Origin of the sequence: Streptomyces sp. NPDC058619, from assembly GCF_042717785.1 — a bacterium.
Taxonomy (GTDB): Bacteria; Actinomycetota; Actinomycetes; order Streptomycetales; family Streptomycetaceae; genus Streptomyces.
This window is the reverse complement of the sequence record NZ_JBHXQN010000008.1, coordinates 1-225,133: the sequence shown is the minus strand read 5'-3', so window position 1 is coordinate 225,133 and position 225,133 is coordinate 1. Positions and strand designations below refer to the sequence as shown.

The window sequence follows — 225,133 nt, the reverse complement described above, 5'->3', positions numbered from 1 at the left end:
GACATCGTGCGCCACCTCACCCCCTTCTTCGTCTCCCGCCAGGTCGTCACCGGCGCGGGACGCGTCGGCATCGGCCAGGACGGCCGCGAACACGGCTTCCAGATCAGCCAGCGCGCGGACTACTTCGAAGTCGAGGTGGGCCTGGAAACCACCCTCAAGCGCCCCATCATCAACACCCGCGACGAACCCCACTCGGACGCCGAGAAGTACCGCCGCCTCCACGTGATCATCGGCGACGCCAACCTGTCCGAGATCTCCACCTACCTCAAGCTCGGCACGACGGCCCTGGTCCTGTCCATGATCGAGGACGGGTTCATCAACGTCGACCTCGCCGTGGACCAGCCGGTGCGCACCCTGCACCAGGTCTCCCACGATCCGGACCTGAAGTACCTGATCACGCTGCGCAGCGGGCGGACGCTGACCGCCGTACAGCTCCAGATGGAGTACTTCGAGCTGGCCAGGAAGTACGTGGACGAGCGTTTCGGCTCCGACGTGGACGAGCAGACCCGCGACGTGCTGGCCCGCTGGGAGGACGTACTGGGCCGGCTGGAGACCGACCCGATGAGCCTGTCGGGCGAGCTGGACTGGATCGCCAAGCGGGAGATCCTGGAGGGCTACCGGCGCCGGGACGGGCTGGAGTGGGACGCGGCCCGGCTGCACCTGGTGGACCTCCAGTACGCGGACGTACGGCCGGAGAAGGGCCTGTACAACCGCCTGGCGGCCCGCGGCAAGATGCGGCGGCTCCTGGAGGAGCCTGCGGTCGACCGGGCCCAGAGCAAGCCCCCGGAGGACACCCGTGCGTACTTCCGCGGCCGCTGCCTGGAGCAGTACGCGGACGACGTGGCGGCGGCCTCCTGGGACTCGGTGATCTTCGACCTGCCGGGCCACGACTCCCTCCAGCGGGTCCCCACGCTGGAGCCGCTGCGGGGCACCCGGGCCCACGTGAAGGAGCTCCTGGACCGGTGCCGCACGGCGGAGGACCTGGTGCGGGTGCTTTCGGGCCGCTGATTGCGGCTGAAAGGCCCCGGGTCCGGGAATCATGAGAACAGCCGGACGTTATGCCGGGACCTTTTGAACAACTGCGGGGACGAATGTCGGACCCTCCTTGTAGGGTCCGACGTAAGGTCTGATCTTGAGGGAGCCCCGAATCCCGGGGTCCCTCGACGTGAGCGTGCGAACCGAGCGGGGTGAGGTAGACATGGCGACCAAGGACACCGGCGGCGGACAGCAGAAGGCGCAGCGCTCGACCGAGGAGGTCGAGGACGCGGCGGTCGAGGAGACCACCGACCTCAAGGAGCGCCAGGAAAAGCTCTCCGACGACGTCGACTCCGTACTTGACGAGATTGACGATGTCCTCGAAGAGAATGCTGAGGATTTCGTGCGGTCGTTCGTTCAGAAGGGTGGCCAGTAGGCCATTTGACCTTCGAAACGAAGGTGGGGGCGGGGTGGTTGTCCGACGACACGAAACGGTGCTCGCGATGCAAGCAGGACAGGCCGCGCGCGGAATACGCGAGCAACCGGTCGGTGCCCGACGGTTTACAGGCCTATTGCCGCATCTGCTCGGCTGAGTACTACAAGCAGCGCCAGCAGGCAAAAGGCAGGACGGTGCGGGTGAAGGTGCCCGTGCCGTCCGGTCACAAGCGGTTTCCTCAGTGTGAGGAGATCAAGCCGCACTCCGAGTGGGAGCGGAACAAGACAACCCCGGACGGATGGTCGAGCTATTGCCGTTCGTGCCGTGCGCAGCGCAACAGGGCGAGTTATTTCAAGCGGAAGTACGGAATCACCGAGACCCAGCGCGAGGAGATGATCGCCGCTCAAGGCGGTGTCTGCGTGATCTGCCGACAGGCTTCGGCGGAGCATGTTGATCACGATCATCAGACGGGTAGGGTCCGGGGCGTGCTGTGCTTCAGCTGCAACGCAGCCTTGGGGCAGTTCAAGGATCGGCCGGACGTCATACGGCGTGCAGCCGCTTACGTGGAAGGAAACCTGTGGAACCCAACACTCGTAGCACAGGGCGTCTACCGGCAGCCTTCCTGACGCCGGGCTCGTCCTCCTTCATGGATTTCCTGGGCGCGCACTCGCCCGACATGCTGCCCGGCAACCGCAGGTTGCCGGACGGGGTGATCGAGGCGCCGCACGGGACGACCATCGTGGCCGCCACCTTCCCCGGCGGGGTCGTGCTCGCCGGTGACCGGCGGGCGACCATGGGGCACATGATCGCGCAGCGGGACATCGAGAAGGTGTTCCCGGCGGACGAGTACTCCGCCGTGGGCATCGCCGGCACCGCCGGCCTGGCCGTGGAGATGGTCAAGCTGTTCCAGCTGGAGCTGGAGCACTTCGAGAAGGTGGAGGGGGCGACCCTTTCGCTGGAGGGCAAGGCGAACCGCCTGTCCACCATGATCCGGAGCAATCTGGGCATGGCGATGCAGGGGCTGGCCGTCGTACCGCTCTTCGCGGGGTACGACGAGGCCAAGGAGAAGGGCCGGATCTTCTCCTACGACGTGACCGGCGGCCGCTCGGAGGAGCACGGCTTCGCCGCCACCGGGTCCGGTTCGATCTTCGCGCGCGGCTCCATGAAGAAGCTGTACCGCGACGACCTGACGGAGCAGCAGGCCACCACCCTGGTCGTGCAGGCCCTGTACGACGCCGCCGACGACGACTCGGCGACGGGTGGTCCGGACCTGTACCGCCGGATCTTCCCGATCGTCACCGTCATCACCGACGAGGGCTTCCGCAGGCTCAGCGAGGCCGAGTCCTCGGAACTCGCCCGCGCCATCACCGAACGGCGCATGGAGCAGCCCGACGGCCCGCGCGCCGCCCTGCTCTGACCATCCGCCGCCCCGTAGGAGCCCAGAAGAAAGGGACGGACAGCCGGTGTCGACTCCGTTCTATGTGTCACCCCAGCAGGCCATGGCGGACCGGGCGGAATACGCCCGCAAGGGCATCGCCCGCGGTCGCAGCCTCGTCGTGCTCCAGTACGCCGACGGCATCGTGTTCGTCGGCGAGAACCCGTCTCGCGCGCTGCACAAGTTCAGCGAGATCTACGACCGGATCGGCTTCGCGGCCGCCGGCAAGTACAACGAGTACGAGAACCTGCGGATCGGCGGTGTGCGCTACGCGGATCTGCGTGGATACACCTACGACCGCGACGATGTGACGGCCCGTGGGCTGGCGAACGTCTACGCCCAGACGCTCGGCACCATCTTCTCCTCGGCCGGCGAGAAGCCGTACGAGGTGGAGCTGGTGGTGGCCGAGGTCGGGGCGACAGCGGCGGGCGACCAGATCTACCGGTTGCCGCACGACGGGTCGATCGTGGACGAGCACGGCTCGGTCGCGGTCGGCGGGAACGCCGAGCAGATCAGTACCTTCCTGGACCAGCGCCACCGGGACGGGATGACCCTGGCCGAGGCGTTGAAGCTGGCGGTGCAGGCGCTGTCCAGCCAGGCGAACGGTGCCGACAAGGCGATTCCGGTGGAGCGGCTGGAGGTCGCGGTGCTGGACCGGACGCGGGCGCAGCAGCGCAAGTTCAAGCGGATCCGGGGACGGCAGCTGGCGCGGCTGCTGGAGGCGGATGTTCCGGCTGCGGCGCAGGCGGATGCCGTGTCGAACGACGAGGCGCCGGAGGACGACGCCGAGTAGCAGCCGAGTGGCAGTGGTCCGGGGAGCCCCGGTCCGTCCCCGTGTGGGGTGGGCCGGGGCTTTCGCGTGTCCGGTGCCGGGGTCCGGGGTCAGGGGGCCGGGGCGGGGCCGGTGGAGTCGCGGACGACGAGGGTGACGGGGAGGTCGGGGGCGGTCCACGGGGTGCCGTCGAGGACGGCGAGGAGGGCGGCCATGCCGTGTTCGCCGACGCGTTCGGCGGGGAGGTGGACGGTGGTGAGCTCGGGTTCGACGGCGGTGGCGAGCGCGAGGTCGTCGAAGCCGGTGACGGAGAGGTCGTCGGGGACGTGCAGGCCGAGGCGGCGGGCGGCCTTGCAGGCGCCGGCGGCGAGGATGTCGTCGTCGCAGACGACGGCGGTGGGGCGGTCTCCGGGGGCGGTGAGTGCGGCCTCCATGGCCGTACGGGCGCCGTTGACGGTGAGGGGGGCCCGTACGGTGCGCAGTTCGGCGGAGGGGCTCAGGAGGGCGCTGAGGGCTTGGGCGCGGATGTCGAAGGTCCAGGAGTCGACGGCGGAGGCGAGGTGGAGGAAGCGCCGGTGGCCGAGGGCGAGGAGGTGTTCGGTGATCTGGCGCGTGCCGTCGGCCATGGCGAGGTTGACGTGGGCGGCGGCTCCGGGGGCGGTGGGGTCGCTGTCGAGCATGACGAGGGGGAGGCCGGTGCCGCCGGCGCCGCCGAGGGCGGTGAGGGCGTCGGTGGCCATGGAGGAGGCGATGACTCCGTCGAGGGCGGCGCGGGCGGAGGCGAAGGGGTCGCGGGCGGGGCCGGTGCCGTCGGGGGAGGGGTAGAGGACGACGCCGAAGCCGTGTTCGGCGGCGACGCGGGCGGCTCCGGTGTAGACGCGGGCGAAGAACTCGTTGGTGAGGGCGGGGACGACGAGGAGGGCGGTGCGGGTGGAGCCGAGGCGGAGGTTGCGGGCGGCGAGGTTGGGGCGGTAGCCGAGGTGTGCGGCGGCTTCGCGGACGAGGCCGGCGGTGCGTTCGGAGACGCGGCCGTGCCATTTGTCGCCGAGGACCAGGGAGACGGTGGCCTGGGAGACCCCGGCGGCGGCGGCCACGTCCCGGCTGGTGGGTCTCGTCACACGGGTCTCCTGGAGTGCTGGTCGGGCGGGGGGTGGGGGTGGGGTGGGGCGGTGCGCGGGGTGGACCGGCGGACTGCGGCCATGGTACGTATGATGCGTCAAGTTATACGTATTACCCCGGCTGGGGCCGGGCGGAGAGGGGCGGACATGGCCGCGGGATACGCGGAGCTGCTCAGGACCCGGCATGCCGCGAGGCTGCTGGTGGGCACGCTCGTAGGCCGGCTGCCGAACGCTGTCGCGCCGATCGCGATCGTGCTGTTCACGCGGGCCGAGGGGGGCTCCTACAGCCTGGCGGGCGCGCTGGCCGCGGCGTACGGCGTGGCGAACGCGGTGGGTCAGCCGCTGCTGGGGCGGGCCGTGGACCTCTTCGGGCAGCCGCGGGTCCAGCTGCCCGCGGCGGTGCTGTCGGCGCTGGGCATGGTGTGGCTGACGCTGGCCGGTACGGGGTCGGTGGCGTTGGCGTACGCCGCGGTGGTGGTGGCGGGGCTGTTCACGCCGCCGCTGGAGGGAGGGCTGCGGGCGCTGTGGCCCGGGGTGCTGGGGGGCAAGGAGGAGCGGGTGCACGCCGCGTACGCGATGGACGCCGTGGCCCAGGAGATCATGTTCACCGTCGGCCCGCTGCTGGTGACGCTGTGCGTGGCGCTGTGGAGCCCGGGGGTGGCGCTGCTGGTGCTCAATGCCGTGGGCGTGCTGGGCGCGCTCTCGGTGGTGGTGAGCGAGCCGTCGCGGACGTGGCGTTCCGAGCCGCGGGAGGCGCACTGGCTGGGCGCGCTGCGCTCGCGGGGGCTGCTGGCGCTGCTGGGGGCGTTCTTCTTCGTGGGGACCGCGCTGGGTTCCATCACGGTGGCGGGCGTGGCGTACGCGGACGGCCACGGCGGTCCGGCCGTGTACGGGTGGATGATGGCGGCGCTGGGTCTGGGCGCGCTGGTCGGCGGCGTGTTCTACGGTTCGCGGCAGTGGCCGGGTGCGCCGGAGAGGCGGTTGCGGCTGCTGATCGCGCTGCTGGCGGTCTGCTACCTGCCGCTGGTGCTGACTCCGGGGCCGGTGGCGATGTCGGCGCTGGCGGCGCTGGCCGGGGTGTTCCTGGCGCCGGCGCTGGCGTGTGCGTTCATCGTGGTGGACCGGCACGCTCCGGTGGGCACGGTGACGGAGGCGTTCTCGTGGCTGGTGACGTTCTTCGGGGTGGGTGCGGCGATCGGTACGGGCGTCGCGGGGCCGGCCGTGGAGCTGGGCGGCACGGCGACGGGCTTCGGCGTGGCGGGCGTGGCGGGTGCGGCGGCGCTGCTGGTGCTGACGGTCACTCAGCGGGCGCTGGCAAGTCCGGGCCCGGGCCGGGCGGTGGCGGATGCGCCGGAGGGGGCGTCAGGGGCGCCGTCCGGGGCGGTTTCCGAGGTGTCCTCGGGGGGCTGAGCGGCGGGCCGTCGGGGGGTCCGGCGGGGGTCTCATCGGAAAATGATCGAAACGGCGCTCTCGAACTCGGTTTCAGAACAGGGCCAGAGGCGTAATGTTCAGTCATGGACCGCCGCATTTTCGGGCTGGAGAACGAGTACGGCGTCACGTGCACGTTCAGGGGACAGCGCCGACTGTCTCCTGACGAAGTGGCGCGCTACCTCTTCCGCCGTGTTGTGTCATGGGGCCGCAGCAGCAATGTCTTCCTGCGGAACGGCGCCCGCCTGTACCTCGACGTGGGGTCGCATCCGGAATATGCAACACCGGAATGCGACAACCTGACCGAACTGGTCACCCACGACAAGGCCGGCGAGCGCATTCTCGAAGGACTGCTCGTCGATGCCGAGCGCCGCCTGCACGAGGAGGGAATCGCGGGCGACGTCTATCTCTTCAAGAACAACACCGACTCGGCGGGCAATTCGTACGGTTGCCACGAGAACTACCTGGTGGCCCGGCACGGGGAATTCTCCCGCCTGGCGGACATCCTCATTCCGTTCCTGGTCACGCGGCAGCTGATCTGCGGTGCGGGCAAGGTGCTGCAGACCCCGCGGGGCGCGGTCTACTGCGTGAGCCAGCGGGCCGAGCACATCTGGGAGGGCGTGAGTTCCGCGACGACCCGTTCCCGGCCGATCATCAACACCCGGGACGAGCCGCACGCGGACGCCGAGCGCTACCGCCGGCTGCACGTGATCGTCGGCGACTCGAACATGTCCGAGACGACCATGCTGCTCAAGGTCGGCGCGACCGACCTGGTGCTGCGCATGATCGAGGCGGGCACGGTGATGCGGGACCTGACCCTGGAGAACCCGATCCGGGCCATCCGCGAGGTCAGCCACGACATCACGGGTCAGCGCAAGGTGCGCCTGGCGAGCGGCCGGGAGGCCTCGGCGCTGGAGATCCAGCGCGAGTACTACGACAAGGCCGTGGACTTCGCCGAGCGCCGGGGCATCCGTACCGGTGTGGTGGACCAGGTGCTGGAGCTGTGGGGCCGGACCCTCGACGCGATCGACGCCGAGGACCTGGACCGGATCGGGACCGAGATCGACTGGGTCATGAAGTACCAGCTGATCGAGCGGTACCGGGCCAAGCACAACATGACGATGTCGAACCCGCGGGTGGCTCAGATAGACCTCGCCTACCACGACATCCACCGCCGGCGCGGGCTGTACTACCTGCTGGAGCGCAAGGGGCAGGCGGCGCGGATCTGCAACGACCTCAAGATCTTCGAGGGCAAGTCGGTGCCCCCGCAGACGACGAGGGCGCGGCTGCGCGGCGACTTCATCCGCCGGGCGCAGGAGCAGCGGCGGGACTTCACGGTCGACTGGGTGCACCTGAAGCTCAATGACCAGGCGCAGCGGACGGTGCTGTGCAAGGACCCGTTCCGGTCGGTGGACGACCGGGTGGAGAAGCTGATCGCCGGTATGTAGGACCGCGGTGTGACATCGCGCTGATCTTCCCCAGGGCCCCGTACGCGTCTCGTACGGGGCCCTGCGCACGGCTTAGAGTGGCGGCGACCGCCTTGTCGTCTGAGATCTGAGGAACACGTGCGCCGACTTGCCGGCCTGCTGGTCGTACCCCTTCTGCTGCTGTCGACAGCGGCGTGTGGCGATGACAGCGGCTCCGACTCCAGCCAGATGCAGAACGGGGTGCCCGCGATCACGAAGGGCGCCAAGTTCGGGGAGGAGCCCACCCTGTCGCAGGGCAAGGGCGAGCCGCCGAAGGAACTGAAGGTGGAGGTCATCAGCGAGGGCAAGGGCCCGGCGCTGAAGAAGGGCGACATCGCCCAGGTGAACTACCTCGGCCAGGTGTGGGACGGCAAGGAGCCCTTCGACGCCAGCTTCGGCAAGGGCAAGCCGTTCGACGTCACCATCGGCGCGGGCATGGTCATCAAGGGCTGGGACCAGGGCCTGGAGGGCCAGAAGGTCGGCAGCCGCGTCAAGCTCGTGATCCCGCCGGCCCTCGGCTACGCCGAGCAGGGTTCGGGCGAGAAGATCAAGCCGAACGCCACGCTGGTCTTCGTCGTGGACATCGTCAAGGGCACGACCGTCCCGGTCTCGGCGACGGGCAAGGAAGTCGCCCAGGAGAACAAGGACCTGCCCAAGGTCGGTACGAACACGGACGGCAAGGAAGTCGCCGTGACCGTTCCGAAGGACGTGACGCCGCCGGCCAAGCTGGTGTCGAGCTACGTCCTGGAGGGTGACGGCGAGGCGGTGAAGGACACCGGCAGCGTCGTCGTGAAGTTCCACGGCAAGACGTGGAAGGACGACAAGACCTTCGAAAGCACGTACGCCAACGACACCACGGTCACCTGGCCGATGGAGCAGCTGTCGGTCAAGGGCCTGAAGGAAGGCCTGATCGGCAAGAAGGTCGGCAGCCGCGTCCTGCTGGTCATCCCGCCGGACATGGCCTTCGGTGACAAGGAGCAGGGGACGATCCCGGCGAATTCGACGCTGGTCTTCAGCCTCGACATCCTCGCGGTGATGTAAGACTGTTCCGGTTGTCCTCCCGGCCACCGCCGGGCGGGGCCCCTGTTCGCACGCATGAGGAGCAGTTCCGTGAGCATCGAGAAGCCCGAGATCGATTTCCCCGAGGGCGACGTCCCCACCGACCTCGTCATCAAGGACATCTGGGAGGGCGACGGCGCCGAGGCCAAGGCCGGATCCAGGGTCTCCGTCCACTACGTGGGCGTGGCCTTCTCCACCGGTGAGGAATTCGACGCCTCCTGGGGCCGCGGCGCGCCGCTGCAGTTCCAGCTCGGTGTCGGCCAGGTCATCTCCGGATGGGACCAGGGCATCCAGGGCATGAAGGTCGGCGGCCGCCGCAAGCTGACGATCCCGGCGCACCTCGCGTACGGCGACCGCGGCGCAGGCGGTGCCATCAAGCCGGGCGAGACGCTGATCTTCGTCTGTGACCTGATGGGCGCCTGATCCGCCCTCAGTGAAGTCGTGGGGCCTCCGCCGGTCGGCGGGGGCCCTCGCTTTTGTCCGGGCGCGCCGGGGCGGTACGGTCAACGGTCACGAGTGTGTGTCGAGAGCGGGGGAACGGCGTCGATGGCGATTGCCAAGGCCGAGAGGCTGATGAATCTGGCGCTGTGCCTGCTGGGGACCCGCCGACCGCTCAGCAAGCGCGAGCTGCGCGGTTCCATCGAGGCCTACATGGAGGCCGGCAACGACGAGTCCTTCAACCGCATGTTCGAGCGGGACAAGGACGACCTCCGGGAACTCGGCCTGGTCATCGAGACCGTGGAGAACCTGGACGGCGACACCGGCTACCTGGCCCGCCGGGACAGCAACCGGCTGCCGCCCGTCTGTCTGGACGCCGAGGAGGCCGCCGCCCTGGGCCTGGCCGCCAAGGTCTGGCAGCAGGCGCGCCTCGCGGGGGCCGCCAGCGGCGCCCTGCAGAAGCTGCGCGCCGGCGGGATGCCGGAGGCGGGGGACCCGTACGAGGGCCAGCACAGTGCCATCGAGCCGCGCATCCCGGTCCACGAGGCGGCCTTCGAGCCGCTGATGCTGGCCTGCCGGGACCGTCGGCCGGTGTCCTTCGACTACCGCAAGTCCAACGCGGCGCGGCCCGAGGCCCGGCAGGTCGAGCCCTGGGCGCTGGAGTGCTGGCGGGGTCACTGGTACCTGGCCGGCTACGACCGGGACCGCGGGGCGGAGCGGGTGTTCCGGCTCTCCCGGATCACCGGGAAGGTCCGCTCCCGGGCGGCGAAGTACACCGCCGGGGTGCCCGACGTGGTGACCGTGCGGGAGACCGTGGCGAGCTGGGCCGGGGAGGGGGCGGAGCGTTCCGCGCTGATCCGGCTGCGCGCCGGGGCGGGGTACCCGCTGCGGGCCAAGGCCACCGCCGTGCGCGAGGGCGCCGAGGGCTGGGACGAGCTGGAGATCCCGTACGGGCACGGCCTCGACGCCTGGCTGGTGGAGTTCGGCCCCGACGTGGTGGTCGTGGAGCCCGCCGACCTCCGGGCCGACGTGGTGGACCGGCTCCGCGCCGTCGCCAAGGGCTGACCGGCCCGCCCGCCGGGCCGCCGGGCCGGACCCGCGGGTCCGGCGCCCCACTCGCGCAACCGCGCCATCCGCAAGCACGCCCTGAGGGGGAGACGTACCAGCATGGCTGCCAACGCCATCGACCAGACCCGCCGCATGCTGTCCCTGGTGACCTACCTGCGCGAGCGCCCCGGGGCGCACGTCGCCGACGTCGCGCGCGCCTTCGGGATCACCGAGGACGAGCTGATCTCGGACCTCGACGTGCTGCCCATGTGCGGGACCAGCTTCCGCGGCGGCGACCTGCTCGACATCGACACCGACGGGGAGCGCATCTGGTGGCGCAACCCCGAGGCCTCGGGGGAGTCCACCGCCGAGCCGCTGCGCCTGGCCGCCGACGAGGCGACCGCGCTGCTGGTGGCCGCCCGCGCCGTGGCCACCCTGCCCGGCCTGCGCGAGAGCGACCGGGACGCCCTGCTGCGGGCCACCGCCAAGCTGGAGGCGGCCGCGGGGGAGGTCGCGGGGGCCAGCTCGCGGCTGTCGGTGACCTTCGAGTCCGAGGGCGGGGTCTTCGCCGACGTCGACCGGGCCATCGCGGAGCGCCGGCGGCTGTGGCTGCGGTACTACTCGCCCGCGCGCGACGAGCTGACCGAGCGCAAGGTCGACCCGATCCGGCTGTTCGCGGTGGGGCACACGTACATGGAGGGGTGGTGCCACCTCTCGGAGGCCCGGCGCACCTTCCGCCTCGACCGGGTCGCGGAGATCCGGATCCTGGACGAGCGCGCCGAGCCGCCCGCGATCGAGCCCCGCGACCTGTCCGAGGGGCTCGTGCAGCCGGCCGCCGAGGACCCGGAGGTCGTGGTCGAGGTCGGGCCCGGCGGCCGCTGGGTCGCCGAGTACTACCCGCACGACAGTGCCGAGGAGCTGCCCGAGGGGGGCCTGCGGATCACCCTGCGCAGCCCGGATCCGGCGTCGCTGCGCCGGCTCGCGCTGCGGCTGGGCCGCGAGGGCCGGATCGTGGTTCCCACGGAGCTGGCGGAGAGCGCGCGGAGCGCCGCTCGAGAAGCGCTCGCGGGGTACGGGGAACAGGTCTGAGGGGAGCGTCGGTCGATGTCGCGCACGTCCGGGCCTGTCGCCTTCAAGGCGGCCTGTCCCGATTGCCGGTCCCGGTTCGAGCTGGACGCGGGCGCCCTGCGCCTGGCGATCGGCGTCAGCCGGCGGACCACGTTCTACTCGTTCACCTGTCCCGAGTGCGGCGCCGCCGTACGCAAACCCGCCGGTGAGCGCATCGTGGAGCTGCTGACCGGGGGCGGCGTAAGCACCCTGCGCAGCGTCTGACGCGGCCGGTGCCCTACGCTCGTTCCATGCTGTGGCCGATGATCGCAATTGCCCTGGGCTTCCTCGGGGTCGCCGTGCTCGCCGTTCTGGCGCTGCGGGTCTACGTGGAGGTGCGCAGGCTGTCCGGCCAGGTCGCGCGGGCGAGCCGGCGGATCTCCGACGCCTCGGGGGACCTGGAGCGGGCGGCGGCCGACCTGGCCCGGGCGGGGCGCACCGTACGCCCGTAGAAGCGGGACGAAACCGTGTGAACGGGGCATCAAGAAGGGCGTCCGGGATGAGCGCGACGTCGCCGGGGGATTGCCGGGCGTTAACCCCCTGGGGTTACGATCGTCGGTAGAGACAGCCCTAGGCGCCCGTCGGGTGTGCTGTGAACCTCGGAGAAAAGGAAGATACCTATGTTCGGCAACCTCAGGGGTTGGGAAATCTTCGTCATTCTCGGGGTCATCATCCTCCTGTTCGGCGCGAAGAAACTCCCGGACATGGCCCGCTCCCTCGGCAAGTCGGCCCGCATCCTCAAGAGCGAGGCCAAGGCCATGAAGAAGGAGGGCGAGGCCGACGACGCGGCCGCCGCCCCCACCGTCGCGGACGCCGCCGCCCCGCAGCAGCCGGTCGTGCCCCGCACCATCCAGGCCGCGCCCGGTGACGTCACCAGCTCCCGGCCCGTCAACGAGCCGAACCGCACCGCCCAGGGCTGACACAAGCCGCACACTCCAGCCAACTGCAACGAGCCAAGGGACGTGGGTTGCTCAAGTCTGCCCGCAAGCAGGGGAAAGCGGACAAGGACGCCGAAGGGCGGATGCCTCTTGTCGAGCACCTGCGTGAGCTGAGAAACCGTCTGCTGAAGTCGGTCCTGGCGATCCTCCTGATCACCATCGTGTCGGCCTTCTTCTACAAGGACCTCATCGACTTCATGCTGAAGCCGATGCTGGATTCCGTCGGCTGCACCGGCGGGGTGGTCTCGCAGCGCAACGGCCGCCCCTGCGCCGACATGACGGTGAACGGCCTCATCGCGCCGTTCTCGATCGCCCTGAAGGTCTCCCTCACCGCCGGTGTCGTGCTGTCCGCGCCGGTGTGGCTCTACCAGCTGTGGGCGTTCACCGCCCCCGGCCTGCACAGCCACGAGAAGAAGTACGCGATGAGCTTCGTCGCGATCGGAGCGCCGCTCTTCGGCGCCGGCGCGGTGCTCGCCTACAAGGTCCTCCCGCAGACCGCGACGGTCCTGCTCGAATTCACCCCCGACAACGCGCGCAACCTGCTGCCGGTCGACGACTACCTCGACCTGGTCACGCGCATGGTCGTCGTCTTCGGCCTGGCCTTCGAGCTGCCGCTGCTGCTGATCCTGCTCAACATCACCGGAGCGCTCACCGCGAAGCGGCTGGCGAGCTGGTGGCGCGCCATGATCCTCGGGATCACGGTCTTCGCCGCGTTCGCCACGCCCACCGGCGACCCGCTCACGATGCTGTCCCTCGCCGTCCCGATCGTGGCCCTCTACTTCCTCGCGCTCGGCATCTGCACGGTCAACGACCGCCGGCGCCGGCGCAACAACCCCGACGCGGAACTGGACGACGACGAGGCCTCCCGGCTCGACCTCACACCCGAGCCCATCGGGCGGATGGAACCGGCCCCGGCCCCCGCGGCCCTGCCCGGCCAGGCCGACGGCGGACGCCAGCGGATCAACGGGTACGACGACGCGACCTGACAGGTGTATTGCGGAGCGTGAGCTCTGAGATCACCGTTTCGTCCATCCCACCGCAGGACGCGGCCGGGGCGCGCACGCCGCGCGGCCGGCCGCTTCCGCGTTCGCGGGGGCCGTGCGGCTCCTGGTGCAGCGGCCGTGGCGTCCGCCGCGCGCCCCGTCGGGAGCCCCTTCGGGAACCCCGCCGGGAGCCCCCTCGGGAACCCCGTCGTGCTCCGCTTAAATGATCGCGACTGTTGTCAGGGGTGGCGGGTAGGCTCGATCCCAAGATGACCGAAGAACTCTCACCCGCCGACCGGTACGCCGCGTTCCGGCGCCGCGCCGCCGAAGAGGCCACCGCGCTGCACCCCTTCCGCGAGATGTACGCATTCGAGCTGGACCCGTTCCAGATCGAGGCCTGCAAGGCCCTGGAGGCCGGCAAGGGCGTCCTGGTGGCCGCCCCGACCGGCTCGGGGAAGACGATCGTCGGCGAGTTCGCCGTGCACCTGGCCCTCCAGCAGGGCCGCAAGTGCTTCTACACGACGCCGATCAAGGCCCTGTCGAACCAGAAGTTCGCGGACCTCGTCAAGCGCTACGGCGCCGACAAGGTGGGCCTGCTGACCGGTGACAACAGCGTCAACGCCGACGCGCCGGTGGTCGTGATGACCACCGAGGTGCTCCGCAACATGCTGTACGCGGGCTCGCAGGCGCTGCGCGGTCTCGGCTACGTCGTGATGGACGAGGTGCACTACCTCTCCGACCGGTTCCGCGGGGCCGTCTGGGAAGAGGTGATCATCCACCTCCCCGAGTCGGTGACCCTGGTCTCCCTGTCGGCCACGGTGTCCAACGCCGAGGAGTTCGGCGACTGGCTGGACACCGTGCGCGGCGACACCGAGGTCATCGTCTCCGAGGAGCGGCCCGTACCGCTGTGGCAGCACGTCATGGCCGGACGCCGCATCTTCGACCTGTTCGAGGAGGAGTCCGACCACGGCGGCCGCGGCTCCGCGCGCCGGGAGGTCAACCCCGACCTGCTGCGGATGGCGCGCGAGGAGAACAGCCGCTCGTACAGCCCCAAGGACCGGCGGCGCGGGAAGATGGTCCGCGAGGCTGACCGGGAGCGCGAGCGGCGCTCGCGCGGCCGGATCTGGACCCCTTCGAGGCCGGAGGTCATCGCCCGCCTCGACAACGACGGGCTGCTGCCCGCCATCAACTTCATCTTCAGCCGGGCCGGTTGTCAGGCCGCCGTCCAGCAGTGCCTGTACGCGGGCCTGCGGCTCAACGACGACTCCGCACGGCGATCAGTCCGCGAGATCGTCGAGGCGCGCACCTCCTCCATCCCCACCGAGGACCTGCACGTCCTGGGGTACTACGAGTGGCTCGAAGGCCTGGAGCGGGGCATCGCCTCGCACCACGCGGGCATGCTGCCCACCTTCAAGGAGGTCGTGGAGGAGCTGTTCGTCCGCGGCCTGGTCAAGGCCGTCTTCGCCACCGAGACCCTGGCGCTGGGCATCAACATGCCCGCGCGCACGGTGATCCTGGAGAAGCTGGTCAAGTGGAACGGCGAGCAGCACGCCGACATCACCCCCGGCGAGTACACGCAGTTGACCGGCCGGGCCGGCCGCCGCGGGATCGACGTCGAGGGCCACGCCGTCGTGCTCTGGCAGCGGGGCATGGACCCGGTGGGCCTCGCCGGGCTCGCGGGCACCCGTACGTATCCGCTGCGCTCCAGCTTCAAGCCCTCGTACAACATGGCCGTGAACCTCGTCAGCCAGTTCGGGCGGCACCGCTCGCGCGAACTGCTGGAGACCTCCTTCGCGCAGTTCCAGGCCGACCGCTCGGTCGTCGGGATCTCCCGGCAGGTGCAGCGCAACGAGGAGGGCCTGGAGGGCTACCAGGAGGGCATGACCTGCCATCTGGGGAACTTCGAGGAGTACGCGCGGCTGCGCCGCGACCTCAAGGACCGCGAGACCGACCTGGCCAAGCAGGGTGCGGCCCAGCGCCGGGCGCAGGCGGCCAGTTCGCTGGAGAAGCTCAAGCCGGGCGACATCATCCACGTGCCGAGCGGCAAGTTCGCCGGGCTGGCGCTCGTCCTGGACCCGGGTGTGCCGGCCGGGCGGGTCAACGGGCACCGCGGACACGAGTACACCGAGGGGCCGCGGCCGCTGGTGCTCACCTCCGAGCGGCAGGTCAAGCGGCTCGCCGCGATCGACTTCCCGGTTCCGGTGGAGCCGCTCGACCGGATGCGGATCCCCAAGACCTTCAACGCCCGTTCCCCGCAGTCCCGTCGGGACCTGGCCTCGCAACTGCGCACCAAGGCGGGCGACTTCAGGCCCGGGCGGGCGCCCCGCGGGCGGGCCGCGGCGGCCGACGACCGTGAGATCGCGCGGCTGCGCGCGGCGCTGCGGGCGCACCCGTGCCACGGGTGCGACGAGCGCGAGGACCACGCCCGCTGGGCGGAGCGCTACCACCGGCTCCAGCGCGACACCCAGCAGCTGGAGCGGCGCATCGAGGGCCGGACGAACACCATCGCCCGCACCTTCGACCGCATCCACGCGCTGCTCACCGATCTGGACTACCTGCGCGAGAACGAGGTCACCGCGCACGGCAAGCGGCTCGCCCGGCTGTACGGGGAGCTCGACCTGCTGGCGTCGGAATGCCTGCGCGAGGGCGTCTGGGAGGGGCTGAGCCCGGCCGAACTGGCCGCCTGCGTCTCGGCGCTGGTCTTCGAGGCCCGGCAGTCCGACGACGCGGTCGCGCCGAAGGTCCCGGGGGGCGCGCCGAAGGCGGCGCTGGGCGAGATGATCCGCATCTGGGGCCGGCTCGACGCGCTGGAGGAGGAGCACGGCATCAGCCAGACGGAAGGCGTGGGCCAGCGCGAGCCGGACCTCGGCTTCGCGTGGGCGGCCTACCAGTGGGCCTCCGACAAGAGCCTGGACGAGGTGCTGCGCGAGGCGGAGATGCCGGCCGGTGACTTCGTGCGCTGGTGCAAGCAGGTCATCGACGTGCTCGGCCAGGTCGCCGCGGCGGCGCCCTCCGCCTCCGGCGACAGTGGGAGCACGGTGGCGCGGAACGCCCGCAAGGCGGTGGACGGACTGCTGCGGGGTGTAGTGGCCTACAGCTCGGTCGGCTAGGCGCTTTTGGGGCTTCCTCCGAGAGTGGGCATGGCCCGATCTGATCTCTTGCCATGATCGAATCGGCGTGCACTGTGCGACGATCGGCGCATGAGTGGGGGAGCAGACGAAGGTCCGAGACGGGTCGGTCGGCCGCGCGCCGACCGGCTGAGGCCGCAGAGCGGCCGGCCGCCGCGCGAGGAACTCCTCTGCGCGGCGGCCGAACTGTTCACCGCCCAGGGGTACGCGGCCACCACCACGCGGTCGGTCGCGGAACGGGCCGGGATGCGCCAGGCCACGATGTACCACTACTTCGGCGGCAAGGAGGACCTCCTCGCCGAACTCCTCGAATCCACGGTCGCGCCCTCGCTGGTACTGGCCCGGCAGCTGCTCGCCGACACCGGCCGGCCCGCCGCGCGGCGGCTGTGGGAGCTGTGCCGCTCCGAGGTCCTGCTGCTCTGCGGGGGACCGTACAACCTGGGCGCGCTCTACCTGCTGCCCGAGGTGGGCGGGGCGCGGCTGGCCCGGTTCCACCGGATGCGCGGGGAACTGCGCGACGCCTACCGGGAGTTGCTCGGCGGCACCTGCGCGGGGGCCGAACTGGCCGGGGACCGGGCCGGGCTGGCGCTCCGCAACGACCTGGTCTTCGGCCTGATCGAGGGCGTCATGCTGATCCACCGGGCCGCTCCCGCACGGCCGGTCGCCGTCTTCGCCGAGGCCACCGCCGACGCGGCGCTGCGGATCGCGGGCGTCGGGTCGGGGGTGCGGACGGCCTAGCGGCGGCCGGCCGGCGGCGGGTCGGCGGCTCCGGACTCCCAGGACGGGCGGTCGTCCCAGGCCCGGAGGGTGCGGGCGCTCTCGAAGCGGTGCGCGGTCCCCGTGACCGGGTCGGTGAACGCCAGTACCCGGGCCAGGAGTTGCAGGGGGCGTCGGTAGTCGTCCGGCGCGGGGTCGGTGACCTGCGGGTACACCGGGTCCCCGAGGATCGGCAGGCCCAGGCCGTTCATGTGCACGCGTAGCTGGTGGGTCCGGCCGGTGTGCGGGGTCAGCCGGTAGCGGCCGAGCGCGCCCGCGGTCCCGGTCAGCTCGACGAGGGTCTCGGCGTTGGGCACGCCGTCCGCGACCTCGACCGCCGCGATGACCCCGCGGGTCTTCTCGATCCGGCTGCGGACCGTGCGCGGGAGCTCCACCGAGGGGTCGTGGGGTGCGAGGGCCTCGTACTCCTTGTGCACCCGGCGGTTCTGGAACAGGAGCTGGTACGCGCCGCGGTCGGCGGGCCGGACGCTGAACATCACCAGCCCCGCGGTCAGCCGGTCCAGCCGGTGGGCCGGGCTGAGTCCGGGCAGGTCCAGCTCCCGGCGGAGCCGGGCGAGGGCGGTCTGGGTGACGTGGCTGCCGCGCGGTGTGGTCGCCATGAAGTGCGGCTTGTCCACGACGAGCAGGTGCGGGTCGCGGTACAGGACGCGGATCGCGAAGGGCACCACCGGCTCGTCGGGGAGGTCGCGGTGGAACCACAGGTAGGCGCCCGGCTCGTACGGGTCCCCGGCGCGGCGCACCCGGCCGTCCCGGTCGACGATGCCGCCGGCGGCCAGCAGCCGGACGACGGCCTCCGCGCCGGCGCCGGCCGCGTACCGGGCGGTGAGGTACCCGCCGAGGTCCGGCCACGTCCCGTCCGGGTCGGGCGGCAGGCGCAGCCGGACCGGGTCGATACCGGCGCGCTGCGGGAGGGGCGAGGGGGGTGCCTGGGCTCTGCGGGTCATCGGGGACAGGCTATGCGGCGCGGCGAGCGTGCGTGCCGGGCGCCGCGGGGCAGGAGAGTCTGACGACACCCCTAGCGCTCGGTGAAGGTGCCCAGGCCGGTGGTGTCGAGGTACTCGACGCGGACGGTGCCGTCGGCGAAGGTCACGCCGGTGCGGCCCACGGCGTTCTCGCCGGCGGTCTCGAAGCTGAAGACGTTCCCGTCGTAGTGGGTCAGGGGGAAGCGCAGCGGCTTCGGGCCGAGGGAGAGGGTGAGGGCGCCCTTGTCGTCGGCGGTGACGGTGAGCGGGCCGTAGTACGGGTTGTCATACGTCCCGGTGTACGCGGCGCTGTCCCCGGCCGGTGCGGCGCCGGACGGCGGGCGGGCGTAGTCGGTGGGGGAGCGGCCCGCGTCGTCCACCTGTGCGTAGAGCGCGGCGGCCAGCTCCAGCCAGTCGGTGGTGACCTTGCCGTGCTCGGCGAAGTCGAAGAAGTCGAGGGCGATGGCGTCGGCCTGGCCGACGGGCGCGCCGTTGGTGAGGACGACGATGCCGAGCTGTTCCAGGGGGAGCATCGTCACGTTGGTGTTGGCGCCGAGGGCGAAGGCCCCCGAGTGGCTCAGGCGCAGCCGGCCGGCGTCGTCGTACGAGACGTTCCAGCCGAGGCCGTAGAAGCCGGTGCGGGCGGAGGGGCCGGAGGGCGGCTGCGACACGATCTCGGGCAGGTGGGTGCGGGAGAGGGTGTCCGCCGGGACGATCCGCTGCCCGTCGAGGGTGCCGTCGGCCAGCTGGAGGCGGAGCCAGCGGGACAGGTCGCCGGCGGTGGAGCTGACCCCGCCGGCGGGGGCCTGGGCGTCGGGGTCGCGGACGTAGCGGGGGCTCCACGTGCCGTCGGGGTTCCTGACGTGGGTGACGGCGTGGTCGGGGGAGTTCGCGAAGGCGGAGAACTCCGTGCTGGTGCGCGTCATGCCGGCGGGCTTGAACAGGGTGTCCTGGCTGAGCTTCTGCCAGGACTTTCCCTCGGCGCGGGCGACGGCCTCGGCGGCGGCGGTGAGGCCGAAGTTGGTGTACGCGTAGCTCGCGCGGAAGGGAGCGAGGGATTCCAGGCGGAGGTGGTCGAGGATGTACGACTGGTCGTAGCCGAGATCCTCCAGGAGGTCCCCGGCGTGGTCGGGGAGGCCGCTGCGGTGGGAGAACAGGTCGGCGGTGGTGACGTGGCCGGTGACCCAGGGGTCCTTGAGGGAGAACCCGGGGAGCGCGGTGTGGCGGTCCCACCCGTCGGGGGCGGTGAGGGTGCCGGCGACGACGGTGGAGGAGACGGGTTTGGAGAGGGAGGCGATCTGGAAGACCGTGTCCGGATCGACCGCGCCGGGCTCGCCGACGCGGCGGACGCCGTAGCCCTTGAGGTGGACCACCTTGTCCTTGTGGACGACGGCCACGGACACCCCGGGAACACCGGTGCGGCGCATCATGTCCTCGACGGTCCGGTCGAGACGGGCGACCGCCTTGCCGACCTGGGCGTCGGTGATCTGGGGCTTCGGGGCCGGGGGCGGGCTGGGGGCGGTCGGCGCCGTGGCGGGCGGGGCCGCGGCGGCCGCCGGGGTGGCGGTCGCCGCCGTCGCGGTCAGGAGGATCGCGGCCCCGACCGAGCCGAGTGCGCGGAGCGTACGCATGCGGCCCATTCTCCCGCCGTACGGGTGAACGCGCCCGTCGTGCCCGGTCCCCCGGCGCCGCGGTTGGGGTGGTGCGGCGATGGTGCGGTGTTGCGGTGCGCTGCCCCGGGCCCCGCGCCTCGAACGCCGGCGGGGCTGAAACGGGCGGCGGGGCTGGAGTGGGGGCGGGGTCAGGCGGCTGTGGCGTGGTCCTGTTCGGCTTCCACCGCCGCGTTCCAGTCGCGCTTGATCGCGCGCCAGCCCTCGTCCGTCTCGCCCAGGCGCCAGTAGCCCGAGATCGACAGCCGTTCGCGCGGCACGCCCCGCTCCAGACGGAGGTGGCGGCGCAGCTCCTTGACGAAGCCCGCCTCGCCGTGGACGAACGCGTGCACGTCCTTGGACGGGAACTCCAGGGCGGTGACCGCCTCCACCAGCGCCTCGCCGATCGGGCGGTCGCCGCGGTGCAGCCAGACCGGGACGACCCCGTCCGGCGTGGCGGTCTTCTGCTCGTCGTACGGGCCCTCGATCTCCACGAACGCGTGCACCCGCGCACCCGCCGGCATCCGCTCCATCGCCGCGGCGATCGCCGGCAGGGCGCTCTCGTCGCCCACCAGCAGGTGCCAGCCGGCCCTCGGGTCCGGGGCGTACGCGCCGCCCGGGCCGAGGAAGCGCACGAGCTCACCCGGCTGGACGCGCGCCGCCCAGGGGCCGGCCAGGCCCTCGTCGCCGTGGACGACGAAGTCGAGGGTCAGCTCCCGGAGGGCCGGGTCCCAGGCCCGCACGGTGTACGCGCGCTGGCGCGGCCACTGCGCCCGCGGGAAGTCGGCGCGGATCTGCTCCAGGTCCCACGGCGCGGGGTAGGTGACGCCCTGCGGCGGGAACAGGAGTTTGACGTAGTGGTCGGTGTACGTGCCCGCGCCGAATCCGGCCAGACCGTCACCGCCCAGCACGATCCGCACCATGTGCGGCGTGAGCCGCTCGGTGCGTACGACGACGGCGGTGCCGACTGCGCGGGCGCGTCCTTCTGCCACGGTGTCTCCCCTGACTCCGCTGAAACTTAGGTTCACCTAAGTTAGCACCTCAGGTACGCAGCGCGCCGCTCAGGCGGGACACGGCTCCGCCGAGACCCCACCGGCGGGCGAGCGCGTCGACCACGTCCGGGTGTGACGGAAGTGACGGGAGGGCCGGGTCGAACTGGGGAATCGGCACGTCCCCGGCTACCTGGACCACCTTCGGGGCCACGGCAAGGTACGGCCGCGACTCGTCCAGGCGCTTGCGCTGGGTCGGGGTCAGCTTCGACTTCGGGTCGTCGATCGCGGCGATGATCCCGGCCAGCGTGCCGTACGCGTCGAGCAGTTTCGCCGCCGTCTTCTCGCCGATGCCGGGGACGCCGGGCAGGCCGTCGCTGGGGTCTCCGCGCAGCAGCGCCAGGTCCGCGTAGCCGGAGCCGTCGACCCCGTACTTCTCGCGCAGCCACGCCTCGTCGGTGACCTGGAGGGTGCCCACGCCCTTGAGGGGGTACAGCACGCGCCGCCGCCTGGCGTCGTCCACCAGCTGGTAGAGGTCCCGGTCGCCGGTGACGATGTCCACCGGGCCGGTCGCGCGGGCGGTCAGCGTGCCGATCACGTCGTCCGCCTCGTACCCGGCGACCCCCACGCGGGCGATGCCGAAGGCGTCCAGCGCCGCCTCGATGATCGGCACCTGTGGGGCGAGGGTGTCCGGGGTCTCCTCCACGTCCGGACCCGTCTCGGTCTCCCGGGCGACGCGGTGCGCCTTGTACGACGGGATCAGCTCCACCCGCCAGTGCGGCCGCCAGTCTGCGTCCATGCAGGCCACCAGGTCGTCCGGGCGGTGGTCCTGGACCAGGCGGCCGATGAAGTCGAGCAGTCCGCGCACGGCGTTGACCGGGGTGCCGTCGGGGGCCTTCACGGAGTCCGGCACACCGAAGTAGGCGCGGTAGTAGAGGGAGGCGGTGTCCAGGAGCATCAGGCGTCGTGTCGTCACGCAGACGATGATGCCGCACCCCGGGGGCCGGACCGCCGGGCAGCCGGGGCGGGCCGCAGCCCCTTCGCCGCCGGTCCGCCCCGGCGGGACCCCGGCCGTTCTCGAGGGCGACGGCGTACGGTGGCGGCCCGCGGACGACCACGGGAGGTGACCGGGCGGGCACGGGTGATCACCGGTGGCGGGGGGTCGGTGCGCTCGTGCACGCGAAACCGGAGGCGGTTGCTGCGTAAGGTGCTTACAGCACACCGATGTGCGACCGACAAGGGGAGGGCAGCCCCGACATGAACGACAGGGACGGCACGGACGGCACGCCGGATGGCAAGGACGACAAGGGCAAGGACAAGGACGCCAGGGAGCCGCTCCGCGTGGGCGTGGCCGTGCGCAAGCGGCGCCGCGCGCTCCAGCTGACGCTGGCCGCCGTGTCGGCGCGCAGCGGCCTGTCCGTCCCCTTCCTGAGCCAGATAGAGAACGAGCGGGCCCGCCCCAGCATGCGCTCCCTGGAACGGGTCGCGGACGCGCTGGAGACCACGGCCGTCGAACTGCTGGCAGCCTCCGACACGGCCCGCACCGTGGACCTCGTACGGGCCGGTGACGACTCGGCCCTCACCCCCGTGCCCGGCGTGCGGCCCCTCGTGCGCGGGCACCACCAGCTGCACGCCCTGGAGTTCACCGGGGACCAGGACGCCGGCCGGGAGTACCAGCACCGCAACGACGAACTGATGTACGTGGTCGCCGGCGCCTGCCAGGTGGAGGCCGAGGGCCGGGCGTACCGGCTGGAGAGCGGGGACGCGCTGTTCCTGTCCGGCGGGGTGCGGCACCGCTGGCGGGCCGTCACCGAGGACACCCGGATCCTGGTCGTCGCGGTCGGCGAGCACATCCACGCCACGTCCGAGCCGCCGTCCCCCGGGCGCTGAGCGGAGTGCGGCGGGTCGTGTCGCTGGTGCCGTCGCTGACCGAGGCGGTCGCGGTGAGCGCGCCGGGCCTGCTGGTCGGGGTCACGGACTGGTGCACGCACCCCCCGGACCTCGGGGGCGCGGTGCGGATCGGCGGGACGAAGAACCCCGACGTACGGCGGATCGCGGAGCTGCGCCCGGACTTGGTGATCGCCAACGAGGAGGAGAACCGGGCCCCCGACCTGGCGGCGCTGCGCGCGGCGGGGCTGGAGGTGCTGCTCACCGAGGTGCGGGACCTCCCTCAGGCGCTGCGGGAGCTGGACCGGTTGCTGGTGGGCGTACTGGGGCTGACGAGGCCGGGGTGGCTGGCCGACGCCGAGGCGGCCTGGGCCCGGGCGGCGGAGCCGGCGGCGTTCGTGACCGCCTTCGTGCCGGTCTGGCGGCGGCCGTGGATGGTGCTGGGCCGGGACACCTTCGCGGGGGACGTGCTGGCCCGCCTGGGGGTGCGCAACGTTTACGCCGGGCACACGGAGCGGTACCCCCGGATTTCCGTCGAGGAGCTGGCGGCGAGCGGCTGCGACCTGGTGGTGCTGCCGGACGAGCCGTACCGTTTCACGGCCGCGGACGGTCCGGAGGCCTTCCCGGGAATGCCCGCCGCGCTGGTCTCCGGACGCCACCTGACCTGGTACGGGCCCTCCCTCGCCGAAGCTCCGGCGGTACTGGCGCAGGCCCTGCGCGAGGCGCGCTGACCGAGCCCCGGCGCCATCGGGACCTCCCGGGAGGTGGACGAGGGGGTCGCCCGCGCCGGTCGCGCGGTAGGCGAGGCGGGTGCCGTCGGGAGCGGTGAAGCTGGGCATGCCGCGGATCCTGCCAGTCATAACCAGGTTGTACAACCTGGTTATGGCGTGGCGGTCAAATCCGGGCGCGCGGGTGTATAACCGAGCTATGACAGGCGATGAGGGCGCGTACCGGAACCCCGGCGAGCTGACCGAGGAACAGGCCGGGCGGATGCTCGCCGACATGAACGAGGTCATCCGCGCGGGTGAGGAGATGCGCAGGCTGCGCGGCGAGATGATCCAGCTGTTCGTGGGCTTCGGCTGGACCCAGGAGAAGATCGCCCGGCTCACCGGCATGAGCCAGCCCGCCGTCTCCAAGCAGGTCGCGAAGTACCGGGAGGGCGATCCGTCGCCCCCGGCCGGACTCTCCCTCGACCAGCGCGACGGCCCCTGGCTCGAAGGCCGCCTCTGGGGCCTCGCCGAGGAGATCTCCGAGTCCCTCGACGGGGACGCCCGCTGTACGCGCCTCGTCGACGCGGTCGCCCGGGGCGGGCAGCGCTTCACCCCCCGGAGCGTCGACGAGCTGAGGCGCCTCGTCGAGGAGGACCTGGACCGGCATCAGGACGAGCTGCCCGGCGGCTGCCGGGCCGCCTACGACCGGATCGGCCGCGGGCTCGACGTCCTCGCCGGAGCACCCGCGGGCGCACCGGCCCCGGAGGGACCGCCCCCCGCCGGGTCCCCCTCCGTACGGCGCGCCCTCGCCCACCGGATCCAGCGCGACCGGCTCACGGGCGCCGCGTAGGCCCGGGGGTCAGCGGGCCGGCAGGCTGCGGGTGAACAGGCCGCGCAGGGTGTGGGCGGCCGCGAGCAGCCAGGCCGTCAGCAGGCAGGCGAAGAGGGCGGCGGCCAGCCAGGCGAAGGCGGCCAGGCCGGTGTGGCGGGCCAGTCCGGCGGCGCCGGTGACGCAGGTGCCCACGGGGAACGTCAGCGCCCACCAGGTCATCGAGAAGCCCATTCCGCGCCGGGCCGCGCGGACCAGCATGGCCGCGGCGAGGGCCAGCCACAGCAGCGCGAACCCCATCACGGGGACTCCGTACACGACCGCGAAGGCGCCGAGGCCCTCCGCGTACGGGGCTCCGATGGCCCCGGGCGCCACGTCGGCGAGCTGGTTCACGGCGGTGGTGGACTGGCCGAGGGGGCCCAGGACCAGGAACAGGGTCGGGGTGAGCAGCAGGGGCAGCGGACCGCTGAAGACCAGCCGCGCGAAGATCAGGGGGAGCATCAGCAGGGTGGCCAGCAGGCTGACGCCGAACAGGGCGTAGCAGGCCAGCAGCATCGCCTCGCGGGCCTGCCCGGCGGGCAGGTGGGGGACGAGCAGGGGCCCGAGCGCCGCCGAGACCATCGGGGCGACCAGCGGGAGCAGCCAGACGGGGGTGGCCTGCGCGGCCTCGACCTGGTGGCGCACCATCATCAGGTACGGGACGGCCACGGCCGTCAGCAGGCCGATCGCGGTGCCGGCGCTGAACAGCACGGCGTCCACGGCGACGGCCGCGTCCAGGCCGATGAGGTCCTTGCCGACGATGAGGGTGCCGCCGCCGACGGCCAGCAGGGCCATGGACAGACAGCCGTAGAACGGGGCGACGGAGGGGTCGAGGAGGTGGGCGCGGGCCTGGTCGCGGTGGTGGATCCAGTGCCCGGCCCGGGCCGTGAGCAGCACGGCGAGGACGGTGGCGGACAGCGCCCAGACGAGCTGGCAGGCCACGCGCTGGCCGGGGAGCTGGTACGGGAGCGTCGCGCCGGCGGTGGCGATGATCGCCGTGCCCATGACGGAGGCGTACCAGTTCGGCCCGAGGTTCCGCAGGGCCTCGTGGGCCCGGGGGGCGGTCGCCGCGGAGCGGGTGGTGCGGGGGAGCGCGAGGGTGGTGGCCATGACTCCAGGTTCCGGCGGGCGCGGGCCGGGTGGCAGAGGGCATCTCCCTATGAGGCCATAAACTGATGTTATGGGTAATGAGGAGTGGGTTCCGCTGGCGCACCGGGTGCCGGATCTGGGCGCGCTGGAACTGCTGCTCGAGGTCGCGCGGGTCGGGAGCCTGAGCGGCGCGGCGCGGCGGCTGGGCATCACGCAGCCCGCGGCCAGCAGCCGCATCCGGGCGATGGAGACGCGGCTGGGGGTGGCCCTCGTCGACCGGTCGCCGCGCGGCTCGACGCTGACGGCCGAAGGTGCGCTGGTCACGGACTGGGCCCGGCGGGTCGTGGAGGCGGCGGAGGCCTTCGACGCGGGAGCGCAGGCCCTGCGGGGCCGGCGGGACTCGCGGCTGCGGGTGGCGGCCAGCATGACCATCGCGGAGTACCTGCTGCCGGGGTGGCTGATCGCGCTGCGCGGGCAGCGGCCGGACACGGCGGTGTCCCTGCACGCCGGAAACTCGGCCGTGGTCGCCGAGCGGGTCCTCGCGCACGAGGCGGACCTCGGCTTCGTGGAGGGGCTGACCGTGCCCGACGGACTGGACTCGGCGGTGATCGCGCAGGACCGCCTCGTGGTGGCGGTCGCGCCGGGCCACGCGTGGGCGCGGCGCTCGAAGGGCGTGACGGCGACCGAACTCGCCTCGGCCCCGCTGATCCTGCGGGAGCGGGGGTCGGGGACGCGGCAGGTGCTGGACGCCGCCCTGGCCGGGTGCGGAGGGCTCGGGGAGCCGCTGCTGGAACTCGCGTCGACCACGGCGGTGAAGGCGGCGGCCCTGAGCGGGGCCGGGCCGTGCGTGCTGTCGGAGCTGGCCGTGGGGGACGAGCTCGCGGCGCGCCGGCTGGTGGAGGTGCCCGTGGCCGGGGCGCCGCTGGACCGCGCGCTGCGGGCCGTGTGGCCCGCGGGCTCCCGCCCGGCGGGCCCGGCGCGGGACCTCCTGTCGCTCACCCGCCGCCCGGCGCCGTAGGCGCGCCGGACGCCGGAGGCACGCCGGACGCCGGAGGGTCCGGGTGTCGCGGCGCCGGGCCCCGTGGGCGCGTCGGACGCCGGAGGTCCCGGGTGCCGCGTACTGCTCCTGTGTGCCGCGGCCGGACGTCACACGCCTGACGCCGTAGCCGGCGCACAGTGCCCGGACCGGCAGCTCGACAGCCCCCGCCCCCGGCAGTTCCGCGCCCGGAGTGCCGTGGCGGGGGGCCTCCCACGCTGCGCCCGCGGCGCGGCGCCGCGCGCCCGGCCCCGGTGATCCCGTGTTCGGGGGGCGGCCGCGCGCCGCGGGGCCGTTACGCCACCGGGACGCGGTCCGGTGTGCGGAGGGCGGCGCGGGCCGCCGCGGCCTCTACCAGCGCGCCCATCACGCGGGTGTCCCGGTCCCGTTCGGGGTGCCACTGGACGCCCAGCACCCAGTGCTCCGGGCCCGGGAGCTCGATCGCTTCCACCGTGCCGTCCACCGCGTCGGCCGAGACGACCAGGCCCCGGCCCAGCCGGTCGACGGCCTGGTGGTGGTACGTCGGCACCTGCGCCTCCTCCGGGACCGCGGCCGCGTACCGGGTGCCCGGCACCGGGCGGACCGGGTGCCGGGACATCACCCCCGGGGCGGCGACGTGCCCGTCGATGTGCTGGACGAGCGTGCCGCCCAGCGCCACGTTCAGCGCCTGCATGCCCCGGCAGATGCCCAGCAGCGGCAGGCCCGCCGCCAGCGCGGCGTCCAGCAGGGCCAGCTCCCACCGGTCGCGGACCGTCGCCGGGGCGCCCGTACGGGGGTCGCGGGCGGCGCCGTAGTGGACCGGGTCCAGGTCCGGACCGCCCGCGACGACCAGGCCGTCCACCCGGCCCAGCACCTCCGCGGCCCTTCCGGGCTCGTCCGGCGGGAGCAGCACGGCCGCGCCGCCCGCCGCCTGGACGAGTTCGTAGTACCCGGAGGGGACCAGGGACGTCGGGAGGTCCCACACGCCGTAGCGGGTGGACTCCTCCACATAGGTGCTGATGCCGATGAGCGGCCTGGGCACGTTCTCTACCTCCGGGACGGGAGTGGTGGCGGCGGTCAAGGGACAGGATTTCAGTCGCGCGCGAGTTCCGCCTCCGCTTCGGCGAGGGCGGCGAACTCCTCCTCGGGCGCCGAGGCCACCAGGTGGTGCCGGCTGTAGAAGGCGAAGTAGGCGAGGGCGACGGCGTACACGCCCAGCGCGATGAACGCCGCGTCCTTGTCCACCAGGAAGGTGGCGACCAGGGCCGAGAGGGCGAGCGCGAAGGCCACCGAGGAGGTCGCGATCCCGCCCGGGGTGCGGTACGGGCGCTCCAGTCCGGGCTCCCGGCGCCGCAGCACGATGTGCGAGAGGGCCATCAGGGCGTACGAGATGGTCGCGCCGAACACCGCGATGTTCAGCATGCGGGCGCCGTCGCCGGTGGCTGCGGCCAGGGTGAAGCCGATCACTCCGGGGATGACGAGACCCAGGTACGGGGCCTTGCGCCGCGAAGTGAGCGAGAGGAACCGCGGCAGGTACCCGGCCCGGGAGAGGGCGAAGAGCTGGCGCGAGCCCGCGTAGATCAGCGAGAAGAAGGAGGCCACCAGCCCGGCGAGGCCGGCGTAGTTGACGAAGCGGCTCAGCGCGGTGGGGCCGCCGTCCCCCTCCAGGGCCACGACCAGCGGGTTGCCGGCGGTACGGACCGCGTCGGCGCCCTGTGCGCCGGTCGCCGCGAAGAAGGTGATCAGCGCCAGCAGCGCGAGGATGCCCATGGAGATCGACAGCGCCTTCGGCATGGAGCGGACCGGGTCCTTGGCCTCCTCCGCCGCCAGCGGCACGCCTTCCACCCCGAGGAAGAACCACATGCCGAAGGGGAACGCGGCCCAGATGCCCAGGAGGCCCATCGGCAGCCAGGAGTTCGAACCGAACGCCTCCGCGTCGACGGGGATGTCGTTGAGGCCGGCCGCGTCGAACTCGGTGAAGGCGCCCACCGCGAAGATCAGCAGTGCGGCGACGGCGATGGCGGTGACGACGAGGCTGAAGCGCAGGGCCTCGCCGACCCCCCAGAGGTGGACGCCGATGAAGACCGCGAAGCAGGCGAGGTAGACCGGCCAGCTGGAGGTGAGGCCGAAGAGGCCGAGGGACTCGACGTAGTCGCCGATGAAGATGACGATCGCGGCCGGGGCCAGGATGTACTCGATCAGGATGGCGGTACCGGTGAGGAAGCCGCCCCAGGGGCCCAGCGCGCGCCGGGCGAAGCCGTAGCCGCCGCCCGCCGTGGGGAGGATGGTGGACAGCTCGGCGAGCGAGAAGACCAGACACGCGTACATCGCGCCCATCAGGACGGTGGCGATGGCGAGCCCGCCGAACCCGCCCTTGTCCAGGCCGAGGTTCCAGCCGGAGAAGTCGCCGGACACGACGTACGCGACGCCGAGGCCGGTGAGCAGCAGCCAGCCGGCGCTGCCGCGGCGCAGGGTGCGGCGCTTCAGGTAGTCGTCGCCGCCCTCGGGGGAATCGGTGGGTGCGGGCACGGCTTCCAGCCGTGCCTCGATGTCGTCGGCCATCGTGCGCTCCTGCCTCGGGGCAATGGTTGTGGGGCGTACCTTTGCCGCAGTGGGGTGGAGTGCGCAAGACCTCTGCGTTAAACGGAAGTAACGAATGCCTCTCCGGCGTGCCTCCGGAGATCCGACGGAGATCCGACGGAGGTCCGCCGGGGATCCGCCGGGAACGCGCCATTCGGGGGCGTGATCAGGCCAGGAACCCCCTCAGGAGGGCCGCGGTGCCGCAGCAGTGCTCGCGCATCGTCGCGCGGGCCCCGTCGGCGTCCCGCTCCAGCACCGACTCCACGAGCGCGGTGTGCTGCTGCTGCGAGTGCTCCAGGTTGCGCACCAGTAGCGGAATGCAGTCCAGCAGGTCGTTCACGGTCGCCCGGACCGCCGCGTACTGGGCCGTCAGAGTGGCGGATCCGGCCAGTTCGCACAGGGTCAGGTGGAACAGGGTGTCCTGGCGCCGGTAGTCGGCGAGCGGGGCGTCGTGGGTCGCGGCCAGCGCGGCGAGCAGCCGCTCGGTCCCCTCCTCGGTCAGGCCGTGCGCGGCGCACAGTCCGGCCGCTCCCACCTCAAGGACCTCGCGGAACCGCAGGGCGTCCTCGATGTCCACCCCCGCGACGCGCCGGCGCAGCTCCTCCTCGGTGCCGCCCGCCGGGGTGTCGGGGCGGGGCAGGACGAAGGTTCCGCCGTACCGTCCCCGACGTGCCTCCACGAGCCCCTGGTCCTGCAGCACCTTCAGCACCTCGCGCAGCGTGACCCGGCTGATCCCCATCCGCTCGGCCAGTTCGCGCTCGGGCGGCAGCCGTTCGCCGCCCGGTACCAGGCCGAGCCGGACGACCTGGAGGATCTGCTCCAGCGCCTCCTCGAAACCGTTGCCCGCCCGCACCTGCCGCAGCACGGGATTCAGCCGGGCGACGGCCCCGCCCTCGCTCGCCGTGTCGGTCATCTCGGCCCCTCCCCTTCCCAAGCAATGGTTCTATTCAATACCTTAGGCCTTCTCGGCTCACCGAAGGAGAGATTCCCGTGGTAGACCGCACGCCGCCGCTGACGCCCGAAGAGCTCCGCTTGCTCGTCGCCAGCGGCGAGATCGACACCGTCGTCATGGCCTTCCCCGACATGCAGGGGCGCCTCCAGGGGAAGCGGTTCGCCGCACCGTTCTTCCTCGACGAGGTCCTCGAACACGGCACGGAGGGCTGCAACTACCTCCTCGCCGTCGACACCGACATGAACACCGTCGACGGCTACGAGATGTCCTCCTGGGACCGGGGCTACGGCGACTTCGCCATGCACCCCGACCTCGCCACCCTGCGCCGCCTCCCCTGGAACCCCGGCAGCGCCTTCCTCGTCGCCGACCTCGCCTGGAGCGACGGCTCGCCCGTCGTCGCGGCCCCCCGGCAGATCCTGCGCCGCCAGCTGGAGCGCCTCGCCGAGCACGGGTACACCGCGATGGTCGGCACCGAGCTGGAGTTCATGGTCTTCCAGGACACCTACGAACAGGCCTGGAACGCCAACTACCGGGAGCTGACCCCCGTCAACCAGTACAACATCGACTACTCCGTCCTCGGAACCGGCCGCGTCGAGCCGCTGCTGCGGCGCATCCGCAACGAGATGCAGGCCGCGGGCCTGGTCGTCGAGTCGGCCAAGGGGGAGTGCAACCTCGGGCAGCACGAGATCGCCTTCCGCTACGACGAAGCGCTCACCACCTGCGACCAGCACGCCGTCTACAAGACCGGTGCGAAGGAGATCGCCGCCCAGGAAGGCGTCTCGCTCACCTTCATGGCCAAGTACGACGAGCGCGAGGGCAACTCCTGTCACATCCACCTCTCGCTGGGCGACTCCGACGGACGCAACGCCATGGCCGGGGACGGACCGGACGACCACGGCGGAATGTCACCGGTGATGCGCCACTTCCTGGCCGGTCAGCTGGCCGCGCTGCGCGACTTCTCCCTTCTCTACGCCCCCAACATCAATTCGTACAAGCGTTTCCGGCCGGGATCCTTCGCACCGACCGCCGTCGCCTGGGGCGTGGACAACCGGACCTGCGCCCTGCGCGTGGTCGGCCACGGCCGTTCCATGCGCTTCGAGAACCGCCTGCCCGGCGGGGACGTCAACCCGTACCTCGCGGTCGCGGGCCTGGTCGCGGCCGGCCTCTACGGCATCGAGCACCGGCTGGAACTCCCGGAGGCGTGCGCGGGCAACGCCTACACCGGCGACTACGCCCACGTCCCCACGACGCTGCGCGAAGCCGCCGAGCTCTGGGAGAACAGCGAGATCGCCAAGGCCGCGTTCGGCCCCGAGGTGGTCGCCCACTACCGGAACATGGCCCGGGTCGAACTCGACGCCTTCGACTCCGCCGTGACCGACTGGGAACTGCGCCGCTCCTTCGAGCGCCTGTAGCCCGTCGCCCGGTAGCCCGTCGCCCCGTCGCCCATCGACGTCGCCCCGTCGACCCGCCGGTCGTCCGTTCGCCCCGCCGCCCCTCGACGCCGCCCCGTCGACGCCACCGAACCGAAAGTCTGTGAGGCACCACGTGACCGATGTGCTGGAAGTCCTGAATCCGGCCACCGAGGAAGTCGTCGCCACCGTCCCGGCCGCCACACGGGACGACGTCGACGCCGCCGTCACCCGGGCCGCCGACCGGGCCCGGCTGCTGCGCCGCTTCGCCGCGGTCGTCGACGGCCACATCGAAGAACTGGCCCTGCTGGAGGTCCGCGAGGCCGGCCACACCATCGGCAACGCCCGCTGGGAAGCCGGCAACGTGCGCGACCTCCTCGACTTCGCCGCCGGGGGAGTGGAACGGCTCTCCGGCCGCCAGATCCCCGTCGCCGGAGGCATCGACGTCACCTTCCTCGAACCCCTCGGCGTCATCGGTGTGATCGCCCCCTGGAACTTCCCCCTGCCGATCGCAGCCTGGGGCCTCGCCCCGGCCCTCGCCGCCGGCAACGCCGTCATCCTCAAGCCCGCCGAGACCACTCCGCTCACGGCCCTGCGCCTCGCCGAACTCGCCCTCGAAGCCGGGATCCCCGAGCACCTCTTCCAGGTGCTCCCCGGCCGCGGGGCGGTAGCGGGCGACGCGCTCGTCGAGCACCCCGGCGTGGCGAAGATCGTCTTCACCGGCTCCACCCGCGTCGGCAAGCAGATCATGGCCAAGTGCGCCGACCGGGTGAAGCGGGTGACCCTCGAACTCGGCGGCAAGAGCCCCAACATCGTCTTCGCCGACGCCGACCTCGAAGCAGCGGCCGCCGCCGCCCCGATGGCCTTCCTCGACAACACCGGCCAGGACTGCTGCGCCCGCACCCGCATCCTCGTCCAGCGCTCCGCCTACGACCGGTTCCTGGAGCTGCTCGCCCCGGGCATCGAGAGCGTGGTCGTCGGCGACCCGGCCGACGAGAAGACCCGGATGGGACCGCTCATCTCGCGCGCACAGCTGGAGCGGGTCCGGTCCTACGTCACCGACGGCCTCACCACGGTCCGCGGCGCCGCCCCCGAGGGCCCCGGTTTCTGGTACCCGCCGACCCTGGTCACGGACGTCGACCCCACGGCGCCCGTGGCCACCGAAGAGGTCTTCGGCCCGGTCGCCGTCGTCCTCCCCTTCGAGGACGAGGAGGACGCCGTACGCCTGGCCAACGCGACCGAGTACGGCCTCTCCGGCTCCCTGTGGACCCGCGACATCGGCCGCGCACTGCGCGTCTCGCGCGCCGTCGCCGCGGGCAACCTGTCCGTCAACTCCCACTCCAGCGTCCGCTACTCGACCCCCTTCGGCGGCTACAAGCAGTCCGGCCTCGGCCGCGAGCTCGGACCCGACGCCCTCACCGCTTTCACCGAGACCAAGAACGTCTTCATCAGCACGGAGGCCTGAACCCCATGACCGACCGCACCGAAGAGATCATCTGCCGCCGCCTCGTCGGCCGCACCGCCGTCATCACCGGGGCCGGCAGCGGCATCGGTCTGGCCGCGGCCCGCCGGCTCGCGTCCGAAGGCGCCAACGTCGTCTGCGCCGACGTCGACCCGGTCGCGGGCAAGGCCGCCGCCGAAGAGGTCGCCGGCCTCTTCGTCCAGGTGGACGTCACCGACAAGGAGCAGGTCGACGCCCTCTTCAAGACGGCCTTCGACACCTACGGCTCCGTCGACATCGCCTTCAACAACGCCGGCATCTCGCCCGCCGACGACGACTCGATCCTCCTCACCGAGCTCGACGCCTGGAAGCGGGTCCAGGACGTCAACCTCACGTCCGTCTACCTGTGCTGCAAGGCCGCCCTCCCCTACATGCAGGCCCAGCGGCGCGGATCCATCATCAACACCGCGTCCTTCGTGGCCCTCATGGGCGCCGCCACCTCGCAGATCTCCTACACCGCCTCCAAGGGCGGCGTCCTGGCCATGTCCCGCGAGCTCGGCGTGCAGTTCGCCCGCGACGGCATCCGCGTCAACGCCCTGTGCCCGGGACCCGTCAACACCCCGCTCCTGCGCGAGCTGTTCGCCAGCGACCCCGAGCGCGCCGCCCGCCGCCTCGTCCACATCCCCGTCGGCCGCTTCGCCGAGGCCGAGGAGATCGCCGCCGCCGTCGCCTTCCTCGCCAGCGACGACTCCTCCTTCGTCAACGCCGCCGACTTCGTCGTCGACGGGGGCATCTCCGGCGCGTACGTCACCCCCCTGTAGCCGTCCCGGCCGGCGGGCCCTCCCCACCGGCCACCTGGACCGCACCCTCCCGGCAGCCGGGCGTCACGACGACGCCCGGCTGCCGTGCTCCACCACCCGCGACGATCTTCGTAGGAAGAGGGAACAGGAGTGTCCACCCAGTGATCCCACCCCGCAGCACCCGGCGGCTCGGAACGGTCGCCGCGGCCCTGCTGGCCGCCGGCACCCTCGTCCCCGCGGCCCCCGCCGCCCCGGCGCACCGCCCCGGCACCCCCTGCGCCACCCCGCAGCTCAAGGCCGGCTGGTACGGCGACAACCAGGCCCGGCTCCAGCGGCTCATCGACACGTACGGCCGCTGCGCCCCGCGCCGGCCCGGCCGGGCCAAGCCCGTCGCCGTCTTCGACTGGGACAACACCGTCGTCAAGAACGACGTCGGCGACGCCACCATGTTCTGGCTGCTGCGCAACGGGAGGATCCGCCAGCCCGCCCGCGGCGACTGGTCCACCACCAGCCGCTTCTTGACCCCCGCCGCCGCCGGCGCCCTGGCCGACGCCTGCGGCCGCCTCGCCCGCCCCGGCGCCCCGCTGCCCACCGGCGCCGGCACCCCCGCGGCCGACCGCTGCGCCGACGAGGTCAACGCCGTCTACGGCACCGCCGCGACCCGGTCCGGCGCCGCCGCCTTCGCCGGCTGGGACCGCCGCACCACCGAGCCCGGCTACGCCTGGCTCGCGCAGCTGACGCAGGGCTGGACCGCCCGCGAGGTACGGGGGTTCGCCGCGGCCGCCCGTGCGGAGAACCTGGCCGCGCCGGTCGGCGCCGTCCAGCGGGTCGGCAGCGGCACCGCCACCGGCTGGGTCCGCTACTACGACCAGCAGAAGGACCTGGTCGCGGGCCTGCAGAAGGCCGGCTTCGACGTCTGGATCAGCTCGGCCTCACCCCAGCCGGTCGTCGAGGTCTGGGCGCGGGGCGTCGGGATCGACGCCGGCCACGTCATCGGCATCCGCAACACCACCGCACGCGACGGCAGGCTCACCGCCCACCTGAAGGGCTGCGGCTCGGTCCGGGACGGCGCCGACACGATGATCACGTACATCGACGGCAAGCGCTGCTGGATCAACCAGGAGGTCTTCGGAGTCCGCGGCGCGGCCGCCGAGCAGGTCCAGCCGCCCGCCCGCCGCCAGGTGTTCGCCGCCGGGGACTCGGACACGGACATCTCGTTCCTGCGCGACGCGACCGCCCTGCGGCTCGTCTTGAACCGCAACAAGAACGAGCTGATGTGCCGGGCGTACGACGACAGCGACGGCAAGTGGATCGTGAACCCGATGTTCATCGAGCCAAAGAAGCAGAAGACCGGCCCCTATCCGTGCTCCACCACCGGCTACGTAGACCACGACGGCACGCCGGGCCCGGTCCGCCGGGGCGACGCGAGCGTCATCCCGGACCAGACCGACTCCGTGTACGCGCAAGCGACCACCTAGCCGAAGGCACCGCCTGGCGGGGGGACTAGAGGAAGGTGCGGCCCTCGCCCCGGTAGGTCGGGGCGGTGGCCGTCACCCGGTCGCCCCCGATCAGGTGCAGCGTGTCGAAGCGCTCGCACAGCTCCCCGGCCTTGGCGTGCCGGAACCACACCCGGTCGCCGATCAGCAGGTCGTCGGCCGGGCTGCCGAGCAGCGGGGTCTGCACCTCGCCCGCGCCCTCCTGCGGGTCGTAGCGCAGCCCCTGCGGCAGGTACGGGACGGGCAGCCGGTCCGCGCCGGCCGCGCCGGAGGCCGGGTAGCCGCCGCCGAGCACCGTGACCACGCCGACGCCGGGCCGCCGGACCACGGGCTGGGCGTACAGCGCCGCCGGACGCCCCCGGAACGAGGTGTAGTTGTCGAACAGGCGCGGCACGTACAGCCCGGACCCGGCCGCGATCTCCGTCACCGCCTCCTCGGCGGCGGTCTGCTGCACGCTGCCGGTCCCGCCGCCGTTGACGAACTCCAGGTCCGGGACCACCGCGCGGACGGCCCGTACGGTCTCCGCACGCCGGGCGGCGAGCTCCCTGCGGGCCGCGCTCTGCATCAGCCGGACGGCCCGTGAGCGCAGCGGACGCCCGGCCAGCGCGTCACCGACCCCGGCGACGTGGCCCTCGTACCCCATCAGCCCCACCACCCGGAAGCCGGGCCGGGCCGAGACCGTACGGGCCAGCGCGGCCAGCTGCTCCGGCTCGCGCAGCGGCGACCGCCGGGCCCCGACCCGGACCCGGCCGCCGAACAGGTGCAGGGCCGTGTCCAGTTCCAGGCAGACCCTGATCTCCTCGGTGCCGCCGTCACGGGACCGGTCGATCAGCTCCAGCTGGGCCGGATCGTCGACCATGACGGTGATCGCCGCGGCGAGCTTCGGATCGTCGGCCAGCTCGGCGAAACCGGCCCGGTCCGCGGACGGGTAGGCCAGCAGCACGTCCTCGAACCCGGAGCGGGCCAGCCAGACCGACTCGGCGAGGGTGTACGACATGATCCCGGCGAACCCGGGCCGGGCCAGCACCCGTTCGAGGAGGGCCCGGCACCGGACGGACTTGCTGGCCACCCGGACCGGCTTCCCGCCGGCCCGGCGCACGAGGTCGTCGGCATTGGCGTCGAACGCGTCGAGGTCCACGATGGCCAGCGGCGCGTCGAGGTGCGCGGTCGCCCGGTCGTACCGGGCCCGGTCGGCGGCGGGGGAGTTCATGGGCGGCAGCTTGCCAGACCGCACTACCGGTGGGTAGGGGTCGAGGAGGCCCGTACCAGCACCGCCCGCCCGCGCCGCCAGCCGCCGCGCCCGCCCGCACCGCCGCCCGCGCCGCCGCCCGCCCCGTACCGCCGCCGCCCGTCTCCCACCCCGCTGCCCGCACCCGCGTCACCGGCCGCACCGCCCGCCCGCGCCACCGGCCGCCGCGTCGCCGCCGCCTCGCGCCGCCGCCCGTCCCCCGCGCCGTCGTTGCCCCGGTCGCCGGGGCGCCGCCGCCCGCTCCCCGCCCCGTTCCCGACCGGACCGCCGGACACCCGGGGCCCGCGCACCGCCGGAGGGAGCCGTAGAGTACGGGCAGGCAGCCGTACGGAACGGGGGGCGGAGCCGCCGGATGACCACGACGACACCGCGGACCGAGCTGCCGGGCGAGCCCGAGCCGCTCCCGCTCCGCGAAGCCCGCCCGCGCCGCCACCCCGGACGCGTCCTCGCCGCCGTCCTGTGCGCCCTCCTCGGCACCGGCCTCGCCGGCGGCGCCGGAGCCGCCGCCTGGGCCGAACACCGCGCCGCCCACCGGCCCCTGCCCCCCGACGCCGCCTACCGCGCGGCCGGGTCGCTGTGGCACACCGCCCCCGTGGACAGCCTCTTCCCCACCGTCCTCGCCGGCCCCGACGCCGGTCCCGGCGGCGCCGACCGCACGTGGACCCGGATCGCCGTCGCCCCCGACGCCGACTGCGCGGGCGCCCTCTCCGCCGAGTGGCGGGACCGGCTGGCCGCCACTGGCTGCACCCGCGTGCTGCGCGCCACCTACACCGACGCCACCCGCTCCTCCCTGGTCGCGGTCGGCATGGTCTTCACCCCCGCCGACGCCGCCGCCATGGCCGCGGCCGCCACGCGCCTCACCGCCCCGCCCGCGTACGGGTTCACCGACGCCCAGCGCGCGGCCTGGAGCGTCGCCGTGCTCGCCGAGGCCCCCGTCGTCGTCTACACCGTCTCCGCCTTCGGCGACGGCCGCGCCGTGGAGGCGCCCCGCCCCGCGGAGGCGGCGGCGCAGAAGGACGCCACCGGAGCCGTCGCCCAGGCGGGCCTCGGCCACGAGGCCGAGGCCGTCGCGGACCGGATCGAAGCCGCCCTGCGGGCGCTCGCCGCCCCGCCCGCCGTCCCGGAGCCCGCCCGATGACCCGCCGCCGCCCGGCCCGGGCGCTCGCGCCGGGCGCCGCCGCCCTGACCGCCGCGGCGCTCCTCGTGTCCGCGGCGGTCGCGCCCCCGGCCGCCGCCGACACCGTCCGGGACCGCCAGTGGGGCCTGCTGGCCCTGCGCGCCGAGGAGGCCTGGGGGACCACCCGGGGCGACGGCGTCACCGTCGCCGTCCTGGACACGGGGGTCGACGACGCCCACCCCGACCTCGCCGGCCAGGTCCTCGCCGGCACCGACCTCATCGGCATGGGCGCCGGCCGCGGCGACCGCGCCTGGGCCCGCCACGGCACCGCCATGGCCGGCATCATCGCCGGGCACGGGCACGGTCCAAGCCGCGGCCAGGGCGTCCTCGGCATCGCCCCGCAGGCGAAGATCCTGCCGGTCCGGGTGATCCTGGAGGAGGGCGACCCGGGCCGCGCCAAGGCCCGCGAGAGCAAGGGCGGCGCCCTGGCCGAGGGCATCCGTTGGGCCGCCGACCACGGGGCGGACGTGATCAACCTGTCGCTCGGGGACGACAGCGACTCCGCGCACCACGAGGCGGGGGAGGACGAGGCCGTCCAGTACGCCCTCGCCAAGGGCGTGGTCGTGGTCGCCTCCGCGGGCAACGGCGGCGAGAGCGGCGACCGCGTCTCCTACCCGGCGGCCTACCCGGGCGTGATCGCGGTGACGGCCGTCGACCGCCGGGGCCGCAAGGCCGCCTTCTCCACCCGGAACTGGTACGCCACCGTCAGCGCCCCCGGCGTGGACGTGGTCATCGCCGACCCCGACCGGTCGTACTACGAGGGCTGGGGCACCAGCGCGGCGGCCGCCTTCGTCTCCGGCTCGGTGGCCCTGGTCCGGGCCGCCCACCCGGACCTCTCCCCGGCCCAGGTCAAGAAGCTGCTGGAGGACACCGCCTCGGACTCCCCGGCCGGCGGCCGCGACGACGCCCGGGGCCACGGCACGGTCGACCCCCTCGCCGCGCTCCAGGTGGCCGAGGCGATGCTGCCGGAAGCGCCGGTGCCCGCACCCGCCCCGGCCGAGCGCCCCTACTTCGGCTCCGGGCCCGAACCGGCCCGTCCGCCCGAGCGCGAGGCCCGGTTCGGCGCCCCGCAGGCCGCGCTCGCCGGGGCGGCGCTGCTCGCGCTGGCAGCCGTACTGGCGCGGCGCCCGCGGCGGGCCGCCCGGGGCCGGGGCCGGGACCCGTACGCGGCACAGTAGGGTCGGGTCACTGTGGCGAACATGGCGAACAAGAACATTCCCGACCCCGGCTTCTCCGACGACGACGGCTCCGCCGATCCCCGGCTGACCGCAGCCCTGGCCGCCTGGGCCGCGGACCGGGCCAAGGAGCCCGAGGTGCTGGCCGCCCTCAAGGGCGCCCGCCTGCTGGTCCCCGTCGTCGCCGTCCTCGGCGAGGTGGAGACGGACCCGGGGACGGGCCTGAGGCGCGAGAAGACCAGCGACATGGCCGTCCCCACCCTGCGGGCCGGCGACCGCCGGGCGCTGCCCGCCTTCACCTCGACCGCCTCCCTGGCGCTCTGGGACCCGGCCGCCCGGCCCGTGGCCGTCCCGCTGCACCAGGCCCTCGCCGCCGCCGCGCACGAGAAGGCCGACACCGTGGTCCTGGACCTGGCCGGACCGGTCGCCTACCAGCTGACCGGCCCCGCGCTGCTCGCGCTCGCCGAGGGCCGCACGGACGCGGACCCGCTGGCCGACCCCGCCGTACGGGAGGCCGTACGGGCCGCCGTGGCGGGGGAACCCGACGTGCTGCGGGCCCACCTGGGCCCGGCCGCGGCAGGGGCCGACGGCACCCTCGCCGTGGTCCTGGCCGGCGGGACCGCGCAGGCCCCCGCGGCCGCCCGGCGGCTCGCCGAGGCCCTCGCGGCGGACGAGACGCTGCGGGCCCGGCTGGTGCGGGGGCTGGACCTGGCGCTGCTGCCCGCGGACGCCCCGGCGCCGTCCGGCGAACCGCTGTTCACCCGCTGACCGCTGCCGCCCGCCCGCGCACGGCGCAGGACCGTTCGACCGTACGAAGACGGCCGGCGCGCCCCCTCGGGGCCGCGCCGGCCGTCGCCGTACGGAGTGGTGCGGGGCTCAGCCGAAGACCGGGCCGGTGAACTTCTCGCCCGGGCCCTGGCCCGGCTCGTCCGGGACGATCGAGGCCTCGCGGAAGGCGAGCTGGAGGGACTTCAGGCCGTCCCGCAGCGGGGCGGCGTGGAACGAGCTGATCTCGGTGGCGCTCGCCGTGACCAGGCCGGCCAGGGCCGTGATCAGCTTGCGGGCCTCGTCGAGGTCCTTGTGCTCGGAGTCCGGCTTGTCCAGGCCCAGATTGACCGCCGCGGCGCTCAGCAGGTGTACGGCCACCGTGGTGATCACCTCGACCGCGGGGACGTCCGCGATGTCGCGGGTCATTGCGTCGTAGTCGGGGGAGGCGTCGGCAGCGGGGTCGGTGGAGGGGGTCGCGTCAGTCATACGGCCCACGATATGCCGTGCGGCGGGCTTGCCACGCGGGTGCTAGTATGTACTTCGACCGGCCGGACACTGCTGTGACATCGCTGTGCCCGGCCCACAAGTGGAGGCTCCGTTCTCCCACCCGACCGCCCTCCGGGGTGGCGGGTCATCCGGTCAGGCGGTATCCATCGTTCCGTACGGACGATGGAAAGCCGCCCGATATTGCGCCCCGCGGTTCGCACGCGGCGGTGCTCCGGTTGTTCTGGAGCCCCTGCCTGTGCCCGGCGGGGCTTTTTTCATTCTCCCGCCGCGGTAGGTCTGACGGACATACACGTCAGCGGCTGTCTGCCAGGCAGCCGTGTGGTGCTACCGAGGAGGATCCATCAGCACCGAGCCCCGCATCAACGACCGGATTCGCGTTCCCGAGGTACGGCTTGTCGGGCCCAGCGGCGAGCAGGTCGGCATCGTGCCGCTTGCGAAGGCGCTCGAGCTCGCGCAGGAGTACGACCTCGACCTGGTCGAGGTCGCGGCGTCCGCACGCCCGCCGGTCTGCAAGCTCATGGACTACGGCAAGTTCAAGTACGAGTCGGCCATGAAGGCCCGTGAGGCGCGCAAGAACCAGGCGCACACGGTCATCAAGGAGATGAAGCTCCGGCCGAAGATCGACCCGCACGACTATGACACCAAGAAGGGTCACGTCGTTCGGTTCCTCAAGCAGGGCGACAAGGTCAAGATCACGATCATGTTCCGTGGTCGCGAGCAGTCCAGGCCGGAACTCGGCTTCCGGCTGCTGCAGCGTCTCGCTTCGGACGTCGAGGACCTCGGGTTCATCGAGTCGAACCCGAAGCAGGACGGCCGAAACATGATCATGGTTCTCGGTCCGCACAAGAAGAAGACCGAGGCCATGGCCGAGGCCCGCGAGGCGCAGGCCGCCCGCAAGGCCGAGCGCCAGGGCGTCGCCTACACCGAGGACGGTGTTTCCTACACCGACGACGGGGCTCCTTCCGAGGACGCTCCGCTCGAGGCGGAGGAGACCGAGGCCGCCGAGGTCACCGAGGCCCCCACCGACGAGGCGGCCGCCGACGAGGCGCCCGCCGACGAGGCGAACACCCAGGCCTGATTCCGGGGCAGCCCGTCTCGGATCACCAACACGACATGACGCTCCCGGAGCCGGTCCGCAGCGGACCGGCGGGAGCGCCACCGACGAGGAGACAACGGCGCTATGCCGAAGAACAAGACGCACAGCGGTTCCAAGAAGCGCTTCAAGATCACCGGCTCCGGCAAGGTGCTCCGTGAGCGCGCCGGCAAGCGCCACCTGCTCGAGCACAAGTCGTCCCGTGTCACCCGCCGCCTGACCGGCACCGCGGAGATGGCCCCCGGCGACGCCGCGAAGATCAAGAAGCTTCTCGGCAAGTGACGCCCTCCGCTCCCCTTCCGGGAGCGGGACGTCAAGACCGGGACCCCATCGAATTCGGGTCGTGTGAAGACAACCACGGCCCCGCTACAAGGAGTTAAAAAGTGGCACGCGTCAAGCGGGCAGTAAACGCCCACAAGAAGCGCCGGGCGATCCTCGAGGCGGCCTCCGGCTACCGCGGTCAGCGTTCGCGCCTGTACCGCAAGGCCAAGGAGCAGGTCACCCACTCGCTGGTCTACAACTTCAACGACCGCAAGAAGCGCAAGGGCGACTTCCGTCAGCTGTGGATCCAGCGCATCAACGCCGCTGCCCGCCAGAACGGCATGACGTACAACCGCCTCATCCAGGGTCTGAAGGCCGCCAACATCGAGGTGGACCGCAAGATCCTCGCGGAGCTGGCCGTCAACGACGCCAACGCGTTCGCCGCGCTCGTCGAGGTCGCGCAGAAGGCGCTTCCGGCCGACGTCAACGCCCCCAAGGCCGCTGCCTAAGGGCTAGCCGGCCCGGCAGTCACGGGGCCGGCCCCCACGGACCCGCAGGCATTCGCCTGCGGGTCCGTGTGCTTTCCCTCCGCACCAGGACCCGAGAGAGAACCGCAGACACCATGGGCACCCCCGCCGAGCTGATCTCCCCCCGATCCCCGCGGGTGGCCGCCGCCAGGCGACTGGCGCGGCGCAACTTCCGCACCAAGGAGCGCCGGTTCATCGCCGAGGGTCCGCAGGCCGTCCGCGAGGCCGTCGAACACCGCGGGGCCACGGGCGGGACCACCCTGATCGAGCTGTTCGCGACCGTCGAGGCCGCCGAGCGCTACGCGGACATCATCGACGCCGCCCTGGCCGCCGGTGCCCGGGTCCACTACGCGGGCGACGAGGTCCTCGCCGAGGTCTCCCAGACCGTCACCCCGCAGGGGCTCGTCGGCGTCTGCCACTTCCTGGACTCCCCCTTCGAGGAGATCCTGGCGGCCCGGCCCCGGCTCGTCGCCGTCCTCGCGCACGTCCGCGACCCCGGCAACGCCGGTACCGTCCTGCGCTGCGCGGACGCCGCCGGCGCGGACGCGGTGGTGCTGACCGACGCCTCGGTCGACCTGTACAACCCCAAGTCCGTACGCGCCTCCGTCGGTTCCCTCTTCCACCTGCCGGTGGCCGTCGGCGTCCCGGTGGAGCAGGCCGTCGCAGGCCTCCGGGCGGCCGGCGTACGGATCCTCGCGGCCGACGGCGCCGGCGAGGACGACCTCGACGCCGAGCTCGACGCGGGCACCATGGGCACCCCCTCGGCCTGGGTCTTCGGCAACGAGGCCTGGGGCCTGCCGGAGGAGACCCGGGCGCTGGCGGACGCCGTGGTGCGGGTTCCGATCCACGGCAGGGCGGAGAGCCTGAACCTCGCGACGGCCGCCGCCGTGTGCCTCTACGCCTCCGCGCGTGCACAGCGGGCGCCCGGAGGGTGCCGCTCCGTGACCCCCAGCTAGTAATGTGGCGGCCCGGGGGGCCCACTGCGCTACTCGGAGATGTGGGGTACGGGGACATGACCGTCGGTACGAACAGCTCGCCGCAGGCCGGCAGGACCACCGGCCCCGCCGCCGAGCGTCTCCCGGACGTCCGCGCCGCCCTGGCCGGAGTCCCACCCCAGTCGGGTCCCGCCCGCCCCGCCCCCGGAGCCGGGGCCGAGGCCGCCGACGGGCCGGGCGCCGGAGCGCGACAGGCCCGCGCTGCGGCCCGTACGCCCGTCCCGGACACCCCGCGCGTGCCGCGACCGGCGTACGACGCCGGGGCCGCGGCCGAGTCCGGGGCCCCCGGCCCGGGAATCCCCGTCGGTCCGGGGCCCGGCGACGCCGCCGGCGAGCGGCTGGGCGGCGGCATCGACCCCGACGACCTGCCCGACGGGCTCGTCGTCGCCGACGCCTCCGGGCGGGTCATCTGCTTCAACCTCGCCGCGGCCCGGATGACCGCCACCGACCCCGCGCGGGCCCTCGGCACCCGTATCGACAGCGCCCTGCCGCTGGAGGACCTCGAAGGCCGCCGCTGGTGGGCGCTGACCGACCCGTACGGAGGCCTGGCCACCCGGCGGGGCCAGCCCGAGCGCAACCTGCTGCTCCCCGGCGGCCGCGAGGTGCTCGTCTCCGCCCGCTACGTGCGCACCCACCCCACCGGTCCGCTGCGCCGCCTCGTCGTCACCCTGCGCGGCACCGAGGCCCGTCGCCGCACCGAGCGCAGCCACGCCGAGCTGATCGCCACCGTCGCGCACGAACTGCGCTCCCCGCTGACCTCCGTCAAGGGCTTCACGGCGACCCTGCTCGCCAAGTGGGAGCGGTTCACCGACGACCAGAAGCGGCTGATGCTGGAGACCGTCGACGCCGACGCCAACCGCGTCACCCGGCTCATCGCCGAGCTCCTCGACATCTCCCGCATCGACTCCGGCCGCCTGGAGGTGCGCCGTCAGCCGGTCGACATCGGCACCGCCGTCGCCCGCCACGTCCAGGCGCTGACCGCGAACGGGCAGGCCCCCGAACGGTTCCTCGTCAGCGTCTGCCGTCCGCTCCCCGATCTGTGGGCCGACCCGGACAAGATCGACCAGATCCTCGGCAACCTCCTCGAAAATGCGGTGCGGCACGGTGAGGGAACGGTCACCATCGACGTAGCGCCGCACGAGAAGGGAACAGCCGTCACCGTGTCCGACGAGGGCCCCGGGATCCCGGAGGAGTCGATGGGCCGCGTCTTCACCCGCTTCTGGCGGGGGAGCAAGCGCGGCGGCACCGGCCTGGGCCTGTACATCGTCAAGGGCATCGTGGAGGCCCACGGCGGCACCATCGCGGTCGGCCGGGGGCCCGGCGGCGGAGCCGAGTTCCGATTTATTCTGCCCGTGAGCGCCCCGGCCTACCTCACGCAGTAGCACTGCGGAGCGTCTCGCCAGGCGGCCCACGGGCTTCTTCACCCCCGGCGGCCTTTAGACTCGACCTTTGGCACCTTTGTGTCCTTGTGTCGATCAGGTCGATCAAGTCGTCGGGGACCACCAGCCAGCCACCGGAAGTACGGGAAGAGATGTCGGCACCGAACAAGTCGTACGACCCTGTCGAGGTCGAGGCACTGAAACCGGAAGAGATCGAGCGCATGCGGGACGAGGCGCTCGCCGCCTTCACGTCCGCCGGCGACCTCGACGCGCTGCGGGAGGCGAAGACCGCGCACATGGGCGACCGCTCGCCCCTGGCGCTCGCCAACCGCGAGATCGGCGCCCTGCCGCCCCAGGCCAAGGCCGAGGCGGGCAAGCGCGTCGGCCAGGCCCGCGGCGCCGTGAACAAGGCCTTCGGGTCCCGCACGGTCGAGCTGGAGGCGGAGCGCGACGAGCGGGTGCTCGTCGAGGAGGCGGTGGACGTCACGCTGCCCTACGACCGCGTGCCCTCCGGCGCCCGGCACCCCCTGACCACGCTGATGGACCGCATCGCGGACATCTTCACGGCCATGGGGTACGAGGTCGCGGAAGGACCCGAGGTCGAGGCGGAGTGGTTCAACTTCGACGCCCTCAACTTCACGCCCGACCACCCCGCGCGCCAGATGCAGGACACCTTCTTCGTCCAGGGGCCCGAGAACCTGTCCGCCGGCGGCTCCGCGGCGGGCTCGGGCACCGAGTCCGGCGTCGTGCTGCGCACCCACACCTCCCCGGTGCAGGCGCGCTCGCTGCTGGAGCGCAAGCCCCCCGTCTACATCGTGTGTCCGGGGCGGGTGTACCGCACCGACGAGCTCGACGCGACGCACACCCCGGTCTTCCACCAGGTCGAGCTGCTCGCCGTGGACGAGGGCCTGACCATGGCCGACCTCAAGGGCACCATGGACCACATGGTCCAGGAGCTGTTCGGCGAGGGCACGACCACGCGCCTGCGCCCGCACTTCTTCCCCTTCACCGAGCCGTCCGCCGAGATGGACATGCAGTGCTATGTGTGCCGCGGCGCGTCGGTGGGGAACCCCGACCGCCCGTGCCGCACCTGCTCCAGCGAGGGCTGGATCGAGCTCGGCGGCTGCGGCATGGTCAACCCCAAGGTGCTCACCGCCTGTGGTGTGGACCCGGAGAAGTACAGCGGGTTCGCCTTCGGGTTCGGCATCGAGCGGATGCTGATGTTCCGTCACAACGTAGAAGACATGCGAGACATGGTCGAGGGTGACGTTCGCTTCACCCGGCCGTTCGGGAGTGAGATCTGATGCGCGTCCCGCTTTCCTGGCTGCGGGAGTACGTCGACCTCCCCGCGGGTGAGACCGGCCGCGACGTGGCCGCCAAGCTGGTCGACGCCGGCCTAGAGGTCGAGACCGTCGAGCAGCTCGGCGGCGGGCTCAAGGGCCCGCTCGTCGTCGGCCAGGTGCTGACCATCGAGGAGCTCGAGGGCTTCCGCAAGCCGATCCGCTTCTGCACGGTCAACGTCGGCACCGCCAACGGCACCGGCGAGCCGCAGGAGATCGTCTGCGGCGCCCGGAACTTCGCCGTCGGCGACAAGGTCGTCGTGGTCCTGCCGGGCGCGGTGCTGCCCGGCGACTTCGCGATCGCCTCGCGCAAGACCTACGGCCGCACCTCGCACGGCATGATCTGCTCCGGCGACGAGCTGGGCATGGGCGACGACGGCACGCACGGCATCATCGTGCTGCCGCCCGAGCACGAGGTCGGCACCGACGCGATCGAGCTCCTGGAGCTCGTCGACGAGGTCCTCGACATCGACATCACCCCGGACCGCGGCTACTGCATGTCCCTGCGCGGCATCGCCCGCGAGGCGGCGACCGCGTACGGCCTGCCGCTGCGCGACCCGGCGCTCCTCGACGTCCCCGTGCCGAACTCGTACGGCTACCCGGTCAAGGTCGACGACCCGGCCGGCTGCGACCGCTTCACCACCCGTACGGTCACCGGCCTCGACCCCGAGGCGCGCTCCCCGATCTGGCTGACCCGCCGCCTGCAGAAGGCGGGCATGCGCCCGATCTCGCTCGCCGTCGACATCACCAATTACGTGATGCTGGAGCTCGGCCAGCCGCTGCACGCCTACGACCGCTCGCGGATCGACGGCACGATCGGCGTCCGCCGCGCGGAGCAGGGCGAGAAGTTCACCACCCTCGACGGGGTCAAGCGCACGCTCGACGCCGAAGACCTGGTGATCACGGACGGCCGCGGGCCGATCGGCCTCGCCGGCGTCATGGGCGGCGCCAACACCGAGATCGCCGACTCCGTCACCGACACCGCGACCGGACAGGTCGTCGGGACGACGGACGTCGTCATCGAGGCCGCGCACTTCGACTCCGTGTCGATCTCGCGCACCGCCCGCCGCCTGAAGCTCTCCTCGGAGGCCTCCAAGCGCTTCGAGCGGGGCGTCGACCCGCAGGCCGCCGCCGCGGCCGCGCAGCGGACCGTCGACCTGCTCGTGCTGCTCGCGGGCGGCACCGCCGAGGCCGGCGTCACCGAGTTCCTCGCCCCGGGTGCCCCGCGCTCCATCGCGATGAGCGCGGACCACCCGGACCGCGTCGCGGGCATGGACTACGGCCGCGAGACCGTCGTGCGCCGCCTCCAGGAGGTCGGCTGCGACGTCTACGGCCAGGACGAGCTCGTCGTCACCGTCCCGTCGTGGCGGCCCGACCTCGCCGAGCCCAACGACCTCGCCGAGGAGGTCATCCGGCTGGAGGGCTACGGGAACCTTCCGTCCACCCTCCCGCAGGTGCCCTCCGGGCGCGGCCTCACGGCCCGCCAGCAGCTGCACCGCCGGGTCGGCCGCGCGCTGGCCGGCGCCGGCTACGTCGAGGCGCTGAACTACCCGTTCGTGGGGGAGCAGGTCTTCGACCAGCTCCAGCTTCCCGCGGACGACGCCGCCCGCCGGGTCGTCAAGCTGGTCAACCCGATCTCCGACGAGGAGTCGGCGCTGCGCACCACGCTGCTGCCGGGTCTGCTCGGCGCGCTGCGCCGCAACGACAGCCGGGGCAGCCACGACCTCGCGCTCTTCGAGACCGGTTCGGTCTTCCTCGGCGCCGGGCGGGCGGGTGTCGCCGTACGGCTGCCCGTCGACCGGCGTCCCACGGACGAGGAGATCGCGACCCTGGACGCGGCCCTGCCCGCGCAGCCGCGGTACGCCGCGGTCGTGCTGGCCGGTGCGCGCGAGCAGGACGGCTGGTGGGGCAAGGGCCGCCCGGCCGACTGGGCGGACGCGGTCCAGGCCGCCCGCGCGCTGGCCGTCGAGGCCGGCGCCGAACTCGTCGTCCGCCAGGGTCAGTACGGCCCCTGGCACCCGGGCCGCTGCGCCGAGCTGGTCGTCACCGTCGACGGTGACGAGCAGGTGATCGGCCACGCCGGCGAGCTGCACCCGCGCGTGGTGAAGGCGCTCGGCCTGCCGGCCCGCACCAGTGCGATGGAGCTCGACCTGGACCGCCTCGGGGCGGCCGGCGCCGATTCCCTGCACGCACCCCGGATCTCCACCTTCCCGGTGGCGACCCAGGACGTCGCGCTGATCGTGGACGCGTCCGTCCCGGCTTCGACCGTGGAGGACGCGCTGCGCCGCGGGGCTGGCGAACTGCTGGAGTCCCTGCGGCTGTTCGACGTGTTCACCGGTGAGCAGGTCGGCGGGGGCAAGAAGTCCCTGGCGTACGCGCTGCGCTTCCGCGCGGCCGACCGCACGCTGACCGCGGAGGAGTCCACGGCCGCGCGCGACGCGGCGGTGGCACTGGCCGGCGAGCTGACCGGGGCGGTGCTCCGGGGCGCGTAGCCACCCACCCGCACGGCAAGACGAGGGGCGCGTCCGGAACCACCGGGCGCGCCCCTCGCGCGTGATCGGGGCCGGCGGAAGGGGCCGGGGGCGTGCGCGACGCGGCGCACCGGAAGGGCGGCCCGCCGACGAACCGCCCTGCCGGTGCCCCGCGACGGCCGGGCCGGAGGGCCCGGGCGGGAGCCGAACCGCGCGCCGGGGCCGGTTGGATGGACCCGGCGCGCGTCGGCCGGCTCGCCGGGGCCCGGCGACCAACCGGGCGCCGACGGAGCCCGAACGCGCCGCCCGCCTGCCATGGAGTGTCGGGCAGACAGCAGGGCGGGCGGCGCGATGACGGGTCGTCGCACTGTACGAGGGGGAGCCGACGACCCGGGCTACCTCTTGGCGAGGCCCTTAAGTGAAGCGCGCGCGGGGTTTCCCGCGGGAGGGTGCGGATCGCATTTATGCGCGTACGTGGTTCACACCCTGTGTGAATCAGGTGCAGTACACCCTGTGTGCACCCGGCGCCGTACACCCTGTGTGATCAGGCCCAGCCCACCCCCGGGTGAATCAGGCCCAGTACACCCCGTGTGAAGCGCGCACCCACTAGCCTGTGACCGAAGAGCCCTTGGAGCGGCCCATGGAGCCCAATGTCCTGCTCGACGCCCTCCTCGCCGAGGCGGGCATGTCCCACGCCGGACTCGCCGCGTACGTGAACCAGGCGGGCAGCACCCGCGGTCTCGCCCTACGCTACGAACACACCGCCGTCGCCCGGTGGTTGAAGGGCCAGCGCCCCCGCGGCCAGGTTCCCGACCTGATCTGCGAGGTGCTCGGCGGCCGGCTGCGGCGCCCGGTCGGGCTGGACGACATCGGGCTCGGTCTGCCGGACCGGCCCGCGGCCCTCCACGGCTCCCCGCTCAGCGGGTTCGTCGACCGGGCCGCGGCCCTGTGGCGTTCGGACGGGCAGGCCAAGTCCCGGGCGCTCGCCGCCGGGGCCGTCACCGGGACGCCCGCCGTCATCCCGGTCTGGGAGTGGGAGAACCCGCCCGAGGACGCCGACGTGTCCCGCGAGGGCCCGCACCGGATCGGGCCCGAGCACATCGAGGTCCTCAAGGCGGCCCGCGCGCACTACGAGCTCATGTACCGCCGGGCCGGCGGGGTGGCGACCCGGGACCGCGTGGTCCGCTTCCTCGGCAGCGAGACCGCGCCCATGCTGCGCGGGAGCTACTCCGACGAGGTCGGCCGCCGCCTGCACCGCGCCACCGGCTCCCTCGTGGCGGTGGCGGGCATCTGCGCGTACGACTCGGACGCCCACGGCCTGGCCCAGCGCTACTTCCACCAGGCCCTGCGCCTGGCCAAGGCCAGCGGGGACCGGGGGCTCGGGGCGTACGTCGTCGCGCTGATCGTCAACCAGTCCCTGCACCTGCGGGAGTACCGCCAGGCCGTCGCCTTCGCGGAGGCGGCGCTGCGCTCCGCGGGCCGGCACACCACCCCGGCGCTGGCCGCCGACCTGTACGCCATGCAGGCCAAGGCTTACGCCCAACTCGAAGACCACCGGGCCGCGTTGGAGTGCATCCGGCTGGCGGAGTCGGCCGCCGACCGGATCCGGCCGGGCACCGAGCCGGACGAGACCGGCTACGTACAGCCCGGACTGGTCAACGTCCAGGTCGCCGAGGCACTGCTCAGCCTGGGCGACCTCGCGGGCGCGCACGAGCAGGCGACGGCCGCCGTGGGAACCCCCGCCCACGACCGCGGCCGGGTGCACCGGCTGGCGATGCTGTGCGAGATCCAGCTGCGGCAGGGGGAGGCGGACCGGGCCGTGGCGGCCGCGGCCGAGATGGCCGAGCGCGCCAAGGGCATGGAGTCGCTGCGCCTGCGCGACCGCTTGCGGACGGTCCGCACCCAGCTGCTGACCAGCGGATGTTCGGGTGCGGAAGAGACCGCCCTGCTCATCGACGGGGCGCTGCGCGTCCCCCTGTGAGGGCCTGTTCTGCTGCCATGTTGCCACCAACCCGATCGGAAGGTGGCAAGACCGTGCAGTGGATGAACCTGAACGAGCAGACCGTGTACAGAAACCGCTGGTTCGACGTGAACCTCGCGGACGTGGAGCTCCCCGACGGCCGGCACCTGGACCACTTCGTGATCCGGCTGCGCCCGGTGGCCGTGGCCACGGCCGTCAACGCGGCCGACGAGGTGCTGCTGCTCTGGCGGCACCGCTTCATCACCGACAGCTGGGGCTGGGAGCTGCCCGCGGGTGTCGTCGAGGACGGCGAGTCCGTCGAGGCCGCGGCCGCGCGGGAGATGGAGGAGGAGTCGGGCTGGCGGCCCGGCCCGCTCCGCCACCTGATGACCGTGGAGCCGTCCAACGGGCTGACGGACGCCCGCCACCACCTCTACTGGGCGGACGGGGCCACCTACACCGGCCATCCCGAGGACGACTTCGAGTCCTCGCGCCGGGAGTGGGTCCCGCTGAAGCTCGTACCGGAAATGATCGCGCGCGGAGAGGTCCCGGCCGCGAACATGGCGGCCGGGCTGCTCCTGCTGCACCACCTGCGGCTGGGCTAGGCCGTCCCGCACGGATCGTGCCCCGGACCGGTGCCGGCCCGGTCCGGGGAAGGGCGCGGCCCCGCGAGGGGCACGGCCCGGGGCGGGGGCCTACGCGTACGGGTAGAAGCCCGAGCCCGTCTTGCGGCCGAGGCGGCCCGCGTCGACCATCCGCTGGAGCAGCGGGGGAGCGGCGTACAGGGGCTCCTTGAACTCCGAGTACATCGAGTCCGCCACCGAGGCCACCGTGTCCAGGCCGATCAGGTCCGCCAGCTTCAGCGGGCCCATCGGGTGGGCGCAGCCCAGCTCCATGCCGTTGTCGATGTCCTCGCGGCTCGCGATGCCCGACTCGAACATCCGGATCGCGGACAGCAGGTACGGGATGAGCAGCGCGTTGACCACGAAGCCCGAACGGTCCTGGGCGCGGATCGCGTGCTTGCCCAGCACGTCCCGCACCAGGGCGTCGGCGCGCTTGACCGTCTCCTGGCCCGTGGTCAGCGCCGGGATCAGCTCGACGAGCTGCTGCACCGGGGCCGGGTTGAAGAAGTGGATGCCGATGACCTGGTCGGGCCGCGAGGTGGCGACGGCCAGCTTGACCAGCGGGATCGAGGAGGTGTTCGAAGCCAGGATCGCGTCCGGGCGGGTGACCACCTGGTCGAGCACCTGGAAGATCTCCGTCTTGACCTGCTCGTTCTCGACGACGGCCTCGATCACGAGGTCGCGGTCGGCGAACTCGCCGAGGTCGGTGGTGAAGGTGAGGCGGGCCAGGGTGGCGTCCCGCTCCTCCTCGCTGATCTTGCCGCGTTCGGCGGCCTTGATCAGGGAGTTGTGCAGCCGGGTGCGCCCGATCTCCAGCGCCTCGCCGGTGGTCTCGGCGACCATCACCTCAAGGCCGCTGCGGGCGCACACCTCAGCGATGCCCGCGCCCATCTGGCCGCAGCCCACTACGCCGACGCGAGCGATGTCGGTCGGGAGGGTAGGGAGGTCCGTCACATCGTGCCTTTCGCTGCTCATCCATCGCGGGTCCCCCGTGTTCGGCAGTGGTAACTGCATTCCGGCGCCCGCCACGCCCCCCGACGTTACCCCCGACCTTGACCCCGGTGGCGGGCCGGGGCGGGCATGCTGGGCGCACGCAGAGGGATGTCACGCAAAGGAACGGAGTCGTCACATGGCGTACATCGGACGGCGGGGGCTGCTGGCGGGGGCGGCGGGGGCGCTGGCCGCGGCCGCGACGGCGGCCGCGGCGGCGGCAGCGGCGACGGGTGCGGGGGCTACGGGTGGGCCGGGCACGGGGGCGAGCGGCGCGGTGGGGACCGCGGTGCGGGCGGGGCGGCCCCGGCCGGCGGGCCGGGCGGACGGCCCCGAGTTCCGCGCGATGTGGATCGCCTCCGTACAGAACGTGGACTGGCCCTCCGAGTCCGGGCTGTCCGCGGCGGAGCAGCGCGAGGAGCTGCTGTTCCTCCTCGACACGGCCGTCGAGCGGCGCCTGAACGCGGTGGTCCTCCAGGTCCGCCCGGCGGCCGACGCCCTGTGGCCCTCCCGGCTGGAGCCCTGGTCGCAGTGGCTGACCGGCGAGCAGGGGGTCGACCCCGGCTGGGACCCGCTCGGCACCGCCGTCGCCGAGGCGCACGCCCGCGGGCTGGAACTGCACGCCTGGTTCAACCCGTACCGGGTGGCCAACCACACCGACCCGGGCCGGCTCGTGCCCTCCCACCCGGCCCGGCGCAACCCCGGCTGGACGGTCCCGTACGGCGGGAAGCTCTACTACAACCCCGGCCTGCCCGAGGTGCGGCGCTTCGTCCAGGACGCGATGCTCGACGCCGTCGCCCGCTACCCCGTCGACGGGGTGCACTGGGACGACTACTTCTACCCGTACCCCGTGGACGGCCAGTCCTTCGACGACGACGCGGCCTACGAGCGGTACGGCTCCTCCTTCGCCTCCCGCGCGGACTGGCGCCGCCACAACACGGACACCCTGGTCCGCGAGATGTCCGGGAGGCTGCGGACGCTCCGGCCCGCGGCGCGCTTCGGCATCAGCCCGTTCGCGATCTGGCGCAACGCCGACCGGGACCCGCTCGGTTCACCGACGCAGGCGGGCCTCGGCACGTACGACGACCTGTACGCGGACACCCGCAAGTGGGTCACCGAGGGCTGGATCGACTACGTGGCCCCGCAGGTCTACTGGCACATCGGACACCCGACCGCCGACTACGCCGACGTCGTCCCGTGGTGGGCGCGGACAGTCTCGGGCACGGGAGTGGACCTCTACATCGGGGAGGCGCTCTACCGGAGCGACGCGAACAGCCCCACCGCCGCCTGGCGCGATCCGGCGGAGCCGTCCCGGCACGTGCGCTTCGCGCGGCAGTACCCGGAGGTCCGCGGTCACCTCTGGTTCTCGGCGAAGCAGGTGGCCGCGGACCCCAACGGGGCGATGGCCCGGGTGGTCGCCGACCACTACGGATCGGCGGTCCGCCCGCGCTGAGCCGGCGCCGGGCGGGGTGGCTTCGGGCGGGCCGGTGCCCGGCGTGCCGGCGCCCGCGGCGTCAGTGCCCGTCCGCCTCGGGGTGGGGGTGGCGGACCACGCAGTCCGGCCCGGGGGCCATGAGCGCCTCGTGTCCGTCCTGGAAGCGCACCCGGTAGGGGGGAGTCCCGTTGTCCCCCAGGACCTGGGTGATCTCGCCGACCTTGTCGTTCTGACCTACGATCCTGCCGTGCTGCACCAGCTGGTCGCCCTCAGTCGCGTGCATGTCCGACCTCCTCGGTGGCGGTCCGATCCGGTGTTAGCAGTTTAGGTCGTCCTGTTGTGGTTTGACCCGTTCGTCACTTGGCCCGTTGTGTGACCGCGATGCAGACGAGCACCGCGCAGGCGGCCACGGGCGCGGCGGGCGAAAGGTGCTCGCCCAGCAGCGCCACCGACCACACGAGGGTCAGCAGCGGCTGGGCGAGCTGGAGCTGGCTGGCCCGCGGCGCGCCGATCTCGGCCATGCCGCGGTACCAGACGTACAGCCCGAGGAAGGTGGAGCCGGCCGCCGCCCAGACCAGGCCGGCCAGGCCGTGCCCGGTGAGGTGCACCGGCTCGTACGCCAGCCCCAGCACGGAGCCGGCCAGGCTGAGCGGCAGGCACAGCACCAGTGCCCAGCCGACCACCTGCCAGCCGGGCAGCTCCCGGGCCAGGCGCCCGCCCTCGGTGTACCCGGCGGCGCACACCAGCAGCGCGCCGAACAGGTAGCCGTCGCCGGCCGAGAGGGAGCCGCCGCTCTGCGCCACGGTGAACGCGAGGACGACCGCGGCCCCGGCGACGGCCGCCACCCAGAACCGGCGCGGGGGCCGGGCCCCGGTACGCAGCGCCGAGAGCGCGGCCGTGGTCAGCGGGAGCAGGCCGACGACCACGGCGGCGTGCGAGGTGGTCGACGTCCGCAGCGCGAGGGTGGTGAGCAGCGGGAAACCCACGACCACCCCGGCGGCGACGACCGCCAGCCCGCCCCAGTGCGCCCGCGCGGGCGGTGCGACCCGCAGGGCCAGCAGGAAGCCGCCGGCGAGGACCGCCGCGAGGGCGCTGCGCAACGAGACGAGGGACCAGGGGCCGAAGCTCTCCAGTCCCCAGGCGGTGGCGGGGAAGGTCAGCGAGAAGGCGACGACGCCCAGGGAGGCCAGGAGGGTGCCCCGGCGGCTCACAGAGTCGTCGACCGCTATCGGCGGCGGGAGGATAGCGCTATTCTGTGCTGTCATGTACGAGCGTAGCAGTGTGGTGGAGTTGGCTGAATCCCTGCGGGCGGAGCTGGACCGCTACTCGATTGGTGGAAAGCTCCCGTCGAGCAGGTCCCTGGTCGACCGCTACCGGGTCAGCCCGGTGACCGTCTCCCGGGCCCTCGCCCAGCTCGCCGCCGAGGGGCTCGTCGTCACCCGCCCCGGAGCCGGCGTCTTCCGCGCCCGGCCGCGTGCGCAGGCCGCCGCGCCGGGGGACACCTCCTGGCAGGAGGTCGCCCTCAGCGCGGAGGGGGCCGGTGAGGTCGTCCCGCGGTCCGTGGACGCCGCCGGGGTGCTGGCCTCGCTCGCCATGCCGCCGCCGGGGGTCATCGAGCTCAGCGGCGGCTACCTCCACTCCTCGCTGCAGCCCGAGCGGGCCATGGCGGCGGCCCTGGCCCGGGCCGGACGGCGGCCCGGCGCCTGGGGGCGGCCGCCCGTCGAGGGGCTGCCGGAGCTGCGGGACTGGTTCGCCCGGGAGATCGGCGGGGCGGTCGGCGCCGCGGACGTCCTGGTCACCGCGGGCGGGCAGAACGCACTGGCGACCGCCCTGCGGGCGCTCGCCCCGCCGGGGGCGCCGATCCTGGTGGAGTCGCCGACCTACCCGGGGCTGCTGGCCATCGCCCGCGCCTCGGGATGCCGGCCCGTTCCCGTACCGGTGGACGCCGAGGGGGTCCGGCCCGACCTGCTCGCCGCGGCCTTCGAGGCCACCGGGGCGCGGGTGTTCGTGTGCCAGCCGCTGTTCCAGAACCCGACCGGCGCGGTGCTGGCCCCGGCGCGGCGGGCCGAGGTGCTGCGGATCGCGCGGGCCGCCGGTGCCTTCGTGGTCGAGGACGACTACGCCCGGGCGCTGGCGCACGAAGACGCCGGCCCCCTGCCCGCCACCCTCGCAGCCGAGGACGCGGACGGGGTGGTGGTCCACGTGCGGTCGCTGACCAAGGCCACCTCGCCCAGCCTGAGGGTGGGCGCCCTGGCCGCGCGCGGCCCGGTCCTGGACCGGCTGCGCGCCATCCAGGTAGTGGACAGCTTCTTCGTGCCCCGCCCGCTCCAGGAGGCGGCCCTGGAGCTGGTCGGCGCACCCGCCTGGCCGCGCCACCTGCGGACGGTCGCCGCCGAGCTGCGGCACCGCCGGGACGTGCTCACAGGGGCGCTGCGGCGCGAGCTGCCCGGCCTGAAGGTGCCCCATCCGCCCTCCGGGGGCTTCCAGCTGTGGGTACGGCCCGCCGTCGGCGGCGACGACACCGCCGTGACCGCTGCGGCGCTGCGGGCCGGGGTCGCGGTCACGCCCGGGCGCCCGTACTTCTGCGCGGAGCCGCCCGCGCCCCACGTACGGATGAGCTTCGCGGCCGTCGCGGGCCCCGCCGAACTGGTGGAGGCGGCCGTACGGCTGCGGGCCGCCCTCGCGGACCCGGCCGCCCCGGACGCTTGACCCGGGGGGCGCCGCGCCCCACCATCACCGCATGCATGTTCGGGTTTCGCTCGTTGCCGCAGCCCGTGGTTGCCCGCTGCTCGCCGAGCGCTTCGACGACGACCGTCCGCTGGACGTCGCCGGCCGCCTCGCGGTGGAGTCCGCCGCCCGGGGCCTGGTGCCGCTGGGCGCCGCCGACCTGCGCTACTGCTCCCCGGCACCGCGCTGCCGGGCCACGGGCGAGGCCCTCGGGTACGCGCCCCTCGCCCAACCCGCGCTGCGCGGGTGCGACATGGGCCGCTGGCGGGGGCTGACGCTGGCCGAGGCTGCCGCCCACGAACCCGACGCGGTCGACGCGTGGCTGACCGACCCCGAGGCCGCCCCGCACGGCGGCGAGTCGCTGCGCGCCTTCATCTCCCGCGTCGGCGGCTGGCTGGACACCCGGCCCGCGGACGACGGGAGTGCGATCGTGGCGGTGACGGAGCCCGCGGTGGTGCGGGCGGCCCTGGTCTTCGTACTGAAGGCGCCCCCGCTGACCTACTGGAACGTCGACGTCCGCCCCCTGTCCACGCTCACCCTCACGGGCAGTCCGGGCCGCTGGTACCTCTCCCTCCCCACCGCCCGCTGACCCGCGGGGCGGCCGCTCCCCGCCTCAGGACTCGTACAGGCGCACGGCGAGGGCGGCGATGTCGTCGTCGAGGCGTCCCCTGCTGTAGCGCACGAGGTCGCGGTGGAGCGCCGCGAGCAGTTCGCGGGGCGGCGTCGGGGGCTGTTGGTGCATCCAGGCCGCCAGCGGGAAGAACTCGCCGTCGCGGGCGCGGGCCTCGGCGATCCCGTCGGTGTAGAGGAGCAGCAGGTCGCCGGGGGCGAAGGCGAAGGTGTCGACGGTGTACCGCTCGCCGATCAGCTCCGCGAGGCTGAGCAGCGGCGAGGGGGTGACCGATTCGAGGACGCGGACCTTCCCGCGGTGCAGGAGCAGGGGCGGGGGGTGTCCGCAGTTGAGGACGTCGATCCGGCCGCCCCCGTGCGGGATCTCGACGAGGAGGGCGGTGGCGAAGCGCTCCATCGGCCCCTCGGGAGGGAAGGCGGCGTTGTACCGGGTGCTGCTGGCGTCGAGCCTGCGGGCGATGTCGACCATGTCGCCCTCGTCGTACGCCGCCTCCCGGAAGGCGTTGACGATCGCCGCGGCCGCCCCCACCGCCGGAAGGCCCTTGCCCCGCACGTCGCCGATGAGCAGTCTGACCCCGAACGGCGTGTCGACCACCTCGTAGAAGTCCCCGCCGATGCGCGCCTCCGCCGCGGCCGCGAGGTACAGCGACTCGATCGCGATGCTGCCGAAGCGGCGCGGCATGGGGCTCAGCACCACCTGCTGCGCCGCGTCGGCGACGAGCCGCACCTGAAAGAGGGTGCGCTCCCGCTGGAGCCGGACGTGGCTGCCGTAGGCGGCGGCCACGGTCACCGCGATGATCCCCGCGGCGGTCCACCACGTCCCCAGGTCGGGGAAGACGAGGCCGAGGCCGATCATCAGGAAGAGGCAGACGGTCCCGAGCAGGACGGTGGGGAGCACCGGCCACATGGCCGCCGCGAGGGCCGGCGCCGCGGGCAGGAGGCGGCTGAAGGCCATTTCCGGCGGAGTGGCGTAGGCCAGGCTGGCGATGACGACGGTCAGGATCACCGGCGACAGCCGCACAAGTCTTCCCGGGCCGGGGCGCCTGCGGAGCCGCGGTCGTCCAGACTCGATCACATGTCCCACGATATCCGCGCAATGCGGGCACGGCGCTCTGGCAGAGGCCGGGGCCCGTCGCGACAGGCCGGGAATGGCCGCGGACCCCGGGGGGCAGGAGGGGTTGGCGGTGTCTTTGCATAATACTGCGGTGATACGTATAGTCATGCCATCGACGAGGAGGGTCCGATGGCAGTACGTGTAGCGGTGGCCGGAGCGAGCGGGTATGCGGGCGGGGAACTCCTGCGCCTGCTGCTCTCGCACCCCGAGGTGGAGATCGGGGCACTGACCGGGCACTCCAACGCCGGACAGCTGCTCGGCTCCCTGCAACCGCACCTGGGCCCGCTCGCCGGGCGGACCCTGGAGGCGACCACCGCCGAGGTCCTCGGGGGACATGATGTCGTGTTCCTCGCGCTTCCGCACGGCCAGTCCGCCGCCGTCGCCGCCGAGCTCGGCGGCGACGTGCTCGTCGTCGACATGGGCGCCGACCACCGGCTGAAGGACGCCGCCGACTGGGACGCCTTCTACGGCGCCCCGCACGCCGGCTCCTGGCCCTACGGCCTCCCCGAGCTGCCCGGCGCCCGCGCCGCCCTGGCGGGGGCCAAGCGGGTCGCCGTCCCCGGCTGCTTCCCCACCGCCGTCTCGCTCGCGCTCTTCCCCGCGTACGCCGCGCAGCTCGCCGAGCCCGAGGCCGTGATCGTCGCCGCCACCGGCACCTCCGGCGCCGGCAAGGCCCTCAAGCCCCACCTGCTCGGCTCCGAGGTCATGGGCTCCGTCAGCCCGTACGGCGTCGGCGGCGGACACCGCCACACGCCCGAGATGGTGCAGAACCTCTCCCCGGTGGCCGGACAGCGCGTCTGCGTCTCCTTCACGCCGACCCTCGTCCCCATGGCGCGCGGCATCCTCGCCACCTGCTCCGCCAAGGCGCTCCCCGGCACCACCGCCGAGCAGCTCCGCGCGGCCTACGAGAAGGCGTACGCCGACGAGCCCTTCGTACGGCTGCTCCCCGAGGGGCAGTGGCCGGCCACCCAGTCCGTCACGGGCTCCAACGCCGTCCAGGTCCAGGTCGCCTACGACGCGTCCGTCCGGCGGATCATCGCCGTCAGCGCGATCGACAACCTGACCAAGGGCACCGCCGGCGGCGCGGTGCAGAGCATGAACATCGCCCTCGGGCTCCCCGAACAGACCGGCCTTTCCACGATCGGAGTAGCACCGTGAGCGTCACGGCAGCACAGGGATTCACGGCGGCGGGCATCGCCGCCGGGATCAAGGCGAACGGCAACCCGGACCTGGCCCTCGTGGTCAACAACGGGCCGCGTCTGGCCGCCGCGGGCGTGTTCACCTCCAACCGCGTCAAGGCCGCGCCCGTGCACTGGTCCGAGCAGGTCCTGCGCGGCGCCGCCGTCAGCGCGGTCGTCCTGAACTCCGGCGGCGCCAACGCCTGCACCGGCCCCAAGGGCTTCCAGGACACCCACGCCACCGCCGAGAAGGTCGCGGACGTCCTCAACGCGCTCGGCACGGGCGCCGAGTTCAACGCGGGCGAGATCGCCGTCGCGTCCACCGGCCTGATCGGCGTCCTGCTCCCCATGGACAAGCTGCTGCCCGGCATCGAGACCGCGGCCGCCGCCCTCACCGCCGACGGCGGCGAGGCCGCCGCCGTCGCCATCAAGACCACCGACACCGTGCACAAGACCGCCACCGTCTCGCAGGACGGCTGGACGGTCGGCGGCATGGCCAAGGGCGCGGGCATGCTCGCCCCCGGCCTGGCCACCATGCTCGTCGTCCTCACCACCGACGCCGACGTGGACAGCGCCGCCCTCGACACGGCGCTGCGCGCCGCCACCCGCACCACCTTCGACCGGATCGACTCCGACGGCTGCATGTCCACCAACGACACCGTGCTGCTGCTGGCCTCCGGCGCGTCCGGCCGGGTGCCGGAGCAGGAGGCGTTCGCCGAGGCCGTACGGACCGTCTGCGACGACCTCGCCCGCCAGCTGATCGGCGACGCCGAGGGCGCCAGCAAGGACATCCGCATCGAGGTCGTCGGCGCGCTCAGCGAGGACGACGCCGTCGAGGTCGGCCGGTCCATCGCCCGGAACAACCTCCTCAAGTGCGCCATCCACGGCGAGGACCCCAACTGGGGCCGGGTGCTCTCCGCCATCGGCACCACCGCGGCCGCCTTCGACCCGGACCGGCTGAACGTCGCCATCAACGGCGTCTGGGTCTGCAGGAACGGCTCGGTCGGCGAGGACCGCGACCTGGTGAGCATGAAGGACCGCGAGGTGCGCATCACCGCGGACCTGGCGGGCGGCGCCGAGTCCGCCGTGATCTGGGCAAACGACCTCACCGCCGAGTACGTCCACGAGAACAGCGCGTACAGCTCATGAGCGGCGACAAGGCCGGACAGCCCGGCACCGGCACCGGCGCCCACCCCGGCACGGCGCGCAAGCACACCGCGCTGCCCAAGGCGGAGATCCTCATCGAGGCCCTGCCCTGGCTCACCCGCCACAACGGCAAGGTCGTCGTCATCAAGTTCGGCGGCAACGCCATGATCGACGAGGACCTGAAGGCGGCCTTCGCCCAGGACGTGGTCTTCCTGCGGCAGGCCGGCCTCAAGCCGGTCGTGGTGCACGGCGGCGGCCCCCAGATCAACGCCCAGCTCGACAAGCAGGGCCTCATCAGCGAGTTCAAGGCGGGCCTGCGCGTCACCACCCCGGAGGCCATGGACGTCGTACGGATGGTCCTGGCGGGCCACGTCCAGCGCGAGCTGGTCGGGCTCCTCAACCAGCACGGGCCGCTCGCCGTGGGTCTGACCGGCGAGGACGCCCACACCATCACCGCCACCAAGCACAGCCCGGAGATCGACGGCGAGCTCGTCGACATCGGGCGGGTCGGTGAGATCACCTCCATCAACACCGGCGCCATCGAGGCACTGCTGTCGGACGGCCGCATCCCGGTCGTCTCCTCCATCGCGCGCAGCGCCGACGACCACCACGTCTACAACGTGAACGCCGACACGGCGGCCGCGGCCCTCGCCGCCGCCCTCGGCGCCGAGACGCTCATGGTCCTCACCGACGTCGAGGGCCTCTACGCGGACTGGCCGAACAGCGACGAGGTGATCAGCCGGCTCACCGTCAGCGAGCTGGACAAGCTGATGCCCGAGCTGTCCAGCGGCATGGTGCCGAAGATGGAGGGCTGTCTGCACGCCGTCCGCAACGGCGTGACCACCGCCCGCGTGATCGACGGGCGGGTCCAGCACTCGATCCTGCTGGAGATCTTCACGGACGAGGGAATCGGCACGATGGTCGTGCCGGACGAGCCGCAAGGGGGAGCGAAGTGACCGCGCACACCGGCAACCAGGAGTACCGCGACCGCTGGCGGGGCGCCCTGACCGACAACTACGGGACGCCCGCCCTGGCCCTCGTACGGGGCGACGGCGCCCAGGTCTGGGACGCGGACGGCCGGCAGTACACCGACCTCGTCGGCGGCATCGCGGTCAACGCGCTGGGCCACGCCCACCCCGCCATCGTCGAGGCCGTCACCGGACAGATCTCCACCCTCGGCCACGTCTCCAACCTCTACGTCTCCGAGCCCGTCGTGGCGCTCGGCGAGCGACTGCTCCAGCTCTTCGGCCGCCCCGGCAGGGTCTTCTTCTGCAACTCGGGCGCCGAGGCCCTCGAAGCCGCCTTCAAGATCGGCCGGCTGACCGGGCGCACCCACATGGTCGCCACCGACGGCGGGTTCCACGGCCGGACCATGGGCGCCCTCGCCCTCACCGGCCAGCCGCAGAAGCGGGAGCCGTTCCTGCCGCTGCCCGGCGACGTCACGCACGTCCCGTACGGCGACGCGGAGGCCCTGCGGGCCGCCGTCACCGAGGAGACCGCGCTCGTCGTCATCGAGCCGATCCAGGGTGAGAACGGCGTGGTGGTCCCCCCGGCCGGATACCTGACGGCCGCCCGCGAGATCACCCGCGCCACCGGCACCCTGCTCGTCCTGGACGAGGTCCAGACCGGCATCGGCCGCTGCGGCCAGTGGTTCGAGCACCAGGCCCACGGGGGCGTGGAGCCCGACCTCGTCACCCTCGCCAAGGGCCTCGGCGGCGGTCTGCCGATCGGCGCCGTGGCCGCCTTCGGGCCCGCAGCCGACCTGCTCCGGCCGGGCCAGCACGGCACCACCTTCGGCGGGAACCCCGTCTCGTGCGCCGCCGGCCTCGCCGTCATCGACACGATCGCCGCCGAAGGGCTCCTCGACCGGGTCAAGGAGCGCGGCGAGCAGCTGCGCTCCGGCATCGAGGGAACCGGCCACCCGCTCGTCTCCCACGTCCGCGGCGCCGGGCTGCTGCTGGGTATCGTGCTGACCGAGCCCCTCGCGCCCCAGGTGCAGCAGGCGGCTCAGGACGCCGGCTTCCTGGTGAACGCGCCCGCCCCCGACGTCGTACGGCTGATGCCCCCGTACGTACTCACCGAGGCCGAGCTGGACGCGTTCCTCCGGGCCCTGCCCGGCATCCTCGACACAGCCCACGGGGACGGATCCGGAGAATGAGACGACGATGACCCAGGCGCAGGAGAACGACCACGTCGGGCAGGCCGTCCCGCAGACCCGCACCGCACGGCACCGGCGGATCGTGGACATCCTCAACCGGCAGCCCGTCCGCTCCCAGAGCCAGCTGGCCAAACTGCTCGCGGACGACGGGCTGAGCGTCACCCAGGCGACGCTCTCGCGCGATCTCGACGAGCTCGGGGCCGTGAAGATCCGCAACACCAACGGCGAGCTGATCTACGCGGTTCCCAGCGAGGGCGGCTTCCGCACCCCGCAGGCCCCCCTCGGGGAGTCGGCGAAGGAGGAGCGGATGCGGCGGCTCTCCGGGGAACTGCTGATCTCGGCCGAGGCCTCCGCCAACCTCGTGGTCCTGCGCACCCCGCCCGGGGCCGCGCAGTTCCTCGCGTCGGCGATCGACCAGGCCGAACTCCGCGAGATCCTCGGCACGATCGCCGGCGACGACACGCTGATGCTGATCAGCCGGGACCCGCTGGGCGGCCAGGCCCTCGCCGACCACCTGCTGCGCCTGGCCCAGAAGGAAGGCTGACCCCACGGGGGAGGGGCCCGGCAGGCGCGGTCGCCGCCGGGCCCGCCGGCCGCGGGTCGGCCGCAGGTCGCCGGCGCGTCGGCAGCCCGCGGGCCGCGGGTCAGTAGCGGGTCACCGCCAGGGTCCCCGACCCGGTGCCGATCGCGATGTGCGGGCGCCGGCGGGGGTCCGCCCAGCGCAGCAGCGCCCGCATGGCCCGGTCCGGTACGGACACGCAACCGGCCGTCGCGCCCCTGCCGTTGACGTGCAGGAAGATCCCGGCGCCCCGGCCGCGGACGGGCCGGTCGTAGTTGAAGGCGACGACCAGCGCGTGCGCGTACTGGGTGCCGTAGTCCGCCAGGTGCTCCGCCTCGCCCGGCGCGCAGTCCGCGGGCAGCGGCTCCGTCCAGCGGTTGTAGCTGCCGGAGGCGTTGTCCTGGCACCACCACGAATCGTCCGTCACCCGGCGGTAGCGGTACTGCGTACCGGCGGGCGCGCTCCGGATCCCGAAGGCGTAGGGAAGCGCGTACAGGCCCGTCGGCGTCGTGTTCGTGCCCTGGACGCGGCTCGCGCCCTCGGTGAGCCCGTTCGCCCCGAAGCGGGCCTCGGCGCTCCCGGCCTCGAACCAGCGGCCCGCCCGCCGGTCCCACCAGGTGACCCGCCCGGTCGTCGACCCGGGCGCGGGGGCGACCGCGGTGATCAGCTGACTGCCCCCTCCGGTGTCGGCGAGCCGGGCGGGCAGCGGCGAAAAGCCCTGGGGGAGCAGGGCGGTGACGATCAGTGAGCCGGTGACGAGAGCGGTACGCAGCACACGTCAGACGGTACGGGGCGGAAGGGGCAGCGGCAGCGCAGGCAGGCCGTCGACGCTGGTCCCGATGAAATCCTTCTTCTCGCAGTACGCGGCGAACTCGTCGTCCGTCTTGCGGCCGAAGTACTCCGCGTGCAGGGTGCGCTCGCCCTGGTACTCCATGAAGGGGACGGCGTACCCGCACACATCGGTGATCCGGCGGGCCCGCACGACGATGACGGCCCGGGCGGCCGGTCCGTCGGCGTCGCCGAACAGGGAGACCAGCCCGGCCCAGCGGGGGTCGTCGCGGAAGACCGCCTCGCCCTCGCCGTGAATCCGCACGATGTTCGGCGGCCCGCTGAACGCGCACCACATCAGCGTGATCCGGCCGTTCTCGCGGACGTGGGCGATGGTCTCGGCGCCGCTGCCGCCGAAGTCCAGGTAGGCGAGGGTCCGGTCGTCGATGACGACGAGGGTCCCCGAGCGGCCCTTGGGGGAGAGGTTGACGTGTCCGTCACCCGCGAGCGGGGCGGTGGCGGTGAAGAAGACGGGCTGCTCCTCGATGAACCTGCGGAGCCGGTCGTCTATGCGTGCGTGGAGTTTTCCCATGGAGATCATTATCAGTTCGTCGGGGACCCGCGGAGGGGGAGTCCGAGCTGTCGGCGCATCTGGTGCACGACGTGCTCGCTGAACAGGCCCGTGCACCGGTCCAGCAGGACGCCGACCTCCGGGTCCCCGGTCGGCAGGGCGGGGGTGCCGTACGGGGACCACAGGCTCTGGACGTACTGCCCGGCGATCCGGCGCAGGTCCGCGTCGCCGTCCGCCAGCAGGTCCACCGACGCGCGCAGCGAGACCGTTCCGCCCCGCGCGCGCAGCAGCCGGTAGGCGGCGCGGCGGGTGTGCGGCGGGCGCCCCGGCGCGAGGCGCTCCAGCAGCCGGCCGGGGTGCAGCCGGTCCGCGGAGGCCCGCAGGCTCAGCGAGGCCTCGCGGGCCACGGCGGGCGCGGGGTCGTCCAGCAGCGGCTCCAGCAGGCCCGTGTCGTGGGTGTCGATCAGCCGCAGCCCGGCGACGGCGCCGGCCCGCACCGCGCCGACGGGGTGCTCCAGCAGCGTCCGCAGCAGCGGGGCGTCCTCACGGCCGGCGCACTCGGCGAAGCCGAGCACCGCGGCGGAGGTGACGGGCCCCGGGCCCGTGACGCGCGCGAGGGAGAGGGCGTACGGGTCGCCGCCGTCCTGGCGCACCACCCAGCGGGCGCAGGCCCGGACCAGCCCGGAGCGGTCGCCGAGGTACCGCCCGGCCTCCGCGCCCCGTCCGGCCCGCCGCAGCAGGGTGACCCCGGCGGAGCGGACCAGCGGGCCGTGCCCGCCGAGCAGGGTGTCGACGGCCTCGGCGTCCGGCCCGCCGGGGGCGGCCGCGGCCAGGGCCAGGGCCGCGTCCGTCCACGTCCGGCCCGTCGCCGGGTCGCGCTCCGCGGCGGCCCGGCGGGCCAGTTCCCGTACGTCCGGCGCCCCGGCCCCGACGGCGACCCGGGCGGCGAGTCGCCGGGTGGGCAGGTCGGGGCTGTCGTGCAGCCCGGCCAGGGCGGGGCCGCCGGCCCCGGCGCGCAGCGCCCCCTCGAACAGCTCCAGCGCCCATGCGCCCTGCTCGCGGCGGCCGAGCCGCAGGACGAGCGGGGTCAGCCGGAGCAGCGCCTGCATCGGGTCGGCGGCCAGCAGGTCGGCCAGGACGCGCCGGGCCCGCCGCCGTACGGCGGGAACCCAGTCGGCGCACCGGATCGCGACGAGCTCCGGCGTGGGGTGCGGGGCGCTCAAGGCCTGCTGGCGGATCCGTCCGTCGGGGTGGCAGAGCGCGGCCTCGGGGCGGGCGGTGCCTGCGTACCGGTACGGGGGGAACGCGCGGATCTCCTGGTCGAAGGCGGTCCACGCGTCCGGTCCCGCGACGGGCAGCACCGGGCCGGCTCCGCCCGCCGCGCCGCTCAGGACCGCCTGCGCCGCCGCCCGGCCCCGCTCCGTCTCCTGCCGCCCCTTGGCGCCCATGTGCCCTCCCCCGGGTGTGTCACGTACCGATCCTAGGCCGCGGGTGGGAGCGGCGCCTCCGATATTCGGGCTGGTCACAGAGGTGCGGTGGGGCTCGATTGACGAAACATACGGACTAATGCATAGTTATGCCTGCCGTTGGATGCGCCGTACGGAGGGCCCCGGCCCGTCCCTGGCGACCGTCGCGCATCGCGACCCCGCCCGAGTCGTTGGGCAGTTGCGGGCAGGACCAGCAGGACCGGCAACATCAGCAGCATCGGCAGCATCAGCAGGACCGGCAGTACGCCGACGGCCTCCCCGCACCCTCCGCGGCGGGGAGGCCGTCGCACACCCACCCCCTTGAGGAGCAGTAGCTGTGAGCAGCAACAACGGTGACGTCCGGCTCTGGGGCGGCCGCTTCGCCGACGGCCCCGCCGAGGCCCTCGCGAAGCTGTCCGCGTCGGTCCACTTCGACTGGCGCCTCGCCCCGTACGACATCGCCGGCTCCCGGGCCCACGCGCGCGTGCTGCACAAGGCGGGCCTGCTCACGGCCGAAGAGCTCGACCGCATGACCGGCGGCCTGGACCGGCTCGAAGCCGACGTGGCGAGCGGCTCCTTCACCGGCACCATCGCCGACGAGGACGTGCACACCGCCCTGGAGCGGGGGCTGCTGGAGCGGCTCGGCGCCGACCTCGGCGGCAAGCTGCGGGCGGGCCGGTCCCGCAACGACCAGGTGGCCACCCTCTTCCGGATGTACCTGCGCGACCACGCGCGGATCGTCGGCGGTCTGATCGCCGACCTCCAGGACGCCCTGGTCGGCCTCGCCGAGAGCCACGCGGACGTGGCCATGCCCGGCAGGACCCACCTCCAGCACGCGCAGCCGGTGCTCTTCGCCCACCACGTGCTGGCCCACGTGCAGGCCCTGTCCCGGGACGCCGAGCGGCTGCGCCAGTGGGACACCCGGACCGCGGTCTCCCCGTACGGCTCGGGCGCCCTCGCGGGCTCCTCGCTGGGCCTGGACCCGGAGGCGGTCGCCGCCGACCTGGGCTTCGAGCGCGGCTCGGTCGGCAACTCGATCGACGGCACGGCCTCGCGGGACTTCGTCGCCGAGTTCGCCTTCATCACCGCGATGATCGGGATCAACCTGTCCCGGATCGCGGAGGAGATCATCATCTGGAACACGAAGGAGTTCTCCTTCGTGACCCTGCACGACGCCTTCTCGACCGGGTCGTCGATCATGCCGCAGAAGAAGAACCCGGACATCGCGGAGCTGGCGCGCGGCAAGTCGGGGCGTCTCATCGGCAACCTGACCGGCCTGCTCGCCACGCTGAAGGCGCTGCCGCTGGCGTACAACCGGGACTTGCAGGAGGACAAGGAGCCGGTCTTCGACTCCTGCGACACCCTGGAGGTCCTGCTGCCGGCCTTCACCGGCATGATGGCCACCCTCACGGTCAACCGGGAGCGGATGGAGGAGCTGGCCCCGGCCGGCTTCTCGCTCGCCACCGACATCGCGGAGTGGCTGGTCAAGCAGGGCGTGCCGTTCCGGGTGGCGCACGAGGTGGCCGGCGAGTGCGTCAAGGTCTGCGAGGGCGAGGGCATCGAGCTCGACCAGCTCACCGACGACCAGTTCGCGAAGATCTCGCAGCACCTGACCCCGGAGGTCCGGACCGTGCTCAACGTCAGGGGCGCCCTGGCCTCGCGCAGCGGCCGCGGAGGCACCGCCCCGTCGGCGGTCGCGGTCCAGCTGACCGAGCTGAAGGCCGACCTGGTCATCCAGCACGCCTGGGCGATCCACAAGCAGTAGCCGCGGGCCCGCAGGGGCGGCCGGAGCATCCGCTCCGGCCGCCCCTCCGGCGTTCCGGACCTCCGGGCCGGGCCCGCGCCAGGCGCCCGTCACTCCGCCCAGTCCGCCAGGGCGTCGAAGTCGGCCCGGGTCAGCCCGACCTGCTCGTCGATGCGCAGCAGCAGCGTCCGGGCCGGGTGGTGCATGCCGATGTACTCGCGGTCCGCGGCCCTGATGTCGTCGTCGATCCAGGCGAAGGGGCGCGTCCCCGCGTACTCCAGGACGTACTGGGTCTTCCAGAAGGTCCCGCGCGGGGCGCGTCCGTGCATCACCGGCCAGTCGATGAACGGCAGCCGGGGCAGCCCCAGGTGCGGGCCTATCCAGTCGTTGGCCTCGTCCTTCCACGTCGTCGCCCACACGAGGTCGTACGTCCGCGCCAGGGCGAGCAGTTCCTCGCCGTGCCCGTGGTCCAGCCAGACCCGCAGCGGCTTCGCGCTCTCGGCCTCGCGCCAGCCCGTCGGGCGCATCCGGTGGGTGGTGTAGCCCTCGGGGCGGCGCCGGGCCTTCGCGGCGTACGGGTTCAGCGGCCCGTCCACGTCGATCAGCAGCAGCGGCCTGGGCGCGTTCGGCGGATTCATCTCGGCAGCATTCCTTCCGGGCGGCCCGGGGGGCAGCCCATTTTCCAGTGAATGAGACAGTGGTGTCTCATTCGGGTTATGGTTGTCTCATGGCCATGGATCGTGACCAGGTGCTCCGCGACGCGGCAGCCCTGCTCTCCCGCAAATCGACCGCGACGATGGACGAGGTCGCGCGCGCCGCCGGAATCGGGCGCGCCACCCTCCACCGGCACTTCGCCGGACGCGACGCCCTCGTACGCGCGCTCGAAGAGCTCGGCATCCGGGAGTTCGAGGTGGCGTTCGACAACGCCCGCCTCGACGAGGACACGGCGGTGGACGCCCTCAGGCGCCTCGTCGCCGAGGCGGAACCCAACGCGGAGCTGCTGGCCTTCCTCGTCACCGAGAACCAGCTGTTCGAGGGGGACGGGATCCACGAGGGATGGGCCCGCCTGGACGCCCGCGTCGGCGCGCTCTTCCGGCGCGGCCAGCAGGAGGGCGACATCCGGATCGACCTGAGCCCCGCCTGGCTCACCGAGGCCCTCTACGGGCTCATCGGCACCTGCGCCTGGGCCGTGATGGACGGCCGGGTGGCCGCCAAGGACTTTCAGTACATGATCATCGAGTTGCTGCTCGGTGGGGCACGACGGAGTGTGGAGCGATGAGCCGAACCGAAGAGCTGAGCAGGCACAAGGGGGCGGAGGGGAGGAGCCCCGGGCGCTGGCTTGCGCTCGGCGTGCTGGTCCTGGCCGTCCTGCTGGTCGCGGTGGACGCCACCGTGCTCGGGCTCGCGACCCCGGCCCTCAGCGAGGACCTCCAGCCGTCCGGCACCCAGCTGCTGTGGATCGGCGACATCTACTCCTTCGTCATCGCCGGCCTGCTCGTGTCCATGGGCTCCCTCGGCGACCGCATCGGCCGCAAGAAGCTGCTCCTCGTCGGCGCCACGGCCTTCGGCGCCGTCTCCGTCCTGAACGCGTACGCCACCAGCCCCGAGATGATGATCGTCGCCCGGGCCCTGCTCGGCGTCGCCGGCGCCACCCTGATGCCGTCCACCCTCGCGCTGATCCGCAACATCTTCCAGGACCCCCGGGAGCGCAGCCTCGCGATCGGCGTCTGGGGCGCCGCCGCCTCCGCGGGGGCGGCCGTCGGACCGGTCGTCGGCGGGGCACTGCTCCAGCACTACTGGTGGGGCTCGGTCTTCCTCATCAACCTGCCCGTGATGATCGTCCTGGTCGTCGTCGGCGTCAAGCTGCTGCCCGAGTCCAAGAACCCCGTCGCGGGCCCCTGGGACCTGGTCAGCGTCGCCCTCTCCCTCGTCGGCGTCATCGGCGTGGTCTACGCCGTCAAGGAAGTCGCCACCCACGGCCCGACCTGGGGCGTCTGGGCGGCCGCCGTCATCGGCGGCGCCTGCCTGTACGCGTTCGTCCGACGCCAGTTCAGCCTGCCGTCCCCGCTGCTCGACATGCGGCTCTTCAAGCACTGCGGCTTCTCCGGCGCCGTCCTCGCCGACCTGCTGACCGTTTTCGGCCTTTCCGGACTCGTCTTCTTCCTCTCCCAGTTCCTCCAGCTCGTCCAGGGACGCGACCCGCTGGAGGCGGGCCTGGCGGAGCTGCCCGCCGCCGTCGGCGCGGTGGTCACCGGCCTGCTCGCCGGCCGCTACGCCCGCAGGTACTCGGTGCGCTCGACAGTCGTCGGCGGCCTGGCCGCCATCGGTCTGGCCCTGGGCGTCCTCACCGTGATCCACAAGGACACCGGCTACCCGCTGCTCGGCGCGGCCCTGCTGGCCGTCGGCCTCGGCGCAGGCCTCTCGTTCACCGTCACCGCCGACGTCATCCTCTCCAGCGTCCCCAAGGAGCAGGCCGGCTCCGCCTCCGCCGTCTCCGAGACCGCGTACGAGCTCGGCGCCGCGCTCGGCATCGCCCTGCTCGGCTCCGTCGTCACCGGCGTCTACCAGAGCTTCACGGCCCCCGCCTCGGTCCCCGCACCCGTCGCGGACGCCGCCCACGAATCCCTCGGCGGAGCCGTCGAGGCCGCCAAGCAGCTGGACCCGCAGACCGCCGAGCAGATGGTGGGCGCGGCCCAGGAGGCCTTCGTGGACGGCCTGCGGCTCGCCTCGGGGGTCGGGGCGGCCGTCCTGCTGGCCACCGCCGCGGCCACCTGGTTCCTGCTCAAGGGCCAGAAGCTCCAGGACGGAATCGAGCACTGACCAGGTGTGATCCGGCCAAAAGGCTCCGCCCTGCACACAGTTGACAGTTCGTGGACCGCGGGACACCATCCCCAGCGATGGAGATCAACGATCTGACCCCGGCCGAACGCCGCCTGTGGGACGCCTTTCCGCGCGGCGAGCGCGTCGACTTCCGGGCCGGCCCGGACGAGGACGCCGCCGACGGCGACGGCTGGGGTCCGGAGCGCACCGTGCGCGCCGAGGTGATCACGGCCCTGCTGATCAACGGCCGCAGCACCCCCGGCCTGGTCGCCGGACTCAACGTCCGCGGCGCCCGGATCACGGGCAAGCTGGACCTGAAGTACGCCGTGGTGGAGCACGCGATCCGGCTGCGCGGCTGCTGGTTCGAGCGCAAACCCCTCGTGTACGGGGCCCAGCTGCGGGCCCTGGTGCTCAGCGACTCGGCGCTGCCCGGGCTGACCGCCACCTCCGTCAGCATCGACGTCGTCCTGCGGATGCCCTGCTGCACGATCACCGGGCCCGTCCGGCTGTCCGGCGCCCGGATAGCCGGCGGCCTCTTCCTCCAGCGCGCGGTCATCGGCCGCCCGGGCGTCGAGGAGGAGGGCGGCGAACCGATCCTCCAGTTCAACCACGCCGACATCGGCACCGACGTCATCGCGATGGACCTCACCGTCCACGGCCAGACCCGCATCAACGGCGCCACCGTCGGCGGCCAGATCAACCTCGACGGCGCCCGGCTGCTCGCCCCCGGCGGCACCGCCCTGCACGCCGAGACCCTGACCGTCGGCACGGACCTGCGCGCCATGCGGATGGAGGCCCGCGGCCGCGTCAACCTGACGGGCTCCCGCATACCGGGCCAGCTCAACTTCGCCTACGCCCGCTTCCTCAACCCCGGAGGCGTCGCCCTGCGCGCCTCCAGCTGCCTGGTCGGCGAGGTGTGGCTGCGTTCCTGCGAGACCATCCAGGGCAGCCTGAACCTGCGGCGCTCCCAGTTCGACCGGCTGCACATGCCCCCCGAGACCTGGCCGCAGGAGATCCGCATCGACGGACTCACCTACCGGACCCTGGCCCCGCACCTCCCCGCCGAGGAACGGCTCCCCGCGCTGGAACGCGAGGAGACGGGCTACCTGCCGTACGCCTACGAACAGCTCGCCGCGGCGTACCGCACGGCCGGCGACGAGGCCGCCGCCCGTACCGTCCAGCTCGCCAAGCTGCGCCGGCACCGCCGCACCCTGCCCCGGCACGCCCGCGCCTGGGGCCTGCTCCAGGACGTCACCGTGGGCTACGGGTTCCGGCCGATGCGCGCGGCGGGCTGGCTGCTGGCGCTGCTGGCCACCGGGGTCGTCGCCTACTGGACCGGTCCGCCGCGGCCCCTCAAGGCGGGGGAGGCGCCGGACTTCAACCCGGTGTTCTACACGCTCGACCTGATGCTGCCGATCGTCGGCTTCGGACAGGAGTCCGCGTACGCGCCGAGCGGCTGGCACCAGTGGCTGTCGTACCTGCTGATCGTGACCGGCTGGATCCTCGCCACCACGACGGCGGCGGGTGTCAGCCGGTCCCTCCAACGGCAGTAGCCGCGGCCCTACGCGGCCTTCGCCTTGGTGGCGTACATGTCCACGTACTCCTGGCCCGAGAGGCGCATGACCTGGGCCATCACCGAGTCGGTGACGGCGCGCAGCACGTAACGGTCGCGGTCCATGCCCTCGTGGCGGGAGAACTCCATCGGCTCGCCGAAGCGGACCGTGACCCGTCCCGGCCGCGGCATGCCGGCGCCGCCGGGCTGGAGCTTGTCGGTGCCGATCATGGCGAACGGGACCACGGGGGCGCCGGTCATCAGGGTCAGCCGGGCGATGCCGGTGCGGCCGCGGTAGAGGCGGCCGTCGGGGGAGCGGGTGCCCTCGGGGTAGATGCCGAAGACCTTGCCCTCTTCGAGGATCCGGCGGCCGGTCATCAGGGCCGCGACCCCGCCGTTGGCGCCGTCGCGGTCGACGGGGATCATCCCGGAGCCGGTGAAGAACCACGCCATGAGGCGGCCCTTGACCCCCTTGCCCGTCACGTACTCGTCCTTGCCGATGAAGTGGACCGTACGGTCGCACACCAGCGGCAGGATCATCGAGTCGATGAAGGTGAGGTGGTTGCCCGCCAGAATCACCGGCCCGGTCCCGGGAATGTTCTCGATGCCCTCCACACGGGTGCGGAACATCATGCGCATGACCGGTCCGACAGTGGCTTTGATGAGCGCGGTACGGAACAACGTGGGCCCTCCGGCATCGAAAAGCGGTTCGCACACGCCACCACACGGCGGTAGTGCAGGTGAGGACGATACTCGCGGGTCGGCTCTGATCGCACATCGGGTTCACGCGTCGGATACGCGGTGTTGACGCGCGTTTCCGCCATGTTCCCCCGGCACACGTCCGCCGGCCACCACCCCCTGCCTACCATCGGCACGCCGATCGGGGGCCGCGTGACACCAGAGATCCCGGGACCCGCGGCCCTTTTCTGACGGGGAGTGGCACGCATGACGCAGCGTGGGACAGCACGGCGCACGGTCCTGGGAGCGGCCGTCCTGGCGGCGGGCGGAGCAGTGGCGGGCATCCCGGCGGGAACCGCGTCGGCAGCGGAAGCGGACCGCGGCGACGGCGGTTTCCGGGACCTCCCCGTCCCGACGGTGATCGGCCACCGGGGCGCCAGCGGCTACCGCCCCGAGCACACCATCGGCTCCTACCAGCTCGCCCTCGACCTCGGCGCCGACGTCATCGAACAGGACCTCGTCCCGACCCGCGACGGCCACCTCGTGTGCCGCCACGAGAACGAGATCGGCGGCACCACCGACGTCGCCGACCACCCCGCGTTCGCCTCCCGGCGCACCACCAAGTCCGTCGACGGGGTCTCCGTCACCGGCTGGTTCACCGAGGACTTCACCCTCGCCGAGCTGAAGACGCTGCGGGCCAAGGAGCGCATCCCCGCCGTCCGCCAGCGCAACACCCTCTACGACGGCCGCTGGGCCGTGCCCACCTTCGACGAGGTGCTGCGCTGGGCCGACCGCGAGGGCAGGCGGCGCGGCAAGCGGGTCTGGCTGCACGCCGAGACCAAGCACCCCAGCTACTTCCGGAGCATCGGCCTCGGCCTGGAGGAGCCCCTCGCGAAACTGCTGCGCCGCCACGGACGCGACGGCCGCAACGCCGCGCTGTTCCTCCAGTCCTTCGAACCGTCCAGCATCCAGCGGCTCTCCCGGCTGGTCTCCGCCCCGCGCGTGGTGCTGCTCTCCGCCGCGAACACCCGCCCCTGGGACTTCGAGCTGGCGAAGGACCCCCGTACGGTCGCCGACCTGGTCACGCCCGCCGGGCTGAAGTGGATCGCCGGCTTCGCCCAGGGCATCGGCCCCACCATGGACCTGATCCTCCCGCGCGACGCGTCCGGACGGCTCGGCGCCCCCACCACCCTCGTCAGGGACGCCCACGCCCGCGGACTGCTCCTGCACCCCTACACCGCGCGCAACGAGAACAGCTTCCTGCCGGCCGAATACCGCAAGGGCACCGATCCGGCCGCCTACGGCGACGCCTTCGGCGCGTTCCGCACGTACTTCGAGCAGGGCATCGACGGCATCTTCACCGACAACCCGGACACCGGTCTGCTCGCCGCCGAGGACTTCCGCCCGGGCCGCCGGCCTGTCAACCGCTGACCGGGACTCCTCGAACGGATGGCCCGGGCCCGGCGCGGAAACCGCCGGGCCCGGCCCGCTCGTCCCGCCCGGCATGGACCTGCTGAAGAAGGCCGACCTCTTCGAGAACCTCGGACCACTGCTCTCCGCCGAAGCGGCCGCGGAGGCCCCGGGCACCGGAGTCGACGCGGCCGACCTGGAACAAGCCGTCTGGGTCAGGCTGTTGGAGAGCGGCCGCCGCGCCCCCGACCCCGCCGACCCGGCCGAGCCCGCGCGCTGGCTGCGCCGGGCGGTACGCGCCGAGGCCCGCCTGGCCCGCCGCCGCGTCCGCCGGGAGGTTCCGTACGACCCGAACGAGCGCCGCCGCCCCGTCGCCGAGGGCAGGCGCCGCCGCTCCGGCGACGGCGGCCCGCCTTCCGGGGCCGCGGCCGGAGCGGCCGCGGGCAGGGGAGCGGAGCCGGAGGACGCGCTCCTGCACGGCGAGACGAACCGGGCCCTGCGGTCGGCGGTGGCCCGGCTGCCCGGACGCTGTCCGGAACTCATGCAGGCACTTCTCTCGCCCCGAGACCTCACTTACCGTGAAATCGCAGGAGAGTTGGGTATCTCACAAGGAAGTTTGGGACCCGTCCGTTCCCGTTGCCTGGGATGTCTGCGCAGAATGCTGGCTGCAGAGGTTGCGGCTCCTGGCCTGCGGGGAAAGGAGCGGTAGACCGACGGGCTACCAGGTGAGCGGGAGGCATGCGCACATGGGCATGAGCGTGACCATTTCGGCGGCGGCCGCCGAGGACGCCGAGCAGATCTTCAAACTGCAGTACCTGGCCTTCCAGCGCGAGGCCGAGCTGTACGGCAACTACCTCATCCAGCCGCTCACCCAGTCCCTGGACTCCCTCAAGGGGGAGCTCGCCGCGGACACGGTCCTGGTGGCGCGGCTCGGCGGCGAGGTCGTCGGCTCCGTCCGCGGCAGCGTCGACGAGGACGGCACCGGCAAGATCACCAAGCTGTGCGTCCACCCGCGGCTCCAGGGCCACGGCCTCGGCGCCCGCCTGCTGCGCGCCGTCGAGGAGGCCCTCGCCGGCGACGGCGGCACCGTCCGCTTCCGCCTGCACACCGGGCACCGGAGCGAGTCCAACCTGCGGCTCTACCGCAAGGCGGGCTACACCCGGGTCGGCGGCCGCACGGCGTCCGACGGGGTCCAGCTGGTGATACTGGAGAAGGAAGCCAAGGACGCCACCGACTTCGCGGTCAGCGCCTAGCCCCGGCTCCCCGTCCCCGGACCCCGGCGTCAGCGCTTGCGCTTGCGCAACCAGAGCATCCCGGTGATCGGCAGGATCACCGGGATGAACAGGTAGCCCATCCCGAACTGCGACCACACCGTCGTGTCGGGGAAGGCCTCGGGCCGGATCAGGGTCCAGGTCCCCACGGCCAGTACGCCGGCCAGCTCGGCAGCGCAGCAGACCAGCGCGGCCCGGCGGGCCCGCTCCCCGCCGCGCACGAGGGAGTACGTGATGAACGCGTACGCCAGCGCGGCGACCGCGGACAGCGCGTACGCCAGCGGCGCCCGGTCGAACTCGGTGGAGATCTGGTAGGCGGACCGGGAGACGGCGCCGACCACCATGACCCCGTACAGCCAGACCAGCAGCAGCCCGGGCCCGGAGACGAGCCGCTTGCGGCCGGCCGGCGTGTCGGTCGTCGTGTCAGGCACCGGTGGTTCCCCAGATGTCGTAGAGCCGTACTTCGAGGACGGCGAGGACCAGCGCGCCCGCGGCCACCGTCACCGAGCCCCATTTCGTGCGCTCGGTCAGCGAGAGCATCCCGGCGGCGGGGACCGTCGCGAAGGCACCCAGCAGGTAGGCCACGAAGATCACCGTGCCCTCGTCGGGCTCGCCGCCGCCGGCCAGCTTCACCAGCCCGACCACCAGCTGGGCCAGGACCAGCGCGGTCACCACGGCCATGCCGATGAAGTGCCAGTCCTTGGTCGGCTGGTCCCGCCAGGCGGCGTGGCCGCACCAGGCGGCGAGGGCGAGTGCGGCCACGCCGATGGCGACCGTCAGGGCGTCGAGCATGCAGCGAGGGTATTACGGGCCGAAAGACCCGATGCGCGCACCCCTGGGCCCGCGCTTTGCTCTCCCCGGCACCGAGGACCTGCTGTCCGCGCTCCCCGCGGGCCGCTGGGCCGTGGTCACCTCCGCCACCCGCCCGCTCGCCGAGGCCCGGCTGCGCGAGGCGGGCATCGACTCCCCGGTGGTCGTGTCCGCAGGCGACGTCAGCCGCGGGAAACCCGACCCGGAACCCTTCCTGCCGGCGGCCGGGCGCCTGGGCGTGGGCCCGGCCCCGTGCGTGGTCTGCGAGGACGCTCCGGCGGGCCTCGCGGCCGGGAGGGCGGCCGGCATGCGGACCGTGGGCTTGACCACAACGCACCCCGCGGCGGAGCTGGACGCGGACGTGGTCGTGCGGGACTGTCGGCCGTGTCCGTGCAGGTCAGCGCCACCGGTCTGAGGGTCGGGACGAGCGGCTGAAGCTGCCCGCCGTTGTCCGGTATGTGGTCGAAAAACGTCCGGATACCGGACGGCGTTGATCGGTCACGGGAGAGTTCTGCTTTACTTGGGCCCATGACCACGACGAGCAGCCGCACCCTTGCGACCGAGGCGACGATGACGCCCGGTGCTCGTTGTATGTGTCGAATGTGCGCCTTCTGAGGGCCCCCCACCGAACCTCGCGCCCCGAAGTGAGACGGCGGAGCCGCTCCGCCACCGCTTCCCGCACCGCGGATCGTTCCTGCCCCACGCACGAGTCGACATGATCGTTTTCTGACGGTTCGACCCGTATCGCGTCCCCAGATGTTTGCCCCGTGCCCGGCACCCGCTGCGCCGTGCACTCGACAGCGACGGAAATCCTGTGATCACCACATCGGGCCTCACGAAGGTCTACCAGTCCCGTGGCCGCGAGGTCACCGCCCTGGACGGCGTCGACCTCCACGTCCGTGAGGGCGAGGTCTACGGAGTCATCGGCCAGAGCGGCGCCGGCAAGTCCTCCCTGATCCGCTGCGTGAACCTGCTGGAGCGCCCCACCACCGGCACCGTGAGCGTCGACGGGGTCGATCTGACCGCCCTCGCCGGCCGCGGCCGCCGCGCCTCGAAGGAGCTGCGCGAGGCCCGCAGCCGGATCGGCATGGTCTTCCAGCACTTCAACCTGCTGTCCTCGCGCACCGTCCAGGGCAACATCGAGCTGCCCCTGGAGATCCTCGGCGTCTCCGGCCGCGAACGCTCCCGCAAGGCCCTCGAACTCCTCGCCCTGGTCGGCCTCGCCGACAAGGCCAAGGCCTACCCCGGCCAGCTCTCCGGAGGCCAGAAGCAGCGCGTCGGCATCGCCCGCGCCCTGGCCGGCGACCCCAAGGTGCTGCTGTCGGACGAGGCCACCAGCGCCCTGGACCCCGAGACCACCCGCTCGATCCTCCGGCTGCTGCGCGACCTCAACCAGCAGCTCGGCCTCACCGTCCTGCTCATCACGCACGAGATGGACGTGGTCAAGTCCGTCTGCGACTCGGCCGCCCTCATGAAGAACGGCCGCGTCATCGAGTCCGGCACCGTCTCGGAACTGCTCGCCACCCCGGGCTCCGAGCTCGCGGGCGAACTCTTCCCGGTCACCGGCGCCGCGACCGGCCCCGACCGCACGGTCGTCGACGTCACCTTCCACGGCGAGGCCGCCGCGCAGCCGGTCATCTCCCAGCTGTCGCGGACGTACAACATCGACATCTCGATCCTCGGCGCCGCGATGGACACCGTCGCCGGCAGGCAGATCGGCCGCATGCGCATCGAGCTGCCCGGCCGCTACGAGGACAACGTCGTGCCGGTGGGCTTCCTGCGCGAGCAGGGCCTCCAGGTCGACGTCGTCGACGCCGAAGCAGACGCCGAAGACGCCGACATCGACGCGGGGCTCGACTCCGAGATCGCCGCACTGGTCAAGGATGGTGCCAAGTGACCTGGTCCGAGATGCAGCCCCTGCTCACCCAGGGCACGTACGACACCCTCTACATGGTGCTGTGGTCCACCTTGGTGACCGTCCTCGGCGGACTGCCCGTCGGCATCCTCCTGGTCCTCACCGACAAGGGCGGACTGCTGCAGAACCAGCCGCTCAACAAGGTCCTCGGCGTCATAGTGAACATCGGCCGCTCACTGCCGTTCATCATCCTGCTGATCTTCCTCATCCCGGTCACCACGGCCGTCGTCGGCACCTTCATCGGCCCCACCGCCATGATCGTCCCGCTCGCCATCGGCGCCATCCCCTTCTTCGCCCGGCTCGTCGAGACGTCCGTCCGCGAGGTGGACCACGGCCTGATCGAGGCCGTCGAGTCCATGGGCGGCTCCGTCCCCACCCTGGTCGGCAAGGTCCTGCTCCCGCAGGCCCTGCCCTCCCTGGTCGCCGGCGTCACCACCACCGTCATCACGCTGGTCGGCTACTCCGCCATGGCGGGCGCGGTCGGCGGCGAAGGACTGGGCTCCAAGGCCATCACGTACGGCTTCCAGCGCTTCGAGACCGGCTTCATGGTCGCCACCGTCGTCGTCCTGATCGCCCTCGTCACCGTGATCCAGCTGATCGGCGACGGCGTGGTCCGCCTCCTGGCCCGCCGCGGCCGGACCGCCTGAGACCGCCGCCTCCACCGGCCGGCCCACAGACTTTCCCACCCAGAAAGCCCGCACTTGTCGTGCTTGGGCCACCACCAGCAAGTCTTCGGAACTTGTTCAGCAAGAAAGGCACTCTTCGTGCGTAAGAACGTCAAGCTCACCGCCCTCGCCGCCGCCGCCGCCTCCGCGCTCGCCCTCGGCCTCACCGCCTGCGGCAGCTCCTCGGACCCGTCCTCCACCAAGGCCGAGGGCGGCAAGACCGACGAGAGCAAGCCGCTCGTCATCGCGGCCTCCCCGAGCCCGCACGCCGACATCCTGAACTTCGTGAAGGACAAGCTCGCGGCGAAGGAGGGCCTGAAGCTCGAGGTCAAGGAGTTCACGGACTACGTCCTGCCGAACACCGCCACCGAGCAGGGCCAGGTCGACGGCAACTACTTCCAGCACAAGCCGTACCTCGACGACTTCAACAAGAAGAACGGCACGCACATCGTGCCCGTCGTGAACGTGCACCTGGAGCCCCTCGGCCTGTACTCCAAGAAGGCCAAGGCCGTCACGGACATCAAGCCCGGCCAGACCATCGCGGTCCCCAACGACACCACCAACGAGGGCCGCGCGCTCCAGCTCCTCGCGGCCAACAACCTGATCACCCTCAAGGAGGGCGTCGGCACCAGCGCCAAGCTGTCCGACATCACCGACAAGAAGGGCCTGGAGTTCAAGGAGCTGGAGGCCGCCACGGTCCCGCGCGCCCTGAACGACGTGGACGCCGCCGTCATCAACGGCAACTACGCCCTCGAGGCCAACCTGTCGCCCGCCAAGGACGCGCTGATCCTGGAGAAGGCCGAGGGCAACCCCTACGCCAACTTCCTCGCGGTCAAGGAGGGCAACCAGGACGACCCCCGGATCCAGAAGCTCGCCAAGCTCCTGAACTCCGACGAGGTCAAGAAGTTCATCGAGGAGAAGTACCAGGGCTCGGTCACCCCGGCCTTCGGCACTCCGCAGGCCTGACCGTCGCGGCCCCGCGCGCCCGGCGGCGCGCGGGGCCGAGCCGTGCCCGCTTCCGGGCAACCCCGGCCCTGCACTTCCCCCGGGCGATGCTGCATGCTGTGGCCTACGACCCGTACGACGGTCCGTCACCAACGGGCCCGCACGGGGTCGTACCGCACCACGGTCGCACCACGGTCCCAGGCTTGGAGCTGCGCATGACTACCACCTTCCCGGACGTCACCATCAGCACGGACCGGCTGGTGCTGCGCTCCTTCGAGGAAGAGGACGTCACCGCGCTCGCCGAGATGATGAACGACGAGCAGATCACCGCCTGGACCTCCGCACCGCACCCCTACACCCTCGCCGACGCACACGCCTGGGCCACCCGCCAGGCCCACGCCGAACGCACCGAGGGCCGCGGCATCGTCCTCGCCGTCACCGAGTTCCTCACCCAGCGCCTCGTCGGCATCGTCCACCTCCAGAACACCAACTGGCGCACCCGCGCCACCGAGGTCGGCTACCTCACCGCACCCTGGGCCCGCGGCGAGGGCTACGCCAGCGAGTCCGTGCTCGCCGTCGCCCAGTGGCTGTTCCGCGACCAGGGCTTCGAACGCCTCGAACTGCGCACCGCCGCCGACAACACCGCCTCCCAGCAGGTCGCCCAGAAGATCGGCTGCATCAGCGAGGGCGTCCTGCGCAACGCGTGGATAGTGCGCACCCAGACCGCCGAGGGCACCTGGACCGACACCCGCACCGACCTCATCGTGTGGAGCCTCGTCCCCGAGGACCTCGACGAAACGGACGGGTACGAGGGCTACGACGGGTACGACGCCTACGCCGGCAGCGCCGCCCCCGGGCGGCGGGCCGACGCGAACGGCTACGCCGTCGGCGCCGACTGGCACTGACCCGACCGGCGCCCACCCGATGACCGGGTAGTCTCACCGTGCCCGCCCCCTGACGAAGCTTCCCCTGCCCCCACACCAGGAGACTGACGACGATGGCCGACCGGGTCACGGTGATCGGCTGGGACGGCTCGCCCCTGACCGCGGCCGCCCGGTCCGCGCTCTCCGCCGCCACCCTCGTGGCCGGCGCCCCCCACCACCTCGCGCTCTCCGAGGTCCCGCCCACCGCCGAGCGCGTCCGCCTCGGCAGCCTCGGCCTCGCCGCCGGCCGCATCGCCGGCCACCGCGGCACCGCCGTCGTGTTCGCCGACGGTGACCCCGGCTTCTTCGGCGTCGTACGCACCCTGCGCGCCCCGGAGCACGGCCTGGAGGTCGAGGTGGTCCCGGCGGTCTCCGCCGTCGCCGCCGCCTTCGCCCGCGCCGGCATGCCCTGGGACGACGCCCAGGTCGTCGTCGCCCACCCCCGCACCCTGCGCCGCGCCGTCAACGTCTGCCGCGCGCACGGCAAGGTCGCCGTCCTGACCTCGCCCGGTGCCGGACCCGCCGAACTCGCCCTGCTCCTCGGCGGGATCCACCGCACCTTCGTCGTCTGCGAGGAACTGGGCACCGACCGGGAACAGGTCAGCGTCCTGACCTCCGACAAGGCCGCCGACCACACCTGGCACGACCCCAACGTCGTCATCGTCATCGGCGGCGCCGGACAGGCCGCGGCCGCCGACTCCGGCTGGCTGTTCGGCCAGAGCGCCGCCCAGGCCGCCGCCCAGAGCGCCGACCGCGGCTGGGCCCGCCCCCGCGCCGACAGCCGCGAGGGCGAGACCGCGCAGCTGCGCGCGGCCCAGCTCGCCCGGCTCGGCCCGCGCCCCGGCGACCTCGTCTGGGACATCGGCACGGGCTCCGGCGCGGTCGCCCTGGACGCCGCCGCCCTCGGCGCCGCCGTCATCGCGGTGGACGCCGACCCCGAGGCCTGCGCCCGGGTGGCCGCGGCCGCGCGCGAGCGGGGCGTACAGCTCCAGGTCGTGACCGGACGCGCGCCGTACGCACTGGAGGACCTGCCCGAGCCCGACGTCGTCCGCGTCGGCGGCGGCGGCGCCGAAGTCGTCCGCGCGGTCGCCGACCGCCGCCCCGAACGGATCGTCGGCCACGCCTCCACCCGCGACGAGGCGGAGGCCATCGGCCGGGCGTTCACCGAACACGGGTACGCCGTCGAGTGCGCCCTGCTCCAGTCGGTGGGCCTGGACCCCCAGACCTGGGCCGAACAGGAGCGTTCCGTGGTCTTCCTGCTGTCTGCGGAACGCCCTGTGACCCGCTGAGACGGGGCCCGGGGTAGGCTGGCCGATCGTCGTACCGCCCAGGACGATTCGGGCACCGCGACACCGCCGGAACGCGCGACGTGGCGCAGTCCACAACGGACCGCGGCGGTAATGGCCGCCACGGTGGCGAACGGGCGCGACAATGCTTAGTGGTTGTCGCCGGGGCGTGCGCGAGGCGGACGCGCCGGACGGCGAACCCGCACGGCAACTCCGCCCGTCGGCCTCGTGGGCGACCGGGCGATCGAAGAGGCAACACCGATGGGCGAGGGGTACGCATGACTGACACCGGCCAGGTTCCGGGCGAGGGTCTCCCGGACAACGCGGGCATGGTGGATCAGCCAGGCATCCCCGCTCCGGTCCAGATCCCGGCGCCGCTTCCCCCCGGCTACGCCTTCCAGGACCTCGTGGACGACCCGGCCGGGCCGGAGGACGAGGAACTGCTGCTGATGCCGAGCGGCCAGGGCGCCTGGAGCGACCCCCAGGTCGTCCCGCCCGCCCCCGTCTTCCCCGCCCCGGCCCCGTACGCGGACGCGCCCTACGGCACCGAGCCCGCCTACCCGGGCACTCCGGCGGCGTACGCCGAGCCCGCCGCGTACGCCGGCTTCGCGCAGCCGGTCTTCCCCGACCAGCCGGTCTTCCCCGACCCCTCCGGGTTCCCGGAGCAGCCCGGGTTCCCGGACGCCTCCTACCGCGCCGGCGCTCACGAGGCGGGCGGCCGCGACTCCGGGGCGCTCGACCTCGGAGGGCTCGTCGGCCAGGCCCCGGCGGAGCCCGTCGCGCAGGCGGCCCCCGCGGCTCCGCTCCGCCGCCCGCTGCACATGGGCCCGCCCGTGCCCGAGGCCACCGGCGGCGTCGTACGGTCCCTCGCGGACCGGGGCCCCGCCGCGGCGCCGGCGCCCGCCGTCCCGGCCGTCTCCCTGCTGAACACCCCGTCCGTGCCGGCCCCCGCCCGCCCGTCCGGACCGCCGGTCACGGATCCCGAGTACCTGGACGTCCCGCGCGCGGAGGCCGCCGCGGAGCCCGCCCCGCAGCTGGGCGAGATCCCGCCGCAGGCCGGCGCCGCGTGGGCGCCGGAGCCCGTCTCCGCGCCGGAGCCCGTTCCCGCCTCAGAGCCCGTTCCCGCGCCGGAGCCCGCCCCCGAGCCCGGGCCGCCGGTCGCGGACACGGACGCCGCGGCCGCCTCGGACGCCGGGCCGGCCGCCGCCGGGGTCCCCGCGGCCGCCGAGCCGCAGCCCGAGCCCGCCGCCGTACCGGACGCGGAGCCGTTCGCGGCCGCCGCCCCGGAGCAGCCGGTCCCGGCCGGTACGCCCGCGCCCGAGGAGACCCCGGCCGAGCCGCCGACCGTCGCGCCCGCCGCCGAAGCCCCCGAGGCGGAGCCGCTGCCCGCACCCGCAGAAACGGTGGTTCAGGCCCCCGGGGCGCCCGTGGGCCCGGAGGCCGTCGAGGCCCCCGTCGAGCTCGCCCCCGCGGACCCGGCCCCCGCACCGGCCGAGCCCGAGCCGCTCGCGGCCGCCGCCGAGCCCGCCCCCGCGGAGCCGGTCGCGTTCCAGGCGCCCCCGGCCGAGCCCGCCGCGACGCCGGAAGCCGCTCCGGAAGCCGCCGCCGAGGCCGTCGCCGTACCCGAGCCCGACGCCGAGCCCGAGCCCGCCGCCGTACCGGAGTCCCCGGCCGGAGCCGAGCCGCAGGCCGCCGCCGAGCCCGCGCCGCAGCCCGCCACCGCCGCGCCCGAGGCGGCCGCCGAGCCCGCGCCGGAGCAGGCCGCCGCGCCCGAGGCCCCGGCCGCCGCCGGGACGGACCCCGCCGACGGGACCGGGCCCGAGGCGGTCGCCGCCCCGCAGCCCTTCGCCGAACCCGCCGCGGGCCTCCCCGGGCAGGAGGCCGCCCCCGATCCGCTCCCGGCCGAGCCCGCCGCGGTCGCCCCGGCCGCCGACGGCCACGCCGTACGCGAGCAGGCCGGCGAAGCCGCGCCCGGCTACGCCGACGCCGAGCGCGAGGCCGTCCTGCGCGTGATGCGCGAGCGCCGCGACATCCGCAAGGGCTTCCGCACCGACCCCATCCCGCACGAGGTGCTGCTCCGCGTCCTGGAAGCGGCCCACACCGCGCCCAGCGTCGGCCACTCCCAGCCCTGGGACTTCGTCGTCATCCGCTCCGCCGAGACCCGCCGGACGATGCACGAGCTCGCCGAGCGCCAGCGCGAGGCGTACGCGAAGTCGCTGCCCAAGGGCCGGGCCAAGCAGTTCAAGGAACTGAAGATCGAGGCCATCCTCGACACCCCCGTGAACATCGTGGTCACCGCCGACCCGACACGCGGCGGCCGCCACACCCTCGGCCGGCACACCCAGCCGCAGATGGCCCCGTACTCCTCCGCCCTCGCGGTCGAGAACCTCTGGCTCGCCGCCCGGGCCGAGGGCCTCGGCGTCGGCTGGGTCAGCTTCTTCGACGAGCGCGAGATGGTCCGCGAGCTCGGTCTCCCGGACCACCTGGAAGTCGTCGCTTACCTGTGCGTCGGCTACGTCGACGAGTTCCCGGAGGAGCCCGAGCTGGCGCAGGCCGGCTGGTCCCAGCGCCGCCCGCTCTCCTGGGTCGTCCACGAGGAGACGTACGGCCGCCGTGCCCTGCCCGGCGAGGAGCCGCACGACCTGCTCTCCGAGACGGTCGCCAGTATCCGCCCCCTCGACGCCAAGGCGCTCGGCGAGGCCTGGGAGCGGCAGAAGCGCATGACCAAGCCCGCCGGGGCCCTGGGCATGCTCGAAATCATCTCCGCCCAGCTCTCCGGCCTCTCTCGGGTCTGCCCGCCGCCGATCCCGGAGCCCGCTGCCGTCGCGATCTTCGCCGGCGACCACGGTGTCCACGCCCAGGGCGTCACCCCCTGGCCGCAGGAGGTCACCACCCAGATGGTGGCCAACTTCCTCGGCGGCGGCGCGGTCTGCAACGCCTTCGCCAACCAGGTCGGCGCCGAGGTCTGCGTGATCGACGTGGGCGTCGCGGGCGACCTCCCGGCCACCCCCGGCCTCCTGCCCCGCAAGGTCCGCGCGGGCACGGCGGACCTCTCCACCGGCCCGGCGATGACCCGCGAGGAAGCCGTCGCCGCCATCGAGGTCGGCATCGAGACGGCCCGCGACCTGGTCGCGGCGGGCAACAAGGCCCTGCTCACCGGCGAGATGGGCATCGCGAACACCACGGTGTCGGCGGCGCTGATCTCGGTCTTCACCGGGGTCGACCCGCTGGAGGTCACCGGCCGCGGCACGGGCATCAACGACGAGACCCACGCCCGCAAGGTAGAGGTCGTACGCCGCGCCCTGGAGCTCCACCAGCCCGACCCGGCGGACCCGATCGGCGTCCTGGCGGCCATCGGCGGCCTGGAGCACGCGGCGATCGTCGGACTCCTCCTCGGCGGAGCCTCCCTCCGTACGCCGGTCATCCTGGACGGCGTCAGCGCCGGAGCAGCCGCCCTGGTGGCCCGCGCCATCGCCCCCGAGTCCCTGTCGGCGTGCATCGCCGGCCACCGCAGCGCGGAACCGGGCCACGTGGCGGCCCTGAACACGCTCGGCATGCGCCCCCTGATCGACCTGGACCTCCGCCTCGGCGAGGGCACCGGCGCGCTGCTGTCGCTCCCGCTGGTCCAGAGCGCGGCCCGGGCGATGCACGAGGTCGCCACGTTCGACTCGGCAGGAGTAACGGAAAAGTAGCCCGCCCCCAGGCCGCTCCCCACCCGCCCGAGCCCGCCCCCGGCCCCCGCCAACAGCCCCGGCGCCCGCCCAAGGCCGCCCCCGGTCGCAACCCGGCAGCCGGGACCGATCCAAGGACCGGCCCCCGGCCGCAACCGGCCAGCCCCGGGCACACGGAGGCCCAGTCGGGCAGCCGGGAGCGCGCCGAGGACCGCCCCCGGCCCCAAACGGGCAGCCCCGGGGCACACCGAGGGCCGGGCCCCCGGTCGCCAGCCCGACGGCCCCGGGCCGGCCTGGGCCTTCAGGACGGACCGGGGCACGCCCAAGGGTTGGCCTCCCGGGCCCAGTCGGGACTGGCCCCGGTCCCAAGCGACGGGCAGGCCGGGGTCACATCCAGGGCTGGCCCCCCGGTCCGAGCCGGCAGCCCGGCAACGCGGAAGAGCAAGCCAAGGGTCGGCCCCCGGGCCGCATCCGGACAGCCCGGCGCATGCCGGGGCACGCCCGGGGCACGCCCGGGGCCCCCTGGGGCCGTCGGTTCCCCGGAGGGGCACCGCCCCCCACCCCCGCCCCGATCCGGAGCCCCACCCGACAGCCCCGCCCCGGCATCCCGCCCCCAGCCCCCGAGCCCGGCCCCGCCCCCCCCAACCCCCCACCCCCCACCCCGCACCCCCCACCCCGCACCCCCCACCCCGCAGGATCCACCGCGGCTCCCGCCCGGCACGCCCCCCGCCCCGGCCCACCGCCACCGGCCCCGCCCGGCCGCACCGCGGCCCGAACCCCGCCCCCCGCGGTCCAGCCCGGCCTGGCCCCGCCCCCGCCCGGCCGAACCGCCGTCCGACCTCGCCCCCGCCCGGCCCGGACCCGCCCCCCGCCCGGCCGAACCGCCGTCCGACCTCGCCCCCGCCTGGCCCGGACCCGCCCCGCGCCCGCCCCGAACCCCGCCCCCACCCCGGGCCCCGCCCGGCCCGCCCGCCCGGCGGGTCGTATCGTGGACCCGAACACCCGAAACCGCACGTCAACCCAGCCGCTCCAGCGCAGCAGCGGCCCAGCCGATCCACTGCCGCACCAGGAGCCGCAACCGCCATGGCCGACACCCCCGCCTACCCCGTAGGTCTCCGCCTGGCCGGCCGCCGCGTCGTCGTCATCGGCGGCGGCCAGGTCGCCCAGCGCCGCCTCCCCGCGCTCATCGCGGCGGGCGCCGACGTCTTGCTGATCTCGCCGTCCGCGACCCCCTCCGTGGACGCCATGGCCGAGACCGGCGAGATCCGCTGGGAACGCCGCCGCTACCAGGACGGCGACCTCGCCGGAGCCTGGTACGCCCTCATCGCGACGCAGAACCGCGAGGACAACGAGCGCGCCTCCGCCGAGGCCGAGCGCGAGCGGGTCTGGTGCGTGCGCGCCGACGACGCCTCCGCCGCCACCGCCTGGACCCCCGCCACCGGCCGGATCGACGGCGTCACCGTCGCCGTGCTCACCGGCAACGACCCCCGCCGTTCCGCCGCCCTCCGCGACGCGATCGTCGAGGGCCTGCGCGAGGGAACGCTCGTCGCCCGCGGGCACCGGCACAAGTCCGCCCCCGGCGTCTCCCTCGTCGGAGGCGGCCCGGGCGACCCCGACCTGATCACCGTGCGCGGCCGCCGCCTCCTCGCCGAGGCCGACGTCGTCATCGCCGACCGGCTCGGCCCCCGTGACCTGCTCGACGAACTGCCCCCGCACGTCGAGGTCATCGACGCTGCGAAGATCCCGTACGGCCGGTTCATGGCGCAGGAGGCCATCAACAACGCCCTGATCGAGCACGCCAAGGCCGGCAAGGCCGTGGTCCGGCTCAAGGGCGGGGACCCGTACGTCTTCGGCCGCGGCATGGAGGAGCTCCAGGCCCTCGCCGAGGCCGGCATCGCCTGCACCGTCGTCCCCGGCATCTCCAGCTCCATCTCCGTGCCCGGCGCCGCCGGCATTCCGGTCACCCACCGGGGCGTCGCCCACGAGTTCACCGTGGTCAGCGGTCACGTCGGCCCCGACGATCCGCGCTCGCTGGTGGACTGGGCCTCCCTCGCCAAGCTCACCGGCACCCTGGTGATCCTCATGGGCGTCGACAAGATCGGCCTGATCGCCGAGGCCCTCGTCCGGAACGGCCGCTCCGCCGACACCCCGGTCGCGGTCGTCCAGGAGGGCACGACCGCCACCCAGCGCCGCGTCGACGCCACCCTGGCCACCGTCGGGGAGACCGTGCGCGCCGAGGGGGTCCGCCCGCCCGCGGTCATCGTCGTCGGCGAGGTCGTCCGCGTCGGAAGCACCGGGGTCACCGGGGTCACCGGGACAACCGGGACCACCGGAAGCGCAGGGACAACCGGGACCACCGGAAGCGCCCGGACCCCCGGCACCCCGGGGGCCCCCGGAACCACGCCCGCCCCCACCACCGGCGCCTGACAGGCCGTTGGCACCGCACCCAGGACAAGGCAGTATCACCCTGTGGCTGATCTCATCACCGTCGAGGACCCCGACGACCCGCGCCTGCGCGACTACACGGGCCTGACCGACGTCGAACTCCGGCGCAGGCGCGAGCCCGCCGAAGGGCTCTTCATCGCCGAAGGCGAGAAGGTCATCAGACGCGCCAAGGACGCCGGCTACGAGATGCGCTCCATGCTCCTCTCGGCCAAGTGGGTCGACGTCATGCGCGACGTCATCGACGAACTCCCGGCGCCGGTCTACGCCGTCAGCCCCGAGCTCGCCGAGCGCGTCACCGGCTACCACGTGCACCGCGGCGCCCTGGCCTCCATGCAGCGCAAGCCGCTGCCCACGGCCGCGGAACTGCTCACCACCGCCCGCCGCGTGGTCGTCATGGAAGCCGTCAACGACCACACCAACATCGGGGCCATCTTCCGCAGCGCCGCCGCCCTCGGCATGGACGCGGTCCTGCTGTCGCCCGACTGCGCCGACCCGCTCTACCGCCGCTCCGTGAAGGTTTCCATGGGCGCGGTGTTCTCCGTCCCGTACGCCCGCCTGGACGCCTGGCCCAAGAGCCTGGACTCCGTCCGCGAGGCGGGCTTCAAGCTGCTGGCCCTCACCCCGCACCAGAAGGCCTCGCCCATCGACGTGGCCGCCCCGCAGTCCCTGGACCGGGTCGCGCTGATGCTGGGCGCCGAGGGCGACGGCCTGTCCACGCAGGCCCTCGTCGCGGCCGACGAATGGGTACGCATTCCCATGGCGCACGGCGTGGACTCGCTGAACGTCGGCGCGGCCGCCGCCGTCGCCTTCTACGCGGTGGCCCAGGGCCGCAAGGACGCCTAGGCCGTCCGGGGCCCCCCGGGCCGGCGCGCTACAGCTTCTGCGCCAGCGCGATGCCCAGCGCCACGATCAGCGTCACCACGACGAACACGATCAGCCGCTGTCGCATCAGCTTCGGGTCGGGCCGCGACGGACGCCGTCCCGCCCCCGTCGTCCGCGGGGCCGGACGGCCGCCCGTACGCCCCGCGGTCGGGCGGGAGGACGGGCCGCCCGGGTTGCGCGAGGACGAGGGGCGCGACTGCGGCCCGCCCTGGGCCCGCGGCGTGGTGGAGCCGCCGGTACGGCGCTCCGAGCGATGCTCCGCGTACGGGGTCTCGGGGAGCCGGCCGGTGGGCTGCTCCGCACGGCCGCGCTGCGTCGGAGGCCGGCCGTCGGGCAGCCCCTGCGCCTCGCGGGCGGCGATCTCCTTGAGCCGCATCGACAGCTGCAGCGTGCTCGGCCGCTCCTCGGGGTCCTTGGCCAGGCAGGCCTGTACGAGGGGCGCGAGCGCGTCCGGTACGCCCACCAGGTGGGGCTCCTCGTGCACCACGCGGTACAGCATGACCTCGGAACTGCCGTGCCCGAAGGGCGAGTCGGCGGTCGCGGCGTAGGCGAGGGTGGCGCCGAGCGCGAACACGTCCGTCGCGGGGGTGACGGCGGCGCCCCGCACCTGCTCGGGCGCGAGGAACCCGGGGGAGCCGACAGCGGTACCCACATGGGTGAGGGTGCTCGCCCCGGTGGCCCAGGCGATCCCGAAGTCGATGATCCGCGGGCCCTTGGGGGAGAGGAGGATGTTCGACGGCTTGAGGTCCCGGTGGACGACCCCGGCCTCGTGCACGGCGACCAGCCCCTCGGAGAGCGCGGCGCCGATGGCCGCGATCTGCACGGCCGTGAGCGGACCCTCTTCAGCGACCTTGTCGTGGAGGGACGGCCCGGGGACGTACTGCGTGGCGAACCAGGGCCGCTCGGCCTCCAGGTCCGCGGCGACCAGGCGCGCGGTACAGCCGCCCCGGATGCGCCGGGCCGCGGAGACCTCGCGGGCGAACCGCGAGCGGAACTCCTGGTCCTCGGCCAGATCCGGCCGGATGACCTTGAGGGCGACGCGTTGACCGCGCCGGTCCGATCCCAGGTAGACCACGCCCATGCCGCCGGCACCGAGCCGCCGGTGCAGTCTGAACGAGCCGACGACACGCGGGTCCTCGCGCCGGAGCCGCATCATCGCCATGTCCACCCCGCTGACCGGTCGTCCTGTTGACGTGGCACAGCTTACGGACCATCCGGCATGCGCGCTCAGAGGCCGCGCCCTCGCCGCGGGATTCGATCGTCAGTGCGCCACAGCACACTTGAGGGTCTTTCAGCGCCGACGCGGGTTCGTGGGGCGACGCCGAGCCACGACCCCAAACCGGCCTATGCGCAAGGGGTTTGGGGCGCCCGCGGGCGGTTCGACCCGGTTCGGTGCGCCTGCGGGCCGCCCGCACCCGAGTGGATCTTCCCGGGAGAGGGTGGACGGACACGCGTGAACAGGGAGTGACGGAAGTGAGAGAAGTCACTACCCTCCGGTCATCCCCTCCGGGAAGACCCCGACGCGCGGTGACGCGTCTCCACCCAGGGGAGTACACGGGGTAGTCCCCGTCATCCTCCTGGAGGCCCGCCAATGGGTACGAGGGCATGAGGTCAGGGCCCGTCCGCCCGCCTAGTGTTGAGACAAGCGGCGGGCGGAGTACTCGTCCCCCGAGGTCACGAGCCCGCCGCTGCCAAACGACAGGGAGAGGACCATGGCGGACATCGCACGGCAGGGACGCAAGGCATTCGCGTTCCACGGCCATGAGTCCGGTACGCGCCACCCGCTGGTGGCCGCGGCCATGGTCCTTCCCCTGGCCGCCCTCCTGCTGTTCCTCTTCGGAGGCTTCGAGCAGGTCGCGGCACAGGCGTCGTCCGTGGGTGTGATGCTGGGGCGCTGAGCGGCGCCCCGGGTCCGGGAGAGCGGCCCGGACCGGGACATCATCCGGTCGAACCCCGTGGGGACGGGGGCGCGACGACGGACGGCAGGTGAAGGGTGCTGCCCGTCCGGCTGGGGAGCCGGACGGGCAGCACCCTTTCTCATGCCCCGTGTTCGCCTGCCCCGTGTTCTCATGCCCCGTGTCCGCGTGCCCCGTGTTGGCGTGCCCCGTGTCCGCGCGTCCCGTGTCCGCATGTCCCGTCCCACCGCTCGCACCGCTGCGCCCCGCTGCCTCCACCCCCGTGCCTCCGTGACGGCTGCCGCCGTATCCTCCAGTCGGAAGAAGGGGGACCCGGATGCTCCGTACCGCCGACACCCGGCTGCCCGCCCACCGCCACGTTCCGGTGGGCACGGCCACCACCGACGCGCCGGTCGGGGCGTGAGCACCGCCGCACTGCCCGACGGCCTCGCGGCCTGGGCCCGCGGCGGCGGCCCCCCGCAGCCGTACGCCCTCCTCGCCGACCGGGACGACGGGACCGTCGTGCGCTGCGGGGACACCGTGGCCAAGGCGCACGCGGCCAACAGCGACCGGGACGCCCTGGCGCTCCGCGTGCGCCTGGCCGGTGCCGGGGCGCTGGCCGGCGTCCTGCTGCCTCCGCTGCGGACCGGTTCCGTGCGCGGACGGCCCGCCTCCCAGTGGCCGTACGGCGCCCCCGTGGACCCGGAGCGGCCCGGGGACGCCCCCTGGGAGGAGGCCGGCCGTCTCCTGGCCGCCCTGCACCGGACGCCCCTCGGGGCCCTTCCCGGCCCGGTCCCCCCGATGCGCGGCCCGGCGAAACTCGCCCGCGCCCTGCGCCGCCTGCCCGCTGCTTACCCGCCGGAGGTCCCGCCCGGCCTCGCGGCGGACGCCGCCGCCGTACGGGCCGCCGCCCGGACCCTGCCCGCCTGGGCCCGCGGCGAGGCCCCGCCGCCGCCGGGCGGGGTGCTGTGCCACGGGGATCTGCACCTCGGGCAACTGGTCCGGTACCCCGCCCCGGAGGGGCCCTGGCTGCTGATCGACGTGGACGACCTCGGCCTCGGCGACCCCGCCTGGGACCTCGCCCGCCCCGCCGCCTGGTACGCCGCCGGGATCCTCGCCCCCGAGCCCTGGCTGCGCTTCCTCGGCGCCTACCGGTCCGCAGGGGGACCCGCCGCCGGCCCGCCCGGCTCCGACCCGTGGCCGCAACTCGACGCCGCCGCCCGCGCGCTGACCGTACAGACGGCGGCCCGCGCCCTGGCCAAGGCGGCGCAGGGGCGCCGCGAACCGGACGAGGTGGAGCGGCTGATGGTGGACGCCTGTGACCGGATGGCCTCCCTCCCGGCCGACTTGGAGTCCGCGGCCCCGTCGTAGGGTGAGCCTCCCGTCACCGGGCATGCATCCGGTGGCGGCTGTCCGACGGCGAGGAGTTGATCCGGTCATGCAGTGTCCGAAGTGTCACGCGTTGATGCACACCTACAACCGCAACGGTCTCCAGATAGAGCAGTGCAGCGGCTGTCGCGGCATCTTCCTCGACTACGGCGAGCTGGAGGCGCTGACCCGCCTGGAGTCCCAGTACACGGCCCAGGCCCCGTACGGCCAGGCCCCGCCTCCCCCGCCGCCCGCCCCCTACCCGGGCCAGCACGCCGCCCCGGCCCCCGCCTGGGGCGCGCCGCAGCACGGCGGTCACGGCCGCCACGGTCACCACAAGGGCGGCTTCGGCCGGATGCTCTTCTCCTCCTGACGGGGGAGCCCGAGCACGCGGAAGCCCCGGCCGTCGAAACGGCCGGGGCTTCCGGGGGGTGCGCGATACTGGGATTGAACCAGTGACCTCTTCCGTGTCAGGGAAGCGCTCTCCCGCTGAGCTAATCGCGCGGGCTCCACGGCATGAAAGCCGCAGCTGAAACAGGTCGTGCAGACGATGCGTGGTACTGCGTGCGCGATACTGGGATTGAACCAGTGACCTCTTCCGTGTCAGGGAAGCGCTCTCCCGCTGAGCTAATCGCGCGGGGGTCCTTGCGGACCAGTGGACGATACTGGGATTGAACCAGTGACCTCTTCCGTGTCAGGGAAGCGCTCTCCCGCTGAGCTAATCGTCCTTGGAGGTGGAGACGGGATTTGAACCCGTGTAGACGGCTTTGCAGGCCGTTGCCTCGCCTCTCGGCCACTCCACCACGGAGCCGCAGGGGTTCTCGGGAAGATCCCCCACTTCGAGCGGACGACGAGACTCGAACTCGCGACATCCACCTTGGCAAGGTGGTGCTCTACCAACTGAGCTACGTCCGCAGGTCACCGTGTTCGCTCCGGGGTGTTACCCCTTCGCTCCCTGGCGACGAGTTGAACTCTAGCGGATTCCCGGGCCAGCTCAAAAACGCGTTTCCGCAGCGTGCTGCCGCTCGATCACGGCCGGTCACCCCGCGCTCACCCCACCGGCGCCGCCGCGCCACCGGTCATAGACTCGCAGCCGTGCACGACCTGCCTCCCCTCGCCCGCTTCGGCGGCCTGCTCGCGACCGACCTCCGCGACGTCACCGGTGATCCCTCGGCCCTGGACTCGACCGGGTTCTGGGCGGTCGCGGCCGACTTCGAAGGGCGGCTCGTCTGCGCGCGCTTCGGGGACGTGCGCCCCGACCCCGTCCCCGCGCCCGTTCCCGGCGCCTGGCGCGGACCCGACGCCGACGCGTGGTCCTCCTCGCTCGACCGGGCCGCTTACGTCTCCGGCGTGCGCCGCATCCGCGAGCACATCGCCGCAGGCGAGGTCTACCAGGCCAACCTGTGCCGGGTGATGTCCGCGCCGCTGCCCGACCCGGCCGCGGCCGATGTGGACGCCCTCACCGCGCTGCTCGCGCGCGGGAACCCCGCGCCCTTTGCAGGAACGATTCGGCTGCCGGCCCACGGCGTCGAGATCGCCACCGCCTCCCCGGAGCTCTTCCTGCGCCGCACCGGCCGGCGCGTCGAGTCCGGGCCCATCAAGGGCACCGGCCGCACCGCCGCCGACCTGCTTCCCAAGGACCACGCCGAGAACGTGATGATCGTGGACCTGGTCCGCAACGACCTCGGCCGCGTCTGCCGCACGGGATCCGTCACCGTCCCCGAGCTGTGCGCCGTCGAGGAGCACCCGGGCCTGGTGCACCTCGTCTCCACCGTCGGCGGCGAGCTCGCCGACGGCGCCGGCTGGCCGCAGCTGCTCGCGGCCACCTTCCCGCCCGGCTCCGTCACCGGCGCCCCCAAGTCCTCCGCCCTGCGGATCATCGAGGCCCTGGAGACCGCCCCCCGCGGCCCCTACTGCGGCGGAATCGGCTGGGTCGACGCCGACCAGGGCACCGCCGAGCTGGCCGTCGGCATCCGCACCTTCTGGATCGACCGCGAGGTGCCCGGCGGCCCCCACCTGCGCTTCGGGACCGGCGCCGGCATCACCTGGGGCTCCGACCCGGACCGGGAGTGGGCCGAGACCGAGCTGAAGGCCGCCCGCCTGCTGCGGGTAGCGTCGGGCACCCATGAGGAGACCGGTACCCATGGGACGAACGGCATGAGCGGAGGAACCGTACGGTGAAGATCTGGCTCGACGGAGCGCTGCGGGACGCGGACGGCGCGAGGGTGTCCGTGTTCGACCACGGGCTGACCGTGGGGGACGGCGTCTTCGAGACGCTCAAGGTGCAGCACGGCGAGCCCTTCGCGCTCACCCGCCACCTGGAACGGCTGACCCGCTCGGCCCGCGGACTCGGCCTGCCCGACCCCGACCTCGACGAGGTGCGCCGGGCCTGCGCCGCCGTCGTCGAGGCCAACCCGATGCCCCTCGGGCGGCTGCGCGTCACCTACACCGGCGGCGTGTCCCCGCTCGGCTCCGACCGCGGCGACGCCGCGCCCACCCTGATCGCGGCCGTGGCCGAGTCCGGCCGCCGCGCGGACACCACCGCGGTCGTCACCGTGCCCTGGGTCCGCAACGAGCGGTCCGGCGTCACCGGCCTGAAGACCACCTCGTACGCGGAGAACGTCGTCGCGCTCGCCGCCGCCCACCGGGCCGACGCCTCCGAGGCGCTCCTCGCCAACACCGTCGGCCGGCTCTGCGAGGGCACCGGCTCCAACGTGTTCGTCGTCCTCGACGGGGAGCTGCACACGCCGCCCGTCGCCTCCGGCTGCCTGGCCGGCATCACCCGCGCGCTCGTCGTCGAGTGGGCCGGGGCCAAGGAGACCGACCTGCCGTTCGACGTGCTGGAACGGGCCGAGGAGGTCTTCCTGACCTCCTCGCTGCGCGACGTCCAGGCCGTGGTGCGCATCGACGGCCGCGAGACCGGATCCGCCCCGGGCCCGGTCACCGCCGAGGCCATGCGGACCTTCGCGGCCCGCTCCGCCGCCGACCCCGACCCGGTCTGACCGGAGCGCGGGGGCCCGGCCCTGTCTTCGCGGCCGCCGGGCGGGTAGAACTCGGGGGATGACCACCACCCTGCGGCCGACCGCGCCGCTCCAGCAGAACAGCGACGGCACCCGCTCGCGGACCTACGAGGTCCGGGTGAACAGCCGCCGCGTCGGCAGCCTCGAACTGGCCACGCGGTCCGCCGCCCAGCCCGGGGTCGGGGTGATCCGGAACCTGTGGATCGAGGAACCGGACCGGCGGCGCGGGCGCGGCACGGTCGCCGCGCTCGCCGCCGAGGAGGTGCTGCGCGCCTGGGCTTGCGACAGCATCGCCGTGTCGGTCCCGGTCGGCGCGGAGCGCGCCCGGCGGCTGGTGGACGCGCTCGGCTACCGCGAGACCGGCCGCGTCATGGTCAAGGACCTGCCCGCCGAGCCGCCCGAGCTGCCGGCGGGCGGCCGGGGGCGCCCCATGGCCCCGGCCGAGTTCGACGACTGGCTGGAACGGGCCGTGGGGGAGTACGCCCATCACCTCACCACCCCGGGCACCACCCCCGAGCAGGGCCTGGCCGCGTCCCGCGCGGAGCACGCCCGGATGCTGCCGGCCGGGCGGGAGACGCCCGGTGCGGGCTTCCTCCTGCTGGAGGCGCCGGAGGGCGGCGTCCTGGGCACCCTGTGGATCGGGGACCTGGAGGTCGCCGGGTTCGGGGCGATCCCGTACGTGTGGGACGTGGACGTCGCCGCCGAGCACCGGCGCAAGGGCCACGGGCGGGCCCTGATGCTGCTGGCCGAGCGCACCGCCCTCGCGGCGGGCGCCCGGCACCTGGGCCTGCACGTCGTCGAGGGCAACACCCCGGCCCGCCGGCTCTACGAGTCGCTCGGCTACCGGGACACGGCCGTGAACGCCATCAAGGCGCTGGTCTAGGCCCGGGGCGGGGCCGCGACGGCTCAGGCCGCCGCGGCCAGGAGGCGGTCGGCGATCTCCTCGACGCGGGCGCGCAGGCCGTCCTGGCTCTTGCCGCCGTCGAGGCGCTCGCCGCCGATCACGTACGTCGGGGTGCCGCTCACGCCGATCGCCTTGCCCTCGGCCTGGTCGGCGTCGACGATCAGGATGTGCCGCCCGTCGATCAGCGCGGTGTCGAACTCCTCGACGTCGAGGCCGAGTTCACGCGCGACCTCCAGCAGTACCGGCTCGCCCTCCCGGCCCAGCTCGGCGGTGCGCGCCAGCACGGCCTCGGCGTACGGCCAGCCCTGCCCCTGCTCCACGGCCTCCTCGGCGGCCTGGGCCGCGGCGAAGGAGTGCTTGTGCTTGTCCAGGGGGAAGTGGCGCAGCCGGATGTCCAGCCGGTCGCCGTAGCGGGCCCGCAGGGCGCGTACGTCGTCCAGGGCGCTGTGGCAGTCCGGGCACTGCAGTTCGCACCAGACGTCGAGGATCACGGAATCGGTCATGGGAACAGTCTCCCAGCCCCCGCACGGCCCTCCGACCGGCACCTGGGGAGGAGGCCCGACCCGGAGATGTCCCGGAGATCGCGCCGTGCGGGGCCGGCGACCTGGCCCGTACGGGGCCGGCCGGTGCACGATGGACGGGTACGGATCGCCCGTCACCGAGAGCCGGAGGGCCGCATGCTTGCCGAGACCATCTGTTCCGCGGCGTCGGTGGCCGGCCTGGGCATCGCCGCGCTGACCGCCTACCGCCGCCGCTTCCTGGCGGCCACCCGGATCGCCGCGTACGCGCTGGTCCCGCTCGGACTGGTGATGACGGGCGTCGTGGCGTGGGTGACCGAAGTGGTGTTCAAGCCGACCGTGTGGGCCGGTTTCGGGGTGCTGGTCCTCGCCTGGCTGCTCTTCGTCACCGCCCGCGTCGTCGAGCGCCGCGGCCTGGGCAAGGCCGCGAAGCCTCCCCGGCCGGTCAAGGGCGCCCCTGCCCGGGAGGCCGTCGCCCCGGCCGCCTCCGAGCCGTCGCTCGGCGCCGCAGCCGCGGGAGGCACCCGGCCGGCCGGACGGCGGCAGCCGGCGGCCGCCCCGGGGGACGACTTCTCCGACATCGAGGCCATCCTCAAGAAGCACGGCATCTGACCGGGAGGGGCGAGCATCCGCCCGGGTCCACGAGATCGGGCGAACTACCGCGCGGATGTTGGCGTGTTGAGGGGTGGGCGGCCACGAGCTGCGCCATCATCGCCCGGACATGCTCGACACACCGCACAGTGAGCCGTCGGTTCCCGCACCGCTTCCCGCCCCCGTCGCGGAGGAGCCGCGGGGCTGCCTCTTCGCGCTCTCCCAGCCACCCCTGATGATCTTCCTAGGCGTGATCGGCACCCTGCTGCTGCTTGCCGCCGTGCACGACCTGTTCGTGCTGTGACGCCGTGTGCTCCGGGGCTCCCGGCCGGGGGGCTCCGTGATCCGACACCTCCGCGTCGGCTTCCTTGCGCCGGGCCCGGTACGCGGCCACGTGCAGCCGGTTCCCGCAGGTCCGGCTGTCGCAGTAGCGGCGCGAGCGGTTCCTGGAGAGGTCCACGAAGGCGCGCCGGCAGTCCGGGGCCTCGCAGCGGCGCAGCCGTTCCTGCTCGCCGGAGACCACGATGAAGGCCAGGGCCATCCCGCCGTCGGCGGCGAGGTGGTCGCCCAGCGAGGCGCCCGGTGCGAAGTAGTGGACGTGCCAGTCGTAGCCGTCGTGGTCGGTCAGCTGCGGCGTGGTGCCGGCGGTCGCCACGAGCTCGTTGATCAGTACGGCTGCCGCGCGGGGGTTCGGGGCGGCGAAGACCTGGGCGAACTTGCCGCGCACGGCCCGGACGCCGGCCAGGTCGCGGGCGCTGAGCTCGCCCACGTCGCTGATCGCGTACTCCCGGACGAAGCCGCGCAGCGCGCCGATCTCCGCGAGCCTGTCGGGCTGGTCGGCCTCGGCCGTGGTGTTCACCAGGGCGACGACGACGTCGAGCGCGCGACGGGTGTCGTGGGGGATCTGCACGGGTCTCCCTCATGGGCCGGAGCCTGCGACGACGGGCCGCCGCCGTTGGTGGCCGACTCTAGCGGGTCCCCTCGCGGGGCCGTCCCCACACGCACCGGCGCCGTCCCCGTGGCTGGCTTCCGCGGGAAACAGCGCCGGCACTCGCGTATGTGGTTGTCCGGCCCACACCGTCGCCCCGAGTCGGACGGTGTCGGGCGGTTGCAGGCCTGGCTCAGCTTTCGGCCAGGATGTGGGAGAGCTCCTTGTCGAGGTCGAAGTGCCGGTGTTCGGTTCCTGGCGGAACCGCGGCGTCCGTCCGCTTGAGGAACGACTCGAGTGCTCGGGCGGGTGCTTCGAGCAGTGCTTCTCCCTCCGGTGAGCTCAGGGCGATGCAGACGACGCCCTGACCGTGGCTGCGGGACGGCCAGACGCGGACGTCGCCGGTACCGGTGGGCCGGTGGAGGCCCTCCGCGAGGAGGTCGCGGGCGAATACCCATTCGACCGTCTCCTCGGCGCCGGTGTGGAAGGTGGCGTGCACGGCGTAGGGGTCGGCCGTGTCATACCGCAGGCCCGCGGGAACAGGCAGTGAGGACTCGCTCGACACAACGAGGCGCAGGTGCAGCTCGCAGCTGACCGTGGTGTTCATAAGCGCCAGGGCCTTTCGCTCAGTGTGCGCTCGGGGATTCGCACGTCGGCGAAATCGACATGCCACCTACGGTGCCGTTGTAAACCCCTCTGACCGTTTTGCGGACCTCTGGGTCCCTCGTACGGCGGATCCAAACCCGCATTCACGTGTGCATCCGGCTCGGGTAGATTCGATGCCATGAATACGGGGAGTGACCGCGAGACCAACGAGTCCGCCGCAGGGGCCGCAGCGGGATCCGCGCCGACCGGGCCGACCGCGCCGACCGGGCCGACCGGGCCGACCGCGCCGGACGCGCCGACCGGGGAGGCCGCGGCCGAGGAGGCGCCGCACGTCTCCAAGGCGCCCGCCTTCATCAAGGCCCGGCGCAGCCTGCACCTGAGCTGGCAGGTCGGCGTCTTCGTCGTCGGCCTCGCCGTCATCGGCGCGGGCGTCGCCATGCTCGTCCTGCCCGGCCCCGGCTGGGTGGCGATCTTCGCGGGGCTGGCGATCTGGGCCACCGAGTTCGCCTGGGCCCACCTCGTCCTGCGCTGGACCAAGCGCAAGGTCACCGAGGCCGCCCAGAAGGCGCTCGACCCCAAAGTCCGCCGCCGCAACATCATCCTGACCAGCGCGGGCCTCGTCATCGCGGGCGCGCTCGTCGGCTTCTACCTGTGGAAGTACGGGCTCGTGCTGCCCTGGGACATCAAGGACCAGTGATGGTCGGGGAGCACCGCTGACATGCGGTAATGTTTGCGGTGCGTCCGGGCGATTAGCTCAGTGGGAGAGCACTTCGTTCACACCGAAGGGGTCACTGGTTCGAACCCAGTATCGCCCACCCGGACCAGAGGCCCGGAGACTTTCACAGTCTCCGGGCCTCTGGCGTTCCCCGGGTCCTCCGCCCCCTCCCGCGCCGACCGACCCCCCGCCGCCCGCCGTCAGCGCAGGCGGCCGATCGCCTCGCGCAGGCGCCGGGCGTCCGCCAGCCGCCTCTCGTACGTGGCCCCCACCGCCAGCAGCAGCAGGCCCGCCAGCGCCGGCGGGAGCCAGCGCGGCAGGGCGCCCGTGACCTGCGCCACGTACGGCGCCAGCTCGTGCAGGGCCACCGCCGCCAGGACGGCGCCGCCGAGCAGCAGCGGGGCCTGCAGTCCCCGGCGGGCGCCCGCCAGGGTCAGGGCCAGGGCGGCCAGCCCGAGCAGCAGCGGGCGCTGCCAGTCCGCGTCCGCCCAGGCCGCCAGCAGGCTCGGCAGCAGCGTCGCCGCCAGGCCCGGGCCGTACGCCGTCCAGGACGAGGCCTCCGGGTCCTTGCGGCGCCGCAGGAACCCCACCGCGAGCGCGGGCAGCGTCACCGGCAGGGTGTACGCCTCCGGGGCCGTGACCCCGTCCGAGGCCAGCCGGACCCAGGTCGCCGCCGCGAACAGCGCGACCGCAGCCCAGCCCAGCGCGCGCCGCTCCGGCCGCACCGCCGCGCCGGCGCAGACCACCCCGGCCAGCGCCAGGACCAGCGCCAGCGTCCCGGGCCGCGGGGCCGCCAGGGCCACCGCGAGCAGTCCGGCCGCCCCCGCCGCCGCCTCCGCGGGGATCCGTACGGGGCCCAGGCGCGGCCCGAGCGCGGCCACCGCCGCGGGGACCGCGAGCACCGGCAGGCCCCACCAGGCCACCGCCAGGCCGGTGGCCGCGGCCGCCGCCACCAGCAGTCCCGCGGCGTACCCGACCGCGCACCCGGCCGCTGTCGACCGGGCCCACCGCGGAGCGCGCCCGTACGCCGCTGCGGCGGCGCAGCCCGCGCCCAGCAGGCCCCAGACCGCGAAGGTGGCCGCGCGGCCGTCCAGCGCGCCCAGGGACACGCTCACGGCCCCGCCCAGCGCGCACGCGCCCGCCGCGATCGAGGTGCCACGAGCCGATGCGCGCAGGGCCAGGCACCCGGCGGCCCCCGTCACCGCAAGCTGCACCGCGAACACCCCCGCCGCCGGGAACCCGAGCAGCACCGGCGCCGCGAACAGCCCCGCCCAGGCCGCGACCACCGCCGCAACCGCCGGCTCCGGCCGCGAGAGCGTGCGGGACAGCCACCACGCCGCCCCCGCCGCCACCAGCAGGACCACCGGGGCCGAGGCCCCCGGCGCGTACGGGCTCCAGCCGGGCGTCGTGCCCGACCACACCTCGTCCAGCACCGCGAGCGGAACCGCCAGCGCCGAAACCGCCGCCGCCCCGGCCCACAGCGCCCCGAGGGCGATCACCCCGGCCCCGGCCCAGGCCGCCCCGCGCCGGACCGCCGCCGGCAGCCCGCCGACGCGTACGCACGCCACCAGCGCCAGCGCCGCCGGCAGGTGCGCCGCGACCGCCCAGCCCGTGTCCAGGGCCGGACGCGCCACCCCGCCGACCGCCACCGCCCAGGCGACCCCGCCGGCCGCCGCGGCCGCCGCCGCCCGCGGCTCCCGCCAGGCCGCCGCCGCGCCGAGGGCCGCTCCCGCCAGCAGCAGCGCCGCCGGGGCCAACGCCCCGCCGGGCGAAGCCGCCGACCAGGACGCGGCCGTGCCCAGCAGCAGCGCCCCCGCACCGAGGACCGCGCCCAGGGTTGCGGCCAGGACCGCCGCCGGAGCCGACGGCGTGCCCGCCGCCGACCGGAACCGCAGGGCGGCGGCCGCGTCCACTGCCGCCGTCACCAGCAGCGCCCAGCCGAACCGCACCGGACCCCCGTCCGAGGCCAGCGCGGCCAGCGGGAGCGGCAGCTGCGCCGCCAGGACCGCCGCCGGCAGCGGGAGGCGCAGCCCGGGCAGAGCTCCGCGCGCCAGGCCCGACCCGTACCCGGCCCAGAGCGCCGCCAGCGTCGCGGCGGCCCCCGCCGCGTACGCGGTGCCGTCGAGGTCCGCCGCGGCCACCGCGTACAGCGCGTACGCGTCCAGCACCGTCAGCAGCAGCCCCAGCGCGGCCACCGACTCCGCCGTCGAGCGCAGCCCCCGGCGCAGCAGGAGGACCGGCGCGGCCAGGGCCGCCGCCGTCACCACCGCCAGCGCCGCCGACCGGCCGGTGATCCCCAGGGACCCCCAGCTGACCAGCGTGAAGGCCAGCGCGGCCACCGCCAGCAGCACCGCGCCCAGGGTCAGCAGCACGTTCTGCGCGCTCGGCGCCGAGGCGTCCTTCGCCGCCGAGGTGCCCGAAGTGCCCGCCGAGCGCGCCGCCGGAGCCCGGCCGGAAGCCGGTCCCCAGCCGGGCGCACCGGTCGGCGGAGCCGCGTACAGCAGGCGCAGCAGCCAGTCCCTGCGGCTCAGCAAGTAGAGGCGCCGGGCGTCGAGTCGGACCAGCTCGCGGTCGATGAGCGCCAGCTCTTCGGCCGGCGGCAGTGACGTGTTCATGATTCGCAGTGTGGTGCCGGTCACGCCGTCAGCACATGGGCGGGGGTACTCAGATGCGCCTGAGTACCACCCCGGTACCGGGAAAACCCGGACAACGGGGGGCGCAGCGGGCCAGACTGCGCCCATGGACCTGAACAGCTGGGACCGCTGGAGCCGCTACCGCTTCCGCAGCGTGTGGGACCTCGACGCCGCGCCCGCACGCGTCTACGCCGTGCTGGAACAGCCCGGCGAGTACCCGGCCTGGTGGCCGCAGATACGCCGGGTCCAGCCGGTCGACGACCGCACCGGCACCGCGCTGGTCCGCTCCGTCCTGCCCTACGCGCTGCACGTCACGGCCACCGAGCTGCTCCGCGATCCCGGCCGTGGCGTCCTGGAGGTGGCGCTGCGCGGCGACATCGAGGGCTGGGCGCGGTGGACCGTACGGGCGCGGGGCGCGGTCGGCGGCGGGCGCAGCCGCGCGCTGTACGAGCAGGAGGTCGAGGTGCGCCGGCCGCTGATGCGGCGGCTCGCGCTGCCGGGGCGGCCAGTGTTCCAGCTCAACCACGCGCTGATGATGCGGGCCGGGCAGCGCGGTCTGGCGGCCCGGCTGGCGGCGTCCCCGGAAGCGGTTTGAACGAGCCCCGGGCCTTCTGTATTGTTCAGTCCGTTCCCGGGCGATTAGCTCAGCGGGAGAGCACTTCGTTCACACCGAAGGGGTCACTGGTTCGATCCCAGTATCGCCCACCATGCAGGACCTGGCTTTGACAGCGGGGCTGAACCCAGGCCCCCCGGCAGGACCTTGATGGAGTAAGCCGCAGGTCCCTTCCCCGGTCGGGGGAGGGACCTTTCGGCGTTCGCGGCCCGGTACGGGCCGCCCGCTACGCCGCCGTGGACAGGTCCGGCCGCAGCGGCCAGTGCGGATCGACGGACTCCGGCGTGCCCTGCCGCGCGAACCAGGCCTGGAGGCCGCGCGCCTGCGCCGCGTGCCACACCTGCTGGAGCGTGTGCAGCTCCGCCGGGCTCAGCCGCTCCAGCCGCCCCGCGAACCGGCGGCCCACCGCCCGCACGAGCTCCAGGGACGCCATCGCGTCCGCCGCCGCGTCGTGCGCGCCCTCCAGCTCGATCCCGTAGTGCGCGCACAGGTCGGTCAGCGTCCGGCGGCCCTTGCGGTACCGGTCCAGGTGCTTGTCCAGCACCCGCGGATCCAGCACCGTCAGCGGCCGGTTGTCCAGGTACCGCGACAGCGAGGACGCCCGGTGCCGGCGCAACTCCCGGTCCAGCAGCGTCAGATCGAACGGCGCGTTCATCACCACCACCGGCCGGCCCGCCACCTGCTGCTCCCCGAGCGCGCGGGCTATCTCCTCCACCACCGGCGCGGGCCAGCGCCCGTGCCGCTGCAGGTGCTCGTCGGTGAGCCCGTGCACCTCCGTGGCGCCTGCGGGAACCGGGACGCCGGGGTTGACCAGCCAGCGGGTGGAGCGCACCCGGCCCCCCGCACACTCCTGCACGACGAGCGCGGCGGACACGATCCGGTCCTGCTCGACGTCCACTCCGGTCGTCTCGGTGTCGAATGAGGCCAGCGGGCCCTCGTACCAGCGTGTCATGGCGAACTCCTCGTCCCCGGTCGGCAGATGGGGCGCCCCCGGGCGCCTCCGCCTCCGAGCGCGCCACCCTTGCCCGCTTCGGTGATACCCGGGCTGTTTGCCCCGTACGCCGTTTGCGGGGACCCGGCTGCGGAGACAACAACCGTGGGGGACCGTGCACATGACCGGTCGTCACTCCACCCACCACCCACTGCGGAGCCGGAAGGCATGGGGACCGGCCATGGCGCTCGCACAGCCCGAACAGAGCGGGGTGCTGGCGGGGCAGATCGATGCGCGGACCGGCACGCCGGGGGAGCCGCGGACCGGACCGCTGCGCGGCACACTCGCCACCACCGCCTGCATGGAGACCCTTCAGGTGGGATACCTGCACGCCGTCGCCGCGGCGGCCGGCTGCTCGCTCTCCCAGCCCTTCCCGGACAACGGCATCGACTGGCACGTCAGCCACGGCGCCCCCGAGCACGTCGTCGACGACGAGGTCACCGTCAAGGTGCAGTTGAAGGCGACCTACCAGATACCGCCCAGACCGGCCGGACCCACGTTCTCCTTCACCCTCGACAACGAGCACCTGGTGAAGCTGGCCCGCACCCCGGTCGCCGTCCACAAGATCCTCGTCGTGATGCTCGTCCCGCGGGAGCGCGACCAGTGGCTCGCCGCCGGGCACGACCGGCTCGACCTGAGGCACTGCTGCTACTGGACCAATCTCGCCGGGCACCCCGTGACCGGCCGGCGCCGGACCACCGTGCGGATCCCGACCACGCGGATCTTCGACGACCGGGCGCTGTGCGAGATCATGACCCGGGTCGGGTCGGGAGGGACACCTTGATGCACCGGCACTCGCCGAACCTCGAACCGCTGCCGTCCACGCCGTACGCGGACCTCGCGCACCCCGCCGCACCCGACCCCGCCAAGGTCGACCCCGTCGTCCTCGGCGCCCTGCTGCGCCGCCACGGCTGGCTGCGCCGGGGCGGGGCCGCCGGCCGCTACGGGCGCTGGACCCCGCCCGCGGGCGGTCCCGGCGCCAGCCTCCTCGTCCCGGAGAGCCGGGCCTTCCCCGACTGCGGCGACCTGCTGGAGGAGGCGCTCACCGCGCTCTCGCGCAGCGCGGTGCCGTCCGCGCGGGAGGTGCTCTGCGGGCTGAGCGTGCCGAGCGACGAGGTCCGCTGGGACCGGGAGATCCCGCCCGGCCCGTACGGGTTCCCGTCCGAGGCCGCGTGGACGGCGCAGGAACAGCTCCGCTCGGCCGCCCGCCGGCTCCTGCTGGCCGGGGCCCTGGCGGACCGGGCGCGGGCCGGCTACTACGGCGCCCGGCACCGCGCGAAGGCCGAACGGGCCCTGGACGGGGTCCTGGTGGGCCCCGCGCCCGGCGCCCGGCGGCTCACCGCGTACGTTCCCGTGGACGGCGGGCGGGGCCTGGTGACCCGGCTCCACCACGCCCTGCACGCGACCCGCGAGGCCGTGGACTACCGGCGGGCCACCGGCGGCATGGAGGCCTTCGACGCGGCCGTGGCGGCCGGGGTCAGCCGGGAGCTCGCCGACGCGCTGATCGCGCTGGTCCGGGGCACCGAGGGGGCCCGGATCGCGCTCGCCTGGGCACCGGCGGCCGGGGTGCCGGCCGGGTGCGCGGCGCGGCCGGAACCGGTGGAGTTCTCGCCCGGCGACCTCCCCGTCCTGCGCGAGGCCGCCGCCCGCTACACCCGGGACGAACCGGCCGTCCGGGTCAGCGTCACCGGCGCCGTCGTGCGGATGCGGCGCTCGGCCCCCGGGGGCGGGGGCACCGTACGGCTGCGGGTCCTCGCCGGGGCGGACGTCCCGTACGTACGGGTGGCGCTCGACGCGGAGGCGTACGGGGTGGCGGTCCACGCCCACCTGGCGGGGCTGCCGGTCAGGGTCGGCGGACGGCTCCAGCAGCGGGGCGGCTTCCGGCGGCTGACGGACGCGGCGGAGGTCGTGCCGGTGCCGCTGGACGAGGTCGAACGGGACCGGCTGATGAAATCGCTGGACGCGGCGTTCGACGCGCCGGACGTGCTGCCGGGGGACGCGTAGGCGTCCGCCGGGCGGGGGGCCGTCGCGGTGCAGCGGTCCCCGGCTCCGCCGGGCACCGGGCACGGCCCGCGCCCCGGACCCGCGCCCCGTACGCCGGCCCGGGGCGCGGGGGCCGGCGGGGGCCCGGCCGCCCGCGGCCGCGCGTAGCCTGGGCACTCCCGCCCGCGACCCCGAGGATCCCGCATGCCGAGCCCGCTCATCCGCCCGCTGGACCTGGCCGACGAGGCCACGGCGGGGGCCGTGCACCGGATCGGCCGGGCGGCGTACGCGGTGGAGGCCGGGCTGATCGGGTTCGACGGCATCCCCGCCCTGCACGAGAGCCTCGACGAGATGCGGGCGCGGCCGCTGCGGTGGCTCGGCGCGGTGTCCGGCGAGGGCGTGCTCGCCGGTTTCCTCGCCTGGGAGGAGGAACCGGACGGCGTCGTCGGCGTCGACCGGCTCTGCGTGGACCCGGCCTGGTTCCGCCGGGGCATCGCCTCCCTGCTGCTGCGCCACGTACTGGCGGAGCTCTTCCCGGACCGCCGCGTCGAGGTGACCACGGGTGCCGAGAACGCCCCCGCGGTGACCCTGTACGAGCGCCTCGGCTTCCTCCGCGGCCCGGACTTCTCACCCGCCCCGGGGCTGCGCATGGCGTCGTTCGGCCGGCCGCCGACGCCGGCCCGGAGCTGAGCCGCCCGTCCGCGGGCCGGTCCGGTCCGGGCCGTCCGGTGACCGCGGGCGTGCCCCGCCGATAACCGTTTAGGGGCGCCGCCCCTCCGCTCGGTACGATTCAGGCGCGCAGTGTTCGCTCGCGCACCCCCTGAGTCAGGAGAGACCGGTGTCAGACGTCCGTGTGATCATCCAACGCGATTCCGAGCGGGACGAGCGCGTGGTGGCCACGGGCACTACGGCGGCGGAGCTCTTCGCCGGCGAGCGCACCATCGTCGCCGCCCGCATCGCCGGTGAGCTGAAGGACCTCGCGTACGAGGTGAAGGACGGCGAGACCGTCGAGCCGGTGGAGATCTCCTCCGAGGACGGCCTGAACATCCTGCGCCACTCGGCCGCCCACGTCATGGCCCAGGCCGTGCAGGAGCTCTTCCCCGAGGCCAAGCTGGGCATCGGCCCGCCGGTCCGGGACGGCTTCTACTACGACTTCGACGTGGCCAGGCCCTTCACCCCCGAGGACCTCAAGGTCATCGAGAAGAAGATGCAGGAGATCCAGAAGCGCGGGCAGAAGTTCGCCCGCCGCGTGGTCACCGACGAGGCCGCCCGCGAGGAGCTCGCCGACGAGCCGTACAAGCTGGAGCTCATCGGCATCAAGGGCTCCGCGTCGACCGACGACGGCGCGAACGTCGAGGTGGGCGCCGGCGAGCTGACCATCTACGACAACCTCGACGCGAAGACCGGCGAGCTGTGCTGGAAGGACCTCTGCCGGGGTCCCCACCTGCCCACCACCCGCACCATCCCGGCCTTCAAGCTCATGCGCAACGCCGCCGCCTACTGGCGCGGCAGCGAGAAGAACCCGATGCTCCAGCGCATCTACGGCACCGCGTGGCCGTCGAAGGAGGAGCTGAAGGCGCACCTCGACTTCCTCGCCGAGGCCGAGAAGCGCGACCACCGCAAGCTCGGCAGCGAGCTCGACCTCTTCTCCGTCCCGGACGAGATCGGCTCCGGCCTCGCCGTCTTCCACCCGCGCGGCGGCGTCATCCGCCGGACCATGGAGGACTACTCGCGCCGCCGGCACGAGGAGGAGGGCTACGAGTTCGTCTACACCCCGCACGCCACCAAGGGCGCCCTCTTCGAGAAGAGCGGCCACCTGGACTGGTACGCGGAGGGCATGTACCCCCCCATGCAGCTCGACGGTGGTACCGACTACTACCTCAAGCCCATGAACTGCCCGATGCACAACCTGATCTTCGACGCGCGCGGCCGCTCCTACCGCGAACTGCCGCTGCGCCTCTTCGAGTTCGGCACCGTGTACCGGTACGAGAAGTCGGGCGTCGTGCACGGCCTGACCCGCGCCCGGGGCTTCACCCAGGACGACGCACACATCTACTGCACCCGCGAGCAGATGGCCGAGGAGCTCGACCGCACGCTCACCTTCGTGCTGAACCTGCTCCGCGACTACGGCCTGACCGACTTCTACCTGGAGCTCTCCACCAAGGACCCGGAGAAGTTCGTCGGCTCGGACGAGGCCTGGGAGGAGGCCACCGCCGTCCTTCAGTCGGTCGCCGAGAAGCAGGGCCTGCCCCTGGTCCCGGACCCGGGCGGCGCCGCGTTCTACGGCCCGAAGATCTCCGTCCAGTGCCGTGACGCCATCGGCCGCACCTGGCAGATGTCGACCGTCCAGCTCGACTTCAACCTCCCGGAGCGCTTCAACCTGGAGTACACCGCGCCGGACGGATCGCGCCAGCGCCCGGTCATGATCCACCGCGCGCTGTTCGGCTCGATCGAGCGGTTCTTCGCCGTACTGCTGGAGCACTACGCGGGCGCCATGCCGCCGTGGCTGGCCCCGGTCCAGGCGGTCGGCATCCCGATCGGCGACGGGCACGTGGAGTACCTGCAGGAGTTCGCCGCCGAGGCGAAGAAGCAGGGGCTGCGGGTCGAGGTGGACGCCTCCTCCGACCGCATGCAGAAGAAGATCCGCAACCACCAGAAGCTCAAGGTCCCGTTCATGGTCATCGTCGGTGACGAGGACATGGCCGCGGGCACCGTCTCCTTCCGCTACCGCGACGGTTCGCAGGAGAACGGCATCGCGAAGGACGAGGCCCTGGCCAAGCTGGCCAAGGTCGTCGCGGACCGCGTCCAGGTCTGAGCGGACCGCGTCCGCGTCTGATCCGCGCACGGCGCGCACGGCGGGCCCCCGGGGGAGCGATCGCTTTCCCGGGGGCCTTCCTCGTCCGCTCGGGCAAGGTCATATGCTGCATCCCATGACGATTGAGCCGGAGCAGCAGATCGGTGTGGGCACGCAGGACGCGTTCCAGCGTCTGTGGACGCCCCACCGGATGGCCTACATCCAGGGGGAGAACAAGCCGACCGGCCCGGAGGCCGGGGACGGCTGTCCCTTCTGCGGGATCCCGGAGATGTCGGACCAGGACGGCCTGGTCGTGGCGCGGGGCCGGCACGTCTACGCGGTGCTCAACCTCTACCCGTACAACGGGGGCCACCTGATGGTCGTCCCGTACCGGCACGTCGCCGACTACACCGAGCTGGACGGGCCGGAGACGGCGGAGCTGGCCGCCCTCACGAAGCGGGCGATGGCCGCGCTGCGCAAGGCGTCCGGGGCGCACGGCTTCAACATCGGCATGAACCAGGGCGCGGCCGCGGGGGCGGGCATCGCCGCGCACCTGCACCAGCACATCGTGCCCCGCTGGGGCGGCGACACCAACTTCATGCCGGTGGTGGGCCACACCAAGGTGCTGCCCCAACTCCTCGCGGACACCCGCCAGATGCTGGCCGACGCCTGGCCCGTCGACTAGGACGGTCCGGCGCCGGACCTTCCCGGGCCACCGGCCCGGCCGGGGTCCTGGCCCCGGCGCTCGCGCCAGGTGCGCAGCACGGCTTCCACGTCGAACTCCGCCACGTTGAGCGGAGGTCCCGGCGGCGGCATGCGCAGGGCCGCCCGGATCTTCTCGTTGACCTCGGTGAGGGTGGCCCGTACCTGGCGTTCGGAGCGGGCCGCCAGGGCCTTCTCCAGGGCGTCCTCGGCCTCCTTGCGGAGGGCGAGGGCCGGGGGCAGGACGGCGAACCCCTCGCGGTGCAGCTTCCCCTTGATCCACCACAGCTCGTCGTACGGGGCGTCGAGCGAGGCGAGCGGCTTCCCGTAGCCGGGAAGGTCCTCGAAGTCCCCGCGGGCGGCGGCCTCCCGGATCTGCCGGTCCACGAACGTCTCGAAGCCGACGCCAGGCGGTTTGCGCTCGGTCACGGGTCGCTCCTCCGGTGCGTACGGATGCCCTGGACTGCCCCTTCAGCGTAACCGGGGGGCCGACCGGCACGGCCGGGGGAGGAGCCGCTAGCCGTCGTACGCGTCCGCCTTGCGCGGTGACGGTTCCTGGATCATGCCGCTCATGATCGAGGAGCGGTTGGTGAAACGCTCGGTGTCGACGCCGTTCTCCTCCAGGACCTTGAAGGTCGCGGCGTGCACGGACCGCAGGACCGGGGCCACGGTGCGCAGGGCGTCGTCCGCCATGAACCGGTGGCGCCACATCGAGCCGGCCCACACGTGGCGGACGCCGAAGGGCTCGGGCAGGACCAGCTTGCCGCCGAGGTAGTCCAGGATCGGCGGGTACCACGTGAGCGGGGCGCGAACGGCGAGGCGCACCACCTCGGTGGCGTCGACCAGCGGGAGCGAGCGCTCCGTGGTCTCCCAGAAGCGGATGCTCTTGGGCACCTCCACCGTCGGGGCCTTGGACTTCGTGGTGAACAGACCGTTCACGGGGCCCAGGGCGTGCGCCGTAACGTCCACGCGGAGCGTCTTGTACAGCACGGTGACGGTCACCAGCATGGTGATGACGAGCTGGCCGTCCCAGAGCGGGTACTGGATGCCGAGGTAGTGCCGGTTGCCCGCGTTGAACTGCTGCTCGTTGCAGATCCGGGTGATCTCGTGCGGCTTGATCAGGAAGGTGTCGACGTTCTCGCCGGTGGGGCGGGCCACCTCGTCGGCGCCCTCGCCGACCGGCGTCACGATCCAGTGCTGGATGGCGGCGGGCGGGAACCCGCCGGTGTGCAGGGGGCCGCGCTCCAGCTTGCGGAGCTGGGCGTCGATCGCGCGTATGACGTCCCAGCTGCGGAACGGGTGGATCTCGGCGACGCCCTCCTTGGGCGCGAGCTCCTCGGCCATCTGCCAGTTGCCCCACCGGACGCCCATGCCCAGGATGCCCTTGGAGCCCGCGTAGAAGACCGAGTTGCTGCGGTCCTCGGCGGTCAGCTTGGCCAGCTGGTGCCGGAGGTCCTCGCGGGCCTTCTCGTCCGGGTTGCCGGGTACCGCCTCGGGGATCTTGGCGGCGACGCCGCCGCCGCCCAGCAGCCCGTCCCAGCGCGAGCGCAGGTCGGCGGCGGTCGCCTCGCAGATCCGGCGGGCGAGCAGCCAGCCCAGGGCCGGGGCGATGATCATGGCGCGCAGGTACAGGCCGAGGAACCCGGTGAACGGCAGCCGGAACATCAGCACGGCCACCAGGACGGCCACCCCGACGAGCAGGAGGGTGCCGATCCAGGAGGCGCGCTTGCCGTCGCCGGACGCCAGCGACCTGCGGAGCTGGAAGAGGCCCAGCCACAGCAGCAGGCCGGGCAGGAACAGCACGCCGCAGACCAGCATGATCAGGCGGAGCTTGCGGTCGCGCTCCTTGCGGATCCGGGACGCGGCCAGGCAGTGCTCGACGACGGTCTGCGGATCGGCGCCGAAGGACTGGATCAGCGGCTTGCGGCCGGCGCCGAGGGTGCGCGCCTCGACGGCCCGGCAGAAGGCCTCGCCGAGGCTGGGCTCGAAGAGGGAGATCTTCGGGGGTTTGACCGTGGACGCGTGGTGCTCGCTGTTGGCGCCGAGTATGAGGGCGAGCCCGGTGTCCTTCGCGCCGTCCCGGTACGCCGCGGAGGCCAGGGCGTTGGTCGCCGCCGTCTGCCCGCCGCCCCCCTGGAGGGGAATCTGCGCCCCGGGCCTGAAGTCGAATCCGTCGTCCGCCACCGCTGCCCCCATCGCTGTGCGTCGTGCCTTTTGGTGCGCCGACGAGCTTATCGGCGGATCTCGCCCCGTGGTCATGGGACAGGGAAATGCCGCCCGCCGCAAGCGGGTTGGCTGGGCGGCCGTTCGGTGACTAGCTCAACTGGCGGCTCGTATCGGTCTGTTCGCGCACCTTGTCCGCGATGTGGGACGGCACGGGTTCGTGGCGCACGTAGGCCCGGGCGAAGCCGCCGGTGCCGTGCGAGACGGAGCGCAGCTCGACGGCGTAGCGGCCGATCTCGATCTCCGGGACCTCGGCGCGCACGCGGGTGCGCCCGGGGCCGGCCTGCTCGGTGCCGACGACGCGGCCGCGGCGGCCCGCGAGGTCGCTCATGACCGGGCCGACGTACTCGTCCGGCACGAGGACGGAGAGCTCCGCGACCGGTTCGAGGAGGTCGATGCGGGCCCCGGCCGCCGCCTCGCGCAGGGCGAGCGCGCCGGCGGTCTGGAAGGCGGCGTCGGAGGAGTCCACCGAGTGCGCCTTGCCGTCGAGGAGGGTGACGCGCACGTCGACCAGCGGGTGGCCGGCGACGACCCCCCGGGCGGCCTGGGCGCGTACGCCCTTCTCCACGGACGGGATGAACTGCCGGGGCACGGAGCCGCCGACCACCCGGTCGACGAACTCGACGCCGCTGCCGGGCGGGAGCGGCTCCACCTCGATCTCGCAGATCGCGAACTGGCCGTGGCCGCCGGACTGCTTCACGTGCCGGCCGCGCCCGGCGGCCTTCGCGCCGAAGGTCTCGCGCAGGCTGACCTTGTGCGGGACCGGGTCGACCTGGACGCCGTACCGGGTGCGCAGCCGCTCCAGGGTGACCTCCTGGTGGGCCTCGCCGAGGCACCACAGGACGAGCTGGCGGGTGTGGGGGTTCTGCTCCAGCCGCAGGGTGGGGTCCTCGGCGACCAGGCGCGCCAGGCCCTGGGAGAGCTTGTCCTCGTCGGCCTTGCTGTGGGCCTCGACGGCGAGGGGGAGCAGCGGGTCGGGCATGGGCCAGGGCTCCATGAGGAGCGGGCGCTCCTTGGCGGACAGGGTGTCGCCGGTCTCGGCGCGGGTCAGCTTGGCCACGCAGGCGAGGTCGCCGGCGATGCACCGGTCCAGCCCCCGCTGCTGCTTGCCGAAGGGGGAGGTCAGGGTGCCGATCCGCTCCTGGAGGTCGTGGTCCTCGTGGCCGCGGTCGGCGAGTCCGTGGCCGGAGACGTGGACGGTCGCCTCGGGGCGCAGGGTGCCGGAGAAGACGCGGACGAGGGACACACGGCCGACGTACGGGTCGGAGGAGGTCTTGACGACCTCGGCGACGAGGGGGCCGTCGGGATCGCAGGTGACGTCGGGGCGGGCGGCGCCGTCGGGCGCGGTCACGGTCAGGGCGGCGCGCTCCAGCGGCGTGGGGAAGCCGCCGGTCACGAGTTCGAGGAGTTCCACGGTGCCCAGGCCCTGGCGGGCGCCGTCGGCGGCGGGGGCGGCCATCAGGACGGGGTGGAAGGTGCCGCGGGCGACGGCGCGCTCCAGGTCGCCGACGAGGGTCCCGAGGCCGATGTCCTCGCCGCCGAGGTAGCGGTCCATGAGGCCCTCGTCCTCGCTCTCGGCGATGATCCCCTCGATCAGGCGGGAGCGGGCCGCGTCGATGAGGGCCTGCTCGGCCGGGTCCGGGTCGCGCTCGGCGCGCTCACCGGAGGCGTAGTCGTACGCGCGCTGCGACAGCAGGCCGAGGAGGCCGGTGACCGGGGCGTGCCCGTCGGGCCCGGCGGGGCCGTACAGGGGCAGGTAGAGCGGGATGACGGCGTCGGGGTCGTCGGCGCCGAAGGCGTCGCCGCAGACGGACGCCATCCGGTCGTAGTCGGCGCGGGCCGCCTCCAGGTGCGTGACGACGATGGCGCGGGGCATCCCGACGGCCGCGCACTCGTCCCAGACCGCGCGGGTGGCCCCGGACAGGCCCTCGGCGCCGTCCGCGGCCGAGACGACGAAGAGGGCCGCGTCCGCGGCGCGCAGACCGGCCCTGAGCTCTCCGACGAAGTCGGCGTATCCCGGGGTGTCCAGGATGTTGATCTTGATTCCGTCCCAGGCGACCGGGACGAGGGACAGCTGGACGGAGCGCCGGCGCCGGTGCTCGATCTCGTCGTAGTCGGAGACGGTGGCGCCGTCCTCGACCCGGCCGGCCCGGTTCACGGCTCCGGCGGTCAGGGCCAGGGCCTCGACGAGGGTGGTCTTCCCCGACCCGCTGTGGCCGACCAGCACGACGTTCCGTACGGACGAGGGGCGGTCGGCCGTCAGTGCCCTGCCGGCGGCTCCGGATTGGTGTGATGTGGCTCCCATGGTGCTCGTGCCTCCCGAGGGTGACGGTGAGGAGGTAAACGGGGTCCTTCGAGCTTTGCACCGGTGTCACACCGCGTCCATACGTCGTACCGGGGACGTACCGGTGGCGCTCCGGGAGGCGGCGGAGGGATGAAGTGCGGCCCCCGCGGCCCGAACCGGTGGGTGCGCGGCGTCCGGGAGGCGGCGTGCTGGCTACGATGGGCCAGCCGGTGGCCGTGGTGGCCGTGCGGCCCAGCGACCCTCCGGGAAGGCCATGCTGAACAAGTACGCGCGTGCATTCTTCACGCGTGTTCTCACGCCATTCGCCGCATTTCTGCTCCGGCGGGGGGTGAGTCCGGACGCGGTCACCCTGATCGGCACGGCCGGAGTGGCGGCGGGAGCGCTGGTCTTCTACCCCCGGGGCGAGTTCTTCTGGGGCACGATCACCATCACCCTCTTCGTCTTCTCCGACCTGGTGGACGGGAACATGGCCCGCCAGGCCGGCGTCTCCAGCCGGTGGGGCGCCTTCCTCGACTCCACCCTCGACCGGGTCGCGGACGCGGCGATCTTCGGCGGGCTCGCGCTCTGGTACGCGGGCTCCGGGAACGACAACGCGCTCTGCGCCGTCGCGATCTTCTGCCTCGCCAGCGGCCAGGTGGTCTCGTACACCAAGGCCCGCGGCGAGTCGATCGGGCTTCCGGTCGCCGTCAACGGCCTCATCGAGCGCGCCGAGCGGCTGGTGATCTCACTGGTCGCCGCCGGCCTCTCCGGCCTGCAGATCTTCGGCGTCCCCTCGTGGATCGGGGTCCTGCTCCCGGTCGCGCTGTGGATCGTCGCCGCCGGCTCCCTCGTCACCCTGATCCAGCGGGTGGTCACCGTACGCCGCGAGGCCGCCGAGGCCGACGCCGCCGCCGCGGCCGCCGCCGAAGGGGGCGCCGCCTGATGGGCACCGCACAGGACAAGCTGGTCGACGGGCTGTACGGGCTCGGCTGGGCCGGCGTCAAGAAGCTGCCCGAGCCGGCCGCGGTCGCCCTCGGCCGCCGGATCGCGGACTTCGCGTGGAAGCGCCGCGGCAAGAGCGTGCTGCGACTGGAGTCCAACCTGGCCCGGGTGGTGCCGGACGCCGGACCGGAGCGGCTGCGCGAGCTGTCCAAGGCCGGCATGCGCTCCTACATGCGGTACTGGATGGAATCGTTCCGGCTGCCCACCATGGATCCGAAGCGGTTCGGCACCGACGTGCAGATGAAGGACGACCACATCCTGCGCGAGGCCCTCGCCTCCGGCCGCGGGGTCATCGTCGCCCTGCCGCACCTGGCCAACTGGGACCTCGCCGGGGCCTGGGCCACCGGCCACATCGGCGTGCCGCTCACCACGGTCGCCGAGCGGCTCAAGCCCGAGTCCCTCTACGACCGCTTCGTGGCCTACCGGGAGAGCCTCGGCATGGAGGTCCTGCCCCACAACGGCGGCGCCGCCTTCGGCACCCTCGCCCGCCGGCTCCGCTCCGGCGGCCTCGTCTGCCTCGTCGCCGACCGCGACCTGTCCGCGTCCGGCGTCGAGGTGGACTTCTTCGGCGCCACGGCGCGCATGCCGGCCGGCCCGGCGCTGCTCGCCCAGCACACGGGCGCGGCGCTGCTCCCCGCCACCCTGTACTACGGGGACGCGCCCCAGCTGTACGGCCGCATCCACCCCGAGGTGGAGGTGCCGAAGGCGGGTACCCGGACCGAGAAGACCAGCGCCGTGACGCAGGCGCTCGCGGACGTCTTCGCGCGGGGCATCGCGGAGCACCCGCAGGACTGGCACATGCTCCAGCGCCTGTGGCTCGACGACCTGGAGGAGCGCCCGTAGTGAAGATCGGCATCGTGTGTCCGTACTCGTGGGACGTGCCGGGCGGCGTCCAGTTCCACATCCGCGACCTGGCGGAGCACCTGATCGGCCTCGGCCACGAGGTGTCGGTGCTGGCCCCGGCCGACGACGAGACCCCGCTGCCGCCGTACGTGGTCCCGGCGGGACGGGCGGTGCCGGTGCCGTACAACGGGTCGGTGGCCCGGCTGAACTTCGGCTTCCTCTCGGCGGCCCGCGTGCGCCGCTGGCTGCACGACGGGTTCTTCGACGTCCTCCACATCCACGAGCCCGCCTCGCCCTCCCTGGGACTGCTGGCCTGCTGGGCGGCGCAGGGCCCCATCGTGGCCACCTTCCACACCTCGAACCCCCGCTCGCGGGCGATGATCGCCGCGTACCCGATCCTGCAGCCCGCGCTGGAGAAGATCAGCGCCCGGATCGCGGTGAGCGAGTACGCGCGGCGCACCCTCGTGGAGCACCTGGGCGGCGACGCGGTGGTGATCCCGAACGGGGTCGACGTGGACTTCTTCGCCAAGGCCGAGCCCAAGGCGGAGTGGGGCGGGCAGACGCTCGGCTTCATCGGCCGCATCGACGAGCCCCGCAAGGGCCTGCCGGTGCTGATGGCGGCTTTCCCGAAGATCGTGGAGGCCTGCCCGGACGTAAGGCTGCTGGTCGCCGGCCGCGGCGACGAGGAGGAGGCGGTCGCCTCCCTGCCCGCGGACCTGCGGGCGCGGGTGCAGTTCCTCGGCATGGTCTCGGACGAGGACAAGGCGCGGCTGCTGCGCAGCGTGGACGTGTACGTCGCCCCCAACACCGGCGGCGAGAGCTTCGGCATCATCCTCGTCGAGGCCCTGTCGGCGGGCGCGGCGGTACTGGCCTCGGACCTCGACGCCTTCGCGCAGGTCCTGGACCAGGGCGGGGCGGGAGACCTCTTCGCCAACGAGAACGCCGACGCCCTCGCGGCCGGCGCGATCGCCCTCCTGCGGGACCCGGCCCGGCGTGCCGAGCTCAGCGACCGCGGCTCGGCGCACGTGCGCCGCTTCGACTGGTCCACGGTCGCCGCCGACATCCTGGCCGTCTACGAGACGGTGACCGACGGCGCGGCGGCGGTGGCCGAGGACGAACGCGTCCCCCTCCGCACCCGGCTCGGCCTCACCCGGGACGCCTGACCGCGTCGGCGGCGGCCCGGCGGCCCGGCGGTCCCGGCCGGACCCGGCCGGGCCCGCCGGAGCGCCGCCCTGCCCACAGGGGCTGACCGGGGCCGGGGCGGGGGCCGGTAGAGTCGCCGCCCGTGATCGAAACCCTTGTCTGGATCGCCCTGGCTCTCGGTGTCATCGGGGTCTACCTCAGCTGGAGCGCCGGCCGGCTGGACCGGCTGCACTCGCGCATGGACGCCGCGCGGGCCGCCCTCGACGCCCAGCTCGTACGGCGCGCCTCCGTGGTGCTGGAGGTGGCCACCTCCGGCGTCCTCGACCCCGCCTCGTCCCTCGTGCTCTACGAGTCCGCGCACGCCGCCCGGCAGGCCGAGGAGGAGCACCGGGAGGTCGCCGAGAGCGAGCTCAGCCAGGCGCTGCGGGCCGTCTTCGCCGACGCCGACCAGGTGGAGGTGCTCAAGGCGGCCCCGGGCGGGGCCGAGGCCACCGAGGACCTGGCGGCGGCCGTACGCCGGGTACCCATGGCCCGGCGGTTCCACAACGACGCCGTACGGGCCGCCCGCGCCCTGCGCAGGCACCGCAAGGTCCGCTGGTTCCGGCTGGCCGGACACGCGCCCTTCCCGCTCGCCTTCGAGATGGACGACGAGCCCCCGGCCTACCTCGCGGACCGGCCGGTCTAGGGGGTCCCGGCCTGCCCGGCAGCCCCCGCCGGTCCGGCCGCGGGGGCCGGTCCAGGGCCGCAGCGGACAAGTCGGGGAGCCACCGGCTACACATTGGCCCTTGCTGTGGACTGGTCGGTGGGGTTTTCTCAGTCGAGTAGTAGTCGCGTCTTCCCTTTCGAGTGAGGTCAACCCGTGAGCACGCTTCCCACCTCCCCCCAGTCCACCGAGTCGGCGATCGGCACCTCCCGCGTCAAGCGCGGCATGGCCGAGCAGCTCAAGGGCGGCGTGATCATGGACGTGGTCAACGCCGAGCAGGCGAAGATCGCCGAGGACGCCGGCGCCGTGGCCGTCATGGCCCTGGAGCGGGTCCCGGCCGACATCCGCAAGGACGGCGGCGTCGCCCGCATGTCCGACCCCAACATGATCGAAGAGATCATCGAGGCCGTCTCGATACCCGTCATGGCCAAGTCCCGCATCGGCCACTTCGTCGAGGCCCAGGTGCTCCAGTCCCTCGGCGTCGACTACATCGACGAGTCCGAGGTCCTGACCCCGGCCGACGAGGTCAACCACTCCGACAAGTGGGCGTACACCACCCCCTTCGTCTGTGGCGCCACCAACCTGGGCGAGGCCCTGCGCCGCATCGCCGAGGGCGCGGCCATGATCCGCTCCAAGGGCGAGGCCGGCACCGGCAACGTGGTCGAGGCCGTCCGCCACCTGCGCCAGATCAAGAACGAGATCGCCCGCCTGCGCGGCTACGACAACAACGAGCTCTTCGCCGCGGCCAAGGAGCTGCGCGCCCCGTACGAGCTCGTCAAGGAGGTCGCCGAACTCGGCAAGCTCCCGGTCGTGCTGTTCTCCGCCGGTGGCGTCGCCACCCCGGCCGACGCCGCCCTGATGCGCCAGCTCGGCGCCGAGGGCGTCTTCGTCGGCTCCGGCATCTTCAAGTCGGGCGACCCGGCCAAGCGCGCCGCCGCCATCGTGAAGGCCACCACCTTCTACGACGACCCGAAGATCATCGCGGACGCCTCCCGGAACCTGGGCGAGGCCATGGTCGGCATCAACTGCGACACCCTCCCCGAGTCCGAGCGCTACGCCAACCGCGGCTGGTAAGCGGACATGACCCACACCCCCGGCAACCCCGTGATCGGGGTGCTCGCCCTCCAGGGCGACGTACGGGAGCACCTGATCGCCCTGGCCGCGGCGGACGCCGTGGCCAGGCCGGTCCGGCGGCCCGAGGAGCTCGCCGAGGTCGACGCCCTGGTGATCCCCGGCGGCGAGTCCACGACGATGTCGAAGCTCGCCGTGCTGTTCGGCATGCTGGAGCCGCTGCGCGAGCGCGTGCGCGCCGGCATGCCGGTCTACGGCACCTGCGCGGGCATGATCATGCTGGCGGACAAGCTCCTGGACGGCCGCGAGGACCAGGAGACGCTCGGCGGGATCGACATGATCGTCCGCCGCAACGCCTTCGGCCGGCAGAACGAGTCCTTCGAGGCGAAGGTCGACTTCGCGGGCATCGGGGGCGGCCCCGTCGAGGGCGTCTTCATCCGCGCGCCGTGGGTCGAGTCCGTCGGCGCGGCCGCCGAGGTCCTCGCCACCTACGACGGCCACACGGTCGCCGTGCGCCAGGGCAACGTGCTGGCGACCTCGTTCCACCCCGAGCTGACCGGCGACGACCGTGTCCACGCGTACTTCGTCGACATGGTGCGCGCGGGGCTGTAACGGCGTCCCGGTAGGATCTGAGGCGAACACTGTTGGTGACGCGAAGGAGACAGGCAGATGTCCGGCCACTCTAAATGGGCTACGACGAAGCACAAGAAGGCCGTGGTCGACGCCAAGCGCGGCAAGCTCTTCGCGAAGCTGATCAAGAACATCGAGGTCGCGGCCCGTATGGGCGGCGCCGACATCGACGGCAACCCGACGCTCTTCGACGCCATCCAGAAGGCCAAGAAGAGCTCGGTCCCGAACAAGAACATCGACTCCGCGGTCAAGCGCGGTGGCGGCCTCGAGGCCGGCGGCGCCGACTACGAGACGATCATGTACGAGGGCTACGGCCCGAACGGCGTCGCGGTGCTCATCGAGTGCCTCACCGACAACCGCAACCGCGCCGCGTCCGACGTACGGGTCGCCATGACCCGCAACGGCGGCTCGATGGCCGACCCCGGTTCGGTCTCGTACCTGTTCAACCGCAAGGGCGTCGTCCTGCTGCCCAAGGGCGAGCTGTCCGAGGACGACGTCCTGGAGACGGTGCTGGAGGCGGGCGCCGAGGAGGTCAACGACCTCGGCGAGAGCTTCGAGATCATCAGCGAGGCCACCGACATGGTCGCGGTCCGCACCGCGCTCCAGCAGGCCGGCATCGACTACGACTCGGCCGACTCCAACTTCCTGCCGACCATGCAGGTCGAGCTGGACGAAGAGGGCGCGCGCAAGATCTTCAAGCTCATCGACGCGCTGGAGGACAGCGACGACGTGCAGAACGTCTTCGCCAACTTCGACGTCTCCGACGAGGTCATGGAGAAGGTCGACGCGTAACGCGTCCGCCGACACCATTCGAACGGCGGGCCGACGGGGACACACCCCGGCGGCCCGCCGTCGTGTTGTGCGCGATGTCAGTGGCTCCGGATAGCCTGCACGCACACGGACGGGCGATCGAACGGAAGCAGGGGGCAGGGTGCGCGTACTCGGTGTGGACCCGGGGCTGACGCGGTGCGGCGTCGGCGTCGTCGAGGGTGTCGCCGGCCGTCCCCTGACCATGCTCGCGGTGGGGGTCGTACGGACGCCGGCCGATGCCGAGCTCGGCGCCCGGCTCGTCGCCGTCGAACGGGGCATCGAGGAGTGGCTCGACGCGCACCGGCCCGAAGTCGTCGCCGTGGAGCGGGTGTTCAGCCAGCACAACGTGAGCACCGTGATGGGCACCGCCCAGGCGAGCGCCGTCGCCATGCTGTGCGCGGCCCGCCGCGGCATCCCCGTCGCCCTGCACACCCCGAGCGAGGTCAAGGCCGCCGTCACCGGCAGCGGCCGCGCCGACAAGGCCCAGGTCGGCGCCATGGTCACCCGGCTGCTGCGGCTCGCCGAGCCGCCGAAGCCCGCCGACGCCGCCGACGCCCTCGCCCTCGCCATCTGCCACATCTGGCGGGCCCCCGCCCAGAACCGCCTCCAGCAGGCGGTCGCCCTGCACGCCTCGAAAGGCCGTACCCGATGATCGCCTTCGTCAGCGGCCCGGTCGCCGCGCTCGCCCCCACCCTGGCCGTGATCGAGGTCGGGGGAGTGGGCATGGCCGTGCACTGCACGCCGCACACGATCGCCGGCCTGCGGACGGGCGAGCCGGCCCGGCTGGCCACCTCCCTGGTCGTACGGGAGGACTCGCTCACCCTGTACGGCTTCGCCGACGACGACGAGCGGCAGGTCTTCGAGGTGCTGCAGACGGCGAGCGGGGTCGGACCGAGGCTCGCGCAGGCGATGCTCGGGGTGCACCGGCCGGACGCGCTGCGGACCGCCGTCTCGACGGGAGACGAGAAGGCGCTGACGGCGGTGCCGGGCATCGGCAAGAAGGGGGCCCAGAAGCTGCTGCTGGACCTCAAGGACAAGCTGGGGGCCCCGCTGGGCGCCAGCGGCCTCGTCGGCGCCCAGCGGGCGGTGGCGGCCGGCCCCGCGCCCTGGACCGAGCAGCTCGCCGCGGCCCTCATCGGGCTGGGGTACGCCGCGCGCGACGCGGACGAGGCCGTCTCCGCGGTCACCCCGCAGGCCGAGGAGGCCATCGCGGCCGGCGGCCAGGCCCCGGTCCCGCAGCTCCTGCGGGCGGCCCTGCAGTCCCTGAACCGCGCCCGCTAGCCGCCGGGCCGGGCGGGCCGCCGGCGGTCACTGCCGGGCGCCCGGCAGCCGCGTACGTCGCGCAGCCGGCGTTTCCCCGGCCGGGGAACGCCGTCCGGCCCGCGGGCCCCCGGCCGGCCGTACCGGCTGCCACCGCAGCAAACCGCAGCAACCGAGAAGGCAGACTGACACCGTGAACTGGGACGACGACACCACCGCCGAGGACGAGGCACGGATCGTCGAGGTCGCCGCGGACGGCGAGGACACCGCCGTGGAAGCGGCCCTGCGGCCCAAGGACCTCGGTGAGTTCGTCGGCCAGGAGAAGGTCCGCCAGCAGCTGGACCTGGTCCTCAAGGCCGCCCGGCAGCGCGGGGCCACCGCCGACCACGTCCTGCTGTCCGGCGCGCCCGGCCTCGGCAAGACGACCCTCTCCATGATCATCGCCGCCGAGATGGGCGCCCCGATCCGCATCACCTCGGGCCCCGCGATCCAGCACGCCGGCGACCTCGCCGCGATCCTCTCCTCCCTCCAGGAGGGCGAGGTCCTCTTCCTCGACGAGATCCACCGCATGTCGCGGCCCGCCGAGGAGATGCTCTACATGGCCATGGAGGACTTCCGCGTCGACGTGATCGTCGGCAAGGGCCCCGGCGCCACCGCGATCCCCCTGGAGCTGCCGCCCTTCACCCTCGTGGGGGCCACCACCCGGGCCGGCCTGCTGCCCCCGCCGCTGCGCGACCGCTTCGGGTTCACCGGGCACATGGAGTTCTACGCCCCCGAGGAGCTGGAGCGCGTCATCCACCGCTCCGCCGGCCTCCTCGACGTCGAGATCGACACCGCCGGCGCCGCCGAGATCGCCGGACGCTCCCGCGGCACCCCGCGCATCGCCAACCGCCTGCTGCGCCGGGTCCGCGACTACGCCCAGGTCCGCGCGGACGGGGTGATCAACCGCGAGGTGGCCGGCACCGCCCTCAAGGTCTACGAGGTGGACGAGCGCGGGCTGGACCGCCTCGACCGGGGCGTGCTGGAGGCGCTGCTCAAGCTCTTCGGCGGCGGCCCCGTCGGCCTGTCGACCCTGGCCGTGGCCGTGGGTGAGGAGCGGGAGACCGTCGAGGAGGTCGCGGAGCCCTTCCTGGTCCGCGAGGGCCTGCTGGCGCGCACGCCCAGGGGACGGGTGGCGACGCCCGCCGCCTGGGCCCACCTGGGACTCGTACCTCCGCAGCACGGCGGGAGCGGATCAAGCGGACAACAGGGCTTGTTCGGGGCCTGACGGCGCGGACGTTCGCCCCCTCAGGAACTGCGATGCCATGCTGGGCGTTGTTCCATCGGTGCGGACTCGCCTAGACTCCGCCGATGCCGACCCTTCGGGTCGGCATGCCCACCCCCCGTAAAAAGGCCGCCGTCCGCGTGCGGTCGTGCGAAGGATTTCCGTCCCGTGAATCTCGTGACCTTCCTCCCGTTCATCGTGCTCATCGGGGCCATGATCCTGATGACCCGCTCCGCCAAGAAGAAGCAGCAGGCGGCCGCGCAGATGCGCAACGAAATGACGCCCGGCACCGGTGTCCGCACCATCGGCGGCATGTACGCCACGGTGAAGGAGGTCGGCGACGACACCGTCACCCTCGAGGTCGCCCCCGGCGTCCACGCCATCTACGCGAAGAACTCCATCGGTGCGGTGCTCGAGGACGAGGAGTACAACCGCATCGTCCACGGCGTCATCGCCGACGCCGAGGGCGACACGCCGGTCGTCCCCGACGACGCGTCCTCGCTCACCGGGACGCCGAAGGCGGACCTCACGAAGGACGAGGACGAGGCTCCCAAGCTCGACCTGGGCAAGAAGGAGGGCTCGGTCGACGAGCCCGGCGACGAGCCCAAGGACGGCAAGGCCGACGGCGAGGCCGGCGCGAAGTAGCACGCGGCCCGGGACCGCGGGGCGCCTGACCGGCGGCCTTCGCGGTCCCGGTCAGTGACCCACTTCTGCGGGGGGCAGGGGTCCCCACCACACATTTCGTGGCCGTCCGCGCGCTGACCCGGCGCGGGGCGGTTGGACAGGGAGAAACGACAAGGTGGCAGCACCGAAGAAGGGCCGGCGGCCCACGGGGGCTCAGGGGAGGCCGGGGCGTGCCCTGGCGATCATCCTGATCGCGATGGTGGCGCTCACCGCGGGGATGTTCGTCTCGAACCAGACGACTCCCCGGCTCGGCATCGACCTCGCAGGCGGCACGAGCATCACGCTCAAGGCCAAGAGCGAGCCCGGCAAGCCGGACGCGATCAACGAGACCAACATGAACACGGCGGTCGGCATCATCGAGCGCCGCGTCAACGGTCTCGGCGTCTCCGAGGCCGAGGTCCAGACCCAGGGCCGCGACCACATCATCGTCAACATCCCCAAGGGGATGAACGAGAAGCAGGCGCGCGAGCAGGTCGGTACCACCGCCCAGCTCTACTTCCGCCCGGTCATCGCCTTCGCGGACGGCGCCCCCGCCGCTCCCGAGGGCAGCCCGAGCCCGAGCCCCTCCGCCAGCGGCTCCGGCGCCCCCAAGGCCGAGGACGGCAACAAGTCCTCTCCGTCGGCCACCCCGTCGTCCAGCGCCACTTCCCAGGGCCGCGCGCTCAGTGAGGCCCTCAAGGCCCCGAACGCCCCCACTCCCTCGCCCTCGGCGAGCGAGTCGAAGAAGGCAGACGACAACAAGGCCCCGTCGCCCTCCGCGTCGGCCCCGCCGACCGGTGACGAGGCGGCCGCGGCCGACCTGCAGGCCCGGTTCGCCACCCTCGACTGCACCGACGAGGCGCAGCGCGCCGCTGTCGGCAAGGGCGTCAAGCCCACCGAGCCGACGCTCGCCTGTGGCCAGCGCGGCGAGGCCTGGGGCAAGTGGGTGCTCGGTCCGGCCGCGGTAGAGGGCAAGGACATCAAGAGCGCCAAGGGCGTCATCGACCCGCAGTCGGGTCAGTGGATCGTCACGATGGACTTCAACGACAAGGGCAGCGACGCCTTCGCGAAGGTCACCGGCGAGCTCTCCGCCAAGCAGCCGCCGCAGAACCAGTTCGCGATCGTGCTCGACGGCGACGTCGTCTCCGACCCGTCCGTCTCCTCGGCGATCATGGGCGGCAACGCGCAGATCTCCGGCGGCTTCACCCAGCAGTCCGCGCAGGACCTGGGCAACATGCTCTCGTACGGCGCCCTGCCGCTCTCCTTCAGCGAGGACAGCGTCACCACCGTCACCGCCGCCCTCGGCGGCGAGCAGCTGCGCGCCGGCCTGATCGCCGGTGCGATCGGCATGCTCCTCGTGGTGATCTACCTGCTGGTGTACTACCGCGGCCTCGCGTTCATCGCGATCATCAGCCTCCTGGTGTCCGCGGTCCTCACCTACTCGATCATGTCGCTGCTCGGCAAGGGCATCGGCTTCGCGCTCAACCTGCCCGCCGTCTGCGGGGCGATCGTGGCCATCGGCATCACAGCGGACTCGTTCATCGTCTACTTCGAACGCATCCGCGACGAGATCCGCGAGGGCCGCACCCTGCGTCCGGCCGTGGAGCGCGCCTGGCCGCGCGCCCGGCGCACGATCCTGGTCTCCGACTTCGTGTCGTTCCTCGCCGCCGCGGTGCTCTTCATCGTCACGGTGGGCAAGGTCCAGGGCTTCGCCTTCACACTGGGTCTGACGACCCTGCTCGACGTCGTCGTGGTGTTCCTCTTCACCAAGCCCGTCATGACGCTGCTGGCGCGTACGAAGTTCTTCTCCAGCGGCCACCCGTGGTCCGGGCTGGACCCGCAGCGGCTCGGCGCCAAGCCCCCGCTGCGCCGGTCCCGCCGCACCAGCCCCGCCCCCGCCCCCGTCGACGCAAAGGAGGCGTGAGAGATGTCGAAGCTGGGAGATCTCGGCGCCAGGCTGTACCGCGGTGAGGTCGGCTACGACTTCGTCGGCAAGCGCTTCCTCTGGTACGGCGTTTCCATCCTGATCACCATCACGGCCATCGTGGCCGTGGCCGTTCAGGGCCTCAACATGGGGATCGAGTTCAAGGGCGGTGCCGTCTTCACCACCCCGAAGACCTCCGTCTCGGTCGCGAAGGCCACGGAGGACGCGGAAGAGGCCTCCGGCCACGACGCGATCGTCCAGGAGCTCGGCACCGGCGGCCTGCGGATCCAGATCTCGGGTGTGGACACCGCCGCCGCGAGCGACGTCAAGAAGCAGCTGGCCTCCGACCTCAAGGTCAACGAGGCTGACATCAACGCCGACCTGGTCGGCCCCAGCTGGGGCTCCCAGATCGCGAACAAGGCCTGGACCGGCCTCGGCATCTTCATGGTCCTCGTGGTGATCTACCTCGCCATCGCCTTCGAGTGGCGGATGGCGGTCGCGGCACTGATCGCCCTGATCCACGACCTCACGATCACCGTCGGCGTGTACGCGCTGGTCGGCTTCGAGGTGACCCCGGGCACGGTCATCGGTCTGCTGACGATCCTCGGTTACTCCCTCTACGACACCGTCGTCGTCTTCGACGGTCTCAAGGAGGGGTCGAAGGACATCACGAAGCAGACCCGCTACACGTACAGCGAGGTCGCCAACCGCAGCATCAACGGCACGCTGGTCCGCTCGATCAACACCACGGTCGTGGCGCTGCTCCCGGTCGCCGCGCTGCTGTTCATCGGCGGCGGCTTCCTGGGCGCCGGCATGCTGAACGACATCTCGCTGTCGCTGTTCGTCGGCCTCGCCGCCGGTGCGTACTCCTCGATCTTCATCGCGACCCCGCTGGTCGTCGACCTGAAGGAGCGCGAGCCGGCCATGAAGGCACTGAAGAAGCGCGTGCTCGCGAAGCGGGCGGGCGCGGCGGCCAAGGGCGAGTCCGCGGACGACGGCTACGGCACCGACGCCGATGACGCGCCCGAAGCCGTGGCGCCGGGCCGGCCGGGGCGTCGCCGGTGACCCCGCCGCTGACCGAGGACGTGCGCGGGCTGCTGCTCGGCCGCATCAAGGACGTACCGGACTACCCGAAGCCGGGCGTGATGTTCAAGGACATCACCCCGCTGCTGGCGGACCCGAAGGCGTTCGCCGCGCTGACCGACGCGCTCGTGGAGCTGGCCGGGAAGTACGGCGCGACGAAGATCGTCGGACTGGAGGCGCGCGGGTTCATCCTGGCAGCTCCGGTCGCCGTGCAGGCCGGGATCGGCTTCGTGCCGGTGCGCAAGGCCGGGAAGCTGCCGGGTGCGACGCTCGCGCAGTCGTACGAGCTGGAGTACGGGACCGCCGAGATCGAGGTCCACGCGGAGGACCTGTCGGCCGGTGACCGGGTCATGGTCATCGACGACGTCCTGGCCACCGGCGGCACCGCCGGGGCCTCGCTGGAGCTCATCCGGCGGGCCGGTGCGGACGTCGCCGGGGTCGCGGTCCTGATGGAGCTGTCGTTCCTGCCGGGCCGGGCCCGGCTGGCCGGCGCCCTGGACGGGGCTCCGCTGGACGCCCTGATCGTGGTCTGACCGTTTCCATGCACGAGCGGCGGGCACCCCGGTTCACCCCGGGGGCCCGCCGCTTTCGCGTACGGCGCCGGGGCCCCGTCCGGGCCTGATCCGGCCCCGGCGGCCCGAGGCGCGGGCTCGGCGAACGGGGCGCGGGAACCCTCGCTACCATGGGATGTCCGGACCTGACCGGGGCACCGGATCCTCCCCCAGACTCCGTCCGGGGGGACCCCCGTGAGGAGCGCTCTTGCCAGACGAGGTCCAGCCAATCTCCGCCGCGCAGCCCGACCCGCAGGCCGAGGCGCCCGCGGCGCCCGCCGCCGCGCCCCCGCCGGCGCCCCCGGCGACGGCGGCCGAGCGCGCTCCGGCCGTTAAGCCCGCCCCGGCCCCGGCGGCCAAGCCCGCGCCGGGGAAGTCGGCCGGGTCCTCCAACCGGGTGCGGGCCCGGCTCGCCCGCCTCGGCGTGCAGCGTTCCAACCCGTACAACCCGGTTCTGGAACCCCTCCTGCGCATCGTCCGCAGCAACGACCCGAAGATCGAGACGTCGACGCTGCGCCAGCTGGAACAGGCCTACCAGGTCGCCGAGCGCTGGCACCGCGGCCAGAAGCGCAAGAGCGGCGACCCGTACATCACGCACCCGCTCGCCGTGACGACCATCCTCGCCGAGCTCGGCATGGACCCCGCCACCCTGATGGCCGGCCTGCTCCACGACACCGTCGAGGACACCGAGTACGGCCTGGAGGACCTGCGCCGCGACTTCGGCGACGCCGTGGCCCTCCTCGTCGACGGCGTCACCAAGCTCGACCGGGTCAAGTTCGGCGAGGCCGCCCAGGCGGAGACCGTCCGCAAGATGGTCGTCGCGATGGCCAAGGACCCGCGCGTCCTGGTCATCAAGCTCGCCGACCGCCTGCACAACATGCGCACCATGCGCTACCTCAAGCGGGAGAAGCAGGAGAAGAAGGCCCGCGAGACCCTGGAGATCTACGCCCCGCTGGCGCACCGGCTGGGCATGAACACCATCAAGTGGGAGCTGGAGGACCTCGCCTTCGCGATCCTCTACCCCAAGATGTACGACGAGATCGTCCGGCTGGTCGCCGAGCGCGCGCCCAAGCGGGACGAGTACCTCGCCGTCGTCACGGACGAGGTGCAGACCGACCTGCGGGCGGCCCGGATCAAGGCCACCGTCACCGGGCGGCCCAAGCACTACTACAGCGTCTACCAGAAGATGATCGTCCGAGGCCGCGACTTCGCGGAGATCTACGACCTGGTCGGCATCCGCGTCCTCGTGGACACCGTCCGGGACTGCTACGCCGCCCTCGGCACCGTGCACGCGCGATGGAACCCGGTCCCCGGCCGGTTCAAGGACTACATCGCGATGCCCAAGTTCAACATGTACCAGTCGCTCCACACCACGGTCATCGGCCCCAGCGGCAAGCCGGTCGAGCTGCAGATCCGCACCTTCGACATGCACCGCCGGGCCGAGTACGGCATCGCGGCGCACTGGAAGTACAAGCAGCAGACCGTCGCCGGCACCTCCAAGGTGCGCACCGACGTCCCCCAGGCCGCCAAGGGCAGCGCCGGCCAGGACACCGTCAACGACATGGCCTGGCTGCGCCAGCTGCTGGACTGGCAGAAGGAGACGGAGGACCCGGGCGAGTTCCTCGACTCGCTGCGCTTCGACCTCTCCCGCAACGAGGTCTTCGTCTTCACGCCCAAGGGCGACGTCATAGCGCTGCCGGCCGGCGCCACTCCCGTGGACTTCGCGTACGCGGTCCACACGGAGGTCGGCCACCGGACCATAGGGGCCAGGGTCAACGGCCGCCTGGTCCCGCTGGAGTCCACGCTCGACAACGGCGACCTGGTCGAGGTCTTCACCTCCAAGGCCGAGGGGGCCGGACCGTCACGGGACTGGCTGGGCTTCGTCAAGTCCCCGCGGGCCCGCAACAAGATCCGCGGCTGGTTCTCCAAGGAGCGCCGCGACGAGGCCATCGAGCAGGGCAAGGACGCCATCGCGCGGGCCATGCGCAAGCAGAACCTGCCGATCCAGCGGATCCTGACCGGCGACTCCCTGGTCACCCTCGCGCACGAGATGCGCTACCCCGACATCTCCTCCCTGTACGCGGCGATCGGCGAGGGCCACGTGGCCGCGCAGGGCGTCGTACAGAAGCTCGTACAGGCCCTCGGCGGCGAGGAGGCGGCCAACGAGGACATCGAGGAGAGCATCCCGCCCGCCCGGGGCCGCAGCAACCGGCGCAAGAACGCCGACCCGGGCGTGGTCGTCAAGGGCGTCGACGACGTGTGGGTCAAGCTGGCCCGCTGCTGCACCCCGGTGCCGGGCGACCCGATCGTCGGCTTCGTCACGCGCGGCAGTGGCGTATCGGTTCACCGCGCGGACTGCGTCAACGTGGACTCCCTCTCCCAGGAGCCCGAGCGGATGCTCGAGGTCGAATGGGCGCCCACCCAGTCCTCGGTTTTCCTGGTCGCCATCCAGGTCGAGGCGCTGGACCGGTCCCGCCTGCTGTCGGACGTCACCCGCGTCCTGTCCGACCAGCACGTCAACATCCTCTCGGCGGCCGTGCAGACCTCCCGCGACCGGGTGGCCACCTCGCGGTTCACCTTCGAGATGGGCGACCCCAAGCACCTCGGACACGTCCTGAAGGCCGTCCGGGGCGTGGAGGGCGTCTACGACGTCTACCGCGTGACGTCCGCGCGCAGGCCGTAGCGGCCGGGCCGCCACATGACGGTGGGCGCCACCCCCTCGGGGATGGCGCCCACCGTCATGTACGCGGGGTCCGGGGCCGTCAGCCGCCGAACTCCTCCAGGCCCTTGAGCGCCTGGTCCAGCAGGGCCTGGCGGCCCTCCAGCTCACGGCCCAGCTTGTCGGCCTTCGCGTTGTTGCCCGCGGCGCGCGCCGCGTCGACCTGGCCGCGGAGCTTGTCGACGGCCCCTTGGAGCTGACCCGTCAGCCCGGCCGCACGCGCCCGGGCCTCCGGGTTCGTACGGCGCCACTCGCCCTCCTCGGCCTCCTGGATGGCCCGCTCGACCGTGTGCATCCGGCCCTCGACCTTGGGCCGGGCGTCGCGCGGCACGTGGCCGATGGCCTCCCAGCGCTCGTTCAGCGAGCGGAACGCGGCACGGGCCGCCTTCAGGTCGGTGACCGGGAGGAGCTTCTCGGCCTCGTCGGCCAGCTCCTCCTTCAGCTTCAAGTTCTCGATCTGCTCCGCGTCGCGCTCGGCGAAGACCTCGCTGCGCGCCGCGAAGAAGACGTCCTGCGCGCCGCGGAATCGGTTCCACAGGTCGTCCTCGGACTCCCGCTGCGCGCGGCCCGCGGCCTTCCAGTCCGCCATCAGCTCGCGGTAGCGGGCCGCCGTCGGACCCCAGTCGGCCGACTTCGACAGCGACTCGGCCTCCGCGACCAGCTTCTCCTTCACCTTGCGGGCGTCCTCGCGCTGCGCGTCGAGCGAGGCGAAGTGCGCCTTGCGGCGCTTGGAGAAGGCGGAGCGGGCGTGCGAGAAGCGGTGCCACAGCTCGTCGTCGGACTTGCGGTCCAGGCGCGGCAGACCCTTCCAGATGTCCACCAGGGCGCGCAGCCGTTCGCCGGCGCTGCGCCACTGGTCGCTCTGCGCCAGCTCCTCGGCCTCGACGACCAGCGCGTCCTTGGCCGCACGGGCCTCGTCCGTCTGCTTGGCCTTCTGGACCTTGCGCTCCTCGCGCCGCGACTCCACGGTCGCGACCAGCTTGTCGAGCCGCACGCGCAGGGCGTCGAGGTCACCCACGGCGTGGTGCTCGTCCACCTGCGTGCGCAGGTGGTCGATGGCCGTCTGCGCGTCCTTGGCGGACAGGTCAGTGGTCCGCACCCGCTTTTCGAGGAGGCCGATCTCGACCACCAGGCCCTCGTACTTGCGCTCGAAATAGGCCAGGGCCTCCTCAGGGGTCCCCGCCTGCCACGAGCCGACGACCTTCTCGCCATCGGCAGTACGCACGTACACGGTGCCCGTCTCGTCGACTCGGCCCCACGGGTCGCTGCTCACAGCGCCTCCTCCACCTGATGCCTGCGAGGGGTTCGCCCCCTGGGCATCGTCCACAGTTTCCTGGGGCGGGCAGCGCCCGCCCTGCACAACGCCAACATAGGCGACCGCCGGGCCGGCTGTCCGCATCCCGCACGACGGAATCTCGGCGTGCGGGGGAGGGAACGGCCGGTCCGGGGGGTCGCCGTGCCCCGTCAGCTCTGGGTCACGGTGCCCTTCTCGATCTTCACCTCGGTCTTCGGTGCCCCGTCCTGGCCGCCGTCGGCCGTACCGGCCTTGGCGACCTCCTCCAGGACCTTCAGGCCGGCCGCGTCGATCTTGCCGAAGGGCGTGTACGACGGAGCCAGCGGGCTGTCCTTGTAGACGAGGAAGAACTGGCTGCCGCCCGAGCCGGGCTGACCGGTGTTCGCCATCGCCACCGTGCCCGCCGGGTAGACGACCTGCCCCTGCTCGTTCGCCTTGCCGAGGGAGTCCAGGTTCTCGTCCGGGATGGTGTAGCCGGGGCCGCCCGTGCCGGTGCCCTGCGGGTCGCCGCACTGGAGCACGAAGATCCCGCCCGTCGTCAGCCGGTGGCACCTCGTGTTGTCGAAGTACCCGGCGTCGGCGAGCGACTTGAACGAGTTCACCGTCTGCGGGGTCTTCGCCGCGTCCATCGCGAACGTGACGTCGCCGGCACTGGTCTTCAGGGCGAAGGTGTACTTGGCCTTCGCGTCGATCGCCATCGCGGGCGACGGGGACTGCTGGGGCGTCGGCGAGGAGGACGGGGTCGCGGCCGGGTCGGCCGCCTGGTCCTTCTTGTCCGAGTCGAAGACCCCGCCCACGACGAGACCGACGAGCGTGGCGACCACCACGGCCACCGCCGCGCCGATCACGGCCGCGCGTCGGCGGGACTTCTGCCGGGCCTCGGCCCTGCGCTGCTGCTGGCGCTCGTACTTCTCTTTGGCGAGCTGTCGCCGCCGCTGATCGCTCGTGACCACCGGGTCGTCTCCTTGTGCGTCTCTGGTACCGCTGTCCGGGCTGGGATAGGCCGTACCGTATATGGGTTCGCTGTGTAATGAGCGGCGCCGGTAGGCTCTGAGCAGCAGCATTCCGATGTGCAGCCTCCCGCCGGACGACGATTGAGGACGAACGTGCTGATTGCCGGGTTCCCGGCCGGGGCCTGGGGGACCAACTGTTACGTGGTCGCCCCCGCCGCCGGTGAGGAGTGCGTCATCATCGACCCGGGCCACCAGGCCACAGAGGGTGTCGAGGAGATGCTGAAGAAGCACCGGCTCAAGCCCGTGGCGGTCGTCCTGACCCACGGCCACATCGATCATGTGGCCTCGGTCGTCCCGGTGTGCGGAGCACACGACGTACCGGCCTGGATCCACCCCGAGGACCGCTACATGATGAGCGACCCGGAGAAGGCCCTCGGCCGCTCGATCGGCATGCCGCTCATGGGCGAGCTGACCGTCGGCGAGCCGGACGACGTCCGCGAGCTGACCGACGGCGCGGGCCTGAAACTGGCCGGAATGGACTTCTCGGTCGCCCACGCGCCGGGCCATACCAGGGGGTCGGTGACGTTCCGGATGCCCGAGCTGGCCGCCATCCCGCCGGTCTTCTTCTCGGGTGACCTGCTCTTCGCCGGCTCCATCGGCCGCACCGACCTGCCCGGCGGCTCCCACGCCGAGATGCTCGAATCGCTGGGCCGCGTGTGCCTGCCGCTCGACGACTCCACCGTGGTGCTGTCCGGCCACGGCCCCCAGACCACCATCGGCCGCGAGCGCGCGACCAACCCGTACCTGCGGGAAGTCGCCGCCGGCCTGGCAGCGGACCCGAAAGCCGCTCCACGACGAGGAATGTGACGAGAGTTCCGTGAGTACTTTTCAGGCCCCCAAGGGCACGTACGACCTGCTGCCGCCCCGGTCCGCGACCTTCCTCGCGGTCCGCGAGGCGATCGCCGCGCCGCTGAGGAACTCGGGCTACGGGTACGTCGAGACCCCCGGCTTCGAGAACGTCGAGCTGTTCTCCCGCGGCGTCGGCGAGTCCACCGACATCGTGAGCAAGGAGATGTACACCCTCACCACGAAGGGCGGCGACCAGCTCGCCCTGCGCCCCGAGGGCACCGCCTCCGTGCTGCGCGCCGCGCTCCAGGGCAACCTGCACAAGGCCGGCCTGCTGCCCGTCAAGCTCTGGTACTCGGGCTCGTACTACCGCTACGAGCGGGCGCAGAAGGGCCGCTACCGCCACTTCTCGCAGGTCGGCGCCGAGGCGATCGGTGCCGAGGACCCGGCGCTCGACGCCGAGCTGATCATCCTGGCCGACCAGGCCTACCGCACGCTGGGCCTGCGCAACTTCCGGATCCTGCTCAACTCGCTGGGCGACAAGGAGTGCCGTCCCGTCTACCGGGAGGCCCTGCAGGCGTTCCTCGGCGGGCTGGACCTGGACGAGGACACCGTCCGCCGGGCCGAGATCAACCCGCTGCGCGTCCTCGACGACAAGCGGGAGTCCGTACAGGCGCAGCTGGTCGGCGCGCCGATGCTGCGCGACTACCTGTGCGACGCGTGCAAGGCGTACCACGAGGAGGTGCGGGCGCTCGTGACGGCGGCCGGCGTCGTCTTCGAGGACGACGAGAAGCTGGTGCGCGGGCTGGACTACTACACCCGGACCACCTTCGAGTTCGTCCACGACGGCCTGGGCTCGCAGTCCGCCGTGGGCGGCGGCGGCCGCTACGACGGGCTGTCCGAGATGATCGGCGGACCGGTCCTGCCGTCCGTGGGCTGGGCGCTGGGCGTCGACCGCACGGTGCTGGCGCTGGAGGCGGAGGGCGTGTCGCTGGACATCCCCGCGTCGACCTCGGTCTTCGCGGTGGCCCTGGGCGAGGAGGCCCGCCGGGTCCTGTTCGGCAAGGTCACCGAGCTCCGCAGGGCGGGCGTCGCGGCGGACTTCTCCTTCGGGGGCAAGGGCCTCAAGGGCGCGATGAAGGACGCGAACCGGTCGGGGGCGCGGTTCGCCGTCGTCGCCGGCGAGCGGGACCTGGCCGAGGGCCTCGTCCAGCTCAAGGACATGGAGTCCGGCGAGCAGGGCACGGTGCCGCTCGCCGAGCTGGTCGACACCGTCCGGGCCCGGCTGGCCTGACGGCCGCTGCCGCCGACGGGGCGGGGACGGGGTGCCGCTGCGGCGTGCACCCCGTCCCCGCCCCGGGTCGTTCCGGGGGCGGCGCGGTCCGGTGGGGACCGGCTGGAGCAGCCTCGCCGTCCTTATGTCCGTCGAACGGTGGACCCACAGCCCCGTACGGCACAATGGCCGGTGCTTGGTGACCTTGCAGATGCGGAGCGGGCGGTATGACGACACGAGGTACGGACGCGGACACCGCCCCGAGGACGACGATCGGGGGCAGCCGGGCCCTGGCCCTGCTGCTGGTGATCACCGGGGCCGCGGGGCTGCTGGCCGCCTGGGTGATCACGATCGACAAGTTCAAGCTGCTGGAGGACCCGGACTTCACCCCGGGCTGCAGCCTGAACCCGGTCGTCTCCTGCGGCAACATCATGAAGAGCGACCAGGCGGCCGTCTTCGGCTTCCCGAACCCCATGCTCGGACTGGTCGCCTACGGGATCGTGGTCTGCGTCGGCATGAGCCTGCTGGCGGGAGCCCGGTTCAGCCGCTGGTACTGGCTCACCCTCAACGCGGGCACCCTCTTCGGCGTCGTCTTCTGCGCCTGGCTGACCTACCAGTCCCTGTACAACATCAACTCGCTCTGCCTCTGGTGCTCCCTGGCCTGGGTCGCCACGATCATCATGTTCTGGTACGTCACCTCGCACACCGTCCGCGAAGGGCTGCTGCCCGCGCCGGACTGGCTGCGGGGCTTCTTCGCCGAGTTCACCTGGGTGCTCCCCGTCCTGCACATCGGGATCATCGGCATGCTGATCCTGACACGCTGGTGGGACTTCTGGACCTCCTGAGCCGGGCGGCCCTGTCAGCGGGCTCGCATAGGCTTCCGGTGTGGAACCAGATCTCTTCACCGCCGCAGCCGAGGAACGCCAGGAGAAGGACCCGTCCAGCTCTCCGCTCGCCGTCCGGATGCGCCCGCGCACCCTGGACGAGGTCGTCGGCCAGCAGCACCTGCTGAAGCCCGGCTCCCCGCTGCGACGCCTGGTCGGCGACGGCGCGGGCGGCCCCGCCGGCGCCTCGTCGGTGATCCTCTGGGGCCCGCCCGGCATCGGCAAGACCACCCTCGCGTACGTGGTGAGCCAGGCGACGCAGAAGCGGTTCGTGGAGCTGTCGGCCATCACCGCCGGCGTCAAGGAGGTCCGCGCGGTCATCGAGGGCGCCCGGCGCGCGGCCGGCGGCTACGGCAAGGAGACCGTCCTCTTCCTCGACGAGATCCACCGCTTCAGCAAGGCGCAGCAGGACTCGCTGCTCCCGGCCGTGGAGAACCGCTGGGTGACGCTGATCGCGGCCACCACGGAGAACCCGTACTTCTCGATCATCTCCCCGCTGCTGTCGCGCTCGCTGCTGCTGACGCTGGAACCGCTGACGGACGAGGACCTGAGCGCCCTGATGCGGCGGGCGCTGACCGAGGAGCGGGGCCTCGGCGGAGCGGTGACCCTGCCCGCCGACGCGGAGGCCCACCTGCTGCGGATCGCGGGCGGCGACGCCCGGCGGGCGCTGACGGCGCTGGAGGCGGGGGCCGGGTCGGCCATCGCCAAGGGAGAGGAGGAGATCACCCTCGAAACCGTCGAGGAGGCCGTCGACCGGGCGGCCGTGCGCTACGACCGCGACGGCGACCAGCACTACGACGTGGCGAGCGCCCTGATCAAATCGATCCGTGGCTCCGACGTGGACGCGGCGCTGCACTACCTGGCCCGGATGATCGACGCGGGGGAGGACCCCCGGTTCATCGCCCGGCGGCTGATGATCTCCGCGAGCGAGGACATCGGCCTGGCAGACCCGACGGCCCTGCCGATCGCGGTGGCCGCGGCCCAGGCGGTGGCGATGATCGGCTTCCCGGAGGCCGCCCTGACCCTCTCCCACGCCACCATCGCCCTGGCCCTGGCCCCCAAGTCGAACACCGCGACGACCGCGATCGGCGCGGCGCTGGCCGACGTACGGGCGGGCCTCGCGGGATCGGTCCCGACGCACCTGCGGGACGGGCACTACAAGGGCGCGGCCAAGCTGGGGCACGCGCAGGGGTACGTCTACCCGCACGACGTGCCGGGCGCCATCGCCGCCCAGCAGTACGCGCCGGACGAGATCCACGGCAAGCGGTACTACGAGCCGACCCGGTACGGAGCCGAGGCGCGCTACGCCGACGTGGTGGAGAAGGTACGGGAGCGGCTGCGCGGCGGCTCCTGACGGAGACGGCCCCGGCCCGGCGCGCCCCGGCGGGCGGCGGCCACCGGTCCCGCCTGGGCTCCGCCGGTACTGGTCCGACGAGACCGACGCCGTCGGCGGACGCAACGGCTGCGACACCCGCGACGACGTACTGCGCCGGGACCTCCAGGAGCTCCGCGAGGGGGACCGCAACCCCTGCGTCGTTCTGTCCGGCGTCCTGCTCGACCCGTACACCGGCAAGCGGCTGCCCTATACCTACCAGCGGGCCTCGCAGATCCAGACCCACCACGTCGTCGCGCTCGGCGCCGCCTGGAGGGGCGGCGCGTACGCCTGGACCCCGCAGCGCCGGCTGGAGTACGCCAACGACCTCGACGTCCTGCTCGCCGTGGAAAAGCAGACCAACTACGGCAAGGGCAGCAGGACCGCAGACAAGTGGAAGCCGCCGCTCACGACGTACTGGTGCGCGTACGCGCGGCGCTACACCGGCATCAAGGCCAGGTACCGGCTGTCCGTCACCGCCCCCGAGAAGCTCGCGCTCCGTAGATGCTGGCCACCTGCCCCTAGTGCGAGGCCGCCGAGAAGAGGGTGTGCATGGCCCGGCGCAGGCCGCAGATGTCCGTCACCGGGTCCGGGAAGTCGAAGCGTGCGTCGAACGAGCCGGCCGCGCCGCCGCTGAAGCGCACGCGCAGGCCGAGCCGGTCCAGGGCCAGCGGGACGGCGGTCATGCCGTCCGCCTCGCGCGCGCCCAGCAGTCCGCACAGCTCGCCGAGCCGGTCGCCGTGGGACGAGTGCAGGTGCTGGAGCAGCTCGCTCTCGTGCGCCACCATCGGGTCCGGCTCCGCCTCGGCCAGGTCCTCCGGCTCCACGTGCTCGGCGCCCCACAGGTCGTCCACCGAGATCTCGCCGACCTCCAGGCGCAGCAGCATCCACGCCGGACGCCCGGTGTACGGGGCGTCCAGGGACTCCGACATCCCCAGCAGCTCGCCCACCGGGTGGCGCTCGGCGAGCAGCGCCGCACACGCCGCGCGCTCGTCCCCGCGCACCGCGGTCAGCCACCCGGCCAGCCACGCGCGGCCTCGGATACGATGGGGCACGGACACCGGCGCCACGTCCGTGATCTCGATCACGGCGGTGAGGTCGTCGTCCTGGGCGTGAGCGGCTGCCCTGGCAGCCGCGGATTCCCCGGAAACAAGGAGAATCACGTCCCCGTCCGGGGTGACGGTCCGAGCGGCCGGCATCCCCGTCCCGAACTCCGCCGGCTCGTGACTGTCGTGAGCACCCGGCAGAGTGAGGGATACTGAGGCGTTGGACTCTACGAGGGTTCGTACGCGTTCGGCTCCGGTGAGCTGCCGAACGCCTTCCCTGGGACGCGGCTGACCTTGCTTATCGTCGTCGAAAGCAGATTCCGTTTCGTTGGAATCTGAACTTCGACGCGCACTGGGCAGGGGGATCCCATGTGGTCGAGACATTACGTCCTCCTCGCTAAGGTAAGCCTCACCTAACTTACATGGAGGTAGGTTCCACGTGAACCAGAAGCGACCCAAGGTCAAGAAGTCGCGTGCCCTCGGCATTGCGCTGACCCCGAAGGCCGTCAAGTACTTCGAGGCCCGCCCCTACCCGCCGGGCGAGCACGGCCGTGGCCGCAAGCAGAACTCGGACTACAAGGTTCGTCTGCTGGAGAAGCAGCGTCTGCGCGCTCAGTACGACATCTCTGAGCGTCAGATGGCCCGCGCGTACGACCGCGCCAAGAAGGCCGAAGGCAAGACGGGCGAGGCGCTGGTCGTCGAGCTCGAGCGTCGCCTCGACGCCCTGGTTCTGCGTTCGGGCATCGCCCGCACCATCTACCAGGCCCGCCAGATGGTCGTTCACGGCCACATCGAGGTCAACGGCGACAAGGTCGACAAGCCGTCGTTCCGCGTCCGTCCGGACGACGTCATCACGGTGCGCGAGCGCAGCCGCGAGAAGGTTCCGTTCCAGGTTGCCCGTGAGGGTGGCTACGCAGGCGAGGGCGAGACCCCGCGCTACCTGCAGGTCAACCTGAAGGCCCTGGCCTTCCGCCTGGACCGCGACCCGAACCGCAAGGAAATCCCGGTCATCTGCGACGAGCAGCTGGTCGTCGAGTACTACGCCCGCTGACGCAGGCGTAGCCCTCACAGGCTGGTCGAAGCCCGCCGTCCCCTCCGGGGGGCGGCGGGTTTTCCCGTACCCCGTAGCCCGGACCGCCCCCGCCCGCCGCCGCGGCCCCGCTACGGCTGGTCGGCCGCCGCCCGGCGCGACACCCGAGAGCCCCGCGCGCCGCCGCGCCAGGCCGGACGCGGCGAAGGGACCGTACCGCCGCGCTCCCCGGGGCCGCGCAGCGCGCGCACCACCAGCGCCTCCCGGCTCAGCACCCGCCCCTCGGCCGCGTACGCCGCGTAGCACTCGGCGCCCAGCAGCTCGCCGGCCCGCTCCCGGCACATCAGCCGCGGCGCGTTGAAGTAGCCCGAGCCGAACAGCTGGAGCCCCACCCTTCCCCACATCGGCTCCGCCGCGCCCTGGAGCACCGCGGCCTCCACCGGATCGCCCTCCGCGACCGTCACCAGGGCCAGCAGCTCCAGCGCGAGCACCAGCCCCACCAGGTCGTGGAACGCGTGGTTGATCGCCACGCACTCCACGTCGTCCGCGCGCAGGTCCGGCCCCGCGCACACGTACTCGGCGGCGTCGAGGTCGAACTGCCCGGTGAACACCGACAGCCGCGCCCACATCAGCCGCTCCGCGGCCGTGCACAGCTCGTGGCTCCAGCCGATGGCCGTGCGCAGCGCCCGGTGCCGGGGGAGTCCTCCGCGGACCCCGCCCGTCAGCAGGGCGAAAACGGTCCTCCAGCCGGGCCAGCACCTGCTCCGGGGACAGGGTCCGGAGCCGGCCCGCCGCCAGCTCCAGGGCCAGCGGGATCCGGTCGAGCCGGTCGGACAGCTCGACCAGCGCTGCTCGGTTGGCCCCGGTCACGGTGAAGGCCGGATCGGCCGCCCGGAGCCGCTCGGCCAGCAGCGCGAGGGCCTCCTCCGGCGCCGGCGGGGCCAGCGGGAACGCCCGCTCCCCGTCCAGGTCCAGCGGGCGGCGGCCCGCCGCCAGCACCCGCAGGCCGGGACAGGCGCGCAGCAGCTCCCGTACCAGGGTGGCCGTCTCGTCCACCAGCTGCTCGAAGCCGTCCAGGACCAGCAGCAGCCGCCGCCCGGTCAGGTGCGCGGTGAGTACGGCCCGCGGCGGCCGGGTGGTGTGGTCGGTCAGCCCGAGCGCCTCGGCTACGGCGACCTCCAGCAGCGCCGGATCGCGTACGGAGGCCAGCTCGGCCAGCCACACGCCGTCGCAGTGGCGTTCCTCCCCCGCGTCCGCCGCCGACCGGGCCGCCGCGAGCACCAGCCGGGACTTGCCCACCCCGCCCACACCGGTCACGGTGACGAGCCGGGAGGACTCCAGGAGCCGCCCCAGCCCGGCGAGTTCGGCACCCCGCCCGACGAATCGGCCCAGCTCCGAGGGAAGATTGCCCCGGGCGGTGTTTGGGCGGGGTCTGCTTCGCATGGGACACGGAGGGTACTGCTCCCGCAGCTCTGCGTACAAGGCGCTCGCGCCGCTGCCGGTATTCCGGTATGGGCGGGGATCTCCGGCGCGATAGGGTCGTAAGGCCATTGGCAGATGCAGTACAGCCAGCAGTCCGAGTACAGACAGAGAGCGGTGTGACGTGTCCGGTGGAGAGGTGGCCGGGATCCTCGTGGCCGTCTTCTGGGCCATTCTGGTGTCCTTCCTCGCCGTCGTGCTGGTGAGGCTGGCCCAGGTGCTCAAGGCGACCGGCAAGCTGGTGGCCGAGGTGACCGAGCAGGCGGTCCCGCTGCTGGCCGACGCCTCCACGACGGTCCGCTCCGCGCGCACCCAGCTCGACCGGGTCGACGCGATCGCGAGCGACGTCCAGGAGGTCACCTCCAACGCCTCCGCCCTGTCCTCCACGGTGGCCTCCGCCTTCGGCGGGCCGCTGGTCAAGGTCGCGGCCTTCGGCTACGGGGTGCGCAAGGCACTGGGCAAGACGGACCCGGCACCGGCCGGGGCGCCGCGCAAGACATCCCGGCGTACCGTGATCGTCGGCCGTACGGTGCCGTCGGCACGGCGCCGGAAGCAGAAGGGCTGAGACTCCGATGTTCCGCCGAGCCTTCTGGTTCACCGCCGGCGCAGCCGCCGGCGTATGGGCCACCACCAAGGTCAACCGCCAGCTCAAGAAGCTGACGCCGGAGAGCCTCGCCGCGCAGGCCGCCGACAAGGCCGTGGAGGCGGGGCACCGCCTCAAGGACTTCGCCCTCGACGTCAAGGCGGGGATGACGCAGCGCGAGGACGAGCTGAACGACGCACTGGGGCTCGGGCGGGACGCCATAGACCCAGCGCGGCCCGACAACGTCACCGCCCTGCCCGGGCCGCGGCGCCTGCGGGCCATCGAGCCCGACCAGCACGACAAGACCACCGAACGACCGAAGTTTTCGTACAACCGGAATGAGGACCACTGATGGAGTCGGCTGAAATCCGCCGCCGCTGGCTGAGCTTCTTCGAGGAGCGCGGTCACGCCGTTGTCCCTTCGGCGTCGCTCATCGCGGACGACCCGACTCTGCTGCTGGTGCCCGCGGGCATGGTCCCGTTCAAGCCGTACTTCCTGGGCGAGGTCAAGCCGCCCGCGCCCCGGCTCACCAGCGTGCAGAAGTGCGTGCGCACGCCGGACATCGAAGAGGTCGGCAAGACCACCCGCCACGGCACGTTCTTCCAGATGTGCGGCAACTTCTCCTTCGGGGACTACTTCAAGGAAGGCGCCATCCAGTACGCCTGGGAGCTGCTCACCAGCTCCGTGGCGGACGGCGGCTACGGCCTGGAGCCCGAGAAGCTCTGGATCACCGTCTACCTCGACGACGACGAGGCCGAGCAGATCTGGCGCGAGAAGATCGGCGTCCCCGCCGAGCGCATCCAGCGCCTGGGCAAGAAGGACAACTTCTGGTCCATGGGCGTCCCCGGCCCCTGCGGCCCGTGCTCGGAGATCAACTACGACCGCGGCCCCGAGTTCGGCGTCGAGGGCGGCCCGGCCGTCAACGACGAGCGCTACGTGGAGATCTGGAACCTGGTCTTCATGCAGTACGAGCGCGGCGCCGGCGACGGGAAGGACGACTTCCCGATCCTCGGCGACCTGCCGTCGCAGAACATCGACACCGGCCTCGGCCTCGAACGCCTCGCGATGATCCTGCAGGGCGTGCAGAACATGTACGAGACCGACACCCTGCGCGTGGTCATGGACAAGGCCACCGAGCTGACCGGCGTGCAGTACAGCGGCTCCGCCGCGAGCACAGCCACGGACGTCTCGCTGCGCGTGGTCGCCGACCACATCCGCACCTCGGCCATGCTCATCGGCGACGGCGTCACCCCCGGCAACGAGGGCCGCGGCTACGTGCTGCGCCGCATCATGCGCCGCGCCATCCGCAACATGCGCCTCATGGGTGCCACCGGGCCGGTCATCCAGGACCTCATCGGCGTCGTCGTCGACACCATGGGCCTGCAGTACCCGGAGCTCGTCACCGACCGCAAGCGCATCGAGACCGTCGCGCTCGCCGAGGAGGCCGCCTTCCTCAAGGCCGTCAAGGGCGGCACGAACATCCTCGACACGGCCGTGAGCGAGACCAAGGCCGCCGGCGGCTCGGTCCTCTCGGGCGACAAGGCGTTCCTGCTCCACGACACCTGGGGCTTCCCGATCGACCTGACCCTGGAGATGGCCGCCGAGCAGGGCCTCTCCGTGGACGAGTCCGGCTTCCGCCGCCTCATGCAGGAGCAGCGCGACCGGGCCAAGGCCGACGCCAGGGCCAAGAAGACCGGGCACGCCGACATGTCCGCCTACCGGCAGATCGCCGACGGCTCCGGCGCCACCGAGTTCACCGGCTACGCCACCACCCAGGGCGAGTCCACCATCGTCGGCCTCCTGGTCAACGGCGTCTCCGCGCCCGCCGCCTCCGAGGGCGACGACGTCGAGGTCGTCCTCGACCGCACCCCCTTCTACGCCGAGGGCGGCGGCCAGCTCGCCGACCAGGGCCGCATCAAGCTCGGCTCCGGCGCCGTCATCGTCGTCCGCGACGTGCAGCAGCCGGTCCCGGGCGTCTCCGTGCACAAGGGCTCCGTCCAGGTCGGCGAGGTGACGGTGGGCGCCTCCGCGTACGCCGCCATCGACATCAACCGCCGCCGGGCCATCGCCCGCGCCCACTCGGCCACCCACCTGACGCACCAGGCGCTGCGCGACGCGCTCGGCCCGACGGCCGCCCAGGCCGGCTCCGAGAACTCGCCGGGCCGCTTCCGCTTCGACTTCGGCTCCCCGAACGCCGTCCCCGGCTCGGTGCTGACCGACGTCGAGCAGAAGATCAACGACGTGCTCTCCCGCGAGCTCGACGTGACCGCCGAGATCATGAGCATCGACGAGGCGAAGAAGCAGGGCGCCATCGCCGAGTTCGGCGAGAAGTACGGCGAGCGGGTGCGCGTCGTGACCATCGGCGACTTCTCCAAGGAGCTGTGCGGCGGCACGCACGTCGGCAACACCGCCCAGCTGGGCCTGGTGAAGCTGCTCGGCGAGTCCTCCATCGGCTCCGGCGTGCGCCGCGTCGAGGCCCTGGTCGGCGTGGACGCGTACAACTTCCTCGCCAAGGAGCACACGGTCGTCGCCCAGCTCCAGGAGCTGGTCAAGGGCCGTCCGGAAGAGCTGCCGGAGAAGATCGCCTCCATGCTCGGCAAGCTGAAGGACGCCGAGAAGGAGATCGAGAAGTTCCGCGCGGAGAAGGTCCTCCAGGCCGCCGCCGGACTCGCCGCCGGTGCCCAGGACGTACGCGGCGTCGCCGTGGTCACCGGCCGGGTGCCGGACGGCACCGGCGCCGACGACCTGCGCAAGCTGGTCCTCGACGTCCGCGGCCGCATCCAGGGCGACCGCCCGGTCGTCGTGGCCCTGTTCACCGTGGCGAACGACCGCCCGCTGACCGTCATCGCCACCAACGAGGCCGCCCGCGAGCGCGGTCTCAAGGCCGGCGACCTGGTCCGCGCCGCCGCCAAGACCCTCGGCGGCGGAGGCGGCGGAAAGCCGGACGTCGCCCAGGGCGGCGGTCAGAACGCGGCCGCCGTCGGCGACGCCATCGCCGCCGTCGAGCGCCTCGTGGGCGAGAGCGCCTGATGACGCTGCGCCGTGGCCGCCGGCTCGCCGTCGATGTCGGGGACGCCCGGATCGGGGTCGCCTCGTGCGACCCCGACGGGGTCCTCGCCACACCGGTGGAGACCGTGCCGGGCCGGGACATCCCCTTCGCCCACCGGCGGCTGCGGCAGCTCGTCGCGGAGTACGAACCTCTCGAAGTCGTGGTCGGCCTGCCCCGTTCGCTCAGCGGGCGGGAGGGGCCGGCCGCGGCCAAGGTGCGCGCCTTCGCGAACGAACTGGCCAGGGGCATCAAGCCGGTGACGGTGCGTCTGGTGGACGAGCGGATGACCACGGTCACCGCCGCCCAGGGCCTGCGGGCCGCGGGGAGGAACGCGAAGAAGGGCCGTTCGGTCATCGACCAGGCGGCCGCCGTGGTGATCCTGCAGAACGCCCTGGAGACCGAACGGGTATCAGGTAATCCGCCTGGCGAGTGCGTCGAAGTGGTTGTCTGATCGCGATACGGTAACGTTCCGCGCGATGAGACGGCATTCGAACAAGCCGTCGCCTACCACCAAAAGAGGCGGAACCGGGTGTCGCGGAGTACCGAATCCGCGGCCTTCGTCTCGCGGCTCTAGGGGACCGATGACTGAGTATGGACGGGGCCGCGGCTCCGAACCGTGGCACCCCGAGGACCCCCTGTACGGGGACCAGGGGTGGACCGCGCACCAGACCCAGCAGGGCCAGGAGGGCCAGGCGCCCTACGGCGGTGCCCCGCAGCAGCCGTACCCACAGGAGCCTCAGTACCAGGAGCAGCAGCAGTACGGGCAGCAGCAGTACCAGGACCCGGACTACCGCGACCCGCAGTACCCGCGGCAGTACGCGGAACAGCAGTACCAGGACCCGCAGTACCCGCAGAACCCCGGGCAGCAGCAGTACGCCGCCGAACCCCCGTTCGGGGGGACGCAGCAGTACCCGCAGGCCCAGCCGCACCAGCAGCCCCAGCCCCAGCAGGTGCAGCAGCCTCAGCAGCCCCAGCAGGTGCAGCAGCCCCAGCAGGCGCAGCAGCACCAGCAGATGTACGCCGCGCAGCAGGCGTATCCCCAGGCCCAGCCCCAGCAGCCGTCGGTGTACGACTCCCAGGGCTGGGACACCGGCCAGGGCCAGTACGTCGCCGCCGCCGCGCAGAGCGACGCGTACGCCGGGACGGACCCGTACGCCCAGCGGCCCGTCGCCGGCTACCCCGGCGAGACCCCGGACCTGTACACGACGCCCGACGCCTTCCCGCCGCCGCAGCCCCCGGGCCGCCGGCACCTGGAGCCCGAGCCGGTCGAGGAGCTCCCGGACGACGACGCGGCGGCCGCGAAGCCCGACGGCTTCCCCGCCGGGGGCGGCGACGACGGCGACGAGCCCGGCGACGGGCGCCGGGGCGGCCGCTCCAAGGGCGGCAAGCCCAAGCGGCGCAGCGGCGCGGCCTGCCTGATCGCCGCCGTGGTGATCATCGGCGTGGTCGGCGGCGGCGGGTACTACGGCTACACGTACCTTAAGGAGCGCTTCGGCTCCGCCGCGGACTTCGCGGGCGAGGGCTCCGGCGAGACCGTCGAGGTGACGATCCCCCAGGGCGCCGGACTGGGCCAGATGGGCCGCATCCTCAAGGCGGCCGGTGTGGTCGCCAGCGCCCAGGCCTTCGTGGACGCAGCCACCGCCAACCCGGACGGCAGCAAGATCCAGCCCGGCGTCTACCCGCTCAAGAAGGGGATGTCGGCGGCGTCGGCGGTCGAGTTCATGACGGACCCGTCCAAGCTGAACGTCCTGACCGTCGCCGAGGGCTGGCGCAACGCCAAGGTCTACGACGCGATCGACAAGAAGCTGAAGAAGCCCGAGGGGACCACCCGCGACATCGCCCAGCGCGAGGTCAAGAACCTCGGCCTGCCCGCCTGGGCGAACAACAACCCGAAGATCATGGACCCGTTGGAAGGGTTCCTCTACCCGGCGCGCTACGACCTCAGCCAGGACAGCACGCCCGAGTCCCTGCTCCGGCAGATGGTCAAGAACGCGACGGACAAGTACACCGAGCTGGGCATCGAGGGCAAGGCCAAGGACCTCGGTCTGGAGAACCCGCTCCAGGTGGTCACGGTCGCGAGCCTCGTCAACGCCGAGGGCAAGAACCACGACGACTTCCGGAAGATGGCCGAGGTGGTCTACAACCGCCTCGAGAAGACGAACGACGTCACCAACCAGAAGCTCGAGTTCGACTCGACGTACAACTACATCAAGGGCACGAGCGAGATCAACTTCTCGCTCAAGGAGGCCAGGGCCTTCGACCACCCCTACAACACGCACTTCGTCAAGGGACTGCCGCTCGGCCCGATCGGCAACCCCGGCGCGGACGCGTTGAACGCCACGCTCAACCCCGACCAGGGCGGCTGGATGTTCTTCGTGTCGGTCGACGGCGACAAGACGACCTTCACCAAGACCTACGAGGAGCACCAGAGACTGGCCGCGGAGTTCCTCGAGCGGCAGAAGCAGAAGAACGGCGGGTAGCAGGACATGTCACGGATACGGGCAGCGGTGCTCGGTTCACCCATCGAGCACTCCCTCTCACCGGTGCTGCACCGTGCCGCCTACCGGGAGCTCGGCCTCGACGACCGGACCTACGACCGCTTCGAGGTCGACGAGGCCGCGCTGCCCGGGTTCGTGGCCGGCCTCGGCCCCGAGTGGGCGGGGCTGTCGCTGACGATGCCGCTGAAACGGGCGGTCATCCCGCTCCTCGACGGCATCAGCGACACCGCCGCCTCGGTCGGGGCGGTCAACACGGTCGTCCTCACCGAGGACGGCCGACGCCTCGGCGACAACACCGACATCCCCGGCATCGTCGCCGCGCTCCACGAGCGCGGCATCGACGAGGTGCCGTCCGCCGCCGTCCTCGGCGCGGGCGCCACCGCCTCCTCCGCGCTCGCCGCCCTCGGGCGGATCTGCACCGGCGAGGTCACGGCGTACGTCCGCTCGCGGGCCCGCGCCGACGAGATGCGGCAGTGGGGCGAGCGCCTCGGCGTCCCCGTCCGCACGGCCGACTGGTCGGACGCGGCCCGGGCGCTGGCCGCGCCGCTGGTGATCGCCACCACCCCGGCCGGCGCCACCGACGCGCTGGCCGCCGCCGTACCGGACGCCCCGGGCACCCTCTTCGACGTGCTGTACGACCCCTGGCCGACCGCGCTCGCCGCGGCCTGGACCGGGCGCGGCGGCACCCTCCTCGGCGGCCTGGACCTCCTGGTCCACCAGGCGGTCCTCCAGGTCGAGCAGATGACGGGGCACGTCCCGGCGCCACTGACGGCTATGCGGGCCGCGGGCGAGGCCGCGCTCCTGGCCCGCCACTGACACCGCCGCGCGGGACTCCGCGCCCCCCCGCCCCGGCCGATCTTCGTCCATCCCCCGGCGCGCGGCCGTCCGACAGCTGGACCGGAGGGCCGGACACCGGCCGGGACATGGGAGGATCGGATACGGCGGGTCCGGGCCGCGCACCCGTTCGCGCCGTCGCTGTACCAGGCGCGAGCATGAGGAGCATCGTTGAGCAGGTTGCGTTGGCTGACCGCCGGGGAGTCGCACGGACCGGCGCTGGTAGCGACGCTGGAGGGCCTTCCCGCCGGCGTCCCCGTCACCACGGAGCTGGTGGCCGACCACCTGGCCCGGCGCCGGCTCGGCTACGGCCGCGGCGCCCGGATGAAGTTCGAGCAGGACGAGATCACCTTCCTCGGCGGCGTCCGCCACGGGCTGTCGCAGGGTTCGCCGATCGCGGTCATGATCGGCAACACCGAGTGGCCCAAGTGGGAGACCGTGATGTCGGCCGACCCGGTCGATCCCTCGCTGCTCAAGGACACCGGCCGCAACGCGCCGCTGACCCGCCCCCGCCCCGGTCACGCCGACCTGGCGGGCATGCAGAAGTACGGCTTCTCCGAGGCCCGCCCGATCCTGGAGCGCGCCAGCGCCCGTGAGACGGCCGCCCGCGTCGCCCTCGGCGCCGTCGCCCGGTCCTTCATCAAGGAGGTCGCCGGCATCGAGATCGTCTCGCACGTGGTGGAACTGGCCGCGGCCAAGGCCCCGTACGGGGTCTACCCGACCCCCGCCGACGTGGACAGGCTCGACGCCGACCCGGTGCGCTGCCTCGACGCCGACGCCAGCAAGGCGATGGTGGCCGAGATCGACCAGGCCCACAAGGACGGCGACACCCTCGGCGGCGTCGTCGAGGTCCTCGCGTACGGGGTCCCCGTCGGCCTCGGCTCGCACGTGCACTGGGACCGGCGCCTCGACGCCCGCCTCGCCGCCGCCCTGATGGGCATCCAGGCCATCAAGGGCGTCGAGGTCGGCGACGGCTTCGACCTGGCCCGGGTGCCCGGCTCGCAGGCCCACGACGAGATCGTCTCCACCGCCGACGGCCTCAAGCGCACCACCGGCCGCTCCGGCGGCACCGAGGGCGGTCTGACCACCGGCGAGCTGCTGCGCGTACGCGCCGCGATGAAGCCCATCGCGACCGTGCCGCGCGCGCTGGCGACCGTGGACGTGGCGACCGGCGAGGCGACGGTGGCCCACCACCAGCGCTCCGACGTCTGTGCCGTCCCGGCCGCGGGCATCGTCGCCGAGGCCATGGTCGCGCTCGTCCTCGCCGACGCCGTCGTCGAGAAGTTCGGCGGAGACTCGGTCCCCGAGACCCGGCGCAACGTGCGGTCGTACCTCGACAACCTGCAGATCCGGTGACCGGCGGACCACTGGTCGTCCTCGTCGGCCCCATGGGGTCCGGCAAGTCCACGGTCGGCGCGCTGCTCGCCGACCGGCTCGGCGTCCCCTACCGGGACACCGACGCCGACATCGTCGCCGCCCAGGGCCGGGAGATCTCCGACCTCTTCGTCGACGAGGGCGAGCCGTACTTCCGCGCCCTGGAGCGGCAGGCCGTCGCGGCCGCCGTCGCCGAGCACACCGGAGTCCTCGCCCTCGGCGGCGGCGCCGTCCTCGACGGGGGCACCCGCGAGCTGCTGACCGGCCTGCCCGTCGCCTACCTGTCGATGGACGTCGAGGAGGCCGTACGGCGCGTCGGGCTCGGCGCCGCGCGCCCGCTGCTCGCGGTCAACCCGCGCCGCCAGTGGCGCGAGCTGATGGACGCCCGGCGCCCCCTGTACACCGAAGTCGCGCGCGTCGTGGTGGCCACCGACGACCGCACCCCCGAAGAGGTCGCCCAGGCGGTCCTCGACGCTCTGGAGTTGAAGGACGTATGACAGACCAGGTGACGCGCATCCAGGTCGGCGCCAGCGCCGGACACGCCGCGTACGACGTGCTCGTCGGGCGGCAGCTGCTCGGCGAGCTGGGCTCCCTGATCGGTACGAAGGCCCGCCGGGTCGCGGTGATCCACCCCGAGGCGCTGGCCTCGACCGGTGAGGCCCTGCGCGACGACCTGGCCGACCAGGGCTTCGAGGCGGTCGCCATCCAGGTGCCGAACGCCGAGGAGGCCAAGACCATCGAGGTGGCGGCGTACTGCTGGAAGGCCCTTGGGCAGTCCGGCTTCACCCGCACCGACGTGATCGTCGGCGTCGGCGGGGGCGCCACCACCGACCTCGCGGGCTTCGTCGCGGCCTCCTGGCTGCGCGGGGTGCGCTGGGTCGCCGTGCCGACCACCGTCCTGGCGATGGTCGACGCGGCCGTCGGCGGCAAGACCGGCATCAACACCGCCGAGGGCAAGAACCTCGTGGGCGCCTTCCACCCGCCGGCCGGCGTGCTCTGCGACCTGGCGGCCCTGGACTCGCTGCCGGTCAACGACTACGTCAGCGGCCTCGCCGAGATCATCAAGGCCGGGTTCATCTCCGACCCGGTGATCCTCGACCTGATCGAGGGCGACCCGGAGGCGGCCCGGACGCCCGCCGGCCCGCACACGGCCGAGCTCATCGTCCGCTCCATCCAGGTGAAGGCCGACGTGGTCTCCAGCGACCTCAAGGAGTCCGGACTCCGCGAGATCCTCAACTACGGCCACACCCTCGCGCACGCCATCGAGAAGAACGAGCGCTACAAGTGGCGGCACGGCGCCGCCGTCTCCGTCGGCATGGTCTTCGCCGCCGAGCTGGGCCGTCTCGCGGGCCGCCTCGACGACGCGACCGCCGACCGGCACAAGGCGGTCCTCGCCGCCGTGGGGCTGCCGCTCACCTACCGCGGCGACCAGTGGCCCAAGCTGCTGGAGACCATGAAGCTCGACAAGAAGTCCCGCGGCGACCTGCTGCGGTTCATCGTCCTCGACGGGCTGGCCAAGCCGACCGTCCTGGAGGGCCCCGACCCGGCCGTGCTCGTGGCAGCGTACGGGGAGGTCGCCGCGTGAGCCGCCGCGTCCTCGTGCTGAACGGCCCCAACCTGGGCCGGCTCGGCTCGCGCGAGCCCGACGTGTACGGTGCCACCTCGTACGCCGGTCTCGTCGAGAGCTGCCGCACGCTGGGGGAGGAGCTGGGCTTCGACGTCGAGGTCCGCGAGACCAACGACGAGGGGCAGCTCGTGCGCTGGCTGCACGAGGCTGCCGACGGCAAGATCCCCGTCGTGATCAACCCGGGGGCCTTCACGCACTACTCGTACGCCATGAGGGACGCGGCAGCGCAGCGCACCGCCCCGCTCATCGAGGTGCACATCTCGAACCCGTACGCCCGCGAGGAGTTCCGGCACACCTCGGTCATCGCCGCGGTGGCGACCGGGACCGTGGCGGGCTTCGGCATCGGGTCCTACCGCCTTGCGTTGCGCGCGCTGGCGGACGAGACCACGGTCTGATACCCGCTGCTCCGGTCCGGCCCGGCGGTCCTGGTGGACCGCCGGGCCTCCGGGGTCATATAACGTTCTCGCATCAGTCGCCGGAACGAGACGGAGTGGCAGGGGATGCAGCAAGGAGTGGGGGGCGGGGGCGCGGGCTGGGGACAGCCGGGACCGCGTCAGGCGGCGCCGCCGCAGCCGCCGATACCGCCGGCCCAGGGCTGGCCGGGCAACGCCCCGCACCCGCCGGCGGCGCCCGCGTACCCGGGATCTGCGACGGGCGCGGTGCCCCCCGTACCGGAGCCCACCGGCCACATCCCGCTTCCCCCCGCCGGCCCGGGCACGGGAGGGGCCACCCTCGCGGTCCTGCTGATCGGCCCCGCCGGCGCGGGCAAGACCACCGTGGCCCGGCACTGGGCCGGTACCCGTCCGGTGCCGACCGCCCACGTCAGCCTGGACGACGTCCGGGAGTGGGTCTGCTCGGGCTTCGCCGACCCGCAGGCCGGCTGGAACGAGCACTCCGAGGCCCAGTACCGCCTCGCACGCCGCACCTGCGGCTTCGCCGCCCGCAACTACCTCGCCAACGGCATCTCCTGCATCCTCGACGACGCCGTGTTCCCGGACCGGCCGGTCGTCGGCCTGGGCGGCTGGAAGCGGCACGTGGGCCCCGCCCTGCTGCCCGTGGTGCTGCTGCCCGGCCTGGAGATCGTCCTGGAGCGCAACGCGGCCCGCTCCGGCAACCGCCGGCTCTCCGACGAGGAGGTCGCGCGGATCCACGGCCGGATGGCCGGCTGGTACGGCTCGGGGCTGCCGATCATCGACAACTCCCACCTCGACGTGGAGGGGACGGCCCGGGCCCTCGACGAGACCCTGGCCCGGGCCATAGCTGCTCCGCCCACCTGGTAGCGGGCGCGCGGACGCCGCCGCCCGGGCGCTGCCGGGGTGCTCTGCGGCTCCGCCGCCGGGCCCCGGGCGGACGCGCTCGCCGGGCCGGATGGGCGGGGCGCTCGTACGCTCGAAGACATGTCAGACGTGTACGCCGCCCGCCGGGAACTGCTCCGTGACCGCTGCGCCGCCGCGGGGAACGCAGCCGCGCTGATCACACGGCCGGCGAACGTCCGCTACCTCTCCGGGGCCTCCCCGTACGGCGCCGTACTCCTCGTCGGGCCCGCCGAGGACGTGCTGTTCAGCGCCGGTGTCCCGACCGGAGAGGCCGACGAGGGGCGCCTCGACGACCGGCTCGCGGTCTCCGTCCTGTCCGGGCCCGGCGGGGACCCGGCCGTCGCGGCCGCTGACATGGCCGCCTCCGTACGCGCCGACTCCCTGGCGGTGGAGGAGCACCACCTCACGGTGGCCCGGCACCGGGCGCTGCGCTCCGTGGCGCCCCGGCTGCGGCTGGCGGACATGGGGACGGCGGTGGAGCAGCAGCGCCTCGTCAAGGACGAGGAGGAGATCGCCTGCCTGCGGATCGCCGCCGAGATCGCCGACCAGGCCCTCGGCGAGCTCCTGGAGTCGATCCTCGTCGGGCGCACCGAGCGGCACCTCGCCCTGGAGCTGGAGCGCCGCCTCGTCGACCACGGGGCGGACGGCCCCGCCTTCCCGACGTCCGTCGGCACCGGCCCGCACTCCGGCCGCTCCCGGCACCGGCCCTCCGACCGGCGGGTGGAGGAGGGCGACTTCCTCACCGTCAGCCTCGGCGCGAACTACCGCGGCTACCGGTGCGAGATCGGCCGCACCTTCGTGATCGGCACCACCCCCGCGAGCTGGCAGATCGAGCTGTACGACCTGGTCTTCGCCGCCCAGCGGGCCGGTCGCGAGGCCCTGCTGCCGGGGGCCGCGTACCGCGACGTGGACCACGCGGCGCGCTCCGTACTGGACTCCGCGGGGCACGGCGAGGCCCTGGCCCCGTGGACCGGGCACGGCGTCGGTCTCGAAATCGACGAGGACCCGCAGCTTGCACCTACGGCAATGGGTAAACTGGACGCTTGCGTGCCGGTCACCGTCGAACCGGGGGTTCACCTCCCGGGCCGGGGAGGTGTCCGGATCGATGACACGCTCGTCGTGCGCCCCGAGGCGGACGGCGGTCCCGAGCTACTCACCATTACGACCAAGGAGCTGCTCGCGCTCTAGTCCGCTCCGCCGGACTGTGCGCGCACCCGTGGTCTTCCAGTGCAGGAGATTCCGCAACCGTGGCTTCCACGAACGACCTCAAGAACGGCATGGTGCTGAAGCTCGACGGGGGCCAGCTCTGGTCCGTCGTCGAGTTCCAGCACGTCAAGCCCGGCAAGGGCCCGGCCTTCGTGCGCACCAAGCTGAAGAGCGTGATGTCCGGCAAGGTCGTCGACAAGACGTTCAACGCCGGCACGAAGGTCGAGACGGCCACCATCGACCGCCGTGACATGCAGTTCTCGTACATGGACGGCGAGTACTTCGTCTTCATGGACATGACCACCTTCGACCAGCTGATGGTCGACAAGAAGGCCGTCGGCGACGCCGCCAACTTCCTGATCGAGGGCTTCACCGCCTCCGTCGCCCAGCACGAGGGCGCGGTGCTCTACGTCGAGCTCCCGGCCGCCGTCGAGCTCAAGATCGAGCACACCGACCCGGGTGTCCAGGGCGACCGCTCCACCGGCGGCACCAAGCCCGCCACGCTGGAGACCGGCTACGAGATCCAGGTCCCGCTGTTCGTCACCACCGGCGAGACCGTCAAGGTCGACACCCGCACCAGCGACTACCTCGGCCGGAAGAGCAACTAACCCGTGGCTGCTCGGAGCAATGCGCGCAAGCGCGCCTTCCAGATCCTGTTCGAGGCCGACCAGCGCGGGGTTCCCGTGCGCGAGGTCCTCGCGGACTGGATCCGCCACTCGAGGTCGGACGACCGGCAGCCGCCGGTCGGCGACTTCACGATGGACCTCGTCGAGGGGTACGCCGACAAGGTGGACCGCATCGACGACCTGATCGTCACCTACGCGGTGGACTGGGAGCTCGACCGCATGCCGGTCGTCGACCGGAACATCCTGCGGCTCGGCGCGTACGAGCTGATCTGGGTGGACGACACCCCGGACGCCGTGGCCATCGACGAGGCGGTCCAGCTGGCCAAGGAGTTCTCGACGGACGAGTCCCCCTCGTTCGTGAACGGGCTGCTCGCCCGCTTCAAGGACCTGAAGCCGAACCTGCGCCGCAGCGAGAGCTGACCGCACGGCACCGCACCGGCAGGGCACCGGCGCCCCGCGCCGTACGGAAGGGCCCGCCGCGCGCGGCGGGCCCGTGCGGACGCCCGGGGGGCGGGCCCGCGCGGGGCCACAGAAAAACCGCGGGGCCCCGGGGGCGCAGGCGAGGCCCGGAACCCACCGGTAAACGTTTCTGCTGGGCCTGGGCCCGAGGGACTAGGCGTCCTCGTGCGCCACCGCGCGACGCGCGTCCGCGTCCAGGACGCCCCAGCTGATCAGCTGCTCGGTCAGGACCGAGGGGGACTGGTCGTAGATGACGGCGAGGGTGCGCAGGTCGTCCTGGCGGATCGACAGCACCTTGCCGTTGTAGTCGCCGCGCTGGCTCTGGATGGTGGCCGCGTACCGCTGGAGGGGGCCGGCCTTCTCGGCGGGTACGCCCGCCAGGCGCTCCAGGTCCAGACGGAGCTTCGGCGGCGGCTCGGCCGCTCCGCCGGGAGTCGTGCCCGGCAGCAGCTCCTGCACCGGAACCCCGTAGAAGTCCGCCAGCTCGGCAAGGCGCTGGACGGTCACGGCGCGGTCCCCGCGCTCGTAGGAACCGACCACCACGGCCTTCCAACGGCCCTGGGACTTCTCCTCGACACCGTGGAGGGAAAGGCCCTGCTGGGTGCGGATGGCGCGGAGCTTGGCCCCGAGCTGTTTGGCGTATTCGCTGGACATAACGCTCCCGGACGCTGTGACGCTGTGACGACATGGACAACGTGCGGCTCCGCCGCGCGGCTGGTAACTCACTGTGAGGTTACGCAGCGTTACTTGGATGCGTCAAGCCGAATGCTTCCCATCAGCCCCTCGCGAGGCACCCCGGACGCCCCGCCGGAGCCCTCCCGCCCCGGGCCGGTGCCGGGGCGCCCACCTGCCCCTGGTACCGTGTGGGACGTACATCAGACGTCCTTTAAGGTCCGTCCCGTGAGGCGGAGAAGGAGGTCCTTCCATGGACGCTCAGAACACCGCTCAGAACGCCGGTCAAACCACCGGTCAGACCACCGGGCAGGACCGCGCCATGCGCCCCGTGCTCGACGCGCAGGACATCGCCCGCGTCCTGACCCGCATCGCCCACGAGATCGTCGAACGCGCCAAGGGCGCCGACGACGTGGTGCTCCTCGGCATCCCCACCCGCGGTGTCCACCTCGCCCGCCGGCTGGCCGCCAAGCTCGAAGAGATCACCGGTACGAAGATCCCGGTCGGCTCCCTCGACATCACCATGTACCGCGACGACCTCCGGATGAAGCCGGCCCGCGCCATCGGCCGCACCGAGATCCCCGGTGACGACCTCGACGGCCGCCTCGTCGTCCTCGTCGACGACGTGCTCTTCTCCGGCCGCACCATCCGCGCCGCCCTCGACGCGCTGGGCGACCTCGGCCGCCCCCGCGCCGTGCAGCTCGCCGTCCTCGTCGACCGCGGCCACCGCGAGCTCCCGATCCGCGCCGACTACGTGGGGAAGAACCTCCCGACGTCGCTGCGCGAGACCGTCAAGGTCCAGCTCCAGGAGGAGGACGGCCGCGACGCCGTGCTGCTCGGCCAGCGGACCCCCCAGGCGGCCGGGCAGCAGTAGCCCGCACCGGCCCGGACCCCCTCGCGGGTCCGCGCCGAAGCCTGCCCTGCCGCACGTCAGCCACGCCCGTCAGCCTGCCTGCCCTCCCGACCTACGGAGCCATCCAGATGAAGCGCCACCTCATCTCGGCCGCCGATCTCACGCGCGACGACGCCGTCCTGATCCTCGACACCGCCGAGGAGATGGCCCGCGTCGCGGACCGGCCGATCAAGAAGCTGCCCACCCTGCGCGGCCTCACCGTCGTCAACCTGTTCTTCGAGGACTCGACCCGCACCCGGATCTCCTTCGAGGCGGCCGCCAAGCGGCTCTCCGCGGACGTCATCAACTTCTCCGCGAAGGGTTCCTCGGTTTCCAAGGGCGAATCCCTCAAGGACACCGCCCTCACGCTGGAGGCCATGGGCGCCGACGCGGTCGTCATCCGCCACCACGCCTCCGGCGCCCCCTACCGGCTCGCGACCTCCGGCTGGATCGACTCCGCCGTGGTCAACGCCGGCGACGGCACCCACGAGCACCCCACCCAGGCCCTGCTGGACGCCTTCACCATGCGCCGCCGCCTGGTCGGCCGCGACGCCGGCCTGGGCAAGGACCTGAACGGCCGTCGGATCACCATCGTCGGCGACGTCCTGCACAGCCGGGTCGCCCGCTCCAACGTCCAGCTGCTCCACACGCTCGGCGCCGAGGTCACCGTGGTGGCCCCGCCGACGCTGGTCCCGATCGGCGTCGGCAGCTGGCCCTGCGAGGTCTCGTACAACCTCGACGAGGTGCTGCCGGCGTCCGATGCGGTGATGATGCTGCGTGTGCAGCGCGAACGCATGAACGCCGCCTTCTTCCCGACCGAGCGCGAGTACTCCCGCCGGTACGGGCTCGACGGCGACCGCATGGCGAAGATGCCCGAGCACGCCATCGTGATGCACCCCGGCCCGATGAACCGCGGCATGGAGATCACCGCCGAGGTGGCCGACTCCGACCGCTGCACGGCCGTCGAGCAGGTCGCCAACGGCGTCTCCACCCGGATGGCCGTCCTGTACCTGCTGCTCGGAGGATCCGAGCCCGCCGTTGCCACCGGCAACGCCCCCGCCCCCGCCGCCGCCCGTACCGAGGAGAGCAAGTAAAGATGAGCAAGATCCTGATCCGTGGCGCGAAGGTACTCGGCGGCGAGGCGCAGGACGTCCTGATCGACGGCGAGACCATCGCCGAGGTCGGTACGGGCCTGTCCGCCGAAGGCGCGACCGTCATCGAGGCCGAGGGCAAGGTCCTCCTCCCCGGCCTGGTCGACCTGCACACCCACCTGCGCGAGCCGGGCCGCGAGGACAGCGAGACCGTGCTGACCGGCACCCGCGCCGCGGCCTCCGGCGGCTTCACCGCCGTGTTCGCCATGGCGAACACCTTCCCGGTCGCCGACACCGCCGGCGTCGTCGAGCAGGTCTGGCGCCTCGGCAAGGAGTCCGGCTACTGCGACGTGCAGCCGATCGGCGCCGTCACCGTCGGCCTGGAGGGCAAGCAGCTCTCCGAGCTGGGCGCCATGCACGACTCCGCCGCCCGCGTCACCGTCTTCTCCGACGACGGCAAGTGCGTCGACGACGCCGTGATCATGCGCCGCGCCCTGGAGTATGTGAAGGCCTTCGGCGGCGTCGTCGCCCAGCACGCCCAGGAGCCCCGCCTCACCGAGGGCGCCCAGATGAACGAGGGCGTCGTCTCCGGCGAGCTGGGCCTCGGCGGCTGGCCGGCCGTGGCCGAGGAGTCGATCATCGCCCGCGACGTCCTCCTCGCCGAGCACGTCGGCTCCCGCGTCCACATCTGCCACCTCTCCACCGCCGGCTCCGTCGAGATCGTCCGCTGGGCCAAGTCCCGCGGCATCGACGTCACCGCCGAGGTCACCCCGCACCACCTGCTCCTCACGGAGGAGCTCGTGCGCTCGTACAACGCGGTCTACAAGGTCAACCCGCCGCTGCGCACCGAAACCGACGTGCTGGCCCTGCGCGAGGCGCTCGCCGACGGCACGATCGACATCGTCGCCACCGACCACGCCCCGCACCCGCACGAGGACAAGGACTGCGAGTGGGCCGCCGCCGCCATGGGCATGGTCGGCCTGGAGACCGCGCTCTCCGTCGTCCAGCAGACGATGGTGGAGACCGGACTGCTCGACTGGGCGGGCGTCGCGGACCGCATGTCCTTCGCCCCGGCGCGCATCGGCGGCCTGGAGAACCACGGCCGTCCCGTCTCGGCAGGTGAACCCGCGAACCTGACCTTGGTGGAGACCTCGTACCGTGGTGTCGTGGACCCCGCACGATTCGCCTCCCGCAGCCGCAACACGCCCTACGAGGGCCGTGAGCTGCCGGGTCGCGTGACACACACCTTCCTGCGGGGCCGGGCAACGGTCGTGGACGGGACGCTGGCGTGACACCTGCAGTAATCCAACTGGCCGCCGAGGCCTCGGTGCGACGGTCGGCGGAGGTGACGGACTGGGGCGCGCGCATCGCGTGGGTCGTCGGCCTGCTCATCTTCATCGCGTTCGTGTACTGGCTGATGCGGCAGGGCTGGAAATGGCGCGGCGCCCTGCAGAACGATCTGCCGGAGCTGCCCGCCGCACCCGACGGCCTCCCCGAACACCGGCTGGCGCTGACCGGCCGGTACCACGGGTCGACCACCGCCGGGCAGTGGCTGGACCGGATCGTCGCCCACGGCCTGGGCATCCGCAGCAGGGTCGAGCTCACGCTCACCGACGCGGGCCTGGACGTGGTCCGACCGGGTGCCACCGACTTCTTCGTACCGGCCGCGCAGCTGCGCGGCGCCCGCCTCGACAAGGGAATCGCGGGCAAGGTACTCACCGAGGGCGGTCTGCTCGTCGTCACATGGGCGCATGGCGACAAGCTGATCGACTCCGGATTCCGCTCCGACCGCGCGGCCGAACACGCCGCCTGGGTCGAAGCGATCAGCACGCTGACAACACAGAACCCATCCATCACGACGGAAGGCGCCGAACGATGACGACCTCCACCAGGGGAGCAGCCAAAGCTCCCGCCGTACTCGTCCTGGAGGACGGCCGGATCTTCCGCGGCCGTGCCTACGGCGCTGTGGGGGAGACCTTCGGCGAGGCCGTCTTCTCCACCGGCATGACCGGCTACCAGGAGACCCTCACCGACCCGTCGTACCACCGGCAGGTCGTCGTCATGACCGCCCCCCACGTGGGCAACACCGGCGTCAACGACGAGGACCCCGAGTCGTCCCGCATCTGGGTCGCCGGGTACGTCGTGCGCGACCCCGCCCGCGTCCCGTCCAACTGGCGCTCCCGGCGCTCGCTGGACGAGGAGCTGGTCGAGCAGGGCGTCGTCGGGATCTCCGGCATCGACACCCGCGCGCTGACCCGCCACCTGCGCGAGCGCGGCGCCATGCGCGTCGGCATCTTCTCCGGCGCGAACTGGGAGGGCGTCCGCGACGAGGCCCTGCTCGCCCGCGTCAAGGAAGCCCCGCAGATGAAGGGCGCGAACCTCTCCGCCGAGGTCGCCACCAAGGAGGCGTACGTCGTCCCCGCCATCGGCCCCGACGGCGAAGCCGTACCGATCGGCACCGCGAAGTTCACCGTCGCCGCCGTCGACCTCGGCATCAAGGGCATGACCCCGCACCGGATGGCCGAGCGCGGCATCGAGGTCCACGTGCTCCCCGCCACCGCGACCGTCGAGGACGTGTACGCGGTCGACCCGGACGGCGTGTTCTTCTCCAACGGCCCGGGCGACCCTGCCACCGCCGACGGCCCCGTCGCCGTCATGCAGGGCGTCCTGGAGCGCAGGACCCCGCTCTTCGGCATCTGCTTCGGCAACCAGATCCTGGGCCGCGCGCTCGGCTTCGGCACCTACAAGCTGAAGTACGGCCACCGCGGCATCAACCAGCCGGTGCAGGACCGCACCACCGGCAAGGTCGAGATCACCGCACACAACCACGGCTTCGCCGTCGACGCGCCCCTCGACAAGGTCTCCGAGACCCCCTACGGCCGCGCCGAGGTCTCCCACGTCTGCCTGAACGACCAGGTCGTCGAAGGCCTCCAGCTGCTCGACCGGCCGGCCTTCAGCGTCCAGTACCACCCCGAGGCGGCCGCCGGCCCGCACGACGCCGCGTACCTCTTCGACCGCTTCACGTCTCTGATGGAAACCGCCCAGATGGAGGCCGAGCGTGCCTAAGCGCACCGATATCCAGTCCGTCCTGGTCATCGGCTCCGGCCCGATCGTCATCGGCCAGGCCGCCGAGTTCGACTACTCCGGCACCCAGGCCTGCCGCATCCTCAAGGCCGAGGGCCTGCGGGTGATCCTGGTCAACTCCAACCCCGCGACGATCATGACCGACCCGGAGATCGCCGACGCCACGTACGTCGAGCCGATCACCCCGGAGTTCGTCGAGAAGATCATCGCGAAGGAGCGCCCCGACGCGCTGCTCCCGACCCTCGGCGGCCAGACCGCGCTCAACACCGCGATCTCCATGCACGAGCAGGGGGTGCTGGAGAAGTACGGCGTCGAGCTCATCGGCGCCAACGTCGAGGCCATCAACAAGGGCGAAGACCGCGAACTCTTCAAGGGCGTCGTCGAGGCCGTCAAGGCCAAGATCGGTTACGGCGAGTCCGCCCGCTCGGTCATCTGCCACACCATGGACGACGTCATCGCGGGCGTCGACACCCTCGGCGGCTACCCCGTCGTCGTCCGCCCCTCCTTCACCATGGGCGGCGCCGGCTCCGGCTTCGCCCACGACGAGGAGGAGCTGCGCCGCATCGCCGGCCAGGGCCTCACGCTCTCCCCGACCACCGAGGTGCTCCTGGAGGAGTCCATCCTCGGCTGGAAGGAGTACGAGCTGGAGCTGATGCGCGACACCAAGGACAACGTCGTCGTCGTCTGTTCCATCGAGAACTTCGACCCGATGGGCGTCCACACCGGCGACTCGATCACCGTCGCCCCGGCGATGACGCTGACCGACCGCGAGTACCAGCGGCTGCGCGACATCGGCATCGCGATCATCCGCGAGGTCGGCGTCGACACCGGCGGCTGCAACATCCAGTTCGCGATCGACCCGGCCGACGGCCGCGTCATCGTGATCGAGATGAACCCGCGCGTCTCCCGCTCCTCGGCGCTCGCGTCGAAGGCCACCGGCTTCCCGATCGCCAAGATCGCCGCCAAGCTGGCCATCGGCTACACGCTCGACGAGGTCCCCAACGACATCACCGAGAAGACGCCGGCCTCCTTCGAGCCGTCCCTCGACTACGTCGTCGTCAAGGCCCCGCGCTTCGCCTTCGAGAAGTTCCCGCTCGCCGACGCCACCCTCACCACCACCATGAAGTCGGTGGGCGAGGCCATGGCCATCGGCCGCAACTTCACCGAGGCCCTGCAGAAGGCCCTGCGCTCCCTGGAGAAGAAGGGCTCCCAGTTCACCTTCGTCGGCCCGACAGGCGACAAGGACGAGCTGCTCGCCACCGCCGTCCGCCCGACCGACGGCCGCATCAACACCGTCATGCAGGCCATCCGCGCCGGAGCCACCCAGGAGGAGGTCTTCGAGTTCACGAAGATCGACCCCTGGTTCGTCGACCAGCTCTTCCTCATCAAGGAGATCGCGGACGAGCTCGCGGCGGCCGAGAAGCTCCACCCCGAGCTGCTCGCCGAGGCCAAGCGCCACGGCTTCTCCGACGTCCAGATCGCCGAGATCCGCGGCCTGCGCGAGGACGTCGTGCGCGAGGTCCGCCACGCGCTGGGCGTCCGCCCGGTCTACAAGACGGTCGACACCTGCGCCGCCGAGTTCGCCGCGAAGACCCCGTACTTCTACTCCTCGTACGACGAGGAGTCAGAGGTCGCCCCGCGCACCAAGCCCGCGGTCATCATCCTGGGCTCCGGCCCGAACCGCATCGGCCAGGGCATCGAGTTCGACTACTCGTGCGTCCACGCCTCCTTCGCGCTGCACGACGCCGGGTACGAGACCGTCATGGTCAACTGCAACCCGGAGACCGTCTCCACGGACTACGACACCTCCGACCGCCTGTACTTCGAGCCGCTGACGCTCGAAGACGTGCTGGAGATCGTCCACGCCGAGTCCCTGGCCGGCCCCATCGCGGGCGTCATCGTCCAGCTCGGCGGCCAGACCCCCCTCGGCCTCGCCCAGGCGCTCAAGGACAACGGCGTCCCCATCGTCGGCACCTCCCCGGAGGCCATCCACGCCGCCGAGGACCGCGGCGCCTTCGGCCGGGTCCTCGACGAGGCCGGGCTGCCCGCCCCCAAGCACGGCACCGCCACCACCTTCACGGGTGCGAAGGCCATCGCCGACGAGATCGGCTACCCGGTCCTGGTCCGCCCCTCGTACGTGCTCGGCGGCCGCGGCATGGAGATCGTCTACGACGAGGCCCGGCTGGAGTCCTACATCGCGGAGTCCACCGAGATCTCCCCGACCCGCCCCGTGCTGGTCGACCGCTTCCTCGACGACGCGATCGAGATCGACGTCGACGCCCTCTACGACGGCCACGAGCTCTACCTCGGCGGCGTCATGGAGCACATCGAGGAAGCCGGCATCCACTCCGGCGACTCGGCCTGCGCCCTGCCCCCGATCACCCTCGGCGGCTACGACATCAAGCGCCTGCGCGCCTCCACCGAGGCCATCGCCAAGGGCGTCGGCGTCCGCGGCCTGATCAACATCCAGTTCGCGATGGCGGGTGACATCCTCTACGTCCTGGAGGCCAACCCCCGCGCCTCCCGCACGGTCCCCTTCACCTCGAAGGCGACCGCGGTCCCCCTCGCGAAGGCCGCCGCGCGGATCTCGCTCGGCACCACCATCGCCGAGCTGCGCGCCGAGGGCATGCTGCCCAGGACCGGCGACGGCGGCACCCTGCCGCTCGACGCGCCGATCTCCGTCAAGGAGGCCGTCATGCCGTGGTCGCGCTTCCGCGACATCCACGGCCGCGGCGTCGACACCGTCCTCGGCCCGGAGATGCGCTCCACCGGCGAGGTCATGGGCATCGACTCCGTCTTCGGCACGGCGTACGCGAAGTCGCAGGCCGGCGCCTACGGGCCGCTGCCGACCCAGGGCCGCGCGTTCATCTCCGTCGCCAACCGCGACAAGCGCACGATGATCTTCCCGGCCCGCGAGCTCGTCGCCCACGGCTTCGAGCTGATGGCCACCTCGGGCACCGCGGAGGTGCTGCGCCGCAACGGCATCAACGCCACCGTCGTGCGCAAGCTCAGCGAGGGCGAGGGCCCCGGCGGCGAGAAGACCATCGTCCAGCTGATCCACGACGGCCAGGTCGACCTGATCGTCAACACCCCGTACGGTACCGGCGGCCGCCTCGACGGCTACGAGATCCGCACGGCGGCCGTGGCGCGCAGCGTCCCGTGCCTGACCACGGTCCAGGCGCTCGCCGCGGCCGTCCAGGGCATCGACGCGCTCAACCGCGGCGACGTGGGCGTCCGTTCGCTCCAGGAGCACGCGGAGCACCTGACCGCGGCCCGCGACTAGCAGCCCGAACAGGGGAGGGGGACACCGGATTCGCGCAAGCGACGGGTGTCCCCCTCTTCATGAGCGCAGAGGGATCTTCGAAGCGATGTACAAACTCTTCTTCAACCTGGTCTTCAAGCGGATGGACCCCGAGCAGGCCCACTACACGGCCTTCCGCTGGATCCGCCTCGCCGCCCGGACCCCGGTCCTGCGGACCTTCGTCGCGGCCTGGCTCGCCCCCCGTCACGAGGCGCTGCGCACCGAGGCCCTGGGCCTGCGGATGCACGGCCCCTTCGGACTCGCGGCCGGCTTCGACAAGAACGCCGTGGCCGTCGACGGCATGGCCATGCTCGGCTTCGACCACGTCGAGATCGGCACGGTCACGGCCGAGGCCCAGCCCGGCAACCCCAGGAAGCGGCTCTTCCGCCTCGTCCCGGACCGCGCGCTGATCAACCGGATGGGATTCAACAACGAGGGCTCGGCGGCCGTCGCGGAGCGCCTCGCCGCCCGCGAGGCGGTCTTCAGGACGGTCGTCGGCGTCAACATCGGCAAGACGAAGACCGTGCCCGAGGAGGAAGCCGTCGCGGACTACGTGGCCTCCACCGAGCGCCTCGCCCGCCACGCCGACTACCTCGTCGTCAACGTCTCCTCGCCGAACACCCCCGGCCTGCGCAACCTCCAGGCCACCGAGTCGCTGCGCCCCCTGCTGACGGCCGTGCGGGAGGCCGCCGACCGCGCCGTCACCGGCCGCCGGGTACCGCTCCTGGTCAAGATCGCCCCCGACCTCGCCGACGAGGACGTGGACGCGGTCGCGGACCTGGCGCTGGAGCTCGGCCTAGACGGCATCATCGCCACCAACACCACCATCGCGCGGAGCGGCCTCGGCCTGAAGTCCGCGCCGGCCCTGGTCAAGGAGACCGGCGGCCTGTCCGGCGCGCCGGTCAAGGAGCGCTCGCTGGAGGTCCTGCGCCGCCTGTACGCCCGCGTGGGCGACCGCCTCGTCCTCGTCGGCGTCGGCGGCATCGAGAACGCCGAGGACGCCTGGCAGCGGATCCTGGCCGGAGCCACCCTCGTCCAGGGCTACAGCGCCTTCATCTACGAGGGCCCCTGCTACGCCCGCGCCATCCACCGGGGCCTGGCCGCACGCCTGGCCGACAGCCCGTACGCGACGCTCGCCGACGCGGTGGGCGCCGAGACCCGAAAGGCCGCGCTGTGAGCCCTGTGACCCCCTTCGGCACCCGCCTGCGCACGGCGATGGACGCCCGCGGCCCGCTGTGCGTCGGCATCGACCCGCACGCGGCCTTGCTGGACTCCTGGGGCCTGGCCGACGACATCGCCGGCCTGGAGAAGTTCTCCCGGACCGTCGTGGAGGCGCTGGCCGAGTCGGTGGCGGTCTTCAAGCCGCAGGCCGCCTTCTTCGAGCGGTTCGGCTCGCGCGGCGTCGCGGTGCTGGAGCGCACCGTGGCGGACGCCCGGGCGGCGGGCGCCCTGGTCGTGATGGACGCCAAGCGGGGCGACATCGGCTCGACCATGGCGGCGTACGCCTCGGCCTTCCTGGACCCGGCCTCGCCGCTGTTCTCGGACGCGCTGACGGTCTCCCCGTACCTGGGCTACGGCTCGCTGAAGCCGGCCGTGGACCTGGCCCGGAAGTCGGGCGCGGGGCTGTTCGTCCTGGCGCTCACCTCGAACCCGGAGGGCGCGGAGGTCCAGCGGGCCGTACGGGAGGACGGCCGGACCATCGGGGCGACGATGCTGGCGCACCTGGCGGCGGAGAACGCGGGCGCCGAGCCGATGGGCTCCTTCGGAGCGGTCGTCGGCGCCACCCTGGGGGACCTGTCCTCCTTCGACCTGGACATCAACGGGCCGCTGCTGGCCCCCGGCATCGGCGCGCAGGGCGCGACCGCGGCCGACCTGCCGGCCGTTTTCGGGGCGGCCGTGCGCAACGTCGTCCCGAACGTGTCGCGGGGCGTCCTCAAGCACGGCCCGGACGTCGCGGCCCTCCGCTCCTCCGCGCAGGGCTTCGCCGAGGAGATCCGCGCGGCCGTCTCCGCGTAGCCGTGCCGTCGCGGGGGCGGCCGGCACGCCCCGAAGCCCCCGCGACGCGCACCCAGACGGGCCGGAACGGCCCTCCCGGCCGCCTGACCCGCCCGTACGGCGCCCGGATGTGACGCGTATCACCACGCCGCGGCGCGCCGGGCCCCGCCTGCGGCCGCGCGCGCGCCGCCGCCGGCCGCGGCGCGCCGGACTTTCGGCCCCGGCGGCCGCGCCGGCGCGGCCGCGGGAGGGCCCCGCCAGTCAGGGATCCGCAAGGGCCACCGCGCCTGCGGGCAGAACCGCGCACCTCACGCGCCGCGTACGGAAACGGAGCGTTCGAGGCCGCCGCGGGAGGGGCCCGTCGAACGGCCTGACGAAATTCGAGCGTCTTCCACCGGACAAAACCAGGGCGATTTGTCCGTAATGTACGGTTCGGTGGAGGCTGACCAGGACTTTTCGTCCGTTCTCGCTGACGAGAGCGGTCGCGGCCGCTAGTCTCCGAGCAGAGTGAACGAGCAGCGAACGAGTTCCACCGCTGTTCGGGAACTTGCCTGGTGTGGTGCCTTCGGGCTGCCCACCACCGGTCCGTATCCGACAGTTCGACATCCGAGGTGACGTAGGCGTGGCTCTTCCGCCCCTTACCCCTGAACAGCGCGCAGCCGCGCTCGAAAAGGCCGCCGCGGCTCGCCGGGAGCGGGCCGAGGTGAAGAATCGACTCAAGCACTCCGGCGCCTCGCTCCAAGAGGTCATCAAGACGGGCCAGGAGAACGACGTCATCGGCAAGATGAAGGTCTCCGCCCTGCTGGAGTCGCTGCCTGGCGTGGGCAAGGTCCGCGCCAAGCAGATCATGGAGCGTCTCGGCATCTCCGAGTCCCGGCGTGTCCGAGGTCTCGGCTCCAACCAGATCGCCTCTCTGGAGCGTGAGTTCGGCACCCCTGCCGGCTGACGCACAGCCCGGAGTCGCCCCGGCGTTCTCAGGCAGTCCCGAGAAGCTGGATAATCGCTCTATGGCAGCAGAGGTTCGTCCGCGGCTGACCGTGCTCTCCGGCCCTTCGGGGGTCGGCAAGAGCACGGTCGTCGCGCATATGCGCAAGGTCCACCCCGAGGTCTGGCTCTCGGTGTCGGCCACCACCCGCAAGCCGCGGCCCGGTGAGCGACACGGAATCCACTACTTCTTCGTCACCGACGACGAGTTCGACAAGCTGATCGCCAACGGCGAGCTGCTGGAGTGGGCCGAATTCGCGGGCAACCGCTACGGCACACCGCGCGGCGCGGTGCTGGAACGCCTGGACAACGGCGAGCCGGTACTGCTGGAGATCGACCTCCAGGGCGCACGGCTCGTCCGCGAGTCGATGTCCGATGCCCAGCTGGTCTTCCTGGCCCCGCCGAGCTGGGACGAGCTGGTCCGCCGGCTCACCGGCCGGGGCACCGAATCCGCCGAGGTCATCGAGCGCAGGCTCGAAAGCGCCAAGATCGAACTGGCTGCCGAGTCCGAGTTCGACACCACCCTGGTCAACACCTCGGTCGAGGACGTGGCCCGCGAGCTGCTAGCCTTGATGGAAGTTGTTTGATCGTTGATCGATTTTTCGAATCGATCGATGTTTGATCTTTCACCCATCTTTTCGGAAGGTAGCGCGTGTCCTCTTCCATGACTGCGCCCGAGGGCATCATCAACCCGCCGATCGACGAGCTGCTCGAGGCCACGGACTCGAAGTACAGCCTCGTGATCTACGCGGCCAAGCGCGCGCGTCAGATCAACGCGTACTACTCGCAGCTCGGTGAGGGCCTGCTCGAGTACGTCGGCCCGCTGGTGGACACCCACGTCCACGAGAAGCCGCTTTCGATCGCGCTGCGCGAGATCAACGCGGGTCTGCTGACCTCCGAGGCCATCGAGGCCCCGGCTCAGTAAGGCACCGAGAATTCCTTTCACCACAGGCCCGGCAGACCATCTGCCGGGCCTGTGGTGTGTCATGGGTGGGTACGGCGATCAGTGACCGGGGCCCCGGACGGGCCCGGGCGCCGGACGAGTCGAAGGGGAGTACGTGGTGGGTAAGCCGAAGGTCGTGCTGGGAGTCAGCGGCGGCATCGCCGCCTACAAGGCGTGCGAGCTGCTGCGCAGGCTGACCGAGTCCGGGCACGAGGTGCGGGTGGTGCCCACGGCGGCGTCCCTCAACTTCGTCGGCGAGGCCACCTGGGCCGCCCTCTCGGGGAACCCGGCCTCCGCGGAGGTCTGGGAGAGCGTCCACGAGGTCCCGCACGTGCGGATCGGCCAGTCAGCCGACCTGGTGGTCGTCGCCCCGGCCACCGCCGACATCCTCGCAAAGGCCGCCCACGGCCTGGCCGACGACCTGCTCACGAACACGCTGCTCACCGCCCGATGCCCGGTGGTCTTCGCACCCGCGATGCACACCGAGATGTGGGAGCACCCCGCCACCCGGGAGAACGTCGCCACCCTGCGCCGGCGCGGAGCCGTCGTGATCGAACCCGCCGTGGGCCGGCTCACCGGCAAGGACACCGGTAAGGGGCGGTTGCCCGACCCCGAGGAGATCTTCGAGGTCTGCCGGGGCGTCCTGGCCCGCGGCACCGCCGGCCCCGACCTCGCCGGGCGGCACGTGGTGATCAGCGCCGGCGGCACGCGGGAACCGCTGGACCCGGTCCGCTTCCTCGGCAACCGCTCCTCCGGCAAGCAGGGCTACGCGCTCGCCCGCACCGCCGTCGCGCGCGGTGCGCGGGTCACCCTGGTGGCCGCCAACGCCGCGCTGGCCGACCCCGCCGGGGTGGACGTCGTACGGGTGGGGACGGCCCTCCAGCTGCGGGAGGCCGTGCTCAAGGCGGCCGCGGACGCGGACGCCGTGGTGATGGCCGCCGCCGTCGCGGACTTCCGGCCCGCCGCCTACGCGAGCGGAAAGATCAAGAAACAGGACGGGCAGGAGCCCGATCCCGTCGCCCTCGTCCGCAATCCCGACGTCCTCGCCGAGATCTCGGCCGACCGGGCCCGTGAGGGCCAGGTCGTCGTCGGATTCGCCGCCGAGACGGACGACGTCCTGGCCAACGGCCGGGCGAAGCTGCTGCGCAAGGGATGTGATCTTCTCGTCGTCAACGAGGTCGGCGAGTCCAAGACCTTCGGATCGGAGGAGAACGAGGCCGTCATCCTCGCCTCCGACGGCTCCGAGGTCCAGGTGCCCCATGGTCCCAAGGAAGCCCTCTCCGCGGTGATCTGGGACCAGGTGGCCCCCCGGCTGGCCCCCCGACGCCCCTGAACCGATGTCTTCTCCTCGCCACCTCCGTGCGTCAGAATGGAGTGCCGCAGGTCACACCACTCCCATAAGGCGAGACGGGTGGTCCGGCGTACGGTGGCGACCGATAAACTGCACGCGGAACGTGATCGGGCGCAGCCCCCGATGTGGTTCCGCCAAATGATGAGCCAGCAGCCGCTGCAACCCCCAGGGAGCGATGTGTCCCGCCGCCTGTTCACCTCGGAGTCCGTGACCGAGGGCCACCCCGACAAGATCGCTGACCAGATCAGCGACACGATCCTCGACGCACTGCTCAGCGAGGACCCGACCTCGCGCGTGGCCGTGGAGACCCTCATCACCACCGGTCTCGTACACATCGCGGGAGAGGTGACGACGAAGGCCTACGCGCCGATCGCGCAGCTCGTCCGCGAGAAGATCCTCGAGATCGGCTACGACTCGTCGAAGAAGGGCTTCGACGGCGCCTCCTGCGGCGTGTCGGTGTCCATCGGCGCGCAGTCCCCGGACATCGCGCAGGGCGTCGACACCGCCTACGAGACGCGCGTCGAGGGCGACGAGGACGAGCTCGACAAGCAGGGCGCCGGCGACCAGGGCCTGATGTTCGGCTACGCCTGCGACGAGACCCCCGAGCTCATGCCGCTCCCGATCCACCTCGCGCACCGGCTCGCCCGCCGCCTGTCCGAGGTCCGCAAGAACGGGACCATCCCGTACCTGCGCCCCGACGGCAAGACCCAGGTCACCATCGAGTACGACGGGGACAAGGCCGTGCGCCTGGACACCGTCGTCGTGTCCTCGCAGCACGCGTCGGACATCGACCTGGACTCGCTGCTCGCGCCCGACATCCGCGAGTTCGTCGTCGAGCACGTCCTGAACCAGCTGGTCGAGGACGGCATCAAGCTCGACACCGAGGGCTACCGCCTGCTGGTGAACCCGACCGGCCGCTTCGAGATCGGCGGCCCGATGGGCGACGCGGGCCTCACCGGCCGCAAGATCATCATCGACACCTACGGCGGCATGGCCCGTCACGGTGGCGGCGCCTTCTCGGGCAAGGACCCGTCCAAGGTCGACCGCTCCGCCGCCTACGCGATGCGCTGGGTCGCGAAGAACGTCGTCGCCGCCGGCCTGGCCTCGCGCTGCGAGGTCCAGGTCGCGTACGCGATCGGCAAGGCCGAGCCCGTGGGCCTCTTCGTCGAGACCTTCGGCACCGCCCAGGTGGACGTCCAGAAGATCGAGGACGCGATCGCCGAGGTCTTCGACCTGCGCCCGGCCGCGATCATCCGCGACCTGGACCTGCTGCGGCCGATCTACGCCCAGACCGCCGCCTACGGCCACTTCGGCCGCGAGCTGCCGGACTTCACCTGGGAGCGCACCGACCGCGTGGACGCGCTGCGCGCGGCCGCCGGTCTGTAGGACCGCCGCCGAACGGCCCCGGACCGTCAGGTCCGGGGCCGTTCGCGTGTCCGCGCCGCCACCGGGCCGACCCTCCGGGAAGAAATGGAGGGGAACCCGGGCGGGGCGGCCGATACGGTGGCGCCCGCCTGCCGGTGCGAAGGCGACGGATACATACGGATACATCTGGAGCGGGTGCAGCGTCCCCGTGTCGAAGGAACCCCACCGCCGCCGATGACGATCTCGGGAGGCCTCCGCCGCCGTCCGCTGTCACAGGGGTTTGGTAAGAATGCGGGTGTGAGCAGCGCGAACGATTCCCCGCCGGAGCAGCTCGCGCTGATCCGGGAGATGGTCGCCGAGGCGAAGGCCAAGGCGCCCAAGGCGAAGCCCCGCACCTGGCGCGGGGCCGCCCTCGCGGAGGAGCTGCCCGTCGCCCGCGTCCTCGTGAACAAGGGCGTCCTGCACCTCGACCAGCTCTGGGACTACGCCGTCCCGGCCGAGCTCTCCGAGGCCGCGCAGCCCGGCGTCCGCGTCCGGGTGCGGTTCGGGGCCGGGTCGCACCACGTGCGCGGCGGCCGCCGCGAGGGCGGCGGCCTCATCGACGGGTTCGTCGTCGAGCGCCGCGCCGAGTCCGACTACGACGGGGCGCTGGCCGCCCTGGCCCACGTGGTCTCGCCCGAGGTCGTGCTCGGCCCCACGATGCTGGCCCTGGCCCGCGCCGTCGCCGACCGGTACGCGGGCAGCCTCGCCGACGTGCTCCAGCTCGCCCTGCCCCCGCGCAACGCCCGCGCCGAGGCCAAGCCCTCGCCCGAGCCGCTGCCCCCGCCCGCCGTGCCCGACCCCGGGGGCTGGGAGCGGTACGGTGCCGGGTCCGCCTTCCTGCGGGCCCTGGCCACCGGTGGCACCCCGCGCGCCGTGTGGACCGCCCTGCCGGGGCCCGGCTGGGCCGACGAGCTGGCCCGGGCCGTGGCCGCCACCCTCGCCTCCGGCCGTGGGGCCCTCGCCGTCGTCCCCGACGGCCGGACCGCCGCCCGCGTCGACGCCGCGCTCACCGCGCTCCTCGGCGAAGGGCGGCACGCCCTGCTCACCGCCGAGTCGGGGCCCGAGAAGCGCTACCGTCAGTGGCTCGCGGTCAGCCGCGGCTCGGTGCGGGCCGTCGTCGGCACGCGGGCCGCGATGTTCGCACCCGTACGGGACCTCGGACTCGTCGCCGTCTGGGACGACGGGGACTCCAGCCACAGCGACGACCGCGCCCCCTTCCCGCACGTCCGGGAGGTGCTGGAGCTGCGCTCGGTCACCGACGGCTGCGCCTTCCTGGCCGGGAGCACCAGTTGCACCGTCGAGGCCGCGCAGCTCGTCGAGTCGGGCTGGGCGCGGCCGCTCGTCGCGACCCGCGAGACGTTGCGCGCGTGCGCCCCCCGGATCCGCACCGTGGGCGACGAACTGCTGGCCCGCGACGGGGCGGCCCGCACCGCGCGGCTGCCGAGCCTGGCGTGGGAGACCGTACGGGAGGGGCTGAAGACCGGGCCCGTCCTGGTGCAGGTGCCGCGGCGGGGCTACGTGCCCCGGCTGGCGTGCGAGCGGTGCCGCACCCCGGCCCGCTGCACGGTCTGCGCGGGGCCGCTGGAGGCGCCCGACGCGCGGGACCTGCAGTGCGGGTGGTGCGGGCGGGGCGAACCGTCGTGGCACTGCGAGGAGTGCGGGTCGTTCCGGCTGCGGGCCCAGGTGGTGGGGGCCCGGCGGACCGCCGAGGAACTGGGGCGGGCCTTCCCGGCCGTGCCCGTACGGACGTCCGGGCGCGACCACGTCCTGGACGAGGTGCCGGACGCCCCCGCGCTGGTGGTGTGCACCCCCGGGGCCGAGCCGGTCGCGGCGGGCGCCGGCTACGCGGCGGCGCTGCTGCTGGACGGCTGGGCGATGCTGGGCCGGCCCGACCTGCGGGCCGGAGAGGACGCGCTGCGGCGGTGGATCGCGGCCGCCTCGCTGGTGCGGGCGCAGGGGCAGGTGGTGGTGGTCGCCGAGCCGACGCTGCGGCCGGTTCAGGCGCTCGTGCGGTGGGACCCGGTGGGCCACGCGGTACGGGAGCTGGCCGAGCGGGCCCAGCTGGGCTTCCCGCCGGTGTCCCGGATGGCGGCGGTGGCGGGGCGCGGCGAAGTGGTCGAGGCCTTCCTGGCCGGCGCCGGACTGCCCCCCGACGCCGAGATCCTGGGCCCGGTACCGCTTCCAGGGCGGCGCGGGGTGCCCTCCGCCGGGGAGCGGGCGCTGGTCCGGGTCCCGCCGGGCAGCGGAGCCGCCCTGGCCGCCGCCCTGAAGGCGGCGCAGGCCGCGCGGATGGCGCGGGGGGTGCCGGCGGCGGAAGCGGTCCGGGTCCGGATCGATCCGCCGGACATCGGCTGACGGCCGGCCCGGCGGTGCCCCGGCCGGGCAGCCGAACGCCCCCGGTGGGGCGACCGTACGGGTCGTCCGCCGGGGGGGGCGGGGCTCATGCGGCGGGGCGGGAGCGGCCGGGCCGTCGGGGGTCGGCGACCCGGCGGCGGGCGCTCCCGGTCAGCCGTTGCGCGGGCCGGGGAAGGCCGGCGGTCGGGGTGCGCCCGCCACCGCCTGGGACTCCTCGCGCACGGGCTGCGGAGGCACCGAGCGGGCCGCCGGGACGGTCGGCAGCGGGCCCAGGGTCCGGGTGGTGGTCGTCGCCTCGGCCAGCGGCTCCGCCGACTCGGCGGCCTGCGCCCGCCGGGCACCGTACCGGCGGTGCACGGCCTGCTTGGTGACACCGAGCGCCGAGCCGACCGCGTCCCACGAGAAGCCGAGCGAGCGGTCGAAGTCCACCGCGGCGGTGACCAGCGTCTCGACGCTGTCCCGGAGCTCCTGCGCCAGGCGGACGGTGGGCGCGGGCGCCCGGCCGTAGACGACGAAGCCCGTGGAGGGTCCGGAGCGGCGCGGGCGGTACACATTGCCGAGCTGGGCGGTGAGCGTGCGCAGGGCATCCACCTGCCGGCGAACCCGCTCGATGTCCCGCACCAGGAGGTGCAGGCTGGCCCGGGCTTGGGCGTCGTGGGTGGCGTGGTCGGCCATGAAGAAGCCTCTCGAACCGGTGCTGAAGGGCGGATCGGGCCGCAGACACCGTTCCCGACGCGGCCCGTTTTGGTCAATCTCTCTTGACCAACGCGTCACCCGGCGCCCAGGTCACGCTGAGGGGGCGTGTCGGCATATGCGAGAGGCGCGCGCGTGTGCGTACGCCCCCTCGCGACCACCGGTGGGCCGCGGGGGAGCGGGCCCATAGACTGATGTGCTGCTGACAGCCGAGATAGCGAGGTAGGACCCCAGTGAAGCTCGTCTTCGCAGGCACCCCCGAGGTCGCCGTGCCCGCCCTGGACGCCCTCATCGCCTCCGGGCGTCACGAGGTCGCCGCCGTCGTCACCCGGCCCGACGCACCGGCCGGCCGCGGCCGGCGCCTCGTCGCGAGCCCGGTCGCCGAACGCGCCGAGGAGGCGGGCATCGAGGTCCTCAAGCCCGCCCGTCCGCGCGACCCCGACTTCCAGGCCCGGCTGCGCGAGATCGCCCCCGACTGCTGCCCCGTCGTCGCATACGGGGCGCTGCTCCCCAAGAGCGCCCTCGACATCCCCCGGCACGGCTGGGTCAACCTGCACTTCTCGCTGCTGCCGGCCTGGCGCGGAGCCGCCCCCGTACAGCACTCGATCATGGCCGGCGACCAGGTCACCGGCGCCTCCACCTTCCAGATCGAGGAGGGGCTGGACTCCGGCCCCGTCTACGGGATCCTGACCGAGGAGATCCGCCCCACCGACACCAGCGGCGACCTGCTGACCCGGCTGGCGTTCGCCGGGTCCGGTCTGCTGTCCGCGACCATGGACGGGATCGAGGACGGCACCCTGCGCGCCGTCGCGCAGCCCCTCGACGGGCTCTCGCTCGCGCCCAAGATCACCGTGGAGGACGCCCGCGTCGACTGGAAGGCCCCGGCGATGCGCGCCGACCGCGTCGTGCGCGGCTGTACGCCGGCCCCGGGCGCGTGGACCGTCTTCCGCGGGGAGCGGCTCAAGCTGATCTCGGTGGGCCTGGTGCCCGACCGCACCGACCTGGAGCCCGGCGTCCTGGCCCCGGCCAAGAACAACGTCCACGTCGGCACCGGATCGCACGCCGTGGAGCTGCTGTGGGTGCAGCCGCAGGGCAAGAAGCCCATGCGCGGCGCCGACTGGGCCCGCGGCGTGCGGATCGCCCCCGGGGAGCGGCTGGGCGGCGGCGACGTAGGCTGATCCGTGGACGTGCGGACGCGGGCCCGCCCCGCACCCCGCGCGTCCCGAGCGCGTCCGCGCCCCGTCCGCGTCCGCGTCCCGCGCGCGTCCGCACCCCTCGCCGTACCCGTAGCACTCGTACATCCGGAGCACCTTTCACGTGAGCGAACAGCCCCGCCGTCGTCCCGCCGCCGCAGGCGCGGGGGACAAGCCGGCCAAGTCGGCCAAGCCGCACCGCAGGCCCAAGAAGGACCCCGTCCGGATGCTGGCCTTCCAGGTGCTCCGGGCGGTGGACGAGCGCGACGCGTACGCCAACCTCGTGCTGCCGCCGCTGCTGCGCAAGGCCCGGCAGGACGAGAGCTTCCAGGCCCGGGACGCGGCGCTGGCCACCGAGCTGGTCTACGGGACGCTGCGCCGGCAGGGCACGTACGACGCCGTCATCAAGGCCTGCATCGACCGGCCGCTGCGCGAGGTGGACCCGCCGGTCCTCGACGTGCTCTCGCTCGGCGCGCACCAGCTGCTGGGCACCCGCATCCCCACGCACGCCGCGGTCTCGGCGAGCGTGGAGCTGGCCCGGGTGGTGCTCGGCGACGGGCGCGCCAAGTTCGTGAACGCCGTGCTGCGCAAGATCGCCGCGCACGACATGGACGGCTGGCTGGAGCGGGTCGCCCCGCCGTACGAGGACGACGCCGAGGAGCACCTCGCCGTCTACCACTCGCACCCGCGCTGGGTCGTCAGCGCCCTGTGGGACTCCCTGGGCGGCGGCCGCGCCGGCATCGAGGACCTGCTGGAGGCCGACAACGAGCGGCCCGAGGTGACGCTCGTCGCCCGCCCCGGCCGGTCGACTCCCCAGGAGCTGCTGGAGGCGGTGGGCGAGGACTCGGCACTGCCGGGCCGCTGGTCGCCGTACGCCGTCCGGATGGCGGAGGGCGGTGAGCCGGGCGCGCTGGAGGCGGTGCGCGACGGCCGCGCCGGGGTCCAGGACGAGGGCAGCCAGCTCGTGGCGATGGCCCTCGCGGCGGCGCCGGTCGAGGGCCGCGACGAGCGCTGGCTGGACGGCTGCGCGGGACCCGGCGGCAAGGCGGCCCTGCTCGCGGCGCTGGCCGCGCAGCGCGGGGCGTTCCTGCTGGCCTCCGAGAAGCAGCCGCACCGGGCGCGCCTGGTGGAGAAGGTGCTGGCCGGCAACCCCGGCCCGTACCAGGTCATCGCGGCGGACGGCACCCGCCCGCCGTGGCGTCCCGGCTCCTTCGACCGGGTCCTGATGGACGTGCCGTGCACGGGCCTCGGCGCGCTGCGGCGCCGTCCGGAGGCGCGCTGGCGGCGCCGCCCGGAGGACCTGGAGAGCTTCGCGCCGCTGCAGCGCGGGCTGCTGCGGGAGGCCCTGTCGGCGGTCCGGGTGGGCGGGATCGTGGGCTACGCGACGTGCTCCCCGCACCTGGCGGAGACCCGGGTGGTCGTGGACGACGTCCTGAAGGGCCGGGGCGCGGGCAACGAGCCGGTGGCGGCCGAACTGATCGACGCCCGTCCGTACATGTCGGGCGTACCCGCCCTCGGCGACGGGCCGGACGTCCAGCTGTGGCCGCACCTGCACGGGACCGACGCGATGTACCTGGCGCTGCTGCGTCGCACGGCGTAGCGCGGGGGGCGGAGCGCGGCGGGCGCGGGGCGGCGCGGACGGGGCGTGGCGGGCACGGAGAGGGGCGCGAAAACCGGTCAAATGATCCGCATGATCGTTTGATCGGTGCCGTGGCCGTCCCGACTTCCGGGGTCGTGGCCGGAACGGGCCGGGGGCATGGCACGCTTGGGGGCATGGCCGCTCAGATCAACCCCAGCATCCTGTCCGCCGACTTCTCCCGCCTCGCCGAGGAAGCCAGGGCGGTCGAGGGAGCCGACTGGCTGCATGTCGACGTCATGGACAACCACTTCGTCCCGAACCTGACGCTCGGGGTGCCGATCGTCGAGTCGCTCAGCCGCGCCACGGACATCCCGCTGGACCTTCACCTGATGATCGAGGACCCGGACCGCTGGGCCCCGCAGTACGTCGAGGCGGGGGCCGGATCGGTCACCTTCCACGCGGAGGCCGCGGCCGCCCCCGTACGGCTGGCGCGGGAGATCCGGGCCAAGGGGGCGCGGGCGTCCATGGCGCTCAAGCCCGCGACGCCGATCGAGCCGTACGAGGACCTCCTCCCCGAGCTCGACATGCTGCTGATCATGACGGTCGAGCCGGGCTTCGGCGGCCAGTCCTTCCTCGACATCATGCTGCCCAAGATCCGCCGGACCCGGGAGCTGATCGCCAAGCACGGCCTGGAGCTGTGGCTCCAGGTCGACGGCGGGGTCTCGGCCTCGACCATCGAGCGCTGCGCCGAGGCCGGAGCCGACGTGTTCGTGGCGGGCAGCGCGGTCTACGGGGCGGTGGATCCGGCCGCCGCCGTGCGTACGCTGCGCGAGCAGGCGGGTGCGGCGATCGCCACGGCGCCGTGGGCTTGCGACCACTGAGTCGAGCGTTGGTGGACAGCTCGGTGAACGGCAGCCGTCCAGGCTGATCAACGGCCGCCGGATCTGACAGGATGAACGGCGAGTCGAGAGTGTGAACACGAGAGTGTGAACAGCAGTGAGGAGAACGCGGTGTCTGCAATGTCGGCGGGACGGTCAGCCCTGCGGATGGGACCCGCGGAGCTGGTGCAGGCGGCGGCCATGGCACGCCGTTTCTACCTGGAGGGCAAGTCCAAGATCCAGATCGCCGAGGAGTTCGGCGTGAGCCGCTTCAAGGTGGCCCGGGTCCTGGAGACCGCCCTCGAACGGGACCTCGTGCGCATCGAGATCAGGGTGCCGGCGGAACTGGACGCGGAGCGCTCCGACGCGCTGCGCTCCCGGTACGGGCTGCGGCACGCGGTGGTCGTGGAGTCGCCGGCCGACGCGACCGAGGACGCGCCCGACCCGGAGAACCTGGGGGCGGTCGCCGCCGACCTGCTGGGCGAGCTGGTCAACGAGGGCGACGTACTGGGCCTGGCGTGGGGCCGCTCGACCATCCACATGGCGGCGTCCCTGCACCGGCTGCCCCCCTGCACCGTGGTGCAGCTGACGGGCGTGTACGACGCCGGAACCGCCGAGCGCGGCTCGGTGGAGGCGGTGCGCCGGGCCGCCCAGGTCTCGGGCGGCGACGCCCACCCGATCTACGCGCCGATGCTGCTGCCCGACCCGGCGACCGCGGCGGCGCTGCGGAGCCAGACCGGGATCGCGCGCGCCTTCGAGTACTTCGACAAGGTGACCGTCGCCGCCGTCTCCATCGGCTCGTGGGAGCCGGGGATCTCGACCGTGCACGACATGCTCAGCGACGAGGAGCGGGCCCACTACGCCTCGCTGGGCGTCGCGGCGGAGATGTCCGCCCACCTCTTCGACGCGGAGGGCCGGCGCGTCGGACGCGACCTCGGCGAGCGGTGCATCACCGTCGAGGCGGACCGGCTGCGGCGGATCCCCGAGGTCGTGGCGATCGCGGGCGGGCTGCGGAAAGCGTCCGCCATCGGGGCCGTCCTGCGGTCGGGCCTGGTGACCAGCCTGGTCACGGACACGGCGGTCGCGGACTACCTGCTGACCGAGTCGGAGCCGGGGCTGCGGCCCGCGCTGGAACGCGCCGACCCGGACGACTAGCGGAACCGGCCCGTCCGGCCGGTTCCGCCGCCCCGTCGCGGCCTCCCCGGGGGCGGATGGTGCCGGAATTGAGATCCGAACGGCGGACCGCGCGGCGGCCTGCTGGGCGCATACTGGTTCCAATGACAAAGTCTGCAGTACCTCGCCGCCATTTGCCGTCCAGCCCGTTCAAGGCCCCCGTGGAACCGCCGCTCCGGCAGTTCAGCGTCGGCGACCGGGTCACTCACGACGAGCACGGCCTCGGCCGTGTCGTCGGAATCGAGGAGGGGATCGCCGTTCTCGTCGACTTCGGGTCGGTCCAGAAACGAATCCTGAGTCCGTACACCAAGATGGCCGCGCTCTGAGGCCACCGGGCGATTCGCGAGCGAATCGGATATTTGGCACGATCGGTGCATGATCTTCAGGAACGTGCCCCGATCGTTGCTGCGTCTCCTGGGGGCCGTGTTCCTCTGCGCCGCGCTGGTCGGTGCGGTGGGCTGCGGCGGGTCGAAGCCCGCGCCTCCCGCCTCCGGCACCAGTGCGAGTCCCGGAACGAGTTCCGGTGCGAGGACCGCCCCCGGTGACGTGCCCGGCCGCGTGCCCGGTGGCGCGTCGAGTGCCGCCTCCCCCGGATGGGCGAAGGGGATGGCGACCGTACGCGCCGGCGCGCTGCCCCGGCAGGCCCGGGACGTCCTCGCGCTCATCGACGAGGGCGGGCCGTACCCCTACCGCCAGGACGGGACCGTCTTCGGGAACTTCGAGAAGGTCCTTCCCCGGCAGAAGCGCGGCTACTACCACGAGTTCACCGTGAGGACGCCGGGGGAGCGGGACCGCGGGGCCCGGCGGATCGTGACGGGCGAGGGCGGGGAGTTCTTCTACACGGACGACCACTACGAGACCTTCAAGGCGGTCATCCGATGACCCTGGACCCGCAACCGCTAGCCCCCGCGCTCGCCGCCGCCGAGGAGGCGGGCTGGACGACCGTACGGCTCGACCTGGACGGCGTACGGACCAAGGCCGGGCTGATGCGCCGGGCCGGGGCCGCGCTGGACGTGCCGGAGTGGTTCGGGGGGAACTGGGACGCGCTGGCGGACGCGCTGCGGGACCTGTCGTGGCTGCCGGAGGCGGCGGGGCGGCTGGTGGCCGTGACCTCCTGGCGGTCGTTCGCCGCGGAGCGGCCGGCCGACTGGGAGACGCTGCGGGAGGTCTTGGAAGAGGCGGTCGACTTCTGGCGGGACCGGCCGGAGGCGGAGGGCGCGCCGCCGCTGACGGTGCTGCTGGCCGAGGCGGGCGCCCCGCGGGCGCGGGGACGGCGCAAGGACGGCTGAGGGCGGCCGCGGCCCGGGCCCGGGCCAAAGGGGCGGGTGTCGTGCTCATGAGGGTTCGGCTGCCCCTCCGGTGCCCACGACGTCGGTCACCAGGTAGTGCCGCATCTCCTCGATCGCCTGCACGTACGGGCGCACCGCCTGGAAGAACGCGGGGAAGTGCTCACCCTTGCGGAAGCCGCCCAGGTGGGCCTCGATCGAGGTCCAGCGGATGCGCAGGACGTAGTGCTCGTCATCCTGCTCCTCCTCCACGCGGGCCAGCTCGTAGTCGATGCACTCGGGCGAGGCGGCCAGCGCCGCGGCGGCCGCGGCGTACGCCGCCTCGAAGGCCGGCTGGTCGTCCCGTGCGATCCGGTAGCGGACGTATTCGACGGTGGCGGTCATGATTCCGGGTCCGACTTCACGGAGTCCGCACCACCGGCCACGTCCGGGCCCTGGGCGCGGACCCGGTGGACCGCGTCCAGGGAGCCGCGCAGGTCCGCCAGCCAGGCGTCGGTGTTGCTCCCGACGAGGCGTACGCACCAGGCCAGGGCGTCGGCGCGGCTGCGGGCCACGCCGCCGGCGACGAGGGTGTCCAGGACCTGGCGCTCGGACTGCCGCAGGCGGGTCATCACGGGGACGGCGAGGTGGGTGAAGAACGTGGTCTCCCCGCCCGACCGCACGCCCCAGGAAACCTTGCGGCGGTAGAGCTCCTCGGCTTCGCGGGCCACCGCGACGCGCTGGTCGCGGGTGCGCTCGCGGAACTCCCCGACGGACTCGCCCGCAGGGACGGTGCCGACGACGGTGATCTCCTCGCGGTCGGCCGTGACCGAGACGAGGGACGTGAAGACGTCCGCGGGCAGGCGCTCGGCGAACCACGCGCGGAGCTGCTCGCCATGTTCGGCTGTAATCATGTAATCAACGTTGCATCCGATGCCGTCTTGATCGCAAGGGGAGCGCGATTGGGCATCGCGAGGGGAGAGCGGAAGGTGCACCGGAGGCGCGCGTGCGGAACGCGCGTCCGGAATTCCGGAGTTCCGCGATGGCCGAATCCGGGGCCGGCCCGGCGGAACCGGCTGCCGGGCGCCGAAATCTGGGTAGCGTGTGCGGGAGGGCGCCGGTGGGCGGCGATCGGCCGCCCGGTGCCCCGGCGCACGGGCTGCGGCGCCCCGCGCGGCGGGGCCGACGACCGTTCCTCTCGGTCACGCAGCCATTGGATCCAGCTGGTCGCGGGGGAGGCCCGGATGGCTCGCGCAGTCCTGCCGGAGAATTCCACGAAGGAAGTCTCCGAACTGATCGACGCCCTGATCCCTTTGCTCTTCGAGTCGTTACCCCGGCGGGACCAGCGAAACTGGGCCCGCGTCTATCTGAACGGGCTCGTGCGGGCCACGGGGAAGAAGACGATCCGCAACATCGCCGGAACCGGGGCCGGTCCCGTGGAGCAGAGCCTCCAGCAGTTCATCAGCAAGTCCCCCTGGGAGTGGACGCCGGTACGGCGCTCCCTCGCCCGGTACCTCGAACAGACCGCCCGGCGCCCGCTGGCCTGGGTGCTCCGGCCCCTGGTCATCGAGAAGGCCGGCGACCGCTCCGTGGGCGTCGGCCGGCAGTTCGTCCCGCAGCTCGGCCGCACCGCCAACTGCCAGCAGGCGAGCGGTATCTGGCTCGCCTCCGGCGAAGCCGGCTTCCCGGTCGAGTGGGCCCTCACCCTCCCCGGGCCCTGGACCGGCGAACCCGTGCGCCGGCGACGGGCCGGCATCCCCGAGACCGTGCGCTCCCTCAGCCCTGCCGAGGACGCCGTGCTCGCCGTGCAGCGGATGGCCGCGACCTGGCAACTCCAGCGCCGGCCCGTGGTGATGGAGGTGGCCAACGGCGATCTGGCGCAGAGCGCCGAGTCGTTCGCCCTCCAGGACATCCCCTTCGTCTTCAAGGTCGACGGCTCCCTGCCCGTCTCCGTCGGCGGCGCCGCGCGGCACCAGCCCGGACCGCACAGCGCGCCCGCGCGGGAGCTCGTCGACTCCCTGCGCTCCCAGCGCCGCGCCGTCGAATGGACCCCGCCCGGTGGCGCCGCAGACGCGGTGACCCTGCTGGCCGCGGCCCCGGTCCTCGCCGCCCCCTGCGGGGACCGGCCGGCGCCCGCGCCGGCCACCCCGCTGCTGCTGGTCGGGGCCTGGACCGAAGCGGCAGCGCCGCCGTCCGAGTTCTGGATCACCAACATCGGCGACCGGCCCCTCGTCCAGCTCTTCCTGCTGGCCAAGCTCGCCGACCGGGTCTCCCTCGACTTCGCGGAGACCTGCGAGCCCGTGGGCATCCGCGACTTCGAGGGGCGCTCCTTCCGTGGCTGGCACCACCACGCCACGCTGGCGAGCGTGGCCCACGCGGCGACGCTCCTGGCCGGCCGCGGCCGGCTGCCCGACGGCCGTACCGGCCCCACCCGGCCCGGGACGGCGGCGGCCGCCCCGCCGCAGCCGCTCATCCCGGGGCAGTCCCGTACCGCCGGGACCAAGGTCCCGTAGGAAAGGACCAGGCGGCCCGGAATGTCCTGGACGATCGGCCCGGGCGGCGCGAACGCCAGGACATGGGAGGATGAAGTACGTGCGTTTCCTCGGCTGCCCTGTCAGCCATCTAGAAGGATCCTTCGATCGACTGGGATGTTCAGCACGTGCGTTTCCTCAATGACCTGAAGCCGCCGTACGACCTGACGTACGACGATGTGTTCATGGTGCCGAGCCGCTCCGCGGTCGGTTCCCGTCAGGGCGTCGACCTGTCCGCGCCCGACGGCACCGGCACCACCATTCCGCTGGTCGTGGCGAACATGACCGCCATCGCGGGACGCCGGATGGCCGAGACCGTCGCGCGTCGCGGCGGCATCGTCGTCATCCCGCAGGACATCCCGATCGAGGTCGTCACCGACGTCATCTCCTGGGTGAAGACCCGCCACCTCGTGCTCGACACCCCGATCACGCTGGCGCCGACCCAGACCGTCGCGGACGCCCTGTCCCTGCTGCCCAAGCGCGCCCACGGCGCCGGCGTCGTCGTCGACGCCGAGGGCCGCCCGGTCGGCGTCGTCACCGACCACGACCTGACGGGCGTCGACCGCTTCACCCAGCTCTCCGAGGTCATGTCGAAGGAGCTGCTGCTCATCGACGCCGACATCGACCCCCGCGAGGCCTTCAACAAGCTCGACGCCGGCCACCGCAAGCTGGCCCCGGCCGTCGACAAGGACGGCAAGCTCGTCGGCATCCTGACCCGCAAGGGCGCCCTGCGCGCGACGCTCTACACCCCCGCCACCGACGCGAACGGCAAGCTGCGCATCGCGGCCGCCGTCGGCATCAACGGCGACTTCGCGGCCAAGGCCAAGCAGCTCCTCGACGCGGGCGTCGACACGATCGTCATCGACACGGCCCACGGGCACCAGGAGTCGATGATCACCGCGATCAAGGCCGTCCGCGCCCTGGATCCGCAGGTCCCGATCGTGGCCGGCAACATCGTCGCCGCCGAGGGCGTCACGGACCTCATCGAGGCCGGCGCCGACATCATCAAGGTCGGTGTGGGCCCCGGCGCCATGTGCACCACCCGCATGATGACCGGTGTGGGCCGCCCGCAGTTCTCCGCGGTGCTGGAATGCGCCGCCGAGGCCAAGAAGTACGGCAAGCACGTGTGGGCCGACGGCGGCGTCCGCCACCCGCGCGACGTGGCGATGGCGCTCGCCGCCGGCGCCTCCAACGTCATGATCGGCTCCTGGTTCGCCGGGACGTACGAGTCCCCGGGCGACCTCCAGCAGTCCGCCGACGGGCGCTTCTACAAGGAGTCCTTCGGCATGGCCTCGGCCCGCGCGGTCCGCAACCGCACCTCGGAGGAGTCCGCCTACGACCGTGCCCGCAAGGCGCTGTTCGAGGAGGGCATCTCCACCTCGCGCATGTTCCTCGACCCGTCCCGCCCGGGCGTCGAGGACCTGATCGACTCGATCATCGCGGGCGTCCGCTCCTCCTGCACCTACGCCGGTGCAGGCTCCCTCGCGGAGTTCGAGGAGAAGGCCGTGATCGGCATCCAGTCCGCCGCCGGCTACGCCGAGGGCAAGCCGCTGCACGCCAGCTGGAGCTAGTCCCCGGCGGTGCGCTTCCCCGTGGCCCCGGCCGTCCTGCGAGGACGGCCGGGGCCACGGGCGTTCCCGGCCCGGGTGCCGTACCCGCTGGGCCCGGTGTGCCCGGTGTGCCCGGCGTGCGCGCGCCCGCCCCGGGTGCGCGCCGTACCAGTCGTCCGCGGCGTGCGCGTCAGGGCCGGGCGGGATCGCCACCCGGCGGTGAACTGTGCACGCCCGCACGGTACTTCGGGATCCGTACCGTCACCTTCATGCCCGCGCCGACCCCCGTCTCGACCACCAGCCCGTACGCGTCCCCGTACACCTGCCGGAGCCGCTCGTCGACGTTGGGCAGCCCGACCCCCGAGGACGAGCCGGCCCGCTCCCCGGCCAGGATCCGGCGCAGCAGGTCCGGCTCCATCCCCACCCCGTTGTCCTCCACCGTGATCACCGCCTCCGAGCCCGCGTCCCGCGCCGCGATGGTGATCCGGCACTCCGCGGTGGAGTCCTCCAGCCCGTGCTTGACGGCGTTCTCCACCAGCGGCTGGAGGCAGAGGAACGGCAGCGCCACCGGCAGCACCTCCGGTGCCACCCGCAGGGTCACCTTCAGCCGGTCCCCGAACCGGGCGCCGGCCAGCGCCAGGTACTGCTCGATGGAGCGCAGCTCGTCGGCCAGCGCGGTGAACTCCCCGTGCCGGCGGAAGGAGTACCGGGTGAAGTCCGCGAACTCCAGCAGCAGGTCCCGGGCCCGCTCCGGATCGGTCCGCACGAACGAGGCGATCGCCGCCAGGGAGTTGAAGATGAAGTGCGGGGAGATCTGCGCCCGCAGCGCCTTGATCTCCGCCTCCATCAGCCGCGTCCGCGACCGGTCCAGCTCGGAGAGCTCCAGCTGTACGGATACCCATCGCGCGACCTCGGTCGCCGCCCGCACCAGCACCGCCGACTCCCGCGACCCGTACGCCACCAGCGCGCCCAGCATCCCGTCCTCGCCGGTGAGGGGGGCCACCACCGCCCACTTCAGCGGGCAGTGGGGCCGCTCGCACCCGGTGCGCACGCTCTGGCTGCGCCCCGAGTCCAGCGTCTCGGCGACCCGGGCCATCGCCCGCCGCCCGTGGTGGTCGGCGCCCGGTCCGTCCCAGGCCAGCACCGACTCCCGGTCGGTCAGACACAGGGCCTCCGTGCCCAGCAGCGACCGCAGCCGGCGGGCCGCCTTGCGGGCCGCGTCCTCGGTCAGCCCTGCGCGCAGCGGGGGAGCCGCCAGGGAGGCCGTGTGCAGGGTGTGGAAGGTGGCCCGCTCCACCGGGGTCCCCAGGTCCACCGCCGCCCGGCCGTCGTGCCGGGCGTGCAACCGCCCCGCCGCCCAGCCCGCGCCCAGCAGCAGGGCCGCCGCCGCCACCGTGAGGAGTACGGTCACCGCCCCGGTCACCGGGTACCCCCCACCCGGTCACCGGCCACGCCCTCCGGCAGGTGCAGCCGCGCCAGGGTGGCCGCCGTACCGCCCGGCACGCGCGCACGGGTGCCCAGCGACACCAGGACCATCGTCAGGAACCCCAACGGCACCGACCAGGCCGCCGGCCATGCCAGCAGCGTGTGCGTCCAGCCCGCCGGGGCCAGCCCCGCACGGGTCGCCAGCACCGCGCTCAGCGCCGCCCCGCCCCCGGTGACCAGCCCGGCCACCGCACCCGGCGGGGTCAGCCCGCGCCACCAGATCCCCAGCACCAGCAGCGGGCAGAACGACGAGGCCGACACGGCGAACGCCAGCCCCACCGCGTCCGCCACCGGCACGTCCCGGGCCGCCACGCTCCCCGCCAGCGGCACCAGGACCGCCACGAGCACCGCCCAGCGGAAGCTGCGCACCCCGCGCGACGGCAGCACGTCCTGGTGCAGCACCCCGGCCACCGCCATGGTCAGCCCCGAGGCCGTCGACAGGAACGCGGCGAATGCGCCCCCGGCGAGCAGCGCCCCCAGCAGCTCCCCGAGCAGCCCGCCCAGCATCCGCTCCGGCAGGACCAGCACGGCCGCGTCCGCGTCGCCGGTCAGGGCCAGTTCGGGGGCGTAGATCCGGCCCAGCGCCCCGTACACCGGCGGCAGCAGGTAGAAGACGCCGACCAGCCCGAGCACGACCAGCGTGGTGCGGCGCGCGGCCCGCCCGTCGGGGCTGGTGTAGAAGCGCACCGCCACGTGCGGCAACCCCATCGTGCCGAGGAAGGTGGCGAGGATCAGCCCGTACGTCGCGTACAGCCGGTACCCGCGCTCGTCGCCCGACAGCGGCTCCGACCAGCTGGACACTCCGAGCCCGGCCTCCGTCCGGGTGCCCGGGACGGGGGTGCCGGGGGTGAACTCCAGCCGCGCGTGCGCCCGTACGGAGTGCTCCCCGGCGGCGAGGACCAGCGGGACCGCCTCGTACGCCCGCCCGTCCACCCGGCCCGTGACCGTCACGGCGAGCGGCGCCTCCACCGACAGCCGTACGTCCTCGGCGACCGTGACGGCGGTGTGCCGGCCGAACACGGCCGGGGCGTCGAAGGAGGCGCGCGGAGCGCCGTCCCCGGCCCAGGCGGCCACGAGGAAGAACGCCGGGACCAGCAGCGCGGTGAGCTTGAGCCAGTACTGGAAGGCCTGCACGAAGGTGATGCTGCGCATCCCGCCCGCGGCCACGGCGGCGCCGACCACGACGGCGACGACCACCCCGCCCACCCAGTGCGGTGCCCCGGTGAGGATCTCCAGGGTCAGCCCGGCGCCCTGGAGCTGCGGCAGCAGGTACAGCCAGCCGACCCCGACCACGAACAGCACCGCGATCCGGCGCACGGCCTGCGACTCCAGCCGGGCCTCCGCGAAGTCCGGCAGCGTGTACGCGCCCGAGCGGCGCAGCGGGGCCGCGACGAGCACGAGGAGCACCAGGTAGCCGGCCGTGTAGCCCACCGGGTACCAGAGCATCTCGGGGCCCTGGAGCAGCACCAGCCCGGCCACCCCGAGGAAGGAGGCGGCGGAGAGGTACTCCCCGCTGATGGCGGCCGCGTTCAGCCGGGGGCCGACGGTGCGCGAGGCGACGTAGAAGTCGGAGGTGGTCCGGGATATCCGCAGGCCCAGCGCGCCGACCAGGACGGTGACGAGGACGACGACGGCGACCGCGGTCAGCGCGTACGTCTGGTTCACCGGTCGGTCCTTCGGCTGGAGGAGGGTGACCGGAGTCTATGCACGCCCGGGAGGGGGCAACAGGCGTGAACCGGCCCGTACGGAGGCCCCGGAAGCGGGTGGACGGGCGGTCCGCGCCCCGGTCAGCGGGCCGGGTGGCGGTGATCGGCGCAGTCGCGCAGAGCGATCTCCAGCTCGACGTACGACTCCTCCGCGCGCCGGAAGGCCAGCGTCAGCGCGGCGTCCGCGCGGGGCGGGACCTGGTCCCGGACGCCCTCGCCGGCCTCGTAGAGGAGATCGGCCCAGCGGGCGGCCGCGCTGCGCAGGCGGGCCAGCAGCACCGCGGCCTCGGCGGGCCCGGCCGGCCGGGTGCGGGGCAGCCCGGCCAGGGCGTCGAGCAGCGCGTGGATCTCGGACATCTCGCTCCCCCCGCCCCGGAAAGATCCACGATACGCGGGGGCGTCAACGGCGCCCCGGCGCGTCACCCCCGCCGTGCGGCCGACGGCCGCGCCGCGTCGCCGTACGCCCGCCCCCGTGCGACGAACGGCGCCCGGGAGCGCCGGGCGGTCGGCGCGGGGGCGGGGTCCGGGGCGGGCGGCGGTCCGGGGCGGACGGGCGGTCTACCCGTCCCGGGTGGCCGTACCCCGGTCCCGGCGGCTGCCCTCAGCCCGTCGCGTGGCGCATCAGCAGGTCCCGCAGCTCCCGCGCGTGCCGGCGGCTCACCTGCAGTTCCGCCGCCCCGACCCGGACGCTGGTGGTGCCCGCGTCCAGCCGGAGCTCGTCGATCCGGCCCAGCGAGACCAGGTGGCGGCGGTGGATCCGGACGAACCCGCGGGCCGCCCAGCGCTCCTCCAGCGTCGACAGGGGGATGCGGACCAGGTGGCTGCCGTCGTCGGTGTGCAGCCGGGCGTAGTCGCCCTGGGCCTCCACGTAGGCGATGTCGGCGATGGCCACGAAGCGGGTGACCCCGCCGAGTTCCACGGCGATCTGGTCCGGGGCGCGGTCGGCGGCGGGCACACCGGCGCCGGGCCTGCGCGGACCGGGTACGGCCGCGGGCACCGCCGGGACCGGTCCGGCGGGGGCGGCGGGCGCGGTGCCCGTACCGGGCGGGGCCTCCCCGGCGCGGCCCAGCTGCGCGCACGCGCGGCGGACGGCCTCGGCCAGGCGATCGGGGCGCACCGGCTTCAGCACGTAGTCCACGGCCTTCAGGTCGAAGGCCTGTACGGCGAAGCCCTCGTGGGCCGTGACGAACACGATCAGCGGCGGCCGTGCGAACCCGGCCAGCAGGCGGGCGATGTCCAGGCCCGTCAGCCCGGCCATGTGGATGTCGAGGAAGACCACGTCGATGCCGTCGTCCCCGTCCGGCCCGCCCTCCAGGGCCCGGGTGATCCGGCGCAGGGCCCCGGTGGCGTCCGAGGCGCCCTCCGCGCGGTGGACCCGGGGGTCGGAGCGCAGCAGGAAGAGGAGTTCCTCCAGGAGCGGCTTCTCGTCGTCGACGGCCAGTACGCGCAGCATGCGGCCGAGTGTAGGCACGGCCGCGCCGGGGCGGAACGGTGCGCGGCCCCCGCCCGGGGGGAGGGGGGCGGGGGCCGCGCGGTTCCGGTCGGTGGGGGAGGTGTGGTGGTGGGGAGGGGAGCGGGGGAGGAGCCCGCTGCTACTTGACGGTGATCAGCTTGCCCTCGGGGGACACGGCGTACCAGGTGCCGCCGACGCCCTGGCCGTTGGTGTCACCGGCCTTCTTGTCGCCGGAGAAGGTGTAGACGGGCCAGCAGTCGATGCTCTGCTGCTTCTTGCCGTCCGGACGGTCCAGGACCCGGTAGTTCTTCTCGATGATCCCCTTGGCGTTCGCCTTGTCCACCGGGGGCACGGCCGGCCACTTCTCCAGGCAGGCGCCCTCGCACTTGGAGACCATCGGCCACTGCGTGTCGGGCTTGAACCGGTAGACGGTCATGCCCTTCCCGTCGACGATGTGATCGCCCAGCTTGGGGTCGTTGGCGACGGAGAGCGCCGCGTCCGCCTCGACCGCACCGCCCGCTCCGGCGCCCGCGCCGCCCGCCTCGGGTGCCGGAGCCGGGGCGGCCGCGGCGGCCTTGGCGGCCTTCTTGCCGTCCGGGCCGAAGGCGAACCACACGCCGCCGACGCCCTGGCCGTTGACGTCGCCCGCCTTGGTGTCCTTGTTGAAGCGGTACGCGGGCCAGCCGGCCACCGTCAGCTGCTTGCTGCCGTCGGTGCGCTCGACCTCGCCCAGCAGGGCCGGGTCCATCCCGGCGGCGGCGGTGACGTCGCCCGCGGCGACCACCGGCCAGGTCTTCTCGCAGTCGCCCTCGCAGTTGGACTTCGGGGGCTTGGCGACGTCCTTGTCGAAGCGGTAGAGGGTGAGCCCGGCGCCGTCGGTGAGGACCTGCCCCAGCTGCTCGTTGGCGGCCGCCGCGAGCTGGCCGGCGGGCTTGGCCCCGGCCCCGGCGGCCGCGTCCGCCACCGGAGCGCCGTAGGGGTCCTGGGCGGAGGCGGCACCCGCGGGCTGGGTGGTGTCGGCGGCCTTGTCGTCCGACGGGCCACAGGCCGTCGCCGCCAGGGCGACGACGATCGCTGCCGCTGCAAGGGTGGTTCCGCGCTTCATGCCCATGTCGATCTCCCACGTGTGTGTCCGTCATGTTGTCTCCGCCGGAGCGGCGGCAACTGTGCCCAGGACACGGGGTGGTGGGCGCGATCCGTTCACGGTGGGCGGTGTGGGCTCTTTCACTCACCCCGCGTCGAACCCGGCGCGCCGCAGGGCCGTGACCACAGCGAGGCCGAGGACCTGGTGCCCCGAGTCGTTGGGGTGCAGTCCGTCCGCGAGGTGCTCGGGCCCGAGCAGGTCACGGCCCGGGAGCACGGCGAGGCACTCGTCCCCGGCCGCGATCCGGTCCCGGGTGGCGCGCTCCATCGCGTCGCGCAGGGCGCCCAGGGTGGCGCCGAGCCGGTTCGGGGTGCGCTCGGCGTCGGGCCGCAGGAGCGGCGAGACCAGCAGCAGCGGGGTCCGGGGGTGCCCCTGGCGGACCAGTTCGAGGAAGGCGCGCGTGGTTTCGTACAGCAGCGGCGCCGAGAAGGGCACCCGGGACCAGCAGTTGGTGCCGAAGGCGAGCGTGAGGACGTCGGCGGGCAGTCCGGCGAGCTGCTCGGCGGTGGCCAGTTCGCCGCGCGCGGCCCCCGCATAGCCGAGGTTGACGGTGTCCCAGCCCAGGGCGCGGCCGGCGACCGCGGGCCAGCCGTGGGCGGGGCGGGTGGACCACCAGCCCTCGGTGATGGAGTCCCCGTGCACCACCCAGCGCGGGGCGGCCGGCGCCGGGGCGAGGCCGCCGCCGATCCCGCGCAGCCCGAGCACCAGCGGGGACTGCGTCTCGGGCGGGTGGATGGTGAACGGGCCGGTGCCACCGCCCAGCTCGATGCGGACCACGGATTGCGCCGCCGGTTCGGTGAACACCTCCGATACCACCCCGTGGCGGTCCCACAGGGCGAAGCCGTGTGCGAGGTCGTGCAGCGCGTCGGTGGGGCCGGGCAGGGTCGCCCGGTAGTGGATCTCGACCGCCCGGGCCGTGGCGGTGGTGAACTCCAGCCGGACCCCGATGGGCAGGCCGGCGCGCTCGCCGGTGTCCCAGGGCAGCCGCATGGTGTCCGCCGGGTCGGCGCGCACCGGGCGGCCCCCGTCCAGCCAGGCGACGCCGCGCAGGAACGGTCCGGGATCCTGCCACCCCGCGCCGGTGCCGGTGCCGGTGCCGGTGCCGATGCCCGTATCCGTCCCTGTGCCCGTACCCGTATCCGTATCCGTCCCTGTGTCCGTACTCGTACCCGTCCCTGTGCCCATGCCCGTACCCATGTCCGTGCCCACGAGGCCCACCCCTCTCTCCTCCGGCCGCCCCGCCCACCCCGGAGCCGCCGCGTTCACCCGTACCCCGCAGGGCCCGTTTTCACCGCCGCCGGGTGCGTCGATCCGTACGGACCAGCAGGTCCGGGCGGCACGCTGCGGTAGATCTGACGAGGTGTCAAGAATCGGGTTCGAGGCCGCCTGCGCAGCGATCGATCATCCGTGCGCAACGAAGGACCATGAAGGACAGATCCGCGCAACGATCGTCCGCCAATGTGCAAGGATGGTGCATTACGGGCGGTATCACTCAGCTCGTAGGCTCACTCGCTGTACGTGGAGTGGCGTGGACCGCCTGCTCGGCGGTCCCCCATGCCCAGGCTCTGCCTGCTCCTGCTCCGGACCGCTGCGGTCGATGCCTCGCAACCCCCACCCGCAGCGACAAAGGAGTCCCCTCGTGCTCGATCACGGCCAGGCGCCACCGCTCACGTCCGAGCCCCGCAGGCCCGCCCACCCGCTGCTGCGCCGCAAGCCCGTCGAGCAGCTGGTCGCCGAAGGCGGCCAGGGTGAGGGCGGAGCGCTCCGGCGCTCGCTCACCATGTGGCAGCTGACCATGATCAGCATCGGCGCCACCCTGGGCACCGGCATCTTCGTCGTGCTCGGCGAGGCCACTCCGATCGCCGGCCCGGCCGTCTTCATCGCCTTCATCGTCGCGGGCCTGACCGCCCTGTTCTCCGCCCTCTCCTACGCCGAGCTGGCGGGCTCCATACCGGTCTCGGGCTCCTCGTACTCGTACGCCTACGCCACCATGGGCGAGCTCGTCGCCTGGATCTGCGGCTGGTGCCTGATCCTGGAGTACGGCGTCTCGGTCGCGGCCGTCGCCGTCGGCTGGGGCCAGTACCTCAACGAGCTCCTCGACGGGACGCTCGGCCTGACCATCCCCGAGGCCTTCTCCGCCCCGCTCGGCGAGAACGGCTACATCAACCTGCCGGCCCTGGTCGTGGTCCTGCTGTGCATGGTCTTCCTGCTCCGGGGGGCCAAGGAGAGCGCCCGGATCAACTCGATCATGGTGGGCGTCAAGATCGTCACGCTGGTGCTCTTCTGCGTCATCGGCTTCATGGGCATCAAGGCCGGCAACTACACCCCGCTGGCCCCGCTCGGCGTCACCGCGATCAGCACCGCCGCCTCGATGCTCTTCTTCTCGTACATCGGCTTCGACGCCGCCTCCACCGCCGGTGAAGAGGCCAAGAACCCGAAGAAGGACCTGCCGCGCGCGATCATGCTCTCGCTGGGCATCGTCACCGCCCTGTACTGCCTCGTCGCGCTGGTCGCGGTCGGTGCCATGCCGTGGCAGGAGTTCGAGGGCAGCGAGGCCGCCCTGGCCAAGATCATGGAGAACGTCACCGGACACGCGTTCTGGAGCGTGATCCTCGCGGCGGGCGCGGTCGTCGCCATCGCCAGCGTCGTCTTCGCCGTCCTCTACGGCCAGACCCGCATCCTCTTCGCGATGTCCCGCGACGGCCTGATGCCGAAGGCCTTCGCCAAGGTCGACCCGAAGACCGGCACCCCGCGCGTCAACACGATCATCGTCTGCCTCTTCTGCGGGATCCTGGCCGCCACCATCCCGCTCGGCGAGCTGGCGAACGCCACCAGCATCGGCACGCTCTTCGCCTTCGGCCTCGTCAACATCGCGGTCGTCATCCTGCGCTACACCCGCCCCGACATGAACCGCACCTTCAAGGTGATGCTCTTCCCCGTCACCCCGATCCTCGGCTTCCTCTTCTGCGGCTACCTGATGACGGAGCTGCCGGCGGTCACCTGGGCCGTGTTCGGTGGCTGGATGGCGGTCGGGCTCGTGCTCTACTTCATCTACGGCATGCGCCGCTCCAGCCTGGCCACTGTCGCCTCCCTGGCCGCCACGGCCGCGGAGGCCGCTGAAGAGAAGTGATCCACCCTCTGTGCGACTGAACGATCTCGACGAACGCATCGTGCACGCCCTAGCCGAGGACGCCCGCCGCTCCTACGCGGACATCGGCTCCGAGGTCGGGCTCTCCGCCCCCGCCGTGAAACGGCGCGTGGACCGGCTCCGGGCGGAAGGCGCCATCACGGGCTTCACCGTCCGCGTGGACCCCGCCGCGATGGGCTGGGAGACCGAGGGCTTCATCGAGATCTACTGTCGCCACAACACCTCGCCGGACGACATCCGGCGGGGCCTGGAGCGGTACCCCGAGGTGGTGTCCGCGTCGACCGTCACCGGCGACGCGGACGCCCTCGTGCAGATCTTCGCCTCCGACATGCGGCACTTCGAACGGGTGCTGGAACGGATCGCCGGGGAGCCGTTCGTTGAGCGGACGAAGTCCGTCCTGGTGCTCTCCCCGCTGCTGCGGCGCTTCACGTCGGGAGCGCCGGCCTAAGGGGTGTCGGCAAACTCGCTCCTGCCCCGCGGTGCCCGGCTACCGCCGGCCGCCGCCCGACAGGGCGGGCTCGCGCCCCTCCAGCAGGGCGCGGCGCTCCTCCTCCGTCAGGCCGCCCCAGACGCCGAACGGCTCGCGGGTGTGCAGCGCGTGCGCCAGACAGGCGCTGCGGACCGGGCAGCCCGCGCAGATCCGCTTGGCCGCCGCGTCCCGCTCCTCGCGGTCGTCGCCCCGCTCTCCGGCGGGGTGGAAGAACCGCCCGGACCCCAGGTCCCGGCAGGCGGCGCGGGACTGCCACTGCCAGGAGCGCTGCGCGGAACCGGGCTGGCGTGCGACGTCGGACATGTCAGTTCCTCTCCGTGGGGTTGTCCCCGCGTGTGACCACTCGGCGGCCCGCGAAACCCCGCCGGGGGCGACCGGCGCCGGATCAGGCCGCCCCGGGCGGCGTGCGCAGTCCCAGGAAGAGCGGCCGGCGCCGCGGCGCGAACCCCATCGACCCGTACAGCCGCAGCGCCCCCGCGTTCTCCCGCGCCACGTGCAGGAACGGGCTGTCACCCCGCTCGCGGACCAGCATCTCCGGCACGTCCGCGAGCCCCAGCGGGACGGCCTCCGGCGCGGGCTCGGCCCGTACCGCCCGGCCGTCCAGCTGCACGCCCGGTACGGACACCGCGGTGTGCCACCCCGCCGGCGGGGTCACCAGCCCCGTCAGCCACACGCCCTCGCCGGGCCCCGCGAGCGCGGCCAGGTCCGCCCAGGCGCGGGGGTCCTCCGGGTCCGCGAGCGCCGCGAACGGGGTCGCGTCCGCGCGATAGCGCACCGCCGGACCGGCGGGCCCGTACTCGGCGAAGCTCCGGTGCGGTCCGGCCGGCGCGGCCCAGACCGGATTGTCGAGTGCCTCGGGGGACATGCGTACGGGCTCCTTCTCCTCGGCGCTCCTGGGCGCTCCTCGGCGCGGCGGCGCGCGATCGGTGCCCGCCGCCTTCTTGACGGCTCCCGGCGCCCGCCACGAGACTGCGGGGGACGGCCGCGACGGCCGGTGCCCGCCGCGGGAAGCCTCACCACCGCGGAACGGGCCGCCGACGACGGGAACGGGGGTGCGACCGGTGCGGACGGACCCCACGGAGCACACCCGGACGCGGACCCCCCGGCGCTGGTGGCTGACCCGGCGCCTGCACATCGACCTCCTGCGCGTCTGCAGCGCCTTCGGCCCCCGCGCCTGAGCTCCGGACCCCGTACCCGAACGGCCCGTACGAGGCGGCCCCGACCCCACCGGGCAGGCCCGTACCCGCCACACCCGTACCCGGTACGCCGTGTTGACGGACGGCCCGGCCGCGCGCCCCACCGCGCCCCGGCCCCGCCGCGCCCCGGCGACCCCGCGCCAGTGCCAGGAGTGCCATGTCGCCCACCGTCCTGCCCCGCACCGGTCCGGCCCCCGCCCTGCGCGGCCGCATCGGCGCCGGCTTCTCGCCGGTCCCGCACCGCTACCACCTGTACCTGTACGCCGGCTGTCCCCGCTCCGCGCGGGTGGCCGAGACCCTCGCCCGGCTGGGCCTGACGGACTCCGTCGCCGCCACCGTCCTCGGCGCCGACCCCGACGCGCCCGGACACACCGCCCTGCGCCTCGCCTACGAGGCCGCAGGCCACCACTACGACGGCCCGTCGGCCGTCCCCGCGCTCTGCGACACCTGGAGCGGCCGCGTCGTCTCCAACCACGCTCCCGACATCCTCGACGACCTGCGGCTCCTGGCGGCCCACCCGGCCTTCCGCACGGCCCGTTGACAGGGCCCCGCAGGGGGTTCGTGGGGGCCTGAAAGGGCGCCGCGCAACGAATCGCCGGGCAGGGCGTGCAATGCGCAACGAATCGATGCGCAGAGCGCAACGGTCACGGCTTGTCCGCGTCGAACGCGCGAACGTACCGTCGTATGACCCCCACACCCCTCCTGCCACAGAGGTAGTCCATGCCCCCGCTGCGCACCGCCCTCCTCCAGAGCTCCGGACGGCTCGGCGACACCGCCGAGAACCTCAAGGCGCTCGACGGGGCCGCCGCGCGCGCCGCGCGGAGCGGGGCCGGGCTCCTCGTGACCTCGGAGATGTTCCTCACCGGGTACGCCCTGGAGGTCGAGGACGTCGCCGCCCTCGCCGAACCGGCCGACGGCCCGTCCGCCGTCGCCATCGGCGAGATCGCCCGGCGCCACGGGGTGGCCGTCCTGTACGGCTACCCCGAGCGCGCGGGCGACGCCGTCTTCAACGCGGCGCAGCTCATCGGCGCCGACGGCGCCCCGCTCGCGAACTACCGCAAGACGCATCTCTTCGGCAGTTTCGAGCAGGAGGCCTTCACCCCCGGCGACACCCCCGTCGTCCAGGCCGACCTCGGGGGCCTGCGCGTCGGCATCATGATCTGCTACGACGTGGAGTTCCCCGAGAACGTCCGGGCCCACGCGCTCGCCGGCACCGACCTCCTCCTGGTGCCGACCGCGCAGATGCACCCCTTCCAGTTCGTCGCCGAACAGCTCGTCCCCGTAAGGGCCTTCGAAAACCAGATGTACATCGCGTACGTCAACCGCACCGGCCCGGAAGGTGAGTTCGAGTTCGTCGGACTCAGCTGCCTGGCGAGCCCCGACGGGGTCACCCGGACCCGGGCCGGACGCGGCGAGGAGCTGGTGTTCGGCGAGGCCGACCCCGAGCTGCTGAGCGCCTCGCGCAGGACCAACCCGTACCTGCGCGACCGCCGCCCGGGGCTCTACGCCTCCCTCGTCTGAGACCACTTCCCCCCAGCCTGCCGCCCGCAAGGAGCCGTACCCCATGACGTCCACGGTGCCCACCACCGCCGTCCCGCACAGCGACGGACAGCCGCCGATCACCATGTTCGGCCCGGACTTCCCGTACGCGTACGACGACTTCCTCGCCCACCCGGCGGGCCTGGGCCAGCTCCCGGCCACCGAGCTCGGCACCGAGGTCGCCGTGATCGGCGGCGGGCTCTCCGGCATCATCTCGGCCTACGAGCTGATGAAGATGGGTCTGAGGCCCGTCGTCTACGAGGCCGACCAGATCGGCGGCCGGCTGCGGACCGTCGGCTTCGAGGGCGCCGGCACCGAGGGGCTGACCGCGGAGATGGGCGCCATGCGCTTCCCGCCGTCCTCCACGGCCCTTCAGCACTACATCGACCTCGTCGGCCTGGCCACCGAGCCCTTCCCGAACCCGCTGTCCGAGGCCACCCCCTCGACGGTCGTGGACCTCAAGGGCGAGTCCCACTACGCCGAGACCATCGCCGACCTCCCGCAGGTCTACCGCGACGTCGCCGCCGCGTGGAACGACTGCCTCGACGAGGGCGCCGACTTCTCCGACATGAACACCGCGATGCGCGAGCGGGACGTCCCGCGCATCCGCGAGATCTGGGCCAAGCTCGTCGAGAAGCTCGACGACGAGACCTTCTACGGGTTCCTCTGCAAGTCCGAGGCCTTCCAGTCCTTCCGCAAGCGTGAGATCTTCGGCCAGGTCGGTTTCGGCACCGGCGGCTGGGACACCGACTTCCCGAACTCCATCCTGGAGATCCTGCGCGTCGTCTACACCGAGGCCGACGACCACCACCGCGGCATCGTGGGCGGCTCGCAGCAGCTCCCGCTGCGCCTGTGGGAGCGCGAGCCCGAGAAGATCGTTCACTGGGCCCAGGGGACCTCGCTGTCCTCCCTGCACGGCGGCACCCCGCGCCCGGCGGTCACCCGCCTGCACCGCACGGCGGGCAACCGCATCACGGTCACCGACTCCTCCGGCGACATCCGCACCTACCGCGCCGCGATCTTCACGGCCCAGTCGTGGATGCTCCTGTCGAAGATCGAGTGCGACGACACGCTGTTCCCGATCGACCACTGGACGGCGATCGAGCGCACGCACTACATGGAGTCGTCGAAGCTGTTCGTTCCCGTGGACCGCCCGTTCTGGCTGGACAAGGACGAGGTGACGGGCCGCGACGTCATGTCGATGACCCTGACCGACCGCATGACGCGCGGTACCTACCTGCTGGACAACGGCCCGGACAAGCCCGCCGTCATCTGCCTCTCGTACACGTGGTGCGACGACAGCCTGAAGTGGCTGCCGCTGTCCGCGAACGAGCGGATGGAGGTCATGCTGAAGTCCCTGGGCGAGATCTACCCGAACGTCGACATCCGCCGTCACGTCATCGGCAACCCGGTCACCGTGTCCTGGGAGAACGAGCCCTACTTCATGGGCGCGTTCAAGGCGAACCTGCCGGGCCACTACCGCTACCAGCGCCGCCTGTTCACCCACTTCATGCAGGACCGCCTCCCCGAGGACAAGCGCGGCATCTTCCTCGCGGGCGACGACATCTCCTGGACGGCGGGCTGGGCCGAGGGCGCCGTGCAGACCGCGCTGAACGCGGTCTGGGGCGTCATGCACCACCTCGGCGGCTCCACCGACGCCACCAACCCGGGCCCGGGCGACCGCTACGACGACATCGCCCCGGTGGAACTCCCGGAGGACTGAGTCCCCGGGCACCAGAACAACGGGCCGTCCCCGCGCGAACAGCGCGGGGCCGGCCCGTTTTCACGTTTGCCGACGGGACCCGGCAGTCCGGGACGGCGGAAGCCCTGCCGGAGAATCCGGCAGGGCTTCCGTGGACGGAGATCCGTCAGGGTTCGATGAAGGAACACCTTGCTCCAGTTGCCCGTGATGAGTGCGGTCACCGACGGGCCTCTACGACCTCGTCCAGCTCCGGCCGCTCGTTCTCGATGCTCATCCGGTAAGTACGTCCCTCACTGCTGAGAAGATCCAGTCCTCGCAGTTGCCGCATGCTGAGAACCTAGCGGCTATGCCGGGGACGGCTTCCGGCTGACCGCCATCGCCAGCGGCACCATCAGCCAGACCACCCGGCCGGCCAATGGTCACTGGACCGCATGGAAGGACATCCACCAGCCGTAACGGCACTGCCGGAACCGGCTCGCAGAGCAGCGGGGCCGTCCCTCCCAGCACGTATGGGGGAGACGGCCCTGCCGTGTACGGCGACCACGCCCGGCCGCCGACGCGTCACAGGCGCACCGGGCAGCGGCCGTTCGCCGACGGGACCGGGAGCGCCACCGGGGTCAGCAGGCAGCGGCCGACCAGGCCGACGCCCGCGTCCAGGGACTCGCGGAACTCCTCCGCCAGGTCGGGCGTACGGCGCAGGGTCCACAGCAGCCGCGCCGCCGCCCAGGCGCCCGCGCGGGCGCGGTCCAGGCTCCAGGAGCCGACCAGGTGGGTCAGCGGGTCGGCGATCTCCAGGAGGTCCGGGCCCGGCATCAGCTCCTCGCGGATGTGCTCCTCCAGCGCCACCAGGGTGTCGCCGACCCGGTCGAAGTCCGCTTCCAGCGCTGCCGGTTCGCAGTTCAGGGCGCCGCAGGTCGCCACGACGGCCACCGCCAGGTCGTGGCCGATGTGCGCGTTGATCCCGGCCAGGGCGTGCTGGAGGGGGCGGACCCCCGGATGGCGCCGGTGCTGGAGCAGCGGCCGCCAGCAGGCCGGGGCCCGGTCCGCCTCCACCGCCGCCAGGTAGTGCTCGGCGAACCGCACGCCGAGGGTCTGCGCCCGTCGGGGCGCGGGGAAGTCCCCGTGCCCGATGCGCCGGTGCAGGGTCTCCGTCACCGTCAGGTAGACCCGGTTGAAGACGGCGACACCGTCCTGCGGCGGGAGCCGCTCGTCCAGGGCGCGCATCCGCGCCAGCACCGCTTCCATGGGAGGCAGGGTCGCAGGCGCCGGCCCGGATGCGGGGAACTTGGCCGTACGCTTCGCCGATTCGGGCGAAAACGCGTCAACGGGGCTTGTCCGGGCCGCCTTCGCCGTCCGGTCCGCGGCGCCCGTCCGGTCCGTCCAGCCTGTCCGGTCCGTCCCGCCCGTCCCGCCCGTCCGGGTCGTCGTAGGCGGAGGTGCCGGAGTCGAGGAGGGGCTGCTGCCGCTTGAGGTGCGCGGGGGCGAAGTACCGCAGGGCGTGGTAGCCGCCGACCACCACGATCGTGCCGAGCGCGATGCCGCCGAGTTCGAAGGTGTCGGTGATCTGGAGCCGGACCCCGCCGATCCCGATGATGATGCCCGCCGCGGCCGGCACCAGGTTCAGGGGATTGCGCAGGTCCACCCGGGCGTTCAGCCAGATCTGGGCGCCGAGCAGGCCGATCATGCCGTACAGGATGACCGTGATGCCGCCGAGCACCCCGCCCGGGATCGCGGCGACGACCGCGCCGAACTTCGGGCACAGGCCGAAGAGCAGGGCGAAAGCGGCCGCGGCCCAGTACGCCGCCGTGGAGTAGACGCGGGTGGCCGCCATGACGCCGATGTTCTCGGAGTACGTGGTGTTCGGCGGGCCGCCGACCGCCGTGGAGAGCATGGACGCGGCGCCGTCGGCAGCGATGGCGGTGCCGAGCTGGTCGTCGAGCGGATCGCCCGTCATCTCGCCGACGGCCTTGATGTGCCCGGCGTTCTCGGCGATCAGCGCGATCACCACGGGCAGCGCGATCAGGATGGCCGACCACTCGAAGGCCGGGGCGTGGAAGGCGGGCAGCCCGATCCAGTCGGCCTTGCCGACCCCGGACAGGTCCAGGCGCCAGTGGTCCACGGCCTCGCCGCCGCCCACCGGCGAGTGGATCTTCCCGAAGACGAGGTCGAAGACCCAGGAGATCGCGTACCCGAAGACCAGTCCGAGGAAGATCGCGATGCGCGACCAGAACCCGGGCAGGCACACCACGGCCAGCCCGGTGAACGCCATGACCAGCAGCGCCGTCCACTGGTCCTGCGGCCAGTACGTCGAGGCCGTGACCGGCGCCAGGTTGAAGCCGATCAGCATGACGACCGCGCCCGTCACCACCGGCGGCATCGCCGCGTGGATGATCCGCGCACCGAAGTGCCGCACCGCGAGTCCGGCGAGGAAGAGCGCCACCCCGACCACGAAGACCGCGCCGGTGACCACCGCGCTGTTCCCGCCGCCCGCCCTGATCGCCGCGGCGACCCCGACGAAGGAGAGGGAGCAGCCCAGGTACGAGGGGACCCGCCCGCGCGTGGCGAGCAGGAAGATGGCCGTCGCGACGCCGGACATCATGATGGCGAGGTTGGGGTCCAGGCCCATCAGGACCGGGGCGACGAAGCTCGCGCCGAACATCGCCACCACGTGCTGGGCGCCCAGCCCGGCGGTACGCGGCCACGACAGCCGCTCGTCCGGCCGGACCACTGCGCCCGGGGCGGGGGTCCGCCCGTCTCCGTGCAGGGTCCAGCGCACGCCGAGGCCCATGTTCCACCACTTCCGTTTCCGCCGGTCGATCGAGCGTCACGGCCGCGGGGTGCCGTCGCCGGAACGACGCCCCACCGGCGCCGCGTCGACGAGTGGGCCTCGGCGGCCAGCGATATGTTACGGCCGCATATCCACAGGTTCCTCCCGGTCCCCCCGCGAGGCTCCTTCCGCCGCCGGCTTCGGCCGCAGTACGGCGGCGCCCCCGATCAGCGCGAACGCCAGCAGGGTGACCAGGCCGAAGGAGACCACGAGCGAGGTGGCGTCCGCGACCGCGCCGATCGCGGACGGCGCGATCAGCCCCGAGGTGTACGTGATCGTCGCGACGCCGGCGATGGCCTGCGCCGGGGCGGGCCCGCTGCGCGCCGCGGCCGCGAAGGCCAGCGGCACCACGACCGCGATGCCGAGCCCGATCAGCCCGAAGCCGGCCAGCGCCGCCCCGGGATGCCGGACGAGGACCACGAGCAGCCCGCCCGCGGTGGCCAGCACCCCGCCGGCCCGGACCGTGCGCACCGGCCCGAACCGGTCCACCACGCGGTCCCCGACGAGGCGGGCGACGGCCATGGTGAGCGCGAAGGCGGTGGTGGAGGCGGCGGCCAGCCCCGCGTCCGTGTGGAGCACGTCGCGCAGGTACACCGCCGACCAGTCAAGGCTCGCGCCCTCCGCGAAGACCGCGCAGAAGCCGACGGCGCCGATCAGCAGCGCCGACTTCGGAGGCAGCGCGAAGTGCGGCGGCGCCTGGGCCTCCTGATCGTTCTTCAGGTCCAGTACGCCCTGTACGGCGACCAGCCCGGCCGCGGTCAGCGCGACCGCCGCGATCAGGTGGTGCAGCCGGGCGTCCGCGCCGGTGTGCGCGGCGACCGTACCGGCGGCGGAGCCGAAGAGGGCGCCCAGGCTCCACATGCCGTGCAGGGAGGACATGATCGAGCGGCCGAGCCGGTTCTCGGTCTCCACGCCCAGCGCGTTCATCGCCACGTCCGACATGCCCGAGGTGGCCCCGTAGACGAAGAGTGCGAAGCAGAGTGCCGGCAGGTTCGGGGCGAGGCTCGGGAGGATCAGGGACAAGGTCCACATCGCCAGCAGCGCGCGCAGTGCGGAGCGGGCCCCGAAGCGGTGGTTGATCCGTCCGGCCAGCGGCATCGCCAGGGCCGCGCCGAGGGCGGGGAAGGCGAGCGCCAGGCCGAGGGTGCCCGCGCTGAGCTGGGCGTGGTCCTGGATCCAGGGGATGCGGGTGGCGAAGGAGCCGGTGACGGCGCCGTGCGCGCAGAACACGGCGGCGATCGCGAAGCGGGCGTGGCGCAGGCGCGCCGGGCTGAGGTCGGTTTCCCCGGTCATGGGCGATAAACTATCAGGGACCCTGCCTGATAGTTAGTGGCTGTCAATCCCTAGGATGGGCGCCGTGACTCCTGCTCCCGCCCCGGTCCCGAGCCCCGCCCCGGCGCCCAACCCCACTGCGGTCGCGACCGCCGCGTCGGTCGCGGCTCCCGCCCCGGCGCCGACCCCCGCCTCGCCGAGCACGGCGCGCGCCATCAACGACCGCCTGGCCCTGCGGCTCCTCCAGGAGGCCGGGCCGCTGACGGCCAACCAGCTCAAGGCCAGGACCGGCCTCTCCCGCCCCTCGGTCGCCGACCTCGTCGAACGCCTCACCGGGGCCGGGCTGATCGAGGTCGCCGGCGAGTCCGGCGAGCAGCGCCGCGGACCCAACGCCAAGCTGTACGGGATCGTCGCCCACCGCGCCCACCTCGCCGCCCTCGACGTGCGCACGGACAGCGTCACCGCCGTGGTCACCGACCTGCTCGGCCACCCCCTCGCCGAGACCGCCCTGCCCGTCGGCGCCCCGGGCGACGCGGTCGAGGCCCTCCTGCGCACCGCCCGCGGCGCCGGAGCCGCCGACCTGCACACCGTCGTCATCGGGGCCCCCGGCCTGGTCGCCCCGGCCACCGGCGAACTCCGCGACACCAGCGGCCTGCCCGCCTGGCACCGGGACCTCGTGACGGCCCTCCAGCGGAGCCTGCCCGCCGTGGTCGTCGTGGAGAACGAGACCAACCTGGCCGCCCTCGCCGAGCAGCGCCTCGGCGTCGCCCGCGACCTGGACTCCTTCGTCCTGCTGTGGCTCGGCGCCGGCGTCGGCGCGGCCGTGGTCCTGGACGGCCGGCTGCGCCGTGGCGCCTCCGGCGGGGCCGGGGAGATCGGCTTCCTCCCCGTACCCGGCACCGGCGGCCTGCCCTCCGCCACCGACTGCGGCGGCGGCTTCCACGCCCTGGCGGGCCGGGACGCGGTCACCGCCCTCGCCCGCGCCCACGGTTTCGGCGGCCCGGCGGAGGAGGCCGTCGCCGGGGCCGCCGGGGAACCGTTCCTCGACGCCCTGGCCGAACGGCTCGCCCTGGGCGCCGCCGCGGTCGCGGCCGTCCTGGACCCGGGCTGCGTGGTCCTGGGCGGCGAACTGGGCCTCGCGGGCGGCCCGTCCCTGGCGGCCAGGGTGGCCCGCCGCCTCGCGACGCTGACCCCCCTCCCGACGGAGGTCCGCGCCACCTCCCTGGGCGGCCCGGCGGTCCTGGCGGGGGCCAGACTGGCAGCCCGGGAGGCGGCCCAGGACGTCCTGTTCGGAGGCTAGGCCGCCCGTCCTCGGAACCGCGGCCACGGCGTGGGTGAATGGGGGGCATGCTCTTCGGCTTCACGCACGTCCACGACGGTGAGCGGCTCGGCGGTGGGTACGGCGGCGATCCGTCCGGGCCACCGCCGTGGTGCTGCACGGCGCAGGCACCAGCGCGCGGACTGACTGCGCCCCTGGCCCGGGAGTTCGTGGCCCACGGCTGTCGCGCAGTCGCCTTCGACTTCTCCGGGCACGGCGAAAGCACGGACATGCTCGCCGAGTTGAGCCTGCGGCAACGGTTCGAGCGGGCCCGTAGCGGTGATCGACGCGTACGCGGGGGCGGTGCTCGCCGTGCCGGGTACGGACGCGGTCATCCCGCCCGCGGTGGACGAGGGGGTCAGCGGTTGGAGTTCCCCTTCCGAGGTGCGGGCAGAACGGTTGGAGGCGTACGTGGACGGACCGCTGCGACGATACGGCTGACCGGCCATCAGACAGGGAGTGTGAAATGAACCCTCCGCTTACCCGCTGCATATCCGTGCCGGCAGCCCTCGGCGCAGGTGCCGTGCTGGGCGCGACCGGTGCGCTCGCGGGCACGTTCGACGGCCCGGTCCTTCACGTCGTGAGCCTCGTGTTCTCCGGGGGGTGGTCGTGGGCCTGCTTCGGGTTCCTCGTCGGATACAGCCGGCAGTCGAAGGTCGAGTCGACCCTGCTGGCGTCTTCGGCGTTGGCCGTCGGCGTGATCGTCTACTACGGACTCAAGACCCTCCATCCCGCCGTACCGAGCGGAATGGCGGCCTCGGACGGGCTCCACAGGGAAGTCAACGTGTCGGGAATCCTCGTCTGGGGAACAGCCGCCCTTCTTTTGGGCGCCCCGATGGGACTCTTCGGAAATCTGGCGCGCATCCCCGGAATCGGTGGCCTTTCGTTCCGCCTGCTCGTTCCGCTGATCGTCTGCCTTGAGACCTCCTTTCGCCTCGCAGCGGAAGCGGACTCTGCGGGCCGAGGTGCCGAAGTCACCTGGAGTGCGAGTCGAGTGATCGCCATCCTCGTCGCGGTGGCTCTGGTGGGACACGTGGTGTGGACATGGCGCACCCGGCACAACAGCGCCCAAGCCGACGGCGGTTCGGACTGAGGTGCGGAGTGCTTGCGCGGGGAAGCCGTCGCGGTGCGTGCCGTCTGTCCTGGCCGCACTCCAGCGCTTCATGGACCGGGCCGCCGACGACGCCCGACGAGCTGCCGCCACTGCTGCGGATCCGGGTGGAAGCGGCGCGCCGCCGGGACTTCCACCCGCGCCGCCGCCCGCCGGTAGACCTGGCGGCCGTCGGCCTCGGAGAGGTCCAGCAGGCCCGCGATGTCCCGGTGGCCGTACGCGAACGCCTCGCGCAGCACGTACACGGCCCGCTCCACCGGGGTCAGCCGCTCCAGCAGCACCAGCAGCGCGACGGACACGCCCTCCCGCTGCTCCGCCGCCGGTGCTCCTGGAAGTCCGCGGCGGACGCGGCGACGTGGTGGCTCACCTCCGGGAGCCTGCGAGGGGGCGCCGGCCGGCGGAACGCGGGAGGACCCGGTGGCCGCCGGGCCACCGGGTCCTCACGTTCGGTCGTTGCCGTCACCCGGGGGTGGTCAGCAGGCGCCCTGGTCCTTCCATACGCCCCATTCACCGGTGGTGCCGGGGGCCTCGTTCTGCGTCCACCACTGGGCCTTCCAGGTGCGGCCCTGGTGGGAGACGAGACTGCCGCTGTTGTAGACCTGGCCCGCCACGTACGCCGGGCTGGTGCACGTACCGCCCGGAGGCGTCGTCGGCGGCGTGGTCGGGGGCGTCGTCGGCGGGGTGGTGGGCGGCGTGGTCGGCGGAGTCGTGGGAGGCGTGGTGCCGCCCGGCTGCACCACCGTGGTGCCGCGCGCCAGGTCACCGGCGAGCGCGTAGGTCGTGCCGGAGATGTTCACCGTCCAGTTGGAGGGCGTGGTGACCGGCAGGTAGTAGTTGAACGCCAGGTCGACCGAGGCGCCCGGGGCCAGCGTCTGCCAGGCCGGGAGCTTCAGGGAGACCCGGTGGAAGTCGCCCTTCAGGCCGCCCACGTTGCTTCCGGTGTGGTCGCTGCTGATCACCTTGGTGCCGAAGCCGGACTGGTCCGAGGCGTTGCCCGGCGCCGAGGTCGCGTAGTCGAACTGGAACTCGGTGCCGCCCGGGAGCGTCGACCGGGTGTTGTTGGTGATCTTGATCTTCGGGGTGATCGGGTAGTTGGAGTCGCCCAGCTTGAACTCGGTGAACTCCGTCTTGATGTCCACGGCCTGCGTCGGCAGGGCCTTGGTGGACTTCTTCGCGCCGTACGGGGCGGCGGCCTTGAACTTGTCGTACATCAGCGTGGTGAGCGTGTTGCCCGCCTCGTACTGGCCCTTGGCGGCGTTCCAGCCGTAGTCGCCGGCCATCTCCCAGACCATGGTGCCGCCGATGCCGCGGTTCACCACGTAGTCGGCCTTGGCCGCCACGGACTGCTCGTCCTCGGTGGAGAGGAAGACCTTCTTCTGCGCGTTCCACAGCCACGGCGCGACCAGTGTCGAGTCGTACTTGCGGGCGTAGGTGCCGGTCAGGGCGGTGTTCGCCGGGAAGCCGTACTTGGTGACGTAGTCGCCGACGATCCCCTTCTCGAGGTTCTTCGCGTGCCACATCGGGTTGGAACCGGCCGGCGACTCGGCGCCGTTGGTGTCCTTGTCGTGCCACAGGTTGTCGATGCCGACGGCGCCGTCACCGCACTTGGTCAGGCCGGCGCCGGCCGGGCAGGTGGTCGCGGCCGCCTTGCCCCAGAGGCCGTCGGTGCCGCCCTGTACGTTCTTGTGGCCGCGGGTGTAGTACGGCAGCCCGATGTTGATGCGGCCGGCCGGCATGGAGCCGCGGAAGTAGTGGTAGGCCCAGTCGGTGTTGAGGTAGCCGACGCCGCCGTACTGGGAGCTGCCGTAGACGTTCGCGGCGGCCAGCTCGGCGTCCTTGCCGTCGTCGAAGAGCGAGGCGTTGGGGCCGACGTACTCGTTCCAGGCGCCGTGCAGGTCGTAGGACATGATGTTGACGTAGTCCAGGTACTTCTGCATCTGGAACGTCTCCATGCCGCGCAGCAGGTACCCGGAGGAGGGCGCGGCGACGGTGAGCAGGTAGTGCTTGCCGTCGGCGGCGCCGGCCCGGTCCAGCTTCTCGCGCAGGCTCTGCATCAGGATGTCGTAGCCCTTGACGAGGCCGGCGCGGCGGGCGTTGGCCAGCTGCCAGTCGAGCGGGTTGCCCGCGTCCTTCATCGTGGTCGGGTACTCGTAGTCGATGTCGACGCCGTTGAACCCGTACTTGCGGATGAACTCGACCGAGGAGTCCGCGAAGGTGTTGATGCCGGCCTGGTTGACCGAGCCGTCGGCGTTGGTGGCCATCGAGTAGAAGCCGCCGGAGGCGACGCGGTTGCCGTCGTCGCCGAAGTAGCCGCCGGTCTCCGCCCAGCCGCCGACCGAGATCAGGGTCTTGACGTTCGGGTACTGCTTCTTGAACTTCGTCAGCTGGTTGAAGTGGCCCTTGTAGGGGAGGGCCGGGTCCATCTCGGCGCCCGCCACACCCGGCCAGGTCATCCCGGTGGCCGCGTTGTTCGCGTTGTCCGCGCCGACCGAGATCTTGTTGTTGGAACCGACGTGCGCGAAGGCGTAGTTGATGTGGGTGATCTTCGACCACGGGATGTTGTTGGCGAGGTACGCGGGGGTGCCGTCCTTGCCGGTGCGCCAGCCGGTGAAGTATCCGATGACGCGGCGCTGGTGGTCGGCGCCCATCTTCTCGCGGCCCTCGGCGTCGTAGACCGAGCAGTACGGGACGTCGACGCCGGCCGTCTTGTACAGCCCGTCGGGGCGACAGCTCTCGTTGTCTGCGGCGTGCGACACGCCCGTCGAGAGCCCGGCCACCAGCAGCCCGGCGATTGCGGCGCCGGATGCCAGGAGCATCGCTCTCGTACGTGTGGGGGACAGCATGGTGCCTCCTGGGGAGGGGAGGATGGCAGGACACGGCATGAATCAACTGGGACAGGGGCGAAACGTGTTGGCCCGTGACGTGCGCACATCTGACGGGCTGTTCCCGGGGAAGATGAAGGGAACGTTAAGAGGACTAGACCACCCCGTCAATAGGTCTGGACCAAGTGCAGGTCCATGGAGAATGCACCCACCCCCGCCACTCCCTGTGTGATCCAGGCCACACCCCGTCACCCGCATGGCCGCGGATCACCCGTGGCAGACTGGCTTCAGTACCAGTAGCAGCGCACTCCGGGGTCGGTGTAATTCCGAACCGGCGGTTATAGTCCGCGACCCGTCCGCAGCCAGCGGCCGGTTGACCAGGTGAGATTCCTGGACCGACGGTTAAAGTCCGGATGGGAGGCAGTGCGCGGCGGGCCAGTCACCGGTACGCCGCCGTCGGCGGTTCGCTAGGCACATCCCTGCGGATGCGTCCCAGTGGACCGTATTTCCGGCCTCGGCGTCCCCGCGTGTGCTGTACCGCTTCATCTGTCGTATCCCGACAGGCCCCGGAGTCCGTGCCCGATGTGGCAGGAGGACCCGGTGGCGACACACGCCGCGCACGCAGCACCCGACGCGGACAGCCGCGCCATGCGCCGAGCCGTCGAGCTCGCCGCCCGCGGACTCGGCTCCACCAGCCCCAATCCCGTCGTCGGCTGCGTCATCACCGATGCCGCGGGCACCCTCGTCGGCGAGGGCTGGCACCGGCGGGCCGGCGGCCCGCACGCCGAGGTCCACGCGCTGCGCGCGGCCGGCGACGCCGCCCGCGGCGCCACCGCCTACGTCACCCTCGAACCCTGCAACCACACCGGCCGCACCGGCCCCTGCGCCAGCGCCCTCGCCGACGCCGGGATCGCCCGCGTCGTCTACGCCGTACCGGACCCGAACCCGCAGGCCAGCGGCGGTGCTGCCACCCTGCGCGAGGCCGGCGTCGCCACGGAGGCAGGCCTGCTGCGCGACGAGGCCGAGGCGGGCAACGCCGCCTGGCTGACCTCCGTACGCCTGGGCCGCCCGTACGTCCTGTGGAAGTACGCCGCCACGCTCGACGGCCGCGTCGCCGCCGCCGACGGCACCAGCCGCTGGATCAGCTCCGCCGAGTCCCGCGCCGACGTCCACCGGCTGCGCGCCGAGGCCGACGCCGTCGTCGTCGGCTCCGGCACCCTGCGCGCCGACGACCCGCACCTCGCCGTCCGCGGCGTCGAGGGCGCCGTCCAGCCGCTGCGCGTCGTCCTCGACACCCACGCCACCGTCCGGCCCGCCGCCCGCGTCCTGGACGGGGCCGGCCCGACCCTGATCGCCGTCTCCGAGGACGCCGACACCCGCCACCTCGACGGCGTCGACGTGGCCCGGCTCCCGTACGACAAGGGCGGCGAGCACGGCAAGGGCGGCCTCGCCGTCAGTGCGCTCCTCGGCGAGCTGCACCGGCGCGGCGTCCGCTCCGTCCTCCTCGAAGGCGGCCCGACCCTCGCCGGCGCCTTCGTCGCCGCAGGCGCCGTCGACAAGGTCGTCGGCTACCTCGCCCCCGTCCTCCTCGGCGCGGGCCCCGCCGCCCTCGCCGACGCCGGCATCGGCACCCTCACCGAAGCGCTGCGCCTGCGGATCACCGACACCGCGCGCATCGGCACCGACATCCGCATCACCGCCGTCCCCGCGGCCGCGTCCGTCCCCACAGCACCCAAGGAGCACTGAGTGTTCACCGGAATCGTCGAAGAACTGGGCGAGGTCACCGCCGTCGAGCAGCTCACGGAGGCCTCCCGCTTCCGCCTGCGCGGCCCCGTCGTCACCGAGGACGCCAAGCACGGCGACTCCATCGCCGTCAACGGCGTCTGTCTGACGGTCGTGGAGAGCGCCGACGGGGAGTTCACCGCCGACGTCATGCAGGAGACCCTGAACCGCTCCAGCCTCGGCGCCCTCGCCCCGGGCTCCCGGGTCAACCTGGAGCGCCCGATGGCCCTCGGCGGACGGCTCGGCGGCCACCTGGTCCAGGGGCACGTGGACGGCACCGGGGAAATCCTCTCCCGCACCCCCTCCGAGCACTGGGAGATCGTCAAGGTCGCCCTCCCCGCGCACCTCTCCCGCTACGTCGTCGAGAAGGGCTCCATCACGGTCGACGGCGTCAGCCTCACCGTGGTCGAGGCCGCCGCCGAGTGGTTCACCATCAGCCTCATCCCCACCACCCTCGCGCTGACCACCCTCGGCATCAAGAAGCCCGGCGACCCGGTCAACCTCGAGGTCGACGTCCTCGCCAAGTACGTCGAACGCCTGCTGGCCGCCGGCGTCGACCCGCTGACCACCCGGGGGGCCGACCAGTGAGCGCCCTGACCTGGCTCAACGCCGAGGCCTTCGAGGTCTTCGGCCAGAAGGTCATCTGGTCCGACATGATCGGCAACCTGATGGGCCTGGCCGCCCTCGCCCTCGGCTGGCGGCGCTCCATATGGACCTGGCCCGCCCAGCTCCTCTCCGGTCTCATCCTCATCGCCGCCTACGCCTCCGCCCACCTCGCCGGCGGAGTCGGCAAGCAGCTCCTCGTCATCGGCGTGGCCGTCTGGGGCTGGCGCGCCTGGCAGCGCGGCAGGCAGCAGGCCCAGGACGGCTCCATCGCCGTACGCACCGCCACCTGGAAGGAGCGCGGACTGCTCCTCGCCGGCGCGGTCCTCGGCACCCTCGCCGTCGGCGGCCTGTTCACGCTCTTCCCGCACCTGTCCTGGAGCCCGTGGGCCGACGCCTACATCTTCGTCGGCACCATCGTCGCGATGGTCGCCCAGGCCCGCGGCCTGGTCGAGTTCTGGTTCGCCTGGCTCCTCGTCGACCTCGTCGGCGTCCCCCTCGCCTTCAACAACGGCCTGGCCTTCTCCGGCCTCGTCTACGTCGTCTACTTCGCCCTCGTGCTGTGGGGCGCCTACGACTGGTACCAGCGCTCGCGCACCACCCCCGCCCCGGCCCTGGAAGGAGCAACGGCATGAACGCCCTCAAGACCCCGCTCACGCCCGTGCCCGACGTCCCGGAAGAGTCCTTCCGCCTCGACCCCGTCGAGCAGGCCATCCGCGACATCGCGGCCGGCCGGCCGATCGTCGTCGTCGACGACGAGGACCGGGAGAACGAGGGCGACCTCGTCATCGCCGCCGAGAAGGCGACCCCCGAGATCATCGCCTTCATGATGAGCGAGTGCCGCGGCCTGATCTGCGCCCCGATGGAGGGCCCCGAGCTGGACCGGCTCGAACTGCCTCAGATGGTCCAGCACAACACCGAGTCGATGCAGACCGCCTTCACCGTCTCCGTCGACGCGAGCGGCGCCCACGGCGTCACCACCGGCATCTCCGCCGCCGACCGCGCCACCACCCTGCGCCTCCTCGCCGACGGCGTCAGCGGCCCCGCCGACTTCGTCCGCCCCGGCCACGTGTTCCCGCTGCGCGCCAAGCCCGGCGGCGTCCTGGTCCGGGACGGCCACACCGAGGCCGCCGTCGACCTCGCCCGCCTCGCGGGCCTGCGCCCCGCCGGCGCCATCGTGGAGATCGCCGGGGAGGACGGCGTCATGCTGCGCCTGCCCGAGCTGATCCCGTTCGCCCGCAAGCACGGCCTGACGATCATCTCCATCGAGGACCTGATCGCCTACCGCCGCTCCGCCGAGCCGACCGTGCGCCGCGAGGCCGAGGTCAGCCTGCCGACCGCCTTCGGCGAGTTCACGGCGTACGGCTACCGCTCCACCGTCGACGGCGTCGAGCACATCGCCCTCGTCCACGGCGACATCGGCGACGGCCGGGACGTCGTGGTCCGGATGCACTCCGAATGCCTCACCGGCGACATCTTCCAGTCCCAGCGCTGCGACTGCGGCCCCCAGCTGCACGCCTCCATGGAGCGCATCAGGAACGAGGGCCGCGGCGTGGTCGTCTACCTCCGCGGCCACGAGGGCCGCGGCATCGGACTGCTGTCCAAGCTGCGCGCGTACGAGCTCCAGGAACGCGGCCGCGACACCCTCGACGCCAACCTGGAACTGGGCCTGCCCGCCGACGCCCGCGACTACGCGGCCGGCGCGCAGATGCTCGCCGACCTCGGGGTGCACAGCGTCCGCCTGCTGACCAACAACCCCGAGAAGTCCGCCGCCCTCGTGCGCCACGGCATCGCGGTCTCGGCCCGCGAGCCGATGCCGACCGAGGCCGGCGAGCACAATCTGCGGTACCTGCGCACCAAGCGCGACCGGATGGGCCACGACCTGCCCTGGCTGGAGCAGGCCGCGGCCACGTCCGCCTGCGGCAGTCAGTAAGCACGCACCGCACACCCACACCGCGTACACCCGTACGCCGGACCATCCCCACCCCACGAACCACCGAGGAGCAGAGCCGTGAGCGGCAAGGGCGCACCCGAACTGAGCGTGAAGAACTGCGGAGACCTCCGAGTCGCCGTGATCGCGGCCCAGTGGCACGAGAAGGTCATGGACGGACTGGTCGACGGCGCCCTGCGCGCCCTGCACGAGCTGGGCATCGACGAGCCCACGCTCCTGCGCGTCCCCGGCAGCTTCGAGCTCCCGGTCGTGGCGAAGGTACTGGCCGGTCGCGGATACGATGCCGTCGTCGCCCTAGGCGTGGTCATCCGCGGCGGCACCCCGCACTTCGACTACGTCTGCCAGGGCGTCACCCAGGGCCTGGTGCAGGTGTCGATCGACACCGGAGTCCCCGTCGGCTTCGGCGTACTGACCTGCGACAACGACGAGCAGGCACTGGACCGTGCCGGACTCGAGGGGTCGAACGAGGACAAGGGGCACGAAGCGGTCACCGCCGCCGTCTCCACCGCCATGACCCTGCGCACGGTCAGCGAACCCTGGCGCCAGTAGGCAGCGCGGGACCCCTTATTCTGAGGACCATCATGGCGAACACATCCCCCAAGAGCTTCGAAGAGCTCTTCACCGAGCTCCAGCTCAAGGCCGCCACCGGCGACCCCGGCACGTCCCGCACCGCCGAGCTCGTCGGCAAGGGCGTCCATGCCATCGGCAAGAAGGTCGTCGAAGAGGCCGCCGAGGTCTGGATGGCCGCCGAGTACGAGAGCAAGGAAGCCGCCGCCGAGGAGATCTCCCAGCTGCTCTACCACGTCCAGGTGATGATGGTGGCGCGTGGGATCTCCCTCGACGACGTCTACGCGCACCTCTAGGCCGGAGCACGCGGCGCGGCCCACGCGCCGCGCCGCCGTACACCCCACGCACCTACGCACCAAAGGAAGACCCATGCTGCGCATCGCCGTCCCCAACAAGGGTTCCCTCTCCGGACCGGCGTCGGCGATGCTCCATGAGGCCGGCTACCGCCAGCGCAAGGAGTCCAAGGAACTCGTCACGGTCGACCCCGACAACGAGGTCGAGTTCTTCTACCTCCGCCCGAAGGACATCGCGATCTACGTCGCCTCGGGCAAGCTCGACATCGGCATCACCGGACGCGACCTGCTGCTCGACTCCGGCGCCAACGCCGAGGAGATCCTGCCGCTGAACTTCGGCCGCTCCACCTTCCGCTACGCCACCAAGCCCGGCACCGCGAAGGGCCCCGAGGACTTCGGCGGCATGACGATCGCGACCTCGTACGAGGGAATCGTCGGCAAGCACCTCGCCGAACTCGGCGTCGAGGCCGCCATCGTCCACCTCGACGGCGCGGTCGAGACCGCCATCGAGCTCGGCGTCGCCCAGATCATCGCGGACGTCGTCGAGACCGGCACCAGTCTGCGCAACGCGGGCCTGGAGGTCATCGGCGAACCGATCCTGAAGTCCGAGGCCACCGTCATCCGGCGCACCGGCGCCGCCACCGACGACCCGAAGGTCTCGCAGTTCCTGCGCCGCCTGCAGGGCGTCCTGGTGGCCCGCAGCTACGTGATGATGGACTACGACTGCCGCGCCGAGCACTTGGAGCGCGCGGTCGCCCTCACTCCGGGCCTGGAGTCGCCCACGATCTCCCCGCTGCACAACGAGGGCTGGGTCGCCGTCCGCGCGATGGTCCCCGCCAAGGAGGCCCAGCGGATCATGGACGACCTGTACGAGCTCGGCGCGCGCGCGATCCTCACCACCTCGATCCACGCCTGCCGGCTCTGACGCCCGCCGTCCCCGCCGCGACCCTCCTCCCAGAACCGAGCACAGCCACCATGGCCGAGTCCGCCGCCCAGCCCGTCACGCCCGCCCTGCCGGTGACCTTCCGGCCGACCCACACCCGGGCCGTCCTGCTGGGCGTCGGGCTCGTCATGTTCGCCACCATCACGGCGATCGCCCTGCTCCTGGAGAACCTCAGCCCGGGGGAGCGGGTCAGCTTCGTCTTCACCGCGGTCCTGCTGACCTCCGTCCTGGTCCTGCTCAGCCGGCCCAAGGTCGTCGCGGACGAGGCCGGGGTCACCGTGGTCAACCTCACCACCATCCGCCGCCTCGACTGGGCGCAGATCCTGCGCGTCAACCTGCGCCCCGGCGACCCGTGGGTGTTCCTGGACCTCAGCGACGGCACCAGCCTCCCGGTCCTCGGCATCCAGCCCGGGGTCGCCAAGGCGCAGGCGATCGCCGACGCACGCGCCCTGCGCGCCCTCGTCGAGACCCGCGGAACCGGCGCGACCGACCGCTGAGCCCGCCCAAGGTCGTGGCCGCGTACCGTTGCGGCGGCGATCTCAATGACTACCCTGGTTGGCGGGGCGCAGCCGTGCGCCCTCCCACCGGCCCCGGACCCCGTGGCCCGCGGGCACCTGCGACTTGAGGAGTGACTCCCTCCAGCAATGGACGGATCGTCCGGTAGTACACGCGCCGCCCTCCCCCCGAAGGCGGCGGCATGACCATCCCGCTGCTCCTGCTCGTGGCGGCTTTCGTTCTGATCCTCGCGAACGGTTTCTTCGTGGCAGCCGAGTTCGGCCTCGTCACCGTCGAGAAGCCCGAGGCCGAACGCGCCGCAGCCGAAGGTGACCGCCGTGCCCGCACGGTCGTCAAGGCCCTGCGGGAGCTGTCCTTCCAGCTCTCCGGGACCCAGCTCGGCATCACCATCACCTCCCTCGTGGTCGGCATGCTCGCCCAGCCCGCCCTCGCCGCACTGCTGGCCGGGCCGCTCGCCGCGACCGGCCTCCCCGCGGGAGCCGTCTCCGGCGTGGCCGTCGTCATCGGCATGCTGCTCGCCTCCGCCGTCCAGATGGTCGTCGGCGAGCTCGTACCGAAGAACTGGGCGGTCTCCCGGCCGCTCCAGGTGGCCCGCTTCGTCGCCGGCCCGCAGCACGCCTTCTCCCGCGTCTTCCGGCCCGTCATCGCGGGCCTCAACGCCGTCGCCAACCGCCTGGTGCGCGCGCTCGGCGTGGAACCGACCGACGAGATGGCCTCGGCCCGCACCCCCGGCGAACTGGTCTCCCTTGTCCGCCATTCGGCCCAGGCCGGCGCCCTGGAACAGGACACCGCCGACCTCTTCGTGCGGACCCTCTCGCTGGGCGGGCTGACGGCCCAGCACGTGATGACCCCCCGGGTGAAGGTCAGCGCCCTCCAGCACACGGCGACCGCCGCCGACGTGCTCAACCTGACCCGCGCCACCGGTCTGTCCCGCTTCCCGGTCTACCGGGACCGCATCGACGAGATCACCGGCGTGGTCCACCTCAAGGACGCCCTCGCCGTGCCCGAGTCCGAGCGCGGACGCACCTCCGTGAGCCGGATCTGCGTCGCCCCGCTGCTGGTGCCCGGCTCCCTGCCGGTGCAGCCGCTGCTGGAGCGGCTGCGCAGCGAGCAGCCCATGGCCGTGGTCGTCGACGAGTACGGCGGCACGGCCGGCGTGGTCACCCTGGAGGACATCGTGGAGGAACTCGTCGGCGAGGTCCGCGACGAGCACGACCTCGCGGACGACGACAGCCCCGAGCTGACCGCCGTGCCCGCCGAGGACGGCCGCCCCGCGTGGGAGGCCGACGGCAGCTGCCGGGTGCAGGCCCTGCGCCGGATAGGCCTGGAGGTGCCCGAGGGCCCGTACGAGACCGTCGCCGGCCTCGTCGCCGACCTGCTCGGCCGGATCCCCGCCCCCGGGGACCGCGCGGAGCTCCCGGACTGGCGGCTGTCCGTCCGCCGGGTCCGCCGCAACCGCGCCGAGCGGGTCCGGCTGGTCCGGCTCACGGCGGTCCCCGCAGCCGGCCCGCCGGGGTCCCCGTCCGGGGCCGCGTCCGGGGCGCCGTCCGGGACCCGCCGCGCCGCCGCCCGTTCGGCGGGCGGCGCGACCGGGGCCGGTTCCGGCCGGTGCGACGCAGCGGCCCCGCAGCAGGCCGCCGAGCTGGAAGGCGCCGCCCGGTGAACGCCCTCCAACTGCTCTTCGCGCTGCTGCTGGTGCTCGCGAACGGCTTCTTCGTCGGCGCCGAGTTCGCACTCGTCTCCGTACGGCGCAGCCAGATCGAGCCGCTCGCGGCCGCCTCCACGCGGGCCCGCCAGGTGCTGTACGGCCTGGAGAACCTGCCGCGCATGATGGCCGCCGCGCAGTTCGGCATCACCATGTGCTCGCTCACCCTCGGCGCGGTCGCCGAGCCGACCGTGGCCAGGCTGCTGGAGCCCGTCTTCCACGCCGTCCACGTGCCCGAGGGGCTGATCCACCCCCTCGGCTACGTGCTGGCGCTCGCCGCCGTGGTCTTCCTGCACCTGGTCATCGGCGAGATGGTCCCCAAGAACCTCGCCATGGCCGCGCCGGAGCGGACCGCCCTGTGGTTCAGCCCCGGCCTGGTGGCCTTCGCCCGCCTGTGCGGGCCTGTCACCACCGCGCTCGGCGCCTGCTCCACGCTGGTCCTGCGGCTCTTCAAGGTCGAGCCCAAGGACGAGGTCGAGGCCGTCTACACCCGGGCCCAGCTCGGCCGGCTCGTCGAGGACTCCCGGCAGGCCGGGCTCCTGGACCCCGGCGAGCAGGAGCGCCTGGAGGACGCGCTGGAACTGGGCAGCCGCCCCGTCGCCGACGTCCTCCTCGCGCGGGAGCGGATCGTGACCGTCGCCCCGTCGGTGACCCCGCGCCAGATCGAGCAGCTGACGGTGCGCACCGGATACTCCCGCTTCCCCGTCCGCTCCGACAGCGGCGCCTTCATGGGCTACCTGCACGTCAAGGACGTACTGGACCTGGAGGACCGGGAGCGGGCCGTCCCGCAGCGGGTGTGGCGCAGGATGACCACCGTGTGCTCCACCCTCCCGCTGGACGACGCCCTCAGCGTCATGCGGCGCGACGCCACCCACCTGGCCCAGGTCGCCGACCCGGGCGGCCGCGTGCTGGGGCTGGTCGCCATGGAGGACGTACTGGAGATGCTGGTCGGAGAGGTACGCGACCCCGCGCACCGCACGGCCCCGCCCGCCCGCCGCGGATCCCGCCGCGAGGAGGCCCTGGCGAGCTGACACCGGCCCGGGGCCGGCCCCCGCGCGGGTCCGGCCCCCGTGCGGGGCCGGACCGGGCCGCGGTCCGTGCCGCTCAGGGCCCGCGCGGGTCCCGGCCATGCGGGTCCCGGCCGTGCGTGGTTACCGGCCCGCGCGGGCCGTTCCGGTTACAGCGGGTCCGGGCGGTCCTGGGGGCCGCGGCCGGAGAGGACCTCCCCGTACGCCTGCATCAGGTCCGGCAGCCGCAGCGTCGACAGGTCGTCCCGCGAAGGATCGCCCGCGAAGCCCGCCAGCCGCAGGTCCCGGTAGGCGCAGCTCTTCTCGTACAGGGTGCGCAGGAAGCGGCCGTTGCCGAGCTCGTCGATCCACCCCTGCTCGACCACGTGCCCGCTGATGCTGCGCAGCTCCTCCAGCGCCTCGTCGTCCCAGCGGTCCCCGTTCGCGTCCGCCAGCACCCCGCCGATCGCGGTCAGTTCCGGCGGCCGGTAGCTCGGGAAGTCGACCCGGGTGGTGAACCGCGAGGACAGCCCCGGGTTGACCGACAGCAGCCGGTCCATCCCGGCCGGATAGCCCGCGAGGATGACCACCAGGTGGTCGCGGTTGTCCTCGGCCCGCTTGAGCAGCACCTGGAGGGCCTCGTCCCCGTACGCGTCGCCCTTGCTGTAGCCCGAGTTGGAGAGGCTGTACGCCTCGTCGACGAACAGCACCCCGCCGATCGCGGAATCGATCAGCTCGTTCGCCTTCACCGCGGTCTGCCCCAGGAACTCGCCCACCAGATCGGCCCGCTGGGCCTCCACCAGGTGGTCCCCGCCGAGCAGCCCGAGCGCGTAGAAGACCCGGCCCAGGATCCGCGCCACCGTCGTCTTGCCCGTGCCGGACGGGCCCGAGAAGACGAAGTGCCGCTTGGGCGGCTGCACCGGCAGCCCCTGGCCGGCCCGCAGGCGCGCCATGTGCAGCTGCGCGGAGAGCGCCTTCACCTGCCGCTTCACGGGCTCCAGGCCCACCATCCGCTCCAGCTCCGCCAGCGCCTCGGCCAGCGCCGCCGGGTCGGAAGGCCCCGCCGGCAGCCCCTCGGGCACGCCCTGCGGCGGCACCGGCACTTTGCGCCGCGCGCCCTCCGCCCGGCCCGGGGGCGGTCCGGGCGGCACCAGCGGTCCGGACTCCGCCTGGTCGTCCGGGGCGATGTCCTGGACGGGACCGCCGCCGCCGAGCGCCACCGCCGCGTAGTCCCCGCCGGCGGGGGACGGGCCGTGCCCGGCGTAGCCCCCGTAACCGGAGTGGCCCGCGAGCCCCGCCAGGCCGGCCATGCCGTCGGAGTCGTCGCCGTCCTCGATCGCCGTCAGCCGGGCCGCCGTGTCCATGAACGAGGGGTCGACCCGGTGCACCGCGCGGTACAGCGGCAGCGCCGCCGCGCTGCGCCCGGTGCCCTCGTGCGCCCGCGCCAGCCAGTACCGCAGCTCCTTGCGCTGCGGCTGCTCGCTGCGGCACCGCATCAGCGCCGCCGACAGCATCGGCTCGGCCTGCCCGTACATCTCCAGGCGGACCCGGGCCATCCCGCCGAACAGGCCCGCCTCGATGCCCAGCAGCGGATCGTCCACCAGCGGTTCCGTGTGCCGCACCAGCTGGTCCCAGTCCTTGACCAGGTAGGCCCGGCAGGCGTGCAGGAAGCGCACCTGTGCGTCGGTGTCCACCGGCGGCAGGGCGGCGAGCGCCTGGTCCAGCTCGGGTACGTGGCGGCCGTCCAGCCAGTGCGAGGCGTGGGCCAGCAGCAGGTCCCGCCGGCTCTCCAGCACGGGCTGCACCCACCAGCCCAGCCAGTACCAGGAGTTCAGCGTCCGGCGGTGCCGGGCCCGCTGCTCCCCGAACCGGTCCCGGTGCGCGTACATGCGCAATAACGCGTTGGTGGTGTCCACCCGCAGCGCGTGCAGGCCCAGCCAGGCGTCGGCCATCGCGGGATCGAGGCGGACGGCCGCCCGGAACTCCTCCTCGGCCTGCGGGTACGCGCCCATGGTGCAGGCGTCGACCCCGCGCAGCCAGGCGAGTTCGGCCGGGGCGTGCGTGCCCGGCGTGCCGAAATCCATCAGGTCCCCCACCAGCCTGCCCCCGTGGTGCGCGGCAACCCTCGCGTCCCGCACATGAGTTGCCTGTTGCGCCGATGAAATCAGGGCTGCATCGTACCTGCGCTCGCGCACCATACGTAGGGTGCGGCGGACCCGGTTCGGGCGTGCGCCCCGGGCGTACATGGTGACTCAGGGTGAGGAACTGCGGGGCGGTCGCCCGGCGTGACACCGGCGCGCGGGACGGACGCGGGCGCGGCGAAGCCCCCGATCACGGGGGAACAATCGGGGGCTCCGTGTCCGCGGAGGCCCGCAAGGGCCCCGCACGGAGAACGTAGGGCCGGCGCGGTACCCGGGTCAAGACGGTCCGTGACGGCCGCCGCGAGGCGGACTTCCCGGGCGCCTCAGGCCCGGGGGAGCCCGTCACCCTCGGTGAGGGAAGTGGCCGTTCGTGCGATCGCAGGGGCCCCAGAAGACCACTCGTATCCCGTACCGCACTGGAGTACCAGGGTGTCGGCGAAGGGGCGCGAAGGATCGTTCGAGAAGTGCGCGAGCTCCGCGCGCTCCCATCCGTCCCAGAAGTCGGAAAGTTCACCACCGTCCCGGTTCCGCCCGCGCCCCCAGGACTGCGCACGGGGCGTCTCCATCCACAGCAGCCGCGCCAGACACGGGCGCAGCGCCCGCCGCCCGGCCCCGACCCCCTCGACGAGCAGCACCGGCGCGGGCTCCAGCACCCGGCACGGACCGAAGACCCGCGCCGACCAGTCGTACGGAGCCCAGTGCGCGGACCGTCCGGCGGCGAGCGGTTCCAGCACCTGCGCGCGCAGCCGGTCCTCCCAGCCGAACAGCTCCTCGTGGGTGGCGACATCGTCCAGGTGCAGCACGGGCGCACCGCCCAGCGCGGCGGCCAGCCGCCCGGCGAAGGTGCTCTTCCCGGAGCCGGCGTGCCCGTCGATCCCGACGAGCCGCACCGGGCCGAGGGACGGCGGCAGCGCGGCGAGCTCCCGCGCGAGCGGCTCGAGTGACGGACACGACGGGTACGGCTCCACGGAGTCCAGCCTACGGCCGGACCGGTCGTCCCTCCCGACACGGGGACGCGGCTTCGGCGCGCGGCCACCGGGAACTGGAAGGGTGGAGCCACCGAAGCCCGACCACCCCTGGGGGAACCCCGCGATGACCGCACCCACACCGCGCAGGGCCGTACTCGTCGCCGCACTCGCGGTCGCCACCGCGGCCACCGCCGCCACCGTCTCCGGTGGCAGCGCCTCGGCCGCGGCCCCGCCGGCCCCCCGCGGACCGGGCCGCACGGTCGACAACCGGTTCTGGCACTCGTACGAGCACTGGCGGGCCGGCATCCACCAGGGGACCACCGCCGTCGGCGGCGCCCGCCCGGGCCTGGAGATCAAGGCGGCGGCCGGCCGCACCGAGTACGCCGACCCGCACACCGGGAGGAAGAGCACCTGGGAGTACGCGACCTGGACCTCCCCGGTGCACCGCTCGACGGTCCCCGCCACCGAGGCCATCGCCTCCTGGAACGCCCGCACCCCCACCGGCACCTGGATCCGGATCGAGCTGCGCGGCACCTACACCGACGGCACCGCCACCCCCTGGTACGTCATGGGCCGCTGGGCCTCAGGCGAACGCGACATCCGCCGCACCTCGGTCGACGGCCAGACCGACGGCAGGTCCACCGTCTGGACCGACACCCTCGCCGTCGACGCCCCCGCGAGCGGCCTGCGCATCGCCGACTGGCGGCTGCGCCTGACCCTGTACCGCACGCCCGGCGCCGACCGGGGGCCCACGGTCTGGCTGGCCGGCGCCATGGTGTCCGACGTTCCGGACCGCTTCACCGTCCCCGCGGCCGTCCCCTCCGGCCGGGCCCACGAGCTGAAGGTCCCGCGCTACTCGCAGGAGACCCACACCGGCCGGTACCCCCAGTACGACAACGGCGGCGAGGCCTGGTGCAGTCCCACCTCCTCGCAGATGATCATCGAGTACTGGGGCGGCCGGGCCAGTGCCTCGGCGCTGAAGTGGGTCAACCCCGAGTACTCCGACCCGCAGGTCTGCCACGCCGCCCGCTCCACGTACGACGCCGCCTACAAGGGCTGCGGCAACTGGCCCTTCAACGCCGCCTACGCCGCCACCTACCGGGGTCTGGCGGGCGTCGTCACACGGCTCGGCTCGCTCGCGGAACTGGAGACCCTGGTCCGGGCGGGCATCCCGGCCATCACCTCCCAGTCCTTCCTGCCCGGCGAACTCACCGGCGCGGGTTACGGCACGGCCGGCCACCTGATGACCGTCGTCGGCTTCACCGCCGCGGGCGACGTGGTCGCCAACGACCCGAACTCGCCCGACAACCCGTCCGTCCGCCGGGTCTACAAGCGGCGGGAGTGGGAGAACATCTGGCTCCGGACCAAGCGGCACAACGCCGCCGGCAAGGTCGTCTCGGGCACCGGAGGCATCTGCTACCTGTACGCCCCGGCCGCGCCGAGCGCGGCGCAGGTCGCGGCGCTGCGGGCGGTCGGAGTCCTCGAAAGTTCCCGTTGACCCGTGGATCGCCGGGTTCAGCGGGCTGACCCCGCTGGCCTCCCGCGCTGCTGCAGCCGCTCCCTCCGTCGTAGCCGTTCCTGCGCGGGCTCCGCTTCCGGCACGGCCGCCTCCGCTGCCTCCGCCGCCTCCGCTGCCGTCGCCCCGGCCCGTGCGCGTGACCGGCCCGGGCCCGCCCGCGCGTAGCCCGCGGGGCCCCGGGGGGTGTCGCCGCGCCGCCGTCCGGGCGCGCCGTTCCGGGCCCGCCGCCGGACCCCGTCCGCCTCCTGGCCGTCACCGCCTGGGTCGTCCACATGCGCTCCGAGATGATGACGCTGATCGACGCCTACGGCTTCGTCCCCTGCAAGGGCTGGAACGGAGACTGCGGGAACCTCGGCACCTACCTGATCCTCGACGGCAGCACCGGGTCCATCAGGGCCCTGGGCCTCCTCGGCTTCGCGCTCCCCGCCCTCATCGGCGTGTTCTGGGGCGCGCCGCTCCTCGGCCGCGAGATCGAGAGCGGCACCGTCAAGCTCGTCCTCACCCAGGGCATCGGTGCCCGCAGCTGGTTCGCCGCCCGCTTCGGCCTCGCCGCCCTGTGCACCGTGACCGCCTCCAGCGTCATCGCGGCCCTCGTCGCCCGGTGGTGGGCGCCCGTCTCCAACACCCTCTACGGCCTCTACTGGCACGACGTCGCCATCTACAACGCGACCGGCCCCGCCTCCGTTGCCTGCGCCCTGCTCGGCCTGACCACCGGCACCGCTGCGGGCCTGCTCGTACGACGGGTCCTGCCCGCCATGGCGGTGACGGCCGTCGCGCTCGGCACCGTGTTCGTCTTCACCACGTACTTCCGGCGCAGCTGGGTCGAGCCCGACACGCGGGTCACCCCCGGCACGACCCCCAAGGAACTGATCGGCAGCGCCTGGTCCAAGGGGTACGGATACCTCACCCCCGACGGCCGCGAGCACTCCATCGACGACTACTGCCAGACCTCCGGCGAACCCCTCAAGCGGTGCATGGCCGAACACGGCTTCGTCGCCCGCTACCACAAGGTCTATCCCAGCAGCGACTTCTGGGTCTTCCAGTGGACCGAGACCGTGCTCTACCTCGGCGCGGCGGCGGCCCTGATCGCGCTGATCCTGTTCGTCCTGCGCCGACCCGCGGGGAACACCGCCGCCGCCCGCTCCACCGACCGCAGCACCCCGGCCGCCACCACCGAGACCGCCGGCGTCTGACCGACCACCGCACACCACCCACCCGGGGGAACCCCTCATGGCAACCAAGAAGAACCTCCAGGCCAACCGCGCCGGCGTCGCCCACAAGCTCCGCTACGCGCTGAGCAACCCGACCCGCATCGCCCCGTACGTGAAGCGCGCCGCCCGCGACACCTGGCTGCGCCACAAGCACCCCGACCACGTCGGCTACTACCGCGCGGTGATGGCCTCCGACACCGGCCGCAACCCCGAGGCGGCCGTCGGCAGCCAGACCCACGACCGCTGGCTGGCGCTGGGCAGGATGCAGTTCGACTACCTGATGGAGCACGGCCTCACGCCCGGCCACCGCATGCTCGACATAGGCTGCGGCAACCTGCGCGCCGGCTGGCGCTTCATCGACACCTCGACGCCGGCCACTACTACGGCATCGACATCTCACCCGACATCCTCATCGCGGCGAAGCAGACCCTCACGACGCGCGGCCTGCAGGACAAGCTGCCGCACCTGACCATCACCCAGGACCTCACCCTGGACTTCCTCCCCGACCGCCACTTCGACGTGGTCCACGCGCACAGCGTCTTCTCCCACTCGCCGATCGAGATCATCGACGAGTGCCTGGCGCACGTGGGGCGCGTCCTGGCGCCGGGCGGGTGGTTCGACTTCACCTTCGACCGCACCGAGGGCACCGAACACCAGGTACTGCGCGAGGACTTCTACTACCGCACCCGGACCCTGGTGGACCTCGCCGCCCGGCACGGGCTCACCGCCCGCTTCATGGACGACTGGGAGCAGCTCGGACACGGCCAGTCGAAGATCCGCGTCACCGCCCGCTGACCGGACCGGATGAGACCGGCAGCGCATCGGCGGCCCCCGTGCGCCCGGCGTCGCCTCGTACGGACGACCCCGCCCCGGACCGAGCGCTCCCACCACTGGAGCTGCCGCCCGGCCGTCACTGTGAAGGTCGCGCCGATGCCGTACGCCCACAGCGGCGCCGCCTGCACCGGGATCACGAGGCCTCCAGCCGCAGTCCGTCGGTGACGATCACGTCGGAGGTGACCAGCGCCTGCTCGGCGCTGACCCGGGTCATGAAGACGAACGGGGGGATGACCGGGGGAGCGGGCAGCCCCTCGGGGCCGAAGGTCACGCACAGCAGGCCCTCGATGCAGCCGCTGAACCTGCTGAGGTAGAGGGTGACGTCGCCCCGCAGTTCGAGAGAGGTGGCCGAGAGCCCGTACTCCTCCCGCCCGTCCCGCGTGCGCAGCCGGTAGTCGCGCAGCGAGGCCGCCCGCATCTTCAGCACCAGCACCTTCAGCGGCCCGTCCACCGTGGGCACCTGGGTGACGCCCGCCAGCGCGAAGCCCTCGGGGGCGAAGAGCGAGGTGGTGACCGTCGGCGGGGTCCGCGCGGCCGTCGGGGGCCCGGCGGCCGGCGCGGCCCTCGCCTGCGGGGCGCCCGCCACCAGGGCGCCGAGCAGCACCACGGGCAGCGCGGCGGCGAGCGTCCGCGCACCGCTGCCGTCCGGACGCGGGACGTGAGGCCGGCCGCCCGCCTCCCGTTCCCCGTCCGCCTCTCCGGAGTCCTCCGGGGCGGGCAGCGGGGTCCAGCCGAAGGCCAGCGCGCTCCCCGCGATCCCGAGCAGCATGCCGACCAGGAAGCCGCCCAGGTTGGTGGCGACGAACGACAGCACCGAGAGCAGCAGGGCGTGCAGGGAGACGTAGGCCCGGGCCTGGGGGAGGAACCACAGGAACAGCCCGGCCAGGACCAGCGCGACGCCGATCCCGATGGCCGCGATTCCGCCCGGACCGAGGCTGACCAGCACCGTCAGCGGGGAGAGCGGGACCAGCAGCAGCTCGATCCCGCCCAGCAGCACCAGCAGGCCGCCCCAGAACGGCCGGGTCCGGCGCCAGACGCGCAGCCGCCGCCGCTGCTCCGGGTACGGCAGCCGCCCCGCTGGCCACCTGCCGCGGGCCGCGCTCGGGTCACGCGGATCGTGCCGGTCACGCGGGGGGCGTGCGCCGCGTGACGCGCGTACGCCTAGAAGCACTTCGTGCCGTCCAGGCTGACGTTCAGCTTCATGCCCTTGAGCTTGAAGTTGCCGCCGGTCGCGGACCAGGCGTGCGACTTCACGCCCAGCACCTCGATGTTCCCGGCCTGGAGGCCGAACTTGCCCGGCTCGCCCCGGACCCCGTCGACCCGGTCCAGCGTCGAGGCGTCCCGGCCGATCTCGGCCGTGCCGAAGGTGGCGTCGCCGACGAGGTCCTCGCCGTCGATCACCAGCTTGCTGGCCGTGACCTCCCCGGCCGGGCCGCCGGCCGTCAGCTTGAAGACCACCGTCCCGAGCGGGGTGCCCACCTCGGCGGACTGGCAGATGTCGCTGAGCGTGGCCTCGCCGATGCCCAGCAGCGCCACCGGATGTCCCGTGCCGTCGACGGAGCGGTCCGTCTGCACGTACGAGGCCAGGCCCTTGCTGCTCAGTTTCGAGGAGGAGACCTGGAAACTGGTCCCCGATACGGCGAAGGACGCGGCGAGCGCGCCCTGCGCCATGACCATGGCCAGCGCCCCGACCGCGATGACCGCGGGCATCGCGACGGCGGCCGTCCTCTTCCAGTTGACCCGGCCCTCGGCGGGCCGCTGCGTGCTCTTGCCGGTACCCATGATGTTCCTCCCGTACGTCGTCAGGTGCGCAGGGAAGTGCGGAGCGAGCTCGGCACACAGGTCTGCCATACTGCGGGCATCCTGTGGCAGTTCGAGGCTAGGGCTGAATTTGAATAATAGTCAACAGCGCGGAACGACCGGACGTTCGCAGGTTCGCCGGGCCGAACTCATAGCAACCGGCCGCAGGTTGTTTGCGGACACCTCGTACGACGCGCTCTCCATGGACGACATCGCCAAGCACGCGGGGGTCGCCAAGGGGTTGATCTACTACTATTTCAAGAGCAAGCGCGGCTACTACCTCGCCATCGTCGAGGACTCGGTCGCCGAGCTCGTGGCCCGCGCCGGCAGCGAGACCGACCTCCCCGACGCGGAGCGGGTCCGCCGGACCATCGACGGCTACCTGCACTACGCCGAGCACCACCACGCCGCCTACCGCACGATCGTCACCGGCGGCGTCGGCTCCGACGCCGAGGTCCTCGCGATCCGCGACGCGGTCCGCGAGGAGCTGGTCGCGACCATCGCCGAGGGCGCCTACGGCCACCGCACGGTCCCGCCGATCGCCCGGCTCGCCCTCGTGGGCTGGCTCTCAGGGGTCGAGGGGATCACCCTGGAATGGATCGGCGGCCTCGGCGGGCCGGGTGCCCCCGGCGGGTCCGGCGGCCCGGGCGGGGCCGGCGCCGCGCCGGTGGCGGGACAGCCCGGCCGCGCCGAGCTGGGCGCGCTCCTCGTCCGCCAGCTGCGGGCCACCCTCACGGTGATCGAGGAGTTCGTCCCGGAGTGCCCCGCTCCGCCCGTTCCCGACGACCCGGCCGCCCACCGAGTCGATCTTGCACCGGTGACGGGAAGCCCCTGATCGGGCATACTCAACCCGCCGCAGCCTCTGAACAGCCCCTTCCGCGATCCGGGAGGGGCAGCATCGGCTGTAGAGAACCGAGACCCGGCGTCGCGTCACACACCTCACGCGTCGCCGCCGTGCCCGACGAGGGAGGAGAGCGCCGCCATGACCGACCGCGCCCCGCAGCCGGTGGACCGTCAGCTGCCCACCGAGGAGTCCCGGGACCTCCTCGCGCTCGTACGCGAGATCGCCCAGCGTGAGATCCGCCCCCGGGCCGCCGAGGAGGAGGACTCCGGGCGGTTCCCGCGCGAGGTCTTCACCCTGCTCTCCGAGGCGGGCCTGCTCGGCCTCCCGTACGCCGGGGAATTCGGCGGCGGCGAGCAGCCGTACGAGGTCTACCTCCAGGTCCTGGAGGAGCTGGCCGCGGCCCGCCTGACCGTCGGCCTCGGCGTCAGCGTGCACTCCCTCGCCTGCCACGGCCTCGCCGGCTACGGCACCAAGGAACAGCAGGCCGCCCACCTGCCCCCGATGCTCGGCGGCGGGCTGCTCGGCGCCTACTGCCTCTCCGAGCCGGCCGCCGGCTCGGACGCCGCCTCGCTGTCGACCAAGGCCGTGCGCGACGGCGACGACTGGATCATCACCGGCACCAAGGCCTGGATCACCCACGGGGGAGAAGCCGACTTCTACACGGTCCTCGCCCGCACCGGCGCCCCGGGCCCCAAGGGCATCACCGCCTTCCTGGTCCCCGGGGACGCGGAGGGCCTCAGCGCGGCCGTGCCCGAGAAGAAGATGGGCATGAAGGGCTCGCCCACCGCCCAGCTGCACTTCGACGGCGTACGGGTGCCGGACGCGCGCCGCATCGGCGAAGAGGGCCAGGGCTTCACCATCGCCCTGGCCGCGCTGGACGCGGGACGCCTGGGCATCGCGGCCTGCGCCATCGGCGTCGCCCAGGCGGCGCTGGACGAGGCCCTGGCCTACGCCCTCGACCGCAAGCAGTTCGGGCACCCCATCGCGGACTTCCAGGGGCTGCGCTTCATGCTGGCCGACATGGCCACCAAGATCGAGGCGGGCCGGGCGCTGTACCTCGCGGCGGCGCGGCTGCGCGACGCGGGCAAGCCGTTCTCCCGCCAGGCGGCGATGGCCAAGCTGTTCTGCACCGACTCGGCCATGTCCGTCACCACGGACGCCGTGCAGGTCCTCGGCGGCTACGGCTACACGGCGGACTTCCCCGTGGAGCGGCTGATGCGGGAGGCGAAGGTGCTCCAGATCGTGGAGGGCACCAACCAGATCCAGCGCATGGTCATCGCCCGCCACCTGGCGGGCCCGGAAACCCGCTAGGGCGGGGGAGCGGGGCGGGAGGGAGAGCGGGGCGGTTCGGGGCGGGGCCGTTCCCGTGTGAGGCCGTTCCGTGCGGGGCCGTTTTGCGGGGGATCGTTCGCGCTGGAGCGTTTCGCGCGGTTCAGCCCCCGAAGAGGGGTCCGCTCGGCCAGATCGGCGAGGAAGCGACCCGTGCCCACTCGGCGTCCCGCCGCCCGGGCACGGTCCGGCCGTCGGCGGCCCAGCGGGCGATCATGGCGCTGTAGATGGGCGGATCTGGGTGCCGGGGCCGGAACCCCTGCCCCTGCTGAACCGATTCTTCGTAGCCGGGCGGTGTCGCCCGCCGACGCCGTCCCGTCCGTGGCGTGGATGTCTCAACCATGGTCATGCCCGGGCAACGCGGCACGCGAGCCCCGGGTAACCGCCCCCGCACCCCGAGGATGCGTTCGAGGCGTAGCCGGGGCGGCACCGCGTTGGGTGGGGCGGGGGTGCGGGGGGGCGGTGCCTGTGCCGGGCGGGAGCGCGAGGTGTTGGGGGGTTCCCGTCAGTCTCATCGTCTCTCCGGGTCGGGCCGTCCCCTCAAGGGCG

At 73.1% G+C, this 225,133-nt stretch carries 207 protein-coding genes, 7 tRNA genes, 6 pseudogenes and 1 riboswitch (1 of these 221 cut by a window edge); of the genes and pseudogenes, 159 read left to right on the top strand and 61 right to left on the bottom strand.

Annotated features, from left to right (window positions below):
* The 5 genes from dop to prcA all read left to right on the top strand — a co-directional run.
* Positions 1-1,008: the 3' portion of a depupylase/deamidase Dop gene (gene dop / locus ACFWTC_RS11515; RefSeq protein WP_383927484.1), read on the top strand. The gene continues 504 nt to the left of window position 1, outside the view; the window shows 1,008 of its 1,512 coding nt (coding positions 505-1,512); its start codon lies beyond the left edge, outside the window; its stop codon occupies positions 1,006-1,008.
* A 190-nt stretch (positions 1,009-1,198) separates the two neighbouring features.
* The gene (locus ACFWTC_RS11510) at positions 1,199-1,411 is read left to right on the top strand and encodes a ubiquitin-like protein Pup (RefSeq protein WP_383927487.1); all 213 of its coding nucleotides are present in this window, start codon (positions 1,199-1,201) and stop codon (positions 1,409-1,411) included.
* A gap of 38 nt (positions 1,412-1,449) precedes the next feature.
* Complete coding sequence (locus ACFWTC_RS11505) at positions 1,450-2,037, top strand: endonuclease VII domain-containing protein (RefSeq protein WP_383927490.1); 588 nt, start codon at positions 1,450-1,452, stop codon at positions 2,035-2,037.
* Positions 1,989-2,828 carry a proteasome subunit beta gene (gene prcB / locus ACFWTC_RS11500; RefSeq protein ID WP_383927493.1) on the top strand — a complete coding sequence of 280 codons (840 nt, stop codon included), beginning with the start codon at positions 1,989-1,991 and terminating at the stop codon, positions 2,826-2,828. Before ACFWTC_RS11505 ends, prcB begins: the two co-directional genes overlap by 49 nt.
* A gap of 46 nt (positions 2,829-2,874) precedes the next feature.
* A complete protein-coding gene (gene prcA, locus ACFWTC_RS11495) occupies positions 2,875-3,639 on the top strand; it encodes a proteasome subunit alpha (protein WP_383927497.1) in 765 nt (254 codons plus the stop codon).
* Positions 3,640-3,728: 89 nt separating this feature from the next.
* On the opposite strand, the gene ACFWTC_RS11490 is transcribed toward prcA, so the two are convergent.
* On the bottom strand, positions 3,729-4,736 hold the full coding sequence (locus ACFWTC_RS11490; RefSeq protein ID WP_383927501.1) for a LacI family DNA-binding transcriptional regulator: 1,008 nt from the start codon (positions 4,734-4,736) through the stop codon (positions 3,729-3,731).
* A gap of 147 nt (positions 4,737-4,883) precedes the next feature.
* On the opposite strand from ACFWTC_RS11490, the gene ACFWTC_RS11485 reads away from it, so the two are divergent.
* The 13 genes and pseudogenes from ACFWTC_RS11485 (at position 4,884) to ACFWTC_RS11425 (ending at position 17,068) form a co-directional block, all read left to right on the top strand.
* Positions 4,884-6,146: an MFS transporter gene (locus ACFWTC_RS11485; protein ID WP_383927504.1), complete on the top strand. Its 1,263-nt coding sequence runs from the start codon at positions 4,884-4,886 to the stop codon at positions 6,144-6,146.
* Positions 6,147-6,250: 104 nt separating this feature from the next.
* Positions 6,251-7,612, top strand: coding sequence for a Pup--protein ligase (pafA, locus tag ACFWTC_RS11480; RefSeq protein ID WP_030768414.1), 1,362 nt, complete (start codon positions 6,251-6,253; stop codon positions 7,610-7,612).
* 117 nt (positions 7,613-7,729) lie between these two features.
* Positions 7,730-8,671, top strand: a complete 942-nt coding sequence (locus ACFWTC_RS11475; protein ID WP_383927507.1) for an FKBP-type peptidyl-prolyl cis-trans isomerase — start codon at positions 7,730-7,732, stop codon at positions 8,669-8,671.
* 69 nt (positions 8,672-8,740) lie between these two features.
* The gene (locus ACFWTC_RS11470) at positions 8,741-9,112 is read left to right on the top strand and encodes an FKBP-type peptidyl-prolyl cis-trans isomerase (RefSeq protein WP_383927510.1); all 372 of its coding nucleotides are present in this window, start codon (positions 8,741-8,743) and stop codon (positions 9,110-9,112) included.
* 123 nt (positions 9,113-9,235) lie between these two features.
* Complete coding sequence (locus ACFWTC_RS11465; protein WP_383927513.1) at positions 9,236-10,192, top strand: helix-turn-helix transcriptional regulator; 957 nt, start codon at positions 9,236-9,238, stop codon at positions 10,190-10,192.
* 102 nt (positions 10,193-10,294) lie between these two features.
* Positions 10,295-11,263: a helix-turn-helix transcriptional regulator gene (locus ACFWTC_RS11460; protein WP_384029402.1), complete on the top strand. Its 969-nt coding sequence runs from the start codon at positions 10,295-10,297 to the stop codon at positions 11,261-11,263.
* Between the two features lie 15 nt (positions 11,264-11,278).
* Entirely contained in the window at positions 11,279-11,506 is a 228-nt protein-coding gene (locus ACFWTC_RS11455) for a hypothetical protein (RefSeq protein ID WP_383927519.1), read from the top strand.
* A gap of 26 nt (positions 11,507-11,532) precedes the next feature.
* The gene (locus ACFWTC_RS11450) at positions 11,533-11,733 is read left to right on the top strand and encodes a hypothetical protein (RefSeq protein WP_383927521.1); all 201 of its coding nucleotides are present in this window, start codon (positions 11,533-11,535) and stop codon (positions 11,731-11,733) included.
* A gap of 168 nt (positions 11,734-11,901) precedes the next feature.
* Positions 11,902-12,201 (top strand): Sec-independent protein translocase subunit TatA, encoded by a 300-nt coding sequence (gene tatA / locus ACFWTC_RS11445; RefSeq protein WP_383927523.1) that lies wholly within the window; start codon positions 11,902-11,904, stop codon positions 12,199-12,201.
* Positions 12,202-12,248: 47 nt separating this feature from the next.
* Complete coding sequence (tatC, locus tag ACFWTC_RS11440; RefSeq protein ID WP_383927525.1) at positions 12,249-13,205, top strand: twin-arginine translocase subunit TatC; 957 nt, start codon at positions 12,249-12,251, stop codon at positions 13,203-13,205.
* Positions 13,206-13,222: 17 nt separating this feature from the next.
* Positions 13,223-13,317 (top strand): annotated as a pseudogene (locus ACFWTC_RS11435) (sphingosine kinase); the annotation flags it as partial.
* A 154-nt stretch (positions 13,318-13,471) separates the two neighbouring features.
* On the top strand, positions 13,472-16,312 hold the full coding sequence (locus tag ACFWTC_RS11430; RefSeq protein ID WP_384029404.1) for a DEAD/DEAH box helicase: 2,841 nt from the start codon (positions 13,472-13,474) through the stop codon (positions 16,310-16,312).
* Between the two features lie 90 nt (positions 16,313-16,402).
* Complete coding sequence (locus ACFWTC_RS11425) at positions 16,403-17,068, top strand: TetR/AcrR family transcriptional regulator (RefSeq protein ID WP_383927531.1); 666 nt, start codon at positions 16,403-16,405, stop codon at positions 17,066-17,068.
* Here the strand turns inward: ACFWTC_RS11425 and ACFWTC_RS11420 are convergent.
* The 4 genes from ACFWTC_RS11420 to ACFWTC_RS11405 form a co-directional block, all read right to left on the bottom strand.
* On the bottom strand, positions 17,065-18,051 hold the full coding sequence (locus ACFWTC_RS11420; protein WP_383927534.1) for a pseudouridine synthase: 987 nt from the start codon (positions 18,049-18,051) through the stop codon (positions 17,065-17,067). The two genes, ACFWTC_RS11425 and ACFWTC_RS11420, sit on opposite strands and share 4 nt — an antisense overlap.
* A gap of 71 nt (positions 18,052-18,122) precedes the next feature.
* Positions 18,123-19,700 carry a serine hydrolase gene (locus ACFWTC_RS11415; RefSeq protein WP_384029406.1) on the bottom strand — a complete coding sequence of 526 codons (1,578 nt, stop codon included), beginning with the start codon at positions 19,698-19,700 and terminating at the stop codon, positions 18,123-18,125.
* A gap of 170 nt (positions 19,701-19,870) precedes the next feature.
* Positions 19,871-20,710, bottom strand: a complete 840-nt coding sequence (locus ACFWTC_RS11410) for a siderophore-interacting protein (protein WP_383927541.1) — start codon at positions 20,708-20,710, stop codon at positions 19,871-19,873.
* A gap of 49 nt (positions 20,711-20,759) precedes the next feature.
* Positions 20,760-21,665 (bottom strand): 5'-3' exonuclease H3TH domain-containing protein, encoded by a 906-nt coding sequence (locus ACFWTC_RS11405; RefSeq protein WP_383927572.1) that lies wholly within the window; start codon positions 21,663-21,665, stop codon positions 20,760-20,762.
* 299 nt (positions 21,666-21,964) lie between these two features.
* On the opposite strand from ACFWTC_RS11405, the gene ACFWTC_RS11400 reads away from it, so the two are divergent.
* From ACFWTC_RS11400 to ACFWTC_RS11390, 3 genes are all read left to right on the top strand, one after another.
* On the top strand, positions 21,965-22,597 hold the full coding sequence (locus ACFWTC_RS11400; RefSeq protein WP_384029408.1) for a helix-turn-helix domain-containing protein: 633 nt from the start codon (positions 21,965-21,967) through the stop codon (positions 22,595-22,597).
* Entirely contained in the window at positions 22,594-23,325 is a 732-nt protein-coding gene (locus ACFWTC_RS11395; RefSeq protein WP_383927574.1) for a helical backbone metal receptor, read from the top strand. The genes ACFWTC_RS11400 and ACFWTC_RS11395 overlap by 4 nt, the downstream gene beginning before the upstream one ends.
* Positions 23,326-23,521: 196 nt before the next feature.
* A complete protein-coding gene (locus tag ACFWTC_RS11390) occupies positions 23,522-24,154 on the top strand; it encodes a sigma-70 family RNA polymerase sigma factor (RefSeq protein WP_384029410.1) in 633 nt (210 codons plus the stop codon).
* Positions 24,155-24,163: 9 nt separating this feature from the next.
* Here ACFWTC_RS11390 and ACFWTC_RS11385 read toward each other — a convergent pair whose 3' ends face one another.
* Entirely contained in the window at positions 24,164-25,282 is a 1,119-nt protein-coding gene (locus ACFWTC_RS11385; RefSeq protein WP_384029412.1) for a TDT family transporter, read from the bottom strand.
* Between the two features lie 70 nt (positions 25,283-25,352).
* Here ACFWTC_RS11385 and ACFWTC_RS11380 point away from each other — a divergent pair, with 70 nt between their 5' ends.
* Positions 25,353-26,279: a LysR family transcriptional regulator gene (locus tag ACFWTC_RS11380; RefSeq protein ID WP_383927553.1), complete on the top strand. Its 927-nt coding sequence runs from the start codon at positions 25,353-25,355 to the stop codon at positions 26,277-26,279.
* A gap of 313 nt (positions 26,280-26,592) precedes the next feature.
* Here ACFWTC_RS11380 and ACFWTC_RS11375 read toward each other — a convergent pair whose 3' ends face one another.
* The 3 genes from ACFWTC_RS11375 to ACFWTC_RS11365 form a co-directional block, all read right to left on the bottom strand.
* Positions 26,593-27,318 carry a gamma-glutamyl-gamma-aminobutyrate hydrolase family protein gene (locus ACFWTC_RS11375; protein ID WP_383927555.1) on the bottom strand — a complete coding sequence of 242 codons (726 nt, stop codon included), beginning with the start codon at positions 27,316-27,318 and terminating at the stop codon, positions 26,593-26,595.
* Between the two features lie 50 nt (positions 27,319-27,368).
* Positions 27,369-28,838, bottom strand: coding sequence for an ethanolamine permease (gene eat, locus ACFWTC_RS11370; RefSeq protein ID WP_383927558.1), 1,470 nt, complete (start codon positions 28,836-28,838; stop codon positions 27,369-27,371).
* 184 nt (positions 28,839-29,022) lie between these two features.
* Positions 29,023-29,769 carry a FadR/GntR family transcriptional regulator gene (locus ACFWTC_RS11365; protein WP_383927561.1) on the bottom strand — a complete coding sequence of 249 codons (747 nt, stop codon included), beginning with the start codon at positions 29,767-29,769 and terminating at the stop codon, positions 29,023-29,025.
* Between the two features lie 77 nt (positions 29,770-29,846).
* Here ACFWTC_RS11365 and ACFWTC_RS11360 point away from each other — a divergent pair, with 77 nt between their 5' ends.
* The 4 genes from ACFWTC_RS11360 (at position 29,847) to ACFWTC_RS11345 (ending at position 34,936) form a co-directional block, all read left to right on the top strand.
* The gene (locus tag ACFWTC_RS11360) at positions 29,847-31,220 is read left to right on the top strand and encodes a glutamine synthetase family protein (protein WP_383927564.1); all 1,374 of its coding nucleotides are present in this window, start codon (positions 29,847-29,849) and stop codon (positions 31,218-31,220) included.
* A gap of 133 nt (positions 31,221-31,353) precedes the next feature.
* On the top strand, positions 31,354-32,682 hold the full coding sequence (locus ACFWTC_RS11355) for an aldehyde dehydrogenase family protein (protein ID WP_384074150.1): 1,329 nt from the start codon (positions 31,354-31,356) through the stop codon (positions 32,680-32,682).
* A gap of 5 nt (positions 32,683-32,687) precedes the next feature.
* Positions 32,688-33,479 carry a 3-oxoacyl-ACP reductase gene (locus ACFWTC_RS11350; RefSeq protein ID WP_383925812.1) on the top strand — a complete coding sequence of 264 codons (792 nt, stop codon included), beginning with the start codon at positions 32,688-32,690 and terminating at the stop codon, positions 33,477-33,479.
* Positions 33,480-33,619: 140 nt separating this feature from the next.
* Entirely contained in the window at positions 33,620-34,936 is a 1,317-nt protein-coding gene (locus tag ACFWTC_RS11345; RefSeq protein WP_383925814.1) for a haloacid dehalogenase-like hydrolase, read from the top strand.
* A gap of 25 nt (positions 34,937-34,961) precedes the next feature.
* Here the strand turns inward: ACFWTC_RS11345 and ACFWTC_RS11340 are convergent, their stop codons facing one another.
* Positions 34,962-36,164 (bottom strand): amino acid deaminase/aldolase, encoded by a 1,203-nt coding sequence (locus tag ACFWTC_RS11340; protein WP_383925817.1) that lies wholly within the window; start codon positions 36,162-36,164, stop codon positions 34,962-34,964.
* Between the two features lie 391 nt (positions 36,165-36,555).
* Here ACFWTC_RS11340 and ACFWTC_RS11335 point away from each other — a divergent pair, with 391 nt between their 5' ends.
* The 3 genes from ACFWTC_RS11335 to ACFWTC_RS11325 are packed head-to-tail and all read left to right on the top strand — an operon-like array spanning position 36,556 to position 39,323.
* A complete protein-coding gene (locus tag ACFWTC_RS11335) occupies positions 36,556-37,341 on the top strand; it encodes a hypothetical protein (RefSeq protein ID WP_383925820.1) in 786 nt (261 codons plus the stop codon).
* Positions 37,338-38,558, top strand: a complete 1,221-nt coding sequence (gene mycP, locus ACFWTC_RS11330; RefSeq protein WP_383925823.1) for a type VII secretion-associated serine protease mycosin — start codon at positions 37,338-37,340, stop codon at positions 38,556-38,558. Before ACFWTC_RS11335 ends, mycP begins: the two co-directional genes overlap by 4 nt.
* 21 nt (positions 38,559-38,579) lie before the next feature.
* On the top strand, positions 38,580-39,323 hold the full coding sequence (locus ACFWTC_RS11325; protein ID WP_383925826.1) for an SseB family protein: 744 nt from the start codon (positions 38,580-38,582) through the stop codon (positions 39,321-39,323).
* Positions 39,324-39,431: 108 nt separating this feature from the next.
* Here the strand turns inward: ACFWTC_RS11325 and ACFWTC_RS11320 are convergent, their stop codons facing one another.
* On the bottom strand, positions 39,432-39,809 hold the full coding sequence (locus ACFWTC_RS11320; protein ID WP_383925828.1) for a DUF1844 domain-containing protein: 378 nt from the start codon (positions 39,807-39,809) through the stop codon (positions 39,432-39,434).
* Between the two features lie 337 nt (positions 39,810-40,146).
* Between ACFWTC_RS11320 and infC the strand changes: the two genes are divergently transcribed.
* The 9 genes from infC (at position 40,147) to ACFWTC_RS11275 (ending at position 50,461) form a co-directional block, all read left to right on the top strand.
* On the top strand, positions 40,147-40,908 hold the full coding sequence (infC, locus tag ACFWTC_RS11315) for a translation initiation factor IF-3 (protein ID WP_383925830.1): 762 nt from the start codon (positions 40,147-40,149) through the stop codon (positions 40,906-40,908).
* Positions 40,909-41,010: 102 nt separating this feature from the next.
* Complete coding sequence (rpmI, locus tag ACFWTC_RS11310) at positions 41,011-41,205, top strand: 50S ribosomal protein L35 (protein ID WP_030387121.1); 195 nt, start codon at positions 41,011-41,013, stop codon at positions 41,203-41,205.
* A gap of 101 nt (positions 41,206-41,306) precedes the next feature.
* Complete coding sequence (rplT, locus tag ACFWTC_RS11305; protein WP_007263143.1) at positions 41,307-41,693, top strand: 50S ribosomal protein L20; 387 nt, start codon at positions 41,307-41,309, stop codon at positions 41,691-41,693.
* 113 nt (positions 41,694-41,806) lie between these two features.
* Positions 41,807-42,667: a TrmH family RNA methyltransferase gene (locus ACFWTC_RS11300; RefSeq protein ID WP_383925833.1), complete on the top strand. Its 861-nt coding sequence runs from the start codon at positions 41,807-41,809 to the stop codon at positions 42,665-42,667.
* Positions 42,668-42,723: 56 nt separating this feature from the next.
* Entirely contained in the window at positions 42,724-44,088 is a 1,365-nt protein-coding gene (locus ACFWTC_RS11295; protein ID WP_383925836.1) for an ATP-binding protein, read from the top strand.
* A gap of 149 nt (positions 44,089-44,237) precedes the next feature.
* Positions 44,238-45,389 (top strand): phenylalanine--tRNA ligase subunit alpha, encoded by a 1,152-nt coding sequence (gene pheS / locus ACFWTC_RS11290; RefSeq protein WP_383925838.1) that lies wholly within the window; start codon positions 44,238-44,240, stop codon positions 45,387-45,389.
* On the top strand, positions 45,389-47,917 hold the full coding sequence (pheT, locus tag ACFWTC_RS11285; RefSeq protein ID WP_384029010.1) for a phenylalanine--tRNA ligase subunit beta: 2,529 nt from the start codon (positions 45,389-45,391) through the stop codon (positions 47,915-47,917). Before pheS ends, pheT begins: the two co-directional genes overlap by 1 nt.
* Before the next feature lie 619 nt (positions 47,918-48,536).
* Entirely contained in the window at positions 48,537-49,877 is a 1,341-nt protein-coding gene (locus ACFWTC_RS11280) for a transcriptional regulator (RefSeq protein ID WP_383925844.1), read from the top strand.
* A gap of 53 nt (positions 49,878-49,930) precedes the next feature.
* The gene (locus ACFWTC_RS11275; protein ID WP_383925847.1) at positions 49,931-50,461 is read left to right on the top strand and encodes an NUDIX domain-containing protein; all 531 of its coding nucleotides are present in this window, start codon (positions 49,931-49,933) and stop codon (positions 50,459-50,461) included.
* Between the two features lie 90 nt (positions 50,462-50,551).
* Here the strand turns inward: ACFWTC_RS11275 and ACFWTC_RS11270 are convergent, their stop codons facing one another.
* Positions 50,552-51,454 (bottom strand): 3-hydroxybutyryl-CoA dehydrogenase, encoded by a 903-nt coding sequence (locus ACFWTC_RS11270; protein WP_383925849.1) that lies wholly within the window; start codon positions 51,452-51,454, stop codon positions 50,552-50,554.
* Positions 51,455-51,608: 154 nt separating this feature from the next.
* On the opposite strand from ACFWTC_RS11270, the gene ACFWTC_RS11265 reads away from it, so the two are divergent.
* Positions 51,609-52,922, top strand: a complete 1,314-nt coding sequence (locus ACFWTC_RS11265; protein WP_384029008.1) for a glycoside hydrolase family 10 protein — start codon at positions 51,609-51,611, stop codon at positions 52,920-52,922.
* Between the two features lie 61 nt (positions 52,923-52,983).
* Here ACFWTC_RS11265 and ACFWTC_RS11260 read toward each other — a convergent pair whose 3' ends face one another.
* Together ACFWTC_RS11260 and ACFWTC_RS11255 are read right to left on the bottom strand one after the other, a co-directional pair.
* The gene (locus ACFWTC_RS11260; RefSeq protein WP_383925853.1) at positions 52,984-53,187 is read right to left on the bottom strand and encodes a DUF1918 domain-containing protein; all 204 of its coding nucleotides are present in this window, start codon (positions 53,185-53,187) and stop codon (positions 52,984-52,986) included.
* A 73-nt stretch (positions 53,188-53,260) separates the two neighbouring features.
* Entirely contained in the window at positions 53,261-54,169 is a 909-nt protein-coding gene (locus ACFWTC_RS11255; RefSeq protein WP_383925856.1) for a DMT family transporter, read from the bottom strand.
* Between ACFWTC_RS11255 and ACFWTC_RS11250 the strand changes: the two genes are divergently transcribed.
* Both ACFWTC_RS11250 and ACFWTC_RS11245 read left to right on the top strand, forming a co-directional pair.
* Positions 54,168-55,613: a PLP-dependent aminotransferase family protein gene (locus ACFWTC_RS11250; protein ID WP_384029006.1), complete on the top strand. Its 1,446-nt coding sequence runs from the start codon at positions 54,168-54,170 to the stop codon at positions 55,611-55,613. The two genes, ACFWTC_RS11255 and ACFWTC_RS11250, sit on opposite strands and share 2 nt — an antisense overlap.
* Positions 55,614-55,644: 31 nt before the next feature.
* Complete coding sequence (locus tag ACFWTC_RS11245) at positions 55,645-56,220, top strand: histidine phosphatase family protein (RefSeq protein WP_383925862.1); 576 nt, start codon at positions 55,645-55,647, stop codon at positions 56,218-56,220.
* Between the two features lie 24 nt (positions 56,221-56,244).
* Here ACFWTC_RS11245 and ACFWTC_RS11240 read toward each other — a convergent pair whose 3' ends face one another.
* Complete coding sequence (locus ACFWTC_RS11240) at positions 56,245-57,282, bottom strand: PP2C family protein-serine/threonine phosphatase (protein ID WP_383925865.1); 1,038 nt, start codon at positions 57,280-57,282, stop codon at positions 56,245-56,247.
* Positions 57,283-57,504: 222 nt separating this feature from the next.
* Between ACFWTC_RS11240 and argC the strand changes: the two genes are divergently transcribed.
* Genes argC through ACFWTC_RS11215 form a run of 5 tightly spaced genes read left to right on the top strand, consistent with a single transcriptional unit; the run spans position 57,505 to position 62,401 of the window.
* Entirely contained in the window at positions 57,505-58,533 is a 1,029-nt protein-coding gene (gene argC / locus ACFWTC_RS11235; RefSeq protein WP_383925868.1) for an N-acetyl-gamma-glutamyl-phosphate reductase, read from the top strand.
* A complete protein-coding gene (gene argJ / locus ACFWTC_RS11230) occupies positions 58,530-59,702 on the top strand; it encodes a bifunctional glutamate N-acetyltransferase/amino-acid acetyltransferase ArgJ (protein WP_383925871.1) in 1,173 nt (390 codons plus the stop codon). The genes argC and argJ overlap by 4 nt, the downstream gene beginning before the upstream one ends.
* Positions 59,699-60,655 (top strand): acetylglutamate kinase, encoded by a 957-nt coding sequence (gene argB / locus ACFWTC_RS11225; RefSeq protein WP_383925873.1) that lies wholly within the window; start codon positions 59,699-59,701, stop codon positions 60,653-60,655. The genes argJ and argB overlap by 4 nt, the downstream gene beginning before the upstream one ends.
* Positions 60,652-61,857, top strand: coding sequence for an acetylornithine transaminase (locus ACFWTC_RS11220; protein WP_383925876.1), 1,206 nt, complete (start codon positions 60,652-60,654; stop codon positions 61,855-61,857). Before argB ends, ACFWTC_RS11220 begins: the two co-directional genes overlap by 4 nt.
* Before the next feature lie 7 nt (positions 61,858-61,864).
* Positions 61,865-62,401, top strand: a complete 537-nt coding sequence (locus tag ACFWTC_RS11215) for an arginine repressor (protein WP_383925879.1) — start codon at positions 61,865-61,867, stop codon at positions 62,399-62,401.
* Between the two features lie 100 nt (positions 62,402-62,501).
* Here the strand turns inward: ACFWTC_RS11215 and ACFWTC_RS11210 are convergent, their stop codons facing one another.
* From ACFWTC_RS11210 to ACFWTC_RS11200, 3 genes are read right to left on the bottom strand one after another with little or no spacing between them, the layout of a single operon-like run.
* Positions 62,502-63,188: a L,D-transpeptidase gene (locus ACFWTC_RS11210; protein ID WP_384029012.1), complete on the bottom strand. Its 687-nt coding sequence runs from the start codon at positions 63,186-63,188 to the stop codon at positions 62,502-62,504.
* Positions 63,189-63,194: 6 nt separating this feature from the next.
* Complete coding sequence (locus ACFWTC_RS11205) at positions 63,195-63,776, bottom strand: pyridoxamine 5'-phosphate oxidase family protein (protein ID WP_383925882.1); 582 nt, start codon at positions 63,774-63,776, stop codon at positions 63,195-63,197.
* 11 nt (positions 63,777-63,787) lie between these two features.
* Positions 63,788-65,203 (bottom strand): HEAT repeat domain-containing protein, encoded by a 1,416-nt coding sequence (locus ACFWTC_RS11200; protein ID WP_384029004.1) that lies wholly within the window; start codon positions 65,201-65,203, stop codon positions 63,788-63,790.
* A 355-nt stretch (positions 65,204-65,558) separates the two neighbouring features.
* Here ACFWTC_RS11200 and argH point away from each other — a divergent pair, with 355 nt between their 5' ends.
* Positions 65,559-66,986: an argininosuccinate lyase gene (gene argH, locus ACFWTC_RS11195; protein WP_383925890.1), complete on the top strand. Its 1,428-nt coding sequence runs from the start codon at positions 65,559-65,561 to the stop codon at positions 66,984-66,986.
* An 89-nt stretch (positions 66,987-67,075) separates the two neighbouring features.
* Here the strand turns inward: argH and ACFWTC_RS11190 are convergent, their stop codons facing one another.
* Complete coding sequence (locus tag ACFWTC_RS11190) at positions 67,076-67,603, bottom strand: HAD domain-containing protein (protein WP_384029002.1); 528 nt, start codon at positions 67,601-67,603, stop codon at positions 67,076-67,078.
* An 89-nt stretch (positions 67,604-67,692) separates the two neighbouring features.
* Here ACFWTC_RS11190 and ACFWTC_RS11185 point away from each other — a divergent pair, with 89 nt between their 5' ends.
* The 3 genes from ACFWTC_RS11185 (at position 67,693) to ACFWTC_RS11175 (ending at position 71,338) form a co-directional block, all read left to right on the top strand.
* Positions 67,693-68,244: a TetR/AcrR family transcriptional regulator gene (locus tag ACFWTC_RS11185; protein WP_383925896.1), complete on the top strand. Its 552-nt coding sequence runs from the start codon at positions 67,693-67,695 to the stop codon at positions 68,242-68,244.
* The gene (locus ACFWTC_RS11180) at positions 68,241-69,785 is read left to right on the top strand and encodes an MFS transporter (protein ID WP_384029000.1); all 1,545 of its coding nucleotides are present in this window, start codon (positions 68,241-68,243) and stop codon (positions 69,783-69,785) included. The genes ACFWTC_RS11185 and ACFWTC_RS11180 overlap by 4 nt, the downstream gene beginning before the upstream one ends.
* A 77-nt stretch (positions 69,786-69,862) precedes the next feature.
* On the top strand, positions 69,863-71,338 hold the full coding sequence (locus ACFWTC_RS11175; RefSeq protein WP_384028998.1) for a membrane-associated oxidoreductase: 1,476 nt from the start codon (positions 69,863-69,865) through the stop codon (positions 71,336-71,338).
* An 8-nt stretch (positions 71,339-71,346) separates the two neighbouring features.
* On the opposite strand, the gene ACFWTC_RS11170 is transcribed toward ACFWTC_RS11175, so the two are convergent.
* Positions 71,347-71,976, bottom strand: a complete 630-nt coding sequence (locus ACFWTC_RS11170) for a lysophospholipid acyltransferase family protein (protein WP_384028996.1) — start codon at positions 71,974-71,976, stop codon at positions 71,347-71,349.
* Between the two features lie 306 nt (positions 71,977-72,282).
* Here ACFWTC_RS11170 and ACFWTC_RS11165 point away from each other — a divergent pair, with 306 nt between their 5' ends.
* The 3 genes from ACFWTC_RS11165 to ACFWTC_RS11155 all read left to right on the top strand — a co-directional run bounded on the left by ACFWTC_RS11165 (position 72,283) and on the right by ACFWTC_RS11155 (position 74,678).
* Entirely contained in the window at positions 72,283-73,446 is a 1,164-nt protein-coding gene (locus tag ACFWTC_RS11165) for a glycerophosphodiester phosphodiesterase (RefSeq protein WP_383925904.1), read from the top strand.
* Between the two features lie 73 nt (positions 73,447-73,519).
* Positions 73,520-74,134: a sigma-70 family RNA polymerase sigma factor gene (locus ACFWTC_RS11160; protein WP_383925907.1), complete on the top strand. Its 615-nt coding sequence runs from the start codon at positions 73,520-73,522 to the stop codon at positions 74,132-74,134.
* Positions 74,135-74,171: 37 nt separating this feature from the next.
* The gene (locus tag ACFWTC_RS11155) at positions 74,172-74,678 is read left to right on the top strand and encodes a GNAT family N-acetyltransferase (RefSeq protein WP_383925910.1); all 507 of its coding nucleotides are present in this window, start codon (positions 74,172-74,174) and stop codon (positions 74,676-74,678) included.
* Positions 74,679-74,707: 29 nt separating this feature from the next.
* Here the strand turns inward: ACFWTC_RS11155 and ACFWTC_RS11150 are convergent, their stop codons facing one another.
* The gene (locus ACFWTC_RS11150) at positions 74,708-75,127 is read right to left on the bottom strand and encodes a hypothetical protein (RefSeq protein ID WP_383925913.1); all 420 of its coding nucleotides are present in this window, start codon (positions 75,125-75,127) and stop codon (positions 74,708-74,710) included.
* Positions 75,120-75,488 carry a hypothetical protein gene (locus tag ACFWTC_RS11145; RefSeq protein WP_267722743.1) on the bottom strand — a complete coding sequence of 123 codons (369 nt, stop codon included), beginning with the start codon at positions 75,486-75,488 and terminating at the stop codon, positions 75,120-75,122. The genes ACFWTC_RS11150 and ACFWTC_RS11145 overlap by 8 nt, the downstream gene beginning before the upstream one ends.
* 55 nt (positions 75,489-75,543) lie before the next feature.
* On the opposite strand from ACFWTC_RS11145, the pseudogene ACFWTC_RS11140 reads away from it, so the two are divergent.
* The 9 genes and pseudogenes from ACFWTC_RS11140 to ACFWTC_RS11100 form a co-directional block, all read left to right on the top strand.
* A pseudogene (locus tag ACFWTC_RS11140) lies at positions 75,544-75,941 on the top strand (HAD-IA family hydrolase); the annotation flags it as partial.
* Between the two features lie 379 nt (positions 75,942-76,320).
* Positions 76,321-77,403 carry a methionine ABC transporter ATP-binding protein gene (locus tag ACFWTC_RS11135; RefSeq protein ID WP_383925916.1) on the top strand — a complete coding sequence of 361 codons (1,083 nt, stop codon included), beginning with the start codon at positions 76,321-76,323 and terminating at the stop codon, positions 77,401-77,403.
* Positions 77,400-78,068 carry a methionine ABC transporter permease gene (locus ACFWTC_RS11130; RefSeq protein WP_383925917.1) on the top strand — a complete coding sequence of 223 codons (669 nt, stop codon included), beginning with the start codon at positions 77,400-77,402 and terminating at the stop codon, positions 78,066-78,068. Before ACFWTC_RS11135 ends, ACFWTC_RS11130 begins: the two co-directional genes overlap by 4 nt.
* 117 nt (positions 78,069-78,185) lie before the next feature.
* Complete coding sequence (locus tag ACFWTC_RS11125) at positions 78,186-79,052, top strand: MetQ/NlpA family ABC transporter substrate-binding protein (RefSeq protein WP_384028994.1); 867 nt, start codon at positions 78,186-78,188, stop codon at positions 79,050-79,052.
* A gap of 194 nt (positions 79,053-79,246) precedes the next feature.
* Complete coding sequence (locus tag ACFWTC_RS11120; RefSeq protein WP_383925923.1) at positions 79,247-79,936, top strand: GNAT family N-acetyltransferase; 690 nt, start codon at positions 79,247-79,249, stop codon at positions 79,934-79,936.
* 92 nt (positions 79,937-80,028) lie between these two features.
* Positions 80,029-81,243 (top strand): precorrin-6y C5,15-methyltransferase (decarboxylating) subunit CbiE, encoded by a 1,215-nt coding sequence (gene cbiE / locus ACFWTC_RS11115; RefSeq protein ID WP_383925926.1) that lies wholly within the window; start codon positions 80,029-80,031, stop codon positions 81,241-81,243.
* 275 nt (positions 81,244-81,518) lie between these two features.
* Positions 81,519-84,932, top strand: coding sequence for a nicotinate-nucleotide--dimethylbenzimidazole phosphoribosyltransferase (gene cobT, locus ACFWTC_RS11110; protein ID WP_384028992.1), 3,414 nt, complete (start codon positions 81,519-81,521; stop codon positions 84,930-84,932).
* Between the two features lie 1,062 nt (positions 84,933-85,994).
* Positions 85,995-87,338 carry a uroporphyrinogen-III C-methyltransferase gene (gene cobA / locus ACFWTC_RS11105; protein WP_384028990.1) on the top strand — a complete coding sequence of 448 codons (1,344 nt, stop codon included), beginning with the start codon at positions 85,995-85,997 and terminating at the stop codon, positions 87,336-87,338.
* 42 nt (positions 87,339-87,380) lie between these two features.
* A complete protein-coding gene (locus ACFWTC_RS11100) occupies positions 87,381-88,199 on the top strand; it encodes a TrmH family RNA methyltransferase (protein WP_384028988.1) in 819 nt (272 codons plus the stop codon).
* On the opposite strand, the pseudogene ACFWTC_RS11095 reads toward ACFWTC_RS11100, so the two are convergent.
* Positions 88,194-89,400 (bottom strand): annotated as a pseudogene (locus tag ACFWTC_RS11095) (serine/threonine-protein kinase); the annotation flags it as partial. The gene ACFWTC_RS11100 and the pseudogene ACFWTC_RS11095 sit on opposite strands and share 6 nt — an antisense overlap.
* 550 nt (positions 89,401-89,950) lie before the next feature.
* Between ACFWTC_RS11095 and ACFWTC_RS11090 the strand changes: the two are divergent.
* The 3 genes from ACFWTC_RS11090 to ACFWTC_RS11080 all read left to right on the top strand — a co-directional run bounded on the left by ACFWTC_RS11090 (position 89,951) and on the right by ACFWTC_RS11080 (position 91,874).
* Positions 89,951-90,136, top strand: a complete 186-nt coding sequence (locus ACFWTC_RS11090) for a hypothetical protein (protein ID WP_383931964.1) — start codon at positions 89,951-89,953, stop codon at positions 90,134-90,136.
* Positions 90,137-90,553: 417 nt separating this feature from the next.
* Entirely contained in the window at positions 90,554-91,504 is a 951-nt protein-coding gene (locus ACFWTC_RS11085; protein ID WP_384028986.1) for a phosphotransferase family protein, read from the top strand.
* Positions 91,505-91,571: 67 nt separating this feature from the next.
* Positions 91,572-91,874, top strand: coding sequence for a zf-TFIIB domain-containing protein (locus ACFWTC_RS11080; RefSeq protein ID WP_267722771.1), 303 nt, complete (start codon positions 91,572-91,574; stop codon positions 91,872-91,874).
* A gap of 59 nt (positions 91,875-91,933) precedes the next feature.
* Here ACFWTC_RS11080 and ACFWTC_RS11075 read toward each other — a convergent pair.
* The 5 genes from ACFWTC_RS11075 to ACFWTC_RS11055 form a co-directional block, all read right to left on the bottom strand.
* Positions 91,934-92,005 (bottom strand) — tRNA-Val (locus tag ACFWTC_RS11075).
* A 61-nt stretch (positions 92,006-92,066) separates the two neighbouring features.
* Positions 92,067-92,138, bottom strand: a tRNA-Val gene (locus tag ACFWTC_RS11070).
* Between the two features lie 19 nt (positions 92,139-92,157).
* Positions 92,158-92,229, bottom strand: a tRNA-Val gene (locus tag ACFWTC_RS11065).
* Position 92,230: 1 nt separating this feature from the next.
* Positions 92,231-92,304 (bottom strand) — tRNA-Cys (locus ACFWTC_RS11060).
* Positions 92,305-92,343: 39 nt separating this feature from the next.
* Positions 92,344-92,416: transfer RNA gene (locus ACFWTC_RS11055), tRNA-Gly, on the bottom strand.
* 180 nt (positions 92,417-92,596) lie between these two features.
* Between ACFWTC_RS11055 and ACFWTC_RS11050 the strand changes: the two genes are divergently transcribed.
* Genes ACFWTC_RS11050 through ACFWTC_RS11040 form a run of 3 tightly spaced genes read left to right on the top strand, consistent with a single transcriptional unit; the run spans position 92,597 to position 95,404 of the window.
* Positions 92,597-93,682 carry a chorismate-binding protein gene (locus ACFWTC_RS11050; protein WP_383931960.1) on the top strand — a complete coding sequence of 362 codons (1,086 nt, stop codon included), beginning with the start codon at positions 92,597-92,599 and terminating at the stop codon, positions 93,680-93,682.
* The gene (locus ACFWTC_RS11045; protein ID WP_383931958.1) at positions 93,679-94,503 is read left to right on the top strand and encodes an aminotransferase class IV; all 825 of its coding nucleotides are present in this window, start codon (positions 93,679-93,681) and stop codon (positions 94,501-94,503) included. Before ACFWTC_RS11050 ends, ACFWTC_RS11045 begins: the two co-directional genes overlap by 4 nt.
* Positions 94,504-94,561: 58 nt before the next feature.
* Positions 94,562-95,404 carry a GNAT family N-acetyltransferase gene (locus ACFWTC_RS11040; protein ID WP_383931956.1) on the top strand — a complete coding sequence of 281 codons (843 nt, stop codon included), beginning with the start codon at positions 94,562-94,564 and terminating at the stop codon, positions 95,402-95,404.
* Positions 95,405-95,427: 23 nt separating this feature from the next.
* On the opposite strand, the gene ACFWTC_RS11035 is transcribed toward ACFWTC_RS11040, so the two are convergent.
* On the bottom strand, positions 95,428-95,928 hold the full coding sequence (locus tag ACFWTC_RS11035) for a DsbA family protein (RefSeq protein ID WP_383931954.1): 501 nt from the start codon (positions 95,926-95,928) through the stop codon (positions 95,428-95,430).
* 174 nt (positions 95,929-96,102) lie between these two features.
* Between ACFWTC_RS11035 and ACFWTC_RS11030 the strand changes: the two genes are divergently transcribed.
* Entirely contained in the window at positions 96,103-96,555 is a 453-nt protein-coding gene (locus ACFWTC_RS11030; RefSeq protein WP_383931952.1) for a hypothetical protein, read from the top strand.
* Positions 96,556-96,664: 109 nt separating this feature from the next.
* A complete protein-coding gene (locus tag ACFWTC_RS11025; protein ID WP_383931950.1) occupies positions 96,665-96,838 on the top strand; it encodes a hypothetical protein in 174 nt (57 codons plus the stop codon).
* Positions 96,839-96,889: 51 nt separating this feature from the next.
* On the opposite strand, the pseudogene ACFWTC_RS11020 reads toward ACFWTC_RS11025, so the two are convergent.
* Both ACFWTC_RS11020 and ACFWTC_RS11015 read right to left on the bottom strand, forming a co-directional pair.
* Positions 96,890-97,444: pseudogene (locus tag ACFWTC_RS11020) on the bottom strand (CGNR zinc finger domain-containing protein); the annotation flags it as partial.
* Positions 97,445-97,655: 211 nt separating this feature from the next.
* On the bottom strand, positions 97,656-98,069 hold the full coding sequence (locus ACFWTC_RS11015; protein WP_030011909.1) for an SsgA family sporulation/cell division regulator: 414 nt from the start codon (positions 98,067-98,069) through the stop codon (positions 97,656-97,658).
* 177 nt (positions 98,070-98,246) lie between these two features.
* Here ACFWTC_RS11015 and ACFWTC_RS11010 point away from each other — a divergent pair, with 177 nt between their 5' ends.
* On the top strand, positions 98,247-98,765 hold the full coding sequence (locus ACFWTC_RS11010) for a TIGR02611 family protein (RefSeq protein WP_384028098.1): 519 nt from the start codon (positions 98,247-98,249) through the stop codon (positions 98,763-98,765).
* Between the two features lie 46 nt (positions 98,766-98,811).
* Positions 98,812-98,883, top strand: a tRNA-Val gene (locus ACFWTC_RS11005).
* 100 nt (positions 98,884-98,983) lie between these two features.
* Here ACFWTC_RS11005 and ACFWTC_RS11000 read toward each other — a convergent pair.
* Entirely contained in the window at positions 98,984-101,398 is a 2,415-nt protein-coding gene (locus ACFWTC_RS11000; RefSeq protein WP_384028097.1) for an SCO7613 C-terminal domain-containing membrane protein, read from the bottom strand.
* Positions 101,399-101,522: 124 nt separating this feature from the next.
* On the opposite strand from ACFWTC_RS11000, the gene ACFWTC_RS10995 reads away from it, so the two are divergent.
* Together ACFWTC_RS10995 and ACFWTC_RS10990 are read left to right on the top strand one after the other, a co-directional pair.
* Positions 101,523-102,011, top strand: a complete 489-nt coding sequence (locus tag ACFWTC_RS10995; protein ID WP_383923373.1) for an SRPBCC family protein — start codon at positions 101,523-101,525, stop codon at positions 102,009-102,011.
* Between the two features lie 38 nt (positions 102,012-102,049).
* Positions 102,050-102,124, top strand: a tRNA-Val gene (locus ACFWTC_RS10990).
* A gap of 131 nt (positions 102,125-102,255) precedes the next feature.
* Here the strand turns inward: ACFWTC_RS10990 and ACFWTC_RS10985 are convergent.
* Complete coding sequence (locus tag ACFWTC_RS10985; protein WP_383923370.1) at positions 102,256-102,981, bottom strand: 3'-5' exonuclease; 726 nt, start codon at positions 102,979-102,981, stop codon at positions 102,256-102,258.
* A 220-nt stretch (positions 102,982-103,201) separates the two neighbouring features.
* On the opposite strand from ACFWTC_RS10985, the gene ACFWTC_RS10980 reads away from it, so the two are divergent.
* From ACFWTC_RS10980 to ACFWTC_RS10960, 5 genes are all read left to right on the top strand, one after another.
* On the top strand, positions 103,202-103,804 hold the full coding sequence (locus ACFWTC_RS10980) for a DUF4365 domain-containing protein (protein ID WP_383923367.1): 603 nt from the start codon (positions 103,202-103,204) through the stop codon (positions 103,802-103,804).
* The gene (locus ACFWTC_RS10975) at positions 103,804-105,024 is read left to right on the top strand and encodes a hypothetical protein (RefSeq protein WP_383923364.1); all 1,221 of its coding nucleotides are present in this window, start codon (positions 103,804-103,806) and stop codon (positions 105,022-105,024) included. The genes ACFWTC_RS10980 and ACFWTC_RS10975 overlap by 1 nt, the downstream gene beginning before the upstream one ends.
* A gap of 183 nt (positions 105,025-105,207) precedes the next feature.
* The gene (locus ACFWTC_RS10970) at positions 105,208-105,693 is read left to right on the top strand and encodes a GNAT family N-acetyltransferase (protein ID WP_383923361.1); all 486 of its coding nucleotides are present in this window, start codon (positions 105,208-105,210) and stop codon (positions 105,691-105,693) included.
* A 148-nt stretch (positions 105,694-105,841) separates the two neighbouring features.
* Positions 105,842-107,818, top strand: a complete 1,977-nt coding sequence (thrS, locus tag ACFWTC_RS10965; RefSeq protein ID WP_384028096.1) for a threonine--tRNA ligase — start codon at positions 105,842-105,844, stop codon at positions 107,816-107,818.
* A gap of 103 nt (positions 107,819-107,921) precedes the next feature.
* The gene (locus tag ACFWTC_RS10960) at positions 107,922-108,482 is read left to right on the top strand and encodes an HIT family protein (protein ID WP_383923356.1); all 561 of its coding nucleotides are present in this window, start codon (positions 107,922-107,924) and stop codon (positions 108,480-108,482) included.
* Here ACFWTC_RS10960 and ACFWTC_RS10955 read toward each other — a convergent pair.
* The 3 genes from ACFWTC_RS10955 to ACFWTC_RS10945 form a co-directional block, all read right to left on the bottom strand.
* The gene (locus tag ACFWTC_RS10955; protein WP_383923354.1) at positions 108,479-108,928 is read right to left on the bottom strand and encodes a DUF1992 domain-containing protein; all 450 of its coding nucleotides are present in this window, start codon (positions 108,926-108,928) and stop codon (positions 108,479-108,481) included. The two genes, ACFWTC_RS10960 and ACFWTC_RS10955, sit on opposite strands and share 4 nt — an antisense overlap.
* A gap of 87 nt (positions 108,929-109,015) precedes the next feature.
* Entirely contained in the window at positions 109,016-110,683 is a 1,668-nt protein-coding gene (locus ACFWTC_RS10950) for a hypothetical protein (protein ID WP_383923351.1), read from the bottom strand.
* 130 nt (positions 110,684-110,813) lie between these two features.
* Positions 110,814-113,027, bottom strand: coding sequence for an elongation factor G-like protein EF-G2 (locus ACFWTC_RS10945; protein ID WP_383923348.1), 2,214 nt, complete (start codon positions 113,025-113,027; stop codon positions 110,814-110,816).
* Between the two features lie 253 nt (positions 113,028-113,280).
* Here ACFWTC_RS10945 and pgsA point away from each other — a divergent pair, with 253 nt between their 5' ends.
* From pgsA to ACFWTC_RS10870, 15 genes are all read left to right on the top strand, one after another.
* A complete protein-coding gene (pgsA, locus tag ACFWTC_RS10940; protein WP_383923345.1) occupies positions 113,281-113,949 on the top strand; it encodes a phosphatidylinositol phosphate synthase in 669 nt (222 codons plus the stop codon).
* Positions 113,949-114,851, top strand: a complete 903-nt coding sequence (locus tag ACFWTC_RS10935) for a phosphatidylinositol mannoside acyltransferase (protein ID WP_384028095.1) — start codon at positions 113,949-113,951, stop codon at positions 114,849-114,851. Before pgsA ends, ACFWTC_RS10935 begins: the two co-directional genes overlap by 1 nt.
* On the top strand, positions 114,851-116,014 hold the full coding sequence (locus ACFWTC_RS10930; RefSeq protein ID WP_383923340.1) for a glycosyltransferase family 4 protein: 1,164 nt from the start codon (positions 114,851-114,853) through the stop codon (positions 116,012-116,014). Before ACFWTC_RS10935 ends, ACFWTC_RS10930 begins: the two co-directional genes overlap by 1 nt.
* A gap of 122 nt (positions 116,015-116,136) precedes the next feature.
* Complete coding sequence (locus ACFWTC_RS10925; RefSeq protein WP_383923337.1) at positions 116,137-116,679, top strand: hypothetical protein; 543 nt, start codon at positions 116,137-116,139, stop codon at positions 116,677-116,679.
* A 174-nt stretch (positions 116,680-116,853) separates the two neighbouring features.
* Entirely contained in the window at positions 116,854-117,771 is a 918-nt protein-coding gene (pdxS, locus tag ACFWTC_RS10920) for a pyridoxal 5'-phosphate synthase lyase subunit PdxS (protein WP_384028094.1), read from the top strand.
* 6 nt (positions 117,772-117,777) lie between these two features.
* On the top strand, positions 117,778-118,380 hold the full coding sequence (gene pdxT / locus ACFWTC_RS10915; protein WP_383923332.1) for a pyridoxal 5'-phosphate synthase glutaminase subunit PdxT: 603 nt from the start codon (positions 117,778-117,780) through the stop codon (positions 118,378-118,380).
* Between the two features lie 57 nt (positions 118,381-118,437).
* Positions 118,438-119,190, top strand: coding sequence for a YebC/PmpR family DNA-binding transcriptional regulator (locus ACFWTC_RS10910; protein WP_328297664.1), 753 nt, complete (start codon positions 118,438-118,440; stop codon positions 119,188-119,190).
* A 139-nt stretch (positions 119,191-119,329) separates the two neighbouring features.
* On the top strand, positions 119,330-119,860 hold the full coding sequence (gene ruvC / locus ACFWTC_RS10905; RefSeq protein ID WP_383923330.1) for a crossover junction endodeoxyribonuclease RuvC: 531 nt from the start codon (positions 119,330-119,332) through the stop codon (positions 119,858-119,860).
* A complete protein-coding gene (gene ruvA, locus ACFWTC_RS10900; RefSeq protein WP_383923328.1) occupies positions 119,857-120,489 on the top strand; it encodes a Holliday junction branch migration protein RuvA in 633 nt (210 codons plus the stop codon). Before ruvC ends, ruvA begins: the two co-directional genes overlap by 4 nt.
* Before the next feature lie 172 nt (positions 120,490-120,661).
* The gene (gene ruvB, locus ACFWTC_RS10895) at positions 120,662-121,735 is read left to right on the top strand and encodes a Holliday junction branch migration DNA helicase RuvB (protein ID WP_383923325.1); all 1,074 of its coding nucleotides are present in this window, start codon (positions 120,662-120,664) and stop codon (positions 121,733-121,735) included.
* Between the two features lie 165 nt (positions 121,736-121,900).
* Positions 121,901-122,377, top strand: a complete 477-nt coding sequence (yajC, locus tag ACFWTC_RS10890; protein ID WP_383923322.1) for a preprotein translocase subunit YajC — start codon at positions 121,901-121,903, stop codon at positions 122,375-122,377.
* Between the two features lie 154 nt (positions 122,378-122,531).
* On the top strand, positions 122,532-124,319 hold the full coding sequence (secD, locus tag ACFWTC_RS10885; protein WP_383923319.1) for a protein translocase subunit SecD: 1,788 nt from the start codon (positions 122,532-122,534) through the stop codon (positions 124,317-124,319).
* 3 nt (positions 124,320-124,322) lie between these two features.
* Positions 124,323-125,384: a protein translocase subunit SecF gene (gene secF / locus ACFWTC_RS10880; RefSeq protein ID WP_383923317.1), complete on the top strand. Its 1,062-nt coding sequence runs from the start codon at positions 124,323-124,325 to the stop codon at positions 125,382-125,384.
* Between the two features lie 8 nt (positions 125,385-125,392).
* Positions 125,393-125,935 (top strand): adenine phosphoribosyltransferase, encoded by a 543-nt coding sequence (locus tag ACFWTC_RS10875; protein WP_383923379.1) that lies wholly within the window; start codon positions 125,393-125,395, stop codon positions 125,933-125,935.
* A gap of 226 nt (positions 125,936-126,161) precedes the next feature.
* The gene (locus ACFWTC_RS10870; protein ID WP_383923315.1) at positions 126,162-128,636 is read left to right on the top strand and encodes a RelA/SpoT family protein; all 2,475 of its coding nucleotides are present in this window, start codon (positions 126,162-126,164) and stop codon (positions 128,634-128,636) included.
* Positions 128,637-128,715: 79 nt separating this feature from the next.
* Here the strand turns inward: ACFWTC_RS10870 and ACFWTC_RS10865 are convergent, their stop codons facing one another.
* Positions 128,716-129,945 (bottom strand): DUF349 domain-containing protein, encoded by a 1,230-nt coding sequence (locus tag ACFWTC_RS10865; protein ID WP_383923312.1) that lies wholly within the window; start codon positions 129,943-129,945, stop codon positions 128,716-128,718.
* 191 nt (positions 129,946-130,136) lie between these two features.
* The gene (locus ACFWTC_RS10860; RefSeq protein WP_384028093.1) at positions 130,137-130,919 is read right to left on the bottom strand and encodes a peptidylprolyl isomerase; all 783 of its coding nucleotides are present in this window, start codon (positions 130,917-130,919) and stop codon (positions 130,137-130,139) included.
* Between the two features lie 153 nt (positions 130,920-131,072).
* On the opposite strand from ACFWTC_RS10860, the gene ACFWTC_RS10855 reads away from it, so the two are divergent.
* The 5 genes from ACFWTC_RS10855 (at position 131,073) to ACFWTC_RS10835 (ending at position 135,931) form a co-directional block, all read left to right on the top strand.
* Positions 131,073-131,786, top strand: a complete 714-nt coding sequence (locus ACFWTC_RS10855) for an MBL fold metallo-hydrolase (RefSeq protein ID WP_383923307.1) — start codon at positions 131,073-131,075, stop codon at positions 131,784-131,786.
* A 10-nt stretch (positions 131,787-131,796) separates the two neighbouring features.
* A complete protein-coding gene (hisS, locus tag ACFWTC_RS10850) occupies positions 131,797-133,059 on the top strand; it encodes a histidine--tRNA ligase (RefSeq protein WP_383923305.1) in 1,263 nt (420 codons plus the stop codon).
* Between the two features lie 206 nt (positions 133,060-133,265).
* Complete coding sequence (locus ACFWTC_RS10845; RefSeq protein WP_384028092.1) at positions 133,266-133,883, top strand: vitamin K epoxide reductase family protein; 618 nt, start codon at positions 133,266-133,268, stop codon at positions 133,881-133,883.
* Positions 133,884-133,923: 40 nt separating this feature from the next.
* Entirely contained in the window at positions 133,924-135,276 is a 1,353-nt protein-coding gene (locus ACFWTC_RS10840; protein ID WP_383923299.1) for a replication-associated recombination protein A, read from the top strand.
* Between the two features lie 130 nt (positions 135,277-135,406).
* Positions 135,407-135,931, top strand: coding sequence for an HNH endonuclease family protein (locus ACFWTC_RS10835; protein WP_384028100.1), 525 nt, complete (start codon positions 135,407-135,409; stop codon positions 135,929-135,931).
* On the opposite strand, the gene ACFWTC_RS10830 is transcribed toward ACFWTC_RS10835, so the two are convergent.
* Positions 135,816-136,493: a DUF2470 domain-containing protein gene (locus ACFWTC_RS10830; RefSeq protein ID WP_383923296.1), complete on the bottom strand. Its 678-nt coding sequence runs from the start codon at positions 136,491-136,493 to the stop codon at positions 135,816-135,818. The genes ACFWTC_RS10835 and ACFWTC_RS10830 overlap by 116 nt on opposite strands.
* 286 nt (positions 136,494-136,779) lie before the next feature.
* Here ACFWTC_RS10830 and rpsD point away from each other — a divergent pair, with 286 nt between their 5' ends.
* The gene (gene rpsD / locus ACFWTC_RS10825; RefSeq protein ID WP_008740451.1) at positions 136,780-137,391 is read left to right on the top strand and encodes a 30S ribosomal protein S4; all 612 of its coding nucleotides are present in this window, start codon (positions 136,780-136,782) and stop codon (positions 137,389-137,391) included.
* Between the two features lie 515 nt (positions 137,392-137,906).
* Here the strand turns inward: rpsD and ACFWTC_RS10820 are convergent.
* Positions 137,907-138,813: pseudogene (locus ACFWTC_RS10820) on the bottom strand (ATP-binding protein); the annotation flags it as partial.
* A gap of 160 nt (positions 138,814-138,973) precedes the next feature.
* On the opposite strand from ACFWTC_RS10820, the gene ACFWTC_RS10815 reads away from it, so the two are divergent.
* The 14 genes from ACFWTC_RS10815 to nusB all read left to right on the top strand — a co-directional run bounded on the left by ACFWTC_RS10815 (position 138,974) and on the right by nusB (position 152,382).
* Positions 138,974-139,414, top strand: coding sequence for a DUF948 domain-containing protein (locus ACFWTC_RS10815; protein ID WP_383923293.1), 441 nt, complete (start codon positions 138,974-138,976; stop codon positions 139,412-139,414).
* A gap of 7 nt (positions 139,415-139,421) precedes the next feature.
* Positions 139,422-139,784: a DUF6167 family protein gene (locus ACFWTC_RS10810; RefSeq protein WP_383923290.1), complete on the top strand. Its 363-nt coding sequence runs from the start codon at positions 139,422-139,424 to the stop codon at positions 139,782-139,784.
* On the top strand, positions 139,784-142,462 hold the full coding sequence (gene alaS, locus ACFWTC_RS10805) for an alanine--tRNA ligase (protein ID WP_383923287.1): 2,679 nt from the start codon (positions 139,784-139,786) through the stop codon (positions 142,460-142,462). The genes ACFWTC_RS10810 and alaS overlap by 1 nt, the downstream gene beginning before the upstream one ends.
* Entirely contained in the window at positions 142,462-142,932 is a 471-nt protein-coding gene (gene ruvX, locus ACFWTC_RS10800) for a Holliday junction resolvase RuvX (RefSeq protein WP_383923284.1), read from the top strand. The genes alaS and ruvX overlap by 1 nt, the downstream gene beginning before the upstream one ends.
* A gap of 130 nt (positions 142,933-143,062) precedes the next feature.
* A complete protein-coding gene (gene mltG, locus ACFWTC_RS10795; protein WP_384028091.1) occupies positions 143,063-144,961 on the top strand; it encodes an endolytic transglycosylase MltG in 1,899 nt (632 codons plus the stop codon).
* A gap of 6 nt (positions 144,962-144,967) precedes the next feature.
* A complete protein-coding gene (locus ACFWTC_RS10790) occupies positions 144,968-145,795 on the top strand; it encodes a shikimate dehydrogenase (RefSeq protein WP_383923278.1) in 828 nt (275 codons plus the stop codon).
* Positions 145,796-145,984: 189 nt separating this feature from the next.
* The gene (aroC, locus tag ACFWTC_RS10785; RefSeq protein ID WP_383923275.1) at positions 145,985-147,169 is read left to right on the top strand and encodes a chorismate synthase; all 1,185 of its coding nucleotides are present in this window, start codon (positions 145,985-145,987) and stop codon (positions 147,167-147,169) included.
* Complete coding sequence (locus ACFWTC_RS10780; RefSeq protein ID WP_383923272.1) at positions 147,166-147,684, top strand: shikimate kinase; 519 nt, start codon at positions 147,166-147,168, stop codon at positions 147,682-147,684. The genes aroC and ACFWTC_RS10780 overlap by 4 nt, the downstream gene beginning before the upstream one ends.
* Positions 147,681-148,772 carry a 3-dehydroquinate synthase gene (aroB, locus tag ACFWTC_RS10775; protein WP_383923269.1) on the top strand — a complete coding sequence of 364 codons (1,092 nt, stop codon included), beginning with the start codon at positions 147,681-147,683 and terminating at the stop codon, positions 148,770-148,772. Before ACFWTC_RS10780 ends, aroB begins: the two co-directional genes overlap by 4 nt.
* On the top strand, positions 148,769-149,209 hold the full coding sequence (gene aroQ, locus ACFWTC_RS10770; RefSeq protein ID WP_384028090.1) for a type II 3-dehydroquinate dehydratase: 441 nt from the start codon (positions 148,769-148,771) through the stop codon (positions 149,207-149,209). Before aroB ends, aroQ begins: the two co-directional genes overlap by 4 nt.
* Before the next feature lie 105 nt (positions 149,210-149,314).
* Complete coding sequence (locus ACFWTC_RS10765) at positions 149,315-150,094, top strand: AAA family ATPase (RefSeq protein WP_383923263.1); 780 nt, start codon at positions 149,315-149,317, stop codon at positions 150,092-150,094.
* Between the two features lie 117 nt (positions 150,095-150,211).
* Positions 150,212-151,318, top strand: coding sequence for an aminopeptidase P family protein (locus ACFWTC_RS10760; RefSeq protein WP_383923261.1), 1,107 nt, complete (start codon positions 150,212-150,214; stop codon positions 151,316-151,318).
* 59 nt (positions 151,319-151,377) lie between these two features.
* Positions 151,378-151,944, top strand: coding sequence for an elongation factor P (gene efp, locus ACFWTC_RS10755; protein ID WP_383923258.1), 567 nt, complete (start codon positions 151,378-151,380; stop codon positions 151,942-151,944).
* Between the two features lie 3 nt (positions 151,945-151,947).
* Positions 151,948-152,382, top strand: a complete 435-nt coding sequence (gene nusB, locus ACFWTC_RS10750) for a transcription antitermination factor NusB (RefSeq protein ID WP_383923255.1) — start codon at positions 151,948-151,950, stop codon at positions 152,380-152,382.
* Positions 152,383-152,574: 192 nt separating this feature from the next.
* Here the strand turns inward: nusB and bldD are convergent, their stop codons facing one another.
* The gene (bldD, locus tag ACFWTC_RS10745; protein WP_030841550.1) at positions 152,575-153,075 is read right to left on the bottom strand and encodes a transcriptional regulator BldD; all 501 of its coding nucleotides are present in this window, start codon (positions 153,073-153,075) and stop codon (positions 152,575-152,577) included.
* A gap of 271 nt (positions 153,076-153,346) precedes the next feature.
* On the opposite strand from bldD, the gene pyrR reads away from it, so the two are divergent.
* The 14 genes from pyrR to ACFWTC_RS10675 all read left to right on the top strand — a co-directional run bounded on the left by pyrR (position 153,347) and on the right by ACFWTC_RS10675 (position 170,496).
* A complete protein-coding gene (gene pyrR / locus ACFWTC_RS10740) occupies positions 153,347-153,967 on the top strand; it encodes a bifunctional pyr operon transcriptional regulator/uracil phosphoribosyltransferase PyrR (protein WP_384028089.1) in 621 nt (206 codons plus the stop codon).
* 107 nt (positions 153,968-154,074) lie between these two features.
* Complete coding sequence (locus ACFWTC_RS10735) at positions 154,075-155,079, top strand: aspartate carbamoyltransferase catalytic subunit (RefSeq protein ID WP_383923250.1); 1,005 nt, start codon at positions 154,075-154,077, stop codon at positions 155,077-155,079.
* A gap of 2 nt (positions 155,080-155,081) precedes the next feature.
* Positions 155,082-156,368, top strand: coding sequence for a dihydroorotase (locus tag ACFWTC_RS10730; RefSeq protein WP_383923248.1), 1,287 nt, complete (start codon positions 155,082-155,084; stop codon positions 156,366-156,368).
* Entirely contained in the window at positions 156,365-156,955 is a 591-nt protein-coding gene (locus tag ACFWTC_RS10725; RefSeq protein ID WP_383923245.1) for a hypothetical protein, read from the top strand. Before ACFWTC_RS10730 ends, ACFWTC_RS10725 begins: the two co-directional genes overlap by 4 nt.
* On the top strand, positions 156,952-158,142 hold the full coding sequence (carA, locus tag ACFWTC_RS10720) for a glutamine-hydrolyzing carbamoyl-phosphate synthase small subunit (protein ID WP_383923242.1): 1,191 nt from the start codon (positions 156,952-156,954) through the stop codon (positions 158,140-158,142). Before ACFWTC_RS10725 ends, carA begins: the two co-directional genes overlap by 4 nt.
* A complete protein-coding gene (gene carB, locus ACFWTC_RS10715; RefSeq protein WP_384028088.1) occupies positions 158,135-161,443 on the top strand; it encodes a carbamoyl-phosphate synthase large subunit in 3,309 nt (1,102 codons plus the stop codon). Before carA ends, carB begins: the two co-directional genes overlap by 8 nt.
* Positions 161,444-161,528: 85 nt before the next feature.
* The gene (locus ACFWTC_RS10710) at positions 161,529-162,638 is read left to right on the top strand and encodes a quinone-dependent dihydroorotate dehydrogenase (RefSeq protein WP_384028087.1); all 1,110 of its coding nucleotides are present in this window, start codon (positions 161,529-161,531) and stop codon (positions 162,636-162,638) included.
* Positions 162,635-163,477, top strand: coding sequence for an orotidine-5'-phosphate decarboxylase (gene pyrF, locus ACFWTC_RS10705; protein WP_383923233.1), 843 nt, complete (start codon positions 162,635-162,637; stop codon positions 163,475-163,477). Before ACFWTC_RS10710 ends, pyrF begins: the two co-directional genes overlap by 4 nt.
* 601 nt (positions 163,478-164,078) lie before the next feature.
* On the top strand, positions 164,079-164,402 hold the full coding sequence (locus ACFWTC_RS10700) for an integration host factor (RefSeq protein WP_008740406.1): 324 nt from the start codon (positions 164,079-164,081) through the stop codon (positions 164,400-164,402).
* A 61-nt stretch (positions 164,403-164,463) separates the two neighbouring features.
* A complete protein-coding gene (gene gmk, locus ACFWTC_RS10695) occupies positions 164,464-165,027 on the top strand; it encodes a guanylate kinase (RefSeq protein ID WP_383923819.1) in 564 nt (187 codons plus the stop codon).
* A 65-nt stretch (positions 165,028-165,092) separates the two neighbouring features.
* A complete protein-coding gene (gene rpoZ, locus ACFWTC_RS10690; RefSeq protein WP_030879741.1) occupies positions 165,093-165,365 on the top strand; it encodes a DNA-directed RNA polymerase subunit omega in 273 nt (90 codons plus the stop codon).
* A gap of 136 nt (positions 165,366-165,501) precedes the next feature.
* A complete protein-coding gene (coaBC, locus tag ACFWTC_RS10685) occupies positions 165,502-166,716 on the top strand; it encodes a bifunctional phosphopantothenoylcysteine decarboxylase/phosphopantothenate--cysteine ligase CoaBC (RefSeq protein WP_383923815.1) in 1,215 nt (404 codons plus the stop codon).
* Positions 166,717-166,911: 195 nt separating this feature from the next.
* On the top strand, positions 166,912-168,120 hold the full coding sequence (metK, locus tag ACFWTC_RS10680; protein WP_383923812.1) for a methionine adenosyltransferase: 1,209 nt from the start codon (positions 166,912-166,914) through the stop codon (positions 168,118-168,120).
* Positions 168,121-168,333: 213 nt separating this feature from the next.
* Positions 168,334-170,496, top strand: a complete 2,163-nt coding sequence (locus ACFWTC_RS10675; protein ID WP_383923809.1) for a primosomal protein N' — start codon at positions 168,334-168,336, stop codon at positions 170,494-170,496.
* A 150-nt stretch (positions 170,497-170,646) separates the two neighbouring features.
* On the opposite strand, the gene ACFWTC_RS10670 is transcribed toward ACFWTC_RS10675, so the two are convergent.
* Complete coding sequence (locus tag ACFWTC_RS10670; RefSeq protein ID WP_383923806.1) at positions 170,647-171,171, bottom strand: hypothetical protein; 525 nt, start codon at positions 171,169-171,171, stop codon at positions 170,647-170,649.
* A 251-nt stretch (positions 171,172-171,422) separates the two neighbouring features.
* On the opposite strand from ACFWTC_RS10670, the gene fmt reads away from it, so the two are divergent.
* From fmt to ACFWTC_RS10635, 7 genes are all read left to right on the top strand, one after another.
* A complete protein-coding gene (fmt, locus tag ACFWTC_RS10665) occupies positions 171,423-172,367 on the top strand; it encodes a methionyl-tRNA formyltransferase (protein ID WP_383923803.1) in 945 nt (314 codons plus the stop codon).
* Between the two features lie 139 nt (positions 172,368-172,506).
* Entirely contained in the window at positions 172,507-173,982 is a 1,476-nt protein-coding gene (locus tag ACFWTC_RS10660; protein ID WP_383923800.1) for an RsmB/NOP family class I SAM-dependent RNA methyltransferase, read from the top strand.
* Between the two features lie 173 nt (positions 173,983-174,155).
* Positions 174,156-174,842: a ribulose-phosphate 3-epimerase gene (gene rpe / locus ACFWTC_RS10655; protein WP_383923797.1), complete on the top strand. Its 687-nt coding sequence runs from the start codon at positions 174,156-174,158 to the stop codon at positions 174,840-174,842.
* Positions 174,843-174,980: 138 nt separating this feature from the next.
* Positions 174,981-175,994 (top strand): sugar-binding transcriptional regulator, encoded by a 1,014-nt coding sequence (locus ACFWTC_RS10650; RefSeq protein WP_383923828.1) that lies wholly within the window; start codon positions 174,981-174,983, stop codon positions 175,992-175,994.
* A 122-nt stretch (positions 175,995-176,116) separates the two neighbouring features.
* Positions 176,117-176,338: a CarD family transcriptional regulator gene (locus ACFWTC_RS10645; RefSeq protein WP_031145007.1), complete on the top strand. Its 222-nt coding sequence runs from the start codon at positions 176,117-176,119 to the stop codon at positions 176,336-176,338.
* 49 nt (positions 176,339-176,387) lie between these two features.
* Positions 176,388-176,894: a ribonuclease domain-containing protein gene (locus tag ACFWTC_RS10640; protein ID WP_384028086.1), complete on the top strand. Its 507-nt coding sequence runs from the start codon at positions 176,388-176,390 to the stop codon at positions 176,892-176,894.
* Positions 176,891-177,301 carry a barstar family protein gene (locus ACFWTC_RS10635; protein ID WP_383923791.1) on the top strand — a complete coding sequence of 137 codons (411 nt, stop codon included), beginning with the start codon at positions 176,891-176,893 and terminating at the stop codon, positions 177,299-177,301. The genes ACFWTC_RS10640 and ACFWTC_RS10635 overlap by 4 nt, the downstream gene beginning before the upstream one ends.
* Before the next feature lie 45 nt (positions 177,302-177,346).
* Here ACFWTC_RS10635 and ACFWTC_RS10630 read toward each other — a convergent pair whose 3' ends face one another.
* Both ACFWTC_RS10630 and ACFWTC_RS10625 read right to left on the bottom strand, forming a co-directional pair.
* A complete protein-coding gene (locus tag ACFWTC_RS10630) occupies positions 177,347-177,682 on the bottom strand; it encodes a putative quinol monooxygenase (protein WP_383923788.1) in 336 nt (111 codons plus the stop codon).
* Positions 177,679-178,191: a hypothetical protein gene (locus ACFWTC_RS10625; RefSeq protein ID WP_384028085.1), complete on the bottom strand. Its 513-nt coding sequence runs from the start codon at positions 178,189-178,191 to the stop codon at positions 177,679-177,681. Before ACFWTC_RS10625 ends, ACFWTC_RS10630 begins: the two co-directional genes overlap by 4 nt.
* Positions 178,192-178,521: 330 nt before the next feature.
* On the opposite strand from ACFWTC_RS10625, the gene ACFWTC_RS10620 reads away from it, so the two are divergent.
* Entirely contained in the window at positions 178,522-179,790 is a 1,269-nt protein-coding gene (locus ACFWTC_RS10620) for an IS701 family transposase (protein WP_384028084.1), read from the top strand.
* A gap of 146 nt (positions 179,791-179,936) precedes the next feature.
* A complete protein-coding gene (locus ACFWTC_RS10615; protein WP_384028083.1) occupies positions 179,937-181,379 on the top strand; it encodes a GuaB1 family IMP dehydrogenase-related protein in 1,443 nt (480 codons plus the stop codon).
* Positions 181,380-181,548: 169 nt separating this feature from the next.
* On the opposite strand, the gene ACFWTC_RS10610 is transcribed toward ACFWTC_RS10615, so the two are convergent.
* The 6 genes from ACFWTC_RS10610 to ACFWTC_RS10585 form a co-directional block, all read right to left on the bottom strand.
* Positions 181,549-182,781 carry a histidine kinase gene (locus tag ACFWTC_RS10610; RefSeq protein WP_383923776.1) on the bottom strand — a complete coding sequence of 411 codons (1,233 nt, stop codon included), beginning with the start codon at positions 182,779-182,781 and terminating at the stop codon, positions 181,549-181,551.
* On the bottom strand, positions 182,778-184,508 hold the full coding sequence (locus ACFWTC_RS10605; protein ID WP_384028082.1) for a cation acetate symporter: 1,731 nt from the start codon (positions 184,506-184,508) through the stop codon (positions 182,778-182,780). The genes ACFWTC_RS10610 and ACFWTC_RS10605 overlap by 4 nt, the downstream gene beginning before the upstream one ends.
* Positions 184,509-184,630: 122 nt before the next feature.
* Entirely contained in the window at positions 184,631-184,906 is a 276-nt protein-coding gene (locus tag ACFWTC_RS10600; RefSeq protein WP_383923770.1) for a hypothetical protein, read from the bottom strand.
* 244 nt (positions 184,907-185,150) lie between these two features.
* Positions 185,151-186,002, bottom strand: a complete 852-nt coding sequence (locus tag ACFWTC_RS10595) for a LytR/AlgR family response regulator transcription factor (protein WP_384028081.1) — start codon at positions 186,000-186,002, stop codon at positions 185,151-185,153.
* A gap of 139 nt (positions 186,003-186,141) precedes the next feature.
* Positions 186,142-187,113, bottom strand: a complete 972-nt coding sequence (locus ACFWTC_RS10590; RefSeq protein ID WP_384028080.1) for an SCO0930 family lipoprotein — start codon at positions 187,111-187,113, stop codon at positions 186,142-186,144.
* A 117-nt stretch (positions 187,114-187,230) separates the two neighbouring features.
* Positions 187,231-188,364 carry a GDSL-type esterase/lipase family protein gene (locus tag ACFWTC_RS10585; RefSeq protein WP_383923762.1) on the bottom strand — a complete coding sequence of 378 codons (1,134 nt, stop codon included), beginning with the start codon at positions 188,362-188,364 and terminating at the stop codon, positions 187,231-187,233.
* Positions 188,365-188,785: 421 nt separating this feature from the next.
* Between ACFWTC_RS10585 and ACFWTC_RS10580 the strand changes: the two genes are divergently transcribed.
* Positions 188,786-190,276 carry an amino acid permease gene (locus tag ACFWTC_RS10580; protein WP_383923759.1) on the top strand — a complete coding sequence of 497 codons (1,491 nt, stop codon included), beginning with the start codon at positions 188,786-188,788 and terminating at the stop codon, positions 190,274-190,276.
* 10 nt (positions 190,277-190,286) lie between these two features.
* A complete protein-coding gene (locus ACFWTC_RS10575; RefSeq protein ID WP_030027017.1) occupies positions 190,287-190,742 on the top strand; it encodes an Lrp/AsnC family transcriptional regulator in 456 nt (151 codons plus the stop codon).
* Positions 190,743-190,781: 39 nt separating this feature from the next.
* Here ACFWTC_RS10575 and ACFWTC_RS10570 read toward each other — a convergent pair whose 3' ends face one another.
* Both ACFWTC_RS10570 and ACFWTC_RS10565 read right to left on the bottom strand, forming a co-directional pair.
* A complete protein-coding gene (locus ACFWTC_RS10570) occupies positions 190,782-191,087 on the bottom strand; it encodes a WhiB family transcriptional regulator (RefSeq protein ID WP_383923756.1) in 306 nt (101 codons plus the stop codon).
* Positions 191,088-191,169: 82 nt separating this feature from the next.
* Entirely contained in the window at positions 191,170-191,649 is a 480-nt protein-coding gene (locus ACFWTC_RS10565) for a hypothetical protein (RefSeq protein WP_383923753.1), read from the bottom strand.
* A 488-nt stretch (positions 191,650-192,137) separates the two neighbouring features.
* Between ACFWTC_RS10565 and ACFWTC_RS10560 the strand changes: the two genes are divergently transcribed.
* The 3 genes from ACFWTC_RS10560 (at position 192,138) to ACFWTC_RS10550 (ending at position 195,242) form a co-directional block, all read left to right on the top strand.
* Positions 192,138-192,521 carry a hypothetical protein gene (locus ACFWTC_RS10560; protein WP_383923750.1) on the top strand — a complete coding sequence of 128 codons (384 nt, stop codon included), beginning with the start codon at positions 192,138-192,140 and terminating at the stop codon, positions 192,519-192,521.
* A gap of 179 nt (positions 192,522-192,700) precedes the next feature.
* The gene (locus ACFWTC_RS10555) at positions 192,701-193,501 is read left to right on the top strand and encodes a carbon-nitrogen hydrolase family protein (protein ID WP_383923748.1); all 801 of its coding nucleotides are present in this window, start codon (positions 192,701-192,703) and stop codon (positions 193,499-193,501) included.
* Positions 193,502-193,544: 43 nt separating this feature from the next.
* Complete coding sequence (locus ACFWTC_RS10550; RefSeq protein ID WP_384028079.1) at positions 193,545-195,242, top strand: flavin monoamine oxidase family protein; 1,698 nt, start codon at positions 193,545-193,547, stop codon at positions 195,240-195,242.
* Positions 195,243-195,782: 540 nt separating this feature from the next.
* On the opposite strand, the gene ACFWTC_RS10545 is transcribed toward ACFWTC_RS10550, so the two are convergent.
* The 3 genes from ACFWTC_RS10545 to ACFWTC_RS10535 form a co-directional block, all read right to left on the bottom strand.
* Positions 195,783-196,466 (bottom strand): DUF5995 family protein, encoded by a 684-nt coding sequence (locus tag ACFWTC_RS10545; RefSeq protein WP_383923742.1) that lies wholly within the window; start codon positions 196,464-196,466, stop codon positions 195,783-195,785.
* A gap of 76 nt (positions 196,467-196,542) precedes the next feature.
* Positions 196,543-198,009 (bottom strand): uracil-xanthine permease family protein, encoded by a 1,467-nt coding sequence (locus tag ACFWTC_RS10540; RefSeq protein WP_383923739.1) that lies wholly within the window; start codon positions 198,007-198,009, stop codon positions 196,543-196,545.
* A 117-nt stretch (positions 198,010-198,126) separates the two neighbouring features.
* Positions 198,127-199,341, bottom strand: a complete 1,215-nt coding sequence (locus ACFWTC_RS10535; RefSeq protein ID WP_383923736.1) for an MFS transporter — start codon at positions 199,339-199,341, stop codon at positions 198,127-198,129.
* A 55-nt stretch (positions 199,342-199,396) separates the two neighbouring features.
* On the opposite strand from ACFWTC_RS10535, the gene ACFWTC_RS10530 reads away from it, so the two are divergent.
* Together ACFWTC_RS10530 and ACFWTC_RS10525 are read left to right on the top strand one after the other, a co-directional pair.
* Positions 199,397-200,620, top strand: coding sequence for an ROK family transcriptional regulator (locus ACFWTC_RS10530; protein ID WP_383923733.1), 1,224 nt, complete (start codon positions 199,397-199,399; stop codon positions 200,618-200,620).
* 484 nt (positions 200,621-201,104) lie between these two features.
* Positions 201,105-201,731 (top strand): hypothetical protein, encoded by a 627-nt coding sequence (locus ACFWTC_RS10525; RefSeq protein ID WP_383923728.1) that lies wholly within the window; start codon positions 201,105-201,107, stop codon positions 201,729-201,731.
* Between the two features lie 68 nt (positions 201,732-201,799).
* Here ACFWTC_RS10525 and ACFWTC_RS10520 read toward each other — a convergent pair whose 3' ends face one another.
* Together ACFWTC_RS10520 and ACFWTC_RS10515 are read right to left on the bottom strand one after the other, a co-directional pair.
* Positions 201,800-202,048, bottom strand: coding sequence for a sigma factor-like helix-turn-helix DNA-binding protein (locus ACFWTC_RS10520; protein WP_383923725.1), 249 nt, complete (start codon positions 202,046-202,048; stop codon positions 201,800-201,802).
* Between the two features lie 174 nt (positions 202,049-202,222).
* Positions 202,223-204,592, bottom strand: a complete 2,370-nt coding sequence (locus ACFWTC_RS10515; RefSeq protein ID WP_383923722.1) for a chitinase C-terminal domain-containing protein — start codon at positions 204,590-204,592, stop codon at positions 202,223-202,225.
* A 279-nt stretch (positions 204,593-204,871) separates the two neighbouring features.
* Positions 204,872-205,002, top strand: a riboswitch (FMN riboswitch).
* A gap of 151 nt (positions 205,003-205,153) precedes the next feature.
* On the opposite strand from ACFWTC_RS10515, the gene ribD reads away from it, so the two are divergent.
* From ribD to ACFWTC_RS10465, 10 genes are all read left to right on the top strand, one after another.
* Positions 205,154-206,317 carry a bifunctional diaminohydroxyphosphoribosylaminopyrimidine deaminase/5-amino-6-(5-phosphoribosylamino)uracil reductase RibD gene (gene ribD / locus ACFWTC_RS10510; RefSeq protein WP_383923720.1) on the top strand — a complete coding sequence of 388 codons (1,164 nt, stop codon included), beginning with the start codon at positions 205,154-205,156 and terminating at the stop codon, positions 206,315-206,317.
* Positions 206,318-206,941: a riboflavin synthase gene (locus tag ACFWTC_RS10505; protein ID WP_383923717.1), complete on the top strand. Its 624-nt coding sequence runs from the start codon at positions 206,318-206,320 to the stop codon at positions 206,939-206,941.
* Complete coding sequence (locus tag ACFWTC_RS10500) at positions 206,938-207,591, top strand: nicotinamide riboside transporter PnuC (RefSeq protein ID WP_383923714.1); 654 nt, start codon at positions 206,938-206,940, stop codon at positions 207,589-207,591. Before ACFWTC_RS10505 ends, ACFWTC_RS10500 begins: the two co-directional genes overlap by 4 nt.
* The gene (locus tag ACFWTC_RS10495; protein ID WP_383923711.1) at positions 207,588-208,889 is read left to right on the top strand and encodes a bifunctional 3,4-dihydroxy-2-butanone-4-phosphate synthase/GTP cyclohydrolase II; all 1,302 of its coding nucleotides are present in this window, start codon (positions 207,588-207,590) and stop codon (positions 208,887-208,889) included. Before ACFWTC_RS10500 ends, ACFWTC_RS10495 begins: the two co-directional genes overlap by 4 nt.
* Positions 208,890-208,967: 78 nt before the next feature.
* A complete protein-coding gene (ribH, locus tag ACFWTC_RS10490) occupies positions 208,968-209,456 on the top strand; it encodes a 6,7-dimethyl-8-ribityllumazine synthase (RefSeq protein ID WP_384028077.1) in 489 nt (162 codons plus the stop codon).
* Positions 209,457-209,488: 32 nt separating this feature from the next.
* Positions 209,489-209,770, top strand: a complete 282-nt coding sequence (locus ACFWTC_RS10485; protein ID WP_383923708.1) for a phosphoribosyl-ATP diphosphatase — start codon at positions 209,489-209,491, stop codon at positions 209,768-209,770.
* A 73-nt stretch (positions 209,771-209,843) separates the two neighbouring features.
* On the top strand, positions 209,844-210,692 hold the full coding sequence (hisG, locus tag ACFWTC_RS10480) for an ATP phosphoribosyltransferase (RefSeq protein ID WP_267722929.1): 849 nt from the start codon (positions 209,844-209,846) through the stop codon (positions 210,690-210,692).
* 50 nt (positions 210,693-210,742) lie between these two features.
* Positions 210,743-211,207: a PH domain-containing protein gene (locus ACFWTC_RS10475; RefSeq protein ID WP_384028076.1), complete on the top strand. Its 465-nt coding sequence runs from the start codon at positions 210,743-210,745 to the stop codon at positions 211,205-211,207.
* Between the two features lie 200 nt (positions 211,208-211,407).
* Positions 211,408-212,889, top strand: coding sequence for a hemolysin family protein (locus tag ACFWTC_RS10470; protein WP_383923704.1), 1,482 nt, complete (start codon positions 211,408-211,410; stop codon positions 212,887-212,889).
* Positions 212,886-213,962, top strand: coding sequence for a hemolysin family protein (locus ACFWTC_RS10465; RefSeq protein ID WP_383923701.1), 1,077 nt, complete (start codon positions 212,886-212,888; stop codon positions 213,960-213,962). The genes ACFWTC_RS10470 and ACFWTC_RS10465 overlap by 4 nt, the downstream gene beginning before the upstream one ends.
* A 146-nt stretch (positions 213,963-214,108) precedes the next feature.
* On the opposite strand, the gene ACFWTC_RS10460 is transcribed toward ACFWTC_RS10465, so the two are convergent.
* A complete protein-coding gene (locus tag ACFWTC_RS10460) occupies positions 214,109-216,022 on the bottom strand; it encodes an AAA family ATPase (RefSeq protein ID WP_384028075.1) in 1,914 nt (637 codons plus the stop codon).
* 380 nt (positions 216,023-216,402) lie between these two features.
* Positions 216,403-217,047, bottom strand: a complete 645-nt coding sequence (locus ACFWTC_RS10455) for a uridine kinase (protein ID WP_383923695.1) — start codon at positions 217,045-217,047, stop codon at positions 216,403-216,405.
* 124 nt (positions 217,048-217,171) lie between these two features.
* Between ACFWTC_RS10455 and ACFWTC_RS10450 the strand changes: the two genes are divergently transcribed.
* The 3 genes and pseudogenes from ACFWTC_RS10450 to ACFWTC_RS10440 all read left to right on the top strand — a co-directional run bounded on the left by ACFWTC_RS10450 (position 217,172) and on the right by ACFWTC_RS10440 (position 220,572).
* Positions 217,172-218,545, top strand: coding sequence for a peptidase C39 family protein (locus ACFWTC_RS10450; protein WP_383923692.1), 1,374 nt, complete (start codon positions 217,172-217,174; stop codon positions 218,543-218,545).
* Positions 218,546-218,838: 293 nt separating this feature from the next.
* On the top strand, positions 218,839-219,759 hold the full coding sequence (locus ACFWTC_RS10445; protein WP_383923689.1) for a transporter: 921 nt from the start codon (positions 218,839-218,841) through the stop codon (positions 219,757-219,759).
* A gap of 37 nt (positions 219,760-219,796) precedes the next feature.
* Positions 219,797-220,572: pseudogene (locus tag ACFWTC_RS10440) on the top strand (class I SAM-dependent DNA methyltransferase).
* A gap of 172 nt (positions 220,573-220,744) precedes the next feature.
* Here the strand turns inward: ACFWTC_RS10440 and ACFWTC_RS10435 are convergent.
* Positions 220,745-221,680 carry a DUF6114 domain-containing protein gene (locus tag ACFWTC_RS10435; protein WP_383923825.1) on the bottom strand — a complete coding sequence of 312 codons (936 nt, stop codon included), beginning with the start codon at positions 221,678-221,680 and terminating at the stop codon, positions 220,745-220,747.
* A 92-nt stretch (positions 221,681-221,772) separates the two neighbouring features.
* On the bottom strand, positions 221,773-222,321 hold the full coding sequence (locus ACFWTC_RS10430) for a DUF6230 family protein (RefSeq protein ID WP_384028099.1): 549 nt from the start codon (positions 222,319-222,321) through the stop codon (positions 221,773-221,775).
* A 181-nt stretch (positions 222,322-222,502) separates the two neighbouring features.
* Between ACFWTC_RS10430 and ACFWTC_RS10425 the strand changes: the two genes are divergently transcribed.
* Positions 222,503-223,246: a TetR/AcrR family transcriptional regulator gene (locus tag ACFWTC_RS10425; RefSeq protein ID WP_384028074.1), complete on the top strand. Its 744-nt coding sequence runs from the start codon at positions 222,503-222,505 to the stop codon at positions 223,244-223,246.
* A 147-nt stretch (positions 223,247-223,393) separates the two neighbouring features.
* Positions 223,394-224,566, top strand: coding sequence for an acyl-CoA dehydrogenase (locus tag ACFWTC_RS10420; protein ID WP_383923680.1), 1,173 nt, complete (start codon positions 223,394-223,396; stop codon positions 224,564-224,566).
* Positions 224,567-225,133 lie beyond the last annotated feature (567 nt).

Excerpts from the sequence above, each read along its gene's own strand:
- ruvA (WP_383923328.1), top strand. The coding sequence starts at position 119,857 with ATGATCGCCTTCGTCAGCGGCCCGGTCGCCGCGCTCGCCCCCACCCTG.
- ACFWTC_RS10515 (WP_383923722.1), bottom strand. The coding sequence starts at position 204,592 with ATGCTGTCCCCCACACGTACGAGAGCGATGCTCCTGGCATCCGGCGCC.
- ACFWTC_RS11270 (WP_383925849.1), bottom strand. The coding sequence starts at position 51,454 with ATGAGCAGCGAAAGGCACGATGTGACGGACCTCCCTACCCTCCCGACC.
- ACFWTC_RS11215 (WP_383925879.1), top strand. The coding sequence starts at position 61,865 with ATGACCCAGGCGCAGGAGAACGACCACGTCGGGCAGGCCGTCCCGCAG.
- ACFWTC_RS10450 (WP_383923692.1), top strand. The coding sequence starts at position 217,172 with ATGACCGCACCCACACCGCGCAGGGCCGTACTCGTCGCCGCACTCGCG.
- tatA (WP_383927523.1), top strand. The coding sequence starts at position 11,902 with ATGTTCGGCAACCTCAGGGGTTGGGAAATCTTCGTCATTCTCGGGGTC.
- ACFWTC_RS11335 (WP_383925820.1), top strand. The coding sequence starts at position 36,556 with ATGACCACGACGACACCGCGGACCGAGCTGCCGGGCGAGCCCGAGCCG.
- alaS (WP_383923287.1), top strand. The coding sequence starts at position 139,784 with ATGGAGTCGGCTGAAATCCGCCGCCGCTGGCTGAGCTTCTTCGAGGAG.
- ACFWTC_RS11485 (WP_383927504.1), top strand. The coding sequence starts at position 4,884 with ATGGCCGCGGGATACGCGGAGCTGCTCAGGACCCGGCATGCCGCGAGG.
- ACFWTC_RS10565 (WP_383923753.1), bottom strand. The coding sequence starts at position 191,649 with ATGTCCCCCGAGGCACTCGACAATCCGGTCTGGGCCGCGCCGGCCGGA.
- ACFWTC_RS10845 (WP_384028092.1), top strand. The coding sequence starts at position 133,266 with ATGACGACACGAGGTACGGACGCGGACACCGCCCCGAGGACGACGATC.
- rpe (WP_383923797.1), top strand. The coding sequence starts at position 174,156 with ATGGCCGCTCAGATCAACCCCAGCATCCTGTCCGCCGACTTCTCCCGC.
- ACFWTC_RS10735 (WP_383923250.1), top strand. The coding sequence starts at position 154,075 with ATGAAGCGCCACCTCATCTCGGCCGCCGATCTCACGCGCGACGACGCC.
- ACFWTC_RS10830 (WP_383923296.1), bottom strand. The coding sequence starts at position 136,493 with ATGCCGGCCGCTCGGACCGTCACCCCGGACGGGGACGTGATTCTCCTT.
- ACFWTC_RS11430 (WP_384029404.1), top strand. The coding sequence starts at position 13,472 with ATGACCGAAGAACTCTCACCCGCCGACCGGTACGCCGCGTTCCGGCGC.
- ACFWTC_RS10730 (WP_383923248.1), top strand. The coding sequence starts at position 155,082 with ATGAGCAAGATCCTGATCCGTGGCGCGAAGGTACTCGGCGGCGAGGCG.
- ACFWTC_RS10420 (WP_383923680.1), top strand. The coding sequence starts at position 223,394 with ATGACCGACCGCGCCCCGCAGCCGGTGGACCGTCAGCTGCCCACCGAG.
- ACFWTC_RS10650 (WP_383923828.1), top strand. The coding sequence starts at position 174,981 with ATGTCGGCGGGACGGTCAGCCCTGCGGATGGGACCCGCGGAGCTGGTG.
- pheS (WP_383925838.1), top strand. The coding sequence starts at position 44,238 with ATGTCGGCACCGAACAAGTCGTACGACCCTGTCGAGGTCGAGGCACTG.
- ACFWTC_RS10495 (WP_383923711.1), top strand. The coding sequence starts at position 207,588 with ATGAACGCCCTCAAGACCCCGCTCACGCCCGTGCCCGACGTCCCGGAA.
- ACFWTC_RS11200 (WP_384029004.1), bottom strand. The coding sequence starts at position 65,203 with ATGGGCGCCAAGGGGCGGCAGGAGACGGAGCGGGGCCGGGCGGCGGCG.
- ACFWTC_RS11185 (WP_383925896.1), top strand. The coding sequence starts at position 67,693 with ATGGCCATGGATCGTGACCAGGTGCTCCGCGACGCGGCAGCCCTGCTC.
- ACFWTC_RS11390 (WP_384029410.1), top strand. The coding sequence starts at position 23,522 with ATGACAGGCGATGAGGGCGCGTACCGGAACCCCGGCGAGCTGACCGAG.
- ACFWTC_RS10985 (WP_383923370.1), bottom strand. The coding sequence starts at position 102,981 with ATGACACGCTGGTACGAGGGCCCGCTGGCCTCATTCGACACCGAGACG.
- ACFWTC_RS10635 (WP_383923791.1), top strand. The coding sequence starts at position 176,891 with ATGACCCTGGACCCGCAACCGCTAGCCCCCGCGCTCGCCGCCGCCGAG.
- ACFWTC_RS11465 (WP_383927513.1), top strand. The coding sequence starts at position 9,236 with ATGGCGATTGCCAAGGCCGAGAGGCTGATGAATCTGGCGCTGTGCCTG.
- ACFWTC_RS11080 (WP_267722771.1), top strand. The coding sequence starts at position 91,572 with ATGCAGTGTCCGAAGTGTCACGCGTTGATGCACACCTACAACCGCAAC.
- bldD (WP_030841550.1), bottom strand. The coding sequence starts at position 153,075 with ATGTCCAGCGAATACGCCAAACAGCTCGGGGCCAAGCTCCGCGCCATC.
- ACFWTC_RS11455 (WP_383927519.1), top strand. The coding sequence starts at position 11,279 with ATGTCGCGCACGTCCGGGCCTGTCGCCTTCAAGGCGGCCTGTCCCGAT.
- ACFWTC_RS10710 (WP_384028087.1), top strand. The coding sequence starts at position 161,529 with ATGTACAAACTCTTCTTCAACCTGGTCTTCAAGCGGATGGACCCCGAG.
- ACFWTC_RS11405 (WP_383927572.1), bottom strand. The coding sequence starts at position 21,665 with ATGCTCCTGGACACCGCCTCCCTCTACTACCGCGCCTACTTCGGTGTG.
- ACFWTC_RS10525 (WP_383923728.1), top strand. The coding sequence starts at position 201,105 with ATGAACCCTCCGCTTACCCGCTGCATATCCGTGCCGGCAGCCCTCGGC.
- argB (WP_383925873.1), top strand. The coding sequence starts at position 59,699 with ATGAGCGGCGACAAGGCCGGACAGCCCGGCACCGGCACCGGCGCCCAC.
- ACFWTC_RS10550 (WP_384028079.1), top strand. The coding sequence starts at position 193,545 with ATGACGTCCACGGTGCCCACCACCGCCGTCCCGCACAGCGACGGACAG.
- ACFWTC_RS10765 (WP_383923263.1), top strand. The coding sequence starts at position 149,315 with ATGCAGCAAGGAGTGGGGGGCGGGGGCGCGGGCTGGGGACAGCCGGGA.
- ACFWTC_RS11340 (WP_383925817.1), bottom strand. The coding sequence starts at position 36,164 with ATGAACTCCCCCGCCGCCGACCGGGCCCGGTACGACCGGGCGACCGCG.
- ACFWTC_RS10935 (WP_384028095.1), top strand. The coding sequence starts at position 113,949 with ATGGGCACCGCACAGGACAAGCTGGTCGACGGGCTGTACGGGCTCGGC.
- ACFWTC_RS10475 (WP_384028076.1), top strand. The coding sequence starts at position 210,743 with ATGGCCGAGTCCGCCGCCCAGCCCGTCACGCCCGCCCTGCCGGTGACC.
- ACFWTC_RS11245 (WP_383925862.1), top strand. The coding sequence starts at position 55,645 with ATGCATGTTCGGGTTTCGCTCGTTGCCGCAGCCCGTGGTTGCCCGCTG.
- carA (WP_383923242.1), top strand. The coding sequence starts at position 156,952 with ATGACGACCTCCACCAGGGGAGCAGCCAAAGCTCCCGCCGTACTCGTC.
- ACFWTC_RS10645 (WP_031145007.1), top strand. The coding sequence starts at position 176,117 with ATGACAAAGTCTGCAGTACCTCGCCGCCATTTGCCGTCCAGCCCGTTC.
- ACFWTC_RS10555 (WP_383923748.1), top strand. The coding sequence starts at position 192,701 with ATGCCCCCGCTGCGCACCGCCCTCCTCCAGAGCTCCGGACGGCTCGGC.
- ACFWTC_RS10625 (WP_384028085.1), bottom strand. The coding sequence starts at position 178,191 with ATGATTACAGCCGAACATGGCGAGCAGCTCCGCGCGTGGTTCGCCGAG.
- pgsA (WP_383923345.1), top strand. The coding sequence starts at position 113,281 with ATGCTGAACAAGTACGCGCGTGCATTCTTCACGCGTGTTCTCACGCCA.
- ACFWTC_RS11280 (WP_383925844.1), top strand. The coding sequence starts at position 48,537 with ATGGAGCCCAATGTCCTGCTCGACGCCCTCCTCGCCGAGGCGGGCATG.
- ACFWTC_RS10600 (WP_383923770.1), bottom strand. The coding sequence starts at position 184,906 with ATGTCCGAGATCCACGCGCTGCTCGACGCCCTGGCCGGGCTGCCCCGC.
- ribD (WP_383923720.1), top strand. The coding sequence starts at position 205,154 with ATGTGGCAGGAGGACCCGGTGGCGACACACGCCGCGCACGCAGCACCC.
- aroB (WP_383923269.1), top strand. The coding sequence starts at position 147,681 with ATGACAGACCAGGTGACGCGCATCCAGGTCGGCGCCAGCGCCGGACAC.
- ACFWTC_RS11025 (WP_383931950.1), top strand. The coding sequence starts at position 96,665 with ATGCTCGACACACCGCACAGTGAGCCGTCGGTTCCCGCACCGCTTCCC.
- ACFWTC_RS11425 (WP_383927531.1), top strand. The coding sequence starts at position 16,403 with ATGAGTGGGGGAGCAGACGAAGGTCCGAGACGGGTCGGTCGGCCGCGC.
- ACFWTC_RS10640 (WP_384028086.1), top strand. The coding sequence starts at position 176,388 with ATGATCTTCAGGAACGTGCCCCGATCGTTGCTGCGTCTCCTGGGGGCC.
- cobA (WP_384028990.1), top strand. The coding sequence starts at position 85,995 with ATGGCCGACACCCCCGCCTACCCCGTAGGTCTCCGCCTGGCCGGCCGC.
- ACFWTC_RS10630 (WP_383923788.1), bottom strand. The coding sequence starts at position 177,682 with ATGACCGCCACCGTCGAATACGTCCGCTACCGGATCGCACGGGACGAC.
- ACFWTC_RS10945 (WP_383923348.1), bottom strand. The coding sequence starts at position 113,027 with ATGGGAGCCACATCACACCAATCCGGAGCCGCCGGCAGGGCACTGACG.
- ACFWTC_RS10595 (WP_384028081.1), bottom strand. The coding sequence starts at position 186,002 with ATGCTGCGCGTACTGGCCGTCGACGACGAGAAGCCGCTCCTGGAGGAA.
- ACFWTC_RS11400 (WP_384029408.1), top strand. The coding sequence starts at position 21,965 with ATGAACGACAGGGACGGCACGGACGGCACGCCGGATGGCAAGGACGAC.
- ACFWTC_RS11170 (WP_384028996.1), bottom strand. The coding sequence starts at position 71,976 with ATGCGCATGATGTTCCGCACCCGTGTGGAGGGCATCGAGAACATTCCC.
- ACFWTC_RS11175 (WP_384028998.1), top strand. The coding sequence starts at position 69,863 with ATGGAGATCAACGATCTGACCCCGGCCGAACGCCGCCTGTGGGACGCC.
- ACFWTC_RS10540 (WP_383923739.1), bottom strand. The coding sequence starts at position 198,009 with ATGGGCCTCGGCGTGCGCTGGACCCTGCACGGAGACGGGCGGACCCCC.
- ACFWTC_RS11165 (WP_383925904.1), top strand. The coding sequence starts at position 72,283 with ATGACGCAGCGTGGGACAGCACGGCGCACGGTCCTGGGAGCGGCCGTC.
- ACFWTC_RS10975 (WP_383923364.1), top strand. The coding sequence starts at position 103,804 with ATGCACCGGCACTCGCCGAACCTCGAACCGCTGCCGTCCACGCCGTAC.
- ACFWTC_RS11030 (WP_383931952.1), top strand. The coding sequence starts at position 96,103 with ATGCTTGCCGAGACCATCTGTTCCGCGGCGTCGGTGGCCGGCCTGGGC.
- cbiE (WP_383925926.1), top strand. The coding sequence starts at position 80,029 with ATGGCCGACCGGGTCACGGTGATCGGCTGGGACGGCTCGCCCCTGACC.
- ACFWTC_RS10535 (WP_383923736.1), bottom strand. The coding sequence starts at position 199,341 with ATGACCGGGGAAACCGACCTCAGCCCGGCGCGCCTGCGCCACGCCCGC.
- pheT (WP_384029010.1), top strand. The coding sequence starts at position 45,389 with ATGCGCGTCCCGCTTTCCTGGCTGCGGGAGTACGTCGACCTCCCCGCG.
- secF (WP_383923317.1), top strand. The coding sequence starts at position 124,323 with ATGTCGAAGCTGGGAGATCTCGGCGCCAGGCTGTACCGCGGTGAGGTC.
- ACFWTC_RS11000 (WP_384028097.1), bottom strand. The coding sequence starts at position 101,398 with ATGAACACGTCACTGCCGCCGGCCGAAGAGCTGGCGCTCATCGACCGC.
- ACFWTC_RS11300 (WP_383925833.1), top strand. The coding sequence starts at position 41,807 with ATGGGCACCCCCGCCGAGCTGATCTCCCCCCGATCCCCGCGGGTGGCC.
- ACFWTC_RS11460 (WP_384029402.1), top strand. The coding sequence starts at position 10,295 with ATGGCTGCCAACGCCATCGACCAGACCCGCCGCATGCTGTCCCTGGTG.
- ACFWTC_RS10620 (WP_384028084.1), top strand. The coding sequence starts at position 178,522 with ATGGCTCGCGCAGTCCTGCCGGAGAATTCCACGAAGGAAGTCTCCGAA.
- ACFWTC_RS11365 (WP_383927561.1), bottom strand. The coding sequence starts at position 29,769 with ATGACCGACACGGCGAGCGAGGGCGGGGCCGTCGCCCGGCTGAATCCC.
- ACFWTC_RS11160 (WP_383925907.1), top strand. The coding sequence starts at position 73,520 with ATGGACCTGCTGAAGAAGGCCGACCTCTTCGAGAACCTCGGACCACTG.
- pafA (WP_030768414.1), top strand. The coding sequence starts at position 6,251 with ATGGACCGCCGCATTTTCGGGCTGGAGAACGAGTACGGCGTCACGTGC.
- ACFWTC_RS10670 (WP_383923806.1), bottom strand. The coding sequence starts at position 171,171 with ATGGCCGACCACGCCACCCACGACGCCCAAGCCCGGGCCAGCCTGCAC.
- ACFWTC_RS10910 (WP_328297664.1), top strand. The coding sequence starts at position 118,438 with ATGTCCGGCCACTCTAAATGGGCTACGACGAAGCACAAGAAGGCCGTG.
- ACFWTC_RS10430 (WP_384028099.1), bottom strand. The coding sequence starts at position 222,321 with ATGCCCGCGGTCATCGCGGTCGGGGCGCTGGCCATGGTCATGGCGCAG.
- ACFWTC_RS11510 (WP_383927487.1), top strand. The coding sequence starts at position 1,199 with ATGGCGACCAAGGACACCGGCGGCGGACAGCAGAAGGCGCAGCGCTCG.
- ACFWTC_RS11040 (WP_383931956.1), top strand. The coding sequence starts at position 94,562 with ATGACCACCACCCTGCGGCCGACCGCGCCGCTCCAGCAGAACAGCGAC.
- ACFWTC_RS10590 (WP_384028080.1), bottom strand. The coding sequence starts at position 187,113 with ATGGGCATGAAGCGCGGAACCACCCTTGCAGCGGCAGCGATCGTCGTC.
- ACFWTC_RS10980 (WP_383923367.1), top strand. The coding sequence starts at position 103,202 with ATGGCGCTCGCACAGCCCGAACAGAGCGGGGTGCTGGCGGGGCAGATC.
- ACFWTC_RS10530 (WP_383923733.1), top strand. The coding sequence starts at position 199,397 with ATGGGCGCCGTGACTCCTGCTCCCGCCCCGGTCCCGAGCCCCGCCCCG.
- ACFWTC_RS10485 (WP_383923708.1), top strand. The coding sequence starts at position 209,489 with ATGGCGAACACATCCCCCAAGAGCTTCGAAGAGCTCTTCACCGAGCTC.
- ACFWTC_RS10470 (WP_383923704.1), top strand. The coding sequence starts at position 211,408 with ATGACCATCCCGCTGCTCCTGCTCGTGGCGGCTTTCGTTCTGATCCTC.
- ACFWTC_RS11255 (WP_383925856.1), bottom strand. The coding sequence starts at position 54,169 with ATGACAGCACAGAATAGCGCTATCCTCCCGCCGCCGATAGCGGTCGAC.
- ACFWTC_RS11420 (WP_383927534.1), bottom strand. The coding sequence starts at position 18,051 with ATGACCCGCAGAGCCCAGGCACCCCCCTCGCCCCTCCCGCAGCGCGCC.
- ruvX (WP_383923284.1), top strand. The coding sequence starts at position 142,462 with ATGACGCTGCGCCGTGGCCGCCGGCTCGCCGTCGATGTCGGGGACGCC.
- ACFWTC_RS10790 (WP_383923278.1), top strand. The coding sequence starts at position 144,968 with ATGTCACGGATACGGGCAGCGGTGCTCGGTTCACCCATCGAGCACTCC.
- argC (WP_383925868.1), top strand. The coding sequence starts at position 57,505 with ATGGCAGTACGTGTAGCGGTGGCCGGAGCGAGCGGGTATGCGGGCGGG.
- hisG (WP_267722929.1), top strand. The coding sequence starts at position 209,844 with ATGCTGCGCATCGCCGTCCCCAACAAGGGTTCCCTCTCCGGACCGGCG.
- ACFWTC_RS11265 (WP_384029008.1), top strand. The coding sequence starts at position 51,609 with ATGGCGTACATCGGACGGCGGGGGCTGCTGGCGGGGGCGGCGGGGGCG.
- ACFWTC_RS10545 (WP_383923742.1), bottom strand. The coding sequence starts at position 196,466 with ATGGAAGCGGTGCTGGCGCGGATGCGCGCCCTGGACGAGCGGCTCCCG.
- mycP (WP_383925823.1), top strand. The coding sequence starts at position 37,338 with ATGACCCGCCGCCGCCCGGCCCGGGCGCTCGCGCCGGGCGCCGCCGCC.
- ACFWTC_RS10560 (WP_383923750.1), top strand. The coding sequence starts at position 192,138 with ATGTCGCCCACCGTCCTGCCCCGCACCGGTCCGGCCCCCGCCCTGCGC.
- ACFWTC_RS10970 (WP_383923361.1), top strand. The coding sequence starts at position 105,208 with ATGCCGAGCCCGCTCATCCGCCCGCTGGACCTGGCCGACGAGGCCACG.
- ACFWTC_RS11320 (WP_383925828.1), bottom strand. The coding sequence starts at position 39,809 with ATGACTGACGCGACCCCCTCCACCGACCCCGCTGCCGACGCCTCCCCC.
- pdxT (WP_383923332.1), top strand. The coding sequence starts at position 117,778 with ATGACCCACACCCCCGGCAACCCCGTGATCGGGGTGCTCGCCCTCCAG.
- ACFWTC_RS10445 (WP_383923689.1), top strand. The coding sequence starts at position 218,839 with ATGCGCTCCGAGATGATGACGCTGATCGACGCCTACGGCTTCGTCCCC.
- ACFWTC_RS11450 (WP_383927521.1), top strand. The coding sequence starts at position 11,533 with ATGCTGTGGCCGATGATCGCAATTGCCCTGGGCTTCCTCGGGGTCGCC.
- mltG (WP_384028091.1), top strand. The coding sequence starts at position 143,063 with ATGACTGAGTATGGACGGGGCCGCGGCTCCGAACCGTGGCACCCCGAG.
- ACFWTC_RS11250 (WP_384029006.1), top strand. The coding sequence starts at position 54,168 with ATGTACGAGCGTAGCAGTGTGGTGGAGTTGGCTGAATCCCTGCGGGCG.
- ACFWTC_RS11015 (WP_030011909.1), bottom strand. The coding sequence starts at position 98,069 with ATGAACACCACGGTCAGCTGCGAGCTGCACCTGCGCCTCGTTGTGTCG.
- ACFWTC_RS11180 (WP_384029000.1), top strand. The coding sequence starts at position 68,241 with ATGAGCCGAACCGAAGAGCTGAGCAGGCACAAGGGGGCGGAGGGGAGG.
- ACFWTC_RS11415 (WP_384029406.1), bottom strand. The coding sequence starts at position 19,700 with ATGCGTACGCTCCGCGCACTCGGCTCGGTCGGGGCCGCGATCCTCCTG.
- ACFWTC_RS10460 (WP_384028075.1), bottom strand. The coding sequence starts at position 216,022 with ATGGATTTCGGCACGCCGGGCACGCACGCCCCGGCCGAACTCGCCTGG.
- ACFWTC_RS11155 (WP_383925910.1), top strand. The coding sequence starts at position 74,172 with ATGGGCATGAGCGTGACCATTTCGGCGGCGGCCGCCGAGGACGCCGAG.
- ACFWTC_RS11350 (WP_383925812.1), top strand. The coding sequence starts at position 32,688 with ATGACCGACCGCACCGAAGAGATCATCTGCCGCCGCCTCGTCGGCCGC.
- ACFWTC_RS10675 (WP_383923809.1), top strand. The coding sequence starts at position 168,334 with ATGACGATCTCGGGAGGCCTCCGCCGCCGTCCGCTGTCACAGGGGTTT.
- ACFWTC_RS10960 (WP_383923356.1), top strand. The coding sequence starts at position 107,922 with ATGCTGCATCCCATGACGATTGAGCCGGAGCAGCAGATCGGTGTGGGC.
- pyrR (WP_384028089.1), top strand. The coding sequence starts at position 153,347 with ATGGACGCTCAGAACACCGCTCAGAACGCCGGTCAAACCACCGGTCAG.
- ACFWTC_RS11260 (WP_383925853.1), bottom strand. The coding sequence starts at position 53,187 with ATGCACGCGACTGAGGGCGACCAGCTGGTGCAGCACGGCAGGATCGTA.
- ACFWTC_RS11010 (WP_384028098.1), top strand. The coding sequence starts at position 98,247 with ATGAATACGGGGAGTGACCGCGAGACCAACGAGTCCGCCGCAGGGGCC.
- cobT (WP_384028992.1), top strand. The coding sequence starts at position 81,519 with ATGACTGACACCGGCCAGGTTCCGGGCGAGGGTCTCCCGGACAACGCG.
- ACFWTC_RS10570 (WP_383923756.1), bottom strand. The coding sequence starts at position 191,087 with ATGTCCGACGTCGCACGCCAGCCCGGTTCCGCGCAGCGCTCCTGGCAG.
- ACFWTC_RS11190 (WP_384029002.1), bottom strand. The coding sequence starts at position 67,603 with ATGAATCCGCCGAACGCGCCCAGGCCGCTGCTGCTGATCGACGTGGAC.
- ACFWTC_RS11385 (WP_384029412.1), bottom strand. The coding sequence starts at position 25,282 with ATGGCCACCACCCTCGCGCTCCCCCGCACCACCCGCTCCGCGGCGACC.
- eat (WP_383927558.1), bottom strand. The coding sequence starts at position 28,838 with ATGGCCGACGACATCGAGGCACGGCTGGAAGCCGTGCCCGCACCCACC.
- ACFWTC_RS10810 (WP_383923290.1), top strand. The coding sequence starts at position 139,422 with ATGTTCCGCCGAGCCTTCTGGTTCACCGCCGGCGCAGCCGCCGGCGTA.
- ACFWTC_RS11295 (WP_383925836.1), top strand. The coding sequence starts at position 42,724 with ATGACCGTCGGTACGAACAGCTCGCCGCAGGCCGGCAGGACCACCGGC.
- ACFWTC_RS11380 (WP_383927553.1), top strand. The coding sequence starts at position 25,353 with ATGGGTAATGAGGAGTGGGTTCCGCTGGCGCACCGGGTGCCGGATCTG.
- ACFWTC_RS11325 (WP_383925826.1), top strand. The coding sequence starts at position 38,580 with ATGGCGAACAAGAACATTCCCGACCCCGGCTTCTCCGACGACGACGGC.
- ACFWTC_RS11205 (WP_383925882.1), bottom strand. The coding sequence starts at position 63,776 with ATGGGAAAACTCCACGCACGCATAGACGACCGGCTCCGCAGGTTCATC.
- ACFWTC_RS11035 (WP_383931954.1), bottom strand. The coding sequence starts at position 95,928 with ATGACCGATTCCGTGATCCTCGACGTCTGGTGCGAACTGCAGTGCCCG.
- ACFWTC_RS10760 (WP_383923261.1), top strand. The coding sequence starts at position 150,212 with ATGTCAGACGTGTACGCCGCCCGCCGGGAACTGCTCCGTGACCGCTGC.
- ACFWTC_RS11090 (WP_383931964.1), top strand. The coding sequence starts at position 89,951 with ATGGCGGACATCGCACGGCAGGGACGCAAGGCATTCGCGTTCCACGGC.
- gmk (WP_383923819.1), top strand. The coding sequence starts at position 164,464 with ATGGCAGCAGAGGTTCGTCCGCGGCTGACCGTGCTCTCCGGCCCTTCG.
- ACFWTC_RS11145 (WP_267722743.1), bottom strand. The coding sequence starts at position 75,488 with ATGCTCGACGCCCTGACGGTCGCCATCGGCGTGGCCGCACTCGCCCTC.
- ACFWTC_RS10995 (WP_383923373.1), top strand. The coding sequence starts at position 101,523 with ATGGACCTGAACAGCTGGGACCGCTGGAGCCGCTACCGCTTCCGCAGC.
- rpmI (WP_030387121.1), top strand. The coding sequence starts at position 41,011 with ATGCCGAAGAACAAGACGCACAGCGGTTCCAAGAAGCGCTTCAAGATC.
- ACFWTC_RS11120 (WP_383925923.1), top strand. The coding sequence starts at position 79,247 with ATGACTACCACCTTCCCGGACGTCACCATCAGCACGGACCGGCTGGTG.